The sequence below is a fragment of the Afifella marina DSM 2698 genome (assembly GCF_900102695.1).
GTDB lineage: Bacteria > Pseudomonadota > Alphaproteobacteria > Rhizobiales > Afifellaceae > Afifella > Afifella marina.
This window is the reverse complement of the sequence record NZ_FMVW01000001.1, coordinates 287,745-514,763: the sequence shown is the minus strand read 5'-3', so window position 1 is coordinate 514,763 and position 227,019 is coordinate 287,745. Positions and strand designations below refer to the sequence as shown.

Sequence of the window (227,019 nt, the reverse complement as noted above, 5' to 3'; positions counted from 1 at the left end):
GATGATCGATGCGCTCGACAATCCGAGCCGCATCCTGCGGCCCGCCGTGCGCCGGTCTTTCCTTGAGAAGGGTCATAAGGCCGGCGGCGCAGGCCGCGGCAACGAACCGTTCGTCGAGGTGTCCTGGGAGGATGCTCTCGATCTCGCCGCGTCGGAACTCGACCGCGTGCGCAAAGAGCACGGTAATTCGGCGATTTACGGGGGCTCCTACGGATGGGCGAGCGCCGGGCGCTTCCACCATGCGCAGAGCCAGATCCACCGCTTCCTCAACACGATCGGCGGCTACACCCGCTCCGTCCAGAACTACTCCTACGCCGCCGCGGACACGATCGTGCCGCATGTCCTCGGCGACAAGCGCGGTCTCGTCTCCCGCCACACGACCTGGGACGTGATCGCCAGAGAGAGCGGTCTCATCGTGATGTTCGGCGGCGCGCCGCGCAAGAATGCGCAGGTCTCCTCCGGCGGCATCGCGCGCCACATCGTCAGCGAGGCGATCGCGACGGCGCAACGAAACGGCGCGGAGATCATCTCCGTCAGCCCGATCCGTGACGACACGGTCGGCGATCCGGCGCCGGAATGGCTGCCGATCCGGCCGACCAGCGATGTCGCCCTGATGCTCGGGCTCGCCCACACGCTCGCCGTGGAAGGGTTGGCAAACCGCACCTTCCTGGAGCGCCACACGACCGGCTACGACCGGTTCGAAGCCTATCTCTTCGGACGACAGGACGGGACGCCCAAGGACGCCGATTGGGCGGCATCGCGAACCGACATTCCGGCGGAGACGATCCGCGCTCTCGCCCGCCGCATGGCCGCCACGCGCACCTTCATCATGATGGCGTGGTCGCTGCAGCGCGCCGACCACGGCGAGCAGCCCTATTTCATGGCCATCACGCTCGCCGCCATGCTCGGCCAGATCGGCCTGCCGGGCGGCGGCTTCGGCTTCGGCTACGCCTCCGTCAACGGCATCGGCAACAATGTGCCGGAGATGTCCTGGCCATCGCTGCCGCAGGGCAACAACGCGGTCACCGACTTCATCCCCGTCGCCCGCATCGCCGACATGCTTCTCGGCCCCGGCGAAGCCTACGACTTCAACGGCGAACGCCGGCGCTATCCCGATATTCGGCTCGTCTACTGGGCTGGTGGCAACCCCTTCCACCACCATCAGGACCTGAACCGGCTGCGCCGCGCCTGGCAGCGGCCGGACACGATCATCGTGCACGAATCCTGGTGGAACCCGCTCGCCCGCCACGCCGACATCGTCTTTCCGGCGACGACGGCGCTGGAGCGCAACGACATCGCAGCCGCAGGCCGCGACCGCTTCATTTCCGCCTCGCATCGCATCGCCGAACCGGCGGGCGAGGCGCGCGACGACTTCGCCATCTTCACCGGGCTTGCCGACCGCCTCGGGGTCGAAGAGGCATTCACGGATGGCCGCGACGAGGAAGGGTGGCTGCGCCACCTCTACGGGATCGCCCGCCAGCGGGGCAGCGAAGCCGGCCTCGATTTGCCGGATTTCGACACGTTCTGGCGTGCCGGGCTCTGCCTCTTTCCTGCGCCGGAAAAAGATCAGAACCTTCTCGACGACTTCCGCGACGATCCGGAGGCCAATCCGCTGCCAACGCCGTCCGGTCGCATCGAGCTCTTCTCCGAGACGATTGACGGCTTCGGCTACGACGACTGCCCGGGACATGCCGCGTGGCTCGAACCACGCGAATGGCTGGCGAGCCCCGCAGCGGCCCACTTCCCGCTCCATCTCCTCTCCAACCAACCGAAGACGCGGCTCCACAGCCAGTACGATTCCGGCAGCCATTCGCGCGCCCACAAGGTGCACGGGCGCGAGCCGATCCGCATGCACCCGGACGATGCCGCCGCACGCGGCATTGCCGACGGCGACGTCGTGCGGGTCTTCAACGACCGCGGCGTCTGTCTCGCTGCGGTCCGGCTTTCCGATGCGCTGCGGCCGGGTGTCGTCCAGCTTTCCACCGGCGCCTGGTATGATCCGCTCGATCCGGGTGCGCCCGACAGCCTCGACAAGCATGGCAATCCGAACGTCCTCACCCGCGATGAGGGGACATCGCGTCTCGGCCAGGGGCCCAGCGCCCAGTCCTGTCTCGTGGAGGTCGAACGCTTCGATGGAGAGGTGCCGGAGATCACCGCCTTCGACCCTCCGACCTTTGCCGCAAGCCCGAGCACGAACGTGACGGAGTGGGAGGGATGACACGCCGTCCCGCCTCCCCGACGAATTGACCCATGCGCATTCTCTTTCACAGCCAGACCGCAGATCCTGTCGCCTGGGGCAAGGCGCTCGCAGCCGAGCTGCCGGGGGCTGAACTCAGGGTCTGGCCTGACGTCGGCGATCCGAGCGAGATCGATGCCCTCCTCGTCTTCCAGATCCCGCCACGAGCCTTCGAGCTCTTCCCGAACCTCAGCTGCATCCACCTCTTGAGCGCCGGCACCGACCAGATCGCTACCAATCCCGACATTCCCGCCCATCTGCCGGTGGTCCGCCTGATCGAGCCCGGCCAGAAGGCAGGGATGATCGAATACGTCATGCACGCGGTTCTCCACTATCACCGCAGCTTCGATGTCTTTGCCCAGTGGCAGCGCGCGCGATACTGGGAGGAGGTGCCGCGCACACCCGCTGCCGAACGGCGGGTCGGTGTGCTCGGTCTCGGGGGCCTCGGCGGGGCCGTCGCCGAGGCTCTCGCCGCTTTCGGCCTCGACGTCGCCGGCTGGTCGCGCAGCAAGAAAACCATCAAGGGCGTGGCCTGTTTTCACGGCCCGAACGGGCTCGATACGTTTCTTGGCCGCAACGAAATCCTCGTGGCGATCCTGCCGCTCACGCCGGAGACGCGCGATCTCTACGATGCGACCTTCTTCGCACGCATGCCGGCGGCAAGCTATTTCATCAATGTCGGCCGCGGGGCGCAGCTCGTCGAAGCGGATCTGATTGCAGCCCTCGACAGCGGGCATCTCGCCGGCGCGACGCTCGACGTATTGCGGGATGAGCCGCCCGCCCCGGACAATCCGATCTTTCGTGCGAAGAACATCATCCTGACCCCGCACGTCGCCACCTGTGCCGATCCCGTGACAGGCGCCCGCGTCGTTGCGGAAAATCTCCGTCGAGTCCGCGCCGGGCTGCCGCCCCACGGTCTGGTCGTACGCGGCTGAAGCCCATTAGAGCGGCATGCCCGGCGGAAGCGCGCACGGCGAACACCGCTCAGATCTGCAGAAAGAAAGCCGGTTCAAGCGTCGTCAGGCTGTCACCCAGCAATCGTCCAGCTGTCATCCGGCTTGGTTAAGGAATGCGACCGAAGGAATTCCGCATGGAGACGGTCGTGTTTCGAAACATCCTCTTATCTTCCGCAGCGCTTGCGCTCGGATCCACCGCGGCCTTTGCCCAGGACATCGTCCAGAGCAAGAGCAGCTGGTACACCGATGCGGAGGCTGCTCTCAATCAGCGCCTCGAGCATCAGCCCAACACCAATCGCGCCAAGAACGTCATCTTGTTCATCGCCGATGGCATGGGCGTCGGCACCAATTATGCCATTCGGCTTTATGCCGGCCAGCAGAACGGCGAATACGGCTCCGAGCACGTGCTGCCCTACGAGGCCTATCAAGACTTTCCGAACGTGGCCCTCGTGAAGACCTACAACATCAACGCCCAGACGCCTGATTCCGCGCCGACCGCGGGCTCGATGAACACCGGCGTGAAGCAGGTCTTCAACACCATCAACCTGAGCGAAAACGCCGTTCATAACGAATGCGCCTCGGAAGAAGGCAACAAGCTGACGCTTTTCTCCGAGCTGATGAGCGAAATGGGCAAGTCGGTCGGCGTCGTCACGACGGCGCGCATCACCCATGCGACACCCGCGGCGGCCTATGCCAAGACGGCGAACCGCAACTGGGAAGGCGAAGCGCCGGAAGGCTGCACCGACATCGCCACGCAGCTTGTCGACCAGATGAAGGCGGGCGTCGTCGACATCGCCATGGGCGGAGGCCGTCGCTATTTCCTGCCTGAAACCGTGACCGACGAAGAAGGCAAAAAAGGCCGCCGCAAGGACGGCCACAACCTCGTCAACGAGGCCCAAGACGCCGGCATCCAGTACGCCTGGAATACGGAGACCGCGAAGGCGCTCAACCTCGAGGGCGACACTCCGGTCCTTGCCCTCTTCGAGGACAGCCACATGAAGTACGAGCACGACCGCACCGAAGCCGACGAGCCGTCTCTGACCGAGATGACCAAAACGGCCATCGATTATCTCTCCAAGAACGACGATGGCTATTATCTTGAGATCGAGTCCGGTCGCGTCGATCACGCCAACCACGACGGCAACGCCTTCCGCACCGTGACGGACGGCGTGGAATTCGCCAATGCGGTCGCGGCGGCTGCCGCGATGACCAATCCGGAAGACACGCTCATCATCGTCACGGCCGACCATGAGCATTCGATCGCACTCAACGGCTATTGCGGACGCGGCTCGCCGATCCTCGGGCTCTGCTACGACATCGGCAAGGGGCAGGTGAAACATGCCGACGAGCCGGTTCTCGCCGACGACGGCAAACCCTTCACCGTCATCGGTTACCTCAACGGCCCCGGCGCCGTCCTGAAAGAGCAGGAAGACAAGAGCTATTCCGGTTCCCGCCCCGACCTCACCGAGGAAGAGGCGGAAGATTCCGAATATGTGCAGCAGGCCCTGATCCCGATGTCGTCGGAAAGCCATTCCGGCGAGGACGTGGCGGTGTGGGCGCGCGGCCCCTTCGCCCATCTCTTCGATGGCGTCATCGAGCAGAACTACATCTTCCACGTGATGAACCACGCGGCGAACGCCGAATAGGCGTCAGTCACGGATGCCGCGCGACGGCATCTCGCTTTCTGGGAGGCTCCGGCAAGCGCCGGAGCCTCTTGCGTCAAAGGCGGCAGAAAAAGTGCGTCCCGCGAAAAATGATGTCGCAGGCGCCCCAGGTTTTCTCAGCTGTCACAAAGCCCGACTACGGTGGCGTCATGCCAAACGAAATCCTGATCGACCGCCGAACTCTGCTTGCCGCTTTTGCGGCCGCGTTGGCCCTCGGTTCTTCCCGCGCCTGCGCAGAGACGTTGCGTATGCGCGATCTCTACAACAAGGACCTCTCCTTCTCCGATCTCGCGCAGAAGATGGAGAACGAGCGCATCGAAGTGCGGGGCTATATGGCGCCGCCACTCAAGGCAGAATCGCGTTTCTTCGTGCTCACCAAGCGGCCGATGGCCGTCTGCCCGTTCTGCGAAACGGAGGCCGAATGGCCGGACGATATCCTCGCCGTCTACACCAAACGCATCATAGACGTCGTGCCTTACAACGTCCCGATCATCGTGGAAGGCAGGCTGAAGCTCGGCACCTTTGAGGATCCCGAGACGGGCTTCGTCAGCCGCGTGCGCACGATCGAATCGCACTACGCCCGCGATTGACGACGATGGCACTCCCCCTCTCCGTTTCCGGCCTCAGGGTCGAGGGTGACGCCGGCCGGGCCATTCTCGAGGCGGATGCGTTCGACGTGGCAGCAGGTTCGGCGGTCGCCATCCGCGGTCCGTCCGGGGCCGGCAAGTCTACGCTTCTCTTCGCGCTCGCCGGACTGGTGCCGATTGCCAAAGGCTCCGTGCGCTGGGGCGAGACGGAGATTTCCTCCTTGAAGGAGGACGGACGCGCTGCTTTCCGTCGCGCCCATATCGGCATGATTTTTCAGGATTTCCTTCTCTTCGAGGAGTTGAGCGCAGAGGCGAATGCGAGCCTTGCGGGCGCCTATGTCCGCAAGCGGCGCCATAAGATCGGCGAAGGCGCGCGGAGAGCGCTCGAAAGGCTCGGCCTCAAAGGAGACGATGCACGCACGGTTGCAACCTTCTCCGGAGGCGAACGTCAGCGTGTCGCCGTGGCACGTGCGCTCGCCACCGAGCCTTCCATCATTCTCGCGGACGAACCGACGGCAAGCCTCGACCGGGCAGCGGCCGACGCGCTCGTCGACGACCTCATCCAACTGACGCGCGAGAGCGGACGCACCCTCATCGTCGCAAGTCATGATCTCAAAGTGCACGAGGCCGTCGACTGCATCATCGACGTGGCGGACGGGCGCCTCATCGGCGAGGTCCGGCGCAATGCTTGAGGCTGCGATCGATTGGTGGAGCGGGCTCGCGCCCGGCATCCAGGACGGGCTCTCCTTCCTCCTCCTGCTTTCGCCGGCGATCCTCACAGGATTTCTCGTCGTCACGGGCTATCGGCCGTTTGCGCTGGTGCGCGCAATGCTGTGGCGCTTCCGCTGGACGAGCCTTCTCTTCGTCATTCTGATCGGGGTTTCGGTGGGGATCGGTGTCGGGCTCATCGCCCAGGAGCGCGGTCTGCGGCAGGGAACGGCACGTGCGGCCGACAAATTCGATCTCGTCGTCACCGCCCCCGGCAGCGAAGTGACGATGATGCTCGCGGCCGTCTATCTCCAGCCCTCCGACGTGCCGCTTCTTTCGGGCGAGGTCTACAACCGCATCGCAGAGCACGAGAATGTCAGCCTCGCCGCGCCGATCGCTTTCGGCGACAGCTTTGAGGGTGCGCCGGTCGTCGGGACGACACCGGAGTTCGTGTCGCATCTGTCCTCAGGCGCGCTCGCCGAAGGCAGGCTCTTTGCGGCACACGAAGAGGCTGTCGTCGGCGCACGTGTCGCCCTTGATCTCGGAGACCATTTCACTCCCGCACATGGCGTCGGCCCGTCTGCCGAAGAGCATGCCCATGAGGGCCATTCCTATACCGTCGTCGGACGCATGCCCCCATCCGGCAGCCCATGGGACAAAGCCATTCTCGTCCCGGTGGAAGCGGTCTGGGAGGTCCACAACCTTCCCCTCGGACATCGCCCGTCACGCGCCGAACAGATCGGACCGCCCTTCGACGCGGATTATTTTCCGGGCACGCCCGCCATTCTGGTGCGCGCCGATCAGCTCTGGGCGAATTATGCGCTGCGCTCCGAATTCACGACAGCCGAGACCATGGCGTTCTTTCCGGGTGCGGTCCTTGCCAGTCTGCATGCTCTCTTGGGCGATGTCCGCCAGATCCTGTCGGTGATGGCAATCGTCACGCAGGTCCTCGTCACGGCCGGCGTTCTTTCCGGTCTCATCATCTTGATGCGGCTGTTTGCGCGCCGTCTCGCCTTGTTGCGGGCCCTAGGTGCCCCGCGACGCTTCGTCTTCGCGGTGGTTTGGTCCTATGCGGCCTTCCTGATCGGCGCTGGCGCCATCCTCGGCGTTGTCGTCGGCATCGTCGCCACCGCCATCATCTCGCGGGTCCTGACCGCCCAAACCGATATCCTGATCCGCGCCAGCCTTGGCTGGCCGGAATTCCATCTCGTCGCCGGTTTCGTCAGCCTGACGGTTCTGCTCGCTCTCGTCCCGGCCTTTATCACCCTCGCACGGCCGGTGGTGCGCGACCTTCGAGGGTGACAACATCTCATGAGGGAGTGCGGAAAATGCTCAAGTTAAGTCTCGTGTCTTTTGCGGCGGCCTTTGCGGCCATCGGTCTCGCAGCTTTCCCAAGCTCAGCACAAGAGAAGCACGAGCATGCGGTGGAAAGCGGGCATACAGAAAGCCATGACGACCACAGCCACCATGAGGCAGAGTTCCAGGGCGTGCGTCTCCTCCATGCGTGGACACGCGCGACGAACGCCAAGACGGCGCTCGTCTTTGTCGACATCCAAAACAAATCCGACAAGAACGTCGTCCTTAAGGGCGGAGAGGTCGACATCGCGGAGACGGTCGAGCTGGTCGGCTTCCAGCTCAAAGAAGGCGAGCCGGACTATGTCGCACTTCCCAAGATGCCGGTGAATGCCGGCGGCGAGATCAAGCTTTCACCCAACGGTCTGGCGCTTCGTCTCGACGGCCTCACGCGACAACTTCACGAGGGCGACGAGTTCCAGATGGAATTCCGTTTCGACGCCGGTCATATCGACATGTTCGTGCAGGTCGAGGCGGAAGGCGCCATGCACCACAGCCATGTCGGGCATACGCACTGAGCGCAGCAACAGCGCATCGCGGATTACCGAGCCGCAGCCAGCTCGCGCAGGAGCTCTTCGCGAAATGCCGGATCGTCCCAGGCGGCAGGACCGCGGAGCGTTCGCTTGAGCGAGCGATCATCGCCGAGAACGACGGTTGCCGGATAACCAAGCAGACGAAAGACCATACCCGCATTGCCGCGAACGAGCTGCCAGCTCCGAAGGCTCTGAAGGCCAAGCTCGTCGGCATAGAAATCTCGGACCCGCTCGAAGGGAAGATCATCGACGGAGACGACGAAGAACCGATCTCTCCAATTCCGCTCTGTCAGGACGTCCGCAAATCGCGCGACTTCCGGCAGTTCATCGCGACAGGGACCACACCACGTCGCCCAGAAATGTATGATCGCCGGCCCCTTCCCCAACATCTCCTGGAACGAGAGGGTACTCCCGCTGCCGTCCGTGACGGCGAGGCCCGCGAGATCGGGGGCCGCTTCGGCAGCTCTCGCTGCCCCGGCAACGAGAGCGGCGCTCAGGGCCAGAAACGTCCGCCGCGAGCAGTGCGGCACACTCACTCCTTTGCGGCCGGCGCGACGGCCTCCTCGCTGCGGATACCGCTCGGTTCGATGCGGCCCCGCCCCTGCAGCCAAAGCGCCACCACCCACACGACAGTCGCCCAGGCCGCGCCGATCGCCCAACCGGCGATGACATCCGTCGGCCAGTGGACGCCGAGATAAACCCGTGAAAGACCCACGAGGATCGTCAGGAGAACGGAGACGAACAGCGCGTAGAGCTTGAGAGCCCTGCCCTTGCTGAACCGCATGACGAGCGCACCGAGTGTCAAATAGACCGTCGCCGACATGGCGGCATGAGCGCTCGGAAAGCTCGTCGTGAAGACCTCCGCCGAATGCGCAACGAGATCGGGTCGTGGGCGGGAAAAGCCGTATTTCAGCGCATTGACGACGATCGCACCGCCGGCAAGCGAGGCGAAAACGAGAAGGCCTGCATGCGGGCGCTTTGTCAAAACGAGCCAGAAGATCACCGTCAACGAGACGAAGACGAGACCGAAGGTCGAGCCGAAGCTCGTGACGTCGCGCATCGTCTCCTCGAACCATAAGGGCCCCAGAGGGTCGGCGTGGTCGGCGGGATTGCGCATCGCCAGCATGACGAACATGTCGAAGGCGTGTGTCTCGCCCTCCACCACCTCATCGGCGAGCGCGATGAAAGCCCAGACCGAACCGGCTCCGAGGCCGATCAGGAGGAGAAGCAGAAATTCCTGCCGGGCCCAGTGATGACGCACGTGGTGAATGGTGCGTCGGCTCATGCTCAATAGCTGTTCGGGAAATGCCATGGGTCTTTCATAAGGGCCAAAAGATCGCGGGTCAGCGGCTCGATATGCGGCCTTTCAACGTTCGATCCCGCGTGAGGTTGCTGTTGATTTCCGCTTAGATTCCGTCGTTACCTGTCGCAAGCAGGCGAGGGCGTGGGGCCCGCGCTGCTCAAGTTCCCTCGTAAGGAGCGTATATGATCCTCAAAACCACCATCCGGGCGCTCGCATTGGGCGTCAGCGTGGCCGCCATGGTAGCTGGCGCGGCTTCGGCCAAGACGCTTGTCTACTGCTCTGAAGGCTCGCCCGCCGGATTCGATCCCGGTCTTTACACCGCAGGCACCGATTTCGACGCCTCTTCCAAGACGGTCTACAACCGCCTGGTCGAGTTCAAGAGCGGTACGACGGAAGTCGTCCCGGCTCTCGCCGAAAGCTGGGACGTGTCCGACGACGGCATGGAATACACCTTCCATCTGCGCGAAGGCGTCAAGTTCCAGACCACGGACTTCTTCACGCCGACGCGTGAATTCAATGCCGACGACGTGGTGTTCAGCTTCACCCGCATGCTCGACAAGGAAAGCCCCTGGTACAACTATGCGGGCGGCCAGTGGCAGTATTTCGACGCCATGTCGATGCCAGACCTCCTGAAGAGCATCGAAAAGGTCGACGACCACACGGTCAAGTTCGTGCTCACTCGGCCGGAGGCGCCCTTCATCGCCAATATGGCGATGGATTTCGCTTCGATCATGTCGAAGGAATACGCCGACCAGCTGCAGGCTGACGACAACATGCCGATGCTCAACCAGCAGCCGCTGGGCACCGGGCCGTTCCAGTTCGTCGCCTATCAGAAGGATGCGGTGATCCGCTACAAGGCCAATCCGGATTACTGGGGCGGGAAAGAAGCGATCGACGACCTCGTCTTCGCCATCACCCCGGACGCGGCGGTTCGCTACCAGAAGCTTCTCGCCAACGAGTGCCAGATCATGCCGTATCCGGCACCGGCCGACATCGAGGCGATGAAGTCGAACGACGACATCAACGTCATGGAGCAGAACGGCCTCAACGTCGCCTATCTCGCGTACAACACGCTGCAGGAGCCGTTCGACAAGCCGGAAGTGCGCAAAGCGCTCAACATGGCGATCAACAAGAAGGCGATCATCGACGCCGTCTTCCAGGGCTCCGGCTCGGTGGCCAAGAACCCGATCCCGCCGACGATGTGGGGCTACAACGACGACATCGAGGACGATCCGTACGATCCTGAAGCCGCCAAGAAGATGCTCGAAGACGCCGGCGTGACCGACCTCAAGATGAAGATCTGGGCGATGCCCGTGCAGCGGCCTTATATGCCGAATGCCCGCCGCGCCGCGGAACTCATCCAGTCGGATTATGCCGAAGTCGGCGTCGATGCAGAGATCGTCTCCTTTGAATGGGGCGAGTATCTGAAGCGCGCTGCGGAGAAGGACCACGACGGTGCCATCATCCTCGGCTGGACCGGCGACAATGGTGACCCGGACAACTTCCTCGCGGTGCTTCTCGGCTGCGACGGCGTCGGCACCTCGAACAACGTCGCGGAATATTGCGACGAGGATTTCGAGAGCCTGATCCAGAAGGCGAAGACGCTTTCGAGCCAGGAGGAACGCGCCGAGCTCTACAAAAAGGCGCAGGAAGTCTTCAAGGAAGACGCGCCCTGGGCAACGCTCGCGCACTCGGTCGTTTACATGCCGATGCGCAACTCCGTTCAGAACTACAAGATGGACCCGCTCGGCTCGCATCGCTTTGACGGCGTTGACATCGCGGAGTAATCAGTCCAACCGCTTTATCAAGGAGCCCCGCCGTCTATCGGCGGGGCTTCAAATCATCGAGCCAACTCTCTGAGATATGCTGCGCTTCCTCTTCGTGCGCATCGGCCTGCTGGTGCCGACTTTCATCGGCATCACGATTGCCGCCTTCGGTTTTGTCCGCCTTTTGCCCGGCGATCCGGTCCTGCTTTTGGCCGGAGAGCATGGCGTCAGCCCCGAACGGCATGCAGAGCTTATGCATCAACTTGGCTTCGACCGGCCGATCTGGGTGCAGTATTTCGACTTTCTATGGTCGGTGCTGCAAGGCGATCTCGGCCGATCGCTTGTCACTCATCGGCCTGTCCTGGCTGAATTTTCCACACTTTTCCCGGCCACGCTGGAACTCTCCGTCTGCGCCATCATCATCGCCACCGTCGTCGGTATTCCGATCGGCGTGATCGCTGCGATGAAGCGCGGGACCTGGGTCGATCAGTCGGTGATGGGGGCCGCGCTCGTCGGCTATTCCATGCCGATCTTCTGGTGGGGCCTCCTGCTCATCATCTTCTTCTCCGGCGTGCTGCATTGGACACCGGTCTCCGGGCGCATCTCGCTCCTCTACTATTTTCCCGCCCATACCGGCTTCATGCTGATCGACAGTCTGTTGTCGGGGCAGAAAGGCGCCTTCGTTTCGGCCGTGTCGCATCTCGTCCTGCCGGCGATCGTGCTTGCCACGATCCCGCTTGCGGTCATTGCGCGCCAGACGCGTTCGGCGATGTTGGAAGTGCTCGGCGAGGATTATGTGCGCACCGCCCGCGCCAAGGGGCTTTCGCAAGCCCGGGTCGTGGGCCTGCATGCGCTGCGCAACGCGCTCATCCCAGTGGTGACGACGATCGGCCTGCAGGTCGGGGTGATGATGGCGGGCGCCATTTTGACGGAAACCATCTTCTCGTGGCCGGGCGTGGGCAAGTGGATGGTCGATTCCATCTTCCGGCGCGACTATCCGGCCGTGCAGGGCGGTCTTTTGATGATCGCGGTGATCATCATGTTCGTGAACCTCATCGTGGATCTGCTCTACGGGCTCATCAATCCCCGCATCCGGCATACGAGGTGACTTTATGAGCCGTATGGAAGCCGAAACTCAGGAGCTCGCAGCGGAATCGCCTCGCATGGCGATGTTGCGGGAATTCTGGGCCTATTTCAGCGAGAACCGCGGCGCCGTCATCGGCCTCGTCGTCTTCGTCGTGATCTGCCTCGTGGCGATTTTCGCCAATGTGATCGCGCCCCATTCGGCGAGCATGCAGTTTCGCGATTCGTTGCTCGTGCCGCCCGTCTGGCAGGAGGGTGGATCGTGGCAATTCATCCTCGGAACGGACCCGGTCGGGCGCGACATTCTTTCGCGGCTCATCTACGGCAGCCGCTTTTCGTTGTTCGTCGGCTGCGTCGTGGTGGCTGGTGCGCTTGTGGTCGGAATCATTGTCGGGCTCCTCGCCGGCTTTTTCGGCGGCTGGTTCGACACCCTCGTCATGCGGGTGATGGACATCATCCTCGCCTTTCCGAGCCTGCTTCTCGCTCTCGCGCTGGTCGCGATCCTCGGCCCCAGCCTGACGAATGCAATGATCGCCATCGCGATCGTGCAGCAGCCACATTACGTGCGCCTCACCCGCGCGGCCGTAATGGCGGAAAAGCAGCGCGATTACGTCACGGCGGCACGTGTCGTGGGCGCAAGCCCGCTCCGGCTGATGGTTGTGACCATCCTGCCCAATTCGCTGTCGCCTCTTATCGTGCAGGCAGCCCTTTCCTTCTCCAACGCCATTCTCGATGCGGCAGCACTCGGCTTCCTCGGCATGGGCGCACAGCCGCCGACGCCCGAATGGGGTACCATGCTTGCCGAAGCGCGCGAGTTCATCCTGCGCGCCTGGTGGGTGGTGACCTTCCCGGGCCTTGCGATCCTCGTGACCGTGCTTGCGATCAACCTCGTCGGCGACGGGCTGCGCGACGCGCTCGACCCGAAGCTGAAGCGGAGCTGATGAAACGCCGTGAGAGATTGCGCCACTGACAAAACCGGGCGTTCCACGTCCCAACGCCAAGCTTGAACCGCGATGCCCCTTCTTCACATCGAAAACCTCTCCGTCACGTTCCAGACCGCATCCGGTCCGTTCCTTGCCGTCGACAGCGTCGATTTCAGCGTGGATGCCGGCGAACGTCTCGCGATCGTCGGGGAATCGGGCTCCGGCAAATCCGTTGCGATGCTCGCCGTCATGGGGCTTCTGCCACCGACGGCGACCGTCACGGCAGACCACATGGCCTTCGACGGGCAGGATCTGCGGCAGCTGTCGCGGCGCGCCCGTCGTCGGGTTGTCGGCGGCGACATCGCCATGATCTTCCAGGAACCGATGTCGAGCCTCAATCCGTGCTTCACGGTCGGCTTTCAGATCAACGAAGCGCTTTCGGCTCACACCGACCTCACCCGTTCGCAAAGGCGCGAGCGGTCCGTGGAACTCCTGCGCTCCGTCGGCATCCCGGAACCGGAACGGCGCCTGTCGGCCTTCCCGCATCAGCTGTCCGGCGGCATGAGCCAGCGCGTCATGATCGCCATGGCAACCGCCTGCCAGCCGCGGCTTCTTATCGCCGACGAACCGACAACGGCTCTCGACGTGACCATTCAGGCCCAGATCCTCGACCTCCTCGTCGATCTGCAGAAAGAGCACGGCATGGCGCTCATTCTCATCACGCATGACATGGGCGTGGTGGCGGAGACGGCTCAGCGCGTCGTCGTGCAATATGCCGGCCAGCAGGTGGAACGTCAGGACGTCATCGGCCTCTTCGACGCGCCGCATCATCCCTATACTTCCGCGCTTCTCGATGCGCTTCCCGACCGGGCGACGGGCGACCGGCTTCCCGCGATCCGTGGTGTGGTGCCGGGCCAGGGCGACCGCCCGAACGGCTGCCTCTTCAATCCCCGCTGCCCCTATGCCGACGACACCTGCCGCACCGTCGTACCACCGCGGCAGCCCGCGGCTCTCGGCGAGGCTTTGTGCCACTATCCTCTCAACCGTGCGGAGCAGGCGGCATGACGACGATCATCGAAGCGGCCAACCTGTCGCGCGTCTACGAAGTCCGCCGCGGCCTGTTTGCAGAACCCGGCAAAGTGCGAGCGCTCACGGAGGCGAGTTTCTCGGTTACCGCCGGCACGACGCTCGCCGTGGTCGGCGAATCCGGTTGCGGGAAGTCCACGCTTGCACGGCTTCTCACCATGATCGAGCCGCCGTCGGAGGGCGAACTCGTCATCGACGGGCATGATGTCGGAAAGTCCGGGCACAGCGATCTCGCCGCCCTGCGCAAGACGGTGCAGATCGTCTTCCAGAACCCATACGGGTCGCTCAATCCGCGCCAGAAAATCGGCTCCATCCTGGAAGAGCCGCTTCTCATCAACACGGACATGCCGGGCAAAGAGCGGCGCGAAAAGGCGGCGGACATGCTGCAACGCGTCGGCCTGCGGCCGGAGCATTACGCCCGCTACCCGCACATGTTCTCCGGCGGGCAGCGCCAGCGCATCGCGATTGCGCGCGCCCTCATGCTCGACCCGAAGATCCTCGTCCTCGACGAGCCGGTCTCGGCGCTCGACGTGTCCATCCAGGCGCAGGTTCTCAATATCCTCGCCGATCTGCAGGAAGAGCTCGGTCTCACCTACATCTTCATCAGCCACGATCTCTCCGTCGTTCGTTTCGTCGCCGACGAGGTGATGGTGATGTATCTCGGGCGGCCGGTGGAGATTGCGCCGGTGGAGGCGGTGTTCGAACAACCGCTGCACCCCTATACGGTGGCGCTTCTGTCGGCGACGCCTGTCGCCGATCCGAGACGCCCGCGCCAGAACATCAAGCTCGAAGGCGAACTCCCCTCCCCGTTCAATCCGCCGTCCGGCTGCCCCTTCCATCCGCGCTGCCGCTATGCGCGGGAAAAATGCGCCGAGATCAGGCCGGAATTGACGCTGCACGGGCCGACGAGAGTCGCCTGCCATGGCATCGACGAGGGCTGGATCGACTATACCGCCGTTCCCCCGGGAGGCGGAAAAGCGCCGATGCCGGACCATGCCGGAACCGCACCTGCGGAACGGGACGAAAGCGCGGTTAAATCTCCGGAGACCGGCGGCCCCCTGTAAGTCGCGGGCGAAGATCTCGCAGGAAGCGCGCTCGCCCCCGACCTCGCCCAACGTCACGCTGGCGTATGGGGAGATCTGCACGGGCAGCGTCCGGGATAAAGCGGTGTCCAGGGGTCTCGGAGAGGGTCCACCGCCTCGGGCACAAATGGAACGTTCGGCTCGAACTTTCTGCACATCTCGTCGTTCGGTACGGATGACGCCTTTTTGGAAGATGTCTGCAGCAGGCTTTGCCGCGACCGCCATCGCATATGGGCCCGCCCGTATGGGCTTCGGTCTCTTCCTGCCCGAGTTCAGGTCGTCGTTTGAGATCTCGACTCAGACGGCCGGGCTCATCTCGAGCCTTGGTTTCTTAGGTTTCTTCGGTGGGCTTCTGATTTCGCAGGCGCTGACGGCCCGGGACGGGCCCCGCCTGCCCGTCCTTTCCGGCCTGGCTGTCGCCACACTCGGTACCGGCATCGTCGCCGCAGCGCCGAACCTGCCCGTGCTTTCCGCCGGGATACTTTTGGCGATGTCGAGCGCCGGTTTCGCATGGACACCGTTCAACAATGCCGTCCATCGCTCGGTTTCCGAGCAGGCGAGGCCCTCAGCCCTTTCCTCCGTCAGCACAGGCACGAGCCTGGGCATTGCCGCTGCGGGAGCTGCCGGGCTTACCATGAGCATCTGGGGTGTCTCGTGGCGCATGTGCTGGGCGGCATTCATGGCCGCTGTTGCGCTTGCATTTGCTGCCAATTGGGTGGCGCTGCGGGAAGTCGCCGGCACGCCAGGGCCAGGGACGGCGCAGAGATGGCGAGCGCTGTTGCGGCGCTCCACCATGCCGCTTTTGGGGATCGGTCTTTGCTACGGCATCACCTCGGCGATCTACATTTCTTTTGCAGCAGATAGAATCGCGCAGGCCGGAGGCGTCGGAAGCCTTCCGAGGAACGCGTCGGGCAGCCTCGTTTTCATCTGCTACGGCGTTTTCGGCCTTTGCGGGCTCTTCACAGCCAGCACCAAAGCAGTGACGGGCCTGCCGTGGCTCCTGCGTCTTCTCATGCTCGCTTCTGCACTGTCTTTCGCACTCGTCGCGATATGGCCCACGACCTGGGCGGGCGTGGTCGTCTCGGCGGCACTGCAGGGCCTTTACGTCATGATGATGAGCGCAGTCCTGTCATTCTGGTCGGACCGGCTCTTCCCGAGCCTCCCATCGCAGAGTTTCACTGCCGTGCTACTTGCCGTGGCCGCAGGGAGCGTCATCGGCCCAGTCGCCGCCGGAACCATCGCCGACGCCTTCGGCTCTACGTCCATGTTCATAGGCACGGCCGCACTCGCTGCGTCCGCCGCAGCTGTCTTTCGATCGAAGCATATCAGGGAGTGTCCCCAGGCGTCGTAGTCAGAAGCCATGAAGGCTCGCGACGACTCCTCAAGAACTTGGCGGCTCCGGCCTCGGCAGCGGGCCGAAGCGTTCCTCTTCCTCGTCTTCGGGGGCAGGCTCGACCTCAATCGTGCCTTGCAGCACGCCGTCGAGGTCACGCAGAAAATCCTTGATGCGGCGCGCGTTCTTGCCGAGATCGTGGCGCCCGAAGCGCGAGGCGGACCGCATATCGACGATAGCGCCGTCGATGTCGCCGTCGGTCGTCGGAGCGATGCGGATCACCACGTCATCCGGGAAGGCAAAGAGAATGGTACGGGCGACCGCTTCGATCGTCGCGATGCCTTCGCCCTCAACCGGGTTGAGGCTTTCTTCGACTTTCCAGCCGCGATCCTTCACGACAGCCTGCGCGGCGGCAAACACCCTTTCCACCGAAAGCGGATAAAAGCGCGCGGCAAGCCGCGGATAGGCGGCGGTCTGGCGCTGTGCATCCGCCACCGAGATCGCCTCACGGGGATGGGTCCAAAAGCGTGGCGGATCGTCCACATCCGTGGCGATGTCGTTGAGCGGCGGATAGATGACGAGCGCCACCATCGCGAGGCCGAAAAGGACGAGAGCCGGGGCTGCGAAGAAGAGCGCGGAAAAGGCTTCTCCGGCGCCTTCGTCGCTGGCGTTCCAGATGCGCACCAGAGCAAACACGGCCAACGCGAAGGCGACCAGCGCCAGGCCATAGCCGAGCGCAACGGTCGGCGCCACGGCTTCCGTCGGCATCAAGCCGAAGCGGTTGCCAAGCCCCGTCAGGACCAGAACCGGCAACGACAGGACAGCGAGCCTGCGCGCCCACTTTGCAGATCGGGAATGTCGGATCGGCGGACGCGCAGCCACTTATCGTTGTTTCCTAGGCTTCGACGGCCGGACGGTAATCTCGGAACTGGTCGCGCAGCGCCATCTTCTGGATCTTGCCGGTCGCCGTATGTGGAATTTCCTCAACGAAGGCAACATCGTCGGGAGCGGCCCACTTGGCCACTCTCTGACGAACGAAGTCAAGAATGTCTTCCCTGTCGGGCCGCACATCCTTTTTCGGCACGATGATGAGGAGCGGGCGCTCGCCCCATTTCTCGTTGGCCACGCCGATCACGGCGGCTTCGGCAACATCGGGATGCGCGACCGCCGCATTTTCGAGCTCGATCGAGGAGATCCATTCGCCGCCCGATTTGATCACGTCCTTGGAGCGGTCGGTGATCTGCATATAGCCGTAAGGATCGATATGGGCGACATCGCCCGTGTCGAAGAAGCCTTCCTCGTCGAGAAGCGGACCGCCCTCGCCTTTGAAATAGGCTTTCGCGACGGCCGGCCCGCGAACCTTCAGGCGCCCGAAAGTCTTGCCGTCCCAGGGCAGCGGTTCGCCGGCATCATCGGTCACCTTCATCTCGACCGTGAAGGGCGGGTGTCCCTGTTTCTGCAGCACGTCGAGGCGCGCTTCACCCTTGAGCCCCTGATATTCCGGCGTCAGCGTGCACACCGTTCCAAGCGGGCTCGTCTCCGTCATGCCCCAGGCGTGGATGACCTCCACATCGTAATTGTTCTGGAATTTCTCGATGACCGCACGGGGACAGGCCGAACCGCCGATGACCACGCGCTCGAGATGCGGAAGCTTGCTGCCCGTCTCTTCCAGGTATGACAGAAGCATCAGCCATACCGTCGGCACGGCGGCGGTCACCGTCACCTTCTCCTCGTCGAGAAGCTGGTAAATGGACGCGCCATCCATTTTCGGCCCCGGCATCACCATTCCGGCGCCCACCATCGGGGCGGCAAAACAAATCGCCCAGCAATTGGCATGGAACATCGGCACGACCGGCATGATCCGGTCACTGCTCGACAGATCGATCATGTCCGGGAGGCTTGCGACCATCGCGTGTAGGACGTTGGAGCGGTGCGAATAGATCACCCCCTTCGGAACGCCCGTCGTACCGGAGGTGTAGCACATGCCGGCAGCGGTGTTCTCGTCGAGGCTCTCCCAGGCAAAATCCACGTCCACCTCGTCCAGCCATTCGTCATAAGGGACGAGATCGAGCGAGGAAGACGGCAGGTGCGCCCGATCGCTCATCACGATCACCTTCTCCAGGGTCGGCAGAGCATCCTTCAGCTTCTCAACGATCGGCACGAAGGTGAGATCGGTGAAGAGAAGCCGGTCTTCCGCGTGGTTGATGATGTAGGTGATCTGCTCGGCAAAGAGGCGCGGATTGACGGTGTGGCAGATCGCGCCGATGCCCATCACGCCGTACCAGACTTCGAGATGGCGCATCGTGTTCCAGCCGAGCGTCGCCACCCGGTCTCCGAGCCGGATGCCGTGGGCCGTCAATTGCTGCGACAGCTTCAGCGCCCGTCGCCTGATCTCACGGTAAGTTGTGCGGTGGATTTCCCCTTCCACGAGCCGCGACACCACCTCGCGATCGCCATGATAGGCCGCGGCATGATCGAGGATGCGATGGCAGTTCAAGGGCCAGTCTTGCATAAGACCGTGCATGTTGTTCCTCCCTTTCGCCTTTCGGCGTTATGTCATCGCCCAGCACAATTGAGCGCTGCAGCGTGAGCCCATTGTCACTCGGCTCGCAAAAAGCCGCAATCACGTCGAACTCTTTCCCAAGACAGGCGTTAGGCGCTTCGTATGGCTCAAGAAAACCTCGCCGGCATCGAAGCCGGCAACGGCAAAGACAAACGCGAAGACAGTTTCTCTCTGCCGCAATTGGATTTCGAAATGGCTCTCGACATGGCCGACGGCGACACCGCCTCGTGGATCGATCTCGTGCGCCACGCAGCCGAGACGTCAGGTGGCGATCTCCTTTTCGTGCTGCCGAGTTTTTCCGGCGACGGAGAGGCCACGGAGAAGGCGATGGTGCGTCTGCCCGACGGAGAGAGCGATGTCCTCATCGCCGTCAGCCACGACGATGACGGCTTCCATTATGAGGCCGAGGCGGCGATCGACGAGGAATTGAAGGACTTCGCGCACGCCTCGATTGACGTTTTGAGGCGCATGCAATCCGACGCCCAGATCGTTTCACCTCTCGTCGAAACCGAGAACTAAAACAAAGTGTTGCGCGAAGCGCCGCAGGTAGCGATTTCGGATTGCTGTTAAGAGCGCTTTAAGTCTACGAGGCCCACACTTTCAACACCGCAACTGCGGAATGGACCTTCAAGATGCACGACCGAAAAGAGACTGCTTTCCAGTCGCAACATCACGATCAACAAGTCGCAGAGCGGCTTCGTCAGCGCTATCAACAGATCGGCATTCCGGCCGTGCGGGCCGCTGCCGCGATGAAGAGCGCTCAGGCCAAGGCGGCTCAGAAGCGCTGATCAGGCCAGCCACCGCTGCAAGCGGCTCAAGCCTTCCTGCATCGCCTCCTCCGCGCCCGCGAAGGAGAAGCGCATGGTCAGGTGGCCGCGCGCCGGATCGAAATCGGCGCCGGGCGTGGCAGCGACGCCTGCCTCTTCCAGCATGCGACGGGCAAAGCTCGTCGAATCGTTGGTGAAGCGGGCGACCGAGGCGTAGACGTAGAAGGCGCCGTCGGCCGGCGGTATCGCCTCAAAGCCGAGTTTCGGCATTCGCTCCAGAAGAAGCGCGCGATTGCGTGCGTAACCGGCCTTGATCTCTTCGAGTTCCTGGGTGCAATCGAAGGCAGCAATGGCTGCGCGCTGCGACAGATCCGGCACGGAAATGTAGAGTGACTGGGCCAGACACTCCATCGGCCGCACGAGATATTCGGGCAGCACCATCCAGCCGATGCGCCAGCCGGTCATGCAGTAATATTTCGAGAACGAATTGATCACGATCGCTTCGTCGGAGAACGTCAGCGCGGTCTCCGCGCGGCCGGCGAAATCGAGGCCGTGATAGATCTCGTCGGAGATGAACCGGATACCGAGTTCGTTGCAGGTGGCGATCAGCGCCTCAAGCTCTTCAGGCGGCGTCATCGTGCCGGTCGGATTGGCCGGACTTGCGATCAAAAGGCCTGACAGCGGCGTTTCGCGATGTGCGCGCCGCAAATGGTCGGGCGTCAGGATCCAGTGCGTATCGGGACCGACCGGGATTTCGACGGCCTCAAGCCCGAGCACGGAGAGAATGTTGCGGTAGGCTGGATAGCCGGGCGCAGCCATTGCGATGCGTGCTCCGGCATCGAAAGCACCCAGGAAGGCGAGCATGAAGCCGGCCGATGAGCCCGTCGTCACCGCCACCCGCTGCGGATCGAGGTCGATGCCATAGGTTTCGCCGTAATGGCGGGCGATCCTCTGCCTCAACGCGCGAATGCCGAGCGCTTCCGTATAGCCGAGACGCCCGTCCTTGAGCGCCAGGCGGGCAGCTTCCAGGACACCCGCAGGCGCCGGCGCGCCGGGCTGGCCCACTTCCATATGAACGATGTCGCGGCCTTCGCTCTCGAGTTTTGCGGCCGCGGAGAGCACATCCATTGCGATGAACGGTTCCACCGCGCTGCGCAGGGACGGCTTGCGCGGGAATACGCGTCCGCCTGCGTCATCTGCACGCCACATTGTTTGCCCTTTGTCGATGCTAATCTTGGACCAAGCCTGAGAACGATTGACCGGCCGATCCGCAATTCCTAGCGTGAAGTTGCACCCGTGAACAGCATCACCGGCCATCTGCGTCCCTCTTTCCGCGCCATGACCTCGATCCTCCTGCGCCGCTTCCGCCACACCGCAAAGGCCGTCTTCAGTCTCGGCCTCGCTGCAAGTCTCGCCTTCGCCGCCCAGCCCGAGACAGCCTCAGCGCAGCAGCGGCAGATGAAGATCATCCGCGATGCGGAGATCGAGGCCCTCTTGATGGATTATGCCCGACCGATCTTTCGGGCAGCCGGCATCGGTTCGTCAGGCGCGCAGATCGTCATCATCAACGATCGCGACTTCAACGCCTTCGTGGCGAGCGGCCGGCGGATGTACATCAATTCGGGAGCGCTTTTGGAGGCGGAGACCCCCAACGAGATCATCGGTGTCATTGCCCACGAAACGGGACATCTTGCCGGCGGACACCTTCAGAATCTTCGCAACGAAATGGCCCGCGCCCAGGCGATCGGCGCCATCGCCTCCATCCTGAGCGCCGGCGCGATGGTGGCCGGTGCCGCCGCCGGCTCAAGCAGCATCGGGCGCGGGGGCGCGGCGGCGATGACGGCTGGACCGGGCATGGCCATGCGCTCCGTCCTCAGCTATCGGCGGGCTCAGGAAATCTCGGCCGATCGTGCGGCCCTCACCTATCTCAATGCCACCCATCAATCGGCGAAGGGCATGATCAAGACCTTCCGCCGATTCGCCGACCAGTCGCTGTTTTCGGCGCAATACGTCGATCCCTACGTGCAATCGCACCCGATGCCGGCAGAGCGCATCGCGCAGCTGGAGACGATTGCAGCCAAGAGCCAGTATTGGGATGCGAAGGATCCCCCTTCGCTGCAGCTTCGTCACGACATGATGCGGGCGAAGCTCTCCGGCTATACGGAGTCGCCAGCGCGGGTGGAGCAGCGCTTTCCCCGCTCACAAAAGACCCTGCCTTCGGCCTATGCCCATGCGATCCTCGCCTACCGCACGGGCGGCGTGCGCAACGCGATCGGCCAGATCGACGCCCTCATCAGGAGCGATCCGAAAAATCCTTATTTCTACGAATTGAAGGGGCAGGCGCTTTTGGAATCCGGCAAGGCCGATGCCGCCGTAGGCCCGTTGCGGCAAGCCTATGCGCTGGCGCCGGATGCCGGCCTCATCCGCATCCTGCTCGGTCATGCGATCCTGGAGACCGGCCGCGACAATCTTCTGAGCGAGGCGATCGGGCATTTGCGGGCGGGTGTCACGAGCGAGCCGCTTTCCTCACTCGGATATCGCTATCTCGCGATGGCTTATGCCCGTCAGGGCCATATCCCGCAGGCTGAACTTGCCACGGCCAACGGCCTTCTCATTGACGGCGACGTCAGGACAGCGCAGAGCTACGCCAAACGGGTTCAAGCGAAGGTGAAGCGCGGCTCGCCGGAATGGCTGCAGGCCGATGACATCCTCACCTATAAGCCGCCTGACACCCAACGCTAAGTCCTGATGGAACAGAACACAGCCAGGTATTCCGTATGAACGCGCTTCGTATCTTCTACGCCTCGATCGTCGCTACGGCTTTGATCCTTGCCGTTTCGGTCGGTTATGTGATCAGCCAGACGAGCGGATCTGAGACATCGCCCGCAGCGACCGAGCAAGGAGCACTCTCCGAGGACAGCACCAGCGCGACACAACAACTGGTGCGCGATTATCTGGTCTCCAATCCAGAGGTCATCGAAGAGGCGCTCATGGCGCTGCAGAACAAGCGCGTCCAGGAGGCCCGGAGCCAGCAGAGCGAGACGATCACGCGCATGCAGGACCAGCTGTTCAATTCCAAGAACCAGGTCGTGCTCGGCAATCCGGACGGTGCGGTCACGCTCGTGGAATTCTTCGATTACAATTGCGGCTATTGCCGCCGCGCCTATCCCGACATGATGGCGCTCATCGACAACAATCCTGACCTCAAGATGGTGTTGAAGGAGTTCCCGATCCTCTCCGAAGGCTCGGTGCAGGCCGCCAGGATCGCCGTTGCCGTCGACGCCGTCGCTCCGGATAGCTATAGCGATTTTCACCGGGAAATGATGACGCGCGGTGGTCAAGCGGACCGTGCCAAAGCGCTTGATGTCGTGCGCGATCTCAATCTCGACGTCGCAGCGATCGAGGCCAAGGCCGGCGAGAGCTCCGTCGACGAAAACCTGACCGAGGTGCAGACTATGGCTCGCGCTCTCGATATTTCGGGCACGCCGTCCTACATCATCGCCGATGAGGCCATTCCGGGCGCGGTCGGTTTCGACCAATTGCAGCAGAAGGTTTCCGCTGCGCGCAAATGCGGTGGCAACACGCTCAGTTGCTGAGCGAGAGGCGCCGAGCGAGAGGCACAGACGGGAACGAGGCGTTGATGTCAGAGCGCGAGTTTGAACAAAGGGTAGCGGCCGTATGAAGAAGTTTTTCCTGCATCTTTTCACCTGGTGGCACGACGCGACCCTCAACACGCGCGTCTTCACATGGCGCAAAGGCATCTTCGTCGGGGAGGACGATGCCGGGAACCGCTATTACCGGCACCGGAAGACCAATTCTCGCTGGGTGCTTTACAACGGCGACCCGGAGGCATCACGCGTGCCGCCGGGATGGTACGGCTGGCTGCATTATCGCACGGACATCCCTCCGACAGACGAGAGCTACACTGCGCCAGCCTGGGAGAAGCCGCATCGGCCGAACATGACCGGCACCGCCGGCGCCTATCACCCGCCGGGCTCCCTCACGACGCCGGAAACGCGCCCCAACGTCACCGGCGATTACGAGCCGTGGACGCCCTGATCCTGCCGCACAAAGGGTGTCTTTGCACAGCGCCCTAGGCGCCAAGCGGAACTCTTCGGATCGCGTTCCCTTTGAACGGATAGCTTTTATGACGCGGATTTTTCTCGCCGCTCTTGCGATCGCCATGTCGATCCAGGGTGCTGCGGCAGAGCCCATTAAGAATCCCGTGGCCGTGTTTCGCGGCCTCGACAAGATCACCGGCCGGATCATCACCTTCGATGTGCGGATCGACGAGACCGTACAATTCGGCGCGCTGCAGGTGACGCCGCGGGTGTGCGATACGCGCCCGCCGACGGAGCCGGAGCAGACGACGTCGTTCGTCGAGATCGACGAAATCACGCTTTCCAACGAAGTGCAGCGCATCTTCACCGGTTGGATGTTCGCCTCGAGCCCCGGCCTGCACGCTGTTGAGCATCCGGTCTATGACGTGTGGCTCATCAATTGTAAGGCGAGCGTCGACGAGATGAGCGAAGAGCCGCGCGGGCCCGATGCTCTGCCCGAGCTGGCACCCGACAGCAGTCAGGGAACCGAGGAAGAAGCCCCGCCGGAAGACTAAGCGCGGCCCGCCGGGTCGCCCTCGTCTTCGGTCTCTTCGGCGGAACCCTGATCTATTTTGTCGAGGCGGAAGAAGTCGGCCTCCACCTGAAGCGCCTCTTCCAGCATCTCCTGGTAGCTCGCGCGCGACACCGATACGGCGCCGAAGGTCTCGAGATGCGTTGTGGTGAATTGGGTGTCGAGGAGCACGTAGCCGCCCGTGCGGAGACGTTCGACGAGGGAGACGAGGGCCACCTTCGAGGCATCGCGCACGTCTGAGAACATGCTCTCGCCGAAGAAAGCGCCGCCGAGCGACAGGCCATAGAGGCCGCCGACCAGCCTTCCCTCCTGCCAGGCCTCGACCGTATGCACATAGCCGCGCCTGAAGAGCGCCCCGAAGAGACGACGGATCTCGCCGTTGATCCATGTCGAGCGGCGACCTGGACGCCGCCTGGCACAGCCGCCGATCACCGCGTCGAAATCGGTGTCGACGCGGATCTCTAAAAGCCCGGAGCGCATGGTTCGCCTTAGCCGGCGCGGCACATGGAACGTGTCGAGCGGGATGATGCCCCGCTCATGTGGCTCGACCCAAAACAGATTCGGGTCGTCGGCCGAATCGGCCATCGGAAAGATGCCGCAGGCATAGGCCTTGAGCAGAATATCGGGCGTAATGGCGAATGCGTCTTCGCCGCGCATCGGCTCAGGCGATCAGCTTGTCGCGCGAGCGCGTGTCGGCCAGGAACTTCTCGAGCCAGCGGATATCATAGGCGCCATTGGCGATATCGGCGTTCGCGACAAGATCACGAAAGAGCGGCAGCGTCGTCTCGATCCCATCGACAACGAATTCGTCGAGGGCGCGGCGCAGGCGCATCATGCATTCCACCCGCGTGCGCCCATAGACGATCAGCTTGCCGATCAGGCTGTCGTAGTGCGGCGGCACCCGGTAGCCCTGATAGACGGCCGAATCGACACGCACGCCGAGGCCGCCCGGCGGGTGATAATAGCTGATGCGGCCCGGAGAGGGCGAAAAGGTCTCCGGGTTTTCCGCGTTGATGCGGCATTCGATGGCGTGGCCCCTGATGACCACGTCTTCCTGGCGCACGGAGAGAGGCGAACCGGCCGCCACGCGAAGCTGTTCGACGACGAGATCGATGCCAGTCACCGCCTCCGTCACCGGGTGCTCCACCTGCAGGCGGGTGTTCATTTCGATGAAATAGAACTCGCCGTTCTCGTAAAGGAATTCGACGGTGCCGGCGCCGCGATAGCCGAGATTGGCCATGGCATTGGCAACGGTTTCGCCGATGCGGCTGCGCTCTTCCTCGTTGAGGGCGGGAGACGGCGCCTCTTCCCAGACCTTCTGGTGGCGGCGCTGCAGCGAACAATCGCGCTCGCCGAGATGAATCGCTGTCCCCTCGCCGTCGCCCATGACCTGCACTTCGATATGGCGCGGATTGGCGAGGTATTTTTCCACATACATGGAATCGTCGCCGAAGGCGGCCATCGCTTCGGCTTTGGCCGTTGCGAGCGCCGACGCCACTTCATCCGGTCCGTTGGCCACCTTCATACCGCGACCACCGCCACCGGCTGCGGCCTTCAAAAGCACGGGATAGCCGACTTCGGCAGCGATCCGGGAGGCTTCTGCGGCATCGGTGATTGCGCCCTTGGACCCCGGAACGACCGGGATCCCGAGCGCCATCGCCGTTTCCTTGGCCTGCACCTTGTCGCCCATGAGGCGGATATGCTCGGCCGTCGGGCCGATGAAGGTGATGCCGTGGGCGGCGAGAATATCGGCAAAGCGCGCGTTTTCCGACAGGAAGCCGTAGCCCGGATGCACGGCATCTGCGCCGGTGATCTCGCAGGCGGAGACGATCGTCGGAATGTTGAGATAACTCTGGGACGCCGAGGGTGGACCGATACACACGCTCTCGTCGGCGAGACGCACATGCATGGCGTCCGCATCGGCGGTTGAGTGCACAGCCACGGTCTGCACGCCCAGCTCCTTGCAGGCACGCAGGATCCTGAGTGCGATTTCCCCGCGATTGGCGATCAGAACCTTGGAAAACATCGGCCCGCCTGTTCGTCTCATTCGATGATCAACAGGGGCTCGCCGTATTCCACCGGCTGGCCATCCTCGACGAGGACGGCGCTGACGCGTCCGGAATGCGGAGCCGCGACTTCGTTCATGTGCTTCATCGCTTCCACGATGAGGACCGTCTGGCCTTCGCGCACCGTATCGCCGATTTCGACGAAAGGCCGCGCGCCTGGCGCGGGCGCACGGTAGACCGTGCCCACCATGGGCGAAGGAACGCAGCCCGGATGCCGGCTCGGATCGTCGATCGCCTCTGATGCGTCCGCCGCGTCGCGTGCGGAGGGTGAAGCTTCCGCCGGAACGGAGACGGCATAATTCGCCGCCGGTGCCGGACCCAGATTGCGCGCCACGCGGATGCGCAAATCTTCGTTTTCGATTTCGATCTCGGAAAGCTCAGTTTCCTTCAGGAGCTCAGCCAGCTCACGCACCAGCTCCTTGTCGATCGCACGCTTCTTTTCAGCCATGCCTAAGTCTCAAGCCTCCCGGCCTCGTTCATCTCGATCAGCGCCTCGGCTGCCAGCCAGTAGGACTGCGCGCCGAAGCCACAGACCACACCCTGCGCCACCGGCGCGATATAAGAATGGTGTCTGAACGCTTCGCGAGCGAAGACGTTCGACAAATGCACTTCAATGACGGGCGCAGCGATGGAACGCACCGCATCGGCAAGCGCCACGGAAGTATGGGTGTAGGCGCCCGCATTGAGCACCACACCGTTCGCGCCATCCGCCGCATGGACGAACTCGACAAGTTCGCCTTCATGGTTGGTCTGACGAAAAATCAAATCGTATCCCCGCTCCTGAAGGCGGTCGCGCAACATCGCTTCGATATCGGCAAGCGTAGCCATCCCATAGATCGACGGTTCCCGGACACCGAGGCGGTTGAGATTTGGACCGTTGAGGATATGGAGGACGGGCGCCATGCAGCCATTAAGGAGGTGGGCAATTGGGCGTGTTTTAGACGTTTTGACGAGCGGGTCAAACGAACGCGGCCGGTTTCCCGCAACCATTTCGCCGCGGCAGCCATAATAGAGGCCAGGTTCCCACCAACTTCTTCACCATGTTGTCACTTTCCTATCTCTGGCAGGACGCCGCCTTGCGGTTTGCCGACCTCACCTCCCCGAAGCGGGGCTATCAGCGGATATCCGACATCGCCTACGGCGTGGGACCGCGCCACAAGCTCGATCTCTACAAGAGCGAATCACCGCGCGAGAACACACCGCTGGTGGTGTTTTTCTATGGCGGCGGATGGGACAGCGGCAAAAAGGCGGATTATCGTTTCATCGCCCAGGCGCTCACGATGCTCGGCTGCGACGTCGCAATCCCCGATTACCGCCTCTATCCGGACGTGCACTTTCCGCAGTTCGTCGAAGACGGGGCGAAGGCCGTCGCTTTCCTCGCCTCAGGCAAAGCCGACGGGGTCCGCCGCCCGGTCTTTCTCGCCGGGCATTCGGCCGGAGCCCAGATCGCTTTCCTTCTGACCCTCGACCGCCGCTATCTCGCAAAAGCCGGCAGCTCGGTGGAGACGGTTGTGGAAGGCGCGATCGGCCTCGCCGGTCCTTACGATTTCCTGCCGCTCGAAGAGGAGCGCTACAAACGCGTCTTTCCCCTGGAGACGCGGGCGGCAAGCCAACCGATCGCTTTCGTTGACGGGCCGACACCGCCGATCTTTCTAGCCACCGGAAATGCCGACCGGACCGTCGATCCGGCCAATTCGGAACGCCTCGCCAGAAAGCTGCGCAGCTTCGGCAACGAGGACGTCACGCATGTCACCTATCCGAAAATCGGCCATGCGGATCTGATCGGAACCCTGCTGCCATTGCTGCAGCGCAAAGCACCTCTGCTCGCCGATTTGGGTGACTTCATCGAGGCGTATTCGCAACCGCCAACGCCCTCGCGGGAGCCTGTTCGAGAAGCCGTTCCGACGATGTGAGGGCTTCACACAAAGCGCGAAAAAGACATAGCTTTTCGACAGTTTGTACGTTTCGCCTCATTCCAGACACCGCATAAAAAAGCGATAATCTCCGGGTAAGTGATTCGTCCAGGCGAACGGCCCGACCGATTTCTACCCCACGGCGAATAAGGGCCGTATGGGTGCATCGCAGCAAAGGCCTTCGCCGGTCCATCTCCTCGTCAATCTTGCCAAAAACAAGCTGAACAAAGCACGGGAAAGGCAGGCAGGCACGGTGTCCGCAACGAGCAGCGAGATGCAGCGCTATTCGCCGGAAGAGAGCGCTCGCGCCGTCGCAGAGACGGGCGCGCTTTTGATCTGGCGCGCAGCGCCCGATGGAACGCCTTTGGCGGCGCTCGCGGATACGCGCCAGATAGAGGTTCCGAGGTCCCTGCCGTTTGCCTGCGTCGCGCTCGTGCATCCAGACGACCGGGAGCCGATGCTCGCACAGTGGCATCGCTGCCTCGCCGAGGTGCACCCCTTTGACATGCATTATCGCCTCCGTCAGGCCGACGGCTCGTATCGCTGGACACGTGGGCGCGGCATTCCGCTGAGTGCTCCCGAGGGCGGCGTGCAGGAATGGGTCGGCACAGTCAGCGACATCCATGAGCATGTCACGATGGAAGCCGCGCTCAGTCTGAGCGAGGGACGTTTGCGGCTTGCTCTGGAAAGCACCGGCCTCGGCATCTGGGAATATGACGTTGCAACAGGCGTCACCTGGCTGTCGAAAACCGCGGCTCAACTCCTGCAGCGCCCCGGCCTTCGCCTGACGCGCAAGGAGCGCTATGCCGTTCTCCATCCGGATGACCGCCAGGCTTTGATGGTTCTTTTCCGTGATGCGGTGGCACGGCGCACGCAAGAGCGCTTCGAGACCGAGTTTCGCATCCGCCGCGGGAACCCTGCCGAAACGATCTGGGCCACATGTTCCGCCCGCCTCGTCTTTCGTGCGAACGGCACGCTTTCGCGCATCATCGGCACGCTGGGCGATATCACCGAGAGGCGCTGGCAACAGGAAACGCTCTTCCGACTGGCGCATTACGACCACCTCACAGGTCTCCCGAACCGGCGGCGGCTCACACAACTCTTTAAAGAGCATGGGGCGCATGCAACGAGCATGGGCTTTCTGATCGTCGACATCGACAATTTCAAAGATACCAACGACCGATTCGGCCATGCGATCGGCGACGAGGTTCTGCGCGCCGTGGCGCGGCGGCTGCGCGATGTGATCCCCGACGAGGCGCCCATCGCCCGCCTCGGCAGCGACGAATTCGGCGTGCTCCTTCCCGGGTTGGATCACAACGGTCAGGCGCTCGCCATAGCACAACAGATCCACGAGGCTTTCGCCTTCCCCTTCCCGGCCCCCGAACGCAGCGTGCATCTTTCGGCCGGCATCGGCATTGCTTTTGCCAAGGAGCACCGCGACGGCGTGGGCACGGTTCTCGTTGAAGCCGATCTTGCCGTTGCCGAGGCAAAGCGGGCCGGCCCCGGCGAAACGGCGTTCTTCGCGCCGGCGCTGCGTGAGCGCCTGCACCGACGGCAGCAGCTTTGCGATGAATTCGAGCGGGCGCTCAAAGAGGACGAATTCGACCTCTTCTATCAGCCGCAGGTCGCGCTGCAGGATGGAAACATCATCGGCGCCGAGGCGCTCTTGCGCTGGCGTCATCCGGATCGGGGCCTGCTCGAGCCGAAAGACTTTCTGACGATCCTCGCCCAGAGTCGTTGGGCGCGGCCGACCGGAGACTGGGTGCTGCGGCGAGCCTGTCTCGACGCGGCAAAACTGGCGGCCCAAGGCGAACCTTTGCGCGTCGCGGTCAATCTGTTTTCAGCGCAGCTGCAGAGCGGCGCACTCGACCGCACGATCGAGCGTTGCCTCGCGGAAAGCGGTCTGCCGGCACATCTCCTCGAGATCGAAATCACCGAGCACGTGATTCTGTCCAACGACGAGGCGACCCTCGCCAGGCTCGACCGAATCACCGAGCTCGGCTGCTCCCTCGCCTTCGACGATTACGGCACCGGCTACGCCTCACTCTCCATGCTCACCCGCTATCCGGTGACGCGCCTCAAGATCGAGCAGAGCTTCATCACCTCGGTCTGTGCTGACGACACCCATGCGGCGATCGTCGAGGCGATCTTGTCGCTTGCCAAGAGCCTCGGCCTCGGGGTGACGGCTGAAGGGGTGGAGACATCAGAACAGGCGCAATGGCTCAAAACGCATGGCTGTCCTGAAGGCCAGGGGCGGCTCTTCGGCATGGCGATGCCGCTTCTCGATCTGCACGGCCGCGTGCTTGGCTGGCCGGGCCGGCAGCGCCCCTAGAAAGCCCGAAAAACCGCCGGCAAAGCCTTTGCTGGCTTGAGCGAATCGCCTCGATGCAAGGGGCCGGCAACGAAGGCAGCGTGCACTCTTTTCCCCACATATCTCCGCTTCCTCCACAACATCTCGATTCATCGCTTGTGATGCCCACAAGGGATTGACGAGACGGCGCCGAAGCACATAGCTTCCGGACAACGACAGGCGCCCACGGCGTCGCCGTCTTAAGTCAGCGTAAAATCACAGTTTTCGAGTGAGAGTCCGGGCCCGCGCTCGGCCCTTAGCTGTGCCTTGATCAAACGAACCCCGCCGTCACACAACCGCAATATATGGTGGATTTAGGGGTTTGTTTACACTATATATGGAGGATCGGCTTGCGACCCCGCCACATCGGGGGCGAGCCATTCTCTGGGACAAAAGCGGCAGTCCTTTCAAACGGACTCCAGGCAAAGGGCGGCCAGCATGGCCGACCCTTGGGATGAGGAGAGATTATGCGGATCGCGCGCCACTACACGCAGACGGGGCAGTCGCCCTACGCGTCCATCGAATTTCGTACAGCCACCAGCGAGATCCGCAATCCGGACGGATCTGTCGTCTTCCGGCTGGAGAATTTCGAGGTGCCGGCGCAGTTCAGCCAGGTGGCGGCCGACATCCTGGCGCAGAAATATTTCCGCAAGGCGGGCGTGCCGGCGCGGCTGACCCGCGTCGAAGAGAATTCTATCCCCTCCTTCCTGTGGCGCTCCGTCGCCGATTCGGAGGCACTTGCCGACCTGCCCGAGGAAGAGCGCACCGGTTCTGAGAGCGACGCGCGCCAGGTCTTCGACCGGCTCGCCGGCGCCTGGACCTATTGGGGCTGGAAGGGCGGCTATTTCGACGGCGAAGAGGACGCGGAAGCCTTCTTCGACGAGATGCGCTACATGCTCGCCACCCAGAAGGCGGCGCCAAACTCTCCGCAATGGTTCAATACGGGCCTGTTCTGGGCCTATGGCATCGATGGGCCGAGCCAGGGCCATTATTACGTCGATTTCCAAACTGGAAAACTCGTCAAGTCGAAGAGCTCCTACGAGCACCCGCAGCCGCATGCCTGCTTCATCCAGTCGGTCGCCGACGACCTCGTCAACGAGGGCGGCATCATGGATCTGTGGGTGCGTGAGGCGCGCCTGTTCAAATACGGCTCGGGCACCGGCTCGAACTTTTCGAACTTGCGCGGCGAAGGAGAAAAGCTGTCGGGCGGCGGCAAGTCGTCGGGCCTGATGAGCTTCCTCAAGATCGGCGACCGTGCAGCGGGCGCCATCAAGTCGGGCGGCACGACGCGGCGCGCGGCGAAGATGGTGATCGTCGACATCGACCATCCCGATATCGAGCAGTACATCGACTGGAAGGTGCGCGAAGAGCAGAAGGTGGCCGCCCTCGTCACCGGCTCGAAAATCGTCTCGCAGCATCTCAAAGCCGTGATGCGCGCCTGCGTGAATTGCGAGGGCCCGGGCGGCGATTGCTTCGAGCCCGCCAAGAACCCGGCCTTGAAGCGCGAAGTGCGCGCCGCCAAGAAGGCGCAGGTGCCGGAGGCCTATATCCGCCGCGTCATCCAGTTCGCGCGCCAGGGCTACACCGACATCGAATTCCCGACCTACAACACCGATTGGGATTCGGAGGCCTACCTCACCGTTTCGGGGCAGAACTCCAACAATTCCGTGTCGATCCGCGACGACTTTCTGCGCGCGGTGGAATCCGACGGCACATGGGATCTCATCAACCGCATCGACGGCAAGGTCGCCAAGCGTGTGCGGGCCCGCGAATTGTGGGACCAGATCGGCTTTGCCGCCTGGGCCTCGGCGGATCCCGGCCTCCACTTCAACTCGACGATGAACGACTGGCACACCTGCCCGGCCTCGGGGCGCATCAACGCCTCCAATCCGTGCTCGGAGTACATGTTCCTCGACGACACGGCCTGCAATCTCGCCTCGCTCAACCTTCTGCAGTTCCTGAAGGAGGCCGATGAGAGCGGTCACCGCGCCTTCGACGTGGAAGCCTTCGAGCATGCCGTGCGGCTGTGGACGGTCGTGCTTGAGATCTCCGTCCTGATGGCGCAGTTCCCGTCGAAGGAGATCGCACAGCTTTCCTACAAGTTCCGCACGCTGGGTCTTGGATTCGCCAATATCGGCGGCCTTCTGATGAGCTCGGCCATCCCCTATGACAGCGAGGAAGGCCGTGCCATCTGCGGCGCGATCAGCGCCATTATGACGGGCACCGCCTATGCCACGTCGGCGGAAATGGCCGCCGAACTCGGCGCCTTCCAGGGCTTTCCGCCGAACCGGGCGCATATGCTGCGCGTCATCCGCAACCATCGGCAGGCCGCGCATGGCGAGGCCACGGGCTATGACGGGCTCAACACCAATCCGGTGCCGCTCGATCATGACATCTGCGTTCGCCTCGGCGAGGACGGCAAGGCCTTGTCGGAGCACGCAAAGGCGGCATGGGATCGGGCGCTCGATCTCGGCGAGAAGCACGGCTATCGCAACGCCCAGGCGACGGTGCTCGCCCCGACCGGCACGATCGGCCTCGTCATGGATTGCGACACGACCGGCATCGAGCCCGATTTCGCCCTGGTGAAATTCAAGAAGCTCGCCGGCGGCGGCTATTTCAAGATCATCAACCGGGCGGTGCCGGAGGCGCTGAAGCGGCTCGGCTATACGGCCGAACAGATGTCCGACATCGCCGATTATGCCGTCGGTCACGGCTCGCTCGACGATGCCCCGGGCGTGAATATTGCGGCCCTTCAGGAGAAGGGCATGTCGGATGCGGCGATCGCCAAGGTGAAGGCAGCTCTTGCCTCCGCCTTCGACATCAAGTTCGTCTTCAACCGCTGGACGCTCGGCGACGAGGAAATGACGTCTCTCGGCGTCTCGGCCGAAGCGATGGCCGATCCCGCCTTTGACGTTCTCGCCCATCTCGGCTTTTCCAAGAGCGAGATCGAGGCCGCCAACACCTTCTGCTGCGGGGCGATGACACTTGAAGGCGCGCCGCACCTCAAGGACGAGCATCTGCCGGTCTTCGATTGCGCCAATGCCTGCGGGCGGCTCGGCAAGCGCTATCTGTCGGTGGAAAGCCATATCCGCATGATGGCGGCGGCTCAGCCCTTTATCTCCGGCGCCATCTCCAAGACGATCAACATGCCGAACGATGCGGCCGTCGAGGATTGCAAGAACGCCTATATGCTGTCCTGGAAGCTCGGCCTCAAAGCCAATGCGCTCTACCGCGACGGCTCAAAACTCTCGCAGCCTCTCAACTCCCAGCTTCTCTCCGACGACGAGGACGAGGCGGAGGATCTCGTGGAAGAGATCGCCGCCGCCAACACGCCGCAGAAGGCGGCGATCGCGGCGGAGAAGATCGTCGAGCGGATCGTGGAGCGCGAAGTGCATGTGCGCGAGCGCGAAAAACTGCCGAACCGCCGCAAGGGCTATACCCAGAAGGCGATCATCGGCGGCCACAAGGTTTATCTCAGGACCGGCGAGTTCGACGACGGACGCATCGGCGAGATCTTCATCGACATGCACAAGGAAGGCGCCGCCTTCCGCGCCATGATGAACAATTTCGCCATCGCCATCTCGCTCGGCCTGCAATACGGTGTGCCGCTTGAGGAATATGTCGACGCCTTCACCTTCACCCGCTTCGAACCGGCGGGCATGGTGACCGGCAACGAGGCGATCAAGAACGCCACCTCGATCCTCGACTACGTCTTCCGCGAGCTCGCCATCTCCTATCTCGGCCGCCACGATCTCGCGCATGTCTCCCCGGAGGATATCCGCTCCACCTCGATCGGACGTGGCGTGGAAGGTGATCGCCCGGCGCCTGCCCCCGTCTCGCACGGGCTGGTGCGCGGCCAGACGAGCCGGTTCCGGGTGTTTGCCGGCAACGAGCCGAAAGGCTCCGCCGACACGGCTCCGGCAAAGCCCGCAAGCTCCAACGTGACGGCGATCTCCTCAGGCCAGCCGATGGCCAAGGGCAACCTCGCCTTCAAGCGGGATCTCGCCCCGGAGGCGGAACAACACGCTCATGTGGCGCCGCTCGACATCAACGAGCCAGAGCCGGAGACGGCCGCAAGCCCCGACAAGGCGACGCAGGTCGCGATGGCCCGGATGAAGGGCTACGAGGGCGAGGCCTGCACCGAATGCGGCAACTTCACCATGGTCCGCAACGGCACGTGCCTGAAATGCGACACGTGCGGGTCGACGAGCGGGTGCAGTTGAGCTGAGGAGGATTGTTGCTTACCCCATAAGACCGACATCTATCCCATATCTCGGTTCGCATGACCCCATAAGATCGTCGTGAGGCGCCGACGAATATTGCAACCTGAGATCGAGAAGGCGTGCGGACGAATTAGGAGAGACACGATGGCAGACGACAGGCGTCCATCCGTCCGGCCGAGCGGTATCGGCCCCCTATCCCGGCCAAAACCGTGGAGCGGGGAACGAGGTCTAACGAATTTCAATCTGCAGCAGGCCCTGCAAGGACTCGGGGGTACGAAGCCCGGAAGCGACGGGGGCGCCCAGCGGGTTCTTCGGACGGAGAGCATCCGCAAGAAGTGACCGAAGCGGCCTTCACTCAGTTAGCAGCGGTGGCGGGGACGTTCCTCGCCGCCGGTGGACTCATTGCGACAGTTCTCTCAATCCGACAGAACACCCGCTCGAACGATCTCCGTTCCCTCTTCGACATTGTCACATCCATCCGGGACGCAGAGATGCGTCTCCGCGCAGCGCAGAACGAGCCTCCGCGGCTTGATGCGGAGATCGCGAACTACCTCAATCTGCTCGAAGTCCTCGCGGCAGCCGTGAACGACGATCTCTTTGGCCCCGTCGCCAGGAGAGTCGCGGTCGATCGCCTCGTCAAAGATCTCGCGTTTTTCAGGAGCATCCCAGCTATGCGAGAACGACTGGATCGGGAAATGCAGACGGCCGAGACGTTCTCCGAGATCCGAAAATTCTTCCAGAGGAACGAGAGGGCGATCAAAGCCATCTCACCGTCGGGCGAACGGTGACGGTGAACAAAGCCGACTCGTGATCGTCACCTCTCCAGCTTTCCGAAGAACGCATCCAGCATCGACGGATCGTCCACCCGCTCAACGAGCGCTGGCCGCGTAGTCACCTTGTCTACGCCCGGGAGTTTCCAGGACCAGCCGCTACGCCCGATATGACGGATTGAGAGCGCGACACAGAAGCACCCGAAGATGCCCTCTTCGTCGAGCATCTCGGAGAGCCGCCTCATGTATCGCGTGAGATCTTCCTTGAACTCGAAAATGCGCGGCCGACCCTCACCCTCGTCGTACCTCACAGGATGAGCCACGGCACAATGGATGAACCAGTCGTCGCCGACGAAGAGCCGGGTGAGGGAGCGATTCTCATCGAAGGTCGCATCCTTCGCCTCCACGCCGTTCTCGCAAGCCTTGAACAGCATATGAGAACCGTAGTGAAAGCTCGGGAAGCACTTCGGTCTCATCCCGCCGGTGTCAAATGATGGGCGGTCGAGTTCGTAGAACTCCCGGGGTAGTATCCCAAGGTGGAGCATCGCCCCTTTGTTCTGCATGAAGTCCCGCGTCTCGACCGTTGCGGTTTCCCTCTCCAAGAGGCGTCCTAGGTCCTCGGCAAAATCCTCGTGCGACTTGAACAAAGCGCGGACCTGATCACGGGACAGCGGCGTGTTCTTCTGCCCCGTCCGGATATAGAAGGCGCCGTTCAGTCTGTTCTGGTACGGACGCATCCGATGCTCGGGGATCGCCAGCCGAAGCAGAAATCCACCATCCACGTTGATGGTGTCCACCCGCAGATTAAGAGGGACAGGGAGAATTGTGTCCTGGAGCCTACTTAGGATCGCTCGGCACTCCTCATCGCGGCTGCCGTTGAGAGGATGAAACCCTTTGAATCCTTTCTTCTTATCCTCCTCAACTCCAATGACGAGATAGCCCGATCCGGCGTTGAGGAAGGCGACTACATCGTCGACAAAATCCGACTTCTTTCGAGGGTTGGAGAAATCGACCTCGCCCTTGAACTCATACTGCTGGTTTTCAAAAATCTGGCCATTAGCAATCATCTCAGCTGTCGGTTCTGGGGGCATCTGTCGTGTCATCGTTTCCTCCTCGATCTACGTCAGGATGACCAAGAGCTAGACAGCCAGCAACATCCACGGCGCACGAATCCAAGGGGAATCTCGTGCATGCGGGCAAGCCGACCACCACGATCCCCATCCCTCAAAAAAAGCGGCGCAGGCGTGCGGGAGCGGGCACGCCTGCGCCTGTCTCACGGCCGTCTACGCGGCGTTTCTGAGGTTCATGAGATCGACGGCATGGCGCGCGATCATGAACTCCTCGTTCGTCGGGATGATGTAGACCGGCAGTGAGCCGTCCGCGGCAATGGCCGTGTCGCCGCGGTCGTTGGCGTCCTCGTCGAGGGTGATGCCGAGAAAGCGGAGATAGCTGCAAACGCGGCTGCGCACCGGCGCGGAATGCTCGCCGATGCCGGCCGTGAAGACGAGCGCGTCGAGCCCGCCCAGCGCGCAACTCAAGCCGCCGATCTCCTTGGCCACATGATAGCAGAAGAGATCGACCGCCTCTTTCGCCTCCGGCCGGTCGCTTTCCAGAAGCACGCGCATGTCGTTGGAAATGCCGGAGACGCCGAGGAGCCCCGATTCCTGATAGAGAAGATGTTCCAGCGCATCGGCGTCCATGCCCATCTCGCGCATCAGATAGATCAGGATGCCGGGATCGAGGCTGCCGGAACGCGTCCCCATCGGCACGCCTTCGAGCGCCGAAAAACCCATCGTCGTGTCGATGCTGCGCCCGTCCTTGAGACCGCAGAGGCTCGAACCGTTGCCGAGATGGGCGACCACCACCCTGCCCTCGGCCACCTCCGGCACGGTTTCGCGCAGTCTTTGCGCGATGAACTCGTAGGAGAGGCCGTGAAAGCCGTAGCGCTGCACGCCCTTCTCGCTCAATTGACGCGGCAGCCCATAGGTCTTGGCCACAAACGGCTGCGAATGGTGGAAGGCTGTGTCGAAACAGGCGATCTGCGGCAGGCCGTCGAAACTTTCCGCCAGCACCCGGATCGCAGACACGTTCTGCGGCTGATGCAGCGGCGCGAGCGGGATGAGAGATTCCAATTCGTCGAGCACCCGGTTGGTCACGCGAACCGGATGATGGAAACCCGCACCTCCGTGGACGACGCGGTGCCCGGCGGCCAGGAGCGGCAGATCCGGCAGGCGGGTACGGATCCAGGCGATGAGATCGCGCAAGAGAGGCGCGACGCCGCCCGTATCCCGCTCCGCCCAGGATTCGCGGGCAAGCGAAACACCTGACACATCCTTGACGGAGAATTCCGCCGCCGTGCCGATGCCGGTCACCTGGCCGGAGAAAAGGGGAGAAATGTCCTTCCCGGCATCTGCGACCTGAAAGACGGTGAACTTGATGCTGGAGGAGCCGCTGTTGAGAACCAACAGCGCTCCGTCGTGCGACAAGCGCGGGTCCATGTGGAAGATCCTTGGCGATTAATGAGGGTCGATGGCGTGGGGGCACACGCGGGAGGTCGGTGGCCCGGATCAGTTCCGGGCCGTCTGGTTGGCGAGAAGGGCCGCGAGCGCGCAGGAGGAGATGCGCGATTCCAGACTGTCGGCGCGGCTCGTCAAAATGACCGGGACTGAGGTGCCGAGAACGATACCCGCAACCTCCGCCCGGCCGAGGAAGGTCAGTTCCTTGACGAGCATGTTGCCAGCGGCGAGATCCGGGACCAGGAGAATGTCGGGACGGCCGGCCACCTCCGAGACGATGCCCTTGGTTTGCGCCGCCTCGGCCGAGATCGCATTGTCGAAGGCGAGCGGCCCGTCGATGATGCCGCCGCGGATCTGGCCGCGATCGGCCATCTTGCACAAAGCCGCCGCATCGACGGTCGAGGGGATCTTGGGGTTCACCGTCTCCACGGCTGAGAGTACCGCAAGGCGTGGCAGATCGATGCCGAGCGCGCGGGCGAGATCGATGGCGTTTTGCGCAATGTGCAGCTTGTCTTCGAGCGCAGGCGCGATGTTGACCACCGCGTCGGTGATCATCAGCGATTTCGGATAGGTCGGGGCGCGCATCATGAAGACGTGGCTGATGCGCTTGGAGGTGCGCAGGCCGACATCGCGCTTGACGACGGCACCCATCAATTCATCGGAATGCAGCGCGCCTTTCATCACGGCGCCGACCTCGCCCAGATGGGCAAGCTCGATACCCTTGGCGGCGGCGGCCTTGGCATTGGCCGCATCGACGAGGCGCAAGCCGGCGATATCGATCTCATGGGTGAGCGCGACATTCTGGATGCGCTCGCTCGGGCCGACCAGCACGGGATCGATCAGACCTTCGCGGGCGCCATCGGTGGCGCTGCGCAACGAGGTCTCGTCGCACGGGAAGATGACGGAGGTCGGCAGCGGCGGCAGATGTGCGCACAGCTCTTTCAGATGGGCAAGCTGCGAGCCCGCTTCGGAAATCGGCGAAAACACGGTCATTGGGGGATGATCCTGCGTCTAAAATGAAAAGAAGATCCCCGCGCGCCCCCCGCCCGGAAGTGTGGACGGCGGGAGGCGTGGCTCCGACCTGATCGTGATTGGGAGTGAGCGGTCAGGCTGGAGAGGGGGAGCGAGAGCTCAGACCAGAAGGTCAGTCGCGGGCTACGCAGAGCGCCATGCCCATGCCGCCACCGATGCACAAAGTGGCGAGGCCTTTCTTGGCGTCGCGGCGCTGCATCTCATAGAGAAGCGTCACCAGAATGCGCGCGCCGGAGGCGCCGATCGGATGGCCGAGCGCAATCGCACCGCCATTGACGTTGACCTTGTCCGTATCGAAGCCGAGCTCCTTGTTGACGGCGATCGCCTGCGCGGCAAAGGCCTCGTTGGCTTCGATCAGATCGAGATCGGCAACCGACCAGCCGGCGCGTTCGAGCGCCTTCTGGGAGGCCGCGATCGGGCCCGTGCCCATCACCGCCGGATCGACGCCGGCGGTCGCCCAGGAGACGATGCGGGCCAGCGGGGTGACGCCGCGCTTTTTGGCTTCCGCGCCGCTCATCAACACCACGGCGGCCGCGCCGTCATTGATACCCGAGGCATTGCCGGCCGTGACCGTGCCGCCGTCGCGCTTGAAGGCCGGGCGCAGCTTGGCGAGGGCTTCAGCCGTCGTCGAGGGTTTCGGATGCTCGTCGGTATCGACGACGACCTCGCCCTTGCGATCCTTGACCGTCACCGGGACGATCTCGTCGGCAAAGCGGCCTGCCTCCTGTGCAGCGCCCGCCTTCTTTTGCGAAGCGAGAGCGAAGGCATCCTGCTCTTCGCGGGAAATCCCGTACTTTTCGGCGACGTTTTCCGCCGTGACGCCCATGTGATAATCGTTGAAGGCATCCCACAGGCCGTCCTTGATCATGGTGTCGACCATCTCGGCCGGTCCCATTTTGACGCCGGTGCGCAGCTGCGCCGCATGCGGAGCCTGGCTCATGCTTTCCTGGCCGCCAGCGACGATGATCTTCGCATCTTCGTTCTGCAGGGCCCGGTAGCCCATGGCGACGGCGCGCAGGCCGGAACCGCAGAGCTGGTTGATGCCGTAGGCGGTGGATTCGACACGCAGGCCGGCGGCAAGAGCGGCCTGTCGGGCGGGGTTCTGGCCACCGGCGGCGGTCAGGATCTGGCCGAGAATGACTTCATCGACTTCTTCCGGCTTCACCTTCGCCCGCGCGAGGCTTTCGGTGATGGCAGCGGCGCCGAGCTCGTGGGCGGGAAGTTTCGACAGGGAGCCGTTGAAGGTACCGACCGGGGTGCGTGCTGCGCCTGCGATGACGATCTCGTCGATCATTTTAATCTCCTAATTGAACTTGAGCGTTGCGCGAATTCGGGAGGTGGCGCCGGTGAGACATTCAGGCGATTGCCGTATTCGCGAGGGATCTGGGGGCCGGCCGCACCGGGATGGGCACGGCCGGCAGGCTGGGATCACGGATTGGCCGCAGGAGCCAGGACCCACAGGAGGAACATCACGAGCGGGAAGGCGAAGATCAGCTGGGTGAAGCAGAAGCCGACCAGATCCTTGGCGCGGAGGCCGAGGACGCCCAGAAGAGGCAGCATCCAGAAGGGGTTGATGAGGTTCGGCAGAGCTTCGGCTGCGTTATAGACCTCGATCGCCCAGCCCATATGGGCGTTCAGATCGGCCGCCGTCTGCAACACATAAGGCGCTTCGATGATCCACTTGCCGCCGCCCGAGGGGACGAGGAAGCCGAGGATCGAGGAATAGACGCCGATCACCACCGGGAAGATGCTGGTATTGGCGATCGACACGAAGAGATGCGAGATGTGGTGCGAGATCGTGACGCCGTCGGAGCCCGGAACCTGCGTGAGCAGGGCGGCGATCGCCGCATAGAACGGGAACTGGATGATGACGCCGGCCGTCGTCGGCACGGCCTTCGTGACGGCGGTCAGGAAGCTGCGGATGTTGCCATGCAGCAGGAGGCCGATCATCAGGAAGAAGAAGTTGTAGTTGTTGAGGTTGGAGATCGTCGCCAGCACGCCGTTGGTGCTGAACTCGACATAGGCGTAGCCAGCGGCAAGAAGCACGACGAGCGCCGGCAGGATGAAGTTGAACTCCAGCCACTCACCCGGGCGCGTCTGCTTCTGCTCCTTGGTGTTGGCTTCCGTCACATCGCAACCCATGTCCTCCGCCGTCTTGATCTGCGCGCCCTGGGGAGCGGAGAAATAGGCGATGGTGATGGCCATGGCGGCGATGATCAGAAGCATGACAATCGACTGCCAGAGAAAGATCGTCTGGCTGAGCGGGATGACACCGCTGATGTCGGAGATCGACTTCGGCAGGGAGGCCGGGTTCGCCTGCAGCATGGCCGCCGACGACGACAGGCCGAGCGCCCAGGTGGCCCCGAGGCCGAGATAGGCGGCAGCACCCGCTGCACGATAATCCACTTTGATGTCGGTGCGGCGCGCGATTGCCCGCACCAGAAGGCCGCCCAGAACCAGGCTCAGCGCCCAGTTGAGGTAGGATGCCGACATGGTGATGAAGGCGACCCAGGCGACCGCTCCGCGGCTTGAAGTCGGCACCGAGGCGAGACGCGCGATGAGACGCGTGCACGGGCCGGACGTCGCGACCACATAACCGGTGATGGCAACGAGGGCCATCTGCATGGTGAAGGGGATGAGCGTCCAGAAGCCCTTACCGAAAGCGTCGGCGATCTCGAGTGGCTGTGCGCCCGTGGCGAGATTGGCGACGACGACGACGACAAGAGCCAGCGCCACGAAGACGAAGGCGTCCGGGAACCACTTCTCCGAAATGGCGGTGAAGCGGTAGGCGAGACGAGCAAGGCCACGGCCGCCGGGCGCGTCGCCTTCTACGGGCGCCGGAGCGCTGGCGTAGGTGCTTGACATGAACTTTCCTCTCTGAGGATTTGAGGCCCTGCCCGTCCCCGCGCGCGGCCGCTCTCAGCCGCTCAATCCGAGCGGTTGCAAAGGGGTTGGACGCGGAGAAGGGAGGCCGGTCGAGGGTAAGGGCGTGACGCGACCGTCAGGCGGCGAGCGCCATCTCTTTGAGATCGTCAGGCACGAGAAGCTCGGCCTCGGTTGCCGCCTTGACCTCATCAAGGGAGACACCAGGAGCGAGCTCCTTGAGCACGAGACCGGCATCGCTCGGCTCGATGACCGCCATCTCCGTGACGATGAGATCGACCCGACGCACCGAGGTGAGCGGCAGATTGCACTTCTTGATGATCTTCGGCGAACCTTTGGCGGTATGGGTCATGGCGACGATCACCTTCTTGGCGCCGGTCACGAGATCCATCGCACCGCCCATTCCGGGAACCATCTTGCCGGGCACCATCCAGTTGGCGAGCTGACCACCTTCGTCGACCTGAAGGCCGCCGAGCACCGTGACGTCGAGATGTCCGCCGCGGATGAAGCCAAAAGAGGCGACGCTGTCGAAGGCCGCAGCACCGGGGATGAAGCTCGCCGGGGTGCCGCCGGCATCCGTCAGATCCTCAAAGGCAGCCGCCTTCTCCGGCAGGGCCTGCATGCCGATCAGACCGTTCTCGGACTGGAAGAAGACGCGCACGCCCTCCGGCAGATAATTCGTGACCAAAGTCGGCAGGCCGATGCCGAGATTGACGAGATCGCCGTCGACCATTTCCTGAGCGACACGTTTGGCGATGAGCGTTTTGGCTTCCATTTATGCCTCCCAGGAAACGAGGTGATCGACGAGGACACCGACGGTTTCGACGTGGTCCGGAGGGATCATGCCGACCGGCACGACCTCACTCGCCTCGGCGATGACCGTCTCGCCCGCGAGTGCCATCGACGGATTGAAGTTCCGCGAGGTCAAAAGGTACTGAAGGTTGCCGAACATGTCGGAGCGCAGAGCGTGGATGAGAGCGAAATCCGCCTTCAAAGGCGTTTCGACCAGATAATCCTCGCCTTCGATCTCGACCGTCTGCTTGCCCTCTGCGACGACCGTACCGACGCCCGTCGCCGTCAAGACGCCGCCGAGACCCGTGCCGCCGGCGCGGATACGCTCCGCAAGCGTGCCCTGCGGGACCAATTCAACTTCTATTTCGTTGGCGATCATCCGCTTTTGCGTTTCGGGGTTGAGCCCGATGTGCGAGGCGACCAAACGCTTCACCGCGCCGGCATCGATCAACTTGCCGATCCCGATCCCCGGGCGTGCCGTGTCGTTGGCGATGATCGTGAGATCCTTCTTGCCCTGACGGACCAGTTCATCGATCAGTCGATGCGGAGACCCGCCACCCATGAAACCGCCGATCATCACCGACGACCCGTCAGCAATACTTTCGACAGCGCATGAACAACTGCATAGCTTTGACATTTATTCTCCCTCATCTACGTCGTTTCCCATCGACGCGATGGCTTGCGGGGGTTGTAATGCACAGACCGTGCCAGCTTTCATGAAGCCTTATTTCTTGCGAACTTAGGAATATTTCTGCGACAAAACAGCACTCTCATTCTTGTGCAGGTATTTGCGCAATGCGCAAAATTTTTCACATGGACTTTACTTCTCTCTGCGCAGATAAATCCGGCGCCGCAAGAGCTTTCCGGCAGCCGGCGCGGAAAGCTCTCGCCTCCCCCGACGGCCGAAGGCGCCAATCATGTTCGAGTCTGGGATTCACAGCAGACGACCGCCTAAAGCGGGCAGAACCGCTCACCCGCACGATCTCACGGAGCGTCGGATGGGGCTGAGATGGCTGAGCCGGAGGGTCCTGCCGGAGAAGATGCGTCAGCGGCTGATGCTGACATCCTTCATCATGGTCGTGCTGCCGATCATCATCCTCGGCGTCATCCTGCAATATGAAGGCCGCGAGGCGCTCCTGCAGGAAAAGCAGGAGAAGCTGTTCTCATTGGCGCGCATCCTCGATGCCGAACTCGGCACGGGCTTCGATGCGCTTCTCGCCGATCTGCCGTCCGGCTGGCAGGACCGCCAGGTCGCTATCCAGCATCTCAATGCCAAGCTCGCCCCGATTACGGACAAGATCGCCGCATCAGATCCTGGCGTCGGCGTCGGCTATTATTCGCGCCGGCTCGACGCCATCATCACCTACGGGCCGAGCGCCAGCTATGGACACACGGTCGGCAAGGCGATCGCCCCCGACCATCCCGGCCGTTCGGTGATGCGCGCGGGCCAGCCCGATGTGGAGTTCGGCTCGCTCGTGCGCGGGTCGGTGATGAATGCGATGTGGCCGATCCGCCGCAACGGGAACGTCATCGGCTATATCTGGGCAAACGAATTTACCGACGCGATCGAGCGCCAGGAACAGACGGTCGACCGCACCGTCCTCGCCATCACCCTCGGCGGCATCCTGGTCGCCGGCATCGTCATTCATTTGATGTCGAAGCGGTTGTCGCGCGAAGTCGACATGATCGTCGGCGGTCTCGCAAGCCTCAAGGACGATCTCAGACGACCGATCGCCCCCTTGCGCGGCGAGCTCGGCGAGATCGTCGATGCCGTCAACAACATGGCGATGGCGCTTCTCGACGCCCGCACGCTCACGGAAAACATTCTCACCAGCATCGCCGACGGGGTCGTGGCGGTCGACGTCGACGGCCGGATCACCGCCTTCAATCCCGCCGCAGAACAGATGTACGACGTGCCGGCGACGGAGGTCATCGGCCAGTCCTACCGGTCGCTCTTTGCCGATCACATGCATGTGGCGAGCGCCCTTCTCGACACGCTCGATACCGGGCGCCCGCATATCGGAGTGACGCTCGAAATCCCGCGCAAGGATTCCGTCTGGCGCCTGACGGCCACGTCGAGTGTCCTGCACGATGCGGAGAACCGACGCATCGGGGCCGTGGTCGTCCTCAAGGACGTCAGCGAACGCGACCGGCTCATGGTGCAGGTGATGCGCGCCGACCGTCTGGCCGCGCTCGGCGAGCTGACGGCCAGCATCGCGCACGAGATCCGCAACCCCCTCACCTCAATCCGCGGCTTCGTGCAATATCTCGCCGATTGCGACGATCCGGAGGAGTGGCGGCGCTATTCAACGATCATCATCCACGAGGTCGACGTCCTCAACGACACCATCGGCAAGCTTCTCGCCTTCGGCCGGCTCAGGCCGCCGAAGATCAGCAAGATCGACGTCACCAATCTCATCGAAGACGTGAGTTTCCTCGCCAAGGGCCAGGGGAACGTGCAGATCGACCTCCGGTTCGAGGATGATCTGCCGGACATCGACGCCGATGCCGAGGCGCTGAAACAGGCGCTCCTCAATCTCCTCATCAACGCGCTGCAGGCAATCACCAACGATGGCCGCGTGGTCGTCACCGCGGCCCGCGAAGGTCCGGACGACATTGCCATCGAAGTGCGCGACGACGGCGTCGGCGTGGAGCCACATCACGTCGGCAAAGTCTTCGATCCCTTCTTCTCCACCAAGCCCAGCGGGACGGGGCTCGGCCTCGCCATGGTCCACCGCATCATCGATGCGCATCACGGCGTCATCAGTTTCGACAGCCGGGCCGGGCACGGGACCGTTGTTCGGATTCGCATTCCGATTGTCGCTCCGGTATCAGAAAAAACAGAATGACCAATTCCACACCCGTTGCTCTCGTCGTCGACGACGACCAGGCCATCTGCCACATGCTCAAGGCCGTCCTCCAGAAGGAAGGGCTTGAGGTCGTCGTGGCCAAGGATGGGCTGGAGGGTGTCGAGACTTTTCGGCGCCGACATGCGGATGTGGTGCTGCTCGACATCCGCATGCCGCGCATGAACGGCCTCGATGCGCTCAAAGCCATCGTGGAGATCGACCGCACCGCCCAGATCGTACTGATGACGGCCTTCGCCGAAGTCGGCACCGCCGTGCAGGCGATGAAGGACGGCGCCTTCGATTACGTCCTGAAACCCTTCGATCTCGACGAGATCCGCATGCTGGTGCGTCGGATCCTGGAGATCCGGGCGATGCGTCGCGACATCGTCTCGCTGCGCCGCGAATTGTCCGAGCGCTACGGCGCGGAAGGCATTTTGACCAACAATCCGCGCATGATCGAGCAGCGGCAGACGATCGCCAAGGTCGCGCGCAGCAATGCGACCGTGCTCATCCAGGGCGAGAGCGGCACCGGCAAGGAGCTCGTCGCCGCCGCCATCCATTACGGCAGCGCCCGCGCGGCACATCCCTTCGTCAAGGTGAATTGCGCCGCGATCCCGGAAGGGCTGCACGAAAGCGAGTTCTTCGGCCACGAAAAGGGTTCCTTTACCGGCGCCGCAAGCCGGCATCGCGGCCGCTTCGAGCAGGCCGAACACGGTACCCTCTTCCTCGATGAGATCGGCGAGATTTCTCCGGGGCTGCAGGCGAAGCTGCTGCGGGTTCTGCAGGAGCACGAATTCGAGCGCGTCGGCGGCGGCACGCCGATCAAAGCCGATGTGCGCATCGTGGCGGCAACCAACCGCAACCTTCAGGAGATGGTGCGGGAGGGGACATTCCGGCAGGATCTCTATTTCCGCCTCAATGTCGTCACGCTCGAGACCATCCCGCTGCGCGACCGGCCGGAAGATGTGCGGCTGCTTTCGGAGCATTTTCTGGAGCGCTTCTGCGCGGAAAACAATTTTGTCATCCGCGGCTTCGATACGTCGGCGATGGACTGCCTCCTCGCCTGGCCGTGGCCCGGCAATGTGCGTGAACTCGCCAATGCCATCGAACATGCCGTCGTCATGTGCACGACCAATGTCATCACGGTCGAGGACCTTCCCGCCTCCATCACCGGGGCGAGCGAGGGGCTTGCCGACACCGGCAACCTCGACGCGACCATGCGCAAGGGCTCCTTGCGCGAACTCGTCAACGAGTTCGAAAGCCAGGTCATCCGCAACGCGCTGACGCGCAACGCGGGCAATCGCAGCCATACCGCCGTCGAGCTCGGCATCAGCCGACGCACGCTCCTCTACAAGCTGCAGGAATACGGCCTCGCTTCAGCCTCCGGAGACGCCGAGAGCTGAACCGCGGCCGGCCGGCATCCGCTGCGCCGAGAAGTGTCTTTTTGAGAGCAATCCGTGCAGTCTCGTCGCCATCCCTCTCCGCTCATTCGCGGGCCGTGGAAGCCTTTTGATGCTGCGTGCCGCCGCCCCGTAACAGGAAAACGAGGGCGAGGCAGCACAAGACGGCCGCGATCGCGGAGAATGCGAGGCTTGCCGTCTTGAGGCCGAGCGAGGCCCCGGCGAGCCCGATGCAGATGACGGGAAACGAGATCGCCACATAGGCGACGATGAAGAAGGTCGAGACGACGCTCGCCCGCTCGTCGGGCGGGCTCGCATCCGCGACGGCGCCCAGCCCCGCCCGAAACGCGACGCCGTGACCGAAGCCGGCGATCAACACGCCCGCAATGATCGCCGACAGCATCTCGCTGCCGAGGCCAAGAGCGATGATGACGACGCCTGCCAAAAGAATGGCGCAACCGATCGGTAGCCGCCTCCCGCTCGGCAGATTGCTTTGCAGAAGCTGCCCGACGGTCGAGGCGATGAACAAAATGCCCGAGACGAAGCCGATGACGAGGTGGTTGTCGTAGCCAAGCTCTTCGCCGAGAAAAGCCGGCGCCACGGCGGTGAAGAAACCGCAGACCATGAAGCCCGCAAAGGCGGCGATACCGGCCGGCACGAAGGCTGCCCGCACCTCGCGCGGGACGGCAAGGCGCTGAAGCTTCAGCCGCACCTTGTCCGGCCGCACAACGGTTTCCGGCGCACGCCAGACGCAGAGGACGGCAAGAAGCGCCAGCAGGAAATGCAGCGCATAGGGCAAGACGAGGGGCGCCGGCAGATACTCCGCCAGGCCGCCGGCAAACATCGGCCCGAGCCCGAGACCGCCCATATTGGCGGATGTCGCAAAGAACGTACCCCAGCGCTTGATGCGCTCCGGCGCGAGTTCGATGAGCGCCACGGTCGCGGTGCCGGTGAAGATACCGGCCGAAATCCCTGAAAGAACGCGGCCGAAAAGGATCATGCCGAGCCCGCCGGCATTCCAGAAGACGAGATCGCTCAGCGCCGAAGCGGCAAGACCCGCAAAGAGCAGCGGCCGGCGGCCGAGCTGGTCGGACCAGCGCCCGGTGATGATGAGCGCCGCCATGACGCCGAGCGCATAGACGGCGAAAATCACCGTGATCGTCAGCTCGGAAAACCCGAAAAGACCGCGATAGAGAGGATAAAGCGGCGTCGGCATGGTGGTGCCCACCATGGTGACGGCAAAGGCGAAGACGGCGCCGAAATAGACCGCCAGGCTGCCATGGCCTCGTTGTGTCAAAAAATGCCCTTTCGAGAATGCGGGGAAGGCCGAACGGCAGACGCGAAACACAGCCCACAGCCCAACATATCGCACCCCCGCGCGGCTTCGAGACCCTTTCGCCTTCTTTGCGGCCCCGCACCCCTGGCGTTCGCTCTGGACTATGGCGTCGACGAAAAGCCGCTCGGGACCGCATCATCGCCATTCTTCTCGGAGCGATTGCTGCACGCTCCGTTCCTCTCCCCTTCTGGGGAGAGGTGCCCGCGAAGCGGGCGGTGAGGGGTGGAGGACAAACCAGCATCAGCGTGGGATGTGAAGCCACCCCTCATCCGGCGGGCTTCGCCCGCCACCTTCTCCCCAGAGGGGAGAAGAAAGGGCTGTGCCGCGGATTGGTATCTGCGCGTCCGTCCCTGCAGTTACCCAGCATCCAGAAGAGATGCGCCCCCTCGCCCCTTCGCGCGACGCGGAGAGAACAGGCGATGCTAGCCCCTATTCCGCGGCCATAACCTTCTTCGCCGCAGCAGCGAGAAAGCCGGAGCGCGTGAAGCCGTGGGACGCGGCGAAGGCATCGATCTCAGCCAGGACATCCTCTGGCAGCGTGACGTTGACGCGCACCGCCTTCTTCGGTTCAGCCTTCAGAGCGACGAGAATGGCCACGCCATCACGATGCTCAGGAGCAGCCATCACCTCCTCAAGGCTGGAGGGGACAGGGATCGGCTCGCCCTCTTCAAGAAGCCCGTCGACATGCAACGCCAGCGCTTCCTCGGCCATGGCACGCGCGTCGTCGAGGGAGGTGCCGGCCGTCGCCACGCCCGGGAAATCCGGAAAGGAGACGCCGTAATCGCTCCCCTCCTCCTTGTGGATCAGGCCGATATATTCATGCATGGTCATTTCAGCTTCAGCCCCGACTGTTTTTCGATGCTTTTCAGCGTTCCGAGCGGGATGTCGCGCTTCGGATGCGGGAGTGTCACCCGGCCAGCCTTCTCAGGGTGTTTCATCTGAAGATGGCTTCCACGACGGGTAACTTCGTACCAGCCGTCCAGCTTCAGAAGTTTGAGGACAGCCCCACTATCCATGGTGTGTATTTATACATCTACTTGATAGTTGTCGAGTTCTGCCTCACCTGCCCTTTTGCATCAGCACCACGTCCTTCTCGGCGATCTCACAGGTGAGGCCGCGGCGGGCGGCGATCAGGCGGAAGGTGTCGGCACGGTAGAAGACGACATGGGTCGGGTCGCGGCGATAGCGCCAGTTGGCAAAGCGGGCATCGTCCGTCTGAAAGATAGTCATCACACCGAGAAGACCGCCGGGCTTCAAGAGCTCTGCCAGACGATCGAACTCGGCCGACGGATCGTGAAAATGCTCGGCCGTCTCCGTGCACGTGATGACATCGTAGCGTTCTGACAGCGGCCCGGGGTCTGGCGCGAAAATCGGATCATAGACCGCCATATGATGCCCGGCCTCTTCGAACATCTTCGCAAGCGCGGGGCCCGGACCGCAGCCGTAGTCGAGACCTTTCGCGCCGGGCGAAAGCCGTTCAAGGAGCGGACGCGTCAGCCTCGAAAGCCACAGGCGATAGCCCGGGTCGTCCTCGTCGTTCTCATGCGTCAGATAATGCTCCCGCTCTTCGGCCGGCGACGGGCGCTGAGCGGGATCGAGATAGCGTGCAGCGCAGGTCGAGCAGCGCCAGTAATCTCTGCCGTTGACGGTGAGAAAGAGTTCGACATCCCCTCCCCGACAGACCGGACAGGATTGAGCACGCTTCTCCGCCATCGCCTTCCTCACGCCGCGGCGGAAGAACCGGCCGCTTTGCGCGCCAGATAGACGCTTTGCGTGAAGGGGCGGTCCTGCAAGGGATTGTGGAAGGTGACCGGTTCCACCCATGCCTCGGCAAAGACGTCGGCAAGACGTTCAACGAAGCTGTCATCCGGCAAGGCGTCGGACCAGAGCGCGAAAATGCCGTTGGGCTTCAGATGGGCGCCAAGGGCTGCAAGCCCGTCGGGGTGATAAAAGCTCGTGCTGCGCGCGTCGAGCAGCGCTTCCGGCGAATGGTCGATATCGAGGAGGATCGCGTCGAAACGGCGGGCCTCCCTCTCAGGGTCGAACCCTGCAGCACTGGCGGCGCCGGCGAAAAAATCGCCGCTGACGATCCGACAGCGGCGATCCGCCTCCATCGTCGCGCCGTTCGGCAGGAGCCCCGTGCGGTGCCATTCGATAACGGGATCCAGGAATTCTACGACCAGGAGCGAGCCGACGGTATCGTGGCGAAGCACTTCGCAGGCGGTGTAGCCGAGGCCGAGCCCGCCCACGAGAATGTCGTGGTCGGTGCCGACAAGCGCCGCAATGCCGAGACGCGCAAGCGCAATCTCGGAGGCGGTGAAAAGGCTCGACATGAGGAATTCCTCGCCGAGCTTGATTTCGAAGATATCGACGCCGAGCTTCAACTCGCGCCGGCGGCGCAGGCTGATCGGACCGATCGGGGTCGGGCGGTAGTCGAGTTCGGCAAAAAGAGCACTCATTGCCCCATCGAACACAAACCGGCCGCCGAGGGAAGGCGTTGCTGTGGCACCGGCGCGCAACAAAGTCGCCGTGACACAGCGAAGTGTGGTGCGAGGGGGATTATAGCCCCCTCGCTGATTACATGACGAGGCCTTTCGTCAGCTCCAGCGCCTGGCGTTCGAAAAGGCGGCGATAGATGCCCCCCTCGCGGCCGATGAGGGCGGCGTGGTCGCCCTCCTCCACGATCTGCCCCCGGTCGAAGACCAGGATGCGATCGAGTGCGCGCACCGTCGACAGACGATGGGCGATGACGAGCGTCGTGCGCCCGACCATCAGATGCTCCATCGCGTCCTGGATCAGCACTTCGCTCTCGGAATCGAGTGCCGAGGTCGCCTCGTCCAGGATCAGGATCGGCGCATCGACCAGGAAGGCGCGCGCCAGCGCCACCCTCTGGCGTTCGCCGCCCGACAGCTTGATGCCGCGCTCGCCCACCATGGTGCGGTAGCCCTCCGGCAGCCGCGAGATGAACTCGTCGGCATGGGCGAGCCGCGCCGCCTGCTCGATCTCCGCCTGCGACGCGCCGGGGCGGCCATAGGCGATGTTGTCGGCGAGCGAGCGGTGAAAGAGCACCGGCTCCTGCTGCACGATGGCGATCTTCCGGCGAAGCGAGGCCTGCCTGACGGCGGCGATATCCTCGCCGTCGATCAGAATCTGGCCGCCCGTCACGTCGTAAAGCCGCTGAATCAGCTTGACGAAGGTCGTCTTGCCCGATCCGGAATGACCGACGAGACCGACGCGTTCGCCTGCCGCGATCTTTACCGAGAAATCGCGGTAAAGCGGCGTCGTGTGATTGCCGTAGTGGAAATCGACATGGTCGAAGACGATTTCCCCCGCGGCGATCTTCGCCTCACCCGCGCCCGGCCGGTCGGCGATCGCGATCGGCACGCGGTTCAGCGCGACGAGCTCTTCGAGATCGTTGACGGAGCGCTGCAGGTTGCGGATGTGCATGCCGATATCGCGCAGATGCCCCTGCACCACGAAAAACATGGTGAGGACGAAGGCGACATCGCCGGCGCTCGCCGCGCCCCGCTGCCAGAGAACGAGAGCAACGCCCAGAATGCCCGCCTGGATGAGGACCATCATCAGGCCCTGGGCACCCGCGCCGACCGTGCCGCGCCGCCAGGTGCGCCTGGTGCGGTGCTGCCATTTCGCCAGGATGCGCGTGAGACCCGCCTCCTCGCGATCCTCCGCGCCAAACGCCTTGACGACGGCATTGCAGCTCACCGCATCGGCGAGCGCTCCGCCGAGCCGCGTGTCCCAGGCATTGGCGAGCGTCGCCGCAGGTGCGACCCAGCCCACCGACAGGATGACGGTGACGGCGAGATAGGCGAGCGCGCCCAACCCGATGACGAGACCCATCACCGGCCAGAAGGCGCCGAGAAGCGCGGTTGCGCCGACAAGCACCACGAAGGACGGCAGAAGCGCGATCAGAAGCGTGTCGTTCAACAGATCGAGCGCCCACATGCCGCGCGTCATCTTGCGCACGGTGGAACCGGCAAAGGCGTTGGCGTGCCAATCGGTCGAAAAGCGCTGGATGCGATGGAAGGCGTCCTCAGCCACCTCTCGGATCATCTTCAAGGTCAGCGTGATGATCTGGAAGAAGACGAACTGGCGGAGCCCGACCGCGGCAAGGCCGAGAGCCGTCACCGTGAGAAACGCCACGATCGCCGAATGCCTCGCGTCTGGATCGGCGGCGCCTGCGGCGATTGCATCGACGATGCGGCCAGCGAAAAGCGGCGTGAAGACTTCCGCCAAGGTGGCGAGGGTCACCATACCGGCAATCAGCGCGACACGCCCCGGCTGCTCGCGCCAGCGCGCGAAGGCAAAACCCAGAACCGCGGAGAACACATCGCCGCGAAGATTGAACTTCACGCGCCCGATGCCGGCCAATCCCACCCGACCGTTGGCTGCACGCCAAGCCGGCCACCTGTGGCCAGCATGCCGAAGCGGAACGAAATTGCGGAAATGAAGGGCACGAAGCCCGCGCCTCAAAGCGCCTGCGGTAGACATGGAAAGCTCTCAAGAAAATCGGTGAACCGATTGTCCCGCCGCGGCGGGACCGGCATTAACCTCGGGGCAATCGGCCCCTTCAGGCGTCCGTCTTACGGACGCGGTCCGTTACGAACGGACCGAGGTCATGCGATGATAGAGAGCGAAGCTGGTCATAATGGCGCGGCTTATGCCCCTCTTTCGCCGATTTGACAAGCCTTCGTCGGGTTCTCGGACGTTCGTGAGCGGGCAGTGTGGCGCTGCGGCCACGCCCGACATCCGGTGCCCTCGTTTGACGCGCTCTTGTGTTGCGGATGCCGGCTGACGCAGTGTCTGCGCGGAGTGCGCGCCGTTTCAGCCCTCCTTCTCGCCACGCCGATCCTCAAGGAATTGCCCGCATGAGCCGTCCCAACATCCTGATCTTCATGGTCGACCAGCTCAACGGGACGCTGTTTCCGGACGGACCCGCGGGCTTCCTGAAGACGCCGGCACTGCGCAAGCTCGCCGAACGATCGCTGCGTTTTCAGAACTGCTATACGGCGAGCCCGCTGTGCGCGCCGGCGCGCGCCTCCTTCATGAGCGGGCAATTGCCGCGGCGCACCGGCGTCTACGACAACGCAGCCGAATTCGTCTCCTCGATCCCGACCTACGCCCATCATCTGCGCCGATCCGGCTACCAGACGGCGCTTTCCGGAAAAATGCACTTCGTCGGCCCGGACCAGCTGCACGGGTTTGAAGAGCGGCTGACGACCGACGTCTATCCGGCGGATTTCGGCTGGACCCCGGATTATCGCAAACCCGGCGAGCGCATCGATTGGTGGTACCACAATCTCGGTTCCGTCACCGGCGCGGGCGTGGCGGAGATCACCAACCAGCTCGAATACGACGACGAGGTCGCCTACCACGCCAACCGCAAGCTCTACGATCTGGCGCGGGGGCATGTCTCAAAGCCCTGGTGCCTCACCGTTTCCTTCACCCATCCGCACGACCCCTATGTGGCGCGGCGGAAATACTGGGATCGCTATGCGGATTGCGAGGAGCTTTCCCCGAGGATCGGAGAGATCCCCTTCGGCGCGCAGGATGCGCATTCCAAACGCCTCCTGGAGGCCTGCGACTATCTCAAGTTCGACATCAGCCACGAGGATATCCGCCGCTCAAGGCGCGCCTATTTCGCCAACATCTCCTATCTCGACGACAAGATCGGCGAAATCCTCGATACCCTCGAGCGCTGCCGCATGGCGGAAAACACCATCATTCTCTTCCTCTCCGACCATGGCGATATGCTGGGCGAGCGCGGCCTCTGGTTCAAAATGAGCTTTTTCGAAGGCTCGGCACGGGTCCCTTTGATGGTCGCCGCGCCCGGCCTCGCACCGGGCCTCATCGAGACCCCCGTCTCCACCCTCGATGTCGTGCCGACACTCGCCGATCTTGCCGGCATCGATCTGTCGGAGATAACGCCCTGGACGGACGGGCGCAGCCTGCTGTCACTCGCTTCGAGCGGTGCGCAGCATGGTCCGATCCTCATGGAATATGCGGCCGAGGGATCGATCGCCCCGCTCGTCGGCGTCCGCGAGGGCAAATGGAAGTTCGTCTTTTGCGAGGTCGATCCGCCGCTCCTCTTTGATCTTGAGCGCGATCCCGACGAGATGACGAACCTCGCGGAAGATCCCGCCTGCCAGGACGAGATCGGCCGCTTCATGGCGCTTGTGCGCGAGAAGTGGAACCTCAAGGCCTTTGACGCCGAGGTGCGCGAGAGCCAGGCGCGGCGCTGGGTGGTCTACGAAGCGCTCAGGAACGGCGCTTATTTCCCGTGGGATTATCAGCCGCTGCAGCGGGCGTCGGAGCGCTATATGCGCAACCATATGGATTTGAACATTCTGGAAGACGCGCAACGCTTTCCGCGCGGCGAATGAGGCCCCGATGCCCTCGCGTATTCTGGTCAGTGCCTGCCTTCTGGGCGAAGCCGTTCGCTATGATGGCGGGGCACGGCCCCTTTGTCATTCAGCGCTGGCCAGATGGCAGGCCGAAGGGCGGGTCGTCGCCGTCTGCCCGGAACTCATCGGCGGGTTTTGCGTGCCGCGAAGACCCGCCGAGATCGCGGACGGGCGCAGCGGCGAAGACGTTCTTGCCGGGCGAGCCAGGGTCGTCGACACCTCCGGAGCCGACGTGACAGAAGGATTTCTCGCCGGAGCAAGAGCCGCGCTTCGGATCGCGCGCGCGCAAAACTGCCACTTCGCACTCCTCATCGACGGCAGCCCTTCCTGCGGCAGCAGCCTCATCTACGACGGCAGCTTCGACGGCCGGAAACATGCCGCCATAGGCGTGACGAGCGCATTGTTGCGGGCAAACGGCATCGAGGTCTTTGCCGATCACGAGATCGACGCGCTCGCCGCGCGTCTCGGCTCGTCGTAGGCGCCCCAAGCGGAGGCGCGTCTTGCGGCGATGCACCCATCGGCATCAAGACGCGCCATCCCCTCAGCAAACATCAAACGCCCAGGTGGACGGCCGTTGCGGGCGTCGTGCCTGCAGATGTTCGACCGCTTCCGTCGCCTCCACGATGCGCGCGCAAGTCTGTGCCGCCTTCTTGAGGCCGGCCTCGTGTTCGGCCTCGGAAAAGTCGGCAAGCGCATCGGCGACCATGAATGGGCGGATGTCGCGCATGAAAGCGTCCATCGCCGTCGAAAGGCAGCCGATCGACGTGTAGATGCCGGTGATGATCACGTTGTCCCGCCCGAGGCGCCGAAGCATGACCTCGAAATCGTTACCGTAGAAGGCCGAATAGCTGCGCTTCGTCACCGGGATCAACGACAGCCCATGAAGATCGAGCGCCGGGTCGAGGGCGGGCGCATTCGTCATCCGCCCCGCATTCTCGGCAGAGACGCCGTCGGCCGGTCCCCTTCCCCACATGTCGCGCATCAGGCCGCGCTCGCAATCGAGCCGGGCCGGTGGCACCTGCGAGACGAAGATCGGCATCGCACGCGCCGCGCAGAGCCTCGCAAGCCGCGAGATCTGATCGGCGAGGTCGGTGCGTACCGTCTCGTCAAGAGCCTCGCAGTAATGCGGCTGCATATCGTGGATTAGAAGCGCCGATCGCTCGGCACGGATCGTCCAATCGACCTTGTTGATCACATTCACGGGCCTTCCCCTTCGAAGGGCCGCCGTGACAGGGATTGGTGTCGCTTGAAATGACCTTTCCGCCCAGACACGGCGGCATGGTCACACAATGATTGCGCCCTGCCGCTTCCTAACGGAAGCGCCAGTAACCAAAAGTCTGTGGTCGGGCAGAGCGGATCATGGCATGGCCTCTGCCATAAGCGCCGGGAAAGTGCAATGCGGTCGATCGCACTTGCTGCGACGAGAGGCAAATCGGACACAGCGCCTCCCGTGGCGTATGAGACAAGAGCCATCCGGCCCTGTTCGCCTCTCACGGTATGCGCAGCCGCCCGAAGACGGCGCGCGCTGTTATCAGGCGTTTAGTTTTACCAATTGCAGTTCGAGCTGTAGGCGGCGTCCTGCGTGTAAGTCGTGTTGGGATCGGCACCCGGTCCCCAATCCACCGAAATATCGAAACTGCAAGCGCAGCTCGGCTGACCGCTACTCCCCTTCACCCAAGAAACGAATTTGTAGCGCCAGGAGGCGTCTTCGGATTTCTTGGCTTTGCCCTGATCGGTATTGTCCCACCAGCGGAAGAGACCATCCTCACGCTCGATCAGAACCTTCGCGTTGTCGGCCCAACGGTAATTGTCACCGCCAAACTTTGGATTCGTCGCCGTGCCGCCGCCGATCGGATAAGCGGGAAAGGCTTGCGTCGGGTCGTTATCGACATCGAAGGTCACGCCCGCGACGAGGGCGCCCGTCCCGCCGGTCGAGTTCGTCGGATTGATAGGTGGATTCTGCTCGGTCTTCCCATCACCCGTGATCGTCAGCGCCAAGAGCTGCCCGGACGTGCATTGCGAGGCGGTGCCCGTCAGCGTCGCCGTAACGCCGAAACCGGTTTTCTGCTCGGGCTTGCTTGCGCCCCATTTCTTACTGTTGACCCCGACCGGGCAGACATATTCGTAAGTGCTCGTGCAAACGGTGCGCGTTCCGCCGGACCGTTTGGCGCATTCTTTAAGGTCACCGAAGTCCCTCGAACTGCAGATGATCTGCGTGTTGCCGGTGGTGCGGGCGACACTCATGCCGGTGCAGCCGCAGGCCGCCCCGGCTTCGCTTGCGGCAAAAACCAGGCCGCATGCAAACAATGTGATCGATGCTGTGCGCATAATGGCCTCCCCAATTGTGCACGGGGAAAGCTTACGCGAACGGCATGCGATTCACTACTAAAAGTTGTGATTTCCTCGGCCGCATCCGAGGCGATTGTCTCTGAAATTCGCGTGGAATCCCGAACGAACGAGATGCTCGTGGCTCGGGAAGCCTGGGCAAGACGGCCTGCCCGTCCGCGAGGAGAAAGCCGGGCGAAAGGCGCGGGCGCGTCGAAGATGGCGCTCGGAGGCGGCGCCGGCGAAAGACAAAGTCCGGCAGGTCATGCGGCCCGCACCGTGCTGAGGAAGCGATCCATGACCGCCTTCAGCGTCTCCGATTGCTGCCCGAGCGTCGTGGCGGCATTTTCGACCTGGCCGGCGACGGCGGTCGTATCGGCAGCCGCCTCGTTGATGCCCTCGATGTTGTCGGCGACGGTCTTCGCTCCCATAGATGCCTGAGAGACGCTGCCCGCGATCTCGCGGGTCGCCTCGCCCTGCTCGTCGACCGAAGTGGCAATGACCGTTGCGATCTGGTTGATCTGCTCGATGACCTCGGTGATGCCGACGATCGCCGTGGCCGAATCGGTGGTGGAGTTCTGGATCTCCGAGATCTGCGCGGCAATCTCCGAGGTGGCCCGCGATGTCTGATCGGCGAGCTGCTTGACCTCCGCCGCCACGACGGCAAAGCCTTTGCCCGCCTCCCCGGCCCGCGCCGCTTCGATGGTGGCGTTGAGGGCGAGAAGGTTCGTCTGCTCGGCGATATCCTTGATGAGATCGACCACCTGTCCGATGCGGCTCGCGGAAGCCGACAGCTCGCGCACCTTGCCGGCCGTGCCATTCGCATCACCGACGGCGGCGCCGGCGATCCGGGCCGATTCATCGACCTGACGTTTGATCTCGGCAATCGAGGAGGCAAGCTCTTCGGCGGCAGAGGCCACCGTCTGGACATTGGAGGACGCATCGGCCGAGGCGCCGGCCGCCGTCTGCGACTGCCGCGCGACCTTTTCCGTCGCCGAGCTCATCGTCGCGGACGCGCCCTGCAACTGATCGGTCGCGGCAACGACGCCGCGGACGACACCGCCCATCGCCTCTTCGAACTCGTCGGCGAGGGCGTGCATGGTGCGGCGGCGCTCGTCTTCCTGCTTGATGCGGTTCTGTTCCTCTTCGGCAGCCTTCTGGCGCGCCTCTTCTTCAATGCGCACACGGATCTGATCGACGGCACGAGAGATATCGCCGATCTCATCGCGACGCTCAGCGCCCGCGATCTCGTCCACCGCCTCGCCGGAGGCCAGACGCCGAAGGGCCCCCGTGAGCTGCGTGATCGGGCGCGAGATGCCGGACGCGACGACGGCCATGGCAACGAGCGCGGCGAAAACCACGGCAAGGCCGACGAGCACCTGCGACATGAGATCTTCGCGACCACGTTCTGCGAGCGAATCGGCGAGCTTGTCGGCCTCGGCCAGAACGACCTGACGCGGCACGGTGATCACGACGGACCAGACCTGATCCGTACGTCCGAGCGTTACAGGTGCGAAAACTTTGAGGGTGTCGCTCGCCTCGTCGGTTTTCACCGCGGCGCGCCCTTCTGTCAGGATATCCATATCATCGGAGGCACTGGCCGCAATGGCCTCATAAGAGCCCCCTATGGCCTGCGGAGCGTCGCTCGCCGCGACGACGAGACCGGCGCCAGAGACGATCCTGACCGCGCCCTTGCCTTCGTATGTGTCGGCATTCACCTGCTCGGCCAGTTTCTGCAGGAAGGCGAGATCGAAATCGGCACCGGCCACGCCCGCGAATTTGCCGTCGACCATGATCGGGACAGACATGGTGGCGAGATAAACCGACTTGCCCTGAACGATGTAAGGAAGCGGGGCGAGGATGCTCTCCTCGCCGGTCTTCTGAGGACCGAGGAACCAGCCGCCCTTCATGACGCCGTTCGGATGCAAGGCCTCGCTGTCGTATTCGACCAGCGGCTGAAGCGCGATCTTTCCGTCCGCATCGCGCGTCCAGTAAGGAAGGACGCGTCCGGTGGCATCCGAGCCCACGTCTTTGCGATCGCCATACATATCATCGCGACCATCGAGCGCATTCGGCAGCCAGGCGCTGTACGTCCCGTTGAAGCGCGGATTGTCCTTCAACACGCTCAGAAGAACGGCATTCAGCTGATCGCGGCGCTGATAGATCGGGGTCCCGGTCCCATCACTGCCCGCCATTACCTCGAAGGTGCGAGCCATATTGCGGGCGGCATCGAACGCCGTATCCACTTCCGCACGGATCGTGCCGGCCTGGGCATTTGCCAGCCGCTGCAGCGACTGCTTGCTCGTGCGGTCGAGGAGTTCATCCACGTTTTCATTGACGTAGCGCGACGTGTCGCGCGCGGCGTAAATCCCGAAGCCCAGAAGCACAGCCGTCAAAACGATGACGCATGCCGCGGATAACGCAGTGATTCTGAACTTGACGGAGTGGATGTTCACGAAAGGCTCTCCTGCCTGACCGGTTTGGCCATCGGTTAAGGCGAGAGGCTCGCGTGGAGCTTGCATCCGTTCTAATCGGCAACCTTCAAACACAGACAGGCCAGACGGTAAGGCAGGCTTTCCGTCCGTTTGCGGTCTCTCAGACAGAACCCGACAGGGCGCGCATCCCGGGCGGAACAAAGCGTTTGACCGAGCCGGCAACAACCATGAGAGATCCCATCCATGTATTCGCTTCTTTTTCTCATCTTATTTATTTGAAGACATAAAACCTTTAGAGTGCGGCGTCGGCAAAGTATTTTTCGGGGAACATTGTTTTTAGAACGGGTGTTCAGCGTCATGAGGTCGGCACTTTCCGGCCGAGCCGAAAATGCAGAGGTTCATCCTACATGAAACGACTAATTCTCTTGGCGACGGTCGCAGCGATGAGTGCACCCTGTGCCATCGCGCAGACCCAATCCAACACCGCCAATCAGACTCAGGCCCAGGGGCAAAGCCAGACGTCTCAGCAGCAGATGCCGAAAGACGTTCAGGGCTTCGTGAAGATGGCTGTCGTCTCCAACATGTTCGAGATCCAGTCGAGCCAGCTTGCGATGAAGCAGTCCGACAACGAGGATATCCAACAGTTTGCCACGCGCATGGTGGCCGACCACACGAAAGCCGGCAACCAGTTGAAGGAAGCGCTTCAAAATGTCGACGGCGAGGTCCAGGTGCCGACCGAACTCGATCAGAAACACCAGCAGATGATGCAGAAGCTGCAGGGTGCCTCAGGCAACAGCTTCGACCAGACCTACCGTCAAATGCAGGTGCAGGCGCATGAGCAGGCAGTCCAGCTCTTCCAATACTATTCTGAAAATGGCGAAGACGGGCCCGTGAAGGAGTTCGCGTCCAAGACCCTGCCGACGCTGAAGGAGCATCGGCAGATGCTGTCGGAGATGCCGAACGCCTGAGCCAGGCGACCCAATCTTCGTACGGAGCGCGCTTGCCGCCGGCTCAGAAACAGCCACAGGCGGTGGCGCGAGCCGCGAACCGATCTCAGTTGGCCTCCGGTCCGAGCCGCCGCGGGACTGCTAGATCCAGCTGGCAACCAGGATCACCGGAGAGCTTAAGACCTCGCGCGAGTCGGTATCATTAAGGAAAGGTCTCGCGCGGGGTGGGACTCGCGTCCCTGTCACCAGGCGCCGTCAGTTGAAAGCGATCAGCTCTTCGATCGACGCCGGTGCGCGCGGTGCTGGGGCACCCGGCGCCATGGTCGGGCCACCAGCGGGAGCAAACAGCGTCGACTGGCTCGGCACCGGCATACGCGGCGCCACCACGGGTCGCGCCGAGGCGACCATGATCGGACGATCGGGCCGCACCTCCGGAAGCGCCGGGGATTCTTCGCGCACAGGACGAACCGGCTTGTTGAACTTTGCTGCCAGAATCACTTCCGCCTGCGGCCGGTTCGGCCGGCCAGGCAAAGCCTTGCGCTTCTCGTAGAAGGAGTTGCCCCCTGCCAGCACGACGTAATGCATGTTGGTGTAGGGGAAATTGTAGCCGGCGGTATGGAAAAAGCGCGCCTTGCCGACGCCGGGATGGCGCGCGCCGCGCAGGACCTTCTTCGCCATCTTGGCCGCAAGCGGTTTGCCGCTGTCGGTCATGGGCTTGGATAGAACGCCCGGCGCAAACTGCTTCTTCTGGCCGACGACGGCACAGACCGAATTCGGAAAATCCTTCGATTTCACCCGGTTCATCACCACCGTACCGACGGCCAGCATGCCGTCAGGGCTGGAGCGGTTGGATTCGAAATACATGACGCGCTGCATGCATTCGAAATCGCTCATACGTCGCGGCGAGTGACCGCAGCCGGCCAGGGCCAGCACGGCGCCCAGAGAGAAAAACGAGGAAATCAGGCGAAGACGACGAGATACAAACATTCGCGACCCGGTAGGCGACGCCGAGCCGCCTCAATGGTCGCATTGTCCAGAAAGCGGTAAACAAAGGCTTAGGATCAAGACATTTTCCCGCAAAAAACGCCCCCGGCTTGCGAGAACGCCGTAGGCGCGCAAGTGCCTTCGCTTACTGGAGCGAGGTGGCGAGACGCACGTCGCTTGGACGCGTGAAGCGGACGGTGCGATCGGCCTTGATGCGCGTCTCCCCAGCCTCGCAGCCCGGCGTGATATTGGGCCATGTGTCGTGGGCGCAAGCCGTATCCAAAGCCCTGGCGACGCGCGTCTTGGGCGACAGTTCGGAGACGGAGGCGGCCGCTGTCCGATCGACCGCCGCCTCGCCCATGGTCGCTTCGCCCATCGTAGAATAAGCGATCGTCATGAAAGCGGCGAGCCCGATGCAGCCTGCCGAAACAAACGCTTTCGAAACGAGCTTATCCTGCGACATGTACCTCTCTCCTTGAATGAACTTGAACCTCGGGGGGCGCGGCGATCTGTCTGAGCGACAGAGGCAGCGCCGCATTCCTCAGCACAAGTCCGGAAAGAGGCAATTGGTTCCTTTTTGTGTCCGCTTTCGGGCTGTTAATCAGGCGACAGAACGTCGGCGCCCGCCTTTTTGGGCGTCGGCGGGCCAAATGCGCTGCGTGGCGATTTCCTCGTAAAGGCCCTCCACGTCCTCGGGATAGCAAAGCGCCGTGCCGGGCGTCAGTGCGGTGGCCGCACCGGATGCCGTCGCCAGACGCAACGCGTCCTCCGGCGCCTTGCCTTGCGAAATGGCAAGCACCATCGCGGCGAGGAAGCTGTCGCCGGCGCCGGACGCGGAGCGCGTCTTCACCTCAGGGGGACGACAGAAATGCGTCTCTTCGGGTGTCACCAGAAGAGCACCATGTCTCCCAAGCGTCACAGCGAGCATGCCGACGCCGTCGTGCTGGACATATTCGCGGGCAGCAACGGCAGCCGCCTTGGGCCCGTGCAGATCCTGGCCAACGATGCTGCCGAGCTCGCCAAGGCTCGGCTTGGCAAGAAGCACGTTGTTGCGGGCGAGCGTGCGGCTGAGATGCAATCCCGACGTGTCGAGCACGAATTTCGCGCCCTTCTTCGTCACCATCTCGGCGATGCGCGGATAGAAATCCTCCGACACGCCGGGCGCGAGGCTGCCGCTTGCAACGAAATAGTCGCATTCCGTCTCTTCGACACGCTTGAAGCAGGCGTTCTGCTCCTCCTCCGACAGGGTCGGGCCCTCGGGTACGAAGCGGTATTCTTGTCCGGTCGCAGTCTCGAAAACGACATGGGCCATGCGCGTCGCACCGGAGATGGAGACGACCGAGCGCTTGACCCCCTCGCGCTCCAGAAGCTCGTCCAAGAGAGCACCGGTGACGCCGCCGAGACAGACGATTGCTTCGACGTCGCCTCCCAGACGATGCACGACGCGCGCCACGTTGACACCACCGCCGCCCGGATCGATGCGGCCGCGATGCGTGCGGATCTTATGCACCGGCCGAACGAGCTCGGCTTCGCTTGTGTCATCGATGGTCGGATTGACGGTGAGCGTGACAATTGAAGGCATGAGTTCCCCAACATGAGACCGCGCGATTCGGCGAGCCGCCTTATCACGCATCCTTGAACCAGCTGTGTCGCCGCCATGCAAATTCGGCGCCACTAAGGAGACGGCAAAGCCTGAAGCCCGTAAGAAGGCGGGATCGGGGCCTTCCGGTCCTCTGCGGCATGCCGCCGCAGCTTCATCCCCCGGCCTGACTTTACGTCCTCAAGCATTGAGACGACAGCATGCCGACCAGAGATTCATGACCCCGTGGAATGGACGCTTTTCTCTCCGCCCTGATTCCTGACAGTCTCGGCATCCTCCCGGCTCTCCTGCTCATCGCAGCGAGCGTCCTCACCTCAGCCCTGACAGCGGCTCTCGGTCTTGGAGGCGGCATAGCCATGCTTGCTGCCCTTGGGCTTGCTCTCCCGGTGCCTGCACTTATCCCTGTTCACGGCGTTGTCCAGCTCGGCTCCAATGCCGGTCGGGCCTTGCTGCAAAGACGGCACGCCGAGTGGCGCCTGATCTGGCCGTTTCTCGCTGGCAGCGTTCTCGGGGCGGCCCTCGGCGCCCGCTTCGTTGTCGCCCTGCCGGAAGCCCTTTTGAAAACCGGGCTCGGGCTCTTCATCCTGATCATGATCTGGACGAAGATGCCGGCCATGAAGCTCGGCGCGCAACGCCTGCTGTTCGGCTTCGTCGGGCTTTTCTCGACGTTCCTCACCATGTTCTTCGGCGCGACCGGACCCTTCGTCGCCACTTTCGTGGGCCCTGCTCTTGCCGAGCGAAGGCAGGTGATCGGCACGCATGCCGTGATGATGACGGCGCAGCATCTCTTCAAGGTGGTGGCGTTCGTCGCCGTCGGCTTCGCCTTTGCCGACTGGCTGGCGTTCCTCGTCGCAATGGTCGTGGCAGGCTTCATCGGCACGGCGCTCGGCACGCGCATCCTCAAGGGGCTCAAGGAGGAGAACTTCCGCCTTGGCTTCCGCCTGGCCGTATCGCTTCTGGCGCTCGATCTTCTGCGCCGCGGCGCGACGCTCCTCTTCGCCTGAGACGGCCTTACTCGGCCGCCTCGGCGTCTGCCTCGCCCGAAGGCGGCGTCCAGCGCAGCACCGGCTTTCGGGCTGCACTCGTCTCGTCGAGCCTGCGACGCGGCGCAAACCGGGGGGCATCGACGAAGCGGGACGTGTCACCCGCAGTCGCGGCCATGACGAGATCGCGCAGCGTCGCCGTAAAGAGATCGAGCGAGGCGCGGCTTTCCGATTCCGTCGGCTCGATCAGCATCGCGCCCTTGACCACCAAGGGGAAATACATGGTCATCGGATGGAAACCCTCGTCGATCATCGCCTTGGCGAAATCGAGCGTCGTGACCTCCGTCTCCTCCAGGAAGCTCTCATCGAAAAGAACTTCGTGCATGGAAGGATGATCGGGGAAAGGCAGCGACATGAGATCCTGAAGGCGGGCCCGCACGTAATTGGCATTGAGCACCGCGTCCTCGGCCACCTGGCGCATGCCGTCAGCTCCGTGGGACAGCATCCAGGCGAAGGCGCGCACGAACATGCCCATCTGGCCGTGGAAGGCTGTCATGCGCCCGAACGGCTTTTCTTCGCAGTCTTCCGCCGTCTCGACGAGACGGTAGCCGGCCTCTGTTTTGGCGATCAGCGGCAGCGGCGCGAACGGCGCGAGCGCCTCCGACAGGACCGTCGGGCCGGCCCCCGGGCCGCCACCGCCATGCGGGGTGGAGAAGGTCTTGTGCAGATTGATGTGCATGGCATCGACGCCGAGATCTCCCGGCCGCACCTTGCCCAAAATCGCATTCAGATTGGCGCCATCGCAGTAGAAATAGCCCCCCGCCTCGTGGATCGCTTCGGCGATCGCCACGATCTGCGGCTCGAACAGCCCGCAGGTGTTGGGGTTGGTCAGCATCAAGGCAGCGACATCGCCTTCATGCTTGGCGCAAATCTCACGCACCATCTCGGCGGCCACGGTTCCGTCCTCGCCGGCAGGAACGGTGACGACCTTGAAGCCGAGAAGCGCGGCCGTCGCCGGATTGGTACCGTGCGCGGAGGCCGGCACCAGGACGGTGCGACGATCCTCGCCGCGGGCGGCAAGCGCCGCCTTCACCGACATCATGCCGCAAAGTTCGCCATGGGCGCCGGCTTTCGGACTCATCGCGACGGAGGCCATGCCCGTCAAAGTGCAAAGATAGCGGCCGCATTCGTGGATGAGCTCGAGCGCGCCTTGCACGGTGTCGACCGGCTGCAACGGATGAATGTCGGCAAAACCCGGCAGCCGCGCCATCTCTTCGTTGAGGCGCGGATTGTGCTTCATGGTGCAGGAGCCGAGGGGATAGATCCCCATATCGATGGCGTAATTCTTCTGCGACAGGCGCACGTAATGGCGCATCGCTTCGGGCTCCGACAGGGCCGGCAAATCGAGCGCTGCCTGCCGCTCCTGCCCACCGAGACGCGGCGTGAAGGCCTCAGATTCTTCGATATCGACGCCTGAGACGCCGTCGCGGCCGAGCTCGAACAAGAGCGGCTCGGAAATCTCGAGCGCTTTGTTGCCGGAAAAGGTCGGCCGCTTCGGCTTCAGGGTCGCGAGGCTCGGGGCAAGATGATCGTCATTCACCATGAAGGTGTCTCCAAAATCGCGCGCGGCGATGAAAAACAACGGCTGAGCAGGCAGCGCATGGGGTTCAAAGCGCCGCCGCGAGGGCCGAGGCGTAGGCGGCGATGTCATCGTCCGTGGCTGTCTCGGTCGCGGCGACGACGATGAGATCGTCGAGGCCGCAATCGGGTTCGAGCCGCGACACGGGCAGGCCCGCGACGATGCCGGCATCGGCGAGCTTTTCCACGAGAGCGGCCGCATCGCCCGGGACACGGATGCTAAACTCGTTGAAGAAGCTCTCGTTGACGACCTCGACGCCCGAAATGGCACCGAGCGCATCGGCGAGACGGCAGGCGCGCTCATGGTTGCGCAGAGCGAGCTTCCTCAAGCCATCGCCGCCGAGCAGCGTCATATGCGCCGTGAAAGCGAGAGCACAGAGGCCGGAATTGGTGCAGATATTGGATGTCGCCTTGTCGCGGCGGATATGCTGCTCGCGGGTGTTGAGCGTCAGCACATAACCGCGCTTGCCTTCCCGGTCACGGGTCTCACCGCAGAGACGACCGGGCATCTGGCGGATGTATTTCTGCTTCGTCGCAAAGAGACCGACATAAGGCCCGCCGAAGGAAAGCGCGTTGCCGATCGACTGTCCCTCGCCGACGACAATGTCGGCGCCCTGTGCGCCCGGCGGCTCGATCAGACCGAGAGACACGACCTCGGTGAAGACGGAGATGAGAAGCACGCCCTTTTCGCGGCAGCGCACAGCAAGCGGCTTCAGGTCGATGAGCTGGCCGTAGAAAGACGGCGACTGAACCACGACGCAGGCGACATCTTCGCTGATCTCGGCAAGGAGATCCTCGCCTCCCTTCGGGTCAGGCGGCAGCGAGATGCATTCGTCGTCTTCCATATTGGCGAGCGTCTCGACGACCTCGCGATATTGCGGATGCAAACCGCCGGAAAGAACCGCCTTGGAGCGCTTCGTCACGCGGCAGGCCATCAGCACGGCCTCAGCCGTCGCCGTGGAGCCATCATACATGGAGGCGTTGGCGACCTCGGTGCCGGTCAATTCGGCAACCTGGGTCTGGAATTCGAACAGGGTCTGCAGCGTGCCCTGGCTGATCTCCGGCTGATAGGGCGTGTAGGAGGTCAGATATTCCGAGCGCTGGATGATGTGATCGACGCTCGCCGGCACGTGATGGTGATAGGCGCCTGCGCCGAGGAAAAAGGGTCCGTCACCGGCTGCACGATTTTTTGCGGCAAGCCGGCGCATCAGCCGGGCGACTTCCATCTCGCTCTTGTGTCGCGGCAGATCGACAGCCTCTTTCAAAAGCTTGTCGGCCGGAACATCGCGAAACAATTCGTCGATGGTTTCGACGCCGATCACGCGCAGCATGTCGGCGCGGTCCTGATCGGTATGGGGGAGATAGCGCATATGGAACCCGAAACTTAGTGGCGGGGAGAGCCAGAGAGCCCGCCCCAGAAGGGGCGGGACAAGGCGTGGAAGCGTGACGTCAACGACGCCTCACTCGCGGAAATCGACGACGATTTCCGACTTCAGAGAATTGCCGATGAAGCAGAGCTCGTGTGCCTGCTCGTGCACTTTTTCGAGCATTGCGTGATCCGGCTGGTCGCCGTCGAAGGTCACCTTCGGACGCAGGATGATCTTCGTCAGACCCTTCTTGCGCGGCTCGAAGACGCCGAGGATGCCCTCGGCCTTGTCCTCGTAGGCGACCGGCGTGAAGCCGTGCTTGCGGATCAGATCGATGAAGAAGAGCATGTGGCAGCTCGACAGAGACGCGACGAGCCCCTCTTCCGGATCCACGGCATCTTCCTTGATCACGGCCGCCGGCAACACGGCAGGTCCCGGCGAGGCCGGAACGACGAGGCCCGCATCGAGATGCCATTCATGAACACGGCTATGCTTGTTGGCGCGCACCGCCTCGGCATCGCCCTTCCATTCGATCGTTGCGTAGTAGCTGCTCATAATTCCTCGCAGAAAGCCTTGTAGGCGGCCTCGTCCATGAGACCGTCGAGTTCGCTTTTGTCGGAGAGCTTGACGCGGAAGAACCAGCCATCACCCTCCGGCGCCTCATTGACCGTCTGCGGCGCGTCCTCCAATGCGGCATTGGCGTCCGTCACCTCGCCAGAAACCGGCGCATAGACCTCGCTGGCAGCCTTCACCGATTCCACGACCGCCACCTCGTCGCCCTTGGCGATCGTCTTGCCCTTCTCGGGAAGCTCTACGAAAACGACGTCTCCCAATTGCTCGGCGGCAAAGGGGGTGATGCCGATGGTGGCCGTGTCGCCATCCAGGCGCACCCATTCGTGCTCCTTGCTGTAGCGGGTCGTCATTGCTTGGCTCCTGATTTCGGGCGGTGGTAGCAGTGGGGAACAAAGGGAAGAGGCACGACCTCGGCGGGCTCGGCGCCGCGCCGGCCGGCGAGATGCAATTCGGTGCCGGGATCGGCATAGGCACGGTCGACATACCCCATCGCAACGGGGCCTCCGACGGTCGGACCGAAGCCGCCTGACGTCACTTCACCGATGACGGCATCACTTGCACCGAGGATCTGAGCGCCTTCGCGCACCGGGGCGCGACCGGAGGGCTTCAGGCCCACGAGACGGCGCGAGGGACCATCGGAAAGCTCGGCCAGGATGCGGCCGGCACCGGGAAAGTCGCCACGTTCGCGGCGTGCCTTGGCGATGGCAAAGCGCAGCCCCGCCTCGACCGGAGACGTGGTTTCATCGATGTCGTGACCGTAGAGCGGCAGTCCGGCCTCGAGCCGGAGTGAATCGCGTGCGCCAAGGCCGATGGGCTTCACCGCCTCATGTGCGAGGAAGGCTCTCGCCAGCGCCTCGGCCTCGTCGGCAGCGACGGAAATTTCAAACCCGTCCTCGCCGGTATAACCGGAGCGCGAGAGATGCACTTTTGCGGAACGGCCATCGCCAAGCCTGATTTCGGCACGTGCGGCCTGCATGAAGGTGAGATCCGCAACTTCGGAGCAGAGGCCGCTCAAGACCTCCGCGGCAGCAGGCCCCTGAAGGGCGAGGAGCGCGCGATCTTCGACCGCCTCGAGCGTCACTCCGTCCGGCAGACGCTCGCGCACATAATCGTCGTCGATCTCCTTGCGGGAGGCGTTGAAGACCATGAAGAGACGGCCCTCGTCCTCCTCGCCGGCGAGGCGGGCGGCCATGAAATCGTCGACGATGCCGCCATTGTCGAGAAGCAGGAAGGTGTAGCGCTGCCGGCCGGGTTTCAGCCCCTGGAAATCGCCGGGGGTCAGACGTTCCAGCGCCTTGGCAGTGGTCTCATGGTGGGGGCCCTTCAGGATCCGCTGGCCCATATGGGAGACATCGAAAAGCCCGGCGCGATCGCGCGTCCAATGGTGCTCGCCGATGATGCCATCGTATTGAACCGGCATGGCATAGCCGGCGAATGGCACGATGCGCCCGCCCAGCTCCTGATGGAGCTCAAACAAAGGGGTGCGCTTCAAATCACTGATATCAGTCGCCACACGACCTCCCGCAACAGACTTCGAACGCAGTCGGACCTTCGACCCTTCCGCGCCCCCTCTGTCGCAGGACCTGAGAGATTCCCGATCTGAGGCCATGGACCTCTGCCGGTTACTCCGTCGGTGAGCCGCCGACTCTCCCTACAATTAGAGAGCCGGTGCTGCTTTCCAGAGTGTCGCTCGCCGGCACGGTCCCGTGGCCTGAGAGTTTCCGGGGCGGTTGCTCCTTCGGCGTTTCAAACCAAGCCTGAAGCCTGAGATGAAACTCTCCCGTGCGGCGTATCGTCAGGGCAGGCCGCGACTGGACCTGCCCCGCTTATCATCGGCATCGCTGCGACGGAGTCAACGCACAACGCGCGTCCAACCCGTTTGTCAGCACCCTTTTGCCGCCACGCGCAACAAAATGCGCTTGGCTCAGCGCTTGGAGTCCTCGTCGAAGCCGACATAGATGATGTAATCGCGGTCGTTGCCGGGCGACGGCACCGTCACCTCGTAAACCTGTGAAAACACGCTCGAAAGCTCCGGTCCGATGGTGACGGAGACCTTCTTCAGCTCGGAGGTGAGCACCGCCTCATCGTGCTTCACGACCACGATGCGAATCGGCAGATCGACCGTCGTCTGCCCGCCCTGCGGGCCTGCGAGAACCCGCCCGGACACGCCGATCCTGAGCGTCAGATTGCCGGACGCATCGTAAAGGCATTCGCGCGCGGTCTCTCCGAGACTGCCCTGCCAGACGAGATTTTCGTCGCTTTCTTCGGCGCCGCGCTTGTAGCGCCGCAGGGTCTGTGTGTCGGCCTTGATGCGCAGATCCGGGCAATAGCTCGGTCCGAGATAACGGCGGAGGTCGATCTCGTTGGAGCCTTTCTGGGCGGTGCCGGGCTCGACGGGCACGGTTTCCTCAGCACCTCCGCCGAAGCCCAAACCGCCGAGACAGCCGGCGAGCAGGAACGACATGGACAGTGCGGCAAGGAGCGAGACGGCAGGGATGGGAAAGGAGGGACGCACGGCAAACCTATGAATTGGCTCAGGAGCGGCCGGCTCTATAGCAGTCCCGGCGGCAGAAATTAAGGCTTCAGGAAACGTTAACCCTGTTTGTCAACCCGACATTCACCCTGTTCTGCGAGCGTAGTTAACGACCGGAAGGGGAGAGTTTTGTCGATGCGTACTGCTTCCAAGCGGCCGGGTGCCGGCTTCGCAAGCGTTCTGCCGAGCCTGCCGCGGGACGTTATTTTGAAGGGCGATTGCATTCCGATGATGGAAAAATTGCCCGCCAAAAGCGTCGATCTCATCTTCGCCGATCCGCCTTACAACCTGCAGCTCCAGGGCGACCTTCATCGCCCGGACCAATCGCGGGTCGATGCGGTCGACGACGCCTGGGACCAGTTTTCCGATTTCGCCGCCTATGACGCGTTCACGCGTGCCTGGCTCTTGTCGGCGCGTCGCGTGCTGAAACCCGATGGCGGGCTGTGGGTGATCGGCTCCTATCACAATATCTTCCGCCTCGGCACGATCCTGCAGGATCTGGGCTTCTGGATCCTGAACGACATCGTCTGGCGCAAGACCAACCCGATGCCGAATTTCCGCGGCCGGCGCTTCGCCAATGCGCATGAGACGCTGATCTGGGCGGCGCCCTCGCCGAAGGCCAAGCGCTACACCTTCAATTACGACGCTCTTAAAGCCTTCAACGACGACCTGCAGATGCGTTCCGACTGGACCTTGCCGATCTGCACCGGCGAGGAGCGGCTCAAGGACGACACGGGACGCAAGGTGCACCCGACGCAGAAGCCGGAATCGCTTCTCTACCGCGTTCTCCTGTCGACGACGAAGCCGGGAGAGACGGTTCTCGATCCCTTCTTCGGGACGGGCACGACGGGTGCGGTCGCCAAAAAGCTCGGCCGACATTTCATCGGCATCGAGCGCGAACAATCTTATATCGATGCCGCAGAAGCGCGCATCGAGGCCGTGCGTCCGGCCGATGCTCCCGCGCTCAGCGTCGTCCAGGGCAAACGCGCTCAGCCGCGCATTCCCTTCGGCACTCTGCTTGAAGCAGGCCTCGTGAAGCCGGGCGAACGCCTTTACGATCCCAAGGGCCGCTTGAGCGCGCTGGTGCGTGCCGATGCCTCCCTCATCTATGAAAAAGACGGCCGGCGCCACGAAGGCTCCATCCACCGCGTCGGCGCCGCGGTTCAGGGACTTGAAGCCTGCAATGGCTGGGTCTTCTGGCACATGCGCACCAAAGAGGGGCTGAAGCCCATCGATTGCCTGCGCGACACGGTTCGCGGCGCTCTGGCTGCCTGAGCGATCTCAGGCCTTTGCAAGCCGCGGCTTCGCCCGATCGAGCTTCACGCCCTCTGAAGCGAGATCGGCGCGAAGCTTGTCGGCGCCGGTGAAATGCAGCGCTCGCCAGCCGGCCTTTAGCGCGCCTTCCACGTTCGGCTCGCTGTCATCGAGGAAGAGGGTCGCGGCCGGATCGAGATCGAAGGTCGCCGCGTGGTGGCGATAGATCGCAAGGTCCGGCTTCACCAGGCCGAGCTCGCCAGACACCGTCACGCCACGTGTCTCGTTGAGAAACGGGAACCGCTTTCGGGCCTCCACGAACGTGTCCGGGGCGAAGTTCGTCAAGAGCGTGACGTCGTGGCCGGACGCCAGCGTCTCCCGGAACACGGCGACGCTGTCCTCATAGGCGTGCGGCACCATCATCGACCAGCGCTGGCGAAACGCTCGGATCAGCTCCGCCTTGTCGGGATGACGGGCGATCGCTTCCGCTTCCGCATCGGCCCAGGGCCGGCCGCGGTCCTGTTCCAGGTTCCAGTCGTTGGAGCACACCTCCTCCAGGAAGAAGCGGCGGTCCGCCTCGTCGGGAATAAGCTCTTTGTAAGCAAGGTGCGGGTCGTAATGCAGAAGCACCTTGCCGATGTCGAAGACGATGTGACGGATCGGTTGCATGGCGTCCCCATAGCCGGCGAATGATCGCAAATCCATGACGCGGAGTTCGGTGCGGCGAATGCGCGAGACGCCGCCGGCGGGCGCGCCAGCAGGATCACCCGCCCCTCACCTTTTCGCCCGCGCCTTCGTTGCTCCCGGGATCGCCGCCTCGACGATTTTCGCCATGACCGTCGGCAGGCCGGCGTCCTTCAGGTTTTCAAGGTCGTGCCACCAGAAGCCTTCGGGCGCCGGCGTCTCGGGGGGCAAAGCGGCCTGCCAGATCGTCACTTTCAAATCGATATGGGTGAAGATATGCGAGACCTGCGGCGTGATCTTGCGCCAGGGCGCGGAGAGCGGCGGGGCCGGCATCCGCGCCACGGGCGATTCCTGCCACGGCCCCGTCGGCACTTCGCTCATCCCGCCGAGGAGCCCTTTCGGAGGGCGTCGCGACAGCAAGATCTTTTGATCATCGCGCAAAGCCACGAAGGCGCCGGCGAACTTCTTCGCCTTGGCCCGCTTCGGCGCCTTGACAGGGTAGGCCTCCTCGCGCTGCTCGCCATGGGCACGGCACATCATATTGAGCGGGCAGAGCGCGCAGGCGGGACGTTTCGGCGAGCAGATCGTGGCGCCGAGATCCATCATGGCTTCGGCGAATTCGCCCGGGCGATCCTGCGGCACGAGCGGGCGGAGCGTCTCCCGGATCTCCGACTTTGCCTGCGGCAGCGGCCGGTCGATGGCGAAAAGCCGGGACACGACGCGCTCGACATTGCCGTCGACGACCGGCACCGGCTCGTCGAAGGCAATCGCCGCGATCGAGGCGGAGGTATAGGGGCCGATGCCCGGCAATTTAACGAGTTCGTCCGCCTTGCGGGGCATCACGCCTCCGTAATCTTCGGCGACGCGGCGGGCGCAGGCGACGAGATTGCGGGCGCGCGAATAATAGCCGAGCCCGGCCCAGGCGGCCATCACCTCCTCTTCCGGAGCGGCGGCGAACGCCATCATGTCCGGCCAGCGGGCCGTGAAGGCGGCAAAGTACTCACCGACGGCCTTCACGGTGGTTTGCTGCAGCATGACTTCGGAGAGCCAGACGCGATAAGGGTCCGGCTTGACCCCGGCACGGCGCCATTTCGGCCCGATGCGCCAGGGCAAGGTGCGCGCATGGCGCTCGTACCAGGCCAGCAAAGCCTGGGCGAGCACGCCCTCAAAGGACGCTTCCCTCCCATTTTCCAAGGAAAGCCCCTCTTCCGAGGGGAAGCTGGCCGGTCTAGACTGAATCATTCAGGCCATGGAGCTTGAGAAAATGGCTATTGCAAGTGTGCCGGTGAGATTTTCTGTCGCGGCAGGTCGTAGTCAAGGAGGCAAATGTTGACGGGGCCCGTTCGGACCAAAGCAAAACCGATCGCCGAACTCATTGGCGGCACGCTCGATCCCTTGATGCGCAAGCGCGGGCTCGCCAAGGCGGACATCCTGCGCTGGTGGCCCGAGATCGTCGGCAGCCGCTATGCCGGTCTGACGGCGCCTGAACGAATCCGCTGGCCGCGCAACGACGACGAACGTGCGGCCACCTTGATCGTCCATGCCGACCCCAGCGTGGCTCTGCCGCTCTCTTATGAACTTGAAGGCGTGCGCGACAGGCTCAACGCCTTTCTCGGCTTTCGCGCCGTCGGCCTCGTCAAACTGGTGCAGCGCCCCTTCGCGCACGAACCCAAGAACGCACCGCGGCCCAAGAGCACGCAGACCAATGAACGGCTTGAGACCAAACTCGCGACCGTCGACGGCCCGCTTCGCGATTCGCTGCGGGCGCTCGGACGTGCCATCCTGGCGCGCTCATGAACGTCATTCTCGCGGTCTCGTGACCCAGTGAGACAGAGGCGGCTCTTTGCGGCCACATTCATCCGCCCTAAACACGCGCCTGAGCGCTGTTAAATTGTTCATGCCGCCTTCATGCGCCCTCGGGAGGATGGCGGCTCCCTCAGGAGGTTTCCCTTTGCCGTTGTTCACCCGCCGACAATTCGCCGCCACCGCCCTCATTGCCGGGCTTTTCGCCGCAGCCCCGGCCTTTGCGCAGGACGAAGGCCCGTCCGAAGTGCCGATGGACCAGCTGATGGCACCGGGGCCGATCCCCGATCACGCTCTCGGCTCAGAGGACGCGCCCGTCACGATCGTCGAATACGCGTCCATGTCGTGTTCGCATTGCGCGGACTTCCACAACGAGACCTATCCCAAGCTGAAAGAGCAGTATATCGACACCGGCAAGGTTCGCTTCGTCTTCCGCGAATTCCCGATCGATGCTGCTGCATTCGCGATCGCCATGACGGCGCGCTGCGCACCGGAAGATCGCTATTTCGATATCATCGATCTGTTCTTCGAGCATCAACTCGACTGGATCCGCGCCGAGGACCATTACGGAGCCATCCTCGATCTCGCCAAGCAGGCCGGTTTTTCTGAGGAAAGCTTTGAGGCATGCTTGCAAAATCAGGAATTGTTCGATGGACTAACCGCGAGACGAGACAAGGCTTCGAAGGAATTCGGCGTTCACGGTACTCCGACTTTCTTCATCAACGGCGAGAAGCTGGTCGGAGCGCGATCATTTGATGAGATCAAGGCCAAGATCGAGGCGGCGCTTTAAGCCCTCCTGCGAGAGGGCTGCGTCCGATTCCGGCCTCACCAGGTCTTGTGACATCAACGGCGGCCGCGGATGAAAATCACGCGGCTGCGGATCGCCGGTTTCAAATCATTCGTCGACGCCACGGATGTGTCCATCGAACCCGGGCTCTCCGGCGTCGTCGGCCCGAACGGTTGCGGCAAGTCGAACCTCGTCGAAGCCCTGCGCTTCGTCATGGGCGAGAGCTCGTTCAAAGCCATGCGCGGCTCGGGCATGGACGATGTGATCTTTGCCGGCTCCACCAACCGGCCGGCGCGCAACGCCGCCGAGGTGAGCCTGCAGGCGATCGTCGACGGCGCGGCGGCCGCCCACGTCATGAAGCCCGGCCAGACACCGGCGACCAGCGCCGAACTTGAGATCAGCCGCCGGATCGAGCGCGAGGCGGGCTCCACCTACCGGGTCAACGGGCGCGAGGTGCGCGCCCGCGACGTGCATATCCTGTTTGCCGATGCGGCCACCGGCGCACGCTCCTCGGCTCTCGTCCGCCAGGGCCAGATCGGCGAGCTGATCGCCGCAAAACCCAAAGACCGGCGCTCGATCCTGGAAGATGCCGCCGGCATTTCGGGGCTGCATTCGCGCCGCCACGAGGCCGAGTTGAAGCTCAAGGGTGCGGAGCAAAACCTCGAGCGTCTGGAAGACGTCCTCGGCGAGATCACGAGCCAGCTCGAAGCGCTCAAGCGGCAGGCACGGCAGGCGGCGCGTTACCGCAATCTCTCCTTCGACATCCGCAAGATGGAAGCGCAGCAGGCCCTGATCCGGCTCAGCGAGACGGATGAGCGCCTCGCCAAGGCGGAAGCGGCCCTCAATCAGGCGGGACTCGCCCTCGCCAAGGCTGCGGAAGAGCAGTCGAAAGCGGCAAGAGAAGAGGCGGTTTCGAGCTCGTCTTTGCCGAAACTTCGTGAGAAGGCTGCCGCGGCCTCGGCGGCCGTGCAGCATTTGCGGCTCAAATCGGAGGAACTGAAACGCGAAGCCGCGCGGCGGGAAGCCCGGCAGCGCGAACTCGAGAGCCGGCGCAAGGAGACCTCCGAGGATGTTGCGCGGGAGGAAGAGCACGGGCGCGAAGCGCGCTCCGCGCTTGCCACGTTCTCCGCCGAGGCGAAGACGCTCACCCGCGACAAGGAGGGAGCGGTCAAGCGGCTCGCCGAAGCAACGGCGACAGCGAAGGATCGAGCCGAGGCGCTCGCCAAGGTCGAGGCGGAACTTTCTGAAGCCCGGGCCGAGCTTGCGGCGCAAGCCGCCGAACGCCGCCAGCAGGAGATGCGGGTGCGCGAAGCAGAGACGGCGCGCGAACGCCTTCTCGGCGAGGCCCGGAAATTGAAGGCGGAACAGGCGGCACTTGCGGAAAAAGCCGGGTCCGAAGGCACGGTCGAGAGCGCCAGAGCGGCTCTGGAAGCTGCGGAAAAGGCGCTGAAAACGGCGGAAGAGACCGCCCAGAAGAGAGAGCAGGAGATCCAGCGCGCCCGTGAGGCGGAGGCGAAGGCCCGCGAAAAGAGAGCGGAAGGATTGCGCGCCCTCACCGCTCTGCAGGCCGAAGAAAAGACGCTCGCCCAGCTCCTGCGTCCGGCGACGGACAGCCATTTCGTCCCGGTCGTCGAGGGGTTGAAGGTCGAGCCCGGCTACGAAGCGGCCCTTGCGGCAGCGCTCGGCGAGGATCTCGACGCCTCGGCGGATCCGCAAGCGCCCTTCTCCTGGCAGGAGCGGGGGAAGATCGAACGGGCGCCGAAACTTCCGCCGAACGTCCCTCCCCTGGCGCAATTCGTCTCCGGAGAGCCGCGCCTCGTGCCCCGGCTTTCGCAGATCGGCGTCGTCGAGGAAGAGGACGGGCACGCGCTCTTTCAAAAACTTGCCGTCGGGCAACGTCTCGTCAGCCGCAGCGGCGCTCTCTGGCGATGGGACGGGCTGACGATCAAGGGTGGCGCCAAGACGGCGGCGGCCGTTCGCCTGGAACAGAAGAACCGGCTGGAAGCCCTTTCGGGCAAGGTCGCGAAGGCGGAAAAAGACGCCGAGAAAGCGACGGCGGCGCTTGAGAAGGCGACCGAGAAGCGTCGGCACGGCGAAGAGGCCGAACGTCAGGCGCGCCAGGCGCTCAAGGAGGCGCGCAGCCAGCGCGACCGTCAGGCTTCGGCTCTGTCCGAAGCCGAGCGGGTTCTTGCGCGCCAATCGGAGCGCCTCGCTTCGATCGCGACGAACCTCGCCCGCGTGGAAAGCGATGCTGAGGCGCAGGCGACGCGGCTTGAAGAGGCGCGCGCCGCACTTGGCCAGACAGAAGCGAGCGGAGAGGCGGAAGCGAAGGCGGAAAAGCTCGCCAAAAGCGTAGAAGCCGCCCGCCGCGAGGCGTCCGATGCGCGCGCGGCCGCGGATTCCTTGCGCCATGCAAGCGCGGCGCGCGACGAGCGTCTTTCGGCGCTTGGCCGGGAGATCACTGCCTGGCAGGGCCGGATCGAACGGGCGGCGCGGCGCATCGAAGAATTGCAGGCCCGACAGGCAGACCTCGACGCAGAAATCGAAAAGCTCGCCGAAGAGCCGGAAACCTATGCCGTGCGCCAGCGCGAATTCGCCTTCGAGATCGACAAGGCGGATACCCATTCGAAGGCGGAAGCCGACCGGCTCGCCGAAGCGGAAACAGCGCATCGCAGCTTCGCCGATGCCGCGAGGCGCACTCTCGATGGGCTATCCAAGGCCCGCGAGGCAAAAGCGCGAGAGGACGAGCGCGCCTCCGCCATCCGCCAGAAACGGGAAGATCTGGTTGCCGAAATCACCGCGCATTTCCGCACCCGCCCTGAGCGGCTGCGCGAAACGGCCGAACTGAAGCCGGGGGCCCCGCTGCCGGAGCTTGCCGCCGTCGATCAGCGGCTGGAGCGTCTGTTACGGGAACGCGAGCGTCTGGGCGGCGTCAATCTCCGGGCAGAGGAAGAGGCCAAGGATGTCGAGGAACGTCTCACCACGCTGACGGCCGAACGCGACGATCTGACGGCCGCCATCAAGCGCCTGCGCCAGGCGGTGCTTTCCCTCAATCGGGAAGGCCGCGAACGGTTGCTCGGCGCCTTCGACACCGTCAACCGGCACTTCCAGGAGCTTTTCCACACCCTTTTCGGCGGCGGATCGGCGGAGCTGATGCTGACGGAATCCGACGATCCCCTCGACGCCGGACTTGAGATCATGGCGCGCCCGCCGGGCAAGAAGCCGCAGATCATGACACTCCTCTCAGGTGGCGAGCAGGCGTTGACCACGATGGCGCTGATCTTCGCCGTCTTTCTCACCAACCCCTCGCCGCTTTGTGTCCTCGACGAGGTCGATGCGCCGCTCGACGACGCCAATACGGAGCGTTTCTGCGATCTTCTCGGCGATATGCGCCAGAAGACGGAAACCCGCTTTCTCGTCGTCACCCACAATCCGATCACCATGGCCCGAATGGACCGGCTCTTCGGCATCACCATGGCTGAACGCGGCGTGTCACAACTCGTCTCTGTAGACCTCGAAACGGCGGAACGTTTTCGCGAAGCCGGGTAAAGGGTGGGCGAGGCCCGGCCAAGAAAACCCGTCAAGTTCTATTTCTCTTTTCTTTTCAACGGCATATCCCTAATTTTGATGTTCTTGACTTGGCCTGACGGCAAAATTATGGTGCGCCCGGTTTCGCAGGGGCCCGGACCCGCCCCGTCTTCACGATGGCGCCGCATCAAGGCTTCCAGGAAGGAGCCGGTGAATGGCTGACAAACGCTCCGACGAGGAGCGCCGGGAGAAGGCGGACGGCGGACATGGGTCTATTGCCGATACCGACCTGGAACGTCGCTTTGCCGACCTTTCGCGCACCCTGGACAAGGGGAGACGGGTCAGGCAGGCCGCTGATAAGCCTGAGCGCACCGATTCGTCGGGATATGCGCTTGCTTTACGCATCGCCAGCGAGTTTATCGCAGGTGTTCTGGTCGGAGCGGCCCTGGGATGGGGATTGGACGAGGTCGCAGGGACCTCCCCCTGGGGGCTTATCGGCTTTCTGTTGCTGGGATTTGCCGCCGGCGTGCTCAATGTGATGCGCGCCGCGGGTAAAATAGCCGGGCCTTACGACAGGCTCGACAAGGACAACGACGGCGGGCCTGCCCGTCACGATTGAGGCGAGGCCGATTAAGGCCCGGGGAAGCAAGGGGTAGGCTGTGGCGAGCGAAGCGGCGACGCATTCCGACACCGTGGATCCGATCCACCAGTTTCACATCAACAATCTGGTCGATTTCGGCCAGATCGGCCACAGCACGTTCGCTTTCACCAATTCGGCGCTGTTCATGGCCATTACGGTGATGCTGATCGTCGGCTTTATGATGCTGTCGACGCGGGGCCGCGGCCTCGTGCCGGGCCGCATGCAGAACGTCACTGAGATGTTCTACGAGTTCACGGCCAACATGCTGCGCGAAGCCGCCGGATCGGAAGGCATGCGCTTCTTCCCGTTCGTCTTCACACTGTTCTCGTTCATCCTGGTGGCGAACCTGATCGGCATGGTGCCGTATTTCTTCACCGTGACGGCGCATATCGTGATCACGGGCGCGCTTGCCCTTCTCGTCATGGCGATCGTGGTCGGCTACGGCTTTTCCAAGCACGGCTTCGGCTTCTTGAAGCTGTTCGTGCCGGACGAGGTGCCCGGGCTCATCCTGCCGATGATCGTCGCGATCGAGATCCTTTCGTTCATCTCGCGCCCCGTCAGCCTCTCCATTCGTCTTTTCGCCAACATGCTGGCCGGTCACATCACCCTCAAGGTGTTTGCCGGCTTCATCATCTCGCTGTCGACGTTCGGCGTGATCGGCTGGGCCGGTGCGGTCCTGCCTTTCCTGATGGTGGTGGCGCTCACGGCCCTTGAAATTCTTGTGGCTGTCCTGCAGGCCTATGTCTTCGCAATTTTGACCTGCATGTACCTCAATGACGCGCTGCATCCTTCGCACTGACGGCGCGGTTTTTTCTCCATCCTCTTCCAACACGCAAGGAGCATGAACATGGAAGCAGATGCTGCAAAGCTGATTGGCGCGGGCATTGCCTGCATCGGCATGGGCGGGGCCGGCGTTGGCCTGGGCTCGCTCTTCGGCCACTTCCTCGAAGGCGCATTGCGCAATCCCGCGGCTGCGGACGGCCAGTTCGGCCGCCTCATCTTCGGCTTCGCGGTCACGGAAGCGCTGGGCATCTTTTCGCTCCTGATCGCCCTTCTCCTCATCTTCGCCGTCTAAGCCAGACAGCGAAGACGGCGCGCCGGGGGCACACGCCACCGGCGGCCGAACGGCTTGAGGAGAAGAGCACGTGGTAACAACGGCACTCGCTCAGACGGCCGCGGAAACGGCGGCGGAACACACCGAAATCGCGGATTCTGCGCATGGCGCGTTTCCGCCTTTCGATCCGTCGACGTATCTCTCGCAGCTCATCTGGCTCGCGGTCTTCTTTGGCCTGCTCTATTACCTGCTCAGCAAGATGGTGCTGCCACGCATTGCCACCATTCTTGAGGAGAGGCACGACCGCATCGCCGACGATCTCGCAGAGGCAGAGAAGCTGAAGCGGGAGAGCGACGAGGCGATCGCAGCGTACGAGCAGGCGCTTGCCGAAGCCCGGCAGCGCGCTCACGGCATTGCCCAGGACGCCCGAGACAAGGCGAAAGCCGAGGTTGAGGACGAACGGTCCAAGGCCGAGGCTGAGCTCGAAGAGAAGCTGCAGGCGGCCGAAGCACGCATCGGCGAGGTGCGCGACAAAGCTCTCGCCGAAGTCGACGCGATCGCCAAGGAGACGACCGAGGCGCTCGTTGAGACCCTGTCCGGAGAAGCTCCGGCAGATGCGGAGGTCGGGTCAGCCGTCTCCGCAGCCATGAACGAGCGGAGATAACGATGGACGCAACCAGCCTAGCTTCGCTGTGGGTCTTCATCGGCCTTCTCACCTTCCTCGGCATCATGATCTATCTCGGTGTGCCGAAGATGATGACGGCCGCGCTCGATAAGCGCTCGGAGAAAATCCAGCACGAGCTCGACGAGGCTCGGCGCCTGCGGGAAGAGGCGCAGGCGCTTCTGGCCGAGTATCAGCGCCGCCGCCAGGAGGCCGAGGAAGAGGCGGCCGGAATCGTGGCGCTTGCCGAAAACGAAGCGGCTGCCCATGCCGCCGAGGCCAAACAGCGGCTCGAGGAATATATCGAGCGGCGCACGCGCGGTGTGGAACAGCGCATCGCCCAGGCCGAGGCCCAGGCGGTCAGCGACGTGAAGGCACGGGCGGTCGATGTGGCCGTCGCAGCCTCCGCAAAGATCCTCGCTCAACAGAACGAGGGGGCGGTCGGTCAACGTCTGATCAACAGCTCCATCGAGGGCTTGAAGCGGCACTGAGTGGCTTCAACGTAGAAACGACAAAAGGCGGGCTTCGGCTCGCCTTTTTCTTTTTCGGCGGGCGGTTCTCTCGGCAGGCGGCTCGTTCGGCAGACAGTCGAGCGCGAGATCCGGGACACGGCGACCGACCGGTCGCCCACCGCGTCCGCCCTTCTTCGCGGCTTCCGCTCTTTGTCTATTTGCTGGCGAGGAGCGCGGCGATGGGCGCGAAGCTGGTGCGGTGAAGACGGCACGGGCCGAGCCGCGTCAGGGCGGCCCTGTGGGCCGGCGTCGCGTACCCCTTATGGGAACCCAGCTCGTAACCTGCGAACGCTCCATCGCAATGCGCCATCATCCGGTCGCGGGAGACCTTCGCCACGATCGACGCGGCGGCAATCGACAGCGAGGAGGCATCGCCGCCGATGAGGGCCTCGCATGGCAGATCGATGTTCGGCACCTTGTCGCGTCCGTCGACGAGAACCGCATCGGCCGGTTGCGGCAAACTTCTGAGCGCACGTGCCATAGCGAGAAGCGCCGCACTGCGGATGTTGATCCGATCGACGGTTGCCGTCGAGGAATAGGCGACGGCCACATCGGCGCAGCCGAGGATCTCCTCATAGAGTTCCTGGCGACGCAGGGCGGTGAGCGCCTTGGAATCGTCGATGCCTTCCGGGATGTTCTCCGGATCGAGAATGACGGCAGCGGCCACGACGGGTCCCGCGAGCGGGCCGCGGCCGACCTCATCGATGCCCGCGATACGACGATAGCCAGCAAGCATCAGCCGCGTCTCGGCCTGGAGATGCGGGCCGGCAGCCCCGGAGGCATTGGCTGATTTTGCAGCGCCCTGCTTGCGAGCTTTCGGTTTGCGAATCGTCTTTGTCGCCAACATGGATCGCCGATAGGCCGCGGCTTCTCACGATGCAAGCCGGGCACTCGCCCACGAAGGCGCGCTTTCCACCTTCGGACACAGGCTTCTTTGAGTCCTTGGCGCCTGAGACGCCTAGAAAAGCTTCAACTGACCGCCGACCGGCACCGGCGGCGAGAACAGATCCGTGCGCATGTCGTAGCGCCGCTCGTTCAACCTCAGGCGCTTGGCCGCCAGTTCAAAGCGGCGACCTATCTGCCAGGCGTAAGGCCCCCTGCCCCGCTGGCGCTCATGCCAGGCAGCATCATAATCCTTGCCGCCCCGCATCGAGCGCATCAGCGAAAGAACATGTTCGGCCCGATCCGGGAAATTCTCTTTGAGCCATTCCTTGAAGATCGGCGCCACTTCGAGCGGCAGCCGCAACAACACATAGCCGGCTGAGGTGGCGCCTGCCGCCGCGCCCGCTTCGAGAAGGCGCTCGATCTCATTGTCGTTGATGGCCGGCACGATCGGCGCCGTCATGATCGAGACAGGAATGCCCGCTTCGCTCAGGCCTGAAATCGCTTCAAGTCGCTTTGCCGGCGTGGAAGCCCGCGGCTCCATCAAGCGCGACAGCTTATGGTCAAGGCTCGTCACCGAGAGGCCGACTTTGACGAGGCCCTTCTCCGCCATCGGCGCCAGAATGTCGAGATCGCGCAGGACGAGCGCCGATTTGGTGACGATCCCGACCGGATGATTGGCGGCCGCCAAAACTTCCAGCACATCACGCATGATCCGGTACTGGCGCTCGACCGGCTGGTACGGATCGGTGTTCGTGCCGATCGCGATCGGCCGCACCTCGTAGCCCGGCGCGGCGAGTTCTTTCTCCAGAAGCTTTGCCGCATCCGGTTTGGCGAAAAGCCGCGTTTCGAAGTCGAGCCCCGGCGACAGCCCCATATAAGCGTGCGTCGGGCGGGCGAAACAATAGGCGCAGCCGTGCTCGCAGCCGCGATAAGGATTGATGGACCGGTCGAAGGAAATGTCGGGCGACGCATTGCGGGTGATGATCTTGCGCGGCCGCTCGATCGTCACTTCCGTGCGGAGACGGGGCAGCTCGTCGAGGCTCTCCCAGCCATCGTCGACGAGCTGCCGCGTCTGTTTCTCGTAACGGCCCGTCTCGTTGGAGACGGCCCCGCGGCCGCGCCGCACGAGCGGACGCAGCGCGGTAGAGACCTCTTCGGCCCACCCATCTTCGGAGGCGGAGTTTGCCTGGCCGAGCGCCACCCAGGCCGCATCCCGCTCTGCGCGAAACCGTGACGGCGCAGAGGATGCGGCATTCCGCTTTGCGGCTGCTGCGGAAGCGCCCCTTGGGGTGTGGGGTGTGGGCGGGGCGAAGGTGGGGCTCGGCTCAGGCATAGAGAGAATATAGCGAGAACACAGGAACATTACAAGAACAAAGGTGACTTTATTCCTAGGCGAAACGAGGAAGCCGGGGATTGGACCATCCGCCTTAACGAAACAGTTACCTTTCTGTTGGGTTAAGAGCTGGATTTCGCTAGCAAACCAGCATGATCACCGTGCTCCTTTCCGCGCCCGAAGATGCCCAGCATCTGGCGCGCAGCCTCACCGCCCTCGTCCCGGCGGCGGTCGAGGGTCTGGTGCGCGACGCCTATGTCGTCGGCTCGCCCAACGAAGAGATCGAAGCGGTGGCGGATGCTGCCGGTGCGGAACTCATCGGCCGCGAAGCCCTCACGGAGACGATCGCTTCGTCCCGCGGCGAGTGGCTTCTCCTGATGGAAGGAGGCGCCCGCCCGCTCGACGGCTGGATGACGGCGGTTCGCGAATGGATGGAAGAGCCGGGCAGCGGTGCCGCAAGCTTCACCCTCGCCGGCAAGAGCAAAAAACTCTTCGGGTTCCTGGAGCGGGAAGAACCGCTTCGCCGGGGCGTGCTCCTGCGCAAGGCCGATATGGCGGCGGCCGGCGCGACCGACGACCTCAGATCTCTTGCCCGCGGCCAGTCCACCAAACGCCTTTCCGCGCGAATGGCGCCGCCGGCCTGAGAGGCGTCAGCCGCGTCGCAGATGCTCGTCGAGGCGGGGCATGATCTCGACGAAATTGCACGGCTTGTGGCGATAATCGAGCTGGCTCTTCAAGACGCCGTCCCAGGCATCGCGGCACGCCCCGGGCGAGCCCGGCAGACCGAAGATATAGGTCGCATTCGCCACGCCTGCCGTCGCACGCGATTGGATCGTTGAGACGCCGATCTTGTCATAGGAGATGCGGTGGAAGACGGCTGAAAAGCCGTCCATTCGCTTTTCGAACAAAGGCTCAAGCGCCTCCGGCGTGACGTCGCGACCGGTCAAGCCCGTGCCGCCCGTGGTGATGATCACATCGACCGCGGGATCGGCGATCCAGTCCCGAACGATCTTGCGGATGTCCTCAACGTCGTCGCGGACGATGTCGCGCCCGGCGAGAACATGGCCGGCCTCCCGAATGCGGTCCACAAGCGTGTCGCCCGAGCGGTCATCGGCAAAAGTGCGTGTGTCCGACACGGTCAGGACAGCAATTTTGACGGGAATGAAGGCCCGCTCGTCACCGCTGTGCGTCATCCCATCCTCAAGGTTTGAACCGTCATCGACGGCGTTCAAAGAGGGCGCAAGGCTCCGCCCGTCAAGTGTCGCTCTGAGCCTTCAAGTCGGACCGGCGCTGGCCTCACGCGGCGCGTGCGAAAAACGATCTCGTTACGAGGTCGTCTCCGTCTCCTTCGTCTTGTCCCCGCTCGCCTCGCCGGCCGTGTCGTCAGTCGGGGCGGTGGCCTCGTCCTGCGGAGCGTCCGCTTCGGAAGCCTCTTCAGATTCGGGCGCCGGCGGCAGCTCTTCGGGATCTGGCTGCAAGACCGCCGTCTGCGGCGTCAGCATGCGCGGGCTCGGCACGGCGGAGAAGGTCTCGCGCTCGTGTTGCGGCGGCGGGGCACGGCGCGTCGTGCGGTAGACGGAAAAGATCGCCATGGCGAAATGGGCGACGGCCGTGGTGACGAAGAGCCCTTCCGGCCCGAAGGTTTCCATCGTGCCGGAGGCGACGAGCGGGCCGGCCATCGTGCCGATGCCGTAAAGAAGCAGAAGGCCCGAAGACACCTGCACGAAGGACAGGTCGCTCGCAAAGTCGTTCGCATGGGCGACGGCGAGAGAATAGAGCGCATAGGAGGTGCCGCCATAAAGCGCGAAAGCGAGGCTGAGCACGATCGGATTGTGTGGCGCGAAGACGGCTATCCCCATGCCGATGATCGAGGCAAGAAGTGCGGCCCCGCCGATCATGAAACGTCTGTCGATGCGGTCGGAGAGCCTGCCTGCCGGCATCTGGATGAGCGCGCCGGCAATGATGGCGATGCTCATCAAAGTGGCGATATGGGCTGTCCCGAGCCCTATCTGGAAGCCGAACAACGGCCCGAGCGTCCCAAACGCACCATTTGCGACCCCGACGAGGAGCGTGGCCACAAAACCGACCGGAGAATTCTGGAAAAGCCGCTTCAAATCGAGCGTGACGCCGGCCAGCGGTTGGGGAACGGCCGCGCGCGACAGCGACAAAGGCAAAAGCGCCAGGCAGAAGAAAATCGCCCCGACCATAAAGGACGTGTCGCGGGCGGGATCACCGATCGCCACCAGCATCTGCCCGACGACGATCGCCACATAGGTGATCGTCATGTAGATGCCGAAAATCATACCGCGATTTTCGTTGGTCGCCCGTTCGTTCAGCCAGCTTTCGATGATCATGAAGCAGGCCGCGAGCACGAAGCCGGAGAAGATGCGCAGAAGGATCCACGACAGCGGCGTCACGATCATCGCATTCAAGAGAACGATGACCGCAGCGGCCGCTGCGGAGGCGGCAAATGCGCGAATATGGCCGACCTGATGGACGATACGTGGCGCCATGAAGCAGCTGGCGACGAAGCCGACCGCCCAGCCCGTACCCACGAGGCCCAGCGAGAACGTCGAAAAATGCTCCAAGCCGCCGCGGATCGGCAGCAGGATGGAGTGCAAACCGTTCGCAGTCAGCAAGAATGCCACGCTCAAAAGGAGCGCAGCGATAGGAAGAAGTTGCCTGGCCATGATGGACGCCGAATTGCCGCGAGCCGCCGGTAACCCTGTGCGTCGGCGACGGTCAAGCCCTCACGCGTTCACGCTTTGCGACAGCTCCGTCTGCTGATCAGTCTTGCGGCTCTTCGAGAGCAGCTTTCAGGGTCAACAAATCGCGCCAGACGAGCTTCTTCTGAAGCGGATTGCGCAAGAGATAAGCCGGGTGAAACGTCGCCATCGCACGGACTTGGCGGGCCCCCGTATCGAAATCGATCCAACGACCGCGCAGCCGCGTGATGCCCATCGTCGTGTCGAGCATTTCCTTGGCGGCGGCATTGCCGAGCAGGATCAAAAAATCGGGATTAGCCAGACGGATCTGCTGCTGAATGAAGGGCCGGCAGATCGCCCGCTCCATCGGCGAGGGATCGCGGTTGCCGGGCGGGCGCCAGGGGATCGTGTTGGCGATATAGACGCCGGTGCGATCGAGCCCGATCGCAGCCAGCATACGATCAAGGAGCCGTCCTGAACGCCCGACGAAGGGCACACCCTGCAGATCCTCGTCACGGCCAGGCGCTTCGCCGACCAGCATGACCCGACCTTCGGGGTTACCATCGGCGAATACGAGCTGCGTCGCCGTGCGCTTCAGATTGCACCCGTCGAAGCCCGCCAGAATTTCGCGCAGCTCATCGAGAGATGCCGCGCCGCGGGCAGCTTCGCGTGCGGCCATCACCGCCTCTTCCGATGGAAGGGCCGCGGGCGCGACCGGCGGTGCCGCTGGCGGTTGCGGGCGCGCTTCGCTCCGGCGCGGCCGGTCGTCGGGCGCACGTGGCGCGTCTTCGCGGTATTGCGCCCCGGCGGGTTTGCCCTGTTGCTGCGAGGGCGCCTGGCGGGCCACCATCTCGCGTGCGGCCATCCTTTCGCGCGTTTCCTCGAAACGATCGACGCCCGCCTCATCCACGGCGCAATCGACGCCGTTCTCAACATAGAAGCGCAAAAGCTCCTTGAGGGGGGCGAGGGAGGTATCTGGCGAAAGCGGGCTCACCGGACCTTTCTGCCATCATGCGCGCCCGCGCGGAAGAGGAGGCTTGCCCGGAACGCGTCAACCCGCCACGCTCAAAGTCCGCAGAAGGCCCGCTTGCGGCATGGACAGACGAGACGAAGCGGGTTTGCATTGAATTTGAGCGGGACGACGTTTTATCCCTTGGGCCCCCACTCTCATCTGGAGAAAAGAATGGAAGCCGCCGAGACGCCCGAACGTGAGAGCATGGAATACGACGTTGTCATCGTCGGAGCTGGACCGGCAGGACTTGCAGCGGCCATCCGCCTGAAGGAACTCGACGAGAAAATCTCCGTCGTGGTCTTGGAAAAAGGCTCCGAAGTCGGTGCCCATATTCTTTCGGGCGCCGTCATCGACCCGATCGGCCTCGACAAACTCATCCCCGACTGGCGCGACGATCCGGACCGTCCGCTGACGACGCATGTCACAGAGGACCGCTTTCTCTATCTGACGGAAAAGGGCGCCACGAAGCTGCCGAATATTTTGATGCCGAAGCTCATGAGCAACCATGGCAGCTATATCGGCTCGCTCGGACGCCTCACCCAATGGCTCGCTGCGCGCGCCGAAGGGCTCGGCGTGGAGATTTATCCAGGATTCGCCGCCGCCGAAATTCTGACCGACGACAAGGGCGCCGTCATCGGCGTGGCGACCGGCGACATGGGCATCGGGCGCGACGGCAAGCCCGGCCCCGCCTATCAGCCCGGCATGGCGCTTCTCGGCCGCTACACGCTGATCGGCGAAGGCGCCCGCGGCTCCCTTGCCAAGGAGCTCATTGCCCGCTTCGCGCTCGACGAGGGGCGCGAGCCGGCGAAATTCGGCATCGGACTCAAGGAGCTCTGGGAAGTCGAACCGGACAAGCATAAGCCGGGCCTCATCCAGCATTCCTTCGGCTGGCCGCTCGACAACAAAACGGGCGGCGGCTCGTTTCTCTACCATTTCGGGGAAAACCAGGTGGCGATCGGCTTCGTCGTGCACCTGAATTACGAGAACCCGCATCTGGAGCCGTTTCAGGAGTTCCAGCGCTTCAAGACGCATCCGGCGATCAAGAGCCTCCTGGAGGGCGGACAGCGCATCAGCTACGGCGCGCGCGCCATCACCGAGGGCGGCATCCAATCCGTGCCGAAGCTCGCCTTCCCGGGCGGCGCGCTCATCGGCTGCTCGGCGGGCTTCGTCAACGTGCCCCGCATCAAGGGCACGCACAACGCCATGCTGTCGGGCATGCTGGCCGCGGAACATGTGGCCGGAGCGCTGGGCGAAGGCCGCAGCCACGACACGCTGGCGAGCTTCGAGGCAAGCTGGCGCGATTCTGAAATCGGTCACGACCTCAAAAAGGTGCGCAATGTGAAGCCGCTCTGGTCGCGGTTCGGCACGCGTCTCGGCGTGATGCTCGGCGGCCTCGATATGTGGACGAACTCACTCTTCGGCTTCTCCTTCTTCGGCACGATGGGCCACGAGAAGCCCGATTATGCGTGCCTGAAGCCCGCCGCCGATTGCCCGAAGATCGACTATCCGAAGCCCGACGGCGTCATCACCTTCGACAAACCTTCTTCGGTGTTTTTGTCGAACACCAATCACGAAGAGGACCAGCCGGTGCATCTGCGGCTGTCCGATCCGATGATGCAGAAGGAGAGCGAATGGGCGGTCTTCGCCGGCCCTTCGGCCCGCTACTGCCCGGCCGGCGTCTACGAATGGGTGCAGGAAGACGGGGCCGAACCGCGCTTCGTCATCAATGCGCAGAACTGCGTCCACTGCAAAACCTGCGACATCAAAGATCCGAACCGCAACATCACCTGGGTCCCGCCGCAGGGCGGTGAGGGGCCGATTTACGTCGGCATGTAAGGGGGCATTCTGCGGATAGCGACGATCATGCCTGCAGGCTCAGCCTGCGGGCATTGTGAGGTCGCCTTCCCTCGAGGGCTTCAGGCGGCGAGGCTCGTGCCGCGATAGATCTCGGAAAGCTTCACATCGAAGCCGAAGGCCGGCAGGCGGAGCTTGTCGTCCAGCGATGTGAGCTCCGTCATCTGCCAATCCGTCTCGCGTGCCCAAAGGCGCACCCTCACCTCGTCCTGCGCGATGGTCAGGCAATAGAGATTGTCGGGATGGCGCTGGTAGAGCTCGATCTTGCGGGAAATCATCTCCGTCGGATTTGAAGGAGAGAGGATCTCAGCCGCCAGAAAAAAACGATCGGCATAACGCTCGAACGAAGCGTCCGCTTCCACGACGAGCAAATCGGGCTGAGGGTTGAAATCGCTAATGCCCGGCACGCGCACACCCATCTCCCAAAGCGTTTCCAGGTCGGAGCGCGCCTCCAAGAGGCACGGCTCAAGAAGGAAAATGAGGTTCTTCGCGATTTTCTGGTGCGGACGCGTAGGCGAAACCATCATCATGGCGAGACCATCCACGAGCTGCCAGCGTTCTTCGTCCGGCCGGCTCATGTAGAATTCCAGAAACTGATCGGCCGTCCAAAGGCCCGAGCCGATCTGTCCCGCCGCCTTTGCCGGAGCGTTCATTGCGCCCTCACCGCTCCTCGCGTGGGCGATAGTGGCCGGTTTCCGGGTCGCGCACGAGAAGCTCGCCACGGTCGTCGGCCCGCACCTTCTCGGCGGCGCGCACCTCACGATCGACACGCGCCATCTCCCGCTTCAGAACCTTGAACGCATAATAGCCGCCGGCGGCGATCAATCCGAGAGCGATGAACTGGGGCATCGTTCTAACCTCCGAAACGCTGCCTGAGACTACGCTCTTCGAGCGTATCGAGGAAGCCCTCGCCCGCCGCAGCGGCCAGACCTGCGCCGACGCGCCCGGGGCGCATGCCGAAGAAGCTCTTCTCCGCTCCGATGAGTTTCAGGCGGACCTTGTCGCCGTATTTCTCACGCAGCACGTGGCGCATATCGCCGAGACGGTCTGCCAACCCCAGCGAGACGGCCGTCTTGCCGGACCAGAAGAGCCCCGAAAAGATCTCGGGATCGTCGGCGAGCACGCTGCCGCGACGCTTCTTGACGAGATCGATGAAGAGCTCGTGCACCTCTTCCTGAATGACTTTGAGGCGGCGGATGTCTTCCGGCTTTTCCGGCTGGAACGGATCGAGGATCACCTTCGATTCCCCGGACGTATAGACGCGGCGTTCGATGCCGAGCTTGTGGATCGCATCGACGAAGCCGAAACCTGCCGAGACCACACCGATCGAACCGACGATGGAGGCCGGGTCGACGATGATTTCGTCGCCGGCGCAGGCGATCATGTAGCCGCCGGAGGCGCACACATCCTCCACGAAGATGAACACCCGCTTTTGCTTTTCCTCGGCGAGGGCGCGGATGCGCTTGTAGATCATGTGCGATTGAACCGGCGAGCCGCCTGGCGAATCGATGATGATCGCGACAGCCTCGGCCTTCTTGTTGTCGAAGGCCTTCTTCAACGGCCCCGCCACCGAGGCGAGCGTCAGTCCCGGCCGGAAGCGGCTGACACGGCCGATCGTGCCCGACATTCTGATGACCGGGACCACGGGCTCAGCCTTGAACACACCCGGCAGGAGACTGTGCAACCAATTCGCCATCTGTCTTCCAAACTCTCAAATTCATCAAAGATCGTCTCGGCAAGATGGTCATGCCGCGAAAATTTGCCAGATGCGGTGACGCTTCGGCGCTTCAAAGAAGACCGAAATCCGTCTCCCCGCGCAGGATCGCTCCCGCCGTCTCCGTCCACGCCCCACCGGTTTCATGGAGGACGATGCCAGCGCAAAACACCAGCGGTGCTTTCCCCTCAAGACGCGCCGAAACCAGGACACGCCCCGCCGCCTCGCCCGCATGGGCATGAAACGGCAGGATTTTCATACTGCCGAAGCGGTGAGCGGCGAGCTCCTTCAAGATGGCCGCCAACCTGTCCGCCCGGTGGACGATGGCGATACCGCCCTTCCGAACGAGCAGAGATGAAGCCGCGGCAATCCAGCGCGGCAGAGGATCCTCATCTGCCTGATGCGCCACCCGGCGGCGCTGATCGGGCGAGGCGCTCACTTCGCCTGCGGCATAAAACGGCGGGTTCATGAGGACGAGATCGACGCGAGCGGGGCGAAGTCGCTCACCCAGATGCGGCTTCGTCACATCGCCCGCCACAAACCTCACGCGCTCGGCGAAGGCGCGATTCGGCGCAAGCTGACGCGCCTCCTCGGCCTGTTGAACAGCAATCTCATCGATGTCGACGCCGACGACCTCGAGGCCCGAGGCGCGGGCGGCCACTGAGAAAGACACGGCGCCGGTGCCACAGCCGAACTCGACACAGAGGCCTTTTCGCTGCGGCGAAACCGCCGCCTGCAACAAGGCTGCGTCCAATCCCGGCCGGTGGCCGCTCGCCGGTTTGACGAGCGCGATCCGCGCTCCCAGGAAACCGTGCGTCTCGGCCGTCCTCTCGTCTACACCCATCGTTCAATCGCTGCCGAGGCCCAGAGAAAACTCCTTGTCGAGCCCGGCATCGCGCAGGATCGCCGCCGCTTCGCCGCGACGCGAACCTTCCACCAGAACGCGTCGCGGCAATATGCCGAGCGAGCCTTCCATGATGCTCATATTGGCGTCGACGACGGAGTAACGTATGTCGGCATCACGCAAAAGCGCCTCCACAAAAGAGATCAGCGCGAGGTCGTTGGTGCGGATAAGCTCTTCCATCCAGTCACGCTCCGGTCATATAGGGGCGGTCATCAGGGGGCATGTGTAAAAGGGGGCAGTTGCCTGGATTCCGTCAGCCTTGTAGGGCGCGTGCAATCTGTCCCTTTGCGCGGCGGCTTATCCGTTCTACCCTTTGAAACAGCAAGGAGTTGTCAATTGGGCGTTATCCTCTCGCTCGGAGAGCGGAAAGCAGGCACGGCTTCGCTTGAACCGCTTGTGGAATGCACGCAAGACGGCATGGAAGCGGTCAATCGCCTGATCCTAGAGCGGACCGGATCGCAAGTCACGCTGATACCGGAGGTGGCGCGTTATCTGGTCGATTCGGGCGGCAAGCGGATGCGGCCGATGCTGACCGTCGCCTGCGCGCGGGCGCTCGGCTATGAGGGCGAGGGCCATGTCCGCCTCGCCGCCGCCGTCGAATTCATGCACACGGCGACGCTTTTCCACGACGACGTCGTCGACGAAAGCAACACCCGCCGCGGCAAGCGCACGGCGCGCCTTCTGTGGGGCAACAAAGAAACCGTTCTCGTCGGCGACTTTCTGCTCGGCCAGGCCTTCAAGATGATGGTCGATGTCGGCTCGCTCGACGCGTTGCGCGTGCTCTCGGAAGCTTCTGCCACGATCGCCGAAGGCGAAGTGATGCAGCTTGGCACGGCCAAGAACACCGAAACGACGGAAGACGAGTATCTTGAGGTGATCCGCGGCAAGACGGCGGCCCTCTTCCAGGCTGCGGCCGAAGTCGGCCCGATCGTCGCCGGCGCCGACCGCGCCACGCGCGCCGCCTTCCGTTCGTTCGGTGCCAATCTCGGCATCGCCTTCCAGCTCATCGACGACGCACTCGATTACGGCGGCGCCACACCGGCGCTCGGCAAAAATGTCGGCGACGATTTCCGCGAGGGCAAACTCACTCTCCCGGTCGTGCTCGCCTATCGCCGTGGCTCGCCGGAGGACCGTGAGTTCTGGCGCCGCACGCTCGTGGAAGGCCAGACCGACGACGAAGCTCTTGCAGGCGCCATGTCGCGTCTCGCCGAGACCTCGGCTCTCGCCGACACGGTCGATCGTGCAAAGCATTACGGTGCCATGGCACGCGACGCTCTCGCCCCGGCTCCGGAAAGCCCGGAAAAAGCGGCTCTCCTGGAAGCGGTTGAATTTTGCGTGGCGCGCGTTCATTGAGTCTCGGACTGGGAATTCTGCGAGTGCGGGGGCAAGGCAGGGTACCGGCAAGCCTGCCGGTGCCTATTTAATGGGGCCGGCGATAGCCAATTGTTTGACCGTGGACCCCAACTGGAGATCCCGCATGACATCTTTCCGGACCGTGCCAGCTTTGCGGCCTTTCGTTGCGGCCTGTCTGCTGGCTGCGGCCTTCGCGGCCCCGGCCATGGCAGCGGCCAAGAGCGACGACGATACGGTCGAGCTCACGAGCCTTGCCGGGATATTTCTCGCCGCCCGGGTCGCCGACGAAACCAAGGACGTCACGCATGGCGCGGAGTTCTACCAGCAGGCCTATGAAGCGGATCCGAGCAATGCGGCCTGGCTGGAGCGCGCCGTCGTTCTGACCACCGCTCAGGGGGATCTGAAGACGGCGCTGCCCATGGCGAAAATCCTCGTCAAGAAGGCCCCCGACAGTCAGATCGCGAGCTTCATCGTCACCGCGGATCTGCTCCGGCAGAAAAAGTTCGCCGCCTCGATCAAGACGCTCCAGGGCAACGATCAGGGCGCCCTCGCCGCACTGACGGCGACATTGTTGAAAGCCTGGGCCCTGACGGGCCAAGGCAAGACGGATGAGGCGATCGCCCTCGTCGACAGCCTGGAAGGCGAAAGCTGGTACGAGCCGTTCAAGCTCATCCATGCCGGCCTGATGGCCGACGTCGCCGGCAACACTGAAGATTCCCTTGCCCGTTTCGCGAAAGCCTACGAGCAGGACGGCAATTCCGTGCGCGTGGTGGAAGCCTATGCACGCGAACTGGCGCGCGCCGGCGACAAGGACAAAGCCAAAGAGATCTTACAAGAATATCTCGACCGTGCGCCGCGCAACCCGCTCGCCATCGACACAATGGCCGATATCGAATCCGGCAAGCCCGTCACGCAGGCGGTGAACACGCCGGTCGAGGGCGCGGCTGAAGCCTTGTCCGGCCTTGGGACCGCGCTCGGCCAGGAGGGCGGCTTTGAACTTGCGGCCGTCTATCTGCGTCTCGCCCTTTATATCGATCCCGACAGCGGCGGCGGTCTCGCAGCCCTGTCTCTCGGCGATATCCTGGACAGCAATGGTCTCGGCGACCAAGCGATCCAGGTGCTGGAGCAGATCCCGACGCAATCGCCTTTCCGTCCGGTCGGCATTCTGCGAGCCGCCGTCGTTCTCGCGCAGCAGGATCGGATCGACGAGGCGAAGAAGGCGTTCGAGGAGGCGATCCGGAAAAATCCGGACGATCTCGCCGCCTACATTGCCTACGGCAACATGCAGCGCGCGAAAGAAAAGTACGAGGAAGCCGCCGACATCTACAGCCGCGCGATCGAGCAGCTGGACAAGCCGGTGCGAGGCAACTGGACCCTGTTTTATTTCCGGGGTGTCGCCTACGAGCGGGCGAAACAATGGCCAAAGGCGGAAGCGGACTTCAAAAAAGCCCTCGAACTGTTTCCGGACCAGCCGCTCGTTCTCAATTATCTCGGCTATTCCTGGGTCGACCAGGGCGTGCATCTCGACGAAGCGCTCGACATGATCCAGAAGGCCGTCGATCTCAGGCCCAATGACGGTTTCATCGTCGATAGTCTCGGCTGGGCCTATTACCGGCTCGGGCGCTACGAAGACGCCGTCGAAGAATTGGAACGCGCCGTTTCCCTGGAGACTGCGGATCCCGTGCTCAACGACCATCTGGGCGACGCCTACTGGAAGGTCGGCCGCAAGCTCGAAGCGCAGTTTCAGTGGCGCCATGCGCGCGACCTCGGCGCCAAACTTCCCGAGCTTGAGGTGATCAACCGCAAGATCGCGGCCGAGCGCCTTGTCGACAGCGCACCGCGCATCACGCCGTCGCCCGAGGCGGAACAGGATTCCAGCCGGACGAAAGCGGCCAAGCCGATCTCCTTCAGCAAGCCCGCCGATCAAACTTCGGGCGCACGCTGAGGAGCTTTGTCGTGCGCAAGGGCATTCGTTGCGAGGATCGCGGGAACGGCGTTTTGCCGATTTGCCCGATGAAGGATCGCGCTCTTCTGCCTCACGACCGGCGCTGGAGCGGTTACCGGCCCGCTGCTACATCTGAGGCGCTTTGAACGATAATCACCTCTCCGCCCTCGTGCGCACGGCACCTGCCAAGATCAATCTCGCTCTCCATGTGACCGGACGGCGGGACGACGGCTATCACCTCCTCGATACGCTCGCCGTCTTTGCCGATCTTGGCGACGCGTTGAGCTTCGCCCCGGCCGAGGACTTCTCGCTTGAGGTGAGCGGCCGGTTTGCGGAGATCGTCCCGGATGGGGCGGACAATCTCATTCTGCGTGCCGCCGAAGCGCTGAAGCGCGCCTCAGGCGCGACGGCGGGGGCGCAGATTGCCGTCAAAAAAGAAATCCCGGCGGGCGCCGGGCTGGGCGGCGGCTCCTCCGATGCCTCGACCACGCTTCTGGCTCTCGCCGAGCTTTGGGGTGTCGGCATGCCGATGGACGAGCTCGTGGCGCTCGGGGCAACGCTCGGCGCCGATGTGCCGATGGGGCTTTTCGGCGGGGCTCTGCGTGCGCGTGGAATCGGCGAGGAGATCACGCTCCTGCCTTCGCTGCCGGCTCTGCCGCTGGTGCTCGTCTGGCCCGCGCGAGTGGTTTCCACCGGCAAGGTGTTTCAGACGCTCGGTCAGTCGCCCGGACGCGCCCTCCCCGAGCTGCCGGACAACATGGGCGATGCGCGTGCGGTCGCTGATTTCCTGAAGACCACGACAAACGACCTCGAAGCTCCGGCCGTCGCGCTTGAGCCGGCGATCGGCGACGTCCTTCAGGCTTTGTCGAAGACGCCTTGCCTCTTTGCCCGCATGTCGGGCTCCGGTTCGGCCTGTTTTGCGATCTACGAGACGCTCGATGCGGCCGGCACCGCCGCGGAGACGCTTGCCCGCGCGCATCCGCAATGGTGGGTGCGCGCAACCCTCGCTCGCTGAACGCCACACGCGGCACCTCCATCGCCGAAAGGATGCGCTCAAGCCCACCCAGGCGTTTGGTTAGCTTGACCCCTCGCCCTCCGCGTGGCAGGCAACGGCCACTGTTTCCAAGAGCTACCGGTGATGAACGAAGCCGTTCCCGCGCATATGAGCCCGACGCGCTCCTTTCAGGGCCTGATCCTGACGTTGCAGCGTTACTGGGCCGACAAGGGCTGTGTCATTCTGCAGCCATACGACATGGAGGTGGGGGCTGGCACCTTCCACCCGGCCACGACCCTGCGATCGCTCGGCCCGCGGCCGTGGAAGGCTGCCTATGTGCAGCCCTCGCGTCGCCCGACCGATGGACGCTACGGCAAAAACCCGAACCGGCTGCAGCATTATTACCAGTACCAGGTGATCCTGAAGCCGTCGCCGCCCGATCTGCAGGCGCTTTACCTCGGCTCGCTCGAGGCGATCGGCATCGACGCCTCCGTGCACGACATCCGTTTCGTGGAAGACGATTGGGAAAGCCCGACGCTCGGCGCCTGGGGGCTCGGCTGGGAGTGCTGGTGCGACGGCATGGAAGTCTCGCAGTTCACCTATTTTCAGCAGGTGTGCGGCGTCGATTGCGCCCCCGTCTCCGGTGAGCTCACCTACGGGCTTGAGCGTCTCGCCATGTATGTGCAGGGCGTCGACAACGTCTACGACCTCAATTTCAACGGCCGCGAAGGCGCGGAGCGCGTTTCCTATGGCGACGTCTTCCTGCAAGCCGAACAAGAATATTCGCGGCACAATTTCGAGCATGCCGACACCGGCAAGCTTCTGCGCCATTTCCAGGATGCCGAGGGCGAATGCGAAGCGCTGCTTGCGGCCGGGCGAGACGAGGCAGCACGCAATGGCGGTCCGCATCGGATGGTGCTTCCTGCCTATGACCAGTGCATCAAGGCAAGCCACGTCTTCAATCTTCTCGACGCCCGCGGCGTGATCTCGCCGACGGAGCGGCAGAACTACATCTTGAGGGTCCGATCTCTCGCCATCGCCTGTGGCGAGGCCTGGCTGATGACCGAGGCCGGAGGCGCCTGAGATGGCTGAAACCGAGACCGAAGCGCGCGAGGCGGAAGCGAACGTTCCGACGCGGGTGCCGATGATTTTCTCCTGCGACAGCTGGACGGCGACCTTCCGCTTCAACCGTTCGGGCCGCATGGAGAGCGAGGCAGCCTATGCGCTGGGCGAGATCGCCTACCGCATCGGCGATGACCCCCTCGTGAAGCGCTCGGCGCGTCTCGCCATCGTCAAGCGCGACGCGAACCAGCGCCTGGAGCTACGGCTGCGCGACAAGATGAGCCGTCTCGTCGTGCCGCTCGACGATTTCGCCATGCAGCGCATGCTGGAGCGGATGAAGGAATATGTCAGCGGCTACAACATGATCATGCGTGTCGTCTTTCAGGCGACCGACACGGATCTGCCGCAATATCTGGAAGCCGTCGACTTCAGTTTCTCCTCGCGGCCGCACGACGCCGCTGAGCCCGCACCGGCGACCCCGGCGGCGGGCGATGACCATTGATCCGATCCCATGCCCGACCTTCTCATCGAACTCTTTTCTGAAGAAATTCCCGCGCGCATGCAGGCGCGCGCCGCCGAGGATCTGAAACGCCTCGTGACCGACGGTCTCGTCGAGGCCGGCCTCACCTATGAGGGCGCCAAGGGTTTCGCCACGCCGCGGCGCCTGGCGCTCACCGTCCACGGTGTGACGGCGCGCTCCGCCGATGTGAAGGAAGAGCGCAAAGGTCCGCGCGTCGGCGCACCGGAAAAGGCGCTTGAAGGTTTCCTGCGCTCTGCCGGTCTCGCCTCGATCGACGATGCGAAGATCGAAAGCGATCCCAAGAAGGGCGATTTCTACGTCGCCGTCATCGAAAAGCCCGGCCGTGCCGCCGAAGAGATCGTCGCAGAGCTCCTGCCGCAGGTGATCCGCAACTTCCCCTGGCCTAAATCGATGCGCTGGGGAGCGGCCTCCGCCCCGAAAGATTCCCGCTTTGCGGACGCCGACGCGCTCGGCACCGGCTCGCTGCGCTGGGTGAGGCCCTTGCGCTCGATCCTGTGCATGTTCGGCCCGGAGACGGAAGATCCCGAAATCGTCTCCTTCAGGGTCGGCGATATCGAATCCGGCAACGTCACCTACGGCCACCGCTTCATGGCGCCGGATGCGATCCGCGTGCGCCGCTTCGACGATTACGTGCCGAAGCTTGAAGCCGCCAAAGTCGTCCTCGATCCCGAACGGCGCCGCAACATCATTGCGACGGAAGCCAAGAACCTCGCCTTCGCGCAGGGCTTCGAGGTGGTGGAGGATGCCGGGCTCATCGACGAGACGGCAGGTCTTGTGGAATGGCCCGTCGTTTTGATGGGGCGCTTCGACGAGGCCTTTCTGGAGATCCCCGAAGAGGTCATCCGCCTCACCATCCGCCAGAACCAGAAATGCTTCGTCCTGCGCGGAGCGGACGGCGCGCTCACCAACCGCTTCCTGCTCGTGTCCAACATCGAGGCGCGCGACGGCGGCAAGGAGATCATCGCCGGCAATGAGCGCGTCATCGCGGCCCGTCTGTCCGATGCCCGCTTCTTCTACGAGCAGGATCTCGCCACGCCGCTCGGCGAATGGGGAGCGAAACTCGAGGCCGTCACCTTCCACGACAAGCTCGGCACGCAGGCGGAGCGTGTCGCCCGGATTGCGACGCTCGCCGGCGCGCTCGCCCCGGTGGTCGACGCCAAGCCCGAGGAAGCCGAACGCGCCGCAAAGCTCGCCAAGGCGGATCTGCCGACCGGCATGGTCGGCGAATTCCCGGAGCTTCAGGGCGTCATGGGCCGCTATTACGCCAAGGCGCAGGGCGAGGCTGCCAATGTCGCCGATGCGATCCGCGACCATTACAAACCGCAAGGGCCCGGCGATGCCGTTCCCTCAGAGCCGGTCGCCATGGCTGTGGCGCTCGCCGACAAGCTCGACACGCTGACCGGCTTCTGGGCGATCGACGAAAAGCCGACCGGCTCGAAGGACCCGTTTGCGCTTCGTCGTGCCGCCCTCGGCGTCATCCGCATCGTGCTTGAAAACGGGCTGAGGCTACCGCTTCTGCCGCTCTTTTCCAAGCGCCTGGACGAAACGACAGCCGCCGACCTTCTCTCTTTCTTCGCCGACCGCCTCAAAGTGCATCTGCGCGACCAGGGCGCCCGCCATGATCTGATCGATGCCGTCTTCGCGCTGCCCGGGCAGGACGATCTCCTCATGGTCGTGCGCCGGGTAGAGGCGCTTGCCGGGCTTCTTGCCTCCGACGACGGCCAGAACCTCCTCACCTCCTATCGCCGCGCTGCCAACATTCTGCGCGCGGAGGAGAAGAAGGACGGCAAGAGCTACACGGGCGAGCCCGACCACGCCCTCATTCACGAGAAGGGCGAGGCGGCCGAGCGTGAGCTTCTCGCCGTCATCGAGAATGTCGAGGCGCATGTCGAAAAGCATCTGAAGCTTGAGGATTTCTCAGGCGCGATGGCGTCCCTCGCCGAGCTCCGCCCGGCCGTCGATGCCTTCTTCGATCATGTGACGGTCAATGCCGAAGATACGAACCTGCGCGAAAACCGGCTGAAACTCCTCAACCGCATCCGCGAAGCGATGCACGGCGTCGCCGATTTTTCCAAGATCGGCGGCTGAGGACGCAAGGCAGGACGAAGGAAACGGCGGCGGCCGCAGCGCCGCCGCGAACCGCTCGGTACATCACCAGAAGCACCTTCGCCCGCCGCAGGAAAGCTTCAACACCGCAAAGCTTCAACACCGCTCCGAGCAGCCGTGCATACCACGCCCGGCCCCTCACGCATTGCGGCTCACCTCCAGCGCCGCATTGACCGCCGCGCCGAGCACCTCGTCTGAGACACTTTCGGGGAGGATGGTCGGCTTGATGCCGGGGATGCCTTCCCAATGGCCGTGTCCACGATGTCGTTCAGCTTCGATCGTGATCTCGCCGTCTCGCAGCTGCAAGCTAACCGACCCGGCGCCCGCATAAAGGGCACGAAGGCTCCGGACTCCGGCGCGTTTTTTGTCGCGCTCTTCTTCTTCTCTGAGCTCATCGTCTGTGGGGATGCGGATTACACTGTCCCAGTCGGGGTGCTCTGGCGCAACGAAACGACTTGCACGCAGGGCAGACCGCGCTTCGTAACCAAGATCGCTATCGGGCATTCGTGCCGTATGAATCTGGTCGTAGCCGGCCGGGTCAGGGTAGGCTGCGCCATAGACCGCATGGGAGTAGATTCTCGTGAAAGCCCGATATGCTTCAACAGTTGCTTGCTTACGAGGCTTCGGTGGCGGAGGCTCAGGCTCCCTATCGCGGGAAAAGCGGGCTCGAAGCTGCAAAACGGCTCGTTCATGGCTCATTGATAAAGGTCACCCTGAGTTGCACGCCATGTTGCTCAGCATATCTCACAGCGCGCCTGATCTTAACAATTTGCTGTCTTGACGTATCCATCGGCACAGCCAGCTCGATCCTTTTTACTTCGATTTCCGAAGATTTCACACTTAGTCCCTTCTTTCGGTCGCCATCGAATGATGCCAGATGATCGGTATAACGCTGCAGTGTGCGGTATATCTTCTCAGGATCTTCGACGTAGCCAGCTGCCCGCGTATAGAGCGTTTTTGCGCTTGTCGCTGTCCGCTTCACTGGATCGTAAAAATCGATCGTCTTGAAGTTTTGCGGCAAACGCTGGCCGAACTGGCCGGTCGCTTCCAGCGCGTCCTCCCAGGGAATTCCCTGCTCCTTGATGCCGCGGCCCCAGACGATGCCCGGATTGTCGACGACGTTGTGACCGACATGGCCAAGGAGGCGGCGAAGGCGAGCGGCTTCCCGTGTGATTGCCTCAGCCAACACCTTCGCATCGCCAGCCAGATTGCGCAGGCCCACGAGCTTGCCGGCACGCAGCGCGAGGAACGGCGGCGGCACGTTGAGTAGGACCAGCGTGTCGACATAGGCGCGCTCGCGATAGGCCGCCTCGACCTCCTCGCGAGTGGCAAGCCCCTGGCGGTAGGCGTCTTCGAGAAGCCCCGGGCGTTTCTGCAGGGCAAGCAGATAGGCGCCGAGCGCCTTTGCGAGCTCCGGTGCGTCACGAAAGAAGGTCTCTGCCCTGGCACGGGCGGCGTCGCGCACGCCTTCGAGCTCGGCACGCTCAGCATCGGAAAGCTCGCCCCGTGCCTCACGGCGTAGCAGAAAGACCAGCCGGCGCGCCGTCGGCACCTCTTCGACGGCTTCGCCGACCGAGCGAACGCTGTCGAGGACGGCATCGCGGACGGCTTCGACGACTCCGGCGACCGCAGCGGCGGCAAGGCTGAGGCGGTAGCGCAGGCCGGTGTCGGGCGGAGCGGCCTCATCGGCAATCGGCTCGATGACCGGTTCGGCCCAGCAGCGGCAATTGTAGGCCTCGCCCGGATGCCCCTCCTCCGGCGGCTCCTCCCAGAAGAAGACCTTGTCGTCGTTCTCGGCATGTGCGGGCCGGACGCGGGCATCGTCGCGCGAGCGCCAGACATAGCGATCGATGCCCAGGCCATGCTGCTGCACCTCGTTGAGGCGGCCGGCAAAGCGGCGAAACAACGTGTCTTCGACGCGCGCAAGAACGGCCTGACGCCGCTCTGGCTCGCTGCCCAGCCGGCGCTCGGCGGCCTTCTGACGGCGATCCCATTCGGCGAGCGTCTCGTCCCTGAGCCAGCTGACATCCGGCAGGTCGATGCGGCCTTGCGTGCGACGGGCGCCGGGCCGCGTCTCGGCGTAGACACGCGCGAAGGCGGCCTGCAGCATGGCGGCGTTGCGGTGGACCTCAGCATTGAGGCGCGCCGCAAAGCGCTGCCGTGCGGCAGCCGGTTCGGCAAAGCTCTTAGTGAAATTCTCCCGACGGACGGCGTGCGCAGTCTTGAGCGCCTGGAGCTGCAGACGGACTGCATAGTGGTTCGCCTTGAATTCAGGCAGCGCCCGCTCAACCTGAAGCATAATCCCTCACCGCACTTCATCGACGGCGCGAAGTGTGCGGGAGGTTTGAGAGGCGGGGATAAGAATGCCGGCCTTGGAAATGGCCGCGTCGCAATGGGCGCGAAACGGCGGTTTCTCGCAGCTTTCGGGCGGTGGCGGCCGCCGAGCCGCGCACTCTGTGCATGACGACGTTGCGTCAACCGCCTTGCACGGCGTTGATTTCGCCCCTATCTGAGTCGCATCCGGCACTGCCGGTTTTTGTTTGGCCCATCTTATGCTCAAACTGAGCATAAACATATAAACGGGAGGGGCGAGTATGGTTCAGGGTTCCAGCGCAGCGGCCGCAATCGGCACGGGCGGGAATGTTTCGCTCGACACGGCGGCGGATCGCTACGGCGTGAAGCCTTACCCCGATCTCGCCTACACGCCGGAGATCGCGGAAGCGACGGCGCCGATTTACGAAAAGGTTCGCCATGTCATCCCGGCGATCGAATGGCCGGTGCATGCGCCTTACGTCTACCACATCAACCGCCTGAAGGCGGAGCGTGGCGCCATCATCCTCGCCCACAATTACCAGACGCCGGAGATCTATCACGGCGTTGCGGACATCGTCGGCGATTCCCTGCAGCTCGCGCAGGAGGCGGCGAAATCCCAGGCGGAGATCATCGTCCAGTGCGGCGTGCACTTCATGGCGGAAACCTCAAAAATCCTCTGCCCGGAAAAGACGGTGCTCATTCCCGACAGCCATGCCGGCTGCTCGCTCGCCGCCTCCATCACCGGTGAAGATGTGCGGCTTCTGCGCGAGGCGCATCCGGGCGTGCCGGTCGTCGCCTACGTCAACACGACCGCCGACGTGAAGGCGGAGGTCGACATCTGCTGCACCTCCTCGAATGCGCTGGAAGTGGTGGAAAGCCTCGGCGCCAAAGAGGTGATCATGCTGCCCGACCAGTATCTCGCCGCCTGGGTCGCCTCACAGACGGATGTGAAGATCATCACCTGGAACGGGGCCTGCGAGGTGCATGAGCGCTTCACGGGCGACGAGCTGCGCGCCTATCGCGAGGCCGATCCGTCGATCCGCATCATCGCGCATCCGGAATGCCCGCCCGACGTTCTGGCGGAGGCCGATTTCACCGGCTCGACGGCCAAGATGATCGGCTGGGTGCAGAAGGAAAATCCCGGCAAGGTGTTGATGGTGACCGAATGCTCGATGGCCGACAATGTCGCGAGCGAGGCGCCGGACGTGGAATTCGTGCGCCCGTGCAATCTCTGCCCGCATATGAAGCGCATCCAGCTGCCGAAGATCCTCGATACCCTCGTCTATATGAGCGAGGAAGTCGTCCTCGACCCGATGATGGCGGCAAAAGCGCGCCGATCGGTTGAACGCATGGTCAATCTGAAGAGCTGAGTTCTGCCGTGAGGGCTTCGGCATGCGCATCAGAAGGGCAAAGCCGGGCGATGCAGAGGCGATGAGCGACGTCTTGATTGCATCCATCACCGGGCTCTGCGAAGCCGATCACGGCGGCATTCCCGCCAATATCAAACGATGGACGGCCAACAAGGCGCCCGGCATCGTCGAGGGATGGATCAACGATCCCGCCTCGACCCTGCTTGTGGCGGAAGAGGATGGCGAGATCGTCTGCGTCGGCGGTTTCAGAGGCGCCGAGATCCTTCTCAACTACGTGAAACCCGCGGCGCGCTTTTCGGGCGCGAGCAAAGCGATGCTTGCCCATATGGAGGCGGAAATGCGCAAACAAGGGATCGTCGAGGCGCGGCTGACGAGTACGGCGACGGCGCACCGTTTCTATCTCTCGGCCGGCTGGACGGATGAGGGCGAACAGGAAAAGGCGATCGACTTCGCCAAGGCGCGGCCGATGTCGAAGCGGCTGTCCTGAGGTGAGCCTGACCCCGCACCCCTTCCCGCCGCAATCCTGGGCCGGCATCGACGACGTCGTCATCGTCGGCGGCGGCCTTGCCGGCCTCTTCTGCGCCCTGAAACTCGCGCCGCGGCCCGTCACCATCATCACGGCCGCGCCGATCGGCGAAGGCTCTTCCTCCGGCTGGGCGCAGGGCGGCATTGCCGCCGCCATGGACCCGGGCGATACGGTCGAAAACCATGTCGCAGACACGATCGCAGCCGGCGCTGGCCTGGTCGAAGGCGCCATCGCCCGCGGCATGGCCGAAGAGGCCGCCGCCCGCATCCACGACCTTCTGTCTTATGGCGTGCCCTTCGACCGCGACCTTGAAGGCAAACTCACACTCTCCCGCGAGGCGGCGCATTCGCATCGCCGTGTGGTCAGGGTCGGCGGCGACAGCGCCGGCGCCGCCATCATGCAGGCGCTCATCAGAGCGGTGCGCGAAACGTCGTCGATCCGCGTCCTGGAAGGTTTCGTCGCCGAAAGCCTGAAAGTCGAAGGCTCCTACGTCACCGGGCTCATCGCCCGCGACCGACGCGGCGGGCTTTCGGCGCGCATGTTGTTGCCGACGCGTGCCATTGTGCTCGCCTCCGGCGGGATCGGGCATCTTTACTCCGTCACCACCAACCCCCAGGAGGCGCGCGGCGAAGGCCTCGGCATGGCCGCCAGAGCGGGCGCGCTCGTGGCGGATGCGGAATTCGTGCAGTTTCACCCGACCGCCGTCGATGTCGGTCGCGATCCGGCCCCGCTCGCCACGGAAGCGCTTCGAGGCGAAGGTGCGGCCATCGTCGACCGCAACGGTTATCGCTTCATGTTCGATATCCACGAGGCGGGCGAGCTTGCGCCGCGCGATATCGTGGCCCGCGGCGTGCACCAGGCGCGCCATTCCGGCCGCGGCGCCTTCCTCGATTGCCGCGAGGCCGTGGGCGCGGAATTCCCCGAACGCTTCCTGACCGTCTTTGCCGCCTGCATGGAGGCCGGGATCGATCCACGCGTGACGCCGATCCCGATCGCGCCGGCCGCGCACTACCATATGGGCGGCATCCATGTGGATGGGCTCGGCCGCAGCTCGCTCGACGGTTTGTGGGCCTGCGGCGAGGTTTCCTCAACCGGCGCGCATGGCGCCAACCGGCTCGCCTCCAACTCGCTCTTGGAAGCCGTCGTCTTTGCCGCCCGCATCGCCGAAGACGTGCAAGGGCTTTTGCCCAATCATCGCATGGTCCGCTGGTCGGATGAATCGACGGCCGATACGGCCGCCGGTCTTCCGAACGAAGACGCCCTGCTTGAACGGTTGCGCCGGCTCATGGACGCCGCGGTCGGCGTGGTGCGCAACCGCGCCGGGCTTGAAGCCGCCCTCGCCGAAATGGACGCGATCCGGGCAACGGCCCGGCATCCGAGCCTTCTCAATTCCTTGACCGCCGCCAAGCTCATCGCTGTGGCCGCCCTTCGCCGCGAGGAGAGCCGCGGCGCGCATTTCCGCTCCGACTTCCCGCATCCGCAACCCGAAGAGGCGCACCGGCGCTTTCTTACGCTCGCCAAGGCCGATGCGATCGCCAAAGGCGCCGTCGCCGCTTTCCAGGAGAATTCCCGCCATGCCGACCTCCCCTGAGCTGCCGGACCTGATCGTCGAGAAAGCCGTGCGTGCGGCGCTTGAAGAAGATCTCGGGCGCGCGGGCGACATCACGTCGCAGGCAACGATCCCAGCCGGGCGCCGGGCGACAGCCACGATCGGAGCACGCAGCACCGGTACGCTCGCCGGCCTCGCGCTTGCCCGCAAGGCCGTCCTTCTGATGGACCCGGACGCAGAGTTTCAGCCGCGCGCGACCGATGGCGACCGGCTCGAAGCCGGTGCCGTCATCGCAGAGATCTCGGCCGATGCCCGCGCGCTCCTCTCTTCCGAGCGCACGGCGCTCAATTTCCTCTGCCATCTTTCCGGCGTTGCGACCGCGACCGCCGAATTTGCGGCTGCCATCGCTCATACGAAGGCACGCATCACCTGCACCCGCAAAACCCATCCGGGCTTGCGGTCTTTCCAGAAATACGCGGTGCGCTGCGGCGGCGGCTCAAACCACCGCTATGGTCTCGACGATGCGATCCTCATCAAGGACAACCACATCGCCGTTGCCGGCGGCGTCAGAGAAGCCATACGGAGCGCTCAGGAATTCGCCGGACATCTGGTCAGGATCGAAGTCGAGGTCGACACTCTCCAACAACTCCAAGAAGCTCTGGAAGAAGGGCCCGACGTCATCCTCCTCGACAATATGGGCCCGCCGACGCTTCTCAAAGCAGTGGCGATGACGAATGGCCGCGCCACCTTGGAAGCCTCCGGCGGCATCACGCTCGCCACAGTCGCGGCAATCGCGGAAACCGGGGTCGACTATATCTCCACGGGTTTCGTCACGCATTCGGCTCCAATACTCGATCTCGGCCTCGATATTGCGCTCTAAAGCACTTGAAAGCCTGACGAAATCGTCTTTTGGCGGTCTACTTCCCTAAGGGAATGAAGCGCTCTTTGCGCAACAGATGCCCTGAAGCCTGCGTTGTGCGGACCGGCTGAACGTTTTACAGCCGTTGTGGGACAACGTGTAAATCGACCAGGTTTCCGGAGGCACGATGACGAAGTGGGTATATTCCTTCGGCGGCGGAAGCGCCGAGGGCTCGCGCGACATGCGCAATCTTCTCGGTGGCAAAGGCGCCAATCTTGCAGAAATGGCCAATCTCGGCCTGCCGGTGCCACCGGGCTTCACCATCTCCACCGAAGCCTGCAACTGGTTCTACGCCAATGGCCGGCAAATGCCGGAAGGGCTCCGTGAGCAGGTTGCCGAAGCGCTGGCGAAGCTTGAAAAGCTGCAGGGCAAGACGCTCGGCGGCGCTCCGATGCCTCTGCTTCTGTCGGTGCGCTCGGGGGCGCGCAGCTCCATGCCGGGAATGATGGACACGGTCCTCAATCTCGGCCTCAACGACGAGAGCGTCCAGGCGCTCGCCGAAAGTGCCGATCCGCGCTTCGCCTACGATTCCTATCGCCGCTTCATTCAGATGTATTCCGACGTCGTGCTCGGCGTCGAACATCATGATTTCGAGGCAATCCTCGAGCAGGAGCGCGAAGCGCGCGGCTATGAGAGCGACACGCAGCTTTCCGCGGAAGACTGGCAGGTGGTGATCGAGCGCTTCAAGGCTCTCGTCATCGAGGTCAACGAAGGCCCGTTCCCGCAGGATCCGCAGGATCAGCTGTGGGGCGCGATCAGCGCCGTTTTCTCCTCCTGGATGAACAACCGCGCCATCACCTATCGCAAACTGCACGATATTCCGGAGAGCTGGGGCACCGCCGTCAACGTGCAGGCCATGGTGTTCGGCAATATGGGCGATACCTCGGCGACAGGCGTAGCGTTCACGCGCGATCCGTCGACGGGCGAAAAAGCGCTCTATGGCGAGTTCCTCGTCAATGCGCAGGGCGAAGATGTCGTCGCCGGCATCCGCACCCCCCAATATCTGACGGAGAAGGCCCGTGTTCAGGCCGGCAGCGACGCGCCGTCGCTCGAAACGCTGATGCCGGAATCCTTCAAGGAATTCTGCGCGCATGCGGACCGCTTGGAACGCCATTACCGCGATATGCAGGACATGGAGTTCACGATCGAACGCGGGACCTTGTGGATGCTGCAGACCCGCAACGGCAAGCGCACCACCCATGCCGCCCTCAAGATCGCGACGGGCATGGCCGAGGAAGGCCTGATCACTGAGGAAGAAGCGGTGATGCGCATCGAGCCGACCTCGCTCGACCAGCTCTTGCATCCCACGCTCGATCCCAAGGCGGAACGCAACGTCATCGCGCGTGGCCTGCCCGCCTCGCCTGGCGCCGCCAGCGGCGAGATCGTGTTCACGCCGGACAAGGCCGATCTTCTCACCAAGGAAGGCCATCCGGTCATCCTGGTGCGTATGGAAACGAGCCCGGAAGACATTCAGGGCATGGTCTCCTCGCGCGGCATCCTGACCTCGCGCGGCGGCATGACGAGCCATGCGGCCGTGGTCGCCCGCGGCATGGGCAAGCCCTGTGTCTGCGGCGCCGGAACGCTCAAAATCGACCACAAGGCTGGTACCATGATGGTGCTCGGCAAGGTCTATAAGGAAGGCGACATCATCACCATCGACGGTTCCACCGGCGAGGTGATGGAGGGTGCCGTCGCGATGCTGCAGCCGGAAGTCTCCGGCGACTTCGCCACCTTGATGAAATGGGCCGATCAGGCCCGCCGTCTCGGTGTGCGCGCCAATGCCGAAACGCCGGAAGATGCGCGTGCGGCGCGCGATTTCGGAGCCGAAGGCATCGGCCTGTGCCGCACCGAGCATACCTTCTTCCAGGACGACCGGATCGTCGCCATGCGCGAGATGATCGTTGCGGAAGACAGGGAGGCGCGGCGGGCCGCGCTCGCCAAGCTTCTGCCGCTGCAGCGCCACGATTTCTTCGAGCTCTTCAAGACGATGCGCGGCCTGCCGGTGACCATCCGGCTCCTCGATCCACCTCTGCACGAATTCCTGCCCAAGGGCGAAAAGGAGATCGAAGAGGTTGCCGCGGCGATCGGCACCGAGCCGTCCCGCCTGCGCGAGCGCATCATCGAATTGACGGAAGCCAATCCGATGCTCGGCAGCCGCGGTTGCCGGCTTCTGCTCCTGCATCCGGAGATCACGGAGATGCAGACCCGCGCCATTCTGGAGGCGGCGCGCGATGCGGCCCATCAGACCGGCGAACCTGTTATCCCGGAGATCATGGTGCCGCTCGTCGGCATGCTGGCGGAACTCGACAAGGTAAAGGAAGTCATCGACCGCACGGCCGAAGAGGTGAACGCCTCAAGCGAGATCAAGATCACCTATACGGTGGGCACCATGATCGAGCTGCCACGCGCCGCCCTTCGGGCACGGGAGATCGCTCAAAGCGCCCAGTTCTTCTCCTTCGGCACCAACGATCTGACGCAGACGACCTACGGCATTTCGCGTGACGATGCGGCCTCCTTCCTCGGCCATTATCAGGAGATCGGACTGATCGAGAAGGATCCGTTCATCACCCTTGATACCGAGGGCGTGGGGGCGCTGATTGCGCTCGCCGTCAAGGAAGGGCGCGTGACGAAGCCTGACCTCAAGCTCGGGATTTGCGGCGAGCATGGCGGCGATCCCGCCTCGATCCGCTTCTGCGAGGAGGCCGGTCTCGACTACGTCTCATGCTCTCCATATCGCGTCCCGGTTGCACGGCTTGCCGCAGCTCAGGCGGCCCTTGGCAAAAAAGCAACAACCTGAATCTTCTTTCCGCATGCAAGTCTGGGGCAAGGAATTGTCAACTTCTTGCCCCATTCCGCCGCGATACGGCAGCCATGGTCGGATGGACCTCTGGGCAAAGGGGGGATCGTCGGGCAGACGGGTGGGACGCCAAGTGGAGCGACCCGATTAACCGGTTGTAAACCGCGATTTGTTTTTCTCGTTCGCGTGGACGGGAGCGGAACGCGAGCGATTCGCGCGGCGAAAACGCTTGTGCCCGACAAAGAGGTTTCTTCATGGCAGTATGGCGCGGCGTAAGAAGGACTTGGCGTTCCGCATCGACAGCGGGACTGCTCGGTCTGGGCGCCCTGGTCGCCGCGACGTCGCCAATTGCCTATCAGGATGCTGCCGCCATGATTTCGGGCGATCTGCCCGACCAACGCTGGCAGACCCGTCTTGAAGCGATGTCCGTCGGCAATATTCAGAACGCATCCCTGACACCGGGATCCGGCATGGGCGATGCCCGCACCATTCCCGTGCCGGCGCTCGGTAAGGGGGCGGAAGTCGCTGTTCCGAGCCCGGAAGGCCCGCTGACCACCGAAACCGTCAATCGCGACCGCAAGGGCGATCTCCTGATGACGCGCTCGCCGGTCGCGCGCAAATCCGACAAGCTGCCGGCCGCCGGCCAGCTTTGGAACATGGACGACATCTTCTCTTCGCGCGACGGCCAGGATCTGCCGAAGGTCGCGTTCGCCAATCCGTCCGATGAGGACATGGCGGGGCTGATGGTCGCCTATTCCCATTTCATGCAGAAGCACGAGACGACCACGCAGGACAACGGCATCATGCTCGCGCGCAGGGACAGCATGCCCGCCGACGCAGCTCTGGTCGCTTATGCGCCCAGCGGAGACGGTCTCGACGCGCCGTTCGATGCGGTCATCGGCTCGGCGCCTGCGACGGCTCAGCTTGGTGATCTCGGTAGACCGCGCATGAAACCGGAGGAGACACCGTCACTTTGGGATTGGCTGCGCGGTCGCCACCGCAGCAAGCCGGAGCATGCGTGGATGCTCAACACCTTGCCAGAGAGTGTCAAAAGCGACAAAGAACAGGCCTGCCTGTCGCGCGGCGTCTATTTCGAGGCACGTGGCGAGAGCAAGCTCGGTCAGATCGCAGTCGCCCAGGTCATTCTCAATCGCGTCAAGAACCCCGCCTATCCGGATACGATCTGCGGCGTGGTCTATCAGAACAAGAACTGGCGCAATCGCTGCCAATTCTCTTTTGCCTGCGACGGGATTCGCGACCGAATCCGATCGCCCTCAGCATATGAGCGCGCCAAACAGGTCGCGCTCGATGTGACCGAGGGAAAAGCCTGGCTTGAGGAAGTGGGGGATTCCACCCACTACCACGCCACCTATGTCCGGCCCCGCTGGGCGAGCAGCATGAAGCGCACCGACCGCATCGGCCGCCATATCTTCTACCGAACCTATGGCGGCGGCTGGAGCTGATCCAACCTTTCAACGTGGTTCCGCTGGCTTCGTTCCGCGCCCCAACGTTTTTTTCGAAAGCGCTTTTTGGGAAGCCTTTGGGCAGCCCTGCCGGCGGAACGACGGAGCCAGCCCAAATTCGCAGGTCTTTCTCTTCGAGAATGTGCCCTTCCGCTCAGCTCTCGCGAGCGAAATTGACGCTGACCTTCCCGAGTTCGCCGAAATCGCCGGTCACCGTCGAGCCGGGTTCCGGCACAACGATACCCATCGTCGTCCCCGTCAGCACCCAATCGCCTTCCTGAAGCTGCTGGCCCCGCTCGGCGAGCCTTTCGGTCAGCCAGAGAAGCGAATTGAGCGGCCCACCCATCACGGCCGCCCCTGAGCCCTTGTTCGTGACGACGCCATCGCGAAGCCCCGAGACAGCCACCTCGGCGAGATCGTAGTTTTCCCAGTCCTTCACCTGCGGACCCAGCACGAAGGCACAATGGGCGCCGAAATCTGCGAGAACCGCCGGATAGCGCGTCAGGCCCTCGCCTTCGGTGCGGCGGCCCGCAACTTCCAGAGCGAGATGACAGGCCGCAACCGCCTGGCGCAGGCTCGCCGGATTGGGCTGCGTATCAAACACCGGATAGGTTTCGCCGATGCGGAAGGCGAACTCGCATTCGACACCGCGGTAGTGCTTCTTCCACACGAGGGTGGTGCCGTCGCGGCTGAGATCGCTCTCCACCATGGGCGCGAACCACGGACCTGGTGCACCGGTCGCCTTCTGCGCCGCCTCGCTCGTGGAGCCGACCTTGTAGCCGATCCGGCGTCCGCCATAGAACACACCCGCGGCAGCCAGGATATCTTCCGCAGCCTCGGCCTGATCGATGGCCGTGATATCAACGGCCGCATATTCTCCCGACACCCGCGCCGCAGCCAGCGACTTGGCGATATCCTCTTTGTTCATCCCAGCTCCAATTCAGAATCTCTCAAAAGCAAGGTAAGGTCTTTTCGTTTTCCGCGGCGGAAAGTCTCAGGCTATCCTCGCTTTCTTTGCGGGATAGGCCTCATGACGATGCGCGGTCAATCTGCCAGCTCTGGCAATCTGGTGTCCGGCACGGGACCTGCCGCACTGCCATGGGCCATCATCCTTGCCGGCTGCACGGTGGCGCTTCTCACCTTTGGGCCTCGCTCGGCCATGGGTTTCTTCCAGATCCCGCTCCTCACGGAAAGGGGATGGGACCGCACCACCTTCGGTCTCGCGATGGCGATCCAGAACATCGCCTGGGGCGTCGGCCAGCCTTTTTTCGGAGCGATGGCAGACCGCTTCGGCACGGCGCGCGTGCTCGTTGCGAGCGCCCTTCTCTATGCCGCAGGCCTCGTCATCATGGCCTATTCGCCGGCGCCCTTCTGGCTTCATGTCGGCGGCGGCATCTTCGTCGGTCTTGCGGTCGCGGCCGGCTCTTTTGGCGTCGTCATGGCGGCCCTTGCCCGCCGCGTGCCGCCGGAACGGCGTTCCTTCGTCTTCGGCCTTGCAACCGCCGCCGGCTCCTTCGGCATGTTCGCCTTCGCGCCCATTTCGCAGGCGATGATCGACGCGCTCGGCTGGTCGGATGCGCTGATCGGCCTGGCCATCTTGATGGCGCTCATTCCGCTCGCCGCGATCCCCTTGCGCGGCCAGCCGCGCCATCAACTCAATCCGGGAGAGACCGAGCAGAGCGTCGCCGAAGCCCTCTCCCAGGCGCTGCGCCACCGCAGTTTCATGCTGTTGTTTTCCGGCTTCTTCGTCTGCGGTTTCCAGGTCGCCTTTATCACCGCGCATTTTCCCGCCTACATCGCCGATCTCGGCCTGTCGCCGCGCTGGGCGGTGATTGCGATCAGCCTGATCGGCTTCTTCAACATCATCGGCTCGATCGCATCGGGTGCCATCAGCGAACGCTACTCGAAGCCGGTCTTTCTCGCGCTGATCTATCTCGCGCGCTCCCTTGCCGTAACGATCTTCCTCCTGGCGCCGGCCAGCCCCGCTTCCGTGGTCATATTCTCCGTCGTGATGGGCCTCTTATGGCTTTCGACGGTGCCACCGACCAATGCGCTCGTCGCCATCATGTTCGGCACGCGCCATCTCGGTCTTTTGGGCGGGATCGTCTTCCTGTCCCACCAGATCGGCTCGTTTCTCGGCGTCTGGCTCGGCGGCTATCTCTACGACAAGACCGGCTCCTACGACGAAGTCTGGTGGCTCGGTGTGGCGCTCGGCCTGTTTGCGGCGCTCGTCCACTGGCCGATCCGAGAGCAGGCGGCCGAGTTGCGTCTCGCATCTTGACGACCAGCGCTCGAGAGAGCGCAAACCTGCTTCCCCCTTGTCCCCTTGCGCGTCGGCGTCATCTGCGCAACGTGACCGCGACAACAAGGAGCTCCCCCCTCATGGCCGAAACCTTCAAAGCGATCCTGATCGATCGAGACGAGGACAAGAAGCAGTCTCTATCGCATGTCGATCTGACGACCGACGACCTTATGGAAGGCGACACGATCGTCCGCATCACGCATTCGACGGTGAACTACAAGGACGCGCTCGCCGTCACCGGCAAGGGCCCGGTCATTCGCCGCTGGCCGATGATCCCGGGCATCGACTTCGCCGGTGAGGTCGTTTCCTGCGATACCGGCGCCTTCAAGCCCGGCGAGCGTGTGATCCTGAACGGTTTCGGCCTCGGTGAAACCCATTACGGCGCCTATGCGGGTATGGCGCGGGTAAAAGCCGACTGGCTCATCCACCAGCCCGAGACGCTTTCGCCGGCAGAGGCGATGTCGGTCGGCACGGCCGGGTATACGGCGATGCTGTGCGTCATTGCGCTTGAACGCCATCAGATCACGCCGGATCGCGGACCGGTGGTGGTCACGGGCGCCACCGGCGGGGTCGGCTCCGTCGCAACGGCCATTCTCGGCAAACTCGGCTATCACGTGATCGCCTCGACCGGGCGCAGCGAAGAGGCCGATTACCTCAAGAGCCTCGGCGCCGCCGAAATCATCGACCGCAAAGAGCTCTCTGACCCCGGCAAGCCTCTCGGCAAGGAACGCTGGGTCGGCGGCGTCGATTCTGTCGGCTCCATGACGCTCGCCAATGTGCTCGCCCAGACGAAGTACGGCGGGGCTGTCGCCTGCTGCGGCCTTGCCGGCGGCATGGATCTCCCGGCCTCCGTCGCACCATTCATTCTGCGTGCCGTCTCGCTCCTCGGCATCGATTCGGTGATGGCTCCGAAAGCAATCCGCGAACTCGCCTGGCAGCGAATTGCGAGCGATCTCGACCGCGAGAAGCTCGCCGCCATCACCCACGAAATCGGCTTCTCCGATATCGAGAAGGCGACGTCCGATCTCCTCGCCGGCAAGGTGCGCGGCCGCCTTGTGATCAATATCGGGTCATAGCCAGCTAACGAGCGGTAACCAAATTGGGCCTGACGTGTTGTGGGAAGCGTTGTGTCTTCAGTGAGGCCCAAAATTGCCCTCGTTCCACCCAGTTGTGGCGGTTCCCGCCCGCAATGAAGAAGAACGTCTGCCACATCTGATCGCGGCTCTCGCCCGGCAGACATGGCTTGCCGGCGGGCGCCGGCTGCCTGTCGTCATCGTCTGCAACAATTGCTCGGACGCCTCGGCCGCCGTCACCCGCGCGGCCGCGGCCAGGACCCCACAAATCGCGCTCAGGCTCATCGAAGTGACGCTCACGGGCGGCGACAATCATGTCGGCGTCGCCCGCCGCATGGCGATGGAAGAGGCCGCAGCAAGCGGCGCCACCGTCATTCTGACGACCGACGCCGACGCGAGGCCGGCGCCCGACTGGGTGCTCGCCAATCTGATTGCCCTGCGCAAAGGTGCCGATATCGTCGCCGGGCGTCTCGTCGGCGACCCGCAGGAAGAAGAAAGGCTCGGCCCCGGCTTCATTCGGCGCGCCGGGCTCGTCGCCCGGTATCAGGAGCTTCTCGACCATCTCGCCGCGCTCATCGATCCCCTCCCCTACGATCCCTGGCCGCGACACTCGGACCATACCGGGGCCAGCCTCGCGCTGCGCACGGAGCTCTATCGCGCCCTTGGCGGTCTGCCGCCTCTGCCGCTCCGCGAGGATCTCGCCCTCGTCAGCAAGGCCAGGGCGCAGGGTGCTCGGCTCAGGCATGCGCCGGAGGTGGAAGTGATCGTCTCGGCCCGCCTTGAAGGCCGCGCCAAGGGTGGCATGGCCGATTGCATTGCCGCCTGGGTCGAAGAGGAAGAAGCGCACCGGCCTCTCTTGGTCGAAGCGCCGGAACGTGCCGAGGCACGCTTCCGGCTTCGCCGCCGCCTGCGGGATCTCGCAGCTGCCGACGGCACATGGCGGAACGCTTTAACGGAACGCACGCTTTCCAATATGCCGATTTCGGCTGCCGAACCGCCGCTCGCACTGATCGAAAGACTGGCCGGCGACGAGCCGGACGCGCCCCGCACCATGCCGGTCGAGGCCGCGCTGTCATACCTGGAGGAGCGACTGAACAATGCCGCTGAGAGCTTCGCTGCCTGAGCCCGCCCGCCATCCGTCGGAGCCCATCGACCTTGCCGCCCTGTCGACGAAAATCGGGGCCGAGGCCACGCGCCATGACGCGGCGGGGTCGTTCCCGACGGAAGGCTTCGCTGTCCTCGCCGAAACTGGGCTTCTTTCCGGCCCGCTCCTGTCGTCTGAGCGGATGGAGGATCTTCTCTATCTCCTTGCCGCCGTTGGGCGCGGCGATCTCAATGTCGGGCGCATCTTCGAAGGCCATGTAAATGCCTTGCAGCTCATCGCGCTGTTTGGCTCCAAGGCGCAGCAGAACCGCTACCAGGCGGAGGCCCGGCGCGGCTGCATCTTCGGCGTCTGGAACACGGACGCGCCGGGCAAGCCGCTCGCCATCGAAGATGGCGCTCTCGTCGGCGCCAAGAACTTCGCCTCGGGTGTCGACGGTCTCTCGCACGCGATCGTCACGGTGGAAGAGGCGGAAGGCCGGCAGATGCTGATCGTGCCGGTCGATGACAGGCCGGTCGATCGCAGCTGGTGGCGGCCTCTCGGCATGAAGGCCTCCGGCAGCCACGTCGTCGATTTCTCAGGTGTCGAGGTCGCGCCGGATTGGTTTCTCGGCCGGCCCGGCGATTACGTGCGCCAGCCCTGGTTTTCAGCTGGCGCCATCCGCTTTGCCGCCGTTCAGCTTGGCGGTGCGCATGCCGTTCTCGATGCTGCGCAGGCGCACCTCACGCGCACGGGACGCGCCGACAATCCCTACCAGGCGCATCGGCTGGGCGAGATGGCGCTCGCTGTGGAAGGCGGCTACGGCTGGATCAGTCGCGCCGCGGAAGCCTGGCGGCGGGGTTGTCTGGGGGGAGCCTCCGAAGTCGAGCAGGAACAGGCGACCGCCACCGCCAATGCCATGCGTATCGCCATCGAAAAGCTCGCCATGGAGGTGCTCGCGACGGCAGAACGGGCAGTGGGCGCGGCAGGGCTCATGCAGCCGCACCCGCTGGAGCGGCTCGACCGCGACCTCAGAACCTATCTTCGCCAGCCCAACCCCGATGGAGCGCTCGCCGCCGTGGGCGAGGCGCTTGCGGACGGGCGCTTTGTCCTCGGCAGACCTTCCCGCGAGATCGTTGGCTGTTGAGGCCCCGATGACACCGCGCGCCGCGATCAACCCGGAGGGGTTCGAAGAGAAATTCCGCCACGACATCGACCCCTGGCGGTATCGAAGTTCATCTTTCGAAGAAACGAAGCGGCGTGATCTCATCGCCGCGGCCGGCAGCGGGCCCTATGCCCGAGGGCTGGAGCTCGGCTGTGCGATCGGCGTGACGAGCCGGGCGCTCGCCCCACTCACGCTCAAGCTCCTCGCTCTCGACGCCTCACCGACGGCACTCGCTGAAGCGAGACGAGAATGTGCCGACCTCGCCTCCGTCAGCTTCCGCGAGGCGGTTCTGCCCCGTGATCTGCCACGGGGAGAATTCGACCTCATCGTCGCCTCGGAGATCGCCTATTATCTTAAAGAAGCAGCGCTTCGCCGCCTGGCTGCGGAGCTTCCGAGCCGGCTTGCCCGCGGTGGGCGCATCGTGCTCGTGCACCATGTGCGCCCTTTTTCAGACGCGGCCGTGCATCCGGCGCTCGCGCACGGATTCTTGCGGCAAAGTCTTGAGCGCCGCCTTATGCCTGTCTGGCACAAGGCCCGTGCGCATTACCGGGTGGATGCGCTGATCCGCCCGTGACGTTGCCCGCTATTCCTTCAGGACCGTGGTGATGTCCGGCGCGTCGACCGCCTTCATGCCGACCACGTGATAGCCGGCATCGACGTGATGCACTTCGCCGGTGACCGCGCGTCCCATATCGGAGAGGAGATAAAGCGCCGACTGGCCGACATCATCCGGTGTGACCGTGCGGCGGAGCGGGGCGTTGTACTCGTTCCACTTCAAGATGTAGCGGAAATCGCCGATGGCGGAGGCGGCCAGCGTCTTGATCGGGCCGGCGGAGATCGCGTTGACGCGGATGCCGGAAGGCCCAAGATCAACGGCGAGATAGCGCACGCTCGCCTCGAGCGCCGCCTTGGCCACGCCCATGACGTTGTAGTGCGGCATCACCTTTTCGGCGCCGTAATAGGTCAGCGTCAGGATCGAGCCGCCATTCGGCATCAGCTTTTCGGCGCGCTGCGCGAGCGCCGTCAGCGAATAGCATGAGACGTAGAGCGACTTGTTGAAGTTCGCTTCGGTCGTATCGATGTAGCGCCCGTCGAGTTCATCCTTGTCGGAATAAGCAACCGCATGGACCATGAAGTCGAGGCCGCCCCATTCTTCGCGGATCGTCTCGAAGACGGCGTCCATCGTCGCACCGTCCGTCACGTCGCAATGGCCGACCACCAGCGCGTCGAGCTCTTTGGCAAGCGGTTCCACACGCTTCTTCAGAGCGTCGCCCTGATAGGTGAGCGCAAGCTGCGCCCCGGCGTCGCGCGCCGCCTTGGCGATGCCCCATGCAATGGATCGATTGTTGGCGATTCCGAGGATCAGTCCGCGTTTTCCCGCCATGATGCCGTTTGCTGCGGTCATATTTCTTCCGTTTGCTTTGCCCTTCGCGACGCCCGGCGTCCCATGAACGGTGCCGTAATGGCACGGGATTCTGAGTGCCGCAAGCAGGGCTTCTCCTCCTGGCGCCAGCTGCTAATGTCGCTGCGATGAACGACACCCCGACCCAACAGGCCATCGTCTCGGCCCTTTCCGCCATCGTCGGCGAGACGCATGTCCTCACCAGGACTGAAGAAACACGGCCTTATTGCGTGGAATGGCGCGATCTCTATTTCGGCGTGCCGGCGGCCGTCGTGCGCCCCGCCTCACCAGACGAGGTCGCCGCCATCCTGCGCTTTGCCAACGAGAACGGCGTGCCGATCGTGCCGCAAGGGGGCAATACCGGGCTCGTGGGCGCCCAGGTGCCGGACGAAAGCGGTCGCGAAGTCGTTCTGACGCTGGAAAGGCTGAAAGCGATTCGCGATGTCGACCGCGAGGGTGCAACCCTCGTCGCGGAAGCCGGCGTCGTTCTGGAAGAAATCCAGAAGGCCGCGAGTGAAGCAGGCCTGTTTTTCCCCCTGTCGCTCGGCGCGCAGGGTTCTTGCCGCATCGGCGGCAACATCGCCACCAATGCCGGCGGCACCGGTGTGCTCGCCTACGGCAACACCCGCGATCTCGTGCTCGGCCTCGAAGTGGTCATGGCCGACGGCACCATCTGGAACGGGCTGCGCCGCCTCCGAAAGGACAACACCGGCTACGACCTGAAACAGCTTTTCATCGGCTCAGAAGGCACACTCGGCGTCATCACGGCAGCGTCTTTGAGGCTCTTTCCGGCCCCCAAGGGTCGCGCCGTCGCTTTTCTGGCGGTCGAAGACCCGCAGACGGCCCTCACACTCTTTCGCCGGTTTTCGCAGACCGCAGGCTCGGCTCTGACCGGCTTTGAGCTGATGCCACGCCTCGGGATCGATTTTGTGCTCAGGCACCAGGAAGGCACGCGCGATCCGCTCGAGGCCCCCTATCCGTGGTACTGCCTCGTCGAGATTTCCTCCGGTCGCAGCGAGGCGGAGGCGAGCGAACTGATGGAGACGACGCTCGAAGCCGCGTTCGAGGCGGAAGAAGTGCTCGATGGCGCCCCCGCCGCGTCCCTCGCTCAGGCGGCCGAGTTCTGGCACATCCGCCACACGATGAGCGAAGTGCAGAAGAAGGAAGGCGGCTCCATCAAGCATGACGTCTCCGTGCCGATCGCCAAGATCCCCGAATTTCTGAAACGCGCATCGGCGGCCGTCACGGAGGCCGTACCCGGCGCCAGACCCCTGCCCTTCGGCCATCTCGGCGACGGCAATATCCATTACAATGTGAGCCAGCCCGTCGGCGCCGATCGTGACGAATTCCTCGCCCGCTGGGACGAGGTGAATAAGATCGTACACGGCATCGTCGGGGAGCTGTCCGGCTCGATTTCCGCCGAGCATGGTATCGGACGTCTGAAACGCAAACTCCTCGTCGAAGTCAAAAGCGAGATCGAGATCGATCTCATGCGAAGGATCAAGGCGGCCTTCGATCCGAACGCCATCTTAAACCCGGGACGCATGCTATGACTGAGCTCGCAATCACTGAATTCGACCGCGCCGATTTCGGCGGCAAAGACGAAGACGCGCTCGTCGCGCTCTGGGACCGTGCCGGCCTCACCCGCCCATGGAACGATCCGCGCCTGGATATCCGCTTTGCGTGCGCCGCGCCTGCAAGCACGATTCTCGTCGGTCGACTGGCGGAAGAAGATACGATCGCCGCCTGCGTGATGGTCGGCCATGACGGGCACCGCGGCACGGTCTATTACGTGGCGACCGACCCGGACTGGCGCGGTCATGGTTTCGGCCGGGAGATGATGGCGGCGGCGGAGGACTGGCTGGCCGCAAAAGGCATCTGGAAGCTCAACCTTCTCATTCGCGGCGACAACGCGACCGCGAAAGGTTTCTACGAAGCGCTCGGCTTCCACGCGCAGGAGCGCATCTGCATGCAAAAAGAGATCAAGGCGGCGGCGACGCCGAAAGCCGGCTAAAGAAGCCGCTGCTGCACCGGTTTGGCCGGGGGCATCTCCTCTTCCTCCGAAACCGGCTCGATCAGACCCGCATCGTCGTCGGCGACGCGGTTGACGCGCCGTGAGACAGGCGTCGCCTGCAAGGTCTCCGCCCCGAGATCGGTGAGGATCGACAAGGCCGCATCGGTCATGTCTTCGCCGCTGATCCAGAGCGCGAAATTCTCCGGCGCGATCATCGCCGGGCGCCTGTGATGCACCTCGTCGAGCGGCGCCTCGGCCGCGACGGTGATGATGGCGGCGGTGTCGATCTCGCTTCCGTCGGCACCGATCCAGGTTTCCCAGATGCCGGCGAAGGCCACCGGCCCGCCCGCCTTGGGCGCGATCCAATAGGGTTGTTTGGGGCCTTTGCCGCGCGCCTGCCATTCATAGAAGCCTGAGGCGGGGACGAGGCAGCGCCGCCTGCGAATGGCGTTGCGGAACGCCGGCTTTTCGCGGATATCCTCCGCCCGCGCATTGATGAGGAGCGGAAAGCGCGTCGTGTCCTTGACCCAGGACGGCAGAAAGCCCCACCGCACGGGGACGGCCTCGACGCCGTCGAAGCCTTGGCGGATGACGACGATCGGCTGCGTCGGGGCGATGTTGTAGCGGGGCGGCAGGAGACGCTCGTCGAAAACGGCGAGGTTGAAAAGCTCCTTGATGGCGTCGGCCGGCATGGCCAGAACGAAGCGTCCGCACATAGGCTCTGTGTATCAGCGCCATGCGGCAAAAGGGAGAGCGGATGACAAAGCCGGGCACGAGTTCAGAACGACCGGCCACCGATCCCGTCGATGGTGCAAGTGTCGTGCTTCTCAAACGCACGGCCGTTCTCCTGGTCCGCCGCAACAAGCCGCCCTTCAGCGCCATCTGGAGCTTCCCCGGCGGCCATGTGGAGCCCGGCGAGACACCGGAGGCAGCGGCGCGACGCGAGCTGATGGAAGAGACGGGGCTTTCGGCCGGCCCCCTCGTCTCACTCGGACGCCATGAGACAGGCGGCACGCCATCGAAACATCTCGAAGTCTTCACCTGTCATTATGCGAGTGGCGAACCTGTGGCCGGCGACGACGTCGACCGCGCGCTCTTCGTACCGTTCGAGGAGGTCGGCGGACTGCCGCTCACGCCGGGCGCGATCGCATTCATCGCAAAAGCGATCGCTGCGGGCGCTGCACATAAGGAGGACGGGGCATGTGCCCTGGCATCGTCTTGAAGCGAGAAAGACCCCGGCGCATGATCGCAAGGATGCGGCGTCCTTCTTTTCTTCTGGTCCTCCTGGTTTTGACCTCTCTTGGGGCCCGCCTGCCTTGCATCGGCTTCGTCGGGGAAGCCGTTGCGCAGGAAGGTGGCGACGCCGCGGCTTCGCAGCAATCCTCCGAGCCCCCGCCCCCGATCTACGAACCGAAGCTTCTGCGCCTGTCGGAGCTTCTCGGTGCCCTCTATTTCCTGCGCAATCTCTGCGGGGCGGAAGACGGACCGGCCTGGAAGGAAGATATGGAGGCGATGCTCGCCGCCGAGGCGCCAGGCCCGGAACGCAAGGCGCGTCTCATCGGGCGTTTCAACCACGGCTTTGAAACCTACAACGCCGTCTATGAAAAATGCACGCCGGCCGCCGAGGCGAGCATCGCCCGCTATCTGAAGGAAAGCGCGGAAATCGCCTCCGACATCCGCACCCGTTACGGGCAGTAAAGGGGCAGCCGGGAGACCGAAAACCCGCTGGGCGCCATGCAGGAATTTGCAATCTGCCTCGCTCTCGCCATCGAATCCGGCAGATACTCGTAACGGGTAAAAAGGGGGATTGGTCGCGATGACCGACACAGCCGGAGCGGGCGCCGTCGCAGCCTTGGCCGCATCGACGCAGAGAAACCATCGATCGGAGCCGTCCGTAGCCTGGAAAACTCGAAAGTTTGGGGCCGTTGCAGCGGCTGCGACGGCATTCTGGCTTGGGCTCGGGGCGGTCGCCGTCGCGCAGGATGCGCCCGGCCCGGAGAATGCTCCGCCGGGGGCGTCTGACGATCAGGCCACACCGGAACCTGCCGCACCGGCCGAGGCGCGATCGGAGAAGGACGGGGAGCCGGCCCAGAAAGCCGGCCAGGCGAGCGAAGCGCCGAAAGAGGCCGCACCTCAAGATCCGCAAGCGGCGGCCGAGCCCGGCAAGGCCGTGCCGGAATATCTCGATGTCTTGAAGGGCGAGCAGGCGATGCCAGAGCCCGTGCGCAAGACCTGGGAAGCGCTGCACGAGGCGGCGCTCTCCGGCGATATCGAGCGGCTGAGGCCCTTGATCGAGGCACAGGATCCGGCTCCGGCCTTCGGCTTCGACAATGTCGGCGACCCAATCGAATATCTGAAATCTCTCTCCGGCGATCCGGAAGGGCGGGAGATGCTCGCCATCATGCTGGAAATCCTGGAGAGCGATTTCCTTTATGTCGATCGCGACAGCCCGAATGCGATGTATCTCTGGCCGTATTTCGCGCGCTACCCGCTCGACCGGCTCTCGCCACAACAGATGGTGCAGCTTTTCACGCTGATTACGGCCGGCGACTGGCAGGATATCCAGTCCTACGGCGCCTACATCTTCTTCCGTCTTGGCATCAGCCCGGACGGGCGCTGGCATTTCTTCCTGGCGGGCGACTGAGCCCTCGCGAGAGACTGACCGCGCCCCGCCGGGCCTATTGTGCGGGCTTCGCCGCCTTGCCTTTGCGCCAACGCCCCACCGTCTCGGCAAGGAGCGCCCAGGCGCCGACGATGCTCGTATCGAGGCCGAGCCTCTGCCGCACGGCCCATGCGAGCCAGACGGAGCGGATGGTGAGGGCAAGCGTCGTCGCGATCGCGGCACCGGTGATCCCGAAAGGAATGATCAAGGCGACGTTGAGCACGCCGTTGATGACCACCATCACCACATAGGTCGTGGCCGAAAGGTGGCTGAAGCCGGTCATGTTGAGAATGTCCTCGGCCGGCCCGAAGATCGCCCGCGCCACCATGCCGACGGAGAGGATGAGGAGGACGTTGTAGCCTGTCTCGAAGCCGTCACCGAAGAGCTGCAGGAGCCACATACCCGTGGTGACGACGAGGATCGTGACACCCGTGGAGGCTACGAAAGTCACGAGGCTCACTTCGCGCGTCAGCGTCGTCAGCCGCGCCTGGTCGCCCGCCGCATGGCTCGCGGAGAAGAGATGCGCCGAGCCGACGGAGGCGGCGTAGGGGATGAAGGCCACCACCTGCACGATGCGCGTTGCGGCAAAATAGATGCCGATCTGCGCCGGGCTCACGAAGAAGGAGAGCACGATCACCGCCATATAGGCGAAGAGGTGGAACATCCCCTGCAAGACGGCGAACGGCGCGGAGCCGATGAACCATTCCTTCGGCCGATAGGCGCGCGGGCCGGCTGGCACGGTTTTCCTGAGACGGCCGAGGATCTGATAGGATTGCCAGACCGTCGCCGTCGCCATGGCCAGAATGGTGCAGGCGAAGGCCGTGACGGCGCTCGCTTCGAAACCGAGCGCCACGGCCGCGACCATGTAAACGAGAATGAGCGCGTGGCGCAGAATATAGACCGGAAACAAAGCCGGTATCGTCCAGAAATAAGCCCGCCCGACATCTTCCAGATAGGCCTGGAAGCAGCCGAAGGGCATCGCCACCGCCATCAATAAAAGCGGGTAGACGTAGGCATTCTCGATCCACGATCCGGCGAAATAGACGCCGAGGGCGAAGAGCACCGCGAAGACGACGGGCGCCGCAAAGGAGACGATCCCCGCAAAACGCAGAAAACCGCGGAGTTGATCCTCTTCGCCGGTTTCGCGCAAAGCCGCCACATAGCGCACCGGCGAATCGCCGAAGCCCAATGTGCTGATCGCGCCGAAGACGAGAAGCCAGACCCAGGTGAAGGCGAAGATACCGTATTCGAACTGCCCCATCAGGCGCGCCAGAACGACCTGCGTCCCATAAGCGAGAACGGCGTTGCCAACGCGCAGGGTGAGGGCGATCAGGGAGGCGCGGCGCGCGCGAGCCCGTTCATCGCTGTTGGCGAGGACATTGCGGGCAAGCGCCAGGAAGCCGCGCACACGGCCCGCCGGCATCTCCTGATCAGGAATCAATGCGAGAGCTCCCGCTGGTGGTTATCCACTCCTTAGCAGATCCGTTGCATTTGCAGAGAAAGCTCATGGAACGGAGTTAAGAACGCCTTGAAACAATCTGGGTTCGTGTGACGCCTCAAGCCGAAGCCCAGAACCGCACCGGCTCGCCAATCGAGGCCGTGGTGATCTCGCCCTCCCACATCACCCGCCTGCCGCGGATGATCGTCCCGATCGCGGCGCCGGTGATCGGCTTGCCGTCATAGGGCGTCCATTTCGACCGCGAGCCCATCGAGGCGTTGGTGATCGTCGTCTCCCGCTTCAGATCGACGAGCGTCAGATCTGCGTCGTAGCCCACGGCGACGCGGCCCTTGCCGCGAATGCCGAAAAGCCGCGCCGGACCGGCACTCGTCATGTCCATCAGGCGCAGAAGCGAAAGCCGCCCCTTCGCCGCATGGTCGAGCATAACCGGCAGAAGCGTCTGCACGCCCGGCATGCCCGAGGGCGAGGCCGGATAGACGGCGGCCTTTTCCTCCAAGGTGTGCGGGGCGTGGTCGGAGCCCAGAATATCGGCGGTGCCGTTTTCCACACCAGTCCACAGCGCCGTGCGATGCTCCGCCCCGCGCACCGGCGGGTTCATCTGCAAGAGCGTGCCGAGACGGCTATATTCCTCCACCGAAAGCGTCAGATGGTGCGGCGTCACCTCGATCGAGGCGACATCCTTATGCGCGGCGAGAAAGGTCATCTCCTCGGCCGTGGAGACATGCAGGATATGGATCGCCGCGCCGGTGCGCCTGGCGATCGCAACGAGCCTGCGGGTGGACGAAAGCGCCGCCTCGACATCACGCCAGACGGGATGGCTCGACGGGTCGTTCTCGCGCCGCTCGTCGAGCCGCGCCTTCAGCCGCATCTCGTCTTCGCTGTGGAAGGCGGCACGGCGGCGGGTGTTCCTCAAGATCGCTTCGACGCCCTCGTCGTCGGCCACGAGGAGATCGCCGGTCGAGGAGCCCATGAAGACCTTGATGCCGGCAGCGCCCGGCAGACGCTCCAGCTCGGCCACGTCCCTGGCATTGGCGTGGGTGCCGCCGACCCAGAAGGCGTGGTCGCAATGCATGCGCCCGTGCGCCCGGGCAAGCTTGTCGGCCAGCATCTCCGCCGAGGTCGTCAAAGGCTTGGTGTTGGGCATTTCGAAGACGGCGGTGACGCCGCCGAGCACCGCCGCACGGGAACCCGTTTCCAGATCCTCCTTGTGTTCGGCGCCCGGTTCGCGGAAATGCACCTGCGTATCGATGACGCCCGGCAGAATGTGCAGACCCGTTGCGTCGATGACTTCGCCGGCGTCGGCGCCGGAAAGGTCACCGAGAGCGGCGATGCGACCGCCCTTCACGCCGATGTCGCGTGGGCCGATGCCGTCGTGGTTGATGAGGATCGCGCCACGAACGAGAAGATCGAAGTTCTGAGCCATGCTCGCTGCTTGCCAATTGCCGGCTTTGAACGCAAGCAGGATTGCCCCCGCACCGCATACGCCTTAGCTGAGTGTCGAGGATTTTATCATGCCGCTTGCACGTTTGACCGACAGAGCCGTGGTCCTGGTGAGAGGGCCGGATGCGCACAACCTCCTGCATAATCTCGTCACCTCTTCGATGGACGAGGTGGAAAGCGCGGGCATCGCCTATGGCGCGCTCCTGTCACCGCAGGGCAAAATTCTCTTCGACTTTCTCATCCATCGCCAGGACGAAGGTTTCGCGATCGATCTGCGGTCGGAGGAGGCGGAGAATTTCATCAAGCGGATGACGCTTTACCGCCTGCGCGCCAAAGTCGAGATGTCTCGCGCAGACGACGAACTCGCCGTTTTTGCCACTTGGGGCGATGGCGAAACCCCCTCAGACGTGCCGGCGGATCCGAGACTGGCGGCGCTCGGACGCCGCTTCGTCGCCGCGCCTGACAGCGTCACTGCGGATGGCGACCTTGCCGCCTATCATGCCCACCGCATCGCCTGCGGCATTCCCGAAGGCGGCATCGATTTCGTCTTTGGCGATACCTTTCCCCACGATGCGGCGATGGACAGCCTTCACGGCGTCTCCTTCCAAAAGGGCTGCTATGTCGGCCAGGAGGTCGTCTCGCGCATGCAGCATCGCGGCACGGCCCGCCGGCGCATCATCGCGATCGAGGCCGTGGAAGCCGGCAGCCCCCTGCCGGAAACCGGCGCGGAGATCATGGCCGGCGAGCGGGCGATCGGTCGCTTCGGCTCTTCCGCCAATGGCAAAGGCGTCGGGCTTGTCCGCCTCGACCGGCTCGCCGAGGCCATGGAGCAGAATTTGCCGGTCTCGGCCGGCCGCATCACCGTGGCCGCGAAACTGCCCGAATGGGCGACCTATTCCTGGCCTCCCACGGGGACGGGGCCCGGGACGGGAACGGGGACAGAGACCGGCGGGACTTCGGACAATGGCTGACCGGGCGAACGCCCCGGCGCGCGCCTGGCAGCGGATGTTGTCAGGCCGCCGGCTCGATCTTCTCGACCCCTCGCCGCTCGACATCGAACTCGGCGACATCGCGCATGGGCTTGCACGCGTGGCACGTTGGAACGGCCAGACGCGGGGCGACCATGCCTATTCGGTGGCGCAGCACTCGCTTCTGGTCGAGGCTCTGCTTGCCGACTTGAAGCCGGAGATCACCCCGGAGGAACGTCTTTTCGCTCTCCTCCACGATGCGCCGGAATATGTCATCGGCGACATGATCTCTCCCTTCAAGGCGGTGCTGGGCGAAGACTACAAGGGCGTGGAGCGGCGTCTGCAGCATGCCATCCATCTGCGCTTCGCCCTTCCCGCTGATGTCGAGCCGAAGCTTCACCGCATGATCAAAAAGGCCGATCAAACGGCTGCCTATTGGGAGGCGACGCACCTCGCGGGCTTTCAGGAGAAAGAGGCGCTGCGCTTTTTCGGCGATCCGTCTCTCAATCCGGACGACAACCTCCTCGACCCATGGCCCGCCACCGAAGCAGAGCGCCGCTTCCTGGCCCGTTTTGCCGAGATCGAGGGCCTGACCGAGACCCTGCCGCGCGCAAGGACCGCCTGAGAAATGCCGGAAATCTACGTCTGCCCGCTGTCGAAGCTTGCGGCGACCGTCGAACAGAGTGGCGCCCGCCACATCGCCACCTTGATCAATGCCGGCACCGAGGTGCCGCGCCCTGAGACCGTTCCCGAAGACAATCACCTCTTTCTCGGCTTCAACGACATCTCCGAAGCCATGCAGGGCATGACCCTGCCGGCCCAGGAGCATGTCGGACGCTTTGTCGATTTCGTGGAAGCCTGGGATCGTACGACGCCGCTCGTCGTGCATTGCTGGGCGGGTATCAGCCGCTCCACCGCCGGCGCCTTCATCGCCTTTTGCGCCCTGCGTCCGGATGTGAGCGAAGATCTCGTCGCGCGACGCCTGCGCCAGCGTTCGCCGCAGGCGACACCCAACCGCCGTCTCGTCGCTCTCGCAGATGCCTATCTGAAGCGGGACGGACGCATGATTGCGGCGATCGAAGCGATCGGCCGCGGCGCCAACGCGTTTGAAGGTAATGTCTTCTCCCTCGCCATCGACGAATGACCCGGCGCGGCCCCCCGCCTCCGAAGCGGAGGTCGAGGGCGGCGCGCGCATCGAAGTCGGCCTCAACGCGGCCATCGTGGCCGTCGATCGGCTGACGCCGCTCATCCTCGTCGTACGGCCGGGCGACACGGACGGCGAGGACGGCCTGCCCTTCGGACCGTTCGATCCGGTCGAGCATCGCACCATGGAGATCGGCCTGCGCGCCTGGGTGGCGGAACAGACGCGCCTCAAGCTCGGCTACGTGGAGCAGCTCTACACATTCGGCGATCGCGGACGCCACGCAAGGCGCGGCGATATCGGCCCGCATGTCATGACCATCGGCTATCTCGCGCTCACCCGCCGCCTCGAAGACGACGAAACGGCGTTGCGCGAATCGGGCGCACAATGGCGCCCGTGGTACGCCTATTTTCCCTGGGAGGATTGGCGTCAGGGCCGGCCCGCCATTCTCGACACCACGCTTGAGCCCTTGCTGCAGCGGTGGTGTGCGATGGCGCCTGCTGCGGAACGGCCGGACCGGCCGCTTGCGCGCCAGGAGCGGGTGAAGATCGCCTTCGGCTGGGACGGCCTGCCCTGGGACGAAGAGCGTGTGTTGGAGCGCTACGAACTGCTCTATGAGGCAGGGCTCGTGCCGGAAGCGGGCCGTGACGGGCGCCAGAGTGCCGCCTTGTGGGAAGATCTGCCGCGCCTCGGGCGGCCCATGCGCTTCGACCATCGGCGCATCCTCGCCACCGCCATCGGGCGCCTGCGCGGCAAACTGAAATACCGGCCGCTCATTTTCGAGCTCATCGCCGATTCCTTCACGCTCACCGAACTGCAGAAAGTCGTGGAAGCGATTTCCGGCCGTCATCTGCACAAACAGAACTTTAGGCGGCTTGTGGAACAGACACGAGTCGTGGAACAAACCGGCGAAACCAGTATCTCAACGGGGGGTCGACCGGCCGCCCTTTTCCGGTTCAGGCGAGAGATCATGAAAGAGGGTGCCATGGGCGGACTGCGACTGCGAGCTCGGCTATGAGAGACGTCCTTCTGCTCATTCGGCACGGCCAGACTGACTGGAACCTGGAAGGCCGTTTTCAGGGCGCGCGTGAGGTTCCGATCAACGCCGTCGGACGTGAACAGGCGCGGCGCAACGGTCGGGTGCTGCCCTCGCTTCTCGGCGAGCATGACTGGCAGTTCGTCGCCTCGCCTCTCGGTCGCGCGCAGGAAACGATGCGCATCATTCTGGAAAATGCCGGCAGGCCCGACCAGCCTTTCGTGACGCACGATCCGCTCAAGGAAGTCTGCTTCGGGGCATGGGAGGCGCGCACGCTCAAAGAGCTTCGCGAGGCGGATCCGGAAGCCGTCGCGACGCGCAAGCGCGACAAATGGAATTACGTGCCTCCGGAGGGCGAGAGCTACGCCATGCTCGCTGAGCGGTTCGGCGAATGGTTCAAGACGCGCCAGGGCCGCCACGTCATCGTGGCGCATGGCGGCATCACGCGGGTCGCGCTCCATCTCCTTTCGGGCATGCCATCGGCATCCGTGCCGCAATTCTTCATTCCGCACGATCGCATCATCGCCATCTTAGATGGCAAGGCGCTCGTAATCTGAGGCCGCAGACCCTTCTATCGGCGGCCAAAACCTTCTAGAAACGGCCTTCGTCCAGCCGAGGCGCCAAGAAGCGCAGATGTCTCACAATTCCTTCGGTCAGCTGTTCCGCATCACAACCTGGGGCGAAAGCCACGGCAAAGCGATCGGCTGTGTCGTCGATGGCTGCCCGCCAGGAATTCCGATCACCGAAGCGGAGATCCAGGCCGAGCTCGACCGCCGGCGGCCGGGGCAATCGCGGTTCACGACGCAGCGGCAGGAACCGGATCAGGTCAAGATCCTCTCCGGCGTCTTCGAAGACGACCGCACCGGCGGCCCCGTCACCACCGGCACGCCGATCTCGCTCCTCATCGAAAACGTCGATCAGCGATCACGCGATTATTCGGAAATTCGCGACCGCTACCGGCCCGGCCACGCCGATTACACCTACGATGTCAAATACGGCGTGCGCGATTATCGCGGCGGGGGCCGGTCCTCGGCGCGCGAAACGGCGACGCGGGTCGCAGCCGGAGCGATCGCCCGCAAAATCCTGCCAGGCGTGTCGATCCGCGGCGCGCTCGTCGAACTCGGCGGCATTGCGATCGACCGCGACCGCTTCGACTGGGCGGAGACGGCCAACAATCCCTTCTTCTCGCCCGATGCGGAAGCGGCCGAAAAATGGGCCGCCCATCTCGACGAGATCCGCAAGTCCGGCTCCTCGGTCGGAGCGATCGTGGAAGTCGTGGCCGAAGGCGTGCCGGCAGGCATCGGCGCCCCGATCTACGGCAAGCTCGACCAGGATCTCGCTTCGGCGATGATGTCGATCAACGCGGTGAAAGGCGTTGAAATCGGCAACGGTTTCGAAGCGGCGCGCATTCGCGGCGAGGAAAACGCCGATCCAATGCGCGCCGGCAATGACGGGCGGCCACGTTTCCTGTCCAACAATGCGGGCGGCGTTTTGGGCGGCATTTCCACCGGACAGCCGGTGGTCGTGCGCTTCGCCGTCAAACCCACCTCTTCCATCCTGACGCCGGTGCCGAGCGTGACGGCGACGGGCGAAGAGGTCGACGTCTTCACCAAAGGCCGGCACGATCCGTGTGTCGGCATCCGTGCTGTGCCGGTGGGCGAGGCCATGATGGCGCTCGTCCTCGCCGACCATTATCTCAGGCAGAGAGCCCAAAGCGGCAGTCAGACATAGATATGAGCGAACAGGTTGGAAAAGTCGCGGAGGCGATACGCGCCTTCGAACGCGGAGAAATTGTCGTCGTCACCGATGACGACGACCGCGAGAACGAAGGCGATCTCTTCGTCGCCGCGGTCCATTGCACGGCGGAGAAGATGGCTTTCATCATCCGCCATACGAGCGGCATCGTCTGCGCGCCGCTGCCGCGCGACATGGCGGAACGGCTGCGCCTCGATCCGATGGTGAGCGCCAACGACGCGCCGCTCAACACCGCCTTCACCGTTTCCGTCGATTTCCGCCACGGCCTCACCACCGGCATTTCGGCCGAAGAGCGCACGGCAACCGTGCGGGCGCTCGCCAATGCCAATACCGGTGCCGCCGATTTCGTGCGTCCGGGCCATGTGTTCCCGCTTCTTGCACGCGACGGTGGCGTCCTTGTCCGCTCCGGCCACACGGAAGCCTGTGTCGATCTCTGCAAGCTCGCAGGCCTGCCGCCCGTCGGCGTCCTCTCCGAGCTCGTCAATGACGACGGCACCGTGGCGCGCGGCGAGGAAGTTCGGGCCTTCGCCGAAAAACACAATCTCGTGCGCGTTTCCGTTGCCGACCTCATCGCCTGGCGGCAGCGCAACGAGAAGCTCATCGAGCGCGTCACCGAACAAAAGATCTCGACGCCGGCCGGCCCGGCGACGGCCTACAGCTTCGTCACCCCGCTCGACCCCATGGATCATCTCGCGGTCGTCTTCGGCGATATCCGCGACGGGAAGGCAATTCCGGTTCGCCTGCATCTGGAATCCGTCCTCGACGACGTCTTCGGCACCAAAAAGATGCTCGACGACGTGATGCAGGATTTCGCCAAGCGGGGCCGCGGTGTCATTGTCTATCTGCGCGACGGTTCCGTCGGCGTCGCAAGGCAGTCACGGCGCATGCGCGACATCGAAGGCGGCGAAGCCCACGGATCGGCGGAAGGTCGCAAGGAAGCCTGGCGGGAAGTCGGCCTCGGCGCGCAGATCCTGCGCGATCTCGGCGTGCACTCGATCAGGCTGCTCGCCACGCGCGAGCGCCATTATGTCGGCCTCAAAGGCTTCGGCATCGAGATCGAAGATACGGAAATTCTCGACGGCTGAGGTTCCGTCCGGCGTTTTGAGCCTCAGACGACGGGCCTGCGGGGATAACGCCGCGGGCTCGTTTTCCTGAGGGTACGCCCGAGGCGCCCTGCCCGCCGTTCCAGAAAGCCGACGCAGCGATCGAAAAGCGGCGCGCGGATGCGCACGCCTGTGACGAGGCGGGTGGCCGAGCGGCTCGACGCCACGATCAGAACGAGCGACAGCGCAAAAAGCGGCGCGCCGAGAGGGATCGGTGTCGCGATGAAGGCGACGCCGACGACGAAACAGAGAAACGCCAGGAACAGGATCGAAACACGCCGCATCAGCTAGACCGTTCCTTGCGAAATTCCATGACCTTGGAAAAGAAGGCGTTGCGGCTCTCCTTGAGGACGAGCCCGTGCTGCGCGAAAATGCGCGCCAGGTCTTCCTTGAGATAGCCCTGGTAATAGGGCTCGTGGAAGAGCTGAGGAAAGAGCTCCAAGAGCCCGTCGTAATCCGGCGCGTCGCCCGTCTGCAGCGAATCGACCAGAACGAACGTGCCGCCCGGCTTCATCACGCGGGCGATCTCTTCCGCCACCTGGCGGCGCACCTTCGGCGGCAGTTCGTGGAAGAGATAGATGGCGGTCGCGACGTCGAGGCTCGCATCGGCAAGCGGCAGCGCTTCGGCCTTCGCAACGGCCGGCCTCAGCGTCGCCACGCGGCCGATATGGCGGCGCGTCTCATTCAGATAGGATTCCGACAGATCGGTCGCAAAAAGCGGCAGCCGCGGATAGGCCCCACGCAGCTCCGCCGTGAACCGGCCGGTGCCGCAGGCGATGTCGGCGGCCAGACAGGCGCGTTGATCACGCCCCTTCAGGGCATTGGCGACCGGCACGAGCGCTTGACGGCGCATCGCCCCCGCCGCGCCCGAGAACAGGACTTCCACCTGCATGTCGTAGAGACGGGCGGATTCCTCGGTCATCCAGCCGCCGCTCTGGAAGTGGAAGTTCTGCATGTAATAGCGCGGCCGGCGACCTTCGAAGGTGGCGCCAATCTCCTGGTGGGCGCCCTCGCGGCGGCGGCGCGCGACCTCCGGCACATCGGCGAAAAACGCCCGCGATGTCGCGACGAGTTGGCGGAAATCCGCCTCTTCTCCGTCCGGCAGAGGGTAAAGGCCGGCCCGTGCATTGGCATAATCGCGTGCCAGAAGGGCCGCGACGTCCCGCAACAGCCTCCCCATCGAAGGAACGGGCGTCGACGGAGGCTCGACACGCGGCGTCGCCTCGGGATGGCGTGCCGCAATTCGGCGCACCATCCGGCGCATCACGAGGCCATGGCCGGTGTACCAGGCGACGCGCGCACCCTGCGTCGCCGCATAGCGCATCCCGCTTGTCCAATCTTCGATCGAAACAGACGCCATCATCCTCTCCTTGAACTCAGAAATGGGGTGCGGGAACGAGGAAGTCGAGCGCTATTCGCGTTCCAGGAGGGCGACTGCTTCCGTCTCTGCTGAATAGACGAATTGGTCGATCGGAGTCACTGATTTTAATCGATAGCCGCCATCCACCAGGATGCGCAAATCGCGCGCGAGACTGGCCGGATTGCAGGAGACGAAAGCGATGCGTGCCACTTTTGAAGCGGCGAGGCTTTCCGCCTGCGCCCGCGCCCCGTCCCAGGGCGGATCGAGGATGACGGCATCGATCCGGGAAAGCTCGTTTTGTGCCAAGGGAAAGCGCAGAAGATCGCGGGCGAGCGTCTCAATCGGCTTCAGCCCCTCTGCTCCGCGCACCGCATCGGCGAGTGCGGCGAGCGCTGCTCCTTCGGCCTCGACGGCCGTCACACGCGCCGTGCGGCCGGCGACGAAGGAAAACGTTCCGAGCCCGGAGAAGAGATCGGCGACACGCTTTGCGCCCGAGCAATGCTCCGCCACGAGCCTCGCCATCGCCTCTTCGCTCTCACGGCAGGCCTGAACGAAGGCACCGGCCGGCGGCGAAACACTGACGCCCGCGATCTCGAGCTGCGGCTCTCCGAGCTGGAACAAGATATCGCCGTCGACGACGAGGCGGGCGACGCCCTGTCCCGCCAGAAGCTCGGCGATGCGGGCCGCCGAGGAGGCCTGCACGGAGCCTGCCCCCTCGCCTGCGATATCGAGGCCAGACCGCGTCTCCAAAACGGTGAGGCGAAGCTCGCGCTTGGGGCGGGCGAGAATCTGCGCCAGGCGACGCAGGAGCGGCAATGTAGAGACGATCGCCGGGCGCACGACGAGACATGTCGTCAGATCGACGATGCGCCGCGAGCCGCGTTCATGAAAGCCGAAGAGGATTTTCCGCCCAGCAAGCGTCGCTGAAAAGACGGCGCGGCGTCTGGCGCCAAGCGGCGCGCCGAAAGCCGGACGCACCTCCGTCTCAAGGCCGCTCTTGGCGAGCGCGTCGACCACGAAGCGGTGCTTCAGGCGGCGCGTTTCTTCGATCGGCAGCATCTGCAGGGCACAGCCGCCGCATCCTCCCTGCTGCGTGGCGAGACGCGGGCCGAAATGCGGACAGGGCGCCGGGACCCGCTCCGGCGAAGCTTCCAACACCTCGACGACGTCGGCGCGCCGTCCCTGGCGCTCCACGCGCACCCGCTCGCCCGCCAGGGTGTAGGGAACGAAAAGCTGTCCTTCCGGGGTCTCCGCGACGCCATCGCCGCGATGGCCGATCCGATCGATTTGGACGATGTCACTCACGGCAGGCCCCGAGGCAAAATTCCTGATTGCCGTCGCCTCCGGTGAAGGGCGCAGCGCAAAGCCCCACCACTCGCCAGCCGAGCCGTCCGTCGAGCCAGCCTTTCAGCGCCTCGGCAGCACCTTCTGCGGCCGTCCGATCGCGAACGATGCCGCCGCGCCCGAGAGCCTCGCGGCCGAGCTCGAATTGCGGCTTGACCAGAAAGACACCCCAACTCCCCCGAGCGGCGAGTTCCAGCGCCGGCGGCAGGGCAAGGCGAAGCGAGATAAAAGAGAGATCAGCGGTTATGGCCTGCACGGAATGTCCATCAAGATGCGCCTTTGAGAGATTGCGCGCGTTGACCCCTTCGACGAGCTGCACGCGCGGATCGCCGGAAAGGCTCTCATGCATCTGGCCGTGCCCGACATCGATGGCGACGACATGCTTTGCACCTGTTTCCAGAAGGAGCTGCGTGAAGCCACCGGTCGACGCGCCAAGATCGAGGACTGTCAGGCCTTCGGGCTCGAAGCCGAAGGCATCGAGCCCGGCCCTCAACTTCATGGCCGCTCGCGACACATAGGCGGCGGCAGGATCGCCGATCGCGAGGGCCGCATCGGCCGTCACCGGCGTTGCGGGCTTCAGAGCCGTCTCGCCGTTCACGGTCACCGTCCCACGGCGGATCGCGTCGCGGGCGCGGGCGCGGCTCGGCAAAAGGCCGGCCGCAACGACCGCTTCATCCAGGCGAAGACGCGCGCTCATCCGCCCGTCCTCATGACGGCTGATCTGGCGAAGCCCGGCCTGGCGACAAAGGAGAGGAGTTCAATGCAGAACGAAATCAGCGAGCACAAGCTCATGAGCGAGCAGCGTATAGGGTTCGTCGGGGTGGCCGCCGAATATCATGAAAAGCGCTGCAAGCGCAGTCAGAATGCACGCAATCAGCAGTGAAACCCAGAGCCGCATCCGAAACCTCGCCCATTACGGGAATCTTCTCAAATTCAAAAGCGGCTGCCTATCGGACACAAAGCCGCCGCCCCGAGCGAGTCCCGGCGCGTCCTTCCCCATGAATGGCCTGGAAAAACCGAACGAAATACAACTCAAAGGGGCAGTATAAAACTATAATATGATATCGGCTCGCCCGCCTTGGTCCCAAAGCGTTCGCGCCAAACAGGGACGATCACGCCGCACAAGGCTCAGGAACCTCACAATAGATCGGCGCAAAGTCGCCCCGTGGGGCCATCCCCAGGCGGGGCAAAAGCGACCACAGGGTTGCCGCCCAGCCGCGCAAAAATAGACACGAATGCCCCGGCTTCGCGAGGGATGCGCATGGATCTGCAGGAAATCGCCGCTTTTTACCGCGCCTATATCGACTGCCTGAACCGGCACGATTGGGACGAACTTCACCTCTACGTCAGCTCAGATGTTCGCCATAACGGCAGGTCGCTCGGTCTGCGTGGGTACCAGGGCATGCTGATGGAAGACACAGATCGATCCCCGATTTCTATTTCAAGATCGAGCATCTCGTTTGTGAGCCGCCGATGATCGCAAGCCGGCTTTGGTTCGATTGCACGCCGTCCGGAAGACTGTTCGACCTGCCGGTGAACGGCAAGCGCGTCCAGTTCAGCGAGAATGTCTTCTACGAAGTCGAGAATGGACGGATTCGGAACGTCTGGTCGGTTATCGACAAGGCGGCCGTCGTTGCCCAACTCGGCGGCTCTGAGCACAATGTGGGTTGAAGCCCGTGGGCGCCCGGCCGGTATCGACCAGGGCTTCTTCGAATAGTCGTTCAAGGCGATCCTCGGCGGATCGGTCGACGAACCTCTTTTCGTCCAGTCGCGGACACCCTGCGGAACTTCGTGCCTGAGATCGTGTTGGACAGGCCAGGACGAAACCTCGAAGGGAGACCCGATATGCGACTTCTCGCCATCGCCGCCTGCGCACTCATGGCAAGCCCCGCCCTCGCACAGGACGTATCAGAAAACAGCGCCTTCTCCGGACCCATTACCGGCAAGGACGGGACGATCGGCGAGGCGCATCTGACGGATACGCCCAACGGTGTGCTCGTGCAGGTCGTCATCAACGAAGGTGCCCTTAAGCCCGGCGAGCATGCCCTGCATTTTCACGAAACCGGCGATTGTTCGGATGCGCCCGACTTCAAGAAGTCCGGCGGCCATTACAATCCGACCGACGCCAAGCACGGGATCATGACCGAGGGCGGCATGCATGCCGGCGATATGCCAAACTTCGAGGTCGTCGACGGGCAGGCGACCAATATCGACGTCTTCAACACCCGCGTGCGCTTCAACGAAGGCGACGCGCCGCTGATGGATGACGACGGCTCAGCGCTGATGATCCATGCCGGCGCCGACGATTACACCAGCCAGCCATCCGGCGATGCCGGCAGCCGCGTCGGCTGCATGGTGATCGACGACGAGCGGGCCCAGCAGTAAGGGCGCATGACAAAAAGGCGCGGCAATCTCTCTGCCGCGCCTGTTTCGCCTATGGATAGAACTGCGGCCCGGCCTCTGCGCCGGGCCTTTTCGTCAGGCGCGAGCCGCCTCCGGCACGTCGCGGCCAAGCGCGTGGAAAACACGCGCCACGATCGCCTTCGCGTCGAGTTCGCAAGCCGCGTACATCACTTCCGGCTTGTCGTGATCGATGAAGCGGTCGGGGAGGGTCATGGTGCGGATCCGCGCGCCCTCCTCGAGCTTGCCGGCATTGGCGAGGAAGGAGAGCACACGGCTGCCGAAGCCGCCGTCCGATCCCTCTTCGATCGTCACCACGACCTCATGCTCGCGGTGCAGCCGCAGCACGAGATCGGTGTCGAGCGGCTTAACGAAGCGAGCGTCGGCCACCGTCGTCGAAAGACCGCTGCGCTCCAACGTCTCGGCAGCGGAGAGAGCCTCCACCAGCCGGCCACCGAGCGACAGGATCGCAACCTTGGTGCCCTCCTTGAGGATACGGCCGCGGCCGATCTCGAGGATTTCGCCACGCTCCGGCATCTCCACGCCACGTCCCTCGCCGCGCGGATAACGGAAGGCCATCGGGCCCTCGTCATAGGCAACAGCGGTGCGAACCATGCTGCGGAGCTCTGCCTCATCGCCGGCCGCCATCACCACCATGTTCGGAAGACACGACATATAGGCGACGTCGTAAGCGCCGGCATGCGTCGGTCCGTCTGCGCCGACGAGACCGGCGCGGTCCATGGCAAGACGCACGGGCAGATTCTGGATCGCCACGTCGTGGACGACCTGATCGTAGGCGCGCTGCATGAAGGTCGAATAAATCGCCGCAAAGGGCTTCATGCCATCGGCGGCAAGCCCGGCGGCGAAGGTGACCGCGTGCTGTTCGGCAATCCCGACATCGAAGGTGCGCTCGGGAAACTTGGCCTGGAAAATGTCGAGGCCTGTGCCCGCGGGCATCGCCGCGGTGACCGCCACGACCTTCTCGTCTTCCTGCGCCTCCTGGACGAGGCTTGTCGCAAAGACCTTCGTGTAGGACGGCGCGTTGGAGCGCCCCTTGGCCTGCTCGCCGGTGATGACGTTGAAGCGCGAGACGCCGTGATACTTGTCGGCGGAGGCCTCCGCCGGCCCATATCCCTTGCCCTTGCGGGTTACGACATGGACCAGAACCGGCCCCTTGTGGCCGTCGCGCACATTGCGCAGGACGGGAAGCAGATGGCCGAGATTATGGCCGTCGATCGGACCGACATAATAGAAGCCGAGCTCTTCGAAGAGCGTGCCGCCGGTCCAGAAGCCGCGGGCATATTCTTCGGCCCGCCGGCCTTTTTCATGCAGCAGATCGGCCAGCGGCAGGCGCTTGGCGAGCTGTTTGGCCGCGTCGCGCAGGGAAAGATAGGCCTGACCGGAGACGAGGCGCGCGAGATAAGCGCTCATCGCCCCGCTCGGCGGCGCGATCGACATGTCGTTGTCGTTGAGGATGACGATCAGCCGCGAGCCGAGATGGCCGGCCTGATTCATCGCCTCATAGGCCATGCCGGCCGACATCGCCCCGTCGCCGATGACGCAAACGACGTTGAAATCCTCATCCTGCAGATCGCGCGCCACGGCCATGCCGAGGCCGGCGGAGATCGACGTGGAGGAATGACCGGCGCCGAAAGGATCGTAGGCGGATTCCGCCCGCTTGGTGAAACCGGAAAGTCCCCCGCCCTGGCGCAAGGTGCGGATCCTATCGCGCCGCCCCGTCAAGATCTTATGCGGATAGCATTGATGCCCCACATCCCAGATCAGTTTGTCGCGCGGCGTGTCGAACACCCGGTGGATCGCCACGGTGAGCTCTACGACGCCGAGGCCGGCGCCGAGATGGCCGCCGGTGACGGACACGGCGTCGATCATTTCAAGGCGCAATTCGTCGGCGAGCTGCCGCAGATCGCGGTCGCTCAGGCGGCGCAAATCTTCCGGAGACTTGACCTGATCCAGAAGCGGCGTGTGAGGAGTAGTGTCAGACATGACATCCCAGGGATGCAGGAAAAACGAGTTCAGACCTTAGCCATTCGGGCCGGTCGGCGCAAACCGTAAGACGCCGCAAGCGACGCCGCGACGCGGCAAAAAGCAACGATGGCGTCGGCGATTACTCGGCATCGAGGGGAACGGTGCCGGCCGCCTGGCCTTCGCTGCCTGCGCGGATTTTCTCCACCCGCTCCTCTGCCTGCGACAACAACGTCTCGCAGCGCTTCTTCAGCTTCTCGCCTCGTTCATAGAGCGCGACCGAGCGCTCCAGCGGCACCTCGCCACGCTCCAGGTCCGTCACGATCTTCTCAAGCTCGGCAAGCGCGGTCTCAAAAGACATCGTCTCGATCGCGCTGCTCTTGTCGTCATTCATCAAGCTGCCTCATGCACTCATCAACATGCGGATATGGGCGGCGGCGGACACCGCCAGACCGCGCAGATCATATCCGCCCTCCAGCACCGAGACGAGCCGGCCGCCGGCATGGTCGTCGGCCAGATCCATCAGCTTTCCGGTCGCCCAGGCGAAATCCTCGTGCTCAAGATTGAGCTCTGCGAGTGGATCGCGGTGATGGGCGTCGAAACCGGCCGAGATGATGATCAGGTCCGGGGCGAAATTCTTCACCGAAGGCAGGATGCGTTCGTTGAAGGCTTCGCGAAAATGGTCGCTGCCGTCACCGGCAGCAAGGGGGGCGTTGACGATATTGCCGACACCGGTCTCCGAGCGCGCGCCTGTGCCGGGATAAAGCGGCATCTGATGGGTGGAGGCGTAAAGCACGCTTGCATCGGACCAGAAGATGTCCTGCGTACCGTTGCCGTGATGCACATCCCAATCGACGATCGCCACACGCTCCAGACCGTGCTGCTTCTGCGCGTAGCGCGCCGTCACGGCAGCATTGTTGAAGACGCAAAAGCCCATGGCGGTATCGGTTTCCGCATGGTGGCCGGGCGGGCGGATCGCTGCGAAGGCATTGTTCACCTCCCGCGCCACGACCGCATCGACAGCTCGGGAGATGGCTCCGATACCGCGCAGACAGGCGTTCCAGGAACCGGGCGAGACGACCGTGTCGGCGTCGATGCTTGCAAGTCCCACTTCCGGAATCGCCCGGTGCACGCGCTCCACATATTCCTGCGGATGGGCGAGAGCGGCGACGTCCTTGTCCCCCAACGGAGCCTCTTCGCGCCGGAGCGCGGCGAAGGCTTCGTGATCGAGCGCCGCGTGAAGCGCTTTCAGACGATCCGGGCGCTCCGGATGCCCTGGGGCGGTCAGGTGGTCGAGGAAGTCGGCATGATGAAGGAGAAGTGTCGTCACCAGCAAGCTCTAGCAGGGCCGTGCGGCCAAGTCATGGGGGCGTAACATTTCCGCCAAGGTTGCATCGGACGCAACGAGCATTTTGGATAACGCCCGCTCAACCGGAAGAGGCGGGGCCAGGTCGCGGCGCCGCCGCGCGGCGCAGACGGTCGGCGATCGCCTCGCCGAGACCGTGCGCGGGGATCGGCGCGACGGCGATCACGGCGGCCCCGCTTTCATCGAGCGCGTGAAGATCGGAGAAAAGCCTGGAAGCCGCTTCGACGAGATCACCGGTGGCGCTCAAGTTCCGGCTCGCGACCGCCGCAGCGGCGTTTTCCGGGGCCTTTTCCCCGAAAGCGAGCAGCGCCTCCCCGGCTTCGACGCGCCGTGCATCGAGGCGCAGAGCCGCCCGCGGAGCATAATGGCTCGCCAGCATTCCTGGCGCTTCTACATGCGCGCCGGGCGCGAGACGCTGCAGCCGCCGATCGAGAAGCTCTTCGATCGCCTCCGCCGCCAAACCACCGGGACGCAGAAGCCGCGGCGCTTCGTCGCTGATGGCGACGATGGTCGACTCCAACCCTACCGTGCACGGCCCGGCATCGATAACGGCGTCGATTCGATCGCCGAGCTGTTCGAGAACGTGGTCGGCACTTGTCGGGCTCAATTGCCCCGAGCGATTGGCGCTTGGAGCGGCAAGGGGTCGTCCGAAATGGGCGATGAGCTCGGCCGCCGGACCGAGAGGGCGGCGAAGCGCGATCGTCTTCTGCCCGGCCGTCACCAAGGGATGCACGGCCACCTCGCCCGCCAGCGGCCCGACGAGCGGCACAATGAGCGGCACAACGAGCGTCAGCGGCCCCGGCCAGAAATGCGCCGCCAGACGCAGCGCGTCGCCCTTCAATTCGCCGCAGCGCCCCGCCATCGCGGTATCGGCCACATGCGCGATCAGGGGATTGAAACGCGGCCTGCCCTTGGCCTCGAAGATCCGCGCCACCGCCTCGCCGTTGGTGGCGTCGGCCGCGAGACCGTAAACGGTCTCCGTCGGGATCGCGACAAGACCGCCCGCCCTTAAAATGCCCGCGGCCTCGGCAAGGAGCTCTTCGTTGCCCGTCTCCTGCCAGAGCAGTCTTTTCGCGTACATCCCACTCCATCGCTTGATTGCAGCTTACGTCAACGGCACATAGAAAGTGCTACCAGTCGGGATCGCGCGCGCTGCCTGCCCCGTCAAGAGAGCGCCGCGTTGAAGCCTTAAGATTGGTGGAGCCAAACGGGACGAGTTTAAAACGAGACGAGTTCAACGAGACGAGTTCAGGGGGAAACCGAGAATGCCCCGGGGAGGAGCCTGATGTACCGCGCACCAGTTGCCGAAATCGCCTTTACGCTCAAGCATGTCATCGGCCTGTCGCCGGCCATCACGGCGGGCCATATGGGAGAGCTCAGCGCCGACCTCCTGGAAGCCATCCTGGAGGAGGCGGGCCGCTTCGCCGCCGAGGAGATCGCCCCGCTCAACCAGGTCGGCGATCGTCGGGCCTCCACCTATGCCGACGGCGCGGTGACGCTGCCGGAAGGCTGGGCGAAGACCTATTCCGCCTGGTGCGAGGCCGGCTGGAACGCGTTGTCGGGGCCGGAGGAGTTCGGCGGCCAGGATCTGCCGGTGTCGCTCGCGGTCGCCGCCTTCGATATCTGGAATTCCGCCTGCGCGGCCTTCGCGCTCGGCCCGACATTGACGGTCGGCGCGGTGGAAGCCCTCAAATTGCACGCCACCGAAGAAATCAAAGAGCGCTATCTCGCCAGGCTCGTCTCCGGCGAGTGGACAGGCACGATGAATTTGACGGAGCCGCAGGCAGGCTCCGACCTCGGAGCGCTCCGCTGCCGTGCCGAACGGCGCGAAGACGGCACCTATCGCCTCTTCGGACAGAAGATCTTCATCACCTATGGCGAACACGACATGGCCGGCAATATCGTCCATACCGTGCTGGCCCGCCTTCCCGATGCGCCCGCGGGCACCAAGGGCATCTCGCTCTTTCTGGTGCCGAAATATCTCGTCAACGAGGACGGCTCGCTCGGCGCGCACAACGATGTCTTCTGCGCCGGCATCGAGCACAAGCTCGGCATCAACGCCTCTCCGACCTGCACGATGCTTTACGGCGACGGCCATTATGGCGACGAGCCGGGCGCCGTCGGCTATCTGATCGGCGAGGAGAACCGCGGCCTCGCCTGCATGTTCACGATGATGAACAATGCCCGCCTCATGGTCGGCATCCAGGGCGTGGGCGTGGCTGAACGCGCGCTTCAGGAGGCGACCGCCTATGCGTTGGAGCGTCGTCAAGGGCGCGCGCCCAATGCGCCGAAAGACGGCGAGATGAGCCCCATCGTGGAGCACCCGGACATCCGCCGCACGCTCCTCGCCATGCGCGGGCTGACCCAGGCGAGCCGCGCCATCTGCTATGCCTGTGCGCACGCCATTGATCTGGCGGACGCTGGCGCTCCCGGCCCGGAGACGAACGGCGACGGCACGCGCTTCTGGAACGAGCGCGCCTCGCTGCTGACGCCGATCGCCAAGGCGTTTTCCACCGATTGCGGCGTCGAGGTCGCCTCCATGGGCATCCAGGTCTATGGCGGCATGGGCTATATCGAAGAGACGGGAGCGGCCCAGCATCTGCGCGATGCGCGCATCTTCCCGATCTACGAAGGCACCAACGGGATCCAGGCCATCGATCTCCTCACGCGCAAGCTGCCGCAATCGGACGGGGCGTGCGTGCGCGGCTATCTCGATGAACTGGCGGCCATCGCGGAAGTCGCTCGGGCTTCAAACCGCGACGAGATGGGAAAGATCGGCGAGCGGCTTGCCGCCGCGATCACAGATTGCCGTGAGGCGAGCGAATACCTCCTTGAGGAGATGGCCGCCGGCCGCATGGAAGGCGCCTTGTGTGGCGCCACGCCCTATCTTCGGCTGTTCGGTCTGGCGGCGGGCGGGGCTTATCTCGCTCAGGGAGCGATTTCCTCCGATCCGAGCGAAAGCGAAGCGGGCCGGCTCAGGATCGCCACCGCGCGCGCTTTCTGCGAGCGGCTGTGTCCGCAGACGCAGGCGCTTCTGGCCGAGATCAAGGAAGGCGGCCAGTCGATTCTCCAGGTGCCGGCGGAGACGCTGGCAAGCTTCCAGTGAGGCTTCGCCTCTCCAAACCATCCGGCCCGACGGGGCCAGGCAGGAAGAGTTTATGAGCGACATCGTCATCGAAGACCGCCCCAGCGAGGGCAACGGCCTTATCCGCATCATTCGGCTGAACCGGCCGCAGAAGAAGAACGCGCTGACGACGGCCATGTACCACGAGATGGTGAAGGCGCTGCGCGGGGCGGCCAAAAACGAGGATATCGCGGCTTGTGTGTTTCTCGGCCAGCCGGGCACGTTCTGCGCCGGCAACGATATCGCCGATCTCGTGCGCGTCTCGGGCGGTCAAGGCATCGCCGAAGACATTCTCAATTTTCTGAAAGAGCTTGCCGTCAGCGACCGACCGCTGATTGCCGGTGTCGACGGCCTCGCCGTCGGTATCGGCACGACGCTTCTCATGCATTGCGACTATGTCGTCGCGTCGGAGCCGAGCACATTTCGGACGCCCTTCGTCGATCTCGCACTGGTGCCGGAGGCAGCCTCGAGCCTGCTCGCACCGCGCGTCATGGGGCACCAGAAGGCTTTCGAGCTCCTGGTGATGGGCGCGTCTTTCAGCGCCGAGGACGCGGCGATCGCGGGGCTCGTCAACCGCACGGTGCCGGAAGGCGCTGCCGAAGAGGCGGCTCTTGCGGCTGCAGCCCGTCTCGCCGCCAAGCCCCGGCAGGCCATGCTCGCCTCGCGGCGGCTTTTGCGCGGCAATGGCGAGGACGTCATGGCGCGCATCGACAAGGAGGCCGCGCTTTTTTCGGAGCGGCTGCAAAGCGCGGAGGCGCAGGCTGCCTTCGCCGCTTTTCTCAATTCATAAGAGCTTGAGGGAGAGACAAATGCCCAGGATTTTTCCGATGGAAGGCGGCTGCTCATGAGCCTTTCCGGCAAGACGCTGTTCATCACCGGCGCCTCACGCGGCATCGGCCTTGCGATCGCGCTCAGAGCCGCGGCCGATGGTGCCAATGTGGCCATCGCCGCCAAGACGGCCCGCCCGCATCCGAAACTCGAAGGCACGATCTTCACGGCCGCCGAAGCTATTGAAAAGGCCGGCGGCAAGGCGCTGCCGCTCGAAGTCGACATCCGTGAGGAGGCGGCCGTCAAGGAGGCGGTGGCGAAGACCGCAGAAACCTTCGGCGGCATCGACATCGTCGTCAACAACGCCTCCGCCATCCAGCTGACGAAGACGCCCGACACCGAGATGCGCCGCTTCGACCTGATGCATCAGGTCAACACGCGCGGCAGCTTCCTCGTCACCAAGACGGCGCTGCCCTACCTGGAAAAGGCGGAAAACCCGCACGTTCTCATGCTGTCACCGCCGCTCGACATCACCGAGAAATGGTTCGCGCCGCATGTCGCCTATTCGCTGGCGAAATACGGCATGAGCCTTTGCGTTCTGGGCTTTGCCGGCGAATTCCGTCCGAAGGGGATCGCGGTCAACGCGCTGTGGCCGCGCACGACCATCGCCACGGCGGCCATCAAGAACGTCGTCGGAGGAGACGCGATGATGCGTGCGTCCCGCAAGCCGGATATCCTGGCGGACGCGGCCTGGCGCATCTTCCAGAAGCCGTCGCGCGAATTCACCGGCAATTTCCTGATCGACGACACGTTCCTGGCCGGCGAAGGGGTGAGCGACTTCGATCACTATCGGGTCGATCCGACGGTGGCACTGCAGCCGGACTTCTTCCTGCCGGACGACAGCCAGCCGCCGGCCTCTTTGAAGCCGGTCGGCTGAAACGCATCGTCTCTTCGGTGATCCCGTCCAGGTGATCCGGAGGCCACGGGAGCTTAGGCGGAGGCTTTGCGCTCCGCCTTGGCCGCACGCCACTTCTTCATCAAGGCTTCGAGCTCCGCATCATGCGTCTCCGGCAGCGTGATGCGGAGGGAGACGAGAAGATCGCCACGGCCGCCCGTCGACGTCGGGAGGCCTTTGCCTTTGAGGCGCATCACCCGCCCGCCGCTCGTATGCGCCGGCACAGTCAAGCTCACATTGCCTTCGATTGTCGGGACGGTCGCCTTGCCGCCGAGGACGGCATCCTCCAGCGAGACGGCAACGTCCGTCCTGAGGTCGGAACCATCCACCTTGAAGCGCGGATGCGGCACGAAACGCACGGTGATCCGCGCATCGCCCGAAGGCCCGCCCTGCGGCGAGGCATAGCCCTGGCCGCGGAGACGGATCACCTGGCCGTCCTTCACACCTTTCGGCAGGGTCAGTGCCACGTCGCGCCCGTCGGGCAGCGTCACCGTCGGCTTCTTCCCGGCCACCAGGTCTTCCAGCGTCACGGCGACTTCGGCCTTCAGATCGGTGCCTTTGGGCGGCTGCGCTGTGGCGCCTGCCCGCCGTCCTGCGTTCGGCTGAGCACCCGCCCCTTGTGCACCAGCACCACCGAAGGCGCCGAAGATGGAATTCAGCACATCTTCCTCATCCATCCCGCCCGTATGCGTAGTGCGAGGGCCGCGGCCTCCGCTGGAAAACCGGAAGCTGCGCGCACGCCCGCCACCGCCCCGGCCGAAGCTTGAAAAAATATCGGAAAAACTGCGTGGGTCGAAGTCAGCATTTTGCGCACCACCGCCAGCAAAACCCTCGAAGCCGGCAAAACGAGGCTTGCCCTCGGCATCGATCTCGCCGCGGTCGAACTTCTCACGCTTGTCCTTGTCCCCTAGGATCTCGTAAGCGGAATTGACCTCGGCGAACCTTTCGGCCGAGGTCGGGTCCCCGGCGTTGTGGTCCGGATGGTTGGCCTTGGCCAGCTTGCGGTAGGCGCGCTTGATCTCGGCGGCGCTCGCCGTGCGTGACAGACCCAAGACATCATAGGGGTCGCGCATGGATCTCCTTTCCCGATTTGGCATAACGTACGGCCAAAATATGGGAACGGCACGTTGAAAATACCACTGTCGCCCGCAAGCCTAACTCGGCTCGGTCGCGAGAGCCTCCATCTGCACCACGCCGCTTGTCTGATCCTTGCACAATGTGCCGCCGAATCGGTGGACCCCGCCGACGCTCGTCACCGTCGCTTCAATGTCGCGACAGGTTCGGGTGGCGTTTTGGGAGATCTGTGACAGCGGCCGCACCTTGCCGGCCGAACCGGTGACCTCGTTGATCCAGTCGATGCCGTCCTTCGGCAGGGTGTCGATGCCGGCGATCCCGGCCGTCTGGCCGATCCGGGCGGCATCGGAATAAGACAGCGCTTCCGGCAGCGGCTCTTGCACGACGACGGCTGGTCCGATCGAACCCGTAGTGATCGCTGGGCTTTCATCGGCGTGATCGCCGAAGGGTATCGTAATGGAGCCGCATCCTGCGAGACTGACCGAAAGCAAGGCAGCCAGCACCGTTTGCTTCTGGAGGAGCGGGCCTTCACCGTGGTAGGGGCTGATACGCGACACTGATTAACCGACACCAAAATGACTCTTCCGCGAAAAGATGCCCCCTCAGAGTTAACAAGCGGTGACTTTACCGCCTACGGCGATCCCTTTTCCCTCTTCGGAGATTGGATGCGCGAGGCGACCGCTTCCGAGCCGAACGATCCCAATGCCGTGGCCGTGGCCACCGCCGACGAGACGGGGTTGCCGGATGTGCGCATGGTGCTTCTGAAGAGCTGGGACGAGCGCGGATTCGTGTTCTACACCAACCTTGAGAGCCGCAAGGGCGAACAGCTCGCGGCCAATCCCAAGGCGGCGATGTGCTTCCATTGGAAGTCGCTCGCCCGGCAAATCCGCATCCGCGGCAATGTCGAGGCCGTATCCGACGAAGAGGCCGACGCCTATTATGACAGCCGGCCCCGAATGAGCCGGATCGGTGCCTGGGCGAGCCGCCAGTCGCGCCCGCTCGAAAGCCGCTTTGCGCTGGAAAAGGCCGTGGCGACGGAAACCGCCCGCTTCGGCGCCGGCAAGGTCCCGCGGCCGCCCTTCTGGAGCGGCTTTCGGCTGGTCCCGGTCCAGATCGAGTTCTGGAACAACGGCGCCTTCCGCCTGCACGACCGGATTCGGTTCACCCCGCACGACAACGGCTGGCAGAAGCAACGGCTCTACCCCTGATCGATCCTCAGGCGCGCGCCTCAAGGTAAAACAGATGCGTGCCGATCTGGCCGGTCTGCTCCAACCGGTTCGCCCAGCCAGGCGCGACGTAATCCGCGTGGTAATGCGTGGACTGCCAGAGAGGCCCTCTCCAAAGCCCCTTGGAACCGCAGCCCTTCCTGCACGCCAACAACCATTTGGCGCGACGGCGGACCTCGTGCCAGCTCTTCTGGTCGGCGACGAGATCGGGCTTGCCGTCACAGGCGAAAGAGAACTGGCAGCGATTGCGCTTCTCGGCATTCTGAAAGACCACGCCGCAGATCGTATCGGGATAATGCTTGTCCTTGACCCGGTTGAGGATCACCCGCCCCACCGCGAGCTGGCCCTTGGCGGTCTCGCCGCGGGCTTCGAAATAGAGCGCCTTGGCGAGACATTCGCGTGCCGATTTTGACGGCATCTCTGAGGCATCTGCATGCTTGCCCGCCGGCCCGACCGAAACCGGCCTCGGTTGAGGCAACGGGCCCTCGTAAATCTCCGCCGCATGCGCATGGCCCGCGGCGAGCAGCGTTGCACCAAACAGAAGCGCAGCCGCACCCCGTGCCGCGCCTTCAAAGGCGCGCCCGATATATCCCATCATTTTCCCTTTGCCGCATGGGCGGGGTCAAAACCCCGCTCTCTTCCCGAAGGTGCGCTTCGCGGAGAAGTTGGGCGACAATGCGGAGCTGATAGGGAGATTTCCGGACGGGCTTAAGCTTCGGACAAGCCTTACGAATCCGGAATTTGGGACAATACGGCCGTCTCAGGGGGAGACCGGGAGGAGCACTTCGTGCTGACGGCCGAAAGGAAGGGCGCGAGACAGCCCATAATAGGCGTAGAAAACCGGCCCCTCGGCCTCAAGCCCTTCATCCTCCACGAAATCTTCCAGCATCACGCGATTGATGCCGAAGGCGACATCCTCCGTTGAAGTGAAACGAAGCACGGCGACGCGCTGCGCCGGCACCGAGATGACGCGCAGGCGCGGGTCGACGCTTTCAAAGCCGCAATCCGCTGCCCGTGCCGCGCTCAGAGGCACACGGACGGACCAGCGCCCATGGGTGAAACCGGTATCGTCGCCATCGGCTGCGTTTGAACGCCTGGATTGCATCACGGGGTCGAGAAGCGCGGCCGGTCTCTCCCCGTCTCGGTCCGCCCCACTCACGCGCTCGAAGGCTCTCTGAAGCGCGTCTTCGCGGCCACCATAGAGAGACATCTCCAAGGCGTGAAAAGCCGGGTAGTCGCGGATTTCATAATCGCCGTCGCGGTAAATCACGCGCCCGCGCAGCATCGGACGCCGCGGAATGATGCGCTCGATCGCATAAGCGCCGAGGCCGAGACCCAAAAGCGCCGCCCCCAAGATCAAAGCGGGCCCGGCCTTGCCGGACCCCGCTCGATCCACGGACGGAGGCTGGGTGCGAGCCCCGCTTGAGAGGTCCGTCCTCCTCACGCCTCGCTGACCTCCACCATGATCTCGTTGCGGCGCATGAAGCCTGGCGTCATCGGCGGATTGTAATAGGCGTAGATCGGCTCGCCGATCGCCTTCAGATCGTGATCCTCGATGAAGAGGCGAAGGGCCTCAAGATTCTCCAGCGCCAGCCGATCGTTCATCTGGCCGGAGAACCTGACGCTCGCCACACGGCGCGGCGAAATCTCCTTCAAGACGACGTCGTCCTGCGCCGGCTTCGGCAGATCCGCCAAATTCCATTTCGCCGGCATGATGAAACGCACGGCCCAACCGCGCCGCCGGCCATTCTCGCCGACTATTGGCGCCTGCACGACCGGGGCGGTCATGGCGATCTTCTTGCCCGGCCGCTGGCGCGCGAAAATATAATCGGCGAGCTTGTGGAAGCCGGCCTTCAAGGCCTGATCGCGGCGCCCCGTGGCGTGGGCCTCCGCCACCACCTGCTTGCCGTATTCACGAACCTCGAACTCGCTCTTGCTGTCGACGACGTCGTAATCGGGCTCTTCGATGTAAAGGCTCGTGCGGCGGGCGGCATAGATCGCACCGCCGACCAGAACGAGCGCCGCGCCGGCCGCCACGACCCCGGCAACGCCCGGGCGCTCGCGCACATAATCGCTGCCGTGGTGATACCACTTTGCCGGCCGATCATACCAATGCGGTTCGGGCCGGCGCCACGGATTGGCATTGCGGGCCCGGCGCGTGACGTTATGGCCGGTGTCGGCGACCGAACGTCCTCGCTCTTCGAGATTGTCCTGGAGTTTTCCGAGCGTATCGCGGAGTTCGGCGTAACTGCGGGAAAGAGCGTTCGGCATAGCATTCTCCTTGTTCGGGCGAGCGGCAGCGCGTGCCGCCCCATTCGTGCAAAGGGAACGCGTCGACGGGCTTCCGGTTGCCCGCAGGAAGGGGTTTCCGTTTCGCAGCGGACATGATCTCATCAAGCCATGCGCAATCTCTCGATCCTCAAAGCCGCTCGCGGCGGCCGCGCGCCGCGTCGGGCCATGCCGCTGGTCCTTCTGACCTGCCTTTGCTTCTTCCTCTCTGCCGAGGGGAGCGCAGCCGACACCGCCTGCCGAAAGGGGCAGAGTTTCGACGCCTGGCTCTCGGATGTCTCCGCGGAAGGCGCCAGGAAGGGGCTGACGCAACGCAGCCTTTCTGAGCTTCAAGGCCTCAGCCTCGACCGCAAAGTCCTAGCACGCGACCGCGGCCAGCCGAGCCTCTCCTTGAGTTTCACGGAGTTCGCAGACCGCCTCATTTCGCGGAACCGTCTGTCGCGCGGGCGCGCCATGCTCGACCGCTATGACTCGACCTTTGCGGCGATCGAACGAGATTTCGGCGTGCAGGGCCCGGTGCTTGCCGCCTTTTGGGGCCTCGAGACGGATTTCGGCGGCTATATGGGCGAGTTCTCGTCGCTGCGGTCGCTCGCCACCCTCGCCTATGATTGCCGGCGTTCGGAGCTTTTTCGCGAAGAACTCTTCGCAGCCCTCGCGCTTCTGGAACGCGGCGACCTCACGCCCGAAGAAATGCGCGGGGCCTGGGCGGGCGAGATCGGTCAGGTGCAGTTCACCCCCTCGAACTATCTGAAATTCGGTGTCGATTATGACGGTGACGGACGGCGCGATCTCGTCAGGAGCGTGCCCGACGCGCTCGCCTCGGCGGCGAAATTTCTGCGCCATCTCGGCTGGCGCGCCAACGAACCCTGGCTCGAAGAGGTCGAAGTCGGCCCGAACGTCCCGTGGGACAAAGCCGGACGGGGCCATTATCGCAGCCGTTCAGAATGGGCGCGAGACGGGGTGAGGCGCCGCGGCGGCGGACGTTTGCCCGCAGATCGTGTGGATGCTGCCCTTGTTTTGCCGATGGGGCGTGACGGCCCGGCATTTCTCGCCTATCGCAACTTCGACATTTTCTGGGAATGGAACAATTCCTCGAATTATTCGCTGGCGGCCGCCTATTTCGCCACGCGCCTCGCCGGAGCACCGCCGATGCGGCGGGGAAATCCGGCCGCCATGCTTTCCTCAAAGGAGCTCCTCGAAGTGCAGACGCGTCTCAACCGCCTGGGCTATGACGCCGGGCCGCCGGACGGCCGGCTCGGCCAGAAGACGCGCGCAGGCGTGCGTGCGGCCCAGCTTGCCTTCGGCCTCCCTGCAGACGGCTATCCGACGCGCGCCCTCCTTGAGCGGCTTCGCCGGCAATAGGTGCGAGAGCTGTGTCAAATCCATTGCCGCAGACTGCGCCGAAGGCTGCACCGGCAACCTATGCCCTCGGCTCCATCGTCGTCGCATTGGCCGGGATTGCGCTGAAGCTTCTCGCCTGGAAGCTCACGGGTTCTGTCGCGCTTTTCTCCGACGCGCTTGAAAGCCTCGTCAACCTCGCCGCAGCCGCCGGGGCCTATATCGCGCTGCGACAGGCGGCCCGTCCGGCCGATGACGGTCACCCCTTCGGGCACCACAAGGCGGAGTATTTTTCAGCCGTCGCCGAAGGCATCCTCATTATCGGCGCCGCGCTCGTCATTCTGAATGAAGCCTGGCAGGCCCTCTTCGGACCGCGCGTCCTCGACGATCTCGGGATCGGCCTTTTCATCAACGCCCTCGCCGGCCTTCTCAACGCCGCTTGGGCGACGCATCTTCTGCGCCAGGGCCGCCATTTCCGCTCCCCTGCCCTCATCGCCGATGCGAAGCATCTGTTCGCCGATGTTGCCACCTCAGTCGGCGTCATTGGCGGCGTGCTGGCGGCCGGCCTCACCGGCTATCTCATTCTCGACCCGCTCCTGGCCGCGCTCGTCGCGGTCAATGTCTTGTGGTCCGGCTGGCATCTCGTCCGCGGTTCCGTCGGCGGCCTCATGGACGAAGCCGCGCCTGCCGAGATCCGGGCCGAGATCCAGGAGCTCATTCAAAAACACGGGGCCGGCTCGCTGCAGGCTCACGATCTGCGCACCCGCGTCGCCGGACAGCGGACGTTCCTGGAATTCCATCTCGTCGTTCCGCGCACAATGACGGTCGCCGAAGCCCATAAGATCTGCGATGCGATCGAAGATGGGCTCCGGCTCCGGCTCGGCGACATCCACATCGCCATCCATGTGGAGCCGAGCGAGAAGGCCAAAGCCGAGGCCGAGGTGATCATCGCATCGGAATAGGCGCAGTCTTGGACGCTGCGACGAGCTCAGAATCCGAAAAGGACCACCCGCGACGATTGGGGCCCGCCGCGTTTCCAAAATCGCGAGAACTCCAGCATATTCCTGACTTGCCTCTAAAAACGACGGCAGCGAAGGAACAAATTCACAGACATCGAGATTTCCGATTGCGAAGGGGCTTTCGCATAAGCCAGGAGAAATCGGATGTTTAAGAGGAGCCTTCGCGCGACATGCGCGATCGTTGCGGCAACGTTTGCACTCACGGCCGCGCCAATTGCGACCGCAGCGCCAGCGCTTCCGAACCTCGTCATTGCTGATCAGAGTTCAAGCCAGATCCAGCAAGTCCAATGGGATCGTCGCGACCACCGGTGGGACCGGCGCGACCGGCGCCACCATCGGGCGGATAGGCGTGACGAACGGCGCCATTGGGACAAACGCCGGCACGGACCGCGCTATCGTCAGCGCCGGCCCGGATACAGCCATTACCATGACGGCTATTACTACTCGACGCCGTGGTGGGCGGCTGCCGGCGCAGTCGGCGCCATCATCGGCAACAAGATGGGCAATAGCGGCAACAGCAGCGCACGTTCACACGTCGCCTGGTGCAACGATCACTATCGCTCCTACAATCCGCGCACAGACACGTATACGGGCTACGACGGACGCAAGCATCGCTGCGACAGCCCTTACAATTGATCGCAGCCAACGCTGACGAATGATCTTGCCCCCGGCCCTTCGCCGGGGGTTTTTCGTTCTGCCCTTTTTCGGGCGGCCCTTTTTTGGTCGAGCGTCCGCTCTACCCCCGGAAAGGGAAGACGGCCTCGCGCTGCCATGGCCCGCCCAGATAACGCCACAAGATGAGCCCCTCGCCGCGCCCTTCGAAGGGCCGCAGCGCCGTCGTCAATTCGCGGCGCAAGGTTTCCGCCTCCGCCGTCGTGACCTTGTTCTGCAAAGTGACATGCGGGCGAAATCCGGCATTGTCCTGTGCGGTCAGAAAGGGCGCGAATTCATCGGCGAGATCGCGGCGCAGTGCCGACAAGGCCGGCGCCTCGACGGTGAGCGCAACGCCGCCGCCGAGCGATTTTACCCCTTTGAAGGCGAGCGGGATCTTTCGCTGTCGCCGCGCAGCCTCTTCGAGCATTGGACGCAGAAGGCTTTTGCGCTCGCCCGGCAGAGCGTGAAACAGCGTCAGATGCGCGGGAACCTGATTGCGCTCCGGCGGATAATGCGCACGCCGCAACGCATCGAGCCGCACGAACGTGGCGTCATCGAGTTTCAGCGTCAGGATGAGGGGCTGCGCCACTTCCGAGGCTCCTCCGCGATTTGAGCGCCCTAGACGAGGCTCCAATCTGCGAGCGCTTCGACCGTCGCCGGCACATCGCGGAGCCGGTTGACGACCGTCGTCGCCCCCGCATCCATCAGCGCTTCGGCGTGCCCCGGCCAGGTATGCGACGCGCCGGTGAAACCGATCACACGCATACCGGCGGCAACCGCCCCGCTGACGCCGTGGACGGAATCCTCGATGACGAGCACGTCCGCCGGTTCGACGTCGAACTCTTCGGCGGCGTGCAAGAACACGTCCGGGGCCGGCTTCTGGCGGTGCTGGCGCACCTCGACCGCCGAATAAATGTAAGGGCGAAAGCGGTCATAGAGCTCGGTGCGGCGAAGCTCCATCTCGAGGCGTTCGGAAGTGGAGTTGGAGCAGATGCAGCGCGCGGCGTCGAGCCGGTCGAGCATCTCGTGGGCTCCCGGAACCATTTGCAGTTCCGTCTCCAGGGCGTTGTCGAGTTCACTCTCCGAACGCGCCCGGATGGTATCGGGAAGGCTCTTGCCGAGCTCCGCCTCCGCCTCAGAGAATATCTGATCTCCGGTCAGGCCTGCGAAGCGCAGCGAAACCTCGTCGGGGGTGATTTCCATCCCGGCTTCGCCAAGAAGGCGGGCCGTGACGCGCGAGGCGATGATCTCAGAATCGACCAGGACGCCATCGCAATCGAATATAACTAACATGCCCTGAGGCTTTAGGGCACCGGCTGCTTGCGGCAAAGGGCTTGATGGCTCAAAAAGGCCGTCCGAGATGATGTGCCCGGCTTCGGCCGGGGAACGAGGAGACGCTTTTGCGTTATGTATCCACGCGCGGCCAGGCTCCGGCTTTAGGCTTTCGTGACGTCGTTTTGACCGGGCTCGCTTCTGACGGCGGCCTCTACGTGCCGGAAGAATGGCCGGCCTTCTCCCCCTCAGAGATCGCAGCCTTCGCGGGGCGCCCCTATCAGGACGTCGCCCTTGCCGTCATGCGCCGCTTCGTCGGCGACGAAATCGGCGAAGCAAAACTCAAAACCCTGATTGCCGACGCCTATCGCAGCTTTCCGCACCCGGCCGTCACGCCGCTCGTGCAGATCGCGCCGAACCATTTCCTCCTGGAGCTCTTTCACGGCCCCACCCTCGCCTTCAAGGACGTGGCGATGCAGTTTCTCGCCGCCTTGATGGACGACATCCTGGCCGAACGCGGTGAGCGCGCGACCGTCGTCGGGGCCACCTCGGGCGATACCGGCGGCGCGGCCGTCGAGGCTTTTCGCGGACGTTCGCGCGTCGATGTCGCCGTTCTTTTTCCCGAAGGGCGCGTTTCCGAGGTGCAGCGACGGCAGATGACGACCCTTTCGGAGGACAACGTTCAGGCGATCGCCATCAAGGGGCATTTCGATGATGCCCAGGCCCTCGTCAAAGCCATGTTCGCCGACAAGGGCTTCCGCGAAGAGGTTTCGCTGTCGGGCGTCAACTCCATCAATTGGGGCCGCATCGCCGCCCAGACGGTCTATTATTTCGTCGCCGCGACAGCGCTCGGCGCACCGTCACGAAAAGTCTCGTTTACCGTGCCGACGGGCAATTTCGGCAATATTTTCGCGGGCTACGTCGCCGCGCAAATGGGCCTGCCGATCGACAGGCTGGTCATCGCCACCAACGTCAACGACATCCTGCACCGCACGCTCGAAAGCGGTCGCTACGAAGTGGGTGACGTCGTGCCGACGGCCTCCCCGTCGATGGATATCCAGGTCTCCTCGAATTTCGAGCGCCTTCTCTTCGCCGCCGAAGGACGCGACGATAAGACGACCCTCCGGCATATGGAGGGCTTGAAGCAATCCGGCTCGTTCACGCTCGAGGAGAAAAGTCTCAGCGCCATCAAGACGGATTTTTCGTCGGGGCGGGCGGACGAAGCGGAAACGGCGGAGACCATTCGCCGGGTCCACGCCCAGACCGGGCTCGTCATCGACCCGCACACGGCCGTCGCCGTCAGCGTTGCCGAGCGCCATCTGCAGCCGTCCTCGCCGATGGTGACGCTCGCCACAGCCCATCCGGCGAAATTTCCCGATGCGGTGGAAAAGGCCAGCGGCATTCGCCCGGCACTGCCGGAGCGGCTCGCCGGCCTGATGGAGCGGAAGGAGCACTTCACGGTGGTGCCGGCAGAATTGGAAGCGGTGGAACGACAGATACGATCTCGCTCGCGCGCCGCGCAGGTCGAGGCGTTATAATCATGCAGCTCAGCAAACTTGAAAACGGCCTCACGGTCGTCACCGAAACCATGCCGCATCTCAAGACGGCGGCGATCGGCGTTTGGGTCAATGCCGGCACGCGCTCGGAAAGCGAGGCCGAGCACGGCATCTCGCACCTTCTGGAGCATATGGCCTTCAAGGGGACAACGCGTCGGAGCGCGCGCGACATCGCGGAAGCGATCGAGGCCGTCGGCGGGGAGATCAACGCCGCGACGTCGATCGACCACACGGCCTATTACGCGCGGGTTCTCAACGAGGATCTGCCCCTCGCCATCGACGTCCTCTCCGATATCGTCATCCATTCCACCTTCGACCCTGTCGAACTGGCGCGCGAGCGTCACGTCATCCTGCAGGAGATCGGTGCGGTGATGGATACGCCCGACGATCTCGTCTTCGATTACTTCCAGGCCGCGGCCTATCCGAATCAGCCGATCGGGCGCACCATCCTCGGCGAGGAAGCCTCGATCACCCGCATCACACCGGACGACCTCAAAGCCTATCTCGCCCGCCATTACCGCGGTGACGCGCTGGTTCTGGCCGCTGCCGGCGGCATCGAACACGACGAGGTGCTGGCGCTAGCCAAAGAGAAGTTCGGCGACGTCGAGAAGAACAGCAATGGCGAGCTTGCGCCGGCGCGCTATCTCGGCGGCGACCATCGTCAGAAGCGGCGCCTGCAGGAAGCCCAGATCATTTTCGGCTTCGAAGCGCCGTCGAGGCGTTCAGACCGCTATTTCGCCGCCCGCATGCTCGGCACCATCCTCGGCGACGGCATGGCCTCCAGGCTCTTCCAGCGTGTGCGCGAGGAAGAAGGGTTGTGCTATTCGATCTCGGCCTTTCACTGGGCCTTCGCCGACAGCGGCGTGCTCGGCATTCACAGCGCCACCTCCAAGGGCGACGTCAAGGCGGCCTCGGCTCTCATTCTCGACGAGCTTCTAAGGATCACCGACGGCGTGAATGAGGACGAGATCGCACGCGGTCGCGCCCAGATCAAAGCGGGCCTCCTGATGGCGCTCGAAAGCCCGGCGGCACGCGCCGGCCAGCTCGCCCGCCAGATCATGATCCTCGGCCGCCCGCTCGCACTCGACGAGCTTCTCGCCGATCTCGAAAGCGTCACCTCGAACGACATCGCCGAGATGGCGAAGGATGCGCTCGCCTCACCCCTGACGCTCGCTGCGATCGGACCGGTGGGCAACCTTCCCGATGCCGGGAGCATGACGAAGCGTCTGCGCGGCAGCATGGTGTAACGGCCGGCGACCATGGCGTTCCTGCGCTCCGTCTCATACGCTGAAGTCGGGCCAAGCCTCACCGGTGAGGGCGTCTTGCTGCGTGCGCCACAATACGCCGACTTTGCGGAATGGGCGGCTTTGCGAGAGGAAAGTCGCGCCTTCCTGGCGCCATGGGAGCCGATCTGGCCTTCCGACGATCTCACCCGCATGTCGTTTCGGCGGCGCATCCGGCGATACCGCAACGAGATCCGGGAAGATCTGGCCTATCCATTCTTCATCTTCCGGATGTCGGGCAACATCCTCGTCGGCGGCCTCACCCTCTCCAACGTCACGCGCGGCATGACCCAGTCGGCGACGATCGGCTATTGGATGGGCGAACCTTTTGCGGGCAAAGGCCATATGAGCGCCGCTTTGCGGGCGATTATTCCCTACGCCTTCGGTCCGCTGCGTCTGCACCGGCTCGAGGCGGCCTGCCTGCCGCACAACCGGGCGTCGATCACACTCCTGGAAAGATGTGGCTTTCAAAGAGAAGGTCTTGCCCGCGGGCTCGTCTGCATTGCCGGGCGCTGGCAGGACCATATCCGCTTTGCACGGCTCGCTGAGGATTGATCCGGCCGGGGATGAACGCCACCCCTTGTCGGCCAAAGGTTGTGCGCAAGCCAGACGAGGGTTAGACGATGACGTCGATTTGCCGGAAAAGATGAGGCTTGAGGGCTTGCGCGTATCGCCTTTCCCACTGAGGATTCTGCTCGTCCTGGCGGCCTTTTTCGTGCTCGTGCGGCCAGCTGCGGCGCTTGAAGCCATCGAGGTGCCGCTCGGAGTCGCAACCCTCGATCTCACCGACGCGGTCGAACGTTATTCCAGCGATACGGACCGCTTGCAGGTTTCCACCGCGGCCGGCGCTGACGGCATCGTCCGCCGTATCGAGGTGCGGGCACAAAACGACGGCGGCAGCTCCGACTGGGTCGTTTTCGCGCTCGCCAACACCTCCGACGAGCAGATCGACCGCCTCCTCGTCGCCCCGCATTACCGGCTGGTCGGCTCCGGCGTTCTGACCCCGGACCTCGGCTCCGTGCGGATCGTCGCCGTGACACCGTCGGAAGGTTTCGCGCCTGAGCATCTCGACGAACCCGGCGCCGACGTTTTCCGCATCACGCTCGATCCCGGCGCCATCGTCACCTATATCGCGCAGCTCTCCTCGCCCAAACTCACGGAACTGCATCTGTGGCAGCCGGAAGCCTATGAGGAGAGCGTCAATTCCTTCACGCTCTACCGCGGCATCGTCCTCGGCATTTCGGCGCTGCTTGCGCTCTTCCTGACCGTCCTCTTCGTCGTCCGCGGCACGGCCATGTTCCCGGCATCGGCGATCCTCGCCTGGGCCGTCTTCGGCTATATCGCCATCGATTTCGGCATCATCGGCAAGGTGTTCGGGCTCGGGCCTGAGGCGCTGCAGGCCTGGCGCGCGGCCACGGAAGTGCTCCTGTCTCTGGCGCTGACGGTCTTCCTTGCAACCTATCTGCACCTGCACCGCTGGCACATTCGCTACGCGCATCTCACCGGCATCTGGCTCGTCGTCCTGACGGCCCTCTTCGGCATCATCCTCATCGATCCGACCACGGCCGCCGGGATTGCGCGCATCTCCCTGCCGATCACCGTGATGCTCGGGCTCGCCGTCATCGTCTATCTGGCGTTCCGGGGCTTCGACCGCGCCATCATGCTGGTGCCGTCCTGGACGATCCTCGTCTTCTGGCTCGCCATGGCCTGGCTCGCCGTCTCAGGACGCATCGACAATCCGTCGATCCAGCCCGCCCTTGCCGGCGGCCTCGTTCTCCTCGTCATGCTGGTCGCTTTCACCATCATGCAGCACGCCTTTGCCGGCGGCGGCCTCGCCCAAGGCATCGTCAGCGATGCGGAGCAGAAAGCGCTCGCCCTCGTCGGCGCCGGGCATGCCATCTGGGACTGGGACGTGGCGCGGGATCGCATCGAGATCGGCCATGAGATCGAGACCGTGCTCGGGCTGAAGCGTGGGGCGCTCGAAGGACCGGCGCGCAACTGGCTCGGCACGCTGCACCCGACCGATCGCGACCGTTTCCGTGCCGTGCTCGACGCCGTCATCGCGCAGCGCCGCGGCCGCATCAATCAGATCTTCCGAATGCGCGCCGCGGACGGACGTTTCCTGTGGTTCCATCTCAAGGCGCGCCCGATCGTCGGCGCCGACGGCGAGGTGATGCGCTGTTCCGGGACGCTGGCCGACGTCACGGAGGCACGCACCGCCGAAGACCGTCTCCTGCACGACGCGATCTTCGACAACCTCACCGGCCTGCCCAACCGACAATTGTTTCTCGACCGGCTCGAACAGGCACTTCTGCGCGCGGAAGCCGCGGCAACACTCATGCCGTCGGTCATCTATCTCGACCTCGACGGCTTCCAGCGCATCAACGACGAAAACGGCATCTCCGTCGGGGATTCGGTGCTTCTCGCCATCGCCCGCCGCCTGTCGCGGCTTTTGTCGCCGGCCGACACGCTCGCCCGCATCGGCGGCGACGGTTTCGCGATCCTGCTTGGGGCGCAGAGCGAAGCGGACGGGGTGCAGGAATTCGCCGATTCCCTGCGCATCGCCGTGCGTGCGGCGATCCCGATCGGCGATCAGGACATTCGTGTCACCGCCTCGGCGGGCGTCGCTATCGCCACGAAGGGTGCGGCGACCGCCGAAACTCTGAAGGATGCGGAGACGGCAAGCTTCCACGCCAAGCGCCAGGGCGGCGACCGCACCTCTCTTTACCGCCCGGGCGAGATCGTACGGCGCGACAGCGACGATCTGCAGGCCGACCTTGCGGCGGCCCTTGAGGGCGGTGAGATCGAGCTCGTCTATCAGCCGATCATTCGGCTTTCCGACAACACGATCGCCGGTTTCGAAGCCTTGGTGCGCTGGGAGCATCCGCGCCGCGGCTCGGTGCCGCCGAGCGAATTCATTCCGGTCGCAGAGGAAAGCGGCCTCATCGTCCAGCTCGGTCTCTTCACGCTGGAGCGCGCGGCACGCGATCTGGCTCTCTGGCAGGCAGCCCTGCGCGAAGGTCCGCCGCTTTTCGTCTCCGTCAACGTCTCAAGTCAGCAGCTCCTGCGCTACGACCTCATCAACGACGTCAAGGCGGTGCTTGCACGAAGCGGCGTCGCGCCGGAAACGCTGAAACTCGAGATCACCGAATCCCTGGTGATGCAGAACCCCGAATTCGCCGCCAAGATGCTGGAGGAAATCCGCAATCTCGGCGCCAGTCTGGCCCTCGACGATTTCGGCACCGGCTATTCGGCGCTCTCCTATCTGCAGCGCTTTCCCTTCGACACGATCAAGGTCGACCGGTCCTTCGTCGCCAACAACGGCTCCACGGCGCGTCCCGTCATTTTGCGCTCGATCATCACGCTCGCGCATGATCTCGGCATGGACGTCGTGGCGGAGGGCGCGGAGACGGAATCCGATACGCTGGAGCTCATACAGCTCGGTTGCGAATACGTGCAGGGATATCTTTACGGACGGCCGATGTCGTCGCAGATGGCGCACCAGATGGCACGCCGCCGCCAGCAGCCGCAGCAATCGCTGGCGCGTTCCGCTTAAGAGGGGCTCAGGCGTGGCCTGAGAGGGAAGACAGCCGGTCCTGGGCGACGCCGATCTTCGACAAAGCGCGCTCGTATTTCGTCTCGAGATCGGCATCGAAGAGGATCGCCCTGTCGGCGGGTCCGTTCAGCCAGCCGTTCGCCTGGATCTCGAGCTCGAGCTGGCCGGGCGCCCAGCCCGCATAGCCGAGCGCCAGAAGCGCCTCGGCAGGTCCCTCGCCGTCGGCAATCGCCCGCAGCACATCTAGCGTCGCCGTCAGGCAGACCTCGTCGGAAATCGGCAGCGTCGCTTCTTCGAGGAAAAAATCACAGGAATGCAGGACAAAGCCGCGACCTGTTTCGACGGGACCGCCGCGATGCACGCGGATCTCGTCGAGCTGGCGCGGATCGCCCACCACCACATCCTCTTCATGGCCGATGTCGAGCTGGGTGAGGAGATCGCGGAAATTGATCTCAGGCGCGAGCTTGTTGATGACGATCCCCATCGCGCCCTGATCTGAGTGCGCGCAGAGATAGATGACCGTCCTTTCGAACCGCTTGTCGCCCATCGTCGGCATCGCGATTAGAAACTGGCCGTCCAAGAAGCCGCTATCCGGCGTCGCTGTTGTCATACACGGATGGTAGCAATCGCCGTGGCGCTTGAACAGGCTCGGCGGGGTTTTGCCTCACCAAGAAATGACCATAAGAGTGCGGAAGAGATTGGCCGCCCGTCCGGGTCATGTGCAAGGTGGTCGCATGCAGCGACGTTTTTTTCTTCCCTCCGTGATCGCCTCCCTGATCGCTTCCCTGGCCCTCGCCGTCTTTGTCGGCGAAGCCACGGCCGCACAATCCAACTGGTCCGATGGCGAGCGCTCTCGTCTCCGCCTGATCGCAGCGCCCGTCGACGGCGAGGCGATGGCGGGGATCGAGATCGAGCTCGAACCCGGCTGGCACACCTATTGGCGCAGCCCCGGCGATGTCGGCATTCCCCCGCGTTTCGATTTTTCCGGTTCGCAGAACCTGCGCGCCGCCCGCGTGCTCTATCCCGCGCCCGAGCGCTATGACGACGGCACCAGCATTTCGGCCGTCTATTTCGACCGCACGGCTCTTCCCGTCCTCGTAACGGCGGACGATCCGGCAAAGCCCGTCGTCCTGAAACTCTCGGCGTTCTACGGTGTGTGCAAAGACGTCTGCATTCCCGCCGACGGGGCGGCCACGCTCACCATCGATCCGCAGCCAAAGGATGATCCTCGCGCGCGTATCGCCCTCAAAGAGGCGGTCGCCGAACTGCCGCAGCAAGGACCTGCGCCCGGGCTTGCAATCGAGCGCCCGCAGCGCGACGGCAGCGACGTGACGATCCCGGTGGTGGCGGAGGGGGCGCCAAAGCATGCGCCGGTTCTTTTCGCGGAAGCGCCGGACGGAGCTTATCTGCCGGTCCCCGAGCTTGGCCCACATGAGGGCGCCAATTTCATCTATCACCTGCGCTTTTCGAACGCCGAGGAGGCTGCAGCTCTCTCCGGCAAGGAAATCCGCTTCACCCTCGTCTCCGGCGGAGAGGCGATCGAGCAGTCGATGAAGCTTCCCTGACGACACTCTCTCTTCGCGCCGACGACTTCAAACATCCCGGCGCCGCCCTAAATCGGAGCTACGCCGCCCGCAAACGGTGCGGCGCCCCTCGATTTCGCGTGTTTCTACCATCAGGAGATCTTCATGACCCTTTCCGCCGGCGATCGCATCCCAGGGACCACCTTCTTCGTCTCCGGCGAAAACGGCCCGGAAAAGCGCACCACGGACGAGATCTTTCCCGGCAAGAAGGTCGTTTTGTTCGGCGTGCCCGGCGCCTTCACGCCGACCTGCCAGAACAAGCATCTGCCGGGCTTTCTGGAGCATTACGACGCGATCAAGGAGCGCGGCGTCGACACGATCGCGCTTGTCGCCGTCAACGATCCCTTCGTGCTTAAGGCCTGGTCGGAGGCGACCGGCGCCACCGGCAAAATCCCCTTCCTTTCCGATGGAAATGCCGAATTTGCGAAAGCCACCGGCCTTGCCATCGACGGCTCGGGCGCGGGCCTTGGGACGCGGCTCGCACGCTTTGCCGCCATTGTCGAAGATGGCGTGGTGAAATCGATCTATGTCGAGGATGCCCCGTCCACGGCGGAAAAATCGACGGCGGCAGCGGTCCTGGAAGCTCTGTGATCTAGGGCCTGCTCTCGGCCCGCCGTTTCGGGCCGAGCTTCCGACAAAACAACACTCCTGCCGCGCGAGCGCATCGCGCGGCAGGCGACTTTGCGCTCGAATTTGCCCGCTCACCGTGAGGCGCGGCGTGAACGGCGTCCCTCGATCACGGCGCTTTTTTCAAGATGCCGCCGCAAGTCTTGGCCCCCTTGCACTTTCGCCCTCTTCAAGCGGCGGCATTAAGACTGTATCGTCTGGGATAAATCCTTCGAGGCTGATGGAATGGCCGCTTCAACAGCGGAAGCCGTCGCGGAAGCCGCCGGCGCCACCAATGCTGTGCTCTTTGCCGAGCCGCTGATCCTGCTTGGGGCAGCCGTGCTGATGGTGCCGCTCGCCAAGCGTCTCGGTCTCGGCTCCGTGCTCGGCTATCTGGCGGCCGGCGTCATCATCGGCCCTTTGGCACGGCTCATCAGCGAGCCGGAACAGATCCTGCACGTCTCCGAACTCGGCGTCGTCATGTTTCTGTTCATCATCGGCCTCGAGCTGAAGCCCTCGAAACTCTGGACGATGCGGCGCGATATTTTCGGCATGGGCGCCGCCCAGGTCGGCGTCACCGGTGTCGTCCTCAGCCTCGGCTTCTTTCTGTTCGGCTGGCGCCTGGAACCGGCGCTGATCATCGGTTTCGGTCTCGCAATGTCGTCGACCGCCTACGGCATGCAGGATCTGGCGGAAAAGAACGATCTGAAGACGGCCTACGGGCAGAAGAGCTTTTCCATACTGCTGTTTCAGGACATCGCCATCGTGCCGCTTCTGGCGCTGGTGCCGCTGATGTCGCCGGGCAGTACGGACAACGTCGCCTCGAGCGGCGTGGTGGAGGTCATCAAGCTCGTCGTCGCCACGGGCCTCCTGCTTCTCGCCGGGCGCTTTCTGCTCAATCCGATGTTCCGGCTCCTCGCCGCCACCAAGGCGCGCGAGATCATGACCGCCGCGGCGCTGCTCGTCGTGCTCGCGGCCGCGGCCATCATGGACATGGCCGGCATGTCGATGGCCATGGGCGCCTTCATCGCCGGGGTGATGCTTGCCGATTCCTCGTTCCGCCACGAGCTTGAGGCCAATATCGAGCCCTTTCGCGGGCTCCTTCTCGGCCTCTTCTTCATCGCCGTCGGCATGTCGATCAATCTGTCGAGCGTGCTCCTGGCCTGGTGGCGCATTATCCTCGTCGTACCGATCGTCATGCTCCTCAAAGGCGCGATCCTCTACGGGCTCAACCGGCTCTTCGGCGCCAGCCACAACAATGCGGTCCGCACGGCCACCCTTCTGCCGCAGGCTGGTGAATTCGCCTTCGTTCTCTTCGCCTCGGCCGCCGCCACACGGGCGCTCTGGCCGTCCGAGACCTCCTTCGTCGCAGCGATCGTCACCTTCTCCATGGCGCTGACGCCGCTCTCGCTATGGCTCAGCAAATTTCTCCTCATCGAAGAGGACGAAGACGCCATGGAAGAGGATTTCGAGGGCGCCGGCGGCGAGGTTCTGGTGATCGGCTTCGGCCGCTTCGGACAGATCGTCAGTCAGGTGCTGCTCGCCCGCAACGTCAATGTGACGATCATCGAGGCGAATGCGGAGCGTATCCGCCAGGCCGCCCGCTTCGGCTTCCGCATCTATTTCGGCGACGGCACCCGCATCGACGTGCTGCGCGCTGCCGGCGCCGAGGAAGCCAAGCTCATTTGCGTCTGCGTCGACGAGCGCGAAACCACGAACCGGATCGTCGACATTCTCGTCGCGGAATTCGATCAGGCGGAAATCTACGCGCGCGCCTGGGACCGGGCGCACACGCTCGAACTCATCGAAAAGGGTGTCGATTACGAGCTGCGAGAAACCTACGAATCGGGCCTCGTCTTCGGCGGCGAAGCGCTGATGGCGATCGGGTTCGATCGCGAAGAAGTGCAGGCGACGCTCGAAGATGTACGCCGGCGCGACGCGGAGAGGCTCTCCTGGCAGAGAAGCGGCGACTTCTCCTCCGGCCGCCACCTGATGCATCCGCAAAAGGTCGAGCCCGAACCTCTCGTCCCGCCGGAAAAACACCGCGGCCGGCCCGAGGAAGAAGAAGACGACGACGTTCCGCCGCCGCCTGCGCGTGAAACCGAACGGGCCTGATGCGGCTTCAATTCCCGTCCAAAAGTTATTAGTTAGAGACCATGAACAGATATGAAGGCATAGGCCCCGGCGGCGAGGCCAAAATCCGCTATCTCGATGGAGATTTCCAGGTGACCGTCCCCGGCACCTTCGTGACATGTGCCGTCACCGGCATGCGTATCCCGCTTTCGGAGCTGCGCTATTGGAGCGTCGACCGGCAGGAGCCCTATGTCGATGCGGCGGCATCCCTGAAGCGCGAGCTCGAGCTGCGCGACGCGAAAGCGGCCGGGTAGTCAGCCGGCACACGCGCCTCAAAAGAGACGTTCGGTGAGCCAGTTCCACAGCGCTTCCCTTTCGGGAATATCGGCTTCGACCGGAAAGACGGTGAGGCGCTCATAGAGCGCCTGCCGCGCCCCCCCTCGTCCGGTGAGGCGTGCAGCGTCCTTTTCCGTTGTGACGAGCTTCAGGCCGGCGCGCTCAGCCTCAGCGACGAGCCTCCGGCAATCCTCCTCGCTATAGGGGTGGTGATCGGCAAATCGGTGCCGTGCGGCAACCACCGCCCCCACATCTTCAAGCGAACGAAAAAAGCGCTCTGGCGCGCCGATCCCCGCAAAGGCGAGACACCTCTCATTCTGCCATTCGCCGCGGCCTCTTGGCCGCAGCACCCCGCGGAAGACCGGCAGACCTTGCGCCCCTGCCCTCGCGGCCAAAGCGTCGCCCGGCTCGCCCTCACCCATGACGAAGACGCCATCGGTGAACGGAAGCTGCGAACTCATGGGCGCGCGCAACGGCCCCGCCGGAAAGACGAAGCCGTTGCCTGTTCCCCGCGCCCCATCGACGACGACGAGCGAGACGGTCTTCGTCAGGCTCGGATTTTGAAAGCCGTCATCCATGATGACGAGATTGGCACCTTTTTCTGCGAGAAGCCGCGCTCCAGCCACGCGGTCGCGCGCCACGACGGTCGTTGCGACAGAGGCGAGAAGCAGCGGTTCGTCTCCGACCTCGTCGGCCGAATGCCGACCGGGCTCGACTTCGATGGGCCCCTTTGTCGAGCCTCCGTAGCCGCGCGACAAATATCCGGGCTTATACCCCTTCTCGATCGCCAGGCGGCCGAGAGCCAGGGCGAGCGGTGTCTTGCCGGAACCGCCGAGAGTGAAATTGCCCACGCACAGGATCGGACATGGCGCCGCCTCACCTAATTGGCGCATGCGCCTGGCCGTGAACCAGCCATACAACCAGCCCGCCGGGGCGAGAGCCCAGCCGAGTGCCGCGCCCTTCCGCCACCAAAAGGACGGCGCATGCATGGCTCAGCCCGCCTCGCCGGTCCGAGTGACGGCAGGCTTTACCGGCAGATAGGGACGCAACGCATCAAAGCTCCGCTGCAGCGCGCCCGTCAGGCTTTGGATGCAATGCGTGGCCGCGTCAACGCGCTGGCGCCGATGCTCGGGATTGGCGAACAGCGCTTCGGCCTGGGCGGCGAGATCGTCCGCCCCGTTCACTTCACCGACGGCATCGGCGGCGCGCAAAGCCGCGAAGATCTCGGCAAAATTCGCCGTGTGCGGTCCGTGCAGCACCGGCACTGCGAGTTTCGCCGGCTCGATCGGGTTCTGCCCGCCATGCGGAATGAGGGTGCCGCCGAGAAAGGTCACGTCCGCCAACCGGTACCACAACCCCATCTCGCCGATCGTATCGGCGATGAAGACCGGTTTCGTCATGTCGGGCATATCACCGGCCGAGCGCAACGCAGGCGTCAGACCCGCATTGCGGCAAAGATCGGCAAGCGCCGGAGCGCGTTCCGGGTGGCGCGGGGCCAATATCGTCAGAAGATCGGGACGCACGGCACGCAGCTTCTCCGCAGCGGCCAGAACCTGCTCGTCTTCTCCCGGATGCAGGCTCGCGCCCAGAAAGACCGGCCGTCCCTCGATGGTTTCGCGGAAGGCCGCCAGCTCTGCCGCGGGCGCGGACGGTTCGGGCGCGTCGAATTTGAGATTGCCGCTGACCATGACCTTGTCCATGCCGAGCGCTTTGAAGCGGGCGGCATCGTCACCCGTCTGCGCGAGACACAGCGAGATGCGTCGCATGATCGACCGTCCGAGCGGACCGCTTTGCCGCCAGCGTCGGAACGAGCGCGGGGACATGCGGCCATTCACGACGACGAGCGGCACGCCATGCCGCGACAGCTCGTCCATGGCGACGGGCCACAGCTCCGATTCCACGAAGATCGCCAGTCCCGGCCGCCAATGCCGGACGAAGCGGGCGCAATAGCGCGGCACGTCGAGTGGCACGTATTGGTGGATGGCGTTGCCCTTCAGCCGGGCGCGGGCAATCTTTGCGGAGGTCACCGTGCCGGTCGTCAAAAGGATGCCGAGCCCCTCCTCCTGCATGGCCGAAATCAAAGCGAGGACAGCATTTGTCTCGCCGACACTCGCCGCATGCACCCAGACGAGCGGCCCCGCAGGCCGCTTGCGGCCGGGAATGCCGCGACGCTCCGCCAGCCGTTCGCCCTCTTCCTTGCCGCGCCGCTCCCTCTCGCGCAGAAGCAGGGCCGCCGCGGGCTCGACGAGCCGGCCGGCGCTGCGCCAGGCGGCAAAGGCGACACGGTCCCAGAAACCGCGACCGTCGATTTCACGCATCGGGGGGCCGTCGATTTCACGCATGAGCGATCCCCGCGAGCTCTTCCGCCTTTGCCAGAACTTGATTCAAGCCCTCCTCGGCCAACAGCCTTAGGGCTTCCAGCTCCTCCGGCGTCGCCGTTGCGGGAACAAAGATCGGATCGCCGAGCGCAAAGCCGCCGCGCCCGAAGGGCAGCGGAATGCGGGCCCGGTCCCAACTGCCAAGATCGATGCGCCACTTCGTGGCAACGCCAAGCGGCACGATCGGACGCCCGGAATGCTGCGCGAGTTTGACGACGCCCTCGCCGCAACGCCTCGGGGTGCCCCGTGGCACATCGGCGGTCTGTGCGACTGACAGGCCATGCTCCAAAGCGTCGAGCATTCCGAGAAAGCCGGCGACACCGCCCTTTTTGGCGGCCTTCAGTCGGTCGCGACCGCCGGAGCCCCGCACCACCTTGAGCCCCATCGCCTCCACTGCGGCGGCATTGATCGCCCCATCGGCAGAGCGGGAAACGAGCACGGCAAAGTCGTGCCCCTTGCGCCGCATCAGCGGCACCAGAAAATGCTGCCCGTGCCAGCAGGCGCCGATGATCGGCAGCTTGCCCTCGATCTTGGAATAGGGTTCGGCGGGATCGCTGGCAAAACGCGTCGTACGACGCACGAATCTCAGATAGGCACCGGCCGCGCGTCCCACGAACCGGGACACTTTGGGGTTCCGCGCAAGTGTCTTCAGCATGCTCAGCGTCCGGCAGCCGCCAGGGCTGGCGCCTCACCAACGAACTGCGTGTGAAACATGCGCGCATAGGCGCCGTTCTTGGCGATCAGCTCGTGGTGGCTGCCACGCTCGACGATGCGTCCTTCGACCATGACGCAGATGAGATCGGCCCGTTTCACCGTCGACAGGCGATGCGCGATCATCAGGACCGTGCGCCCCTTCAGCAATCCGTCGAGGGCCGTCTGCACCTTGGCTTCGGCTTCCGCATCGAGCGCGCTCGTCGGCTCGTCGAGAAGCAGGATGGGGGCATCGCGCAGCATGGCGCGCGCAAAAGCGACGCGCTGCCGTTCGCCGCCCGACAACCGCCCTCCGGCTTCGCCCACATGCGTTTCATAGCCGTTCGGAAGGCGGGAGATGAAATCGTGCGCCGCCGCAGCTTTGGCCGCTTCGATGATCTTCTCTTGAGACGCCTCTTCCGATCCATACGCGATGTTGGTTCGGATCGTTTCGTCGAAGAGAACCGGATCCTGCGTCAGGAGCGCAGATGCGCCACGCACGCTCGGCAGCGTGACATCGCGAATATCCTGCCCGTCGATGAGAATGCGCCCGCCACTCGGATCGAAAAAGCGCAAGGCGAGATTGAGAACGGTGCTTTTGCCGGCACCGCTCGGTCCGACCAAGGCGACTTTCTGGCCCGGCTCGATCGACAGGTCGAAATCGCGCAGGACCGGCGTGCCGTTGTCATAGGAGAAGTCGACATGCTCGAAACGGATGCGTGCTTCGCGCACATTGAGCGGCTCGGCGCCGGGCTTTTCGGCAACGATCGCGGAATGATCGATGACGGCGAAGATGCGGCTTGCCGCGGTCACGCCTTCGGAAAGCTGCGCCTGAGTCTGGGCCAGAGTGCGCATCGGCGGATAGGTCAGCATCGCAGCCGTCAAAAAGCCGGCGAAGTGGCCAAGCGAGACGTTGCCGTAAATCCCCTGCCAGCCGCCGTAGAAGATCGCGGCGGCGATGCCGACACCCGAAAGCGTCTCGGTGACCGGACCGACGGCAGCGCGTGAGCGCGCCGTCTTCATCAGATAGCGGACGATGTTGTCGACGATGGTGCGGAAACGCTCGGCCTCACGCTGCTCCTGGCGGTAGGCCTTGACGACGCGCAGGGATTGCAGCGTCTGCGTCAACATGCTGCCGAGATCGCCCGCTTCCTTGAGCGAGCGCCGCACGGAGCCGGAGATGCGCTTGCGCTGGCGGGTCAGATACAAATAGGCGAACGGCATGCCCGCGCAGACGAGGAGCGCCAGCCGCCAGTCCATGTAGAACATCGACGCGGTCAGGAAGAACACCGTCAGCGAATCCTTGACGAGCGCCGTCATGGTCTTCGCGGCCGCGCGCTGGACGATATCGGCATCGTTGACGAAGGCGGAGACGAAGCGGCCCGAATGCGTGCGCTCCACCCAGGCGAGATCGGCCTTCGTCAGGGTCTCGAACATGCGGATGCGCAATTCGGAGACGACCTTGTTGCCGAGCCACGCATCAGTGACCTTGGACGTCCAATCGGCGACACCGCGCACGCCCATGACCAGGATGATCGCCACCGGCAGGAGATACAGAAGCGTCTCGTTCTTGGCGACGAACACCTCGTCGGCCACGACCTGAATCAGGAATGGCACGGCACCGGACGTCGCCGCTCCGACAACCATGCTGATCAGCGCGACGAAAAGGACGCGACGATGCGGCCAGAGAATATCGACCAGAAGCCGCCGCATGACGGCATAGGCCGAGATATCCTCGACCGTCAGAGTATCGGTGCCACCGTCCCGGCTGACTTGGCCGGAACTACCGCTTTGGGTCATGTTCAGGATCGAGCAATCGGTGCAGATGCACGATGAAATAGCGCATATGCGCATTGTCCACCGTCATCTGCGCCTTTTCCTTCCAAGCTTTGTAGGCCTCGGCGTAGTTTGGGTAGACGCCAACGATGTCGAGCGCTTCGAGATCGGTGAAATGAAGGCCGCGCAGATCGCTCAGCTCGCCACCGAAAACGAGGTGGAGAAGCTGTCCGCTTTTCGCTTCGCGAGGTTCAGAGGTCATATATGGCCCTTGATCAGTGAGAGATCCCGGCGCGCGCCGCGCGCTCCTCTTCGACCCGGCGCAGAACGGCAAGCAATTTGTCCTGCAGTCCCGGATTGGCGGCAGCAAGCGTTCCATGCCGCAGCTCCGCCCGGTTGTAGACGGGCGGCCGCCCGTCCAACGCGGTCAGCCGGCCACCGGCTTCGTGCACCAAAAGATCACACGCCGCAAGATCCCAGTCGTGTGCCCGAGGGCGCGCGAAGGCCGCATCGAAAGATGCATCGGCCACGCTGGCAAAGCGCCAGGCGAGCGATGGCAAATAACGCGAAGGCCTAACAGAATGCTCGTGCCAGACCTCGCTTTTAAACCAAGAGCTCGGCCCGGCAATGGCGCAGTCGCTCAAAGTGTGACGGTCGGCCACCGTGATTTTCTCGCCGGCCTCGCTCGCGCCATCGCCGAGCGTTGCCGTCATCAGGCGATCGAGGGCCGGGGCAAAAAGCACCGCCGCACCGGGACGGCCATCGCGCACAACGGCGATCGAAATGCACCAATGCGGATCGCCGGCGAGGAAGCCGCGTGTTCCGTCGATCGGGTCGACCACGAAGACACTGCGACACTCGAGACGGCGCGGATTGTCTGCGGTCTCTTCCGACAGCCAGCCATATTCCGGCCGGGCGGCGAGAAGCGTCTCGCGCAAAAAGGCATCCACCTCCATGTCGGCCACGCAAACCGGCGAGCCACCGACCTTGCTCCAGTTCTCCGGATCGTGCCGGAAATGACGCATCGCCAGCGTGCCGGCTCGGCGCGCGGCATCTGCCAGAAGCGTGCGATCGGCGCGATTGCGCTCCATCTCGTCGGCGGAAATTTGAGTGTCAGACTGGTCCATCGCACTGCCATATCGTGCGCCGCCGCAAAAGCGCAATGTTCAGAGTTCGCTTACCCTCAAAGACAGAGACACAGTCTTAACCACGCCCTTTAAGCAATCCGCAGATGCGAGGAGCGATCCTCTCGGCTATCAAATCGGCAAAAGCCGAGGAAAGAGCCAAACAGGCCGGGCAAAAAAACATGCGTCAAACAGAACAGAAACTGGTCGAAGACGAGACAACGGGTTGCCCAGCGCGGCGTCCCGCCGTCTTCGAGACCTTTGGATGGTATGCGGCGACGACGGCTGAAGGCGGACGCGCGGTGGCGCTTTTCGCCAGCGAGCGCGTCGTCGTCGAGCGCACCGTCGCTGGCATGCGGTGCCTTCTCGATGTCGCCCACAGCGCCTTCAAAGGCGTCCGCCTCGTGCGCGAAATCGGGGGCTATTGCGTCGTCGTCGAGCATGACGAGCCGGGGCTGACGCTCACCCTCGCGCAGACATTGCCACTGGAGGAGGCCAAAACCTTCCGTGACGCCTTGAGCGCGCATTTGAAAAGCGGCGTTGCCGGCGACGTCTATGTCTCGAAGCGCCTCGACGGAGGCCGCTCGAAGCTGCGCAGCCGGCGCCCCCTGCGCAACACGAAACGGCCACGCTTTCTGGCGCGCCGCAGGATCGGCGGGTTGGACGAGCAGGAGCCGATCAACGGCGACGAGTTGATCGCGCGCACCTGATCCCACCCCCGGCAGATTTTTGCAAAATGCCCGCGCCCGGCCTTGGCCGGGCGGCTTGGATGTCAGCCGAAGAGAGCCTTGAAAAGCGCGTCCAGGCAGAGGCCCGCGAAGATGATGGCGCCCGCGTCGCGGTTTGAGCGGAAGCGCAGAAGACAATTGTCGGCATCCTCGGTGTCGAGCGTTGCCACCTGCCAGGCAAAATGCGCGGCCCCGCCCAGGAGCCCGAGATAGGCGAAGTAGCCGCCGCCGGCGAGCATCACCGCGCCCAGAAGCAGCGCCACAGCGAGCCCGAAAAAGCCGACGAGAGCCGGGCGCGTATGGGCGCCGAAAAACTGCGCCGTCGAGCCGATGCCGATCAAGGCGTCGTCTTCCTTGTCCTGATGCGCGTAGATCGTGTCGTAGGCGACGGTCCAGGAAATCGCGGCGGCATAAAGCAGCACCGGCGCCCAGCCGAGCGAGCCGAAGATTGCCGCCCAGCCGACGAGCGCGCCCCAGGAAAACGAGATGCCGAGCACGACCTGCGGCCAGTTCGTGACCCGCTTCATGAACGGATAGACCGCCACGAAGACGAGCGATGCGAAGCCTAGCCCGATGGTGAAGGCGTTGAACTGAATTAGGACGAGAAGCCCCACCAGACATTGCAGGAAGAGGAACAGGAGCGCTCGTTTGAGGCTGACGGCCCCCGAGGGAATCGGGCGGGCGCGCGTGCGCGCCACCTTGGCGTCGATATCCTGGTCGACGAGATCGTTGTAGGTGCAGCCTGCCCCGCGCATGGCGACGGCACCGATCAGGAAGAGGATGAGCTGCCAGATCGGCGGAAAAGCACGGCCATCGGCCATCGATGCGAGTGCGGACGACCACCAGCACGGCCACAGAAGCAGCCACCAGCCGATCGGCCGGTCCCATCGGGCCAGCCGCCCATAGGGCTTCAACCAGTCCGGAGCGAACCGATCGAGCCAATGACGGGAGACGGAATCCGGGAGCGCTCCGCCCTGTGCGGCATTGTCTGTCATGACGTTTGCTCACCGAAAGTGGGAGAGAAGGTCAAGCCCCTTTAAGAAGGGGCTGCTGCGGCTTATCACCCCGACCTATAAGGCGCGAGGGCTTAAGCGCTTCAGGAGGCTAGAAACGTGCGGGTTTTGTTGATCGGAGGAGGCGGCCGCGAGCATGCGCTCGCCGGAGCGCTGGCGGCGTCGCCGCGCTTGAGCAAGCTGTCTGCTGCGCCGGGGAATGCCGGTATCGCGAACGTCGCGGAATGCGTCCCACTTGATTCTTCGGATCACCGCGCCGTCATCGATTTCTGCCGCAAGGAAGCAATTGACCTCGTCGTGGTCGGTCCGGAGGGCCCGCTCGTGGCGGGCCTCGTCGACCGGCTCAAGGAAGCGAAGATCTGCGCCTTCGGGCCGAGTGCGGCAGCGGCACAGCTTGAAGGCTCGAAGGTCTTCACCAAGGCGTTGTGCGCGGAGGAAAATATCCCGACCGCCGGTTACGAGGCGTTCAGCGACCGCGAGAGTGCGCTCGCCTATGTGGAAAAACACGCCATGCCGGTCGTGGTGAAGGCCGACGGCCTCGCCGCCGGCAAAGGCGTCACCATCGCCACGACACCGGCCGAGGCGCGCAAGGCGGTGGAAGCCATCTTTGCGGAGGACGGCGCCCAGGTCGTCATCGAAGAGCATCTCGTCGGGGAAGAGGCGAGCTTCTTCGTCTTGTGCGACGGCAAGACGGCCCGGCCTTTGACGACGGCACAGGATTTCAAGCGCGCCTATGACGGCGATGAAGGCCCCAATACCGGCGGCATGGGCGCCTATTCGCCGGCGCCCGTGATGGATGTCGCCACCCAGGCGCGAACGATGCGAGAGATCGTCGAGCCGACGCTTGCGGCCATGGCGAAGCGGGACATGCCGTTTTGCGGCGTTCTCTATGCCGGGCTGATGATTACCGCCGACGGCCCGAAGCTCATCGAATACAATGTCCGCTTCGGCGATCCGGAATGCCAGGTTTTGATGATGCGGCTTGAAAGCGATCTCCTGGCGCTTCTCGATGCGGCGGTCGCCGGCAGGCTCGACCGTACCTCCCTCGCCTGGCGCAAGGAGCCGGCGCTCACCGTCGTCATGGCCGCCAAGGGCTATCCCGGCGTTTACGAAAAAGGCAGCACCATCAGGGGGCTGGAGGAAGCCGCGGCGGTCGAAGGCGCGACCGTCTTTCATGCCGGCACACGCCACGTCGATGGTGAGATTGTCGCCGCCGGCGGGCGCGTCCTCAATGTCGGCGCAATTGGGGCCGATCTCTCGCAGGCGCGCAAGCGGGCCTATGAGGCCGTCGGCCGCATCGACTGGCCCGAAGGCTTCTGCCGTTCCGACATCGGAGAAGCGGCGAGCCGCCGGGGCTGAACACGCTTCCGGCTGCTTTTCGAGCGCGCCAGAGAACAAGACGTCATGACGGCTTTGCCGGCCAGCGGACCAAAGCGGCACCAAACCAGGTGTCGCGCGTTGGTTGTAAAACCTTCATGCAGCGCCTCTACGGTTCATGAACACGATAACTTCCTCACGAACCGTTTGAGCGAAAACGACCGGGGAGAAGAGGCAGGCGGGAGGCCGATGCGGGCGACGAGGCCCGGGAGCTAAAGGATGAGCTTGAATCACGATATCGGTCTGGCGCTCGGCGGGGGCGGCGCCCGCGGCATGGCGCATATTCTCGTCTGCGAAGTCTTCGACGAGCTCGGACTGAAGCCGGCCCTGATCGCAGGCACATCGATCGGCGCCATCATCGGCGCGGGTTATGCAAGCGGCCTTTCCGGGCGTGAGATGCGCGAACGCGCCATCGAATTCTTCGGTCAAAGACGAGAGCTCTATTCGCGTCTGTGGCAGACGCGCCCGATCGGCTTCGGCGACATCCTTCGCGGTCGGCTGTTGCAGGCGCAGTTCGATACTTTGCGCGTGCTGGAGAACTTCGTCCCCGGCATCGAAGTCGTGCCGGAAACCTTCGAAGAGCTGAAAATCCCCCTCAAGGTCGTCTCCTGCGACTTCTACGGCTGGTGCGAGACGGTGATGGAGACGGGCGAACTCCGCCCCGCGATCGCAGCCTCGATCGCCATACCCTCCGTCTTCAAGCCGGTATCGATCAACGGACGCATTCAGATCGACGGCGGGGCCGTCAATCCGCTGCCCATCGATCTCTGCCTCGACAAATCGCTGATTGTCGCCTCCGACGTGGCCGGCGGCCCGAACGGAGACCCGGACAAGGTTCCGGGGCTGCTTGAGACGATCATCGGCGCCGCCCAGATCTCCATGCAGGCGGTGCAGGCGGAAAAATTGAAGCGGCGCAGGCCGGACATCCTGTTCCGGCCGGAAATCAACGGCTTCTTCATCCTCGACTTCATGAAGAGCGAGCAGATCATTTCGCTCAACGAGCCGCTCAAGGACGATTTGAAGCGGCGTCTCGAACACATCATCGATTCGCCCTTCGAGCGCAGCGATGCGCCCGCAGCCTCCCAAATCCAGGCGGAGATCGGCCTCGCGCACTAGGCCCGGCGCGATTTGAAGAACCCGCGCAGGAGTTCGCCTGCGGCACGTTCGCCGATCCCGGCATAAACTTCCGGGGCATGATGGCAGGTCGGCGCGGAAAAAAAGCGCACGCCGTTGTCGACCGCACCGCCCTTCACATCCTCCGCGGCATAATAGAGGCGGCGAATGCGTGCGAAGCTGATTGCCGCCGCACACATCGTGCAGGGTTCGAGCGTCACATAAAGATCGCAGCCCGTCAGCCTTTCGGAGTTCAGCTTCGCGGCACCGGCACGAAGAACGAGCATTTCCGCGTGCGCACTCGGGTCCCGGTCGGCGAGCGTGCGATTGCCGGCACGCGCGATGATCTCACCGTTTCGCACCAGAATCGCACCGACGGGCACCTCACCACGTGCGGCGGCCGCTTCCGCCTCCGCGAGCGCTTCTGTCATAAAGGGGCTTCGTCTCATCTCGCCTGGTCGCGACGCCTCTGCTAGAGCTTGCCGCATGAGTGGGCAGAAAACCTCAGAAGCGCAAGACGGGCCGGACAAGGGCGAGCGCATCGCGAAAGTGATGGCGCGCGCCGGGCTATGCTCGCGCCGCGAAGCAGAAAGCTGGATTGCGGCAGGCCGCGTCAGCATCAACGGCCGCGTCTTGACGACGCCGGCCATCACCGTCACCGAGCGCGACAAGATCGTGGTCGACGGCCAGCCGCTGCAAGCGCTCGAAAGAAGCCGTCTTTTTCTCTATCACAAGCCGAAAGGCCTCGTGTGTACGCAGCGCGATCCGGAAGGGCGGCCGACGGTCTTCGCCGCCCTGCCACCCGATCTGCCGCGGGTCATGAGCATCGGCCGGCTCGACATCAACACCGAAGGGCTCCTCCTCCTCACCAATGACGGCGGGCTGGCCCGTGTGCTGGAGCTCCCGTCGACCGGCTGGCTGAGGCGCTACCGGGTGCGTGCGCATGGCCGCATCGACCAGGAAACGCTCGACCGGCTGAAACGCGGCATCGCCGTCGGCGGCATGCTCTACGGGCCGATCGACGCCGTCTTGGAGCGCCAGCAGGGCGACAATGTCTGGCTTCTCCTCGGACTTCGCGAGGGCAAGAACCGCGAAGTGAAGCGGGTGCTTGAACATCTCGGCCTCGTCGTGAACCGGCTCATCCGCGTCTCCTACGGTCCGTTCCAGCTCGGAGACCTGCCGGTCGGCACCGTCAAAGAAGTGCCGGGTCGGACATTGCGCGACCAGCTCGGCGAGCGTCTTGCCGAAGCTTCCGGGGCGGATTTCACCGCCCCTCCCCGCCCGACAGGCTCAGCGGGCGACAAGTCGCAGCCGGGCGGCAAGGACGGTGCGCCCGCAGGCCGCAAAGGCGCCCGACGCGGCGCCGGGCCTTCGGCGGGCCCCGATCAGGCCCCGCGGCGAGGCGCGGCCAGGTCCGGCAGAGGCGCGAGCGAGAGCGAGGCGCGGTCACCGCGCTCCTCCGGCGCCAAAACGCCATATCCCGAGCGGCAGGCCACGTCCGGCGAGCGCGCCGTCACCGGCCGCAGCGACAAGAAAAGCCGGGATCGGAAAGGCGACGACAAGAGAGCGCCAGAGAAGACCTTCGGCAAGGGCCGGCCCAACACCGCCAAGTCCGGCAACACGGGGGCCGGAAACGGGGGGGCCGGACGCGCCGGGCCTGCCGACGCGAAGACCGGCGACAGGAAGGGCGGCCATGCGCATCGTCGGCGGAAGCCTTAAGGGGCGGCCGCTCGCGGCGCCGAAAACTCAGGCGGTACGACCGACGTCGGACCGTCTGCGCGAGAGCCTTTTTTCCATTCTGGAGCATCGCCACGGACTGCCGGCGAAGGGCAGCCGCGTCCTCGATCTCTTTGCCGGCACGGGCGCGCTCGGGCTTGAGGCGATTTCCCGCGGCGCCGGCTACGCGCTCTTCGTCGAACAGGGCGTGGAAGGCCGCAGCCTCATTCGCAAGAATATCGAGACCTTGGCGCTGACCGGTGCGACCCGCATCTTCCGCCGCGATGCGACGAGGCTCGGCGTCGTCGGCACGATGGCGCCCTTCGACCTCGTCTTCTGCGATCCACCCTACGGCAAGGGGCTCGGCGAACAGGCGCTCGCCGCAGCTCTTGCGGGCGGCTGGCTGAAGCCCGACGCGCTCATCGTGCTCGAAGAAAGCGACCGGGCGGAGATTTCCCTGCCGGAGGGGTTTGCGCTCGTCGACAAGCGCGAGAGCAGCGACACGCAGCTCATCTTCCTGCAGGCCACCGAAGCACCCGCGCACGTTCCCACCGCGGGCTGAACGACGCCCTCAGCGCCGGCCGAACAGCCGCTCGATATCGGAGAGTTTCAGCGCCACATAGGTCGGCCGGCCGTGGTTGCATTGGCCGGAATTGGGCGTCTTTTCCATCTGGCGGAGAAGCGCGTTCATCTCGTCGGGCTTCATCCGCCGGCCGGATCTCACCGAGCCGTGACACGCCATCGTCGCGGCGACATGGTCGAGCTTTTCGCGCAGGCGGGTGGACGCGTCGAATTCGGCCAGATCGTCGGCGATGTCGCGGACAAGCGACGCCGCATCGACCTCGCCCAGGAGCGCCGGCGTTTCGGTGACGGAGATCGCGCCCGGCCCGAACGGCTCCACGACCAGGCCGAGCTCCGCAAGCTCATCGGCACGGGCGGCGAGCCGCTCCACATCCTCGTGCGGCAGATCGACGATTTCAGGGATGAGAAGCATCTGCCGCGGGACCTGGCGCCCGCCGAGTGCATCTTTCAAACGCTCATAGACGATGCGCTCATGGGCTGCATGCTGGTCGACGATGACGAGACCGTCTTCTGTCTGGGTGACGATGTAATTCTCGTGGATCTGCGCCCGCGCGGCGCCGAGCGGATAGGAGACCCCCTCGCCCGTCTCGACCTGCCGGAATTCCGCGCTCGGACGGTCATCGACGAAGGCCGACTGTGTCCCTTCGCCAAAGCCCGGGGCGAAGGTCGCGGGCTGCCCGGCCTCGTCCATCGCAAAAGTCGGCGAAGCGGCCTCAGCCTCGCCCATCGCGTCCGGTGCCGCCCATCCCTGCCAGCCGGAGGGAGCACTCGGCGCATAGCCGAAAGGACGCTGTGCGCCGCCCGCCCAGCCTTGCGGCCGCGCCGTCGACCGGCGCAGCGCTTCGAGCGTTTCGACACCGCCCGTCGAAGCGGCACGGAAGCCGTGCTCGGCCAGAGCCTCGCGCACGGCGCGGATGATGAGCCCCCGCACGAGACCGGAATCGCGAAAGCGCACCTCCGCCTTCGCCGGATGCACATTGACGTCGAGATCTTCGGGAGAAAGTTCCAGAAAGAGCGCCGCCACCGCATGCCGGTCGCGCGCCAGAACGTCGGCATACGCCGCGCGGATCGCACCGGCGAGCAGGCGGTCGCGCAGGGAGCGGCCGTTGACCACGACGAATTGCGACAGGGAATTGGCGCGGTTGTAGGTCGGCAGGGCGATGAAGCCCGACAGGCGCACACCCTCCTTTTCCGCCGCAACCGGCACGGCGTTGTCGGCGAATTCCTCGCCCAGAATATCGCCCAGCCGCGGCAGCAGCGATTTGCGCGGCGCCCAGTCGAGCGTCTTGCGGTCACCGCCCGCAAGGGTGAAGCGAATGTCGGGATGGGCGAGCGCGATGCGGCGCAGCTGATCGGTGACGGCGGAGGTTTCGGCGCGGTCGGAGCGCAGGAATTTCAGCCGCGCCGGCGTCGCGAAGAAGAGCTCGCGCACCTCCACCTGCGTCCCCGCCGCACGGGCGGCCGGCACCGGCTCGCCCTTGCGCCCCCCGTCGACGAGGATCGACCAGCCATGCTCCTCGCTCTTGTGCCGGCTTTCGAGCGAGAGCCTTGCGACAGAGCCGATCGAGGCGAGCGCTTCGCCGCGGAAGCCGAGCGAGGTGATATGGGCGAGGTCGTCGTCCGGCAGTTTCGACGTGCAATGGCGGTCGACGGCGGCGACGAGATCGTCGCGGCACATCCCCTCCCCATCATCGGTGACGCGGATGAGGCTTTTGCCGCCGGCGCTCGTCACCACCTCGACGGCACGCGCACCGGCGTCGATGGCGTTCTCCACGAGCTCTTTGACGACGCTCGCGGGACGCTCGATCACCTCGCCGGCAGCGATGCGGTTGACGATATGCTCAGGAAGAGCGCGAACGGCCAAGATCTGTTTCCGCTTTCGAATCCAAAGCGAGTCTGACGAAGGCCGTCCGGTTTGAAAAGGCGGCAGAGGCCGGAATGGCGCTACTTGAACATCCGGGTGAAGAAGTTGCCCTTCTTCTTTTCGCCCGTCGCCTCCGGATCGACCGGAGCCGTTTCAGCGGGCTCCCGATAGGCCTCGGGCGGATCCGTCAGATAACGCCGCTCGGTGATGCCGATGCCTTTGGCCTCGGCCATCTTTTCCTTGACGTCCTTGGCGGCCTGCCGGTTGCGGACGAGATCGTATTTGACGCCGATCTCGGCATCGTCTTCGCGCTCGCCCGGCTGGCGCTTGCGGGCCATCCCGCTCAGCGGCTTCAGGCTCGACACATATTCCGGAGACATGTCGTCCCGGGCGATGTTGTTGTCAGGGTCGGCAGGATTGAGGGCAACCGCGGAGGCATTGGGCTGCGGGCCGGTCGGCCAATTCGCCGTGCGCACCCCGGCTTCAGGCTCGGGCGGCCGCAACTCCGCGCTCGGCGGCATCACGAGCGGCGAACGCGGCCGATAATCGATCGGCTTCTTCTCCTTGCCGCCCAGGTTGCCGACGGCGGCCACTTCGGAAAAGATCGCCATTTCAGGCGCCTCTCCGGTACCGTAGGTCCTACCCGGACAGCCGCCCAGAAGCATCGCGCCCATTGCCAGGGCGATGGATGCCGGCACGAGCCGCTTTGCGGTTTCAGCCGCTGATTTCGCCATCAACTCTACCCCTTGCCCCATCGCTCGACAGGAATCTTTGCCGGCCAAGATGGACGCGGCTTATAGCACAAGCCCCCTATCCGTCGACAGGAGCCCGCCTTTCACGTTTGTTTGGCATTTTCAGGGCGCTCGGTCGCCCAGGCGAGAAGCATGCCGATCACCCCCGCGACGATCCACACGTCAGCGAGGTTGAAGACGTACCACTGAAAACTGCCGATATGGAACAGGAAGAAATCGGCCACCGCGCCGAAGCGCAGGCGGTCGATGACGTTGCCGATCGCGCCACCGATGATGAGGCCCACGGAAATCGCGGACAGAAACCGATCGAGTTTCGTCAGCCAGTAGAAAAAGACCGCCGCCCCGATCAGTCCGACACCGACGAGCAGCCAGCGCCCGATCTCGCTTTCCTGCGTGAAGAGGCCGTAGCTGACGCCCCGGTTCCAGACGAGGATGAGATCGAGGAACGGCGTCAGCGCCACGCGCCCCTTTTCGGCAATCGCATAGGGCCCGAGCATGAAGGCCTTGTGCGCCTGGTCGAGAATGGCCGCGAGCACGGCAACGAGGACGCCGAAGCGGAAGGGCGTCATGCGGCCTTCCTTCCCGCAACCGGGCCTTCGGCAATCGGGTTTTCGGCGGCGATCGGGACGCAAAGTCCCGTCGCCGCCAAAATGATCGGCTCTGCCAGCGTCACGCGGCCTGTGCCTTTTCCCATTCGCGCATCGCGGCCGCATCGCGCGGCGTGATGTCGGGATATTCGGGATCGGCGCCCACCTCCGGCGTGATCTTCCAGGAGCGGGCGCATTTGCGCCCTTCTGCCTTCGCCGGGACGACGGCGACACCTGGAATATCGGCAAGACGGAACGCCTCCGCCGGTCCCTCGCCCAGTTCCAGCACGACACCCGACGTGATGGCGATTTCGGCGAGATCGATCTCCTTCAGGGTCACAAGCAGCTCCTCGTCGGCGATATGGACGATCGGCGCCGCCTCAAGCGACGAGCCGATACGCTTCTCGCGCCGCTCCACCTCGAGCGCGCCCATGACGACGCGGCGCACCGTCCAGATTCGCTCCCAGCGCTCTTCCAGCGCCTCGTTGCGCCATTGGGCCGGGATCTGCGGGAAGAGTTCGAGATGGACGCAGGCATCCTCGCCGAAGCGCGCCATCCAGGATTCCTCTGCCGTGAACGGCAGCAACGGCGCCAGCCATTTGACCAGCGCGTCAAAGAGCCGGTCGATAACCGTCAGCGCCGCGCGACGGCGCAGCGACGACGCCGGATCGCAATAGAGCGCATCCTTGCGGATATCGAAATATTCCGCCGACAGATCGATGGTCATGAAGTTGAAGATGGCGAAGAAGGCGCGCTTGAAGTCGAAGACCTCGTAGGCGCTCGTCACCGTCTTCTCCAGACGCACGAGTTCCGACAGGATGAGCCGCTCCAGCTCCGGCATCTCGGCCGGCTCGACGCGCTCCTCCGGGCGGAAATGGGCAAGCGAGCCCAGCATCCAGCGGATGGTGTTGCGGAGCTTGCGGTAGGAATCGGCGTTCGTCTTCAGGATTTCCGGACCGATCCTCAAATCCTCCGAATAATCCGAGGAGACGACCCACAGGCGCAGAATGTCGGCGCCCGACTGCTCGATCACCTGCTGCGGCGTCACCTGATTGCCGAGCGACTTCGACATTTTGCGGCCGTCCTCGGCCATGACGAAGCCATGTGTCACCACCGCATCGTAGGGCGCACGGCCATTGGTGCCGCAGCTTTCCAGAAGCGAGGAATGGAACCAGCCGCGATGCTGGTCGGAGCCTTCGAGATAGACATCCGCCGGCCATTTGAGATCCGCCCGCTTGCGCAGGACGAAAGCATGGGTGGAGCCGGAATCGAACCACACGTCGAGAATGTCGTCGACCTTCTCCCAGGCCTCGACGTCTTCCACCAGACCTTCGAGGAAGCGGGCTTTTGAGCCTTCCTTGAACCAGGCGTCGGCCCCTTCCTCGCGGAAGACGGAGACGATGCGGGCATCGACCTCGTCGTTGCGCAACAGGGCACCCGTCTCCTTATTCACGAAGACGGCGATCGGCACACCCCAGGCGCGCTGACGCGACAGGACCCAGTCCGGGCGATGCTCGATCATGCCCTTGAGGCGGTTCTTGCCGGCGGCCGGATAGAACCGCGTCGCCTCGATCGCCTCGAGGGCGCGGGCACGCAGGGTTTCGCTGCCCTCGATCGGCTCGTCCATATAGACGAACCATTGCGGGGTGTTGCGGAAGATGACCGGCTTCTTGGAACGCCAGGAATGCGGATATTGGTGCTTCAGCCGCCCGCGGGCGAGAAGCCGTCCCGCTTTCACGAGCGCCTCGATGACGACCTTGTTGGCGTCGCCCTTCTTGCCCTTGTCGTCGATGACGCGCACGCCTTCGAAGCCCGGCGCGTCCGGGGTGAAGGCGCCGTTCTCGTCGACCGTGTAGGGGATCGTGGTGTCGATGCCCTCGCGGCGAAGCTCGCTCGCCTTTTCCATCCACACGTCAAAGTCTTCGCGGCCGTGACCGGGGGCGGTGTGGACGAAGCCCGTACCCGTATCCTCCGTCACATGCTCGCCCGCCATCATCGGCACGTCGAACTGATAGCCGCCGAGGCCGGAATCGCGGAACGGATGGGCGCAGCGCGCGATCGACGCCGGGTCGACATCGCCGCGGCGCTCATAGGCCTCGACGCGCGCATTCTTGAAGACGTCGGCCGCCAGAACGTCGGCCAGCACCAGGCGGTCGCCGACCTTCGCCCAGTTCTCTTCCGGCGCCTGCGTCACCTCATAAAGGCCGTAAGAGATGCGCGGCGAATAGGCGACAGCGCGGTTGCCGGGCATCGTCCAAGGCGTCGTCGTCCAGATGACGACAAAAGCGCCGGCAAGCGGCCCGTCCCCAAGCACTGGGAACTTCACCCAGATCGTGTCGGATTCGTAATCGTGATACTCGACCTCGGCCTCGGCGAGCGCCGTCTTCTCCACAACCGACCACATCACCGGCTTGGAGCCACGGTAAAGCTGACCGGAGGCGGCGAACTTCAGCAATTCCTCGGCGATGACCGCCTCGGCATCGAAGCTCATCGTCAGATACGGATCCTTGAAATCGCCGATGACGCCGAGCCGCTGAAACTCCTCAGACTGAACGCCGACCCAGTGGGTGGCGAAGTCGCGGCACATCCGGCGCAATTCGACCTTGTCGACGGAATCCTTCGACTGCCCCTTGGCGCGCAGGTTTTCCTCGACCTTCCATTCGATCGGCAGGCCGTGGCAGTCCCAGCCGGGCACGTAATTGGCGTCGAAGCCCATCATCTGGCGCGAGCGCACGATGACGTCCTTCAGGATCTTGTTGAGACCCGTGCCGATATGGATGTTGCCGTTGGCGTAGGGAGGACCGTCATGCAGGACGTATTTCTCCCGCCCCGAAGCCTCCTCGCGCTGACGCTTGTAGAGATCCATCTTCTCCCAGCGCGCGAGGATTTCCGGCTCCTTCTTGGGCAGGCCGGCGCGCATGGGAAAGTCGGTCTTCGGCAGAAACAGGGTCTTCGAATAATCTCGCTCCGCCTCGTTCGCGGCGGCTTTTTGGTCGCTCATCGTCATATCCTGAGCTCAGAATTCCATGAAAAAGCGCGTCGATCGAATGCGATCGCGGCCCGGCAATGCGCTCCCCGACCTCTCAGACAGAGGCCGGGCGGCTAATTCGCAGAAGGGCTATGATCTCGGCTCGCATGGGGCGGCTTGTAACTGAGAGCCGCGGCGATGAAAAGCCGCTGGCGCAGCCCGTGCGCGACGGCGGAAGAATGGCGGAAGAATGAGAGACGGAAGAGCTCGCGCGGGATCTGGGTTTCACTTGCCTTCAAGGCCTGCCGCTTCACCGGCATGGCCGGACAGCACCGCGGCGGCTCCCGCCATGGCATTGCGAAACGCATTGTCGAAGCTCACGCCGGCGACCTGCCAGTCGGCCGTCTCGCCCTCGGCAGTCTGGAGATGCCATCTGGCCTTCCACCCGACCGCCGTCGCATCCCAGGTGATCGACCCGCCAAGGGCAACGTCGGCCGCGAGCGCGCTTGCAAACGGGCGGAGATTTCCAATCTCTCCGTCCCCTGAAGGCACGGAAACATCGTCCCTCTCCTCCAAGATGGATTGCGCCGGCAGGACGATCGCAAGTCCATATTGGCGGGAGGCGGCCTCTAGCGCTTCCTTCTGATCGATCCCTCGCGTGCCGTCGCGTGTCAGGAGATACCGGCGACCCTCGGTGAGAACCGCGATCAGGACTGCAAGCTTCGGTCGATCGAGCCAGGCTTCATAGCCGAGGCCATTGAGGGCGGCATCGATCTTCGCCGCATCGAAGCTGACGGTGAGATCGTAGGGGCGGTCGCGCGAGCCCTGCTCGTCATGATGGGGAATACCCTCCATGCGGTCGCGATAGCGATAATCGCTGACGAAGGAAGGCGCCCTGGCGAGGATCTCCGGAACGCCGGGATCGCCTCGCGCGATGGGAACACCGGCGACTTTGACGAGGACCGTCAGCAGGCAATCCTCGAAAGCTGGAAGCCGCGTCTCCTCGCGCTCGCCCGTGACGATCGTTTGCGCCTCATAGAGATCCGGATCGCCCGAGGTGCCAGCTCCGGCGGGCTCAGCGCCCGCAGCTATCGGAGCCAGAAGGATCGAGACGGTCACGAGGACCAAATGCCAGAAACGCATCATCAAACCTCCAAAACAGCAGGCGCATGAGCGGTTCACCATAAGGACCGCCCAGCCGATTGCGAGGCTTATGACGCGGCGAACACACGTCCACGGGAGATGCACTCCGGAGAGGTGCATCGAAGGAGGCGCATCAGGGGGAGATACGTCAGGCGAGCCCGAGCGCTTCGGCCTCCCCCTCGATGCGCGGCCAATCGGCAGCGATGCGGCGATCGAAGTCCGCGAGGGGGTGGTTTGCCAAAATCCTGCGCGCGGTCGCGGCGTCTTCGTTCATCTGCGCCACGAGAGCCTCGATGGAATCGAAACGCTCCTCGGCACGGATCCAATCGACGAGCGAGACGAGGCCCATCTCGCCATAGAGATCGCCTTCGAAATCGAACAGGAACGTCTCGAGCTTCGGGGCGCCGTCGTCGAAGGTTGGGCGCCGACCGAAACTCGCGACGCCATCGTGCACCCGGCCATCACGCCGGGTGTAGCGCACCGCATAGATGCCCTGACGCAGATCGCAGGAGGTCGGCAGGACCATATTGGCCGTCGGAAAGCCCAGATCGCGGCCACGCCGGTCGCCGTGGACGACTTTCGCGGCCACCGACCAGGTCCAGCCCAAAAGCTGACGCGCCTCCTCGACCCGACCTTCCTCGAGAGCTGCACGGATCCGGCTCGAGGAGACCGCACCTTCTTCATCGCCGTGCTTGTCGACGACGGTCACGCCGAAAGACGAAAGGATGCCCTGACGCTGGAGGAATTCCGGCGTGCCCTGGCGGCGATGGCCGAAATGAAAATCGTAGCCGGTGACGGCATGGCGGAGTTGGAGCTTCTCGATAAGGAAGCGACGTACGAAATCTTCGGCCGAGGTTTCTGCGAAGGCGGCATCGAAATGCGCGACGACGACGCCGTTGAGGCCGAGGGCGGAGGCCACACTTGCCCGCATCACCGGCTCGGTCAGGCGGAAGAGCGGCTTGTCGGGCGCGAAGAAGGAGCGCGGATGCGGCTCGAAGGTGAGAAGGATGCAGGGCGCACCGAGATGCTCCGCTTCCGCCTGGGCGGCTGCGAGCACGGCCTGGTGACCGCGATGCATGCCGTCGAAATTGCCGATCGCCACGACCGCATTTCGCCATTCTTCTGGCAGGCAGTCGAAAGTCGCAATGGAAACGGGCGAAGACGGCATCGGCGGCGCGATCAGCGGATGGGATCGGACGAGGTCGCGCCCGCATCGCCGGCGGACCAGACGAGGCGCGGCAGGAACGCCACGACATGGCGCTCTTCCTCGATGAGCCGGCTGCGGACCTTGTCGAGATCCGGCTTTTCGGGATGGCCGAATTCGTGGGCATGAATGCCGGCCGTCACCATCAGGCAGTCGATGCCGGCCTGGTTGGCGCCGCGGATATCGGTGTTGAAAGCGTCGCCGATCGCCAGAACCTTTTCGCGGGACGGATGTCCGAGGGTCGCCAAGGCGGCGTCATACATTGGTGCAAAGGGCTTGCCGACGAGGATCACCTCGCAGCCGAGTTCTTCATAAAGCTCGGCGAGCGCACCGGCGCACCAGACGAGGGTGCCGCCGCGTTCAACGACAACGTCGGGATTGGCACAGACCATCGGAATGCCGCGTCCGGCGAGCTTTTCCAGAAGCGGGCGGTAATCGTCGGGTGTTTCGACATCGTCTTCCGACAGGCCCGTGCAGCTGATGGCGACCGCCTCGTCGGGCCCCACCAAGGTCACGTCGAGCCCGTCATAGAGCGACAGATCGCGGTCGGGGCCGATATGGCAGATACCGCCCTTCTTGGCATAACCGGAGATCGCCTGGCGGGTCACGTCGCCGGAGGTGACGATCGCATCATAGGCGTCATCGGGGCAGCCGAGCGCCAGAAGCTGCTCGCGGACCGGACCGTTCGGGCGCGGCGCATTGGTGATGAGCGCCACACGTCCGCCATTCTCGCGGAAACGGCACAGCGCCTCCACGGCGCCGGGATTTGCCGCGACACCGTTATGGATGACGCCCCAGACGTCGCACAGGATCGCCTCGTAATCGGCGGCGATCGCAGCCAGACCTGATATCTCTTCCGCTTGCATTTGCCCATTTGCGCTTGGACCGGGAAACCGGCACGAGCCGCGGGTAGCGGCTTGCGGGCAGAACGTCAATTGGCCGGTCCGCCAACATGCGGCCAACATGAAGAGATGTTCATTGGGCATCATCTCTGCCGCCCTATATGTGCGGCTATGTCCAGCACCTAAACCGCAGCCGGTTGCGAGAGACTCCAAATCGGAGACTTCACCTTGAAGCATTTCCCGTTCAAAGTGCCGACCCTAGTCGGAGCGTTCATGGTCAGCCTTATCCTTTCCCCTGCCCTCGATCGGGCACCTGCTTATGCAGAAGATGCGACACCCGACGAGGTGCAGAGCACCCCACAAATCGCGCGCATCGCCCCCAATGCCGAACATTTCACGCTCAAGAACGGCATGGACGTGGTGGTCATCCCCGACAAACGCGCCCCCGTCGTCACCCATATGGTCTGGTACCGCGTCGGTTCTGCCGATGAGCGGCCCGGTCAGTCGGGCAATGCGCATTTCCTCGAACACCTCATGTTCAAGGGAACGAAGAAGCACCCGGGCGGCGAATTCTCCACCTATGTGTCGAAGATCGGCGGTGAGGAGAACGCCTTCACCAGCAACGATTACACCGCCTATTACCAGCGCGTCTCGAAGGACCACCTCAAAGACGTGATGGAGTTCGAGGCGGACCGGATGAGCAATCTCGTCCTCACCGACGAGGTCGTTGCGCCGGAACGTGACGTCATCCTGGAAGAGCGGCGCATGCGGGTCGACAACGATCCCGGCGCTCTCATGAACGAAGCGCTCAACCGCATCTTCTATCTCAATCATCCCTATGGGCGGCCGACGATCGGCTGGGAAAACGAGATCAAGGCACTCAACGCCAAGACGGCGCTCGATTTCTACCATGAGTTCTACACGCCCTCGAATGCGATCCTGGTCGTCGCCGGCGACGTCACGCCCGAGGGTGTGAAAGATCTCGCCGAAGAGACCTACGGTCAGATCAAATCGAAGCCCGACAGCGCGCGGCCCGCGCGTCCGGCCGAGCCGCCCTCGCCCGGTCCGCGCACCATCACCGTGCGCGACGAGAAGGTGCGCGAGCCCAATCTGATGCAGTTTTACGCCGTCCCCTCGGCCGTCACGGGCAAGCCCGGCGAAGCCGAAGCGCTTTCGGTGCTGGCCGACATTCTCGGCACCGGCGCGACGAGCCGCTTCTACAACGAGCTCGTGCGCGACAACGGACCCGCGACCTATGCGGGCGCCTATTACAGCCCGACGGCGGTCGACGATTCCCGCCTCATCGTCGTCGGCATCCCGCGCGACGGCGTCGATCTGGAGACGCTCCAGGCCGATATGGAAGCCTCCATCCGCAAGCTCGCCGATGAGGGCGTCAGCCAGGAAGAGCTGACGCGGGCGAAGAACTCGGTCGTTGCCGATGCCGTCTATTCGCAGGACAGTCAGCAGTCGCTCGCCCGGATCGTCGGCTCGGCGCTCGCGGTCGGTCGCACTCTGGAAGACGTTCAGACCTGGCCGGCACGCATCCAGAAAGTGACGGCAAAGGACGTGCAGGAGGTGGCACAACGCTATCTCGATCCCGAGAAAGCCGCGACCGGCTATCTCAAACCGGCGCTCGACCAGCAGGCCGACATGTCTGAGGCTCCCGGCAACACGCCCGCCGCCTCTCACGAGCCGGAGACCGCCGATCCGGCAGCAGCGATGGAGCAGAACTGATGCTGCGCACCCTCTCGCTTGCCTTATCCTTCGGAGCCATAATGAGCCTTGCCGTTGCCATGCCGAGCCGCGCCCGCGCGATCGAAATCCAGGAAGTGACCTCGCCCAAGGGGATCACGGCCTGGCTCGTCGAAGATGACACGGTGCCGATCGTCAACATGCAGTTCGCCTTCCGCGGCGGCTCGGTGCAGGATCCGGCGGACAAATCCGGTCTTGCCAATCTCGCCTCGGGGCTTCTCGACGAAGGCGCCGGAGATCTCGATTCCAAGGCGTTCCAGACACGCCTCGACAATCTCAACATCAAGCTCTCATTCGACACTGGCCGCGACGCTTTTTACGGAAGTATGAAGACGCTTACCGCCAATGCCGACGAGGCTTTCAATCTGACGAAACTCGCTTTGACCGAGCCGCGCTTCGACGACGAGCCGGTCGCCCGCATCAAAGCGCAGATCCTGTCGAAGCTCCGAAGCGACGAGACCGATCCGAATGAGCTCGCCCGTCGTGCCTGGGCCAAGACGTTGTTCGGTGACCATCCCTATGCCCGCACCGGCGATGGGACCGAGGAAAGCGTGGAAGAGCTGACCGGGGCCGACCTCAAAGGCTTCGCCGAGAGAAACCTCGCGCGCGACAACCTCGTCGTCGCCGTCGTGGGGGCGATCGATGCAGAGACGCTGAAAGGCCGGCTCGACGAAGTCTTCGGCGATCTGCCGGAGAAGGCCGACCTCAAGCCCATCGCCGACGTCACTGCGGCCGCAGGCAAGACGGCGCATGTCGACCTTCCCGTGCCGCAGACCTCCATCCGCCTCGGCGGACCCGGCATCAAGCGCGACGATCCGGATTTCATTCCGGCCTATATCGCCGATCACATCCTCGGCGGGGGCACCTTCTCCTCCAGGTTTTACCGCGAAATCCGCGAGGAGCGCGGGCTCGCCTATTCGGTCGGAACGAGCCTCGTCCCCTTCGATCATGCGGGCGTCTGGGTGGGGGCTGCCGCGACGCGCGCGGATGCCGCCCAGGAGGCCGTCGATTTGATGGTGAAGGAAGTCAAAGACATGGCGGAGAACGGGCCGACGGATGAGGAGCTCGCCGATGCGAAGTCCTACCTCACCGGCAATTACGCCCTGCGCTTTGATTCCTCCGGCAAGATCGCCAAGCAGCTTCTCGCCATCCAGCTCGACCATCTCGGCATCGATTACGTCGACAAGCGTAACGAGCTCATCAATGCCGTGACGCGCGAGGACGTGCAGCGGGCCGCCAAGCGGGTCTATGGCGAGCCTCCTTCGGTGATCACCGTCGGGCCTGCCGCGAGCTGATACCCCATTCATGACCTCTGCCGGGGCGACCTCGCTTCGCCCCGGCCGTTCTTTCTCCGCCTTTCACTCGCCTCGCTCCCCCTCCCTTGCCCTGCCAGAGCCCCTCTGCGAATCTGAGCCTCGCAGAGAAAGAGGGGCGTTATGTCTTGGAGAGAGCACCGCCGCAGGGCGGGCTTGATGCTGCTGGCCACGGCCATCTTTGTGGGAGCGGCACAGAACGCGGCGCGGGCTAAGGACGCGCGCCTTGCAGATCTCGGCGAGAAAGCCGCAGAAGCGCTTGAGAAGGGCGACACGGTTGCCGCGCTCGACCTGCTCGATGAGGCCTCAGACATCGTCTGGCGCGAGGGCCCGCTCGCCTTCCGAAAAGCGCTTGCCGTGCGCTCTGCCGAAGGCTTCGGCGATTATGTGCCCCGTCCCGACAATCGCTACCGACCCGGCGAGACGATGCTCGTCTATGCCGAACCCGTCGCCTTCACCTACGAGCCGCAGGACGGCCAGCATCTGGTGGCGATGGATGTCGATCTCACCATCAGCAATCTGACCGGACAGGTGATCGCCGAAGGCCGGAAGGTGTTTTCCGTCAAGACGAAGGTGAAAGCGCCGAAGCGCGACTTCAACGTCGTCCTGTCCTGCCCCGTCCCCGAGCTGCGGCCCGGCAACTATCGCGCCGAGTTCACGTTTCACGACACGCAGAACGCAAAGTCGGCGGGGTTCTCTATCCCGCTCCAGATCACCGAGACCGACCAGGAGGCCCCGCAATGACGCCGAAAATAGCCCTCATCGTCGGTGCAGGGCCTGGATTGTCGGCCGCCGTCGCACGCCGGCTCGCCGAGCGCGGCACCAAGATTGCGCTCGCCTCGCGCACCATGGAAGCCAACCAGGCTCTGGCAAACGAATTGGACGGGCGCGCCTATCGCTGCGACGTCGCCGAAGAAGACCAGGTGGCGGACCTCTTTCAGGCGGTGGAGCGGGATCTCGGGGCCCCCGACTTCGTGCTCTTCAATCCGAGCTATCGCAGCCAGGGGCCGCTCGTCGAGCTCAGACCCCATGACGTGGAAACGTCCCTGAAAGTCACCGCCTATGGCGGCTTCCTCGTCGCACAGCAGGCGGCAAAGCGTATGATCGAGGCCGGCGGCGGCGCCATTTTCTTCACCGGCGCTTCGGCGAGCGTCAAAGGTTTTGCCCGATCAGCGCCCTTCGCCATGGGCAAATTCGCCCTCCGGGGCCTCGCGCAGTCCATCGCCCGAGAATTGCAGCCGCAGAACATCCATGTGGCGCATTTCATCATCGACGGCGCCATCCGCGCGCCGGGGCGAAGTGAAGCCGACGACAAGCCGCAATCGCTCCTCGATCCGGATGCGATCGCCCGCTCCTATCTTGGCGTCCTCGATCAGGAGCGCTCCGCATGGAGCTTCGAGGTGGAGCTACGGCCTTGGGTTGAAAGCTTCTGAATCGGCGTCGCCCGCGGGGAGGTCGCTCATCTCGATTTCGACCTTCTTAGGATCGAAAGCGAGATAATGCGCAATGCGCGAGATGGCGGGATAGGGATTTTCGTAAGACCAGGCGATATCCGGCACGAGCATTTTATCCGTCATAAGCGAATAATAGCTCGCAGCGCCCTTATGCGGACAAGTCGTGAGCTTTTCGGAACGCTGCATATGCGCCATGCGGACATTAAGGCGCGGAATATAGATGACGTCCGACCGCCCAGCTTCAGAAACAATGACTGCACGCGACGTGCGTGCGAGCAGGAGATCACCGAGACGAACGGTGACAAGGCCAGAACAAACGCTGAAGGTAATCGGATACTCTTTATGCGGCATCGGCACCCCCCCGAGCCGGGCTCGTAATCCCTTCAATCGCATAAATTCAAGTAAAATATTATTCAATTCTGCATCTGTAAAAAAATAAGCGGGCGGTGATCGATCACCGTCCGCCAAAACTCTTAAGCTCAGAGGTCGTCCCGAAGGCTCGACCTCGAGATCAGGCGCAGAGCTTGGCCGCGATCTCGGCCACGTGACGGCCTTGGAAGCGCGCCCCTTCGAGCTCGTTGGCGCTCGGCTGGCGCGAGCCGTCGGCGGCGGCGAGCGTCGAGGCGCCGTAGGGCGAACCGCCGGTGATCTCATCCATCTTCGTCAGGCCCTGGAACGAATAGGGCAGGCCGACGATGACGAAGCCCTGGTGCAGCAGCATCACCTGCGTGGAGGTGATGGTCGTCTCCTGGCCGCCATGCTGCGTGCCCGTGGAGGTGAAGACGGCGCCCACCTTCCCGACGAGCGCGCCCGAAGCCCAGAGCCCGCCGGTCTGATCCCAGAAATTCTTCATCTGCGAGCACATGACGCCATAACGGGTCGGCGTGCCGACGATGACCGCGTCATAGTCGGTGAGTTCGCCAGGTTCTGCGACCGGATATGGCTGGTCGAGAAGATAACCCGACTTTTCCGCGATCTCATGCGGCACGAGCTCCGGCACACGCTTGACGGTCACGCCGGCGCCGGCGCTCGTGGCGCCTTCGGCAACCGCCTCGGCCATCTGCATCACGTGGCCCCAGCTCGAATAATAAAGCACGAGAATCTTCGCCATATCTCAATCTCCGTTTGGCAATTTCACTGTAGGCCCCTAACTAGAGGGCGACGCTCCTTTCGCCAGACACCATTTCTGGCGCGCATAACGCCTCTGCGTCGAAGGATACCTGGCCTCGCGTCCGCCCCGGATGCGCGCCGAATTTGAGGCAAGCGGCTTTCTCAATTCGATGCGTTCTCGCCAGTTGACAAGGCCGGGTCCAACACCTATCTCCCGCTCGCTTAGCACTCACACCTAGAGAGTGCTAACAACAGCAAATCCCCTCATTGGGCGCAGCGCGCCCGCATAAAGGACGCGAGGAAGAAACATGAAGTTCCGCCCTCTGCATGACCGTGTTGTGGTCCGCCGGCTTGAGTCTGAAGAAAAGACCAAGGGTGGCATCATCATTCCGGACACCGCCAAGGAAAAGCCGCAGGAAGGCGAAGTCATCGCCGTCGGCCCTGGCGCGCGTGACGACAACGGCCAGGTGCAGGCCCTCGACGTGAAGGTCGGCGACCGGATCCTGTTCGGTAAGTGGTCCGGCACGGAAGTCAAAATCGATGGCGAAGATCTCCTCATCATGAAGGAGTCCGACATTATGGGCGTCATCGACAGCGAGAGTGTGGCGCAGGCGGCCTAATCGCCGATCGCGCTTTCTAATTTCCCGCAATTCAACAAACAGAGGTTCGCAATATGGCAGCCAAGGACGTGAAATTCTCCGCTGATGCGCGTGAGAAAATGCTGCGTGGCGTCGATATTCTCGCCAACGCCGTGCGCGTAACGCTCGGCCCGAAGGGCCGCAATGTGGTGATCGAGAAGTCGTTCGGCGCTCCGCGCATCACCAAGGACGGCGTTACCGTCGCCAAGGAAATCGAGCTTGACGACAAGTTCGAGAACATGGGCGCGCAGATGGTGCGCGAAGTCGCTTCGAAGACGAACGACATCGCCGGTGACGGCACCACGACCGCGACCGTTCTCGCCCAGTCCATCGTCAAGGAAGGCGCCAAGTCGGTTGCCGCCGGCATGAACCCGATGGACCTGAAGCGCGGCATCGACATGGCCGTCGCCGCGGTCATCAAGGATCTCGAGAGCCGTTCAAAGACGATCGACACGTCTGCGGAAGTCGCTCAGGTCGGCACGATCTCGGCCAATGGCGACAAGGAAGTCGGCCAGATGATCGCCGAGGCGATGCAGAAGGTCGGCAACGAGGGCGTCATCACGGTCGAAGAGGCGAAGAGCCTCGAGACCGAGCTCGAAGTCGTCGAAGGCATGCAGTTCGACCGCGGCTATCTCTCGCCGTACTTCATCACCAACCCCGAGAAGATGGTCACCGAGCTTGAGGATCCGTACATCCTCCTGCACGAGAAGAAGCTCTCGAACCTGCAGGCGATGCTGCCGGTCCTCGAAGCCGTGGTTCAGTCTTCCCGTCCGCTGCTGATCATCGCGGAAGACGTCGAAGGCGAGGCTCTTGCCACGCTCGTCGTCAACAAGCTGCGCGGCGGCCTCAAGGTCGCGGCCGTCAAGGCGCCTGGCTTCGGCGATCGCCGCAAGGCCATGCTGCAGGACATCGCGACGCTCACGGGCGGTACGGTCATCTCTGAAGATCTCGGCATCAAGCTTGAGAACATCAGCCTCAACGAGCTCGGCACCGCCAAGAAGGTGACGATCACGAAGGAAGAGACCACGATCGTCGACGGCGCTGGCGACAAGGCCGACATCGAAGCTCGCGTTTCCCAGATCAAGGCGCAGGTCGAGGAGACCACCTCCGATTACGACCGTGAGAAGCTGCAGGAACGCTTGGCGAAGCTCGCCGGCGGTGTTGCGGTCATCCGCGTCGGCGGTGCGACCGAGACCGAGGTGAAGGAGAAGAAGGACCGCGTCGACGACGCCCTCAACGCCACCCGTGCGGCGGTTGAAGAAGGCATCGTTCCGGGCGGTGGCGTTGCTCTCCTGCACGCCAAGCAGGCCGTCAGCGGCCTCAGCTCCGACAATCCGGACGTCCAGGCCGGCATCAAGATCATCCTCAAGGCGCTTGAGGCTCCGATCCGCCAGATCGCCTCGAACGCTGGTGTCGACGCGTCCGTGGTCGTTGGCCGCATTCTCGACAAGGGTGAGGCCGATTGGGGCTTCGATGCCCAGATGGAAGAGTACAAGAACCTCGTCCAGGCCGGCATCATCGACCCGACCAAGGTCGTCCGCACCGCTCTTCAGGACGCGGCGTCGATCGGCGGCCTCCTGGTCACCACCGAGGCCATGATCGCCGAGCTTCCGAAGAAGGAAGGCGCTGCTCCGGCCATGCCGGGCGGTGGCATGGGCGGCATGGGCGGCATGGACTTCTAAGGTCCACGACCCTCGCTTTTCGGAAAGGGCGCCCGCGGGCGCCCTTTCTTTTTGTCTGCAAGGAAGCGTTCGTTTCGGACTTGGCCTCGCTGCGGGAGACCGCCTGCCTAACCTCGGCTCAAAGTCCCGGCCGCAAACTCACCTCTGAGGACAGCGGATCAGCCGATCGGGCCGGCATCTGTCCACGCGGGGCGATCTCTGGCACAGGCCGGCGTTCCTCTGCCTCGTCGCCCGAGCGGTCAGGCCTCACGACGATTGTGGGTGGCACAGTGACGGGCATATCGATATTCGGCCGGGGCCTGTCAGACGCTCCCGGCAAGCTCGCAGTTGCCGCATCGATCTTGCGGAAAGTCTCCAACGCGTCGGATTTGAACAGAACGTAGAGGCCGGCGATCAGACCGAGGGAACAGGCGATGGCGATCGCGCCCATCACCTTGCCTTGCAACGCGACGGCGCGTGTGCGCCGGTCATCGGCGTGTTCGGCCTTGGCAGCCATGATCGCGGGCCCGCCCGGTTTTTGTGAATAAAACCGGACGAGTTCTAAAGAAGGCGCGTTCCCAAAGGGTTACCGGCTGCCGGCGGCCTCGGCGGCAGGATTGCGGTTGAGCTCTTGTGCAACCGCATCGACCAGTGTCTCGGCCACACGGCGCGTCGCATCCGACCAGGGAGCACGGCGCGACATGACGAGGCACGCCTCGGAGCGCAAGATGACGCCGTCGTCCAAGATCTTTAGGTGGTTCGCTTTCAAGGTCGATCCGGTCGAGGTGATGTCGACGATGACGTCGGCCATGCCGCCGGCAGGCGCGCCTTCGGTGGCACCGAGGCTTTCCACGATCCGGTAGAGCGCGATGCCGTGGCTTTCCAGGAAGCGCTGCGTTAGGTTCCAGTATTTGGTGGCGATACGCAGGCGCCTGCCATGGCGCTGCAAAAAGCCCGCCGCGACATCGTCGAGATCTTCCATCGTGGCGACGTCGATCCACAATTCCGGCACGGCGATGACGACATCGGCATGACCGAAGCCGAGCGGCAGAATGCGGCCGATCTTCTCCTGCCAGGCCGGCACCGTTTCCTGAATGAGATCGAGCCCGGTGACGCCGACATGCACCCGGCCGAGGCCGAGTTCGCGTGAAATCTCCGATGCCGACAAAAAGGCGATCTCGATTTCCGGACAGCCTTCGACCTCGCCGCGGTAACGCCGCGCCCCGCCGATGCGCGCGACCTTGTAGCCGGCGGCCGCCAGACGCCGCTCCGTCTCCTCCATCAGGCGGCCCTTGGAGGGGATCGCCAGAGTGATGGTCTCGCTCACGACACACCTCCGAGCGCGCCAGCGAAGGTTCTCGCCTCGCCGAGATCGATGGTGAATCCGGCGGCCGGGATCGGCCGATCGGCTCCGAGCATCTCCAGAAGCCGGTCGTAGCGGCCACCGCCGGCGGCCGATCGCCCCGTGGCGGCATCGCGGATCTCGAAGACGAGGCCCGTGTAGTAATCGAGCGGGCGGCCAAAGCCCGCTTCGAAGACGACTTCGAGCCCAGAGGCGCGGCGCTCGAGCTTTTGCAATCGCCGTTCAAGCCGTGCGACCGGCTCTTGGAGATCGACACCGAAACGCCGGCCGAATTCGTCAAGGCGTTCGGCAAGCTCCTGCGGCGAGGCCTGCAAGGTCAAGAACGCCTTCAGGACCGCCACTTTCTCAGGTGCGATTTCGGTCTCGTAAAGCGCGCGCTGCTCCAAAAAGCGGGCGGCGATCTCTTCCGGCGCCCGGCTCGCATAGGCCTGATAGCCCTGCGCCTCGAAGCGCTCGGCAAGGAGCGCCGTCAGCGCGTCGCGGTTCTCATGATCCGCAGCCCTCTCGAGCTCCGGTTCGAGATCGGCGGGCGCGCTTGCCGACGGCTCTTCCAGGCGCGTGATCAGGGCTTCGATGCGGCGGTCGTCGCCAAAGGCCCGCCTGAAACGCTGGCGCCAGGCAAGCGGCAATTCGAGGGCGGCGAGAAGTGCCGTAAAGAGGCCGATATCGCCGATCCTGAGGCGCATTTCGCCAAGGCCTGTGCGCCGCACGCCTTCGACGGCGAGCGCCAGAAGCTCCGCATCGACATTGGCGCGCTCCGCCTCGCCGATCACCTCAAAACCCGTTTCGGCGCGCTCCGCCGAACCGCGGTCGTGACGACGGAAGACGACGCCCTCATAGAAATAGCGGCCCGCCTCTGTGCCGGAACGGAGATGGTGCAGGCAGACAGGGATGGTAAAATCCGGCCGCAGCGCCAAACGCTCGCCGCTCGGCCCCTCCGTCACGAACATGCGCCGGCGGATGTCCTCGCCGGCCGTTTCCAGAAACGGATCGGCGGCATGGAGGACCGGCAGCTCGAGCAGGTGCCCGCCCGCCTCCTCGAAAAGCGGCCGCAAACTCATAGGGAGAGGCTCATTGGAAGATGCTCCCCCTCGCCTTTTCCTGCCGGCGTCACCAGCATCTCAGGCCTCGCCGCGCTGCCGCTTCAAAAGCGCCTTCACCTCTTCGACGAGGTTGGTGCGTGCCACGTCGAACTGGCCCGGCCGCTCTTCCTTGTATTCCTCGTGGCTTGCGATCGCCGAAGCCTGCCGCTTGCCCTCCAGAAGATCCTTCACCTGCAGGCGGCCGCTGTCGAATTCGTCGGAGCCGGCGATGATGGCGCAGGGCGCATTGCGGCGATCGGCATATTTGAGCTGCGCCTTCATGCCGGAGCCGCCGAGATACATTTCGACGGGAACCGGGCGCTCGGAGGGGGCGAGATCAGCGTTGAGGCCGACGCGCAGCTCCGTCGTGATCGCCTGATAATCGGCAAGCCGCGACTTATCCATGACGGTGACGACGACCGGTCCGGTCTCGTTTTCAGAGCCGAGCTTGCCGAGATTCTTCAAGGCCGCGGCAAGGCGCGACACGCCGATGGAAAAGCCGGTCGAAGGCACATCCTCGCCGCGGAAGCGGCCGACGAGCCCGTCATAGCGTCCGCCGCCGCCGACGGAGCCGAAGACGACCTTTTCGCCCTTTTCATTCGGCACTTCGAAGGTGAGCTGCGCCTCGAAAACCGGGCCAGTGTAATATTCCAGGCCGCGGACGATCGAAGGATCGATCTCGATCCGGTCGGTCGCATAACCCGCGGCTTCGACGAGCGAGGCGATTTCAGCAAGCTCTCCGACGCCTTCCGCATAGACGGCCGTCTCGGCGAATGTCGACGCCTTGAGCTTCTCGATCACCGGCGCGTTGCTCGTTCCAGAGCGCTCATTCGAGCCGATGAGATCAAACAGCGACAGAACGGCTTCGGCCCCCTCCTTGGAGAGGCCCGCGCCCTTCGTAAAATCTCCGCTCTCGTCCTCGCGGCCTTCGCCCAGAAGCTCGCGCACGCCTTCGACGCCGAGCCGGTCGAGCTTGTCGATCGCGCGCAACACCGTCAGGCGGCGTCCGGCATTCTCCTCGCCGCCGAGGCCGATCGCCTCCATGACGCCGTCGAGAACTTTGCGGTTGTTGACCTTGATGACGTAGTCGCCGCGGGCAACGCCGAGCGCTTCCATGACGTCGGCGGCCATCATGCAGATTTCCGCATCCGCCGCGACCGAGGGCGCGCCCACCGTATCGGCGTCGAATTGCATGAACTGGCGAAAACGACCCGGCCCCGGCTTTTCGTTGCGGAACACCCAGCCGGCGCGATAGCTGCGATAGGGCTTTGGAAGCCGATCGTAATTCTCCGCCACGTAGCGCGCCAAGGGCGCCGTCAGATCGTAGCGCAGCGACAGCCAGGCCTCGTCGTCGTCCTGCAGCGAGAACACACCTTCGTTCGGGCGGTCCTGATCGGGCAGGAATTTGCCGAGCGCTTCGGTGTATTCAAAGAAGGGTGTCTCGACCGGCTCGAAGCCATAGCGCTCATAGACGCGCTTGATCGCGGCGAGCATCTCTTCGGTCGCGCGGATATCGCCGGCCTCGCGGTCGATAAAGCCGCGCGGCAGGCGCGCGGGGAGCCTGTTCTTCTTGTCCTTGGAGGCCATTTCAGATCGTTTCGCTTGGGTTTTCGGCATCAGAGCCGGGCTTGTCCTAGCCGAAGCAGGATGGAGCGGCAACCGGGCGAGGAGCGTCGGCTCGACACGGGGCGCCTAGGCTTTTCGGCTAAACGGGAAGACGCCGTCCCTTTCAATTGGATGTCCTATGCCCCTTTCGGGAGCGGCCGCGTGAAAGCCCGGCGCGCCTCTTCCACCTCGTCGCGGCAGAAACAGCCTTCGATGTGGTCGTTGACGAGGCCCATCGCCTGCATGAAGGCATAGACGGTCGTCGGCCCGACAAACGACCAGCCGCGCTTCTTCAGCGTTTTGGAGAGAGCGGCCGATTCCTCCGTGTGGGCGAGTTTCACGAGCGTCGCATGGTCGAGGCGTTCGGGCCTTGCGTGCTCGTGAGGTTCGAAACTCCAGAAGAACGACGCGAGAGAGCCCGTCTCTTCCACGATCTCGATCGCCCGTTTGGCGTTGTTGATGGTCGAAACGATCTTGCCGCGATGGCGGATGATGCCGGCATCCTTGAGAAGATTCTCGACCTCCGGTTCGCCGAAGCGCGCGACTTCGCGAAAATCGAAACCGGCGAAGGCGGCACGGAAATTCTCGCGCTTCCTCAAGATCGTCAGCCACGAGAGGCCGGACTGAAAGCCTTCCAGGCAGATCTTTTCGAAAAGCCGGATATCGTCCTTAACCGGCCGGCCCCATTCGCGATCGTGATAGGTGCGGTAGAGAGCATCGCCCGCGCACCAGAAACAGCGGTTTTGGCCGTCATCCTCGCGCACCAGGCCCTTCGTTGCGCCGGTCTCGTCACTTTCGCTCACAGGCCTTCGCCTCCTCGTTTCGCATGCATTATCATCGCTCTGCCGTCGTTTCCGCGCTCTGCGCCCCCATTCACTCTTCCTTAAGCCTCTTCGGCAACCCGAAATTCACTGCATTTTCGGGTTTCGGGGCGGCGTTTACCCGCATTTGTCAGCCTCGCACTAGCGTCGTCTGCATCTCTTAAAAACTGCCGCAATCTCAACTGACTGCGACGCTGGGTGACGAGGGTTTCGATGAAGCAGGTTCTTCTCACGCTTGCACTGCTGAGCCTTGGTGCGCTCACGCCTCAGGCGACGATGGCCGGGGCGAGCGGCAAGCCGGCCGTGCCGCTGAAGGCCGAATTGGAGCAGGAATGGCTGGCGCAACTGGCGGCCGGGCCGGCCCAGGGGGCTGCTGCGCGTCCGATCATGCTCGCCGATTCCCGCAGGCCGCAAGCCGTCGCCGAAAAGCGCGGCCTTCTGCAGGTTCTCTTCGATCCTCAGCCGCGGGCGCAGTATTATGCGCAGCCGCAGCGCCAGCTCTACGCGCAGCCGCAACGCCGCCTCTATGCCTCGCCGCAGGCGCCGCAGCCTCAGCCGCGCGCGGTCTATCGTTCCCGCAATCAACCGGCCCGCTTTATCGCGCCGCCACCTTCGCAGCGGCAGGTGCCGGCGCGCGCCAATTCTGGGCGTTATCCGACACCCGTCTATCTGCGCCAGGAGCCGCGCGTCGTCACACGACCCGCGCCGCGCCAGATGCGCCCCGTCACCCCGGTGAATGCACCCCGTGTCGCCCCGGCAGCCCCGAAGGTCGCGGCCCGTCCGGCCGCGCGTTCGATCGATCCCGCCTACCTTCCGACAATCGTCGATTACCAGACGAGCCAGGCGCCCGGCACGATCGTCATCGATACCAACAATCGCTACCTCTACCTGGTGCAGGCGGGCGGCAAGGCGAAACGCTATGGCGTCGGCGTCGGCCGGCCGGGCTTTCAATGGGCCGGCAAGCACACGGTGACGCGCAAGGCGGAATGGCCGTCCTGGTATCCGCCCGAGGAGATGAAGGCACGCCAGCCGGGCCTGCCCGACCATATGGAAGGCGGGCCGGACAATCCGCTCGGCGCCCGTGCGCTTTATCTCGGCTCCACACTTTACCGCATCCACGGCTCGAACCAGCCCTGGACGATCGGCCATGCCGTCTCCTCCGGCTGCATCCGCATGCGCAACGAGGACGTGATCGAGCTCTACAATCAGGTCGGCGTCGGCACCGAAGTCGTCGTGCTTTAAGCGAACGCGCCCGGCCACTCGTCTCAAATCCCGCAAGACAGCCGTTTGTCGTGGTGTTCCGAGCCTGTCCCGGAGCCCGCAGTTGAGCGGCATACGACAATGGCAGATGCGCCACACCTGCGGCCGCATGTGCGTTGCAGCGTCATGCGCGACTTGTGGGCGCGTGACCGGCTTTCTAGAAAGTTTGCAAGGAGTAAGAGGTTGATCGCATGTTTCATCGCAGACTGATCCGCGCAGGCCTGCCGGCCATCGCCTTTCTCGTGCTGGGGCTTTTCGGCAGCGCCCAGGCGCTCACATTCTTCGACCCGGTGAGCGGCGGCTTCGTGGAAGTCGATCAGCGCTACTCGAAGAACCGCAAGCCGCCGGCGAAATACCACCGGCAGACAGTGCGCTTCTCCACGAAGGAGGCGCCCGGCACGATCATCATCGATACCAACAAGCACTTCCTCTACTACGTCTTGTCGCACAATCGGGCCGTGCGCTACGGCATCGGCGTCGGACGCGAAGGCTTCGGCTGGGACGGTGAGGTGCATGTTGCCCGCAAGAGCGAATGGCCGCGCTGGTTCCCGCCCCAGGAAATGATCGCGCGTGAGCCGCGTTTGAAGAAATATGCCAACGGCATGCCCGGCGGGCCGAGCAATCCGCTTGGTGCGCGCGCGCTCTATCTCTTCGACGGAGGCCGCGACACGCTCTACCGCATCCACGGCACCAACGAACCCTGGACGATCGGCCTCAACGTCTCGTCAGGCTGCATCCGCCTCGTGAACGACGACGTCATCGACCTCTACAACCGCGTGAAGCCGGGCGCGAAAGTCATCGTTCTTTGACAGGTTCCTCGACGCAAAGGTGACGCATTGGCGTCACTTTTCGTCCGCATGGAACGATTCGAATGTGTCGCGCATTTATGTGCCGAAATGACGCAGCGGCGGGGAGCGTCACATCTTCCCCGCGCTGCGAAATCGGAGGCACTCATGCGCAACGTTCTTGCCCGAACCCTGGCTTCGTCGGCCGCTTTGGCGGTGGTCTTCGCCACTCTCACGCCGGTCACGGCCCAGGCGCAGACGCTGCGCTATTTCGATCCCGTGCAGCGGCAGCTCGTCACGATTCAGCCGCATCAAAGCCATCAGCGCGGACCGGCGCCGGAGTATCGCCGCCACATTGTGGCCTATGACGGACCGGAAGCGCCGGGCACGATCATCATCGATTCCCAGAGCAAGTTTCTCTACTACACGCTGCCCAATGGCGAGGCGATCCGCTACGGCGTCGGCGTCGGGCGCGAAGGTTTCGGCTGGACCGGCGAGGTGCGCGTCGGCGCCAAGGCCGACTGGCCGACCTGGACCCCTCCCAAGGAAATGATTGAGCGCGAGCCGCGGCTCGTCGAATATTCGGGCGGCATGCCCGGCGGTCCGGACAACCCGCTCGGCGCGCGTGCGCTTTATCTCTTCGACGGCAACAAGGACACGATGTACCGCATCCATGGCACCAACGAGCCGTGGACGATCGGGCACAACGTCTCCTCCGGCTGCATCCGCATGATGAACCATGACGTGATCGAGCTGCACTATCTCGCCAAGGTCGGCACCAAGGTTATCGTTCGCTAAGCGTTTACCCTCGAACGCTGCACCGAAACGCCCCGGCCCGCTTTCCGCGGACCGGGGCGTTTTTTATGCCTCCGGCGGTCACGCTTTCTGAGCGGCAGACTTCGCAACAGGGGGCGACGCCAGGATCGCCCCTAAACCGCACTTCGCTCATCATCTGCGAGCCGGTCTCCGCCTTCGAGTGTGTCCTTCACGTAAAGTTCGCGCACGAAGACGATGCCGACGGCCAGAAGGGGGACGGCGAGCGCCATCCCAAGTCCGCCCAGAACGGCGGCAAAGACGAGCTGCGTGGAAAGGGTCAGCGCCGGCGGCAGCGACGTCGTGCGCTGCTGCACCAGGGGCTGCGTGATGTTGCTCTCGAGCCCCTGGATGAGCACGTAGGCACCCACCCCCCAAAGGGCCATCGTCGCCGACACCGACAGGCCCGCCAGGATGATCACCACACCTGCGATCGCGGGACCGAGCGTCGGAATGAAGGCGAGAAGCCCCGCCTGCAACGCCAGCAGGAAGGCATAGGGCATATCGATCAGCCAGAGCACGATCCAACTCGCCGAAAAGATGATCGTCATGCTGATCGCCTGACCGGCCATCCACCAGCCGAGATTTTCCGCAGCTCCCTCGATCACCTCACGAAACCGGTCGCGCCGCTTGACGGGGACGAGATGCAAAAACCCATCGCGATAGGTTCTCGGCGACCAGGATACAAAAATCCCTAAGAACACGACGATGACCGCGTTGGCGAGGCTGCCGAACATAAGGCTGACGACACGGCCGACATCGCCCATCATCGCCTTCAGGTTCGGCATCATCTGAGAGAGCTGAACGTCGCCGTTCGGCTTGATGAAGCTGAAACCGAGCTGCGAGAGCTGATCGCCCCAATTGCGCATCAACGTATCGGTCCGCGCCAGGAGATCGCTCGCCTGCGCCGCGAGCGTCGCTCCGCCCCAGCCGATCACCGCGAAGATCGCTCCGAAGGCTGCCAGATAGATGAAAATCTTCGCAAGGCGCGTCGGCAACCGCGTCAGCCGGTGCAGGCCGTCGGAGGCAAAGCTCAAAGCGGCGGCCAGCACGAGACCGGCGAAAACCAGAAGAAGAGCCGACGTCGCCTTCCATAAAACGAAGAGAACCACGACGCCGGCGAGGAAAATCGCGGCGCGGGAGACGATGCGGCCGGTGGATTCTTTGCCGTCTTCGTGCAATATGTTTTCTCCAAACGATGAGAATTCGGGGCAAAACGCGAGCGCTGCCGCGCGACTACGCACCCGTTGCGATCGCAGGCCCCGTGTGATCGTTCGATCAGATGATCAATAGTGTGCCGCCCGGCATGCTCTACCGCGCCAGTCCCTGGGGGAATTAAGCATGGAAGCCGCCACGACAAGCAGCCCGACCGATTTTGATGCCGATGACGGCGACACGCTCGGCGGCCGCATCGTCCGCGCCCGTGACGCCATCGGCCTCTCCACGGCGCAGCTCGCCCGCCGGCTCGGCGTCAAGACCTCAACGCTCTCGCAATGGGAAAACGATCGCGCCGAGCCACGGGCGAACCGCCTCAACATGCTCGCCGGCATCCTCGGCGTCAGCCCGATGTGGCTTCTGATCGGCCGCGGCGTGGCGCCCGCCGACGAAGAGCCGATGGCTCAGGAAGCGGCGATGCTGCGCACGGAGATCGCGCATCTTTCGAGCGAAGCTCTCCTCCTGTCGCGCCGCCTGTCGGAGGCCGCAGAGCGTCTCGGCCGGCTGCACGACAGCGCCAGCCGCAGCGAATAGCGCCGCCTCACGTCTGCACGGATTGCACCGAACCGCCGTCGACGCGCAGGTTCGAGCCGTTGATGAAGGAGCCGCGCTCGGAGGCAAGAAGCGCGATGGCCGCGGCCACCTCCGAAGCCTGCCCGCGCCGTTTCAAGGCAATCCCTGGCCGTTCTTCATCGAGGAAGCTCTGGATCGCGTCCTCGAAAGAGACGCCGAGCTTCTCGGCACGCTGCTTCATCATGCCGTCGGTCATCGGCGTCTCGATGAAGGCGGGCGCGACGGTGTTGCAGAGGATGCCGTTCTTCGCCTCCCGATAGGAGATGTTCTTGACGAATGCGGAAAGCGCGGCCTTCGCGGCGTTGTACGTGGCTTCTTCCCAATAGGGCTGCACGGCGTTTTCCGAGGTCACGCAGATGAAGCGCCCCCATTTCGCTTCGCGCATGCCGGGCAACGTCGCCCGCGCCATGCGCACCGCCGACATGAAATCGATGTCCCAGGCCTCCCGGTAATCCTCATCGCTCATGTCGATGGGATCACCCTTGGCCCCCGTCACGCCTGCGGCATGCACGACGATATCGATCCTGCCGAAGCGCTCGCGCCCGGCGGCGGCAACCGCATCCACGGCCTTCTGGTCGGTGACGTCGGCTGCCATGCACAACACGTCGGTCGGCAGGCGCTTCGCCTCCTCTTCGAGCGTGTCGATGCGAAGGTCGGAAAGCACGAGTTTCGCGCCCTCCTCCGCCAGGAGCCGCGCCGTTTCAAAGCCGATGCCGCCACGTGCGCCGGTGATCAGGGCGACACGATCTGAGATTTGAAGATCCATCGGGATGCTTCCTCCCTTCCGCCGAGTGTTCATGGAATTCACTCGGGGAACGGGCCCAGGCTTCCTTTGGTTTCGCGGCACATATCAGCCGGCAGAGGGATGCAGGGCTCCCACGCGGCGACGCGGCGGCTAGGCCTCGTCGAGACAGCGGAAAAAGCGTGTCGTCTCGCCGTCGGGACGCGTCAGGGTCAGCGCTCCCGTCTCATCGAGCTCAAGCCCGAATTCCTCGGAACTCTCCGCCCCCTCCGCTTCGCCGCAGGCCGCCGTCACGTCGAGACGATCCTCGGAGGGACTTCTAAGATCGAGGAACCGGCAGGAGCGGCCTCCATCCTTCAGGCCGCCCCGCTCGATGCGCAAAGGCACGTCGGCGCCGTCCTGCGCCTGACAGCTCTCGTCGGTCGGCGCCCAGCGGCCGGTCAGCCGCATGAGCAGGCTCATCGCCCGCTCGGGATCGTTCGTCTCACTTTTCGGGGAAGGCAGAGCTTCCGGCACGGCTTGTTCGGGACGCGTCGGCGCGGGCATGTCCTGCCCCGGACCGCTCGCATCCGGCTGCGTCGGCGCGCCCTGCCCATGGGCTGCCCCTGTCGGCAGAAGCGGCAGAGCGAGCACGAGACCGAGAGCAAGCGTGGCGCCCGCGGCTTTTCGGTGGAACGTCATTGCGCCCTCCTTGCGACCGCCGTCAGGAGACGCGAAGCGGCCTTTCAGAAGACGAAGCGGCTTTGCTCCGCGTTGGTTCCAGCGCGTGCCCGGCAAAGGCTTCCGGCGGCGGGCCACCATGCGCCCAATCGAGGAGTTCGACGGTATGGAGGACCGGGATCTCCATCGCCGAGCCGATCTGCGTGATGCAGCCGATATTGCCGGTCGCCACCACCTCCGGCGCAACGCTTTCGATATTCGCCGTCTTGCGGTCGCGCAGCCTCGCCGCGATCTCCGGCTCCAGAATGTTGTAGGTGCCGGCCGAGCCGCAGCAGAGATGGCCTTCGGGGATGCCCAGCACCTCAAATCCCGCCTCCGCCAGGAGCGTGCGCGGCTCTTTCACCACCTTCTGGCCATGCTGAAGCGAGCAGGCGGCGTGGTAGGCGACCTTGAGGCCGGTTCGGCGGCGGGGTGCGGGCAGATCGAGACGAGCGAGATATTCGCTGATGTCGAGGGCAAGCGCCGACACGCGCTCCGCCTTCTCGCGATAGGTGGGCTCCCCCTTCAAGAGATGTGCGTAATCCTTGATCGTCGTGCCGCAGCCCGACGTTGTCACCAGGATCGCATCGAGCCCCTCGCCGTCGATCTCGCGCAGCCAGGCGTCGATATTGTTGCGCGCCATCGGCAGCGCCTTCTCGTCCTGCCCCATATGGTGGACGAGCCCGCCACAGCAGCCCTCGCCCTTCGGCAGCACGACTTCGATGCCGAGGCGGGTGAGGAGCCGGATCGTGGCGGCGTTGATGCCCGGATCGAGCACCGATTGCGCGCAGCCCGTCAAAAGCGCCACGCGGCCTTTTCTGGCGCCATGGGCCGGAAAGGCGTGACCCGTCTCGGATGCCTGGATTTTCGCCGGCAGCCGCTTGGGCGCCAGGCGCAGCATCATGGCAAGCCGGTCGAATGGCCGCCCCATGCGGGCGAGCAACGGCGCCAGAGGCCGGCCGTATCGGGCGGTGACGAGGGCTGCCCGCATCCTCGCCGGATAAGGCATGACATGCGCCAGAACCGCCCGCAGCGCCCGGTCGTGCCAGGGCCTGCGATAGGTCTCTTCGATATGCCGCCGCCCCTGATCGAGGAGGTGCATGTAATCGACCCCGGACGGACAGGTCGTCATGCAGGAAAAGCAGGAGAGACAACGATCGATATGGAGCGCGACCTCCGCCGTCGCCGGCTTCTCCGCCTCCAGCATATCCTTGATGAGATAGATGCGCCCGCGCGGACTATCGAGCTCGTTGCCGAGTTCGACATAGGTCGGGCAGGTGGCGAGGCAGAAGCCGCAATGCACGCATTTGCGCAGAATGGCATCGGCTTCCTCGATGCGCGGGTCGGCGAGCTGCTGAAGGGTGAAGGAGGTTTGCATTAAGTCGGCTTGTAGAAGGTACATCCAACAATCGAGTACCTCCAAAGAGCGTCCGAATACTCCTTCCAACGGGAATTATATCTGAAAGGCAGAACTGAAAGGCTTTTGGCGCCCGAGAGGCACTCCGACTGTTTTCTTATAAACTTATATGCTTCGTCAGCCACATCCTCCCCCTCCCTAAATCCGACGAACGCGCCGAACGTACCAAAATCGACACATCTCACTCGCCCCGCGAGAGTTTTCACTCGCTCAATGTCGCTTGCCCACTCAGAATAAATTTTATTTCTCTTCAATTCTACAACACCTATCGCATCATTATTATCTCCAATGCAAACAATGTCTATCCTTTTTCCTCCGTGTAAATTCTCCCAAAAATACCCTGAGTCTGCTTCAAAATTTGCGCATTTTTCCTTCAGCTCAGCTATTGTTGCTTCTATTAAAACCCTGCGAACACCCAGACTTCTTTTCTTCCTTAGCCACTGAGAAACGTAAGCAGAAACAAAAGACTCAACCCCACGCTCATGAACCCATTCTGAAGACAAGTGCTCATAATCTCTATTGGCTTCTTTCATGCCTTGAATGACTGACTCGCCCACGCGTGCGTAAATCACATCCTCGTCGTCCATCTCCCCGTCCTAAATTCTCCCGGGATTCAATATCCCCTGCGGATCGAAATTCTCTTTCAGCCGCCGCGACAAGGCGGCGAGCGGGGCCGGCTGCGGTTCGAAGGGCGAGAGGCCGGTGCGCAAGGCCGCCGAGCCGCGGATGAGCGTCGCATGGCCGCCGCCGACCGCCCTGATCGCCCGCCGGATGGCGCCTTCGGCAGCGTCTTCCGCGCTGCCCGTGACCTCGATCCAGACTCGGCCGCCGGCCCAATCGAAAAAATAGTTGAGAGGCTCGTTCGCGAGCCTCGCCATCAGCGCGGCGCCGGCGCGCGGTGCAATGCTGACGCGCCAGAGCGGATCGCTGCGGCCGGCAAAGGGCAGGCAATCGCGGATGGCGCGCCAGAAGTTTTCCGATTGCGGCATGTCGAGGATCTCCACCGCGCCGCGGTCCCGCATCATGCCGTTGAGCGCTTCGCTGCGATAGGAAACGGAGGAGGGAAAGCCTTCCAGCCTGAGCGCGGTCACGGAGCTTTCGACGGCAAGACCACAGGACCGCGCCATCCCTTTCGGCAGATGCGCCGCGCCCGAGACTTCGTGCGAAGAGCCCATGGCTTCGGCCATCGCAGCGCAGGCAGCCTCATCTGAGAGGCCGAGGACGAGCACGGTGGCGATGCGCTCCGGCCGTGGCAGCACTTTGAAAGTGAGATCGGTGACGACCGCGAGCGTGCCCCAGGAACCGGCAAGCCCCTTGGAGAGATCGTAGCCGGTGACGTTCTTGACCACGCGCCCGCCCGCCTTGAAGGCCTCGCCGCGGCCCGAGACGGCCGACAGCCCGAGAATATGGTCGCGGGCAGCGCCCGCCTTGATGCGGCGCGGACCGGCGAGATTGGCCGCGAGCACACCGCCCAGCGTTCCCGTCCCGGGCTCCAACCCGAAAATCGGGCCGTAATCCATCGGCTCGAAGGCGAGTTCCTGATTGGCATCCGCCAGGAGCTTTTCGATTTCGGCAAGCGGCGTGCCGGCCTTGGCGGAGAAGACGAGTTCGTCCGGCTCGTACAGGGTGACACCGGACAAAGCGGAGAGATTGAGCGTGTATTCCGCCTGAACCGGGCGGCCGATGCCGCGCTTGGACCCGTGTCCCAGGATTTCGAGCGGCACCTGTTCGGCGGCCGCCCAGCGGACGACATCGAGCACGGATTCGGCAGTCTCGGGGCGAAGCGTTTCGGCCATGGGGCGGGAAAATCTCAGAAGCGGGGAATGTCGGGGAAGGGAAGCTGGCCCTTATGCACATGCATGCGGCTGAGCTCGGCGCATTGGTGCAGCTCCGGGAACACCTTGCCGGGATTGAGGAGCTGACGGGCATCGAAAGCGCATTTCACCCGCTCCTGCTGAGCGAGATCGTCCTCGCTGAACATCTCGCCCATGAGGTCGCGCTTTTCCACGCCGACGCCGTGCTCGCCGGTCAGAACGCCGCCCACCTCCACGCAGAGCTTCAGGATCGCCGAGCCGAACGCCTCGGCCCGTTCCAGCTGATCGGTATCGTTGGCGTCATAGAGAATGAGCGGATGGAGATTGCCGTCGCCGGCATGGAAGACATTGGCGACCCGCAGATCGAACTCCGTCTCCATCTCCTTCATGCGGTGCAGAACCTTCGGAAGGGCTTTGCGCGGGATCGTGCCGTCCATGCAGTAATAATCCGGCGAGATGCGGCCGACGGCGGGAAACGCCGCCTTGCGTCCCGCCCAGAAATTGGCGCGCTCCTCTTCGGACTGCGAAACGCGGATATTGGCGGCATTGTTGTCGCGCGCGATCGCCTCGACCCGCTCGATCAGCTCGTGCACCTCCTCGCCCGGGCCGTCGAGCTCGACGATCAGGAGCGCCTCGACGTCGAGGGGATAGCCCGCATGGACGAAATCTTCCGCCGCCTGGATCGCCAGGCTGTCCATCATCTCCATGCCGCCCGGAATGATGCCGGCGCCGATGATGTCGCCGACGCAGCGCCCGGCATCCTCGTTCGTCGGAAAGCCGACGAGAAGCGCCCGTGCCGTCTCCGGCGAGCGCAGAATTCGGACCGTCACCTCGGTCACGACACCGAGAAGCCCCTCAGAGCCCGTCATCAGGCCGAGGAAATCATAGCCCTCGCTGTCGAGATGCTTGCCCCCGAGCCGAATGACCTCGCCGGTGATCAGCACCATCTCCAGCCCGAGCACGTTGTTCGTGGTCAGCCCATATTTCAGACAATGCACGCCGCCGGAATTTTCCGCGACATTGCCGCCGATGGAACAGGCGATCTGTGAGGATGGGTCGGGGGCATAATAGAAACCGCGATGCTCGACCGCCCTGGTGACGGCGAGATTGGTGACGCCCGGCTGCACGACGGTCGCACGGTTTTCGAAATCGACCTCGAGAACCTTGTTGAACCTCGACATGACGAGAAGAACGCCGTCCGCAAGCGGCAGGGCGCCGCCAGAGAGCGAGGTGCCGGAACCGCGCGGCACGACGCGGATCTCATTGTCGTAGCAATAGCGCAGCACGCGCTGCACCTGCTCGACCGTCTCCGGCAGGACGACAATCATCGGCAATTGACGATAGGCGGTGAGACCATCTGTCTCGAATGGCCGCATGCCATCAGGATCCGTGATGACCCCCTCGCCCGGAACGATGGCAGAGAGAGCCTTGGCGATCTCCCCCCGGCGCGCCAGAATCTCGGCCTTCGGGCCGGGCATCGCCACACTCATTGAGCCTCCCTGCTCTTTTGTCTTGGCCTTCTTGCGAGGCCCGCCGATTATCGTTCAGCGTTTCATCTCAAGCAACCATAGCGCGATGTCGCATTGCCAAACCAGAAAATCCTCCCCCTTGTGTGGCGCGAAGCCCTGTGCTCCATTCCGCCACCTTGGAATGAGTCAAGCTTTGACATAACAAGGAGTGTCCAATGATTAGGATTTCGGCTGCTGCCCTTGGCATTGCTGCCATCCTTGCCGCGGGCAGTGCGTATGCTCAGGACGACCTCGTCGCGGCCGGTGAGAAGGTCTACAAGCAGTGCCACGCCTGCCATTCGGTCGGTGAAGGCGCCAAAAACCGCGTCGGCCCCGAGCAGAACAACCTGTTCGGTCGTGTCGCCGGTTCTCTGCCTGACTTCCGCTATTCCGACGCCATGAAGAGCGCCGGCGAGAATGGTCTCGTCTGGACCGAAAAGTCCCTGCACGAGTATCTGAAGAACCCGCGCGCTTATGTGCCGAAGACCAAGATGATCTTCGCCGGCCTCAAGAAGCCCGAAGACATCGACGCGGTGATTGCCTATCTGAAGACGTTCGATACGGACGGTATGCCGGATCCGGACGCCAGCACGTACACGCCGCCCAACGGCTAATCGGGCGCAAGCGCCTTTTCGTGACGACCCGCCGCTCGAAAGGGCGGCGGGATTTTTTCGCGGTCCGTTTTCGCTCGCGCTGCATTCCGCGCAGCGGCTTTATCTTTTTGCGGCTCGACGCGCCTGGCACGCGTATCGGCACGCTGGGATTTTGCGGCTTTTCCGTCTCAGGGCGCATCCGCAAAGCCCGTGCGGTCACCACAAGCCTGCACGTCCAGCGCCAGAAGCCTGCGCCACAAGGTTGTTGATCTCGCTGCGGCGGCGGACCTAATTTGCGTGTCCGGGCTTCCGGCTGACCGGCCCTGCCGCCAGACCTGGAGCCATCGAAGCCAGCCGAGGGCATGACGCACAACGCTCGGCCGCAGAGGATTGAGCGCTTGTCGCCAGAAAACACCGAACATACGACAGCTTCGAAGCCGCGCGTCGGTCTCTTCGCCACCTGCCTCGTCGATCTCTTCCGCCCGCAAGTCGGCTTTGCTGCGATCAAGCTGATCGAAGCTTCCGGCTGCTGCGTCGAAGTCCCGGAGAACCAGACCTGCTGCGGCCAGCCCGCCTACAATTCCGGCGACCGCAGCGATGCTGCGGCCATCGCCAAACAGGTGATCGCGATCTTCGAAGACTACGATTACGTGGTGGTTCCGTCCGGCTCCTGCGCCGCGATGATCGCCCGCCATTATCCGGAGCTTTTCGACGACGCCTATTGGGCGCGGCGCGCAATGGCGCTCTCCGCAAAGACCTACGAGCTTACAGCCTTCCTCTATGACGTGATGGGCGTGCGCGACGTCGAGGCGGCGTTTGCCGGCAACGTCACCTATCACGACGCCTGTTCGGGCCTGCGCGAACTCAATGTGCGCGACCAGCCACGCGAACTCTTGAAAACCGTCGACGGCCTCGCCTTCACCGAGCTCAAGGACGCCGATGTCTGCTGCGGCTTCGGCGGTACCTTCTGCGTCAAATATCCGGAAATCTCCAACGCCATCGTGACGAAAAAGACGGCCGCAATCGCAGGCTCCGAAGCCGATACGCTGGTGGCCGGCGATCTCGGCTGCCTCATGAACATGGCCGGCAAGCTGCAGCGCGAGGGCAAGCATGTGCATGCGCGCCATGTAGCCGAAGTGCTCGCCGGCATGGCCGACAGTCCGGCGATCGGCGAGGCGGAATGAGCGCGCCCTTCCTTTCGCAGGCGTTCAAGGAAAACGCCGTCGACGCACTCGCCAATGTCGAGCTGCAGCGCGCGCTCGGGCATGTGGAACGCGGCTTCATCCAGAAGCGCCAGAAGGCGGTCGACGCCCTGCCGGAATTCGATGCGCTGCGCCATGAAGCGCGCGCCATCAAGGACCACACACTTTCACATCTCGACCTCTATCTGGAGGCTTTCGAGGGCAAAGCGCGCCAGGCCGGGGCGGAGGTGCATTGGGCGGAGACGGCAGCCGACGCGCGCGAGGCCGTGCTTTCGATCTGCCGCCGGGTTGGCGCCAAAACCGTCACCAAGGGCAAATCGATGATCTCCGAGGAGATCGGCCTCAACGCCTTCCTGGAGAAGAGCGAGATCAAGCCGATCGAGACCGATCTCGGCGAATACATCATTCAGCTGCGCGGCGAGCCGCCTTCCCACATCATCGCCCCCGCCGTGCATGTGAACCGCGACCAGGTGGAAGCCGATTTCCGCCGCGTGCACACGCATCTCGATCCGAAGCGCGATCTCGCCGATCCGGTGTCGCTGCTCTCGGAGGCGCGCGCCACTTTGCGCGACATGTTCCTTGCCGCCGATGTCGGCATCACCGGCGCCAACTTTCTGGTGGCGGAGACGGGAAGCTCCGTCATCGTCACCAATGAGGGCAATGGCGACCTCACGCAGATCCTGCCGCGGGTGCATATCGTGCTCGCCTCGATCGAAAAGGTAGTGCCGACGCTCGAAGACGTCTCGACGTTGCTGCGGGTTCTGGCACGCTCCGCCACGGGTCAGGAGCTCTCCGTCTACACGACGTTCTCCACCGGCCGGAGGCGGCCGGGCGACGAGGACGGTCCCGAGGAGACGCATGTCATCCTCCTCGACAATGGCCGCTCCGAAATGCTCGCCAACGAGTTCCGCGAGATGCTGCGCTGCATCCGCTGCGGCGCCTGCATGAACCATTGTCCGATCTATCATGCGATCGGCGGCCACGCTTATGGCGCGACCTATGTCGGCCCCATGGGCGCGGTCCTGGCTCCGGGCCTCTTCGGTCTCGAAAACACGGCAAACCTGCCCAACGCCTCGACCTTCTGCGGGCGCTGCGAGAGCGTCTGCCCGGTCGAGATCCCCTTGCCGAAATTGATGCGGCATTGGCGCGAGCGCGAATATGAGCGGCATCTCAAGCCGGCCGCGGAGCGGAACGGCCTGCGCATCTGGGCCTTTCTCGCCAGGCGTCCGAAACTCTACCGGCTCGCCACCCGCATCGGGCTCAAGGCGCTTCACCCCTTCGGGCGTCGTCGCGGGCGCTTCTCGTCGCTGCCGCTCGCCGGCGGCTGGACCGGCCATCGCGACATGCCGGCGCCGGCGAAAACAAGCTTCATCGATCAGTGGAAGGCCCGCTCGTGACGGCGACGGGAAAGACATCATGAGCCAGCGCGAAACCGTGCTCGGCAAGATCCGGCGCGGCCTTGCCTCCGCAAAGACAGCGGAAGCGCGCCGCGATGCCGTCGCCCAGCGCCTCGGCCAGCATCCGGCAAACACCGTTCCGGCCCGTGGCCATGTCGGCCAGCAGGCACGCCTCGATCTCTTTGCGAAGATGGCGGGAAAAGTCTCCGCCACGGTGGAGCGGGTGGCCTCGGCCTCCGACCTTCCTGAGACGGTTGCGGAATATCTGCGCGCCCGCAACCTGCCCTCGGATCTCAGGATGGGTGCGGACCGGCGTCTTGCCGATCTTCCCTGGGAAAAGGTCCCGCAGCTCGAAGTGAAACACGGGCCCTCCGACGGGCGCGATCATGTCGGCCTCAGCCACGCTTTCGGCGGCGCGGCGGAAACCGGCACGCTCTTCCTGCTCTCGGGGCCCGACAATCCGACGACGCTCAATTTCCTGCCGGATCACCATGTCGTCGTGGTGCGCGCCTCCGACATCGTCGGCGATTACGAAACCCTGTGGAACCGTCTGCGGGAACACTCCGGCGACGACGTCCTGCCACGCACGGTCAATCTCATCACCGGCCCGTCACGCTCGGCCGATATCGAGCAGACGCTGCTTCTCGGCGCCCACGGGCCGCGCGCCCTCCACATCCTCATCGTCGAAGACGCCTGAGCGTCCGTCTTATCGCGAGACGTCGGGATTGATGATTTCGGCGGGCTCCGGCTCGCCGGGATTCCGGTCGGGCTGTGAGCTTTCGGGCTCCCCCTGCCTGTCACGAGGCTCGCTCGTATCGGGGCGCATGTCGAGATCGCCCGGAACCGGCAGCGGCTCGATGGAGCCGTTCGCAGGGCTCTCCGGCGAAGTCTCGGATGGAGCCGGCATGGTCTGCGATGGCGCCGGAGAGGCGGGAGGCGCGGTGTCCGGTTCGGTCGAGGACGGCGCTTTTGTCTGAGGAGACGTCTCCGGAGAAGTCGTAGGTGCCTTCTCCTCGCCCTCTGGCTCCGAGGCCGGCTCCGGGGCCGGCGTCGTGTCACTTTCTTCCGGTGAACGGAAGCGAATGGTCGGATAAGAGAACGTCGCCTTTTTCCAGACGAGCTCGAAGCCGCCGAGATTGAACTCGTATTTCGGCGCCTGGCCTTCTTCGACCTGCACGGAAGGCATCCGGCCTTCCTGTGTCTGGCGGATGTCGACCATGAAATAGGCGGCGACGGCGAGCAGGATGACGACAAGAACGAGGAAGAAGCGCATGGGTCTCGGGAGGTTCGCCGCGGGATGTTGCGGCTCGTTTCACGGCTAAAATGGCGCCGCGGCCGATCGGTTCCGGCCGCGCGGCCCGTCGCCTCACATGTCGCGGCCTAAAAGAGGCTGCCCTGCGCCTTGGGAGCGGGCTTCGCCTTCGCCGGTTTCCTCGCTGCCGCCGGCTTCTCGCTCGGCGGGCTCTCGGATGGGCTCCCCGTCGCGGGCGTCGGTGTGCCACCCTCACCAGCAACGACCGGGCGACGCCCATCCTGAAACTCTATCTCGTAGGCGTCGCCCGTCCGCATCGCGCCGGCCCGCGTCACCGTCTGACCGGAGGCGTCATGGATGACGGCATAGCCGCGTCCGAGAACGGATTTGTAGGAGAGCGTCTCAAGCAGCCGGCAGGCATTGTCGTAGCGCTCCTGGCGCGCGATCGCGGCGCGCCGAAACACCTCGGCGTGGCGTGCGGTCGCTGCGAGCCGCTCCCGCTCCACCCGCAGCATGCGCTGGAGCGTTTCCGGGCGCAGCCTGGCTGCACGTATGAGATCGCGCCGCGCGGAGCCACGAACGGCACTCGCCGAGCGCTCCATGCGGCCTGACAGATCAGCCAGGCGCTCGCGCCGACGGCGCAGATCGGCGCGCAGGCTGTCGCCCGTCAACCGCGCCCCGACACGCAGATAGGCCTGCTCCTTGAAGCGGCGATGCTGGGCGAGCCCGCGCAGCAGCCGGCCGCCCGCCTCGTCGAGCCGGTGGCGCGGCAGAGCCAGGAGCTCGTTGAGCGAAGGCATGGCGCGGGCAGCACCCGTCAGATCACGCCTGAGGGAAGCTGCGAGGCGCTGCCAGGCGCCTTCCTGGCGGGCTGTGAAATCGGCGACACAGGCGACGAGTTCGGCACGCACGGGCACGGCGATCTCGGCCGCACCCGTCGGCGTCGGGGCGCGCCGGTCGGCGGCGAGATCGATGAGCGTCCAGTCGGTCTCATGGCCGACGGCGGAAATCACCGGAATGCCGCTCTCAGCGACGGCCCGCACAGCAACTTCCTCGTTGAAGGCCCACAGATCCTCGATCGAGCCGCCACCTCGGGCGACGATCAAGAGATCCGGGCGCGGAACCGCGCCGCCCTTTTCGGTGCGGTTGAAGCCGCGGACAGCGGCCGCCACTTCCTCGGCCGCACCCTCGCCCTGAACACGCACCGGCCAGACCAGCACCCGGCGCGGAAAGCGCTCCCGCAGACGATGCAGGATATCGCGGATCACGGCGCCCGTTGGCGAGGTGACGACGCCGATCACCTCCGGCAGATAGGGGAGCGGGCGCTTCTTCGCCTCGTCGAAAAGCCCTTCGGCGGCGAGCGCCTTCCTGCGCTCCTCCAGAAGCGCCATCAGCGCGCCGGCACCGGCGGGCTCCAGGCTCTCGACCACGAGCTGGTAATTGGAGCGGCGCGGATAGGTGGTGATCTTGCCGGTCGCCACCATCTCCAAGCCTTCCTCCGGCTTGAACTTCAGCCGCTGGAAGGTCGTGCGCCAGACGACGACGTCGAGAGAGGCGCTTTGATCCTTGAGCGTGAAATAGCAATGGCCCGAGCCGTGCGGGCCACGGTAACCGGAAACCTCGCCGCGCACCCGCACATGCTCGTAATTTTCCTCAAGCGTTCGCTTCAGGGCGAAAGCGAGATCGGCGACCGTATATTCGGCGACGTTGGAGACTTCGACGGGGGATGCGGGCATAACCCAGTCTTGACGGAGCGAGAGCCGCGCTTCAAGCGCGTTTTCGAAAGAACGGCAAGAGAGCGAACATGGCCTACGATTTCATCACGAAGCGACTTTTCGTCGAAGAGCCGCTCCAAGCCGGTGGCTCGATCCCCCTCACGGCCGATCAGGCCAATTATCTCCTCAACGTTCTGCGCCTCGACAACGGGGCGCCCATGCTTCTCTTCAACGGAAAAGACGGGGAATGGCGTTCGAAGGTCGTCAAGGAGGGCAAGAAGAAGGCCCATCTCGAGGTAGAGGAGCAGACGCGGCCGCAAACGCCGCAAAGCGACCTCACCTATCTCTTCGCGCCGCTCAAACAGGCGCGGCTCGATTACCTGGCGCAGAAGGCCGTGGAGATGGGCGTCGGCCGGCTCGTGCCGGTGATCACGCAGTTCACGCAGGTGCGGCAGGTCAAGACGGCGCGCATCGCCGCCAATGCGCTGGAAGCCGCCGAACAATGCGGCATCCTCAATCTGCCGGAGGTGGAGGAGGCGAAAGGCCTGGCGGAGGCGATCGAGGCGCTGGAACAAGACCGCCGGCTGATCTTCTGCGACGAGCGCCACGAGGGCGATCCGCTTGCAGCGCTTGCCGACCTCAAGGGCGAGAGGCTTGCGCTTCTCATTGGGCCGGAGGGCGGGTTTTCGGACGCCGAGCGGAGTGCGATTTCGGCCAGACCGCAGACGCTGACGATCTCGCTCGGACCGCGCATTCTGCGCGCCGATACCGCGGCCGTCGCAGCCCTTGCGCTCGTTCAGGCCGCAGCCGGCGACTGGCGCCAATCATCACCCGATCAATAAAAGCTCGCCCTCATCCCTGAATTGTCGACGAGAGCGCTCAATTGTTGACGAGAGCGAGATCCGTCACCGGCTGCACCGGACCGCCGGCGCCGACCTTGTCGTTGACGAGCACGCGCAACTGGCCCGCGCCATTGTTGGTGATGGTCATCGCGGCCTCGGTGTCACCCATCACGTCCTTCGGCCAGACGAGCGCGAACTTGATCGTGTCGCCACTGCGCTTGCCGCTCATGACCGCCGTGCCGACCTTGGAGCCCTGATAGGTACCGCGATAAAGCCCGCTTTCGGGGTCGTAGGCGACATTGACGCGCACATCGCGGGTGAAGATCGCATAGGCGCGGCATTTGCCGGCGATGCTGATCTTGTTGGCTGCGCCTTCTCCGGCCAGCGAGCAGTTGATGTTGGTGGGCCCCGAGCGTTCGTTGCGGATGACCATGCCGCCACCTTTCCAGGTGCCGTCGAAACGCTCGATGAAATCGGATTCGGCGGCCCCGGCCGCGGGGGCGGCAAGCATCGCGCCGAGCAATGCGGCCCCGAGAATGAAGCGAGACGTCATCTGGATCATGATCGAACTCCCGACTGGCATGGCAGTCATGCGCCCCTTCGTCTCAATTTAGAACGCTTTCGCCATTGGCAAGAGCAGGCTCTCGTCCGACATGCGGAAAAGGCTTTGAAAGGCGCCTTTGGCCTTACTATGGTCGCGCCGCCGACAGCCTGACGGCCGCATGCAAAGAAAGATCCGATGGCCCGCGACACAGCGAACGACAACCCGATTGAAAACCGCGACCAGCTGGTCTCCTCGATCGAAAAGGGCGTCAAGCCGCGCCAACAATGGAAGATCGGCACCGAACACGAGAAGGTGCCGTTCTACCGCGACGGCAACCGGCCGGTTCCCTATCACGGCGAAAAAGGCATCGAAGCGGTCCTCAAAGGGATGGAAACCCTGCTCGGCTGGGAGCCCATCTACGACGGCGAAAACATCATCGGCCTTGGTGATCCGACCGGTGGCGGAGCCATCTCGCTGGAGCCGGGCGGCCAGTTCGAGCTCTCCGGCGCTCCGCTTCCCAACATCCACCGCACCTGCCGGGAAACGCATGCGCATCTCGCCCAGGTGCGCGAAGTGGCGGAACCCCTCGGCATCGGCTTTCTCGGCATCGGCATGGCCCCGAAACAGTCGCGCGCGGCAACCCCGATCATGCCCAAGCAGCGCTACCGGATCATGGCCGAGTACATGCCGAAGGTGGGCGGCAAGGGCCTCGACATGATGCTGAGAACGACCACCATCCAGGTCAATCTCGACTTCTCCTCGGAAGCCGACATGGTGCGCAAGATGCGCGTCGGGCTGGCGCTGCAGCCCATCGCGACCGCGCTCTTCGCCAATTCGCCGTTCACCGAAGGCCGGCCCAACGGCTTCCTCTCCTACCGCGCCGAAATCTGGCGCGACACGGACCGCAACCGCACCGGCCTCCTGCCCTTCGCCTTCGAAAAGGGCTTCGGCTTCGAGCGCTATGTCGATTGGGCGCTCGACGTGCCGATGTATTTCATCATCCGCGGTGGTCGCTACATCGACATGACCCACACGACCTTCCGGCAGTTCCTCAAAGAGCCCAAAGTGGACGACATCGGGGAAGTCACGCCATCGATGGGCGATTGGTTCAATCACCTCTCGACGCTCTTCCCCGATGTCCGGCTGAAGACGTTTCTCGAAATGCGCGGCGCCGACGGCGGCCCGACACGGCGCATCTGCGCCCTGCCGGCCTTCTGGACGGGCATCCTCTACGATGACGACGCGCTCGCAGCCGCCGAATCTCTCACCTACGACTGGAGCGAGGCGGAGCGAGAATCCCTGCGCAACCATGTGCCGAAGACCGGCCTTGCGACCCCCTTCCGCCGCGAAACGGTCCTCGACATCGCCAAACGCGCCGTCGCCATCTCCCGAACCGGCCTGAAGCACCGCAACCAAATCAGCGCCGGCGGCTTCAACGAGGCGGAATATCTGGCGCCGCTTGAAGAAACGCTCGCCCTGAAGCGGACGCCCGCCGAGGAACTGCTCGCGCAATATCGCACGCGCTGGGGCAATTCGGTCGAGCCGCTTTTTTCCGAATACGCCTATTGAAGCTCTCGTGACGCCGCTCGTTCGACGAGCGGCCTTTGCGGCGCTCATCTGCGATGCGGTCAAAACCTAAGGCATAGGCCTTCTGCTCGTCTTGCCCTCCGGCAAGGCAGGGGCAAGGTTTGTCTGGGATCATTCAAAACGAGAAGGGCAAGGCCGTGCCTCGTCGGGTTCGTCCCGCGCGGGCTTTGCATCTTGTTACTTAGGATATCGCAGAAGTCTATCCCATATCAGCAGGCAACAACACCCAGAACGCAGACACCTGCCCGAAAGAAAGGCCTAGAGGCGAAAGCCACTGTCATGCAGCTCGATCTTACCACGATCTCCGTCGTCTCGGCTTTCTGCGCGGCGATCTGTGGCGTCCTTTTGGTTCTCGCGCGCTGTCACTACCCCGAGACGAAGTACATCTGGTGGTGGGTTGCCGCGAACGTCGCTTTCGTCATGGCCTCGCTGCTTCTCGCGCGCTGCCACGACAATAGCCTGCTCCACCCGATTTCCTTTGTAATGATGACGTTTCATCCTGCGTTGATTTGGGCTTCCACGCGGATGAACGGCGCGCATCTCGTGACCTCGCTTGTTATTTTCGCCGGCCCCGCACTCGTCGCTCTTGCCGCCTTCGCCTCGCCCGAGGGCCGCATGCAACTCAGCGGCACCGCCCATGCCTTCGTCGGCAGCGCCTATCTTTTCGCAACCGCATATTCCATGGTCTTTCATCCGGCACAGCCGAAGGTGCCTGCCCGCTGGCCGCTTGCCGGATTGTGCGTCCTGCATGCCCTGGCATTGGTGTTTTCGTTGCCGGTTCTGTCGTTTCTCTCCGAAGCGCCATCGACCGTTCGCGCGGCCGCCGAGATGCTGCAATTCGAGGCACTGCTCTTCGTTCTCGGCAGCACGATCTTCGTAACCGCTGCGATGCGGGAGAGACGCGAGGCCTGGCAGAGGGCAAAGGCGGAGACCGACGAGCTCACCGGCATTCTCAACCGCCGAGGTTTTCTGGACCGGGCGGAGCGCACCCTGAAGCGCTGTCGGAAAGACGGCACGCCCTGCGCCGTCGCGCTCTTCGATCTCGACTACTTCAAAGAGATCAACGACACCTATGGTCATGCCATCGGCGACAACGCGCTCAAGGCTTTCATCAAGACAGCGCAGCGCTCCATGCGCGCCAACGATCTCTTCGGCCGCGTCGGCGGCGAGGAATTCGCGGCTCTCTTTCCCGGCGCCGATGCGCCCGCGGCCCTCTCACTCGCCGATCGGGTCCGGCAAAGCTGGGTCCGGGTGGGTCGCGAGATCGACGGCCGCGACGTCAACAGCACGATGAGCGGAGGGGTCGTGGCGCTTCGCGACGACCAGTCCCTGGAAGAGCTTCTGGCGCTCGCCGATCAGGGGCTTTATCGGGCGAAGAAAGCCGGCCGCAACCGCATCGAGCTCGCGGCAAACGACAAGCCCGCGCCGCCGACCTCACAGACCTGTCTCGCCTGAGCTCCCCGCGGGATCGCCCTTTTACTCAAACAGCACCCGGGTCGCGGGGAACGCCACTTCCGCGATCGTGCCCTCGCCGCGCGCGCTCTTCAAAACGAACTGAGCGCGGTTCGCCTCCACCAGCGCCTTCGTCAGAGGCAGGCCGAGACCGGAGCCGGTGCCCGTGCCGATTGCCGAGGTGATGATCTGCCGAAAAGGCTCCATCGCCCGCGCCAGCTCGCTCTCGCTCATGCCGCCGCCATTGTCGCGCATGCGCAAGACCACCTCCCCGTTCTCCTCCAGCCTGGTAGAGAGGATCACCTGCCCGCCCGCATCGGTATATTTCACCGAATTCGACAGAAGGTTCAAAAGGATCTGGCGCAGGGTGCGGGCGTCCGCGACGACGGACGGCAGGTCGGGGGCGAGGCTCGTGCGGATGATCACCTGATGGCGGCCCGCCTGCGGCTGCATCAGCGACACGGTCTCGCGCGCCAGCGTGTTGAGATCGACGGCGGAAAAATCGAGATCGAGCTTGCCCGCCTCGACCCGCGCGATGTCGAGGAGATCGTTGACGAGGCTGACGACATGCTCTGAAGAGGAGCGGATATCGCGCAGATATTCGCGGTAGCGCTGGTTTTCGATCGGGCCAAAACGCTCATCCACCATCAATTCGGCAAAGCCGATGATGGCGTTGAGCGGCGTGCGGATCTCATGGCTGATACGGGCGAGGAAATCGGATTTCTGGCTTGAGGCCCGCTCCGCTTCGGCGCGCGCCTCTTGCAGCCGCGTCTCCGTCTCCTTCCACTGCGTGATGTCGCGCAGAACCGCACAGAAGCGGGGGCGCTCGCCGCTGCCGACCTGGCCAAACGTCATGAAGAGCGGGATCGGCCCGCCTTTCGTGCGGCCCAGAACCTCGCGGCCCTCGTTAAGGAGGCTCTTGATGCCCGCCATCCTCAGGCTCTCCAGATAGGCCTCGGCCTCCACCCGGCTTTCTTCTTCCAAAAGCTCGGTAAAGGAATTGCCGACCACCGCGTCGGCTTCGATGCCGAAAAGCGCCTCGGCGCTGCGGTTGAGGCTTTCGACGCGGCCTTCCGCATCGAGCACGATGACACCGTCGAGGGCCGTGTCCAGGATCGCCTGAAGCTCGCCGACCTTGGAGGAGAGAACCGCATTGGAAAGCGTGACGGGGGCCTCGATGGGCGCCTCGATGGGTGCGGTGTCTTCGGACGGGGTCTCAGGGACCGCCTCAGGGACCATCCTGGAGACTTCCGCCGACGGGCTTTCCGGATCCTGCCGCGTCTCGGTGGGCGCGAAATCGTCGCCCTCTCCCTCTGACCGCTCCACAACCGGCGCGGCATCTTCGGACGGCCCTGTCGCCGGCGCGCGCGCCTCGGCCTCCTCAGCGCTCTTGTCGTGGCGCTCCTTGAGGGCGTCGCGGCGCTCCTCGATCGGCGAACCGCTCGAGGGCTGCAGATCCGTCACACGGGCGCCGAGTGCTGAAGCGATCGTCTCGAAAGCGCGCTTTTCCTGCGTCGACAGGCGCGACCATTCCGGCAGGCGTTCGACGTCTGAGCGGATCGGCACGACATTGTCGTTGGGCGGAGCCTCGCCTTCGCGCGGATGCCTGCCCGCCGGCGCCTCCTCCATTTCGGCTCCTTCCGGAAAACGCAAGTCGAAGGCTTCCGCCTTCAAGGCCTCGGCCGGGCGCAAGACGCCGAACCCGCGGAAGCCTTGAAACGCCCGGTCGGCATCGAAGACCGGGAGTGCGGTGAGCTCGGCCGGAATGCGGACATCGCCCGCCTCCGACGGCCACCAGGCGGTGAGGCCGCTCCAGGTGTCGCGCGCGTGAAAGGCCTTTGCCACCCGCCCGGTCGGATCCAGCCGCAGGCGCGCGGCCGCGTCGTCCCAGGTTTCGCCCACGACCTCAGAATTGCGGCCGACGAGTTGGGTCAGGCCCTGCGAGACGAAAAGAATGCGGTGCGAGGCATCGCTCTGCCACAAAAATCGGACCGAGACCGGCCGGGTGAGCGTCGCAACAGGTGCCGGTTCGGCGGCCGGTTCAGGGGCCTCAGCGCCCTCATCCGCAGCAGGCGTGTCCGGGCTCGCCTCGTCCCGGGCCGTCTCTTCATCGCCCGGCTGTTGCTCGGGCAGCCCATCCGCTGCCGCCTCTGTTTCAGCTTCTTCCGACTCGGCAGAAACGTCGTCGGCAGACCATTCGCCGGGAGACGCTTCCCCGGGAGACGCCGCCACAGGCGCATCATCGGCGTCGGCTTCGGAGAGATCGTTGAGCGCAGGAGCGCCCTCGGCGGCCCCATCCCCGTTCTCGTCGGAGGACGCCTCTTGAGGCGCTTCTCCGGCGCCATGCTTCTCGGGATCGTAGGTGGTGAGACGATCGGCGATCCAGGCCGGCAGCGCACGCCGCACCGCTTCCGTCAGATCCGTCTCCTCGTCATGCGCATGGGCGCCGTGATCGGGCGCATCATGGTCATCGGGCGCATCATCGGAAACCGGCCCCTCGCGATCGCTCATCTCCGCGATCTCGTCGTGATCGTCGTCATTCGCCGGAACATCGGGGGCCTGAGTTTCGGAAGTCTGAGGGTCGGAAGCCTGAGTGTCGAAAACTTCGACATCGGTGGCCGGAACGTCCGTCTCCGGCCTCTTGAGGGTTTCGATGTCGCCGTCTTCCCTGATCGGCTCGCCGGAGCTCTGCGGCAGCCCTGCCGCGGCCGCCAGATCTCCGCCGGCAACCGGACCGAGATCGCTCTCAAGATCGACGATTGCGAGGCATGTCTCGCGCGCCACCGGAACGAGGCTCGCGCGGCGCAGCCTGCCCTCATGAGCCCAGTCGTCAACAAGCTGCGGCTTGCCGGGAGAAAGGGCGCGCCCCTGAAGATCCGAAGCGTTCTCAAGGCGCGCCACGACGCCGTCACCGGAGAAGAAGGCCGGCATCCGGGCCGGGTTCGGCGCATGCGCGGCGGCGATCGCGACCGCCAGGAGACCGCGCTCGCCGCCGATCACCACGCGCTGGCATTGGCAGACGACCGGCACGGCGCCGAAGCCGCGCCCGAGACGCAGCCGCCCGAGAGAGCCCGTCTCGCCCGCCGTCTTCGCCAGCATGCGAATGTCGCGCTTCAGCGGGTCGGCCGATCCGAGGCCAAGGGCGCGCGCTTCTTCGGCGGTGCCGCAGCCGAGACGCTCGGCAGCGGCCGGGTTGAGCCAGCCGAGCCGGTTGTCGTCGAGGCGGAAGAACATGGCAGGACGCGCGTCGCTCACAAGCGCCGCCAGGCGCTCGTCCGCCATCGCCTCCACCAGGCCCCTGCCCTCCGATTGCATGATTTCCGTAATCTCCGCGACTCGCCTTGGTTAAAAATAGGTAACCGGAGTTGAAAAAGAATCGCAGGCCTGGAGCGCGCCGCAAAGTCCGTTTTTCTCAAGGATGGTTAACGGTTGAAAACTTCAGCCGCCGGCAGGGTTCCGAATGCTGCAGCGCAATAATTTGTTGCGTCGCACAAAACTTTCCCTATATACTCTCCAGAAGCCTGAGGGGGGAGCAACCCAGGCAGAAGCGGAAGGAGATCTTAGATGTCCAGTGAGCACGAATTCAATCAGGCTGGTGAAAAGGCTTTTGATGAGGCGGCTGCGACCGCGCAGGATGCGGCCAATACTGCTGATCGCGCGTTTCAGGACGCCACCGAGAAGCTGACGGAAATGTTCGGCATGACGCAGATGCAGATGCCCGAAGCTTTCCGGGCGATGACGGAGCGTTCTTTGGCGAGCGCGCGGGAGAATTATGCCCGCCTCAAAGCCGCTGCAGAAGAGTCCACCGACGTGATGGAAGATACTGTGGAAAACGCCCGCGAGGGTCTCCTGCAGGTGCAGTTCAAGGCGCTCGACAACGCCAAGGCCAATACGGATGCGGCGTTCGACCACGCCCGTCAGATGCTCGGCGTCACCTCGTTCGCCGATGCGATCCAGCTTCAGAGCGCCTTCATGCGGTCGCGCTTCGAAGCGCTGATGGATCAAGGCAACGGCATGCGCGACCTTCTCACCAAGGTCACCGAGGACACGTCTCGCCCGGCCCGCACGGCGGCGAAGAAGAACCTCGACAAGGTCACGAGCCACTAAGCTCTGCGACCAACCCTCCGCGACGCCGCCCACAGAGGCGGCGCGCAGGAATTGACGAGCCCGGCCTCCCGCCGGGCTTTTTTTTGCGCCTGCGATTTTTGCGCCTGCGATGCGCGTGGCCGGCGTCGGCTTGTGCTTCGGCACGGATCACTGCCGCGGCAAACCTCGGCATCGAAGGCCGGGCCGAGCTGAGCTGAGCTGAGGCCCGGGCCCCAACGGCCGCCGCCGAATGCGCGCGGACGGAATGCGTGCGGACGGAGACGAACATCCGCAGCAAGGCCGGCCGCAGCCAGGCCGGCCGCAGACAGGCCGGCCGAAGCCCCGGCGATGCGCAGCAAAGACAGACCTGGCTGGTGTTGCCGGGAGCCTGCAAGGGCCGTGGTTAGACCGGCCTGGCGGAGCTTGAGCCCAGCTTGAGCGGGGGTTCGGTCGGAGTGGAGCCGGGGTTTGGGCCGGCGCTCGAACGGGGCCATGAACGAGGCCATCAACGGGGCTGTGAGAACGGGTGTGCGACGGCGCCGCGCAGAGTTTCTTCGCCGCCCCCTTCCCTTGGCGACGCTCCTCGGCTAAGCGGTGCCGCAGAGGTGAGGAATCGCAAGCCCGGGCGCCAGGATATGGCCCGCCGGCGCTTGAAATCTCCGGCGCGGAACACTAGGGTCCGCACCGCCTCGCCAGGACATGCGAACGTAGCTCAGTTGGTTAGAGCGTCGGATTGTGGCTCCGAAGGTCGGTGGTTCGAATCCACCCGTTCGTACCAGTTTCTCCGTAAAATCAGCATTTTATGCGAACGCCGGAAACGGCGTGACGGTGGCCGCTGACCCAAAACGGCAAATCCTGCCAAGCCCCTACCAACCTCCAAAAAGTCGACGAGGTCACATGCCACGGACACTTGGCAGGACCGTGGAAGGAATCCCTGCCTGCTGCGGATGCTGAGCGACGGCCCAAGCGAGTCGTACCGAGGTGCAACGAAAGGCCTCCCCCAGCGATCGACTGGCGTTTGCAGACCACGCCCATCGAGAGGAGGAAGTGCCGTGAGCGGGTGCCGGAGATCCTGGGAAACACGAGCCTTCGCTCCTCGGCTCCGAGTTCTCTCGGATCCGGCGCGGAGAAGCGGATAAGGTGCCCGCACCTCAGGATGACTTGCGGATTGTTGTGACGACTGAGCACTCGTCGTGGCCCTGCAGCGTCATCAAAGAGGCGAGGTATTTGCTGTGGTAGTGCGTGTAGGGCACCCGCAGAGGCGTTTCCGGCCTCGTCCAGTCAGTCAATAGCGATCCAGCCATGCCCACCTTCCCGAGATGAAGCGGAGAAAGGTTTCTCGCGGCTGATCTCAGCGGGCTTCGCGATACGACCGAAGCGCGCGGTCGGAGCAAGGGGGAATGGCTGCGTCGCACCCCGGTCGCCCGGCGAACTTGGCCATGGCCTCCGAAACGGATACGGCCGTGGCGACGAAGGTCGCGGCGACATACCCCGTGTCGTCGGCAAATCGCCACTGCCACGACAGCGCCAACGCCGGGAAACACCGCCTTCTTCGACCAACGACGCCTGCGGGGCTTTCACGGTTTCATCCGGCCGAGCCAGTCAATTCAGGCATCGACGTGCCCGGCTGCTCTGAAGAGCAGGACTACCAGCGCGCAACCGCCTCCTTGATGCCCGTCTCCTCGTCGATCTCCACCTCGCGATGGACATTCACGGCCGGGGCGAGATTGGGGTCGCGGCCTTTGACGAAATCCTGGTCCATGACGATGGTGCGATAGGCCTTGTTGAGGGCCAGAGCGCGGGCGCGCGAGGGATAAAGGATTGTGGCGAGATCCTCGGCCATGGCCGCGAGCGCCGCCTCGTCCGGCTTGCCATCCTCGCCGATGAAGGCCTGGATGATCTCGGCATTGTCGCGGAACTCGTCCCCGGCGCCGTTTTCGGCGAGGTAGCGGGCGTATTCGCCGGAGCCGTCCGGCCGCTTCGGATCGGGGATGCCCCTCAGCCCGTGCCGGCTCCAGTGGAACCAGCCGCCGAAGGGCTTTTCGAGCTTGCGCGCGAAGGCGAGCGTGGAATCGTCGTTGACGCCGATGCCGCCATGGCAGCCGATGCAGAAGACCGTCTCCTCGAAACTCTGCGGCCTCAGAGCTCCGTCGCGATCCTCGATGAAGCCCTGCAGACGCCAGCCGGTGCCGTTGGCGATGCCGACTTCCCGGTTGCCGTCGAAGAGGCTGACGCGATCGGGGAAATCGTGATCCTCCTTGATCTCCTCAAGCGCCCCGTCTTCAAGGTCGGCATAGGTCTGCCAGGCGGTCTTGCGCATG

Annotated in this window: 212 protein-coding genes, 1 tRNA gene, 2 pseudogenes and 2 riboswitches (2 of these 217 running past the window's edge); of the genes and pseudogenes, 111 read left to right on the top strand and 104 right to left on the bottom strand. The window is 64.0% G+C overall.

Annotation, left to right across the window (positions count from 1 at the left end):
• From BLP76_RS02345 to BLP76_RS02315, 7 genes are all read left to right on the top strand, one after another.
• Window positions 1–2,218: the 3' portion of a molybdopterin-dependent oxidoreductase gene (locus tag BLP76_RS02345; RefSeq protein ID WP_092809270.1), read on the top strand. The gene continues 131 nt to the left of window position 1, outside the view; 2,218 of the gene's 2,349 nt are visible here — the last part of the coding sequence; its start codon lies beyond the left edge, outside the window; its stop codon occupies window positions 2,216–2,218.
• 32 nt (window positions 2,219–2,250) lie between these two features.
• Window positions 2,251–3,171, top strand: a complete 921-nt coding sequence (locus tag BLP76_RS02340; protein WP_092809269.1) for a 2-hydroxyacid dehydrogenase — start codon at window positions 2,251–2,253, stop codon at window positions 3,169–3,171.
• A gap of 155 nt (window positions 3,172–3,326) precedes the next feature.
• Complete coding sequence (locus BLP76_RS02335) at window positions 3,327–4,838, top strand: alkaline phosphatase (RefSeq protein WP_092809268.1); 1,512 nt, start codon at window positions 3,327–3,329, stop codon at window positions 4,836–4,838.
• A gap of 167 nt (window positions 4,839–5,005) precedes the next feature.
• Window positions 5,006–5,446, top strand: coding sequence for a hypothetical protein (locus tag BLP76_RS02330; RefSeq protein ID WP_200170477.1), 441 nt, complete (start codon window positions 5,006–5,008; stop codon window positions 5,444–5,446).
• A 5-nt stretch (window positions 5,447–5,451) separates the two neighbouring features.
• Window positions 5,452–6,135, top strand: a complete 684-nt coding sequence (locus tag BLP76_RS02325) for an ABC transporter ATP-binding protein (RefSeq protein ID WP_092810062.1) — start codon at window positions 5,452–5,454, stop codon at window positions 6,133–6,135.
• Complete coding sequence (locus tag BLP76_RS02320; RefSeq protein WP_092809267.1) at window positions 6,128–7,453, top strand: ABC transporter permease family protein; 1,326 nt, start codon at window positions 6,128–6,130, stop codon at window positions 7,451–7,453. The genes BLP76_RS02325 and BLP76_RS02320 overlap by 8 nt, the downstream gene beginning before the upstream one ends.
• Before the next feature lie 26 nt (window positions 7,454–7,479).
• Window positions 7,480–8,022, top strand: coding sequence for a copper chaperone PCu(A)C (locus BLP76_RS02315; protein ID WP_092809266.1), 543 nt, complete (start codon window positions 7,480–7,482; stop codon window positions 8,020–8,022).
• A gap of 23 nt (window positions 8,023–8,045) precedes the next feature.
• Here BLP76_RS02315 and BLP76_RS02310 read toward each other — a convergent pair whose 3' ends face one another.
• Together BLP76_RS02310 and BLP76_RS02305 are read right to left on the bottom strand one after the other, a co-directional pair.
• Window positions 8,046–8,567: a TlpA family protein disulfide reductase gene (locus BLP76_RS02310; protein ID WP_170130350.1), complete on the bottom strand. Its 522-nt coding sequence runs from the start codon at window positions 8,565–8,567 to the stop codon at window positions 8,046–8,048.
• A gap of 2 nt (window positions 8,568–8,569) precedes the next feature.
• Window positions 8,570–9,349, bottom strand: a complete 780-nt coding sequence (locus tag BLP76_RS02305; RefSeq protein WP_200170478.1) for a phosphatase PAP2 family protein — start codon at window positions 9,347–9,349, stop codon at window positions 8,570–8,572.
• A gap of 173 nt (window positions 9,350–9,522) precedes the next feature.
• Between BLP76_RS02305 and BLP76_RS02300 the strand changes: the two genes are divergently transcribed.
• The 6 genes and pseudogenes from BLP76_RS02300 (at window position 9,523) to BLP76_RS02275 (ending at window position 16,631) form a co-directional block, all read left to right on the top strand.
• A complete protein-coding gene (locus tag BLP76_RS02300) occupies window positions 9,523–11,127 on the top strand; it encodes an ABC transporter substrate-binding protein (protein ID WP_092809265.1) in 1,605 nt (534 codons plus the stop codon).
• A gap of 76 nt (window positions 11,128–11,203) precedes the next feature.
• Entirely contained in the window at window positions 11,204–12,214 is a 1,011-nt protein-coding gene (locus tag BLP76_RS02295; protein ID WP_092809264.1) for an ABC transporter permease subunit, read from the top strand.
• A 13-nt stretch (window positions 12,215–12,227) separates the two neighbouring features.
• Complete coding sequence (locus BLP76_RS02290; protein ID WP_414834247.1) at window positions 12,228–13,130, top strand: ABC transporter permease subunit; 903 nt, start codon at window positions 12,228–12,230, stop codon at window positions 13,128–13,130.
• Window positions 13,131–13,202: 72 nt separating this feature from the next.
• Window positions 13,203–14,177 carry an ABC transporter ATP-binding protein gene (locus BLP76_RS02285; protein WP_092809262.1) on the top strand — a complete coding sequence of 325 codons (975 nt, stop codon included), beginning with the start codon at window positions 13,203–13,205 and terminating at the stop codon, window positions 14,175–14,177.
• A pseudogene (locus BLP76_RS02280) lies at window positions 14,174–15,121 on the top strand (dipeptide ABC transporter ATP-binding protein); the annotation flags it as partial. The gene BLP76_RS02285 and the pseudogene BLP76_RS02280, both read left to right, overlap by 4 nt.
• Window positions 15,122–15,455: 334 nt before the next feature.
• Window positions 15,456–16,631: an MFS transporter gene (locus BLP76_RS02275; RefSeq protein ID WP_092809260.1), complete on the top strand. Its 1,176-nt coding sequence runs from the start codon at window positions 15,456–15,458 to the stop codon at window positions 16,629–16,631.
• A gap of 30 nt (window positions 16,632–16,661) precedes the next feature.
• Here BLP76_RS02275 and BLP76_RS02270 read toward each other — a convergent pair whose 3' ends face one another.
• Together BLP76_RS02270 and BLP76_RS02265 are read right to left on the bottom strand one after the other, a co-directional pair.
• Window positions 16,662–17,495, bottom strand: a complete 834-nt coding sequence (locus BLP76_RS02270) for a DUF1499 domain-containing protein (RefSeq protein ID WP_139163660.1) — start codon at window positions 17,493–17,495, stop codon at window positions 16,662–16,664.
• Window positions 17,496–17,508: 13 nt separating this feature from the next.
• A complete protein-coding gene (locus BLP76_RS02265) occupies window positions 17,509–19,137 on the bottom strand; it encodes a long-chain-fatty-acid--CoA ligase (RefSeq protein ID WP_092809258.1) in 1,629 nt (542 codons plus the stop codon).
• A 141-nt stretch (window positions 19,138–19,278) separates the two neighbouring features.
• On the opposite strand from BLP76_RS02265, the gene BLP76_RS02260 reads away from it, so the two are divergent.
• Together BLP76_RS02260 and BLP76_RS18700 are read left to right on the top strand one after the other, a co-directional pair.
• Complete coding sequence (locus BLP76_RS02260; protein WP_092809257.1) at window positions 19,279–19,695, top strand: hypothetical protein; 417 nt, start codon at window positions 19,279–19,281, stop codon at window positions 19,693–19,695.
• A gap of 113 nt (window positions 19,696–19,808) precedes the next feature.
• Window positions 19,809–19,964, top strand: coding sequence for a hypothetical protein (locus BLP76_RS18700; RefSeq protein ID WP_170130351.1), 156 nt, complete (start codon window positions 19,809–19,811; stop codon window positions 19,962–19,964).
• Here the strand turns inward: BLP76_RS18700 and BLP76_RS02255 are convergent, their stop codons facing one another.
• Window positions 19,965–21,152, bottom strand: coding sequence for a pyridoxal phosphate-dependent aminotransferase (locus tag BLP76_RS02255; protein ID WP_200170479.1), 1,188 nt, complete (start codon window positions 21,150–21,152; stop codon window positions 19,965–19,967). It abuts the gene before it with no gap.
• An 87-nt stretch (window positions 21,153–21,239) separates the two neighbouring features.
• On the opposite strand from BLP76_RS02255, the gene BLP76_RS02250 reads away from it, so the two are divergent.
• The 4 genes from BLP76_RS02250 to BLP76_RS02235 all read left to right on the top strand — a co-directional run bounded on the left by BLP76_RS02250 (window position 21,240) and on the right by BLP76_RS02235 (window position 24,558).
• Window positions 21,240–22,685: a M48 family metalloprotease gene (locus BLP76_RS02250; protein ID WP_244514381.1), complete on the top strand. Its 1,446-nt coding sequence runs from the start codon at window positions 21,240–21,242 to the stop codon at window positions 22,683–22,685.
• Between the two features lie 35 nt (window positions 22,686–22,720).
• Window positions 22,721–23,539 (top strand): DsbA family protein, encoded by an 819-nt coding sequence (locus BLP76_RS02245; RefSeq protein ID WP_092809256.1) that lies wholly within the window; start codon window positions 22,721–22,723, stop codon window positions 23,537–23,539.
• An 82-nt stretch (window positions 23,540–23,621) separates the two neighbouring features.
• On the top strand, window positions 23,622–24,002 hold the full coding sequence (locus BLP76_RS02240) for an NADH:ubiquinone oxidoreductase subunit NDUFA12 (RefSeq protein WP_092809255.1): 381 nt from the start codon (window positions 23,622–23,624) through the stop codon (window positions 24,000–24,002).
• Window positions 24,003–24,090: 88 nt separating this feature from the next.
• A complete protein-coding gene (locus BLP76_RS02235; RefSeq protein ID WP_092809254.1) occupies window positions 24,091–24,558 on the top strand; it encodes a DUF2155 domain-containing protein in 468 nt (155 codons plus the stop codon).
• On the opposite strand, the gene aat is transcribed toward BLP76_RS02235, so the two are convergent.
• From aat to aroQ, 4 genes are read right to left on the bottom strand one after another with little or no spacing between them, the layout of a single operon-like run.
• On the bottom strand, window positions 24,555–25,232 hold the full coding sequence (aat, locus tag BLP76_RS02230; protein ID WP_092809253.1) for a leucyl/phenylalanyl-tRNA--protein transferase: 678 nt from the start codon (window positions 25,230–25,232) through the stop codon (window positions 24,555–24,557). The two genes, BLP76_RS02235 and aat, sit on opposite strands and share 4 nt — an antisense overlap.
• 4 nt (window positions 25,233–25,236) lie before the next feature.
• Window positions 25,237–26,601: an acetyl-CoA carboxylase biotin carboxylase subunit gene (gene accC, locus BLP76_RS02225; protein WP_092809252.1), complete on the bottom strand. Its 1,365-nt coding sequence runs from the start codon at window positions 26,599–26,601 to the stop codon at window positions 25,237–25,239.
• A gap of 17 nt (window positions 26,602–26,618) precedes the next feature.
• A complete protein-coding gene (accB, locus tag BLP76_RS02220) occupies window positions 26,619–27,089 on the bottom strand; it encodes an acetyl-CoA carboxylase biotin carboxyl carrier protein (protein WP_092809251.1) in 471 nt (156 codons plus the stop codon).
• Between the two features lie 2 nt (window positions 27,090–27,091).
• Window positions 27,092–27,544, bottom strand: a complete 453-nt coding sequence (gene aroQ / locus BLP76_RS02215; protein WP_092809250.1) for a type II 3-dehydroquinate dehydratase — start codon at window positions 27,542–27,544, stop codon at window positions 27,092–27,094.
• 137 nt (window positions 27,545–27,681) lie between these two features.
• On the opposite strand from aroQ, the gene BLP76_RS02210 reads away from it, so the two are divergent.
• The 4 genes from BLP76_RS02210 (at window position 27,682) to BLP76_RS02195 (ending at window position 35,915) form a co-directional block, all read left to right on the top strand.
• Window positions 27,682–28,554 carry an alpha/beta hydrolase gene (locus tag BLP76_RS02210; protein WP_092809249.1) on the top strand — a complete coding sequence of 291 codons (873 nt, stop codon included), beginning with the start codon at window positions 27,682–27,684 and terminating at the stop codon, window positions 28,552–28,554.
• Window positions 28,555–28,828: 274 nt separating this feature from the next.
• Entirely contained in the window at window positions 28,829–30,886 is a 2,058-nt protein-coding gene (locus tag BLP76_RS02205; RefSeq protein ID WP_170130352.1) for a putative bifunctional diguanylate cyclase/phosphodiesterase, read from the top strand.
• A gap of 485 nt (window positions 30,887–31,371) precedes the next feature.
• Window positions 31,372–35,127 carry a vitamin B12-dependent ribonucleotide reductase gene (locus BLP76_RS02200; RefSeq protein ID WP_092809247.1) on the top strand — a complete coding sequence of 1,252 codons (3,756 nt, stop codon included), beginning with the start codon at window positions 31,372–31,374 and terminating at the stop codon, window positions 35,125–35,127.
• A gap of 335 nt (window positions 35,128–35,462) precedes the next feature.
• Window positions 35,463–35,915: a hypothetical protein gene (locus BLP76_RS02195; RefSeq protein ID WP_092809246.1), complete on the top strand. Its 453-nt coding sequence runs from the start codon at window positions 35,463–35,465 to the stop codon at window positions 35,913–35,915.
• A 26-nt stretch (window positions 35,916–35,941) separates the two neighbouring features.
• On the opposite strand, the gene BLP76_RS02190 is transcribed toward BLP76_RS02195, so the two are convergent.
• From BLP76_RS02190 to BLP76_RS02160, 7 genes are all read right to left on the bottom strand, one after another.
• The gene (locus BLP76_RS02190; RefSeq protein ID WP_092809245.1) at window positions 35,942–37,000 is read right to left on the bottom strand and encodes an AlbA family DNA-binding domain-containing protein; all 1,059 of its coding nucleotides are present in this window, start codon (window positions 36,998–37,000) and stop codon (window positions 35,942–35,944) included.
• 180 nt (window positions 37,001–37,180) lie between these two features.
• A complete protein-coding gene (locus BLP76_RS02185) occupies window positions 37,181–38,395 on the bottom strand; it encodes an acetate/propionate family kinase (RefSeq protein WP_092809244.1) in 1,215 nt (404 codons plus the stop codon).
• A gap of 69 nt (window positions 38,396–38,464) precedes the next feature.
• Window positions 38,465–39,406 (bottom strand): bifunctional enoyl-CoA hydratase/phosphate acetyltransferase, encoded by a 942-nt coding sequence (locus BLP76_RS02180; protein ID WP_092809243.1) that lies wholly within the window; start codon window positions 39,404–39,406, stop codon window positions 38,465–38,467.
• Between the two features lie 151 nt (window positions 39,407–39,557).
• The gene (locus tag BLP76_RS02175) at window positions 39,558–40,739 is read right to left on the bottom strand and encodes an acetyl-CoA C-acetyltransferase (RefSeq protein WP_170130353.1); all 1,182 of its coding nucleotides are present in this window, start codon (window positions 40,737–40,739) and stop codon (window positions 39,558–39,560) included.
• Between the two features lie 134 nt (window positions 40,740–40,873).
• Window positions 40,874–42,310: a short-chain fatty acid transporter gene (locus tag BLP76_RS02170; RefSeq protein WP_092809242.1), complete on the bottom strand. Its 1,437-nt coding sequence runs from the start codon at window positions 42,308–42,310 to the stop codon at window positions 40,874–40,876.
• A 136-nt stretch (window positions 42,311–42,446) separates the two neighbouring features.
• Window positions 42,447–43,103, bottom strand: a complete 657-nt coding sequence (locus BLP76_RS02165) for a 3-oxoacid CoA-transferase subunit B (RefSeq protein WP_092809241.1) — start codon at window positions 43,101–43,103, stop codon at window positions 42,447–42,449.
• The gene (locus BLP76_RS02160; RefSeq protein WP_092809240.1) at window positions 43,104–43,757 is read right to left on the bottom strand and encodes a CoA transferase subunit A; all 654 of its coding nucleotides are present in this window, start codon (window positions 43,755–43,757) and stop codon (window positions 43,104–43,106) included.
• Between the two features lie 361 nt (window positions 43,758–44,118).
• On the opposite strand from BLP76_RS02160, the gene atoS reads away from it, so the two are divergent.
• Together atoS and BLP76_RS02150 are read left to right on the top strand one after the other, a co-directional pair.
• A complete protein-coding gene (atoS, locus tag BLP76_RS02155) occupies window positions 44,119–45,969 on the top strand; it encodes a two-component system sensor histidine kinase AtoS (RefSeq protein WP_092809239.1) in 1,851 nt (616 codons plus the stop codon).
• The gene (locus BLP76_RS02150) at window positions 45,966–47,372 is read left to right on the top strand and encodes a sigma 54-interacting transcriptional regulator (protein WP_092809238.1); all 1,407 of its coding nucleotides are present in this window, start codon (window positions 45,966–45,968) and stop codon (window positions 47,370–47,372) included. Before atoS ends, BLP76_RS02150 begins: the two co-directional genes overlap by 4 nt.
• An 82-nt stretch (window positions 47,373–47,454) precedes the next feature.
• Here BLP76_RS02150 and BLP76_RS02145 read toward each other — a convergent pair whose 3' ends face one another.
• The 6 genes from BLP76_RS02145 to BLP76_RS02120 form a co-directional block, all read right to left on the bottom strand.
• Window positions 47,455–48,666 (bottom strand): MFS transporter, encoded by a 1,212-nt coding sequence (locus tag BLP76_RS02145; RefSeq protein ID WP_200170480.1) that lies wholly within the window; start codon window positions 48,664–48,666, stop codon window positions 47,455–47,457.
• Between the two features lie 468 nt (window positions 48,667–49,134).
• On the bottom strand, window positions 49,135–49,530 hold the full coding sequence (locus BLP76_RS02140) for a type II toxin-antitoxin system HicB family antitoxin (RefSeq protein ID WP_092810048.1): 396 nt from the start codon (window positions 49,528–49,530) through the stop codon (window positions 49,135–49,137).
• Window positions 49,531–49,532: 2 nt separating this feature from the next.
• Complete coding sequence (locus tag BLP76_RS02135) at window positions 49,533–49,721, bottom strand: type II toxin-antitoxin system HicA family toxin (protein ID WP_092809237.1); 189 nt, start codon at window positions 49,719–49,721, stop codon at window positions 49,533–49,535.
• 43 nt (window positions 49,722–49,764) lie between these two features.
• Window positions 49,765–50,418 (bottom strand): class I SAM-dependent methyltransferase, encoded by a 654-nt coding sequence (locus BLP76_RS02130; RefSeq protein WP_092809236.1) that lies wholly within the window; start codon window positions 50,416–50,418, stop codon window positions 49,765–49,767.
• A gap of 8 nt (window positions 50,419–50,426) precedes the next feature.
• Window positions 50,427–51,164, bottom strand: coding sequence for a spermine/spermidine synthase domain-containing protein (locus BLP76_RS02125; RefSeq protein WP_092809235.1), 738 nt, complete (start codon window positions 51,162–51,164; stop codon window positions 50,427–50,429).
• A 118-nt stretch (window positions 51,165–51,282) separates the two neighbouring features.
• Window positions 51,283–53,085: an ABC transporter ATP-binding protein gene (locus BLP76_RS02120; protein ID WP_244514420.1), complete on the bottom strand. Its 1,803-nt coding sequence runs from the start codon at window positions 53,083–53,085 to the stop codon at window positions 51,283–51,285.
• Between the two features lie 506 nt (window positions 53,086–53,591).
• Here BLP76_RS02120 and betC point away from each other — a divergent pair.
• Window positions 53,592–55,106 carry a choline-sulfatase gene (gene betC / locus BLP76_RS02115; protein ID WP_092809233.1) on the top strand — a complete coding sequence of 505 codons (1,515 nt, stop codon included), beginning with the start codon at window positions 53,592–53,594 and terminating at the stop codon, window positions 55,104–55,106.
• A 7-nt stretch (window positions 55,107–55,113) separates the two neighbouring features.
• The gene (locus tag BLP76_RS02110) at window positions 55,114–55,605 is read left to right on the top strand and encodes a 2-thiouracil desulfurase family protein (protein WP_092809232.1); all 492 of its coding nucleotides are present in this window, start codon (window positions 55,114–55,116) and stop codon (window positions 55,603–55,605) included.
• A 63-nt stretch (window positions 55,606–55,668) separates the two neighbouring features.
• On the opposite strand, the gene BLP76_RS02105 is transcribed toward BLP76_RS02110, so the two are convergent.
• From BLP76_RS02105 to BLP76_RS02095, 3 genes are all read right to left on the bottom strand, one after another.
• Window positions 55,669–56,328, bottom strand: a complete 660-nt coding sequence (locus tag BLP76_RS02105; RefSeq protein WP_092809231.1) for an isochorismatase family protein — start codon at window positions 56,326–56,328, stop codon at window positions 55,669–55,671.
• A 344-nt stretch (window positions 56,329–56,672) separates the two neighbouring features.
• Window positions 56,673–57,455 (bottom strand): hypothetical protein, encoded by a 783-nt coding sequence (locus BLP76_RS02100; protein ID WP_092809230.1) that lies wholly within the window; start codon window positions 57,453–57,455, stop codon window positions 56,673–56,675.
• Between the two features lie 260 nt (window positions 57,456–57,715).
• Window positions 57,716–59,908, bottom strand: coding sequence for a methyl-accepting chemotaxis protein (locus BLP76_RS02095; RefSeq protein ID WP_092810046.1), 2,193 nt, complete (start codon window positions 59,906–59,908; stop codon window positions 57,716–57,718).
• Between the two features lie 386 nt (window positions 59,909–60,294).
• Between BLP76_RS02095 and BLP76_RS02090 the strand changes: the two genes are divergently transcribed.
• Complete coding sequence (locus BLP76_RS02090; protein ID WP_092809229.1) at window positions 60,295–60,855, top strand: DUF4142 domain-containing protein; 561 nt, start codon at window positions 60,295–60,297, stop codon at window positions 60,853–60,855.
• Window positions 60,856–61,089: 234 nt separating this feature from the next.
• On the opposite strand, the gene BLP76_RS02085 is transcribed toward BLP76_RS02090, so the two are convergent.
• The 3 genes from BLP76_RS02085 to BLP76_RS02075 all read right to left on the bottom strand — a co-directional run bounded on the left by BLP76_RS02085 (window position 61,090) and on the right by BLP76_RS02075 (window position 63,400).
• Window positions 61,090–61,728: a cell wall hydrolase gene (locus BLP76_RS02085; RefSeq protein WP_244514380.1), complete on the bottom strand. Its 639-nt coding sequence runs from the start codon at window positions 61,726–61,728 to the stop codon at window positions 61,090–61,092.
• A gap of 235 nt (window positions 61,729–61,963) precedes the next feature.
• The gene (locus BLP76_RS02080) at window positions 61,964–62,281 is read right to left on the bottom strand and encodes a hypothetical protein (RefSeq protein WP_092809227.1); all 318 of its coding nucleotides are present in this window, start codon (window positions 62,279–62,281) and stop codon (window positions 61,964–61,966) included.
• Between the two features lie 138 nt (window positions 62,282–62,419).
• Window positions 62,420–63,400: a 1-phosphofructokinase family hexose kinase gene (locus BLP76_RS02075; RefSeq protein WP_092809226.1), complete on the bottom strand. Its 981-nt coding sequence runs from the start codon at window positions 63,398–63,400 to the stop codon at window positions 62,420–62,422.
• A 248-nt stretch (window positions 63,401–63,648) separates the two neighbouring features.
• Here BLP76_RS02075 and BLP76_RS02070 point away from each other — a divergent pair, with 248 nt between their 5' ends.
• A complete protein-coding gene (locus BLP76_RS02070) occupies window positions 63,649–64,422 on the top strand; it encodes a sulfite exporter TauE/SafE family protein (RefSeq protein ID WP_092809225.1) in 774 nt (257 codons plus the stop codon).
• Between the two features lie 7 nt (window positions 64,423–64,429).
• Here the strand turns inward: BLP76_RS02070 and gcvPB are convergent, their stop codons facing one another.
• The 6 genes from gcvPB to BLP76_RS02040 all read right to left on the bottom strand — a co-directional run bounded on the left by gcvPB (window position 64,430) and on the right by BLP76_RS02040 (window position 70,443).
• Window positions 64,430–66,004: an aminomethyl-transferring glycine dehydrogenase subunit GcvPB gene (gene gcvPB / locus BLP76_RS02065; protein ID WP_092810045.1), complete on the bottom strand. Its 1,575-nt coding sequence runs from the start codon at window positions 66,002–66,004 to the stop codon at window positions 64,430–64,432.
• A 64-nt stretch (window positions 66,005–66,068) separates the two neighbouring features.
• A complete protein-coding gene (gene gcvPA, locus BLP76_RS02060; protein ID WP_092809224.1) occupies window positions 66,069–67,409 on the bottom strand; it encodes an aminomethyl-transferring glycine dehydrogenase subunit GcvPA in 1,341 nt (446 codons plus the stop codon).
• Between the two features lie 90 nt (window positions 67,410–67,499).
• Window positions 67,500–67,961, bottom strand: a complete 462-nt coding sequence (locus BLP76_RS02055; RefSeq protein WP_092809223.1) for an OsmC family protein — start codon at window positions 67,959–67,961, stop codon at window positions 67,500–67,502.
• Window positions 67,958–68,329, bottom strand: a complete 372-nt coding sequence (gene gcvH / locus BLP76_RS02050) for a glycine cleavage system protein GcvH (RefSeq protein WP_092809222.1) — start codon at window positions 68,327–68,329, stop codon at window positions 67,958–67,960. The genes BLP76_RS02055 and gcvH overlap by 4 nt, the downstream gene beginning before the upstream one ends.
• Entirely contained in the window at window positions 68,326–69,492 is a 1,167-nt protein-coding gene (gene gcvT / locus BLP76_RS02045) for a glycine cleavage system aminomethyltransferase GcvT (RefSeq protein ID WP_244514378.1), read from the bottom strand. The genes gcvH and gcvT overlap by 4 nt, the downstream gene beginning before the upstream one ends.
• A gap of 54 nt (window positions 69,493–69,546) precedes the next feature.
• A riboswitch (glycine riboswitch) is annotated at window positions 69,547–69,665 on the bottom strand.
• A gap of 3 nt (window positions 69,666–69,668) precedes the next feature.
• A riboswitch (glycine riboswitch) is annotated at window positions 69,669–69,772 on the bottom strand.
• Window positions 69,773–69,903: 131 nt separating this feature from the next.
• Window positions 69,904–70,443: a hypothetical protein gene (locus tag BLP76_RS02040; protein WP_139163658.1), complete on the bottom strand. Its 540-nt coding sequence runs from the start codon at window positions 70,441–70,443 to the stop codon at window positions 69,904–69,906.
• A 204-nt stretch (window positions 70,444–70,647) separates the two neighbouring features.
• Between BLP76_RS02040 and BLP76_RS02035 the strand changes: the two genes are divergently transcribed.
• Complete coding sequence (locus BLP76_RS02035) at window positions 70,648–71,787, top strand: site-specific DNA-methyltransferase (RefSeq protein ID WP_092809219.1); 1,140 nt, start codon at window positions 70,648–70,650, stop codon at window positions 71,785–71,787.
• A gap of 6 nt (window positions 71,788–71,793) precedes the next feature.
• On the opposite strand, the gene BLP76_RS02030 is transcribed toward BLP76_RS02035, so the two are convergent.
• The gene (locus BLP76_RS02030) at window positions 71,794–72,471 is read right to left on the bottom strand and encodes an HAD family hydrolase (protein WP_244514376.1); all 678 of its coding nucleotides are present in this window, start codon (window positions 72,469–72,471) and stop codon (window positions 71,794–71,796) included.
• A gap of 69 nt (window positions 72,472–72,540) precedes the next feature.
• Complete coding sequence (mutY, locus tag BLP76_RS02025; protein WP_244514374.1) at window positions 72,541–73,644, bottom strand: A/G-specific adenine glycosylase; 1,104 nt, start codon at window positions 73,642–73,644, stop codon at window positions 72,541–72,543.
• Window positions 73,645–73,776: 132 nt separating this feature from the next.
• Between mutY and BLP76_RS02020 the strand changes: the two genes are divergently transcribed.
• The 8 genes from BLP76_RS02020 to BLP76_RS01985 all read left to right on the top strand — a co-directional run bounded on the left by BLP76_RS02020 (window position 73,777) and on the right by BLP76_RS01985 (window position 81,414).
• On the top strand, window positions 73,777–74,247 hold the full coding sequence (locus BLP76_RS02020; protein ID WP_092809217.1) for a DUF721 domain-containing protein: 471 nt from the start codon (window positions 73,777–73,779) through the stop codon (window positions 74,245–74,247).
• A gap of 127 nt (window positions 74,248–74,374) precedes the next feature.
• Complete coding sequence (locus BLP76_RS02015) at window positions 74,375–75,043, top strand: DsbA family protein (RefSeq protein ID WP_092809216.1); 669 nt, start codon at window positions 74,375–74,377, stop codon at window positions 75,041–75,043.
• 69 nt (window positions 75,044–75,112) lie between these two features.
• Complete coding sequence (smc, locus tag BLP76_RS02010) at window positions 75,113–78,589, top strand: chromosome segregation protein SMC (RefSeq protein WP_092809215.1); 3,477 nt, start codon at window positions 75,113–75,115, stop codon at window positions 78,587–78,589.
• Between the two features lie 193 nt (window positions 78,590–78,782).
• Window positions 78,783–79,187, top strand: coding sequence for an AtpZ/AtpI family protein (locus BLP76_RS02005; RefSeq protein ID WP_092809214.1), 405 nt, complete (start codon window positions 78,783–78,785; stop codon window positions 79,185–79,187).
• A 40-nt stretch (window positions 79,188–79,227) separates the two neighbouring features.
• Window positions 79,228–80,007, top strand: coding sequence for a F0F1 ATP synthase subunit A (locus BLP76_RS02000; RefSeq protein WP_092809213.1), 780 nt, complete (start codon window positions 79,228–79,230; stop codon window positions 80,005–80,007).
• A 48-nt stretch (window positions 80,008–80,055) separates the two neighbouring features.
• Window positions 80,056–80,283 (top strand): F0F1 ATP synthase subunit C, encoded by a 228-nt coding sequence (locus tag BLP76_RS01995; protein WP_092810041.1) that lies wholly within the window; start codon window positions 80,056–80,058, stop codon window positions 80,281–80,283.
• A gap of 70 nt (window positions 80,284–80,353) precedes the next feature.
• Complete coding sequence (locus tag BLP76_RS01990; protein WP_092809212.1) at window positions 80,354–80,926, top strand: F0F1 ATP synthase subunit B; 573 nt, start codon at window positions 80,354–80,356, stop codon at window positions 80,924–80,926.
• Window positions 80,927–80,928: 2 nt separating this feature from the next.
• The gene (locus tag BLP76_RS01985; protein ID WP_092809211.1) at window positions 80,929–81,414 is read left to right on the top strand and encodes a F0F1 ATP synthase subunit B family protein; all 486 of its coding nucleotides are present in this window, start codon (window positions 80,929–80,931) and stop codon (window positions 81,412–81,414) included.
• A 175-nt stretch (window positions 81,415–81,589) separates the two neighbouring features.
• Here BLP76_RS01985 and BLP76_RS01980 read toward each other — a convergent pair whose 3' ends face one another.
• Window positions 81,590–82,171 carry a ribonuclease HII gene (locus BLP76_RS01980; RefSeq protein WP_420867610.1) on the bottom strand — a complete coding sequence of 194 codons (582 nt, stop codon included), beginning with the start codon at window positions 82,169–82,171 and terminating at the stop codon, window positions 81,590–81,592.
• Window positions 82,172–82,393: 222 nt separating this feature from the next.
• Window positions 82,394–83,521: a PA0069 family radical SAM protein gene (locus BLP76_RS01975; RefSeq protein ID WP_244514370.1), complete on the bottom strand. Its 1,128-nt coding sequence runs from the start codon at window positions 83,519–83,521 to the stop codon at window positions 82,394–82,396.
• A 284-nt stretch (window positions 83,522–83,805) separates the two neighbouring features.
• Here BLP76_RS01975 and BLP76_RS01970 point away from each other — a divergent pair, with 284 nt between their 5' ends.
• Window positions 83,806–84,297, top strand: a complete 492-nt coding sequence (locus tag BLP76_RS01970; protein WP_092809209.1) for a hypothetical protein — start codon at window positions 83,806–83,808, stop codon at window positions 84,295–84,297.
• Window positions 84,298–84,303: 6 nt separating this feature from the next.
• On the opposite strand, the gene moaB is transcribed toward BLP76_RS01970, so the two are convergent.
• From moaB to BLP76_RS01955, 3 genes are all read right to left on the bottom strand, one after another.
• Complete coding sequence (moaB, locus tag BLP76_RS01965) at window positions 84,304–84,846, bottom strand: molybdenum cofactor biosynthesis protein B (protein ID WP_092809208.1); 543 nt, start codon at window positions 84,844–84,846, stop codon at window positions 84,304–84,306.
• A gap of 132 nt (window positions 84,847–84,978) precedes the next feature.
• Window positions 84,979–86,343, bottom strand: a complete 1,365-nt coding sequence (locus tag BLP76_RS01960; RefSeq protein ID WP_092809207.1) for an MFS transporter — start codon at window positions 86,341–86,343, stop codon at window positions 84,979–84,981.
• Window positions 86,344–86,440: 97 nt separating this feature from the next.
• A complete protein-coding gene (locus BLP76_RS01955; RefSeq protein ID WP_092809206.1) occupies window positions 86,441–87,352 on the bottom strand; it encodes a uracil-DNA glycosylase in 912 nt (303 codons plus the stop codon).
• A 189-nt stretch (window positions 87,353–87,541) separates the two neighbouring features.
• On the opposite strand from BLP76_RS01955, the gene BLP76_RS01950 reads away from it, so the two are divergent.
• Window positions 87,542–89,206 (top strand): electron transfer flavoprotein-ubiquinone oxidoreductase, encoded by a 1,665-nt coding sequence (locus tag BLP76_RS01950; protein WP_092809205.1) that lies wholly within the window; start codon window positions 87,542–87,544, stop codon window positions 89,204–89,206.
• 80 nt (window positions 89,207–89,286) lie between these two features.
• Here BLP76_RS01950 and BLP76_RS01945 read toward each other — a convergent pair whose 3' ends face one another.
• The 5 genes from BLP76_RS01945 to BLP76_RS01925 all read right to left on the bottom strand — a co-directional run bounded on the left by BLP76_RS01945 (window position 89,287) and on the right by BLP76_RS01925 (window position 92,022).
• On the bottom strand, window positions 89,287–89,877 hold the full coding sequence (locus tag BLP76_RS01945; protein WP_092809204.1) for a Uma2 family endonuclease: 591 nt from the start codon (window positions 89,875–89,877) through the stop codon (window positions 89,287–89,289).
• A gap of 7 nt (window positions 89,878–89,884) precedes the next feature.
• The gene (locus tag BLP76_RS01940) at window positions 89,885–90,073 is read right to left on the bottom strand and encodes a hypothetical protein (protein WP_092809203.1); all 189 of its coding nucleotides are present in this window, start codon (window positions 90,071–90,073) and stop codon (window positions 89,885–89,887) included.
• Window positions 90,074–90,077: 4 nt separating this feature from the next.
• The gene (locus BLP76_RS01935) at window positions 90,078–90,920 is read right to left on the bottom strand and encodes a S49 family peptidase (protein WP_092809202.1); all 843 of its coding nucleotides are present in this window, start codon (window positions 90,918–90,920) and stop codon (window positions 90,078–90,080) included.
• Between the two features lie 91 nt (window positions 90,921–91,011).
• The gene (locus tag BLP76_RS01930; protein ID WP_092809201.1) at window positions 91,012–91,782 is read right to left on the bottom strand and encodes a tRNA1(Val) (adenine(37)-N6)-methyltransferase; all 771 of its coding nucleotides are present in this window, start codon (window positions 91,780–91,782) and stop codon (window positions 91,012–91,014) included.
• 3 nt (window positions 91,783–91,785) lie between these two features.
• Window positions 91,786–92,022 (bottom strand): putative signal transducing protein, encoded by a 237-nt coding sequence (locus BLP76_RS01925; RefSeq protein ID WP_092809200.1) that lies wholly within the window; start codon window positions 92,020–92,022, stop codon window positions 91,786–91,788.
• Between the two features lie 156 nt (window positions 92,023–92,178).
• On the opposite strand from BLP76_RS01925, the gene BLP76_RS01920 reads away from it, so the two are divergent.
• From BLP76_RS01920 to glyS, 6 genes are all read left to right on the top strand, one after another.
• Window positions 92,179–93,195 (top strand): polyprenyl synthetase family protein, encoded by a 1,017-nt coding sequence (locus BLP76_RS01920; protein WP_092809199.1) that lies wholly within the window; start codon window positions 92,179–92,181, stop codon window positions 93,193–93,195.
• Between the two features lie 124 nt (window positions 93,196–93,319).
• Complete coding sequence (locus BLP76_RS01915; RefSeq protein ID WP_170130354.1) at window positions 93,320–95,140, top strand: tetratricopeptide repeat protein; 1,821 nt, start codon at window positions 93,320–93,322, stop codon at window positions 95,138–95,140.
• A gap of 142 nt (window positions 95,141–95,282) precedes the next feature.
• On the top strand, window positions 95,283–96,155 hold the full coding sequence (locus BLP76_RS01910; protein ID WP_207145296.1) for a 4-(cytidine 5'-diphospho)-2-C-methyl-D-erythritol kinase: 873 nt from the start codon (window positions 95,283–95,285) through the stop codon (window positions 96,153–96,155).
• A 123-nt stretch (window positions 96,156–96,278) separates the two neighbouring features.
• Window positions 96,279–97,217, top strand: coding sequence for a glycine--tRNA ligase subunit alpha (locus BLP76_RS01905; protein WP_092809197.1), 939 nt, complete (start codon window positions 96,279–96,281; stop codon window positions 97,215–97,217).
• Window position 97,218: 1 nt separating this feature from the next.
• Complete coding sequence (locus tag BLP76_RS01900) at window positions 97,219–97,698, top strand: hypothetical protein (protein WP_092809196.1); 480 nt, start codon at window positions 97,219–97,221, stop codon at window positions 97,696–97,698.
• A 9-nt stretch (window positions 97,699–97,707) separates the two neighbouring features.
• Entirely contained in the window at window positions 97,708–99,825 is a 2,118-nt protein-coding gene (gene glyS / locus BLP76_RS01895) for a glycine--tRNA ligase subunit beta (RefSeq protein WP_092809195.1), read from the top strand.
• A 156-nt stretch (window positions 99,826–99,981) separates the two neighbouring features.
• On the opposite strand, the gene BLP76_RS01890 is transcribed toward glyS, so the two are convergent.
• Together BLP76_RS01890 and BLP76_RS01885 are read right to left on the bottom strand one after the other, a co-directional pair.
• A complete protein-coding gene (locus tag BLP76_RS01890) occupies window positions 99,982–100,542 on the bottom strand; it encodes a contact-dependent growth inhibition system immunity protein (RefSeq protein ID WP_092809194.1) in 561 nt (186 codons plus the stop codon).
• Window positions 100,532–102,142 (bottom strand): endonuclease toxin domain-containing protein, encoded by a 1,611-nt coding sequence (locus BLP76_RS01885; protein WP_092809193.1) that lies wholly within the window; start codon window positions 102,140–102,142, stop codon window positions 100,532–100,534. The genes BLP76_RS01890 and BLP76_RS01885 overlap by 11 nt, the downstream gene beginning before the upstream one ends.
• A 295-nt stretch (window positions 102,143–102,437) precedes the next feature.
• Between BLP76_RS01885 and nadA the strand changes: the two genes are divergently transcribed.
• The 6 genes from nadA (at window position 102,438) to BLP76_RS01855 (ending at window position 110,780) form a co-directional block, all read left to right on the top strand.
• Window positions 102,438–103,526, top strand: coding sequence for a quinolinate synthase NadA (nadA, locus tag BLP76_RS01880; protein WP_092809192.1), 1,089 nt, complete (start codon window positions 102,438–102,440; stop codon window positions 103,524–103,526).
• Window positions 103,527–103,548: 22 nt separating this feature from the next.
• Window positions 103,549–104,013 (top strand): GNAT family N-acetyltransferase, encoded by a 465-nt coding sequence (locus BLP76_RS01875; protein WP_092809191.1) that lies wholly within the window; start codon window positions 103,549–103,551, stop codon window positions 104,011–104,013.
• 1 nt (window position 104,014) lies between these two features.
• A complete protein-coding gene (locus BLP76_RS01870) occupies window positions 104,015–105,643 on the top strand; it encodes an L-aspartate oxidase (protein WP_244514367.1) in 1,629 nt (542 codons plus the stop codon).
• A complete protein-coding gene (gene nadC / locus BLP76_RS01865; protein ID WP_092809189.1) occupies window positions 105,627–106,481 on the top strand; it encodes a carboxylating nicotinate-nucleotide diphosphorylase in 855 nt (284 codons plus the stop codon). The genes BLP76_RS01870 and nadC overlap by 17 nt, the downstream gene beginning before the upstream one ends.
• 166 nt (window positions 106,482–106,647) lie before the next feature.
• The gene (gene ppdK, locus BLP76_RS01860; RefSeq protein ID WP_092809188.1) at window positions 106,648–109,317 is read left to right on the top strand and encodes a pyruvate, phosphate dikinase; all 2,670 of its coding nucleotides are present in this window, start codon (window positions 106,648–106,650) and stop codon (window positions 109,315–109,317) included.
• A 254-nt stretch (window positions 109,318–109,571) separates the two neighbouring features.
• Window positions 109,572–110,780: a cell wall hydrolase gene (locus tag BLP76_RS01855; protein WP_244514365.1), complete on the top strand. Its 1,209-nt coding sequence runs from the start codon at window positions 109,572–109,574 to the stop codon at window positions 110,778–110,780.
• A gap of 154 nt (window positions 110,781–110,934) precedes the next feature.
• On the opposite strand, the gene BLP76_RS01850 is transcribed toward BLP76_RS01855, so the two are convergent.
• Window positions 110,935–111,708 carry a 2-keto-4-pentenoate hydratase gene (locus tag BLP76_RS01850; protein ID WP_092809186.1) on the bottom strand — a complete coding sequence of 258 codons (774 nt, stop codon included), beginning with the start codon at window positions 111,706–111,708 and terminating at the stop codon, window positions 110,935–110,937.
• 108 nt (window positions 111,709–111,816) lie between these two features.
• Between BLP76_RS01850 and BLP76_RS01845 the strand changes: the two genes are divergently transcribed.
• The 5 genes from BLP76_RS01845 to BLP76_RS01825 all read left to right on the top strand — a co-directional run bounded on the left by BLP76_RS01845 (window position 111,817) and on the right by BLP76_RS01825 (window position 116,975).
• Window positions 111,817–113,061, top strand: coding sequence for an MFS transporter (locus tag BLP76_RS01845; protein ID WP_092810035.1), 1,245 nt, complete (start codon window positions 111,817–111,819; stop codon window positions 113,059–113,061).
• 101 nt (window positions 113,062–113,162) lie between these two features.
• Window positions 113,163–114,158: an acrylyl-CoA reductase (NADPH) gene (gene acuI, locus BLP76_RS01840; protein WP_092809185.1), complete on the top strand. Its 996-nt coding sequence runs from the start codon at window positions 113,163–113,165 to the stop codon at window positions 114,156–114,158.
• A 73-nt stretch (window positions 114,159–114,231) separates the two neighbouring features.
• A complete protein-coding gene (locus BLP76_RS01835) occupies window positions 114,232–115,278 on the top strand; it encodes a glycosyltransferase family 2 protein (protein WP_092809184.1) in 1,047 nt (348 codons plus the stop codon).
• The gene (locus BLP76_RS01830) at window positions 115,253–116,383 is read left to right on the top strand and encodes an acyl-CoA dehydrogenase family protein (RefSeq protein ID WP_092809183.1); all 1,131 of its coding nucleotides are present in this window, start codon (window positions 115,253–115,255) and stop codon (window positions 116,381–116,383) included. Before BLP76_RS01835 ends, BLP76_RS01830 begins: the two co-directional genes overlap by 26 nt.
• A gap of 7 nt (window positions 116,384–116,390) precedes the next feature.
• On the top strand, window positions 116,391–116,975 hold the full coding sequence (locus tag BLP76_RS01825) for a class I SAM-dependent methyltransferase (protein ID WP_170130355.1): 585 nt from the start codon (window positions 116,391–116,393) through the stop codon (window positions 116,973–116,975).
• Between the two features lie 9 nt (window positions 116,976–116,984).
• On the opposite strand, the gene fabI is transcribed toward BLP76_RS01825, so the two are convergent.
• Window positions 116,985–117,806 (bottom strand): enoyl-ACP reductase FabI, encoded by an 822-nt coding sequence (gene fabI, locus BLP76_RS01820; RefSeq protein ID WP_092809181.1) that lies wholly within the window; start codon window positions 117,804–117,806, stop codon window positions 116,985–116,987.
• A gap of 125 nt (window positions 117,807–117,931) precedes the next feature.
• Between fabI and BLP76_RS01815 the strand changes: the two genes are divergently transcribed.
• The gene (locus tag BLP76_RS01815) at window positions 117,932–119,356 is read left to right on the top strand and encodes an FAD-binding oxidoreductase (RefSeq protein ID WP_092809180.1); all 1,425 of its coding nucleotides are present in this window, start codon (window positions 117,932–117,934) and stop codon (window positions 119,354–119,356) included.
• The gene (locus tag BLP76_RS01810) at window positions 119,353–119,817 is read left to right on the top strand and encodes a GNAT family acetyltransferase (protein WP_092809179.1); all 465 of its coding nucleotides are present in this window, start codon (window positions 119,353–119,355) and stop codon (window positions 119,815–119,817) included. The genes BLP76_RS01815 and BLP76_RS01810 overlap by 4 nt, the downstream gene beginning before the upstream one ends.
• On the opposite strand, the gene BLP76_RS01805 is transcribed toward BLP76_RS01810, so the two are convergent.
• A complete protein-coding gene (locus BLP76_RS01805; RefSeq protein WP_092809178.1) occupies window positions 119,814–120,533 on the bottom strand; it encodes an SOS response-associated peptidase in 720 nt (239 codons plus the stop codon). The two genes, BLP76_RS01810 and BLP76_RS01805, sit on opposite strands and share 4 nt — an antisense overlap.
• A 41-nt stretch (window positions 120,534–120,574) precedes the next feature.
• On the opposite strand from BLP76_RS01805, the gene BLP76_RS01800 reads away from it, so the two are divergent.
• From BLP76_RS01800 to BLP76_RS01790, 3 genes are all read left to right on the top strand, one after another.
• Window positions 120,575–121,039: an NUDIX hydrolase gene (locus BLP76_RS01800; RefSeq protein WP_092809177.1), complete on the top strand. Its 465-nt coding sequence runs from the start codon at window positions 120,575–120,577 to the stop codon at window positions 121,037–121,039.
• Window positions 121,040–121,071: 32 nt separating this feature from the next.
• Window positions 121,072–121,515, top strand: a complete 444-nt coding sequence (locus tag BLP76_RS01795; protein ID WP_170130356.1) for a TIGR02301 family protein — start codon at window positions 121,072–121,074, stop codon at window positions 121,513–121,515.
• Between the two features lie 118 nt (window positions 121,516–121,633).
• Window positions 121,634–122,461, top strand: coding sequence for a cytoplasmic protein (locus BLP76_RS01790; protein WP_139163656.1), 828 nt, complete (start codon window positions 121,634–121,636; stop codon window positions 122,459–122,461).
• A 34-nt stretch (window positions 122,462–122,495) separates the two neighbouring features.
• Here the strand turns inward: BLP76_RS01790 and BLP76_RS01785 are convergent, their stop codons facing one another.
• Window positions 122,496–123,920 carry an oligosaccharide flippase family protein gene (locus tag BLP76_RS01785; RefSeq protein ID WP_139163655.1) on the bottom strand — a complete coding sequence of 475 codons (1,425 nt, stop codon included), beginning with the start codon at window positions 123,918–123,920 and terminating at the stop codon, window positions 122,496–122,498.
• A 115-nt stretch (window positions 123,921–124,035) separates the two neighbouring features.
• The gene (locus BLP76_RS01780; protein WP_092809173.1) at window positions 124,036–125,361 is read right to left on the bottom strand and encodes a dihydroorotase; all 1,326 of its coding nucleotides are present in this window, start codon (window positions 125,359–125,361) and stop codon (window positions 124,036–124,038) included.
• A gap of 88 nt (window positions 125,362–125,449) precedes the next feature.
• Between BLP76_RS01780 and ygfZ the strand changes: the two genes are divergently transcribed.
• From ygfZ to ribB, 7 genes are all read left to right on the top strand, one after another.
• Window positions 125,450–126,349 (top strand): CAF17-like 4Fe-4S cluster assembly/insertion protein YgfZ, encoded by a 900-nt coding sequence (ygfZ, locus tag BLP76_RS01775; RefSeq protein WP_092809172.1) that lies wholly within the window; start codon window positions 125,450–125,452, stop codon window positions 126,347–126,349.
• Window positions 126,342–126,971, top strand: a complete 630-nt coding sequence (locus BLP76_RS01770; RefSeq protein WP_092809171.1) for a YfbR-like 5'-deoxynucleotidase — start codon at window positions 126,342–126,344, stop codon at window positions 126,969–126,971. The genes ygfZ and BLP76_RS01770 overlap by 8 nt, the downstream gene beginning before the upstream one ends.
• A 3-nt stretch (window positions 126,972–126,974) precedes the next feature.
• Window positions 126,975–127,490 carry a tyrosine phosphatase family protein gene (locus BLP76_RS01765; RefSeq protein ID WP_092809170.1) on the top strand — a complete coding sequence of 172 codons (516 nt, stop codon included), beginning with the start codon at window positions 126,975–126,977 and terminating at the stop codon, window positions 127,488–127,490.
• Window positions 127,462–128,505: an NUDIX hydrolase gene (locus BLP76_RS01760; RefSeq protein WP_211108038.1), complete on the top strand. Its 1,044-nt coding sequence runs from the start codon at window positions 127,462–127,464 to the stop codon at window positions 128,503–128,505. The genes BLP76_RS01765 and BLP76_RS01760 overlap by 29 nt, the downstream gene beginning before the upstream one ends.
• Complete coding sequence (locus tag BLP76_RS01755) at window positions 128,502–129,080, top strand: histidine phosphatase family protein (protein WP_092809169.1); 579 nt, start codon at window positions 128,502–128,504, stop codon at window positions 129,078–129,080. Before BLP76_RS01760 ends, BLP76_RS01755 begins: the two co-directional genes overlap by 4 nt.
• A gap of 76 nt (window positions 129,081–129,156) precedes the next feature.
• Window positions 129,157–130,254 carry a chorismate synthase gene (aroC, locus tag BLP76_RS01750; protein ID WP_092809168.1) on the top strand — a complete coding sequence of 366 codons (1,098 nt, stop codon included), beginning with the start codon at window positions 129,157–129,159 and terminating at the stop codon, window positions 130,252–130,254.
• A 2-nt stretch (window positions 130,255–130,256) separates the two neighbouring features.
• Window positions 130,257–131,363, top strand: a complete 1,107-nt coding sequence (gene ribB, locus BLP76_RS01745) for a 3,4-dihydroxy-2-butanone-4-phosphate synthase (protein ID WP_092809167.1) — start codon at window positions 130,257–130,259, stop codon at window positions 131,361–131,363.
• A 23-nt stretch (window positions 131,364–131,386) separates the two neighbouring features.
• Here the strand turns inward: ribB and BLP76_RS01740 are convergent, their stop codons facing one another.
• The 4 genes from BLP76_RS01740 to BLP76_RS01725 are packed head-to-tail and all read right to left on the bottom strand — an operon-like array spanning window position 131,387 to window position 134,782.
• Window positions 131,387–131,665, bottom strand: coding sequence for a hypothetical protein (locus tag BLP76_RS01740; protein WP_092809166.1), 279 nt, complete (start codon window positions 131,663–131,665; stop codon window positions 131,387–131,389).
• A complete protein-coding gene (locus tag BLP76_RS01735; RefSeq protein WP_170130357.1) occupies window positions 131,665–132,741 on the bottom strand; it encodes a class I SAM-dependent methyltransferase in 1,077 nt (358 codons plus the stop codon). The genes BLP76_RS01740 and BLP76_RS01735 overlap by 1 nt, the downstream gene beginning before the upstream one ends.
• A gap of 51 nt (window positions 132,742–132,792) precedes the next feature.
• The gene (locus tag BLP76_RS01730; protein ID WP_092809164.1) at window positions 132,793–134,046 is read right to left on the bottom strand and encodes a class I SAM-dependent RNA methyltransferase; all 1,254 of its coding nucleotides are present in this window, start codon (window positions 134,044–134,046) and stop codon (window positions 132,793–132,795) included.
• A complete protein-coding gene (locus BLP76_RS01725; RefSeq protein WP_092809163.1) occupies window positions 134,039–134,782 on the bottom strand; it encodes a TlyA family RNA methyltransferase in 744 nt (247 codons plus the stop codon). Before BLP76_RS01725 ends, BLP76_RS01730 begins: the two co-directional genes overlap by 8 nt.
• 63 nt (window positions 134,783–134,845) lie before the next feature.
• On the opposite strand from BLP76_RS01725, the gene BLP76_RS19145 reads away from it, so the two are divergent.
• From BLP76_RS19145 to BLP76_RS01715, 3 genes and pseudogenes are all read left to right on the top strand, one after another.
• The gene (locus BLP76_RS19145; RefSeq protein WP_274605669.1) at window positions 134,846–134,968 is read left to right on the top strand and encodes a hypothetical protein; all 123 of its coding nucleotides are present in this window, start codon (window positions 134,846–134,848) and stop codon (window positions 134,966–134,968) included.
• Window positions 134,969–135,346: 378 nt separating this feature from the next.
• Window positions 135,347–135,756: pseudogene (locus BLP76_RS01720) on the top strand (ester cyclase).
• Between the two features lie 174 nt (window positions 135,757–135,930).
• Entirely contained in the window at window positions 135,931–136,470 is a 540-nt protein-coding gene (locus tag BLP76_RS01715; RefSeq protein WP_092809162.1) for a superoxide dismutase family protein, read from the top strand.
• Window positions 136,471–136,563: 93 nt separating this feature from the next.
• Here BLP76_RS01715 and dxs read toward each other — a convergent pair whose 3' ends face one another.
• The 4 genes from dxs to BLP76_RS01695 form a co-directional block, all read right to left on the bottom strand.
• Window positions 136,564–138,489, bottom strand: a complete 1,926-nt coding sequence (dxs, locus tag BLP76_RS01710; protein WP_092809161.1) for a 1-deoxy-D-xylulose-5-phosphate synthase — start codon at window positions 138,487–138,489, stop codon at window positions 136,564–136,566.
• Between the two features lie 121 nt (window positions 138,490–138,610).
• Window positions 138,611–138,862, bottom strand: coding sequence for an exodeoxyribonuclease VII small subunit (locus BLP76_RS01705; protein ID WP_092809160.1), 252 nt, complete (start codon window positions 138,860–138,862; stop codon window positions 138,611–138,613).
• Window positions 138,863–138,871: 9 nt separating this feature from the next.
• Window positions 138,872–139,798: a histone deacetylase family protein gene (locus BLP76_RS01700; protein WP_092810031.1), complete on the bottom strand. Its 927-nt coding sequence runs from the start codon at window positions 139,796–139,798 to the stop codon at window positions 138,872–138,874.
• A 97-nt stretch (window positions 139,799–139,895) separates the two neighbouring features.
• The gene (locus BLP76_RS01695; RefSeq protein ID WP_092809159.1) at window positions 139,896–140,915 is read right to left on the bottom strand and encodes an L-threonylcarbamoyladenylate synthase; all 1,020 of its coding nucleotides are present in this window, start codon (window positions 140,913–140,915) and stop codon (window positions 139,896–139,898) included.
• Between the two features lie 204 nt (window positions 140,916–141,119).
• On the opposite strand from BLP76_RS01695, the gene BLP76_RS01690 reads away from it, so the two are divergent.
• The 3 genes from BLP76_RS01690 to BLP76_RS01680 are packed head-to-tail and all read left to right on the top strand — an operon-like array spanning window position 141,120 to window position 144,663.
• The gene (locus BLP76_RS01690) at window positions 141,120–142,940 is read left to right on the top strand and encodes an acyl-CoA dehydrogenase family protein (RefSeq protein WP_092809158.1); all 1,821 of its coding nucleotides are present in this window, start codon (window positions 141,120–141,122) and stop codon (window positions 142,938–142,940) included.
• Window positions 142,941–142,992: 52 nt separating this feature from the next.
• Window positions 142,993–143,748, top strand: coding sequence for a crotonase/enoyl-CoA hydratase family protein (locus BLP76_RS01685; protein WP_092809157.1), 756 nt, complete (start codon window positions 142,993–142,995; stop codon window positions 143,746–143,748).
• A 54-nt stretch (window positions 143,749–143,802) separates the two neighbouring features.
• Entirely contained in the window at window positions 143,803–144,663 is an 861-nt protein-coding gene (locus tag BLP76_RS01680) for an SDR family oxidoreductase (RefSeq protein ID WP_092809156.1), read from the top strand.
• Window positions 144,664–144,716: 53 nt separating this feature from the next.
• Here the strand turns inward: BLP76_RS01680 and BLP76_RS01675 are convergent, their stop codons facing one another.
• Entirely contained in the window at window positions 144,717–145,754 is a 1,038-nt protein-coding gene (locus BLP76_RS01675; RefSeq protein ID WP_092809155.1) for a DnaJ C-terminal domain-containing protein, read from the bottom strand.
• Between the two features lie 81 nt (window positions 145,755–145,835).
• Window positions 145,836–146,258 carry an RT0821/Lpp0805 family surface protein gene (locus BLP76_RS01670; RefSeq protein WP_170130358.1) on the bottom strand — a complete coding sequence of 141 codons (423 nt, stop codon included), beginning with the start codon at window positions 146,256–146,258 and terminating at the stop codon, window positions 145,836–145,838.
• A gap of 72 nt (window positions 146,259–146,330) precedes the next feature.
• On the opposite strand from BLP76_RS01670, the gene pdxH reads away from it, so the two are divergent.
• A complete protein-coding gene (gene pdxH, locus BLP76_RS01665) occupies window positions 146,331–146,963 on the top strand; it encodes a pyridoxamine 5'-phosphate oxidase (protein WP_092809153.1) in 633 nt (210 codons plus the stop codon).
• A 7-nt stretch (window positions 146,964–146,970) separates the two neighbouring features.
• Here the strand turns inward: pdxH and BLP76_RS01660 are convergent, their stop codons facing one another.
• From BLP76_RS01660 to BLP76_RS01650, 3 genes are all read right to left on the bottom strand, one after another.
• The gene (locus BLP76_RS01660) at window positions 146,971–147,579 is read right to left on the bottom strand and encodes a cell wall hydrolase (protein ID WP_092809152.1); all 609 of its coding nucleotides are present in this window, start codon (window positions 147,577–147,579) and stop codon (window positions 146,971–146,973) included.
• Between the two features lie 162 nt (window positions 147,580–147,741).
• Entirely contained in the window at window positions 147,742–148,377 is a 636-nt protein-coding gene (locus BLP76_RS01655) for a heme-binding protein (RefSeq protein ID WP_139163654.1), read from the bottom strand.
• A gap of 44 nt (window positions 148,378–148,421) precedes the next feature.
• Window positions 148,422–149,252, bottom strand: coding sequence for an SOUL family heme-binding protein (locus tag BLP76_RS01650; protein ID WP_170130359.1), 831 nt, complete (start codon window positions 149,250–149,252; stop codon window positions 148,422–148,424).
• Between the two features lie 129 nt (window positions 149,253–149,381).
• Between BLP76_RS01650 and BLP76_RS01645 the strand changes: the two genes are divergently transcribed.
• From BLP76_RS01645 to BLP76_RS01635, 3 genes are all read left to right on the top strand, one after another.
• A complete protein-coding gene (locus BLP76_RS01645; protein WP_092809149.1) occupies window positions 149,382–150,632 on the top strand; it encodes a lytic murein transglycosylase in 1,251 nt (416 codons plus the stop codon).
• A gap of 11 nt (window positions 150,633–150,643) precedes the next feature.
• A complete protein-coding gene (locus BLP76_RS01640; RefSeq protein ID WP_244514364.1) occupies window positions 150,644–151,570 on the top strand; it encodes a cation diffusion facilitator family transporter in 927 nt (308 codons plus the stop codon).
• Window positions 151,571–151,771: 201 nt separating this feature from the next.
• Window positions 151,772–152,263: a BA14K family protein gene (locus BLP76_RS01635; RefSeq protein WP_092809147.1), complete on the top strand. Its 492-nt coding sequence runs from the start codon at window positions 151,772–151,774 to the stop codon at window positions 152,261–152,263.
• Window positions 152,264–152,363: 100 nt separating this feature from the next.
• On the opposite strand, the gene BLP76_RS01630 is transcribed toward BLP76_RS01635, so the two are convergent.
• Window positions 152,364–152,870, bottom strand: coding sequence for a 2'-5' RNA ligase family protein (locus tag BLP76_RS01630; protein WP_244514362.1), 507 nt, complete (start codon window positions 152,868–152,870; stop codon window positions 152,364–152,366).
• 29 nt (window positions 152,871–152,899) lie between these two features.
• Window positions 152,900–153,574 (bottom strand): HAD family hydrolase, encoded by a 675-nt coding sequence (locus BLP76_RS01625; RefSeq protein ID WP_092809145.1) that lies wholly within the window; start codon window positions 153,572–153,574, stop codon window positions 152,900–152,902.
• Window positions 153,575–153,681: 107 nt separating this feature from the next.
• On the opposite strand from BLP76_RS01625, the gene thrC reads away from it, so the two are divergent.
• From thrC to BLP76_RS01605, 4 genes are all read left to right on the top strand, one after another.
• Window positions 153,682–155,091, top strand: coding sequence for a threonine synthase (thrC, locus tag BLP76_RS01620; RefSeq protein WP_092809144.1), 1,410 nt, complete (start codon window positions 153,682–153,684; stop codon window positions 155,089–155,091).
• 2 nt (window positions 155,092–155,093) lie between these two features.
• Window positions 155,094–156,356 carry a M16 family metallopeptidase gene (locus BLP76_RS01615; protein WP_207145297.1) on the top strand — a complete coding sequence of 421 codons (1,263 nt, stop codon included), beginning with the start codon at window positions 155,094–155,096 and terminating at the stop codon, window positions 156,354–156,356.
• 12 nt (window positions 156,357–156,368) lie between these two features.
• Entirely contained in the window at window positions 156,369–156,947 is a 579-nt protein-coding gene (locus BLP76_RS01610) for a GNAT family N-acetyltransferase (protein WP_092809142.1), read from the top strand.
• A gap of 91 nt (window positions 156,948–157,038) precedes the next feature.
• Window positions 157,039–159,948 (top strand): EAL domain-containing protein, encoded by a 2,910-nt coding sequence (locus tag BLP76_RS01605; RefSeq protein ID WP_092809141.1) that lies wholly within the window; start codon window positions 157,039–157,041, stop codon window positions 159,946–159,948.
• 7 nt (window positions 159,949–159,955) lie between these two features.
• Here BLP76_RS01605 and BLP76_RS01600 read toward each other — a convergent pair whose 3' ends face one another.
• Entirely contained in the window at window positions 159,956–160,558 is a 603-nt protein-coding gene (locus BLP76_RS01600) for a YqgE/AlgH family protein (RefSeq protein WP_092809140.1), read from the bottom strand.
• 124 nt (window positions 160,559–160,682) lie between these two features.
• Here BLP76_RS01600 and BLP76_RS01595 point away from each other — a divergent pair, with 124 nt between their 5' ends.
• From BLP76_RS01595 to BLP76_RS01580, 4 genes are all read left to right on the top strand, one after another.
• Entirely contained in the window at window positions 160,683–161,513 is an 831-nt protein-coding gene (locus BLP76_RS01595; RefSeq protein WP_170130360.1) for a protein-disulfide reductase DsbD domain-containing protein, read from the top strand.
• Window positions 161,514–161,636: 123 nt separating this feature from the next.
• Window positions 161,637–162,122, top strand: coding sequence for a peroxiredoxin (locus BLP76_RS01590; protein ID WP_092809138.1), 486 nt, complete (start codon window positions 161,637–161,639; stop codon window positions 162,120–162,122).
• Between the two features lie 261 nt (window positions 162,123–162,383).
• A complete protein-coding gene (locus BLP76_RS01585; protein ID WP_092809137.1) occupies window positions 162,384–164,252 on the top strand; it encodes a monovalent cation:proton antiporter-2 (CPA2) family protein in 1,869 nt (622 codons plus the stop codon).
• Between the two features lie 41 nt (window positions 164,253–164,293).
• Complete coding sequence (locus BLP76_RS01580; RefSeq protein ID WP_092809136.1) at window positions 164,294–164,524, top strand: DUF2093 domain-containing protein; 231 nt, start codon at window positions 164,294–164,296, stop codon at window positions 164,522–164,524.
• An 18-nt stretch (window positions 164,525–164,542) separates the two neighbouring features.
• Here the strand turns inward: BLP76_RS01580 and lpxK are convergent, their stop codons facing one another.
• From lpxK to BLP76_RS01550, 6 genes are read right to left on the bottom strand one after another with little or no spacing between them, the layout of a single operon-like run.
• On the bottom strand, window positions 164,543–165,535 hold the full coding sequence (gene lpxK / locus BLP76_RS01575) for a tetraacyldisaccharide 4'-kinase (RefSeq protein ID WP_092809135.1): 993 nt from the start codon (window positions 165,533–165,535) through the stop codon (window positions 164,543–164,545).
• Between the two features lie 3 nt (window positions 165,536–165,538).
• Window positions 165,539–166,888, bottom strand: a complete 1,350-nt coding sequence (locus tag BLP76_RS01570) for a 3-deoxy-D-manno-octulosonic acid transferase (RefSeq protein ID WP_244514358.1) — start codon at window positions 166,886–166,888, stop codon at window positions 165,539–165,541.
• Complete coding sequence (locus BLP76_RS01565; RefSeq protein ID WP_092809134.1) at window positions 166,881–167,579, bottom strand: lysophospholipid acyltransferase family protein; 699 nt, start codon at window positions 167,577–167,579, stop codon at window positions 166,881–166,883. The genes BLP76_RS01570 and BLP76_RS01565 overlap by 8 nt, the downstream gene beginning before the upstream one ends.
• A gap of 2 nt (window positions 167,580–167,581) precedes the next feature.
• Complete coding sequence (locus BLP76_RS01560; RefSeq protein WP_170130361.1) at window positions 167,582–169,414, bottom strand: ABC transporter ATP-binding protein; 1,833 nt, start codon at window positions 169,412–169,414, stop codon at window positions 167,582–167,584.
• Window positions 169,398–169,652, bottom strand: coding sequence for a DUF4170 domain-containing protein (locus BLP76_RS01555; RefSeq protein WP_092810027.1), 255 nt, complete (start codon window positions 169,650–169,652; stop codon window positions 169,398–169,400). The genes BLP76_RS01560 and BLP76_RS01555 overlap by 17 nt, the downstream gene beginning before the upstream one ends.
• Before the next feature lie 13 nt (window positions 169,653–169,665).
• The gene (locus tag BLP76_RS01550) at window positions 169,666–170,517 is read right to left on the bottom strand and encodes a 3'(2'),5'-bisphosphate nucleotidase CysQ (RefSeq protein WP_244514356.1); all 852 of its coding nucleotides are present in this window, start codon (window positions 170,515–170,517) and stop codon (window positions 169,666–169,668) included.
• Window positions 170,518–170,696: 179 nt separating this feature from the next.
• Between BLP76_RS01550 and BLP76_RS01545 the strand changes: the two genes are divergently transcribed.
• Window positions 170,697–171,224 (top strand): hypothetical protein, encoded by a 528-nt coding sequence (locus BLP76_RS01545; protein ID WP_139163653.1) that lies wholly within the window; start codon window positions 170,697–170,699, stop codon window positions 171,222–171,224.
• Window positions 171,225–171,286: 62 nt separating this feature from the next.
• Here BLP76_RS01545 and ubiA read toward each other — a convergent pair whose 3' ends face one another.
• Window positions 171,287–172,237, bottom strand: coding sequence for a 4-hydroxybenzoate octaprenyltransferase (ubiA, locus tag BLP76_RS01540; protein WP_092809130.1), 951 nt, complete (start codon window positions 172,235–172,237; stop codon window positions 171,287–171,289).
• A gap of 117 nt (window positions 172,238–172,354) precedes the next feature.
• On the opposite strand from ubiA, the gene purD reads away from it, so the two are divergent.
• Together purD and BLP76_RS01530 are read left to right on the top strand one after the other, a co-directional pair.
• Window positions 172,355–173,614 (top strand): phosphoribosylamine--glycine ligase, encoded by a 1,260-nt coding sequence (gene purD / locus BLP76_RS01535; RefSeq protein WP_092809129.1) that lies wholly within the window; start codon window positions 172,355–172,357, stop codon window positions 173,612–173,614.
• Between the two features lie 237 nt (window positions 173,615–173,851).
• On the top strand, window positions 173,852–174,748 hold the full coding sequence (locus BLP76_RS01530; RefSeq protein WP_092809128.1) for a patatin-like phospholipase family protein: 897 nt from the start codon (window positions 173,852–173,854) through the stop codon (window positions 174,746–174,748).
• Here BLP76_RS01530 and BLP76_RS01525 read toward each other — a convergent pair.
• Window positions 174,745–175,194, bottom strand: coding sequence for a nucleoside deaminase (locus BLP76_RS01525; RefSeq protein ID WP_092809127.1), 450 nt, complete (start codon window positions 175,192–175,194; stop codon window positions 174,745–174,747). The two genes, BLP76_RS01530 and BLP76_RS01525, sit on opposite strands and share 4 nt — an antisense overlap.
• A 37-nt stretch (window positions 175,195–175,231) precedes the next feature.
• Here BLP76_RS01525 and BLP76_RS01520 point away from each other — a divergent pair, with 37 nt between their 5' ends.
• Together BLP76_RS01520 and rsmD are read left to right on the top strand one after the other, a co-directional pair.
• Entirely contained in the window at window positions 175,232–176,464 is a 1,233-nt protein-coding gene (locus BLP76_RS01520; protein ID WP_244514354.1) for a pseudouridine synthase, read from the top strand.
• Entirely contained in the window at window positions 176,439–177,023 is a 585-nt protein-coding gene (gene rsmD, locus BLP76_RS01515) for a 16S rRNA (guanine(966)-N(2))-methyltransferase RsmD (RefSeq protein WP_092809125.1), read from the top strand. The genes BLP76_RS01520 and rsmD overlap by 26 nt, the downstream gene beginning before the upstream one ends.
• A 9-nt stretch (window positions 177,024–177,032) precedes the next feature.
• Here the strand turns inward: rsmD and mutL are convergent, their stop codons facing one another.
• From mutL to BLP76_RS01480, 7 genes are all read right to left on the bottom strand, one after another.
• A complete protein-coding gene (mutL, locus tag BLP76_RS01510; protein ID WP_092809124.1) occupies window positions 177,033–178,907 on the bottom strand; it encodes a DNA mismatch repair endonuclease MutL in 1,875 nt (624 codons plus the stop codon).
• Between the two features lie 80 nt (window positions 178,908–178,987).
• Window positions 178,988–179,641, bottom strand: coding sequence for a hypothetical protein (locus BLP76_RS01505; RefSeq protein ID WP_111328798.1), 654 nt, complete (start codon window positions 179,639–179,641; stop codon window positions 178,988–178,990).
• A gap of 101 nt (window positions 179,642–179,742) precedes the next feature.
• Window positions 179,743–180,228, bottom strand: coding sequence for a signal peptidase II (lspA, locus tag BLP76_RS01500; protein WP_170130362.1), 486 nt, complete (start codon window positions 180,226–180,228; stop codon window positions 179,743–179,745).
• Between the two features lie 100 nt (window positions 180,229–180,328).
• The gene (ileS, locus tag BLP76_RS01495) at window positions 180,329–183,247 is read right to left on the bottom strand and encodes an isoleucine--tRNA ligase (protein WP_092810025.1); all 2,919 of its coding nucleotides are present in this window, start codon (window positions 183,245–183,247) and stop codon (window positions 180,329–180,331) included.
• Window positions 183,248–183,499: 252 nt separating this feature from the next.
• The gene (locus BLP76_RS01490; protein WP_170130363.1) at window positions 183,500–184,360 is read right to left on the bottom strand and encodes a DUF2066 domain-containing protein; all 861 of its coding nucleotides are present in this window, start codon (window positions 184,358–184,360) and stop codon (window positions 183,500–183,502) included.
• A gap of 145 nt (window positions 184,361–184,505) precedes the next feature.
• A complete protein-coding gene (locus tag BLP76_RS01485) occupies window positions 184,506–185,525 on the bottom strand; it encodes a bifunctional riboflavin kinase/FAD synthetase (RefSeq protein WP_092809120.1) in 1,020 nt (339 codons plus the stop codon).
• Between the two features lie 11 nt (window positions 185,526–185,536).
• Entirely contained in the window at window positions 185,537–186,427 is an 891-nt protein-coding gene (locus BLP76_RS01480) for a TIGR01459 family HAD-type hydrolase (RefSeq protein ID WP_092809119.1), read from the bottom strand.
• Window positions 186,428–186,676: 249 nt separating this feature from the next.
• On the opposite strand from BLP76_RS01480, the gene BLP76_RS01475 reads away from it, so the two are divergent.
• The 4 genes from BLP76_RS01475 to BLP76_RS01460 all read left to right on the top strand — a co-directional run bounded on the left by BLP76_RS01475 (window position 186,677) and on the right by BLP76_RS01460 (window position 190,901).
• The gene (locus BLP76_RS01475; protein ID WP_092809118.1) at window positions 186,677–188,137 is read left to right on the top strand and encodes a M16 family metallopeptidase; all 1,461 of its coding nucleotides are present in this window, start codon (window positions 186,677–186,679) and stop codon (window positions 188,135–188,137) included.
• A 41-nt stretch (window positions 188,138–188,178) separates the two neighbouring features.
• Entirely contained in the window at window positions 188,179–189,450 is a 1,272-nt protein-coding gene (locus BLP76_RS01470; protein WP_244514352.1) for a M16 family metallopeptidase, read from the top strand.
• 177 nt (window positions 189,451–189,627) lie between these two features.
• Window positions 189,628–190,212 carry a hypothetical protein gene (locus BLP76_RS01465; RefSeq protein ID WP_092809116.1) on the top strand — a complete coding sequence of 195 codons (585 nt, stop codon included), beginning with the start codon at window positions 189,628–189,630 and terminating at the stop codon, window positions 190,210–190,212.
• Entirely contained in the window at window positions 190,209–190,901 is a 693-nt protein-coding gene (locus BLP76_RS01460; RefSeq protein WP_092809115.1) for an SDR family NAD(P)-dependent oxidoreductase, read from the top strand. Before BLP76_RS01465 ends, BLP76_RS01460 begins: the two co-directional genes overlap by 4 nt.
• On the opposite strand, the gene BLP76_RS01455 is transcribed toward BLP76_RS01460, so the two are convergent.
• Together BLP76_RS01455 and wrbA are read right to left on the bottom strand one after the other, a co-directional pair.
• The gene (locus BLP76_RS01455; protein ID WP_139163652.1) at window positions 190,875–191,390 is read right to left on the bottom strand and encodes a DUF427 domain-containing protein; all 516 of its coding nucleotides are present in this window, start codon (window positions 191,388–191,390) and stop codon (window positions 190,875–190,877) included. The two genes, BLP76_RS01460 and BLP76_RS01455, sit on opposite strands and share 27 nt — an antisense overlap.
• A gap of 43 nt (window positions 191,391–191,433) precedes the next feature.
• A complete protein-coding gene (gene wrbA / locus BLP76_RS01450; protein WP_092809113.1) occupies window positions 191,434–192,033 on the bottom strand; it encodes an NAD(P)H:quinone oxidoreductase in 600 nt (199 codons plus the stop codon).
• 307 nt (window positions 192,034–192,340) lie between these two features.
• Between wrbA and groES the strand changes: the two genes are divergently transcribed.
• Window positions 192,341–192,652, top strand: coding sequence for a co-chaperone GroES (gene groES / locus BLP76_RS01445; protein ID WP_092809112.1), 312 nt, complete (start codon window positions 192,341–192,343; stop codon window positions 192,650–192,652).
• 53 nt (window positions 192,653–192,705) lie between these two features.
• Window positions 192,706–194,352, top strand: coding sequence for a chaperonin GroEL (gene groL / locus BLP76_RS01440; protein WP_092809111.1), 1,647 nt, complete (start codon window positions 192,706–192,708; stop codon window positions 194,350–194,352).
• 118 nt (window positions 194,353–194,470) lie between these two features.
• Here the strand turns inward: groL and BLP76_RS01435 are convergent, their stop codons facing one another.
• From BLP76_RS01435 to BLP76_RS01415, 5 genes are all read right to left on the bottom strand, one after another.
• Window positions 194,471–194,848, bottom strand: a complete 378-nt coding sequence (locus BLP76_RS01435; protein WP_092809110.1) for a hypothetical protein — start codon at window positions 194,846–194,848, stop codon at window positions 194,471–194,473.
• 69 nt (window positions 194,849–194,917) lie between these two features.
• On the bottom strand, window positions 194,918–195,658 hold the full coding sequence (gene hisG, locus BLP76_RS01430; protein ID WP_280139900.1) for an ATP phosphoribosyltransferase: 741 nt from the start codon (window positions 195,656–195,658) through the stop codon (window positions 194,918–194,920).
• On the bottom strand, window positions 195,655–196,755 hold the full coding sequence (locus tag BLP76_RS01425) for an ATP phosphoribosyltransferase regulatory subunit (RefSeq protein ID WP_092809109.1): 1,101 nt from the start codon (window positions 196,753–196,755) through the stop codon (window positions 195,655–195,657). Before BLP76_RS01425 ends, hisG begins: the two co-directional genes overlap by 4 nt.
• Window positions 196,756–196,815: 60 nt before the next feature.
• Window positions 196,816–198,363, bottom strand: a complete 1,548-nt coding sequence (gene hisS / locus BLP76_RS01420; protein ID WP_092809108.1) for a histidine--tRNA ligase — start codon at window positions 198,361–198,363, stop codon at window positions 196,816–196,818.
• 155 nt (window positions 198,364–198,518) lie between these two features.
• Entirely contained in the window at window positions 198,519–199,184 is a 666-nt protein-coding gene (locus tag BLP76_RS01415; RefSeq protein ID WP_092809107.1) for a DNA-3-methyladenine glycosylase I, read from the bottom strand.
• A 615-nt stretch (window positions 199,185–199,799) separates the two neighbouring features.
• On the opposite strand from BLP76_RS01415, the gene BLP76_RS19225 reads away from it, so the two are divergent.
• The 3 genes from BLP76_RS19225 to BLP76_RS01400 all read left to right on the top strand — a co-directional run bounded on the left by BLP76_RS19225 (window position 199,800) and on the right by BLP76_RS01400 (window position 202,045).
• The gene (locus tag BLP76_RS19225) at window positions 199,800–200,444 is read left to right on the top strand and encodes a L,D-transpeptidase (RefSeq protein ID WP_420867611.1); all 645 of its coding nucleotides are present in this window, start codon (window positions 199,800–199,802) and stop codon (window positions 200,442–200,444) included.
• Window positions 200,445–200,653: 209 nt separating this feature from the next.
• Window positions 200,654–201,271, top strand: a complete 618-nt coding sequence (locus BLP76_RS01405) for a L,D-transpeptidase (protein ID WP_092809106.1) — start codon at window positions 200,654–200,656, stop codon at window positions 201,269–201,271.
• A 144-nt stretch (window positions 201,272–201,415) separates the two neighbouring features.
• Complete coding sequence (locus BLP76_RS01400) at window positions 201,416–202,045, top strand: L,D-transpeptidase (protein ID WP_092810019.1); 630 nt, start codon at window positions 201,416–201,418, stop codon at window positions 202,043–202,045.
• A 131-nt stretch (window positions 202,046–202,176) separates the two neighbouring features.
• Here the strand turns inward: BLP76_RS01400 and BLP76_RS01395 are convergent, their stop codons facing one another.
• Complete coding sequence (locus BLP76_RS01395; protein WP_170130365.1) at window positions 202,177–203,241, bottom strand: AI-2E family transporter; 1,065 nt, start codon at window positions 203,239–203,241, stop codon at window positions 202,177–202,179.
• Window positions 203,242–203,401: 160 nt separating this feature from the next.
• Here BLP76_RS01395 and BLP76_RS01390 point away from each other — a divergent pair, with 160 nt between their 5' ends.
• Window positions 203,402–203,809 carry a helix-turn-helix domain-containing protein gene (locus BLP76_RS01390; RefSeq protein WP_092809104.1) on the top strand — a complete coding sequence of 136 codons (408 nt, stop codon included), beginning with the start codon at window positions 203,402–203,404 and terminating at the stop codon, window positions 203,807–203,809.
• Between the two features lie 7 nt (window positions 203,810–203,816).
• On the opposite strand, the gene BLP76_RS01385 is transcribed toward BLP76_RS01390, so the two are convergent.
• The 6 genes from BLP76_RS01385 to BLP76_RS01360 all read right to left on the bottom strand — a co-directional run bounded on the left by BLP76_RS01385 (window position 203,817) and on the right by BLP76_RS01360 (window position 210,010).
• A complete protein-coding gene (locus tag BLP76_RS01385) occupies window positions 203,817–204,614 on the bottom strand; it encodes an SDR family NAD(P)-dependent oxidoreductase (RefSeq protein WP_092809103.1) in 798 nt (265 codons plus the stop codon).
• A 129-nt stretch (window positions 204,615–204,743) separates the two neighbouring features.
• Window positions 204,744–205,271: a hypothetical protein gene (locus BLP76_RS01380; protein WP_092809102.1), complete on the bottom strand. Its 528-nt coding sequence runs from the start codon at window positions 205,269–205,271 to the stop codon at window positions 204,744–204,746.
• Between the two features lie 22 nt (window positions 205,272–205,293).
• Complete coding sequence (locus BLP76_RS01375) at window positions 205,294–206,667, bottom strand: heterodisulfide reductase-related iron-sulfur binding cluster (protein ID WP_092809101.1); 1,374 nt, start codon at window positions 206,665–206,667, stop codon at window positions 205,294–205,296.
• Window positions 206,667–207,293, bottom strand: coding sequence for a hypothetical protein (locus BLP76_RS01370; RefSeq protein ID WP_092809100.1), 627 nt, complete (start codon window positions 207,291–207,293; stop codon window positions 206,667–206,669). The genes BLP76_RS01375 and BLP76_RS01370 overlap by 1 nt, the downstream gene beginning before the upstream one ends.
• A gap of 9 nt (window positions 207,294–207,302) precedes the next feature.
• Complete coding sequence (glcE, locus tag BLP76_RS01365; RefSeq protein WP_092809099.1) at window positions 207,303–208,502, bottom strand: glycolate oxidase subunit GlcE; 1,200 nt, start codon at window positions 208,500–208,502, stop codon at window positions 207,303–207,305.
• A gap of 14 nt (window positions 208,503–208,516) precedes the next feature.
• Window positions 208,517–210,010, bottom strand: coding sequence for an FAD-linked oxidase C-terminal domain-containing protein (locus BLP76_RS01360; RefSeq protein ID WP_092809098.1), 1,494 nt, complete (start codon window positions 210,008–210,010; stop codon window positions 208,517–208,519).
• A gap of 194 nt (window positions 210,011–210,204) precedes the next feature.
• On the opposite strand from BLP76_RS01360, the gene BLP76_RS01355 reads away from it, so the two are divergent.
• The 4 genes from BLP76_RS01355 (at window position 210,205) to BLP76_RS01335 (ending at window position 213,917) form a co-directional block, all read left to right on the top strand.
• Window positions 210,205–210,642 carry a c-type cytochrome gene (locus BLP76_RS01355; protein WP_092809097.1) on the top strand — a complete coding sequence of 146 codons (438 nt, stop codon included), beginning with the start codon at window positions 210,205–210,207 and terminating at the stop codon, window positions 210,640–210,642.
• Between the two features lie 377 nt (window positions 210,643–211,019).
• On the top strand, window positions 211,020–211,805 hold the full coding sequence (locus tag BLP76_RS01345) for a (Fe-S)-binding protein (RefSeq protein ID WP_244514350.1): 786 nt from the start codon (window positions 211,020–211,022) through the stop codon (window positions 211,803–211,805).
• Window positions 211,802–213,220, top strand: coding sequence for a LutB/LldF family L-lactate oxidation iron-sulfur protein (locus BLP76_RS01340; RefSeq protein ID WP_092809094.1), 1,419 nt, complete (start codon window positions 211,802–211,804; stop codon window positions 213,218–213,220). The genes BLP76_RS01345 and BLP76_RS01340 overlap by 4 nt, the downstream gene beginning before the upstream one ends.
• Window positions 213,221–213,239: 19 nt before the next feature.
• Window positions 213,240–213,917, top strand: coding sequence for a LutC/YkgG family protein (locus BLP76_RS01335; protein WP_092809093.1), 678 nt, complete (start codon window positions 213,240–213,242; stop codon window positions 213,915–213,917).
• Between the two features lie 9 nt (window positions 213,918–213,926).
• Here BLP76_RS01335 and BLP76_RS01330 read toward each other — a convergent pair whose 3' ends face one another.
• Together BLP76_RS01330 and xseA are read right to left on the bottom strand one after the other, a co-directional pair.
• The gene (locus BLP76_RS01330; protein WP_092809092.1) at window positions 213,927–214,493 is read right to left on the bottom strand and encodes a hypothetical protein; all 567 of its coding nucleotides are present in this window, start codon (window positions 214,491–214,493) and stop codon (window positions 213,927–213,929) included.
• A gap of 107 nt (window positions 214,494–214,600) precedes the next feature.
• Window positions 214,601–216,208: an exodeoxyribonuclease VII large subunit gene (gene xseA, locus BLP76_RS01325; protein ID WP_092809091.1), complete on the bottom strand. Its 1,608-nt coding sequence runs from the start codon at window positions 216,206–216,208 to the stop codon at window positions 214,601–214,603.
• 68 nt (window positions 216,209–216,276) lie between these two features.
• Here xseA and BLP76_RS01320 point away from each other — a divergent pair, with 68 nt between their 5' ends.
• Window positions 216,277–217,029, top strand: coding sequence for a 16S rRNA (uracil(1498)-N(3))-methyltransferase (locus BLP76_RS01320; RefSeq protein WP_092809090.1), 753 nt, complete (start codon window positions 216,277–216,279; stop codon window positions 217,027–217,029).
• Window positions 217,030–217,066: 37 nt separating this feature from the next.
• On the opposite strand, the gene BLP76_RS01315 is transcribed toward BLP76_RS01320, so the two are convergent.
• Window positions 217,067–217,621, bottom strand: a complete 555-nt coding sequence (locus BLP76_RS01315; protein ID WP_092809089.1) for a hypothetical protein — start codon at window positions 217,619–217,621, stop codon at window positions 217,067–217,069.
• 147 nt (window positions 217,622–217,768) lie between these two features.
• Here BLP76_RS01315 and BLP76_RS01310 point away from each other — a divergent pair, with 147 nt between their 5' ends.
• Together BLP76_RS01310 and BLP76_RS01305 are read left to right on the top strand one after the other, a co-directional pair.
• Entirely contained in the window at window positions 217,769–219,142 is a 1,374-nt protein-coding gene (locus BLP76_RS01310; RefSeq protein WP_092809088.1) for a glutamate--cysteine ligase, read from the top strand.
• A 297-nt stretch (window positions 219,143–219,439) separates the two neighbouring features.
• Window positions 219,440–220,615, top strand: coding sequence for a GGDEF domain-containing protein (locus BLP76_RS01305; protein ID WP_092809087.1), 1,176 nt, complete (start codon window positions 219,440–219,442; stop codon window positions 220,613–220,615).
• A gap of 21 nt (window positions 220,616–220,636) precedes the next feature.
• On the opposite strand, the gene BLP76_RS01300 is transcribed toward BLP76_RS01305, so the two are convergent.
• Window positions 220,637–223,927 carry a sensor histidine kinase gene (locus BLP76_RS01300; RefSeq protein ID WP_244514348.1) on the bottom strand — a complete coding sequence of 1,097 codons (3,291 nt, stop codon included), beginning with the start codon at window positions 223,925–223,927 and terminating at the stop codon, window positions 220,637–220,639.
• Window positions 223,928–224,176: 249 nt separating this feature from the next.
• Here BLP76_RS01300 and BLP76_RS01295 point away from each other — a divergent pair, with 249 nt between their 5' ends.
• Both BLP76_RS01295 and BLP76_RS01290 read left to right on the top strand, forming a co-directional pair.
• Window positions 224,177–224,719 (top strand): phasin family protein, encoded by a 543-nt coding sequence (locus BLP76_RS01295; RefSeq protein ID WP_092809086.1) that lies wholly within the window; start codon window positions 224,177–224,179, stop codon window positions 224,717–224,719.
• A 680-nt stretch (window positions 224,720–225,399) separates the two neighbouring features.
• Window positions 225,400–225,476 (top strand) — tRNA-His (locus tag BLP76_RS01290).
• A gap of 373 nt (window positions 225,477–225,849) precedes the next feature.
• Here BLP76_RS01290 and BLP76_RS18695 read toward each other — a convergent pair.
• On the bottom strand, window positions 225,850–226,002 hold the full coding sequence (locus BLP76_RS18695) for a hypothetical protein (protein ID WP_170130366.1): 153 nt from the start codon (window positions 226,000–226,002) through the stop codon (window positions 225,850–225,852).
• A 341-nt stretch (window positions 226,003–226,343) separates the two neighbouring features.
• Window positions 226,344–227,019: the final stretch of a hypothetical protein gene (locus BLP76_RS01285; protein WP_200170482.1), read on the bottom strand. The gene runs 974 nt beyond the window's last position; only the last 676 of its 1,650 coding nucleotides appear in the window; the start codon falls outside the window, past its right edge — the gene reads right to left on this strand; the stop codon is at window positions 226,344–226,346.

Bases quoted from the DNA above. Each gene is read 5' to 3' on its own strand.
- BLP76_RS01725 (WP_092809163.1), bottom strand. From the start codon at position 134,782: ATGAGCGCGCGTCTTCGCCTGGATGAAGCGGTCGTTGCGGCCGGCCTT.
- BLP76_RS01855 (WP_244514365.1), top strand. From the start codon at position 109,572: ATGGCAGTATGGCGCGGCGTAAGAAGGACTTGGCGTTCCGCATCGACA.
- aat (WP_092809253.1), bottom strand. From the start codon at position 25,232: ATGCGCGGCGAAGACGCATTCGCCATTACGCCCGATATTCTGCTCAAG.
- BLP76_RS18700 (WP_170130351.1), top strand. From the start codon at position 19,809: ATGCACGACCGAAAAGAGACTGCTTTCCAGTCGCAACATCACGATCAA.
- BLP76_RS01580 (WP_092809136.1), top strand. From the start codon at position 164,294: ATGAACAGATATGAAGGCATAGGCCCCGGCGGCGAGGCCAAAATCCGC.
- BLP76_RS01680 (WP_092809156.1), top strand. From the start codon at position 143,803: ATGAGCCTTTCCGGCAAGACGCTGTTCATCACCGGCGCCTCACGCGGC.
- BLP76_RS01935 (WP_092809202.1), bottom strand. From the start codon at position 90,920: ATGGCGAATTGGTTGCACAGTCTCCTGCCGGGTGTGTTCAAGGCTGAG.
- BLP76_RS02315 (WP_092809266.1), top strand. From the start codon at position 7,480: ATGCTCAAGTTAAGTCTCGTGTCTTTTGCGGCGGCCTTTGCGGCCATC.
- BLP76_RS02110 (WP_092809232.1), top strand. From the start codon at position 55,114: ATGCCCTCGCGTATTCTGGTCAGTGCCTGCCTTCTGGGCGAAGCCGTT.
- BLP76_RS01875 (WP_092809191.1), top strand. From the start codon at position 103,549: ATGCGCATCAGAAGGGCAAAGCCGGGCGATGCAGAGGCGATGAGCGAC.
- BLP76_RS01925 (WP_092809200.1), bottom strand. From the start codon at position 92,022: ATGGAAGAGCTTATCCGCACCAACGACCTCGCGCTGATCTCTTTTGTG.
- BLP76_RS01305 (WP_092809087.1), top strand. From the start codon at position 219,440: ATGCAGCTCGATCTTACCACGATCTCCGTCGTCTCGGCTTTCTGCGCG.
- BLP76_RS01615 (WP_207145297.1), top strand. From the start codon at position 155,094: ATGCAGCTCAGCAAACTTGAAAACGGCCTCACGGTCGTCACCGAAACC.
- BLP76_RS01650 (WP_170130359.1), bottom strand. From the start codon at position 149,252: ATGCCGAACGCTCTTTCCCGCAGTTACGCCGAACTCCGCGATACGCTC.
- nadC (WP_092809189.1), top strand. From the start codon at position 105,627: ATGCCGACCTCCCCTGAGCTGCCGGACCTGATCGTCGAGAAAGCCGTG.
- groES (WP_092809112.1), top strand. From the start codon at position 192,341: ATGAAGTTCCGCCCTCTGCATGACCGTGTTGTGGTCCGCCGGCTTGAG.
- BLP76_RS01480 (WP_092809119.1), bottom strand. From the start codon at position 186,427: ATGCAAGCGGAAGAGATATCAGGTCTGGCTGCGATCGCCGCCGATTAC.
- BLP76_RS02305 (WP_200170478.1), bottom strand. From the start codon at position 9,349: ATGGCATTTCCCGAACAGCTATTGAGCATGAGCCGACGCACCATTCAC.
- nadA (WP_092809192.1), top strand. From the start codon at position 102,438: ATGGTTCAGGGTTCCAGCGCAGCGGCCGCAATCGGCACGGGCGGGAAT.
- BLP76_RS01635 (WP_092809147.1), top strand. From the start codon at position 151,772: ATGTTTAAGAGGAGCCTTCGCGCGACATGCGCGATCGTTGCGGCAACG.
- groL (WP_092809111.1), top strand. From the start codon at position 192,706: ATGGCAGCCAAGGACGTGAAATTCTCCGCTGATGCGCGTGAGAAAATG.
- BLP76_RS01375 (WP_092809101.1), bottom strand. From the start codon at position 206,667: ATGCAAACCTCCTTCACCCTTCAGCAGCTCGCCGACCCGCGCATCGAG.
- BLP76_RS02340 (WP_092809269.1), top strand. From the start codon at position 2,251: ATGCGCATTCTCTTTCACAGCCAGACCGCAGATCCTGTCGCCTGGGGC.
- BLP76_RS01405 (WP_092809106.1), top strand. From the start codon at position 200,654: ATGTTTCATCGCAGACTGATCCGCGCAGGCCTGCCGGCCATCGCCTTT.
- BLP76_RS01755 (WP_092809169.1), top strand. From the start codon at position 128,502: ATGAGAGACGTCCTTCTGCTCATTCGGCACGGCCAGACTGACTGGAAC.
- BLP76_RS01505 (WP_111328798.1), bottom strand. From the start codon at position 179,641: ATGGCGAAATCAGCGGCTGAAACCGCAAAGCGGCTCGTGCCGGCATCC.
- BLP76_RS01850 (WP_092809186.1), bottom strand. From the start codon at position 111,708: ATGAACAAAGAGGATATCGCCAAGTCGCTGGCTGCGGCGCGGGTGTCG.
- BLP76_RS01360 (WP_092809098.1), bottom strand. From the start codon at position 210,010: ATGAGTGTGGCGATGCCCGGCCCGAAGGCCGAGATTCTGGCGCGCCGG.
- BLP76_RS01945 (WP_092809204.1), bottom strand. From the start codon at position 89,877: ATGAACGCTCCGGCAAAGGCGGCGGGACAGATCGGCTCGGGCCTTTGG.
- BLP76_RS01545 (WP_139163653.1), top strand. From the start codon at position 170,697: ATGCGTCAAACAGAACAGAAACTGGTCGAAGACGAGACAACGGGTTGC.
- ygfZ (WP_092809172.1), top strand. From the start codon at position 125,450: ATGCCGCTTGCACGTTTGACCGACAGAGCCGTGGTCCTGGTGAGAGGG.
- BLP76_RS01435 (WP_092809110.1), bottom strand. From the start codon at position 194,848: ATGGCTGCCAAGGCCGAACACGCCGATGACCGGCGCACACGCGCCGTC.
- aroC (WP_092809168.1), top strand. From the start codon at position 129,157: ATGTCTCACAATTCCTTCGGTCAGCTGTTCCGCATCACAACCTGGGGC.
- BLP76_RS02165 (WP_092809241.1), bottom strand. From the start codon at position 43,103: ATGGAAGCCAAAACGCTCATCGCCAAACGTGTCGCTCAGGAAATGGTC.
- BLP76_RS01585 (WP_092809137.1), top strand. From the start codon at position 162,384: ATGGCCGCTTCAACAGCGGAAGCCGTCGCGGAAGCCGCCGGCGCCACC.
- BLP76_RS01475 (WP_092809118.1), top strand. From the start codon at position 186,677: ATGGTCAGCCTTATCCTTTCCCCTGCCCTCGATCGGGCACCTGCTTAT.
- BLP76_RS02330 (WP_200170477.1), top strand. From the start codon at position 5,006: ATGCCAAACGAAATCCTGATCGACCGCCGAACTCTGCTTGCCGCTTTT.
- BLP76_RS02090 (WP_092809229.1), top strand. From the start codon at position 60,295: ATGAAACGACTAATTCTCTTGGCGACGGTCGCAGCGATGAGTGCACCC.
- BLP76_RS01460 (WP_092809115.1), top strand. From the start codon at position 190,209: ATGACGCCGAAAATAGCCCTCATCGTCGGTGCAGGGCCTGGATTGTCG.
- BLP76_RS02055 (WP_092809223.1), bottom strand. From the start codon at position 67,961: ATGAGCAGCTACTACGCAACGATCGAATGGAAGGGCGATGCCGAGGCG.
- BLP76_RS01645 (WP_092809149.1), top strand. From the start codon at position 149,382: ATGCGCAATCTCTCGATCCTCAAAGCCGCTCGCGGCGGCCGCGCGCCG.
- BLP76_RS02035 (WP_092809219.1), top strand. From the start codon at position 70,648: ATGCGTACTGCTTCCAAGCGGCCGGGTGCCGGCTTCGCAAGCGTTCTG.
- BLP76_RS19145 (WP_274605669.1), top strand. From the start codon at position 134,846: ATGCAGAACGAAATCAGCGAGCACAAGCTCATGAGCGAGCAGCGTATA.
- BLP76_RS01565 (WP_092809134.1), bottom strand. From the start codon at position 167,579: ATGCTGAAGACACTTGCGCGGAACCCCAAAGTGTCCCGGTTCGTGGGA.
- dxs (WP_092809161.1), bottom strand. From the start codon at position 138,489: ATGTCTGACACTACTCCTCACACGCCGCTTCTGGATCAGGTCAAGTCT.
- BLP76_RS01690 (WP_092809158.1), top strand. From the start codon at position 141,120: ATGTACCGCGCACCAGTTGCCGAAATCGCCTTTACGCTCAAGCATGTC.
- BLP76_RS01560 (WP_170130361.1), bottom strand. From the start codon at position 169,414: ATGACCCAAAGCGGTAGTTCCGGCCAAGTCAGCCGGGACGGTGGCACC.
- BLP76_RS01470 (WP_244514352.1), top strand. From the start codon at position 188,179: ATGAGCCTTGCCGTTGCCATGCCGAGCCGCGCCCGCGCGATCGAAATC.
- BLP76_RS02255 (WP_200170479.1), bottom strand. From the start codon at position 21,152: ATGTGGCGTGCAGATGACGCAGGCGGACGCGTATTCCCGCGCAAGCCG.
- BLP76_RS02135 (WP_092809237.1), bottom strand. From the start codon at position 49,721: ATGGATAGTGGGGCTGTCCTCAAACTTCTGAAGCTGGACGGCTGGTAC.
- BLP76_RS01370 (WP_092809100.1), bottom strand. From the start codon at position 207,293: ATGGACGACGAGGATGTGATTTACGCACGCGTGGGCGAGTCAGTCATT.
- BLP76_RS01300 (WP_244514348.1), bottom strand. From the start codon at position 223,927: ATGCAATCGGAGGGCAGGGGCCTGGTGGAGGCGATGGCGGACGAGCGC.
- BLP76_RS01950 (WP_092809205.1), top strand. From the start codon at position 87,542: ATGGAAGCCGCCGAGACGCCCGAACGTGAGAGCATGGAATACGACGTT.
- BLP76_RS01790 (WP_139163656.1), top strand. From the start codon at position 121,634: ATGACCGACACAGCCGGAGCGGGCGCCGTCGCAGCCTTGGCCGCATCG.
- BLP76_RS01605 (WP_092809141.1), top strand. From the start codon at position 157,039: ATGAGGCTTGAGGGCTTGCGCGTATCGCCTTTCCCACTGAGGATTCTG.
- BLP76_RS01660 (WP_092809152.1), bottom strand. From the start codon at position 147,579: ATGATGGGATATATCGGGCGCGCCTTTGAAGGCGCGGCACGGGGTGCG.
- BLP76_RS01380 (WP_092809102.1), bottom strand. From the start codon at position 205,271: ATGACGTTCCACCGAAAAGCCGCGGGCGCCACGCTTGCTCTCGGTCTC.
- wrbA (WP_092809113.1), bottom strand. From the start codon at position 192,033: ATGGCGAAGATTCTCGTGCTTTATTATTCGAGCTGGGGCCACGTGATG.
- BLP76_RS01595 (WP_170130360.1), top strand. From the start codon at position 160,683: ATGCAGCGACGTTTTTTTCTTCCCTCCGTGATCGCCTCCCTGATCGCT.
- BLP76_RS01915 (WP_170130354.1), top strand. From the start codon at position 93,320: ATGACATCTTTCCGGACCGTGCCAGCTTTGCGGCCTTTCGTTGCGGCC.
- ribB (WP_092809167.1), top strand. From the start codon at position 130,257: ATGAGCGAACAGGTTGGAAAAGTCGCGGAGGCGATACGCGCCTTCGAA.
- BLP76_RS02005 (WP_092809214.1), top strand. From the start codon at position 78,783: ATGGCTGACAAACGCTCCGACGAGGAGCGCCGGGAGAAGGCGGACGGC.
- BLP76_RS01555 (WP_092810027.1), bottom strand. From the start codon at position 169,652: ATGACCTCTGAACCTCGCGAAGCGAAAAGCGGACAGCTTCTCCACCTC.
- BLP76_RS18695 (WP_170130366.1), bottom strand. From the start codon at position 226,002: ATGGCTGGATCGCTATTGACTGACTGGACGAGGCCGGAAACGCCTCTG.
- BLP76_RS01705 (WP_092809160.1), bottom strand. From the start codon at position 138,862: ATGAATGACGACAAGAGCAGCGCGATCGAGACGATGTCTTTTGAGACC.
- lpxK (WP_092809135.1), bottom strand. From the start codon at position 165,535: ATGCATGCGCCGTCCTTTTGGTGGCGGAAGGGCGCGGCACTCGGCTGG.
- BLP76_RS02180 (WP_092809243.1), bottom strand. From the start codon at position 39,406: ATGACCGTGTTTTCGCCGATTTCCGAAGCGGGCTCGCAGCTTGCCCAT.
- BLP76_RS02040 (WP_139163658.1), bottom strand. From the start codon at position 70,443: ATGTCGTTCCTGCTCGCCGGCTGTCTCGGCGGTTTGGGCTTCGGCGGA.
- fabI (WP_092809181.1), bottom strand. From the start codon at position 117,806: ATGACCGCAGCAAACGGCATCATGGCGGGAAAACGCGGACTGATCCTC.
- BLP76_RS01355 (WP_092809097.1), top strand. From the start codon at position 210,205: ATGATTAGGATTTCGGCTGCTGCCCTTGGCATTGCTGCCATCCTTGCC.
- BLP76_RS01685 (WP_092809157.1), top strand. From the start codon at position 142,993: ATGAGCGACATCGTCATCGAAGACCGCCCCAGCGAGGGCAACGGCCTT.
- BLP76_RS01815 (WP_092809180.1), top strand. From the start codon at position 117,932: ATGAACGACACCCCGACCCAACAGGCCATCGTCTCGGCCCTTTCCGCC.
- BLP76_RS02320 (WP_092809267.1), top strand. From the start codon at position 6,128: ATGCTTGAGGCTGCGATCGATTGGTGGAGCGGGCTCGCGCCCGGCATC.
- BLP76_RS01970 (WP_092809209.1), top strand. From the start codon at position 83,806: ATGATCACCGTGCTCCTTTCCGCGCCCGAAGATGCCCAGCATCTGGCG.
- acuI (WP_092809185.1), top strand. From the start codon at position 113,163: ATGGCCGAAACCTTCAAAGCGATCCTGATCGATCGAGACGAGGACAAG.
- moaB (WP_092809208.1), bottom strand. From the start codon at position 84,846: ATGACGCACAGCGGTGACGAGCGGGCCTTCATTCCCGTCAAAATTGCT.
- BLP76_RS01845 (WP_092810035.1), top strand. From the start codon at position 111,817: ATGCGCGGTCAATCTGCCAGCTCTGGCAATCTGGTGTCCGGCACGGGA.
- BLP76_RS01715 (WP_092809162.1), top strand. From the start codon at position 135,931: ATGCGACTTCTCGCCATCGCCGCCTGCGCACTCATGGCAAGCCCCGCC.
- BLP76_RS02080 (WP_092809227.1), bottom strand. From the start codon at position 62,281: ATGTCGCAGGATAAGCTCGTTTCGAAAGCGTTTGTTTCGGCAGGCTGC.
- accB (WP_092809251.1), bottom strand. From the start codon at position 27,089: ATGGCTGAAAAGAAGCGTGCGATCGACAAGGAGCTGGTGCGTGAGCTG.
- BLP76_RS02185 (WP_092809244.1), bottom strand. From the start codon at position 38,395: ATGGACCCGCGCTTGTCGCACGACGGAGCGCTGTTGGTTCTCAACAGC.
- BLP76_RS02160 (WP_092809240.1), bottom strand. From the start codon at position 43,757: ATGTCAAAGCTATGCAGTTGTTCATGCGCTGTCGAAAGTATTGCTGAC.
- BLP76_RS01310 (WP_092809088.1), top strand. From the start codon at position 217,769: ATGGCCCGCGACACAGCGAACGACAACCCGATTGAAAACCGCGACCAG.
- BLP76_RS01610 (WP_092809142.1), top strand. From the start codon at position 156,369: ATGGCGTTCCTGCGCTCCGTCTCATACGCTGAAGTCGGGCCAAGCCTC.
- gcvPB (WP_092810045.1), bottom strand. From the start codon at position 66,004: ATGGTGAATGACGATCATCTTGCCCCGAGCCTCGCGACCCTGAAGCCG.
- glcE (WP_092809099.1), bottom strand. From the start codon at position 208,502: ATGGCCGAAACGCTTCGCCCCGAGACTGCCGAATCCGTGCTCGATGTC.
- BLP76_RS01425 (WP_092809109.1), bottom strand. From the start codon at position 196,755: ATGAGTTTGCGGCCGCTTTTCGAGGAGGCGGGCGGGCACCTGCTCGAG.
- BLP76_RS02210 (WP_092809249.1), top strand. From the start codon at position 27,682: ATGTTGTCACTTTCCTATCTCTGGCAGGACGCCGCCTTGCGGTTTGCC.
- BLP76_RS01295 (WP_092809086.1), top strand. From the start codon at position 224,177: ATGTCCAGTGAGCACGAATTCAATCAGGCTGGTGAAAAGGCTTTTGAT.
- BLP76_RS02125 (WP_092809235.1), bottom strand. From the start codon at position 51,164: ATGAGTGCTCTTTTTGCCGAACTCGACTACCGCCCGACCCCGATCGGT.
- BLP76_RS01800 (WP_092809177.1), top strand. From the start codon at position 120,575: ATGACAAAGCCGGGCACGAGTTCAGAACGACCGGCCACCGATCCCGTC.
- BLP76_RS02015 (WP_092809216.1), top strand. From the start codon at position 74,375: ATGGCGGCTCCCTCAGGAGGTTTCCCTTTGCCGTTGTTCACCCGCCGA.
- BLP76_RS02075 (WP_092809226.1), bottom strand. From the start codon at position 63,400: ATGCCTTCAATTGTCACGCTCACCGTCAATCCGACCATCGATGACACA.
- BLP76_RS02295 (WP_092809264.1), top strand. From the start codon at position 11,204: ATGCTGCGCTTCCTCTTCGTGCGCATCGGCCTGCTGGTGCCGACTTTC.
- BLP76_RS02100 (WP_092809230.1), bottom strand. From the start codon at position 57,455: ATGCGCACAGCATCGATCACATTGTTTGCATGCGGCCTGGTTTTTGCC.
- BLP76_RS01770 (WP_092809171.1), top strand. From the start codon at position 126,342: ATGGCTGACCGGGCGAACGCCCCGGCGCGCGCCTGGCAGCGGATGTTG.
- BLP76_RS02190 (WP_092809245.1), bottom strand. From the start codon at position 37,000: ATGACACGACAGATGCCCCCAGAACCGACAGCTGAGATGATTGCTAAT.
- BLP76_RS01995 (WP_092810041.1), top strand. From the start codon at position 80,056: ATGGAAGCAGATGCTGCAAAGCTGATTGGCGCGGGCATTGCCTGCATC.
- BLP76_RS01465 (WP_092809116.1), top strand. From the start codon at position 189,628: ATGCTGCTGGCCACGGCCATCTTTGTGGGAGCGGCACAGAACGCGGCG.
- BLP76_RS02240 (WP_092809255.1), top strand. From the start codon at position 23,622: ATGAAGAAGTTTTTCCTGCATCTTTTCACCTGGTGGCACGACGCGACC.
- BLP76_RS02205 (WP_170130352.1), top strand. From the start codon at position 28,829: ATGCAGCGCTATTCGCCGGAAGAGAGCGCTCGCGCCGTCGCAGAGACG.
- smc (WP_092809215.1), top strand. From the start codon at position 75,113: ATGAAAATCACGCGGCTGCGGATCGCCGGTTTCAAATCATTCGTCGAC.
- pdxH (WP_092809153.1), top strand. From the start codon at position 146,331: ATGACTCTTCCGCGAAAAGATGCCCCCTCAGAGTTAACAAGCGGTGAC.
- BLP76_RS02170 (WP_092809242.1), bottom strand. From the start codon at position 42,310: ATGTCAAGCACCTACGCCAGCGCTCCGGCGCCCGTAGAAGGCGACGCG.
- BLP76_RS02325 (WP_092810062.1), top strand. From the start codon at position 5,452: ATGGCACTCCCCCTCTCCGTTTCCGGCCTCAGGGTCGAGGGTGACGCC.
- BLP76_RS01695 (WP_092809159.1), bottom strand. From the start codon at position 140,915: ATGTACGCGAAAAGACTGCTCTGGCAGGAGACGGGCAACGAAGAGCTC.
- atoS (WP_092809239.1), top strand. From the start codon at position 44,119: ATGGGGCTGAGATGGCTGAGCCGGAGGGTCCTGCCGGAGAAGATGCGT.
- glyS (WP_092809195.1), top strand. From the start codon at position 97,708: ATGCCCGACCTTCTCATCGAACTCTTTTCTGAAGAAATTCCCGCGCGC.
- BLP76_RS01390 (WP_092809104.1), top strand. From the start codon at position 203,402: ATGGAAGCCGCCACGACAAGCAGCCCGACCGATTTTGATGCCGATGAC.
- BLP76_RS01940 (WP_092809203.1), bottom strand. From the start codon at position 90,073: ATGCCCCAGTTCATCGCTCTCGGATTGATCGCCGCCGGCGGCTATTAT.
- BLP76_RS01335 (WP_092809093.1), top strand. From the start codon at position 213,240: ATGAGCCAGCGCGAAACCGTGCTCGGCAAGATCCGGCGCGGCCTTGCC.
- BLP76_RS01550 (WP_244514356.1), bottom strand. From the start codon at position 170,517: ATGGACCAGTCTGACACTCAAATTTCCGCCGACGAGATGGAGCGCAAT.
- BLP76_RS01735 (WP_170130357.1), bottom strand. From the start codon at position 132,741: ATGGCGTCTGTTTCGATCGAAGATTGGACAAGCGGGATGCGCTATGCG.
- ileS (WP_092810025.1), bottom strand. From the start codon at position 183,247: ATGAGCGACCAAAAAGCCGCCGCGAACGAGGCGGAGCGAGATTATTCG.
- BLP76_RS01385 (WP_092809103.1), bottom strand. From the start codon at position 204,614: ATGGATCTTCAAATCTCAGATCGTGTCGCCCTGATCACCGGCGCACGT.
- BLP76_RS02235 (WP_092809254.1), top strand. From the start codon at position 24,091: ATGACGCGGATTTTTCTCGCCGCTCTTGCGATCGCCATGTCGATCCAG.
- BLP76_RS01805 (WP_092809178.1), bottom strand. From the start codon at position 120,533: ATGTGCGGACGCTTCGTTCTGGCCATGCCGGCCGACGCCATCAAGGAG.
- BLP76_RS02200 (WP_092809247.1), top strand. From the start codon at position 31,372: ATGCGGATCGCGCGCCACTACACGCAGACGGGGCAGTCGCCCTACGCG.
- BLP76_RS02030 (WP_244514376.1), bottom strand. From the start codon at position 72,471: ATGGATTTGCGATCATTCGCCGGCTATGGGGACGCCATGCAACCGATC.
- ppdK (WP_092809188.1), top strand. From the start codon at position 106,648: ATGACGAAGTGGGTATATTCCTTCGGCGGCGGAAGCGCCGAGGGCTCG.
- BLP76_RS01900 (WP_092809196.1), top strand. From the start codon at position 97,219: ATGGCTGAAACCGAGACCGAAGCGCGCGAGGCGGAAGCGAACGTTCCG.
- BLP76_RS01890 (WP_092809194.1), bottom strand. From the start codon at position 100,542: ATGAGCCATGAACGAGCCGTTTTGCAGCTTCGAGCCCGCTTTTCCCGC.
- BLP76_RS01960 (WP_092809207.1), bottom strand. From the start codon at position 86,343: ATGGCCAGGCAACTTCTTCCTATCGCTGCGCTCCTTTTGAGCGTGGCA.
- gcvPA (WP_092809224.1), bottom strand. From the start codon at position 67,409: ATGCGCTATCTCCCCCATACCGATCAGGACCGCGCCGACATGCTGCGC.
- BLP76_RS02275 (WP_092809260.1), top strand. From the start codon at position 15,456: ATGACGCCTTTTTGGAAGATGTCTGCAGCAGGCTTTGCCGCGACCGCC.
- hisS (WP_092809108.1), bottom strand. From the start codon at position 198,363: ATGGCCTCCAAGGACAAGAAGAACAGGCTCCCCGCGCGCCTGCCGCGC.
- BLP76_RS01570 (WP_244514358.1), bottom strand. From the start codon at position 166,888: ATGCGTGAAATCGACGGCCCCCCGATGCGTGAAATCGACGGTCGCGGT.
- BLP76_RS01740 (WP_092809166.1), bottom strand. From the start codon at position 131,665: ATGCGGCGTGTTTCGATCCTGTTCCTGGCGTTTCTCTGTTTCGTCGTC.
- BLP76_RS01830 (WP_092809183.1), top strand. From the start codon at position 115,253: ATGCCGCTGAGAGCTTCGCTGCCTGAGCCCGCCCGCCATCCGTCGGAG.
- BLP76_RS02140 (WP_092810048.1), bottom strand. From the start codon at position 49,530: ATGCATGAATATATCGGCCTGATCCACAAGGAGGAGGGGAGCGATTAC.
- BLP76_RS02175 (WP_170130353.1), bottom strand. From the start codon at position 40,739: ATGATCGACGAGATCGTCATCGCAGGCGCAGCACGCACCCCGGTCGGT.
- ubiA (WP_092809130.1), bottom strand. From the start codon at position 172,237: ATGACAGACAATGCCGCACAGGGCGGAGCGCTCCCGGATTCCGTCTCC.
- betC (WP_092809233.1), top strand. From the start codon at position 53,592: ATGAGCCGTCCCAACATCCTGATCTTCATGGTCGACCAGCTCAACGGG.
- BLP76_RS01825 (WP_170130355.1), top strand. From the start codon at position 116,391: ATGACACCGCGCGCCGCGATCAACCCGGAGGGGTTCGAAGAGAAATTC.
- gcvH (WP_092809222.1), bottom strand. From the start codon at position 68,329: ATGACGACCCGCTACAGCAAGGAGCACGAATGGGTGCGCCTGGATGGC.
- BLP76_RS02070 (WP_092809225.1), top strand. From the start codon at position 63,649: ATGGACGCTTTTCTCTCCGCCCTGATTCCTGACAGTCTCGGCATCCTC.
- BLP76_RS01530 (WP_092809128.1), top strand. From the start codon at position 173,852: ATGAGCTTGAATCACGATATCGGTCTGGCGCTCGGCGGGGGCGGCGCC.
- BLP76_RS01525 (WP_092809127.1), bottom strand. From the start codon at position 175,194: ATGAGACGAAGCCCCTTTATGACAGAAGCGCTCGCGGAGGCGGAAGCG.
- BLP76_RS02245 (WP_092809256.1), top strand. From the start codon at position 22,721: ATGAACGCGCTTCGTATCTTCTACGCCTCGATCGTCGCTACGGCTTTG.
- BLP76_RS02130 (WP_092809236.1), bottom strand. From the start codon at position 50,418: ATGGCGGAGAAGCGTGCTCAATCCTGTCCGGTCTGTCGGGGAGGGGAT.
- accC (WP_092809252.1), bottom strand. From the start codon at position 26,601: ATGTTTTCCAAGGTTCTGATCGCCAATCGCGGGGAAATCGCACTCAGG.
- BLP76_RS01600 (WP_092809140.1), bottom strand. From the start codon at position 160,558: ATGACAACAGCGACGCCGGATAGCGGCTTCTTGGACGGCCAGTTTCTA.
- BLP76_RS02290 (WP_414834247.1), top strand. From the start codon at position 12,228: ATGGAAGCCGAAACTCAGGAGCTCGCAGCGGAATCGCCTCGCATGGCG.
- BLP76_RS01340 (WP_092809094.1), top strand. From the start codon at position 211,802: ATGAGCGCGCCCTTCCTTTCGCAGGCGTTCAAGGAAAACGCCGTCGAC.
- BLP76_RS02335 (WP_092809268.1), top strand. From the start codon at position 3,327: ATGGAGACGGTCGTGTTTCGAAACATCCTCTTATCTTCCGCAGCGCTT.
- BLP76_RS01320 (WP_092809090.1), top strand. From the start codon at position 216,277: ATGGCCTACGATTTCATCACGAAGCGACTTTTCGTCGAAGAGCCGCTC.
- aroQ (WP_092809250.1), bottom strand. From the start codon at position 27,544: ATGGCGCCCGTCCTCCATATCCTCAACGGTCCAAATCTCAACCGCCTC.
- BLP76_RS01400 (WP_092810019.1), top strand. From the start codon at position 201,416: ATGCGCAACGTTCTTGCCCGAACCCTGGCTTCGTCGGCCGCTTTGGCG.
- BLP76_RS02260 (WP_092809257.1), top strand. From the start codon at position 19,279: ATGGCTCAAGAAAACCTCGCCGGCATCGAAGCCGGCAACGGCAAAGAC.
- BLP76_RS01625 (WP_092809145.1), bottom strand. From the start codon at position 153,574: ATGTTAGTTATATTCGATTGCGATGGCGTCCTGGTCGATTCTGAGATC.
- BLP76_RS02150 (WP_092809238.1), top strand. From the start codon at position 45,966: ATGACCAATTCCACACCCGTTGCTCTCGTCGTCGACGACGACCAGGCC.
- xseA (WP_092809091.1), bottom strand. From the start codon at position 216,208: ATGCCCGCATCCCCCGTCGAAGTCTCCAACGTCGCCGAATATACGGTC.
- BLP76_RS01760 (WP_211108038.1), top strand. From the start codon at position 127,462: ATGTCTTCTCCCTCGCCATCGACGAATGACCCGGCGCGGCCCCCCGCC.
- BLP76_RS02285 (WP_092809262.1), top strand. From the start codon at position 13,203: ATGCCCCTTCTTCACATCGAAAACCTCTCCGTCACGTTCCAGACCGCA.
- BLP76_RS01810 (WP_092809179.1), top strand. From the start codon at position 119,353: ATGACTGAGCTCGCAATCACTGAATTCGACCGCGCCGATTTCGGCGGC.
- BLP76_RS01590 (WP_092809138.1), top strand. From the start codon at position 161,637: ATGACCCTTTCCGCCGGCGATCGCATCCCAGGGACCACCTTCTTCGTC.
- BLP76_RS02265 (WP_092809258.1), bottom strand. From the start codon at position 19,137: ATGCACGGTCTTATGCAAGACTGGCCCTTGAACTGCCATCGCATCCTC.
- BLP76_RS01985 (WP_092809211.1), top strand. From the start codon at position 80,929: ATGGACGCAACCAGCCTAGCTTCGCTGTGGGTCTTCATCGGCCTTCTC.
- BLP76_RS02085 (WP_244514380.1), bottom strand. From the start codon at position 61,728: ATGAGCGATTTCGAATGCATGCAGCGCGTCATGTATTTCGAATCCAAC.
- BLP76_RS02020 (WP_092809217.1), top strand. From the start codon at position 73,777: ATGTTGACGGGGCCCGTTCGGACCAAAGCAAAACCGATCGCCGAACTC.
- BLP76_RS01490 (WP_170130363.1), bottom strand. From the start codon at position 184,360: ATGATGCGTTTCTGGCATTTGGTCCTCGTGACCGTCTCGATCCTTCTG.
- BLP76_RS01315 (WP_092809089.1), bottom strand. From the start codon at position 217,621: ATGACTGCCATGCCAGTCGGGAGTTCGATCATGATCCAGATGACGTCT.
- BLP76_RS01675 (WP_092809155.1), bottom strand. From the start codon at position 145,754: ATGCGCGACCCCTATGATGTCTTGGGTCTGTCACGCACGGCGAGCGCC.
- BLP76_RS01780 (WP_092809173.1), bottom strand. From the start codon at position 125,361: ATGGCTCAGAACTTCGATCTTCTCGTTCGTGGCGCGATCCTCATCAAC.
- BLP76_RS01795 (WP_170130356.1), top strand. From the start codon at position 121,072: ATGCGGCGTCCTTCTTTTCTTCTGGTCCTCCTGGTTTTGACCTCTCTT.
- BLP76_RS01885 (WP_092809193.1), bottom strand. From the start codon at position 102,142: ATGCTTCAGGTTGAGCGGGCGCTGCCTGAATTCAAGGCGAACCACTAT.
- BLP76_RS01765 (WP_092809170.1), top strand. From the start codon at position 126,975: ATGCCGGAAATCTACGTCTGCCCGCTGTCGAAGCTTGCGGCGACCGTC.
- BLP76_RS01930 (WP_092809201.1), bottom strand. From the start codon at position 91,782: ATGGGTGTAGACGAGAGGACGGCCGAGACGCACGGTTTCCTGGGAGCG.
- rsmD (WP_092809125.1), top strand. From the start codon at position 176,439: ATGCGCATCGTCGGCGGAAGCCTTAAGGGGCGGCCGCTCGCGGCGCCG.
- BLP76_RS01980 (WP_420867610.1), bottom strand. From the start codon at position 82,171: ATGCTTGCTGGCTATCGTCGTATCGCGGGCATCGATGAGGTCGGCCGC.
- BLP76_RS02300 (WP_092809265.1), top strand. From the start codon at position 9,523: ATGATCCTCAAAACCACCATCCGGGCGCTCGCATTGGGCGTCAGCGTG.
- BLP76_RS01330 (WP_092809092.1), bottom strand. From the start codon at position 214,493: ATGCGCTTCTTCCTCGTTCTTGTCGTCATCCTGCTCGCCGTCGCCGCC.
- lspA (WP_170130362.1), bottom strand. From the start codon at position 180,228: ATGACGCCCTTCCGCTTCGGCGTCCTCGTTGCCGTGCTCGCGGCCATT.
- BLP76_RS01485 (WP_092809120.1), bottom strand. From the start codon at position 185,525: ATGCCGTCTTCGCCCGTTTCCATTGCGACTTTCGACTGCCTGCCAGAA.
- BLP76_RS01520 (WP_244514354.1), top strand. From the start codon at position 175,232: ATGAGTGGGCAGAAAACCTCAGAAGCGCAAGACGGGCCGGACAAGGGC.
- BLP76_RS01905 (WP_092809197.1), top strand. From the start codon at position 96,279: ATGAACGAAGCCGTTCCCGCGCATATGAGCCCGACGCGCTCCTTTCAG.